Source organism: Rathayibacter sp. CAU 1779 (genome assembly GCF_054551755.1).
On the sequence record NZ_JBTOLK010000001.1, the window covers coordinates 1,985,214 to 2,213,688 of the forward strand.

Below are 228,475 nucleotides of genomic sequence, written 5' to 3' on the forward strand. Positions count from 1 at the left end.
GTCAGACGCGGCCGGGCGCCCGGCACCGTCCGATCGTCGTCAGGTGCCGATGCATCCGGTGCCGACTGACATCAGGCGTCGACGAGGATCGCCGCCGGCTCGATCCGGATGACGACCGACTTCGACGCGGGCGTGTTGCTGACGTCTGCCGTGGCGTCCAAGGGCACCAGAGGATTCGCCTCGGGGAAGTAGGCGGCGGCGCATCCGCGCGCTGTCGGATACGACACGAGCCGGAATCCGCGGATCACCCGGTCGACGCCGTCGCTGAACTCGCTGTGCACGTCGACGCGCTGACCGTCGCGCAGCCCCAGCTCCGCGATGTCGAGCGGATTCACGAACACCACATCACGGCCCTTCTTCACGCCTCGATACCTGTCGTTCAAGCTGTAGATCGTGGTGTTGAACTGGTCGTGCGCCCGGATGGTCTGCAGCAGCAGACGTCCGGGAGGACACTCGACGTACTTCAGGTCGTTCGCCGTGAACTTCGCCTTGCCCGTGTCCGTCGGGAACGTGCGCGAATCGCGCGGTCCGTGCGGCAGCACGAATCCACCCTCCCGGCGGATCTTCGTGTTGTAGTCGTCGCAGCCGGGACAGACGTGGGCGATGTGATCCCGGATGCGGTCGTAGTCCTTCTCGAAGCCGGCCCAGTCGATGGGGACAGAGTCGCCGAGCGTCGCGCGGGCGAGCCGCGTGATGATGGACACCTCGGACAACAGGTTCGGCGACACCGGATCCACCTTGCCCCAGGAAGGATGCACGGCGCACACGGTGTCCTCGACAGAGACGAACTGCTCGCCGGATGCCTGCAGGTCGACCTCTGTGCGTCCCATCGTGGGCAGGATCAGCGCCTCCTTGCCCACTACGGCGTGCGACCGGTTCAGCTTGGTGGACACCTGGACGGTCATGTCGGCCTTCTGCACGGCGTTCTCCGCGACATCCGTGTCGGAGATCGCGGCGACGAGGTTGCCCCCGAGCGCGAACCAGACCGAGATGCGGCCGTCGGCCAGAGCGCGGATGCCGTCCACGCTGTCCACGCCGTTGGTGCGCGGCGGGTCGAAGTGGAACTCCTGCTGCAACTTGTCGAGGAAGGCCGGCGGCATCTTCTCCCAGATGCCCATGGTGCGGTCGCCCTGCACGTTGCTGTGTCCGCGGATGGGCGAGGCACCGGCTCCCGGCTTCCCGATGTTCCCGCGCAGGAACAGCACGTTCATGATGTCCTTGATCGTTGCGACGGCGCTCTTGTGCTGCGTGAGACCCATCGCCCACGTGATGATGACGCGATCCGCCTTCATGTAGCGGTCGGCGAGTCCGCCGATCTCTCCCGCGGTGAGGCCAGTGGCACGGAGCACGTCGACCTCGTCCAGGTCGCGCACTTCTGCCGCGTATTCGTCGAATCCCTGGCAGTACGTGTCGATGAAGTCGTGGTCGAGCACGGTGCCGGGGGCGGCATCCTCCGCTTCGAGCACGCGTTTCGCCACGGCCTGCATGAGCGCCTGGTCGCCGCTCAGCCTGATCTGCAGGTAGTCGTCCGCGAGTCCGGTGCCCTTGCCGATCCAGCCGCCGATCTGCTGCGGATTCTTGTAACGCATGAGGCCCGCCTCGGGAAGCGGATTCACCGCGACGATCTTCGCCCCCGCCTGCTTCGCCTCTTCGAGCGCCGTCAGCATGCGCGGATGATTGGTGCCTGGATTCTGACCCATGATGATGATGAGGTCTGCCTTGGCGAAGTCGTCGTACGTCACCGTGCACTTGCCGACGCCGATCACCTCGCCGAGCGCCGCACCGGTGGACTCGTGGCACATGTTGGAGCAGTCGGGCAGGTTGTTCGTGCCGAACGCGCGGGCGAACAGCTGGTACGTAAAGGCCGCCTCGTTCGATGTGCGGCCGCTCGTGTAGAACGCGGCGTGATCGGGGGAGTCCAGCGACTTCAGCTTGTCGCCGATGATGCGGAAGGCCTCATCCCAGGCGATGGGTACGTAGCGGTCGCTGTCCGCTGCCTTGTAGACGGGCTCGGTGAGCCTGCCCTGCATGCCGAGCCAGTACTCCGACTTCGCCAGCAGGACCGGGATCGGATGCTCGGCCCAGAACGAACTCGAAACGGTGACGGGCGTCGCCTCCCACGTGACGGCCTTGGCGCCGTTCTCGCAGAACTCAGCCACCTTGCGGTGCGACGGGTCCGGCCACGCGCAGCTCATGCAGTCGAAGCCGTCCTTGTGGTTCATCGAGGTGAGCAGCTTCGCGGCGCGCGTCGGGCCCATCTCCCGCACCGCGGGTCCGACGGAGTGCAGGATTCCGGGGATGCCGGCAGCCCACTGCTTCGGATGCGAGATCCGCAGGTTCTCGACGTCGTCGACGGTTCGTTCGCTCGGCACCCCGTCGATCGTCATGCCGCGCTTCCTTCCGTGCAGGTCTCGTCGATCCGCTGCCCGCCGGCGTAGACCACCATCGATTCGCCGCGCACGAAACCGATCAGACTCATTCCGGCGTCGACGGCGAGTTCCACCGCCAGTGACGAGGGGGCAGACACCGCGGCCAGCATCGGGATGCCCGCCATGAGCGCCTTCTGCGTCAACTCGAAGCTCGCTCGGCCGGAGACCATCAGCACGGTCCCGCGCAGTGGAAGAAGGTCGTGCGTGAGCGCCCAGCCGACCACCTTGTCGACCGCGTTGTGCCGACCGACGTCTTCACGCACGACCATGAGCTCATCGTCGGCCACTCGGTACAGGCCAGCGGCGTGCAGGCCGCCGGTCTTCTCGAAGACGTCCTGAGCCGCGCGCAGCCGATCCGGCAGCTCCGCGAGCGTCTGCAGGGGTACCCGAACCTGGTCGCCGCGCACCTCGAACGACGAGGTGGTGCGCACGGCGTCGATGCTCGACTTGCCGCAGATGCCGCACGAACTGGTCGTGAAGAACTCCCTGGCCAGGGCGGATGCCGGCGGGGCGACTCCCGGAGCAAGCGTCACGTCGAGCACGTTGTACGTGTTCTCCACGCCCTCGCCCGCACAGAATCGTGCGGTGGCGAACTCGTCGCCGCGATGGATGACTCCCTCCGAGACGAGGAAGCCCGCCGCCAGCTCGACATCGTTCCCCGGTGTCCGCATCGTCACGGCGAGCGACCGTCCGCCGACGCGGATCTCGAGGGGTTCCTCGACGACGAGGGTGTCTTCCCGTCTCGCGATTGCGGCGCCGATCGTCAGCCGGGCGACTCGACGTCGGGTCGTGACCCTGCCCATATTTCATGGATACGCTGCTGCCCGCGATATCGCAACAGACGCGTGCGAGCGCGAGAGCACTAGAAGTCTCGCCGAGCGGCAAGCGCCTTCCCGGATGCGGACGAGACGACCCTGGCGCGTCATCCGCCGATGTACGACATCTCGATCCGCCGGCCGTCGTTCTCTGTCGCGGGCCGGTCGGAGGGCGGTGTCAGCGACGAGCGCAACTCCGTATACCTGTCCTCTCGTCTCGCCCACACCCCGGCCATCGCGGTGGCGAGTTCGTCGTCGTCGGATCCGGATCGCAGCAGCGCACGAAGATCCGCGCCGTGGTCGGCGAACAGACACGTGAAGAGCTGCCCGTCCGTGGAGAGGCGTGCCCTGGTGCAGCCCGAGCAGAACGGACGGGTGACCGAGGAGATCACGCCGATCTCGCCCGCGCCGTCCAGATAACGCCACCGCGTCGCTGTCTCGCCGGGAGCGCTCGGCGCGATCGGTTCGAGAGGATGCACGGCCGCGATCCGCGCCAGCACCTCGCCGGAGGGGACCACCTCGTCCAGACGCCATCCGTTCGTGCTGCCGACGTCCATGTACTCGATGAAGCGGAGCACGCATCCGGTGCCACGGAAGTGCTCGGCCATCGGCAGCACGTCGTCGTCGTTCTGTCCGCGCTTGACGACCATGTTCACCTTGACCGGGCCGAGTCCCGCGGTGCGCGCGGCTTCGAGGCCGTCCAGAACCCGTGCGAGCGGGAAGTTCACGTCGTTCATGCGCCGGAACGTCTCGTCGTCGAGCGAGTCGACCGAGACGGTGACGCGGTTCAGGCCGGCTTCGGCCAGTGCGGCGGCCTTCGCGGCCAGCGCGGATCCGTTCGTCGTCAGCGCGAGGTCGAGCCGACGGCCGTCGGGTGCGCGAAGCGCCGCGAGCATGGCGACGAGTCCCTCGATGCCCTTGCGCAAGAGCGGTTCGCCGCCGGTCAGCCGCACCTTGCGCACGCCGAGGCGCATCCCCGCCGTGACGACGCGCTCGATCTCCTCGAGCGTGAGCAGCTCGGCACGGGGGAGGAAGGCGTAGTCGCGTCCGAAGACCTCCCGCGGCATGCAGTAGACGCAACGGAAGTTGCAGCGATCGGTGACGGAGACTCGCAGGTCGGTGAGCTGCCTGCCGCGTCGATCGGCGACGGCGCCTGTGGCGGGCAGCGCACGGGCACCCCGCCCGTCGTCCCTCCGGATCGTCCCCGCCACGGAGTGCTCCTTCGCCTCGGTGACGCGAACCGGCGTGCCCATGCAACGCGCGGCAGTGCGCGTTCGCTCTCACCGATTCGAGAGTAAGCCGTGTGTCGAACTCGTGCGGGCTGCGGAGTACCGACGATGGCCCACGGCGGTCGCCCGCAGTGGTGAGAGCCGGCCTCAGATCAGTCCGAGAGCGAGCATCGCGTCGGCCACCTGCGTGAACCCGGCGATGTTGGCGCCCGCCACGTAGTTGCCAGGAGTGCCGTACTCATCGGCCGTCGCCAGGCATCGGTCATGGATCGACCGCATGATCTCGGCGAGCCGTTCCTCGGTGTACTCGAACGTCCACGAGTCGCGCGATGCGTTCTGCTGCATCTCCAGCGCGCTCGTCGCGACACCGCCCGCGTTCGCGGCCTTGCCGGGGGCGAACGCGACGCCCGCCTCGCGGAGCGCGCGGATGGCATCCGGCGTCGTCGGCATGTTCGCGCCCTCGGCGACGATGCGGCAGCCGCCCGCGATAAGAGCGCGTGCCGCATCGGCGTCGAGCTCGTTCTGCGTCGCGCAGGGCAGCGCGATCTGGCACGGCACGTCCCAGATCGAACCGCCCGCGATGTAGCGAGCGGATGCTCCGCGCTTCTCCGCGTACTCGCTCACCCTGCCGCGGTGCCCGTTCTTGATCTCCTTGAGGAGGTCCAGGTCGATTCCGGCCTCGTCGACGACGTAACCGTCGGAGTCGGAGCAGGCCACGACCACGCCACCGAGCTGGTGCACCTTCTCGATCGCATAGATGGCGACGTTGCCGGATCCGGAGACCACGACGCGCTTGCCCTCGAAGGAGTCGCCGGCGGTCTTCAGCATCTCGTCCACGAAGAACACGGCGCCGTATCCGGTCGCCTCGGTGCGCACCTGGGATCCGCCCCAGCTGAGCCCCTTGCCCGTGAGCGTGCCCGACTCGTAGCGGTTGGTGATGCGCTTGTACTGGCCGAAGAGGTATCCGATCTCGCGACCGCCCACACCGATGTCTCCGGCCGGAACGTCCGTGTGCTCGCCGATGTGGCGGTACAGCTCCGTCATGAAGGACTGGCAGAACCGCATGACCTCCGCGTCGGACTTGCCCTTCGGGTCGAAGTCGCTGCCGCCCTTGCCTCCGCCGATCGGCAGACCGGTGAGGGAGTTCTTGAAGATCTGCTCGAAGCCGAGGAACTTCACGATGCCGAGGTAGACGCTCGGGTGGAAGCGCAGACCGCCCTTGTACGGGCCGAGCGCCGAGTTGAACTCGACGCGGAATCCGCGGTTCAGCTGCACACGACCCCGGTCATCGGTCCACGGCACCCGGAAGATGATCTGCCGCTCCGGCTCGCAGAGTCGACGGATGACCTCGGCGTCGGTGTACTCCGGATGCTTCGCCACGACCGGCCCGAGGCTCTCCAGAACCTCGCGCGTCGCTTGATGGAACTCCGTTTCACCGGGGTTGCGTCGCACGACTTCGTCGAATACCGACGACAGGTTCTGTTCGAGTTCGGGCATGGGAGGTCTCCAATCGATCCGGGGGAGAGGTGTCGCCGGACGATCTGTGAGGATTCACAGGCAACCTCCCCAGGGTACCCGTACGTGGGATACCACTCGTTCACCGGCCCGGGCTCGGGCGTGCGGAGGCCCCGCTGAGTGGATCCTGCGTGTCGTGTGTGTGCGGAAAATCGGCACTCCGGCGCGACACGCCGCGTGTCGGCCGCGACGCGCCGACACGGATCCCGAAGGGCCGCTCTTCGGCACGGCAGCCGGGCTCAGTCGACTGGCTGGGCGCGGGCGCGTGAGACGACGCGTCCCCGTGCCGACTCGGGAAAGGTGGTCAGGAGGTGGCGCACCTGGTCGGCGTCGACATCCGCTCCGAAGAGCTCCGTGTTGGGCTCCATGCGGATGCCATCGGCGAGCGGTCCCGCCAGTACCGGATCGAAGCCGAGCGCGTCGACGAACGCGGCGACGGCATCCGTGTCGGCTGCTGCGTCCCCCGCTATCGCGATCGCCTTGCGGCCCTCCGCCCCGTGCGGCCGCGTCTCCTCTTCGAGATCGTGATAGCCCATGTGGTTGAAAGCCTTGACGACGCGGGATCGCGGCAGGAACTTCTGCACGATCTCACTCGTGGAGGTGAGCGGGTCGTTGAGGTCGTCGCGGATCCCGTCGATCTCCCACCAGTAGTTCATGGCATCGACGACCAGCTTGCCGTCGAGCGAGTCCACCGGCAGCGTCTCGTGCTTGCCGAGGGGCAGGGCGAGCACCACGAGATCCGCGCCGCGCGCCGCCTCGTCTGCGGAGACGGCACTGGCGCCCGGCACGAGCACCTCGACGATCAGAGCGATCTTCGCCGGATCGCCCGACCCTGCGACCAGCACGCGGAACCCCGCCGCGACCGCGAGGCGGGCCAGCACGGTCCCGAGCTTTCCAGCGCCGAGAATTCCGACCGTGCGGATGGCGTCGCCGCTGCCTGTCGTCACGATGTCCCATCGTAGGTCGGATGCCGTCTCGACATCCGACACCGTCCCCGTCGGGTGCCCGTTCAGTCGGCGTTCGCCCGGGGTCGAGCCGCCTCGGCCGGGCCGTCGGGGAGCTTGCGCATGCCGGTGAGCGGTGAGAACAGCACGATGCCGCAGCCGAGCAGCGAGAGCACGGCGCCGATCCACATCGTGGTGGTCACGCCGAGCCATCCGCCGAGCAGCCCGGCGAGCACACCGCTGATGGGCATCACGCCCCATACGACGAACCGGATGGACGCGTTCATCCGCCCGAGCAGGGGTCGCGGGCAGATGCGCTGCCTGAATGACACCTGCGCGATGTTGTAGACGAGCACGCCGAAGCTGAACAGGAAGTCGGCGCCGACGAGGAGCGGGATCGCTGCTGAGGGGAACAGCGCGGCGAGCGGGATGACGAACGGCGGCACCGACGACACCAGCGCCGCGACGACGATGACCGTCCCCTCGCCGATCACCCGGGACAACCAGGGCGTGCACAGGGCACCGAGGATCCCGCCGACGGCGCCCATCGCGGTGACGATGCCGTACACGGCGGGGGAGAGACCGAGCTCCCTCAGCACGAGAAGCGGCAGGAGGGTGAGCACGAGGCCGCCGAAGAGATTGAACGAACCGGTCATCAGGGTGATGCGCCGCAACAGCGGCGTGCCGAAGACGAAGCGGAGACCCTCGCCGATCTCCCGCGCGAGCGACGCGTGCGGCGATTTCTCGTGCCGCGGCTCGTCGTCGCGGATGGAGGCCACGAATGCGAACGAGAAGAGATACCCGATCGACGTCGCGAGCACGACGAGCGGCGCAGGCATGATCGCAAGCAGACCGCCGGATGCCGCCGGCCCACCCACACGGGCCACCTGAGCGCTCGCCTCCAGGCCGGAATTCGCCGACGCCACCTGCTTCGGCTGCACCAGCCTCGGCACGTAGCTCTGATACGTCACGTCGAAGAAGACCGTCGCACCGCCCACCACGGCGCCGACCACGAACAGGTACCAGATCTGCAGCACGCCCAGCGCCCACAACAGCGGAATGGATGCCAGTGCCACCGCCCGCACCGCGTCCGCCGTCATCATCACGCGGCGTTTGCGCATCCGATCCACCCAGGCGCCGACCGGCAGGCCGATCAGGAGGAACGCGAGGGTCTCCGCCGCGTTCAGCAGGCCGACCTCTTGCGCGGTGGCATCCAGCACGAGCACGGCGAGCACGGGGATGGCCAGCGTGCCGAGCTGCTCGCCGACCTGCGAGAACGTCTCGCCGATCCAGAGCCGCACATAGGACCGGTTGCGCCACACCGAGGCGTCGCGCGGCGTGTTGCGACCTTCGGCGACCACGGCAGGCTCCGCGCCGCCTGAGGACTCCGCGTTGGCAGGGGCGTCGGCGGGGTCGGGCATCCCTTCACCCTAAGGGCGTGCCGGAAACGGTGCGGCTGCGGCATCCACGGGCGCGGTTCGCGCGCACGAGCTGTGCATGCTTGGCTCTCGGGATGAGGTTGCACATCGACGCGCACGGATCGGGACACGAAGTCGCGGTCCTGCTGCACGGAATGACCGGGTCGTCGGAGAGCTGGTGGCGGCTCGTTCCGCTGCTCGTCGACAACGGATACCGGGTCCTCGCGGTCGACCTGCCCGGACACGGGCTGTCGCCGCGGGATGAGACGCTGACGATACAGCGCGCGGCAGACTCGGTCGCGGAATCGATCGCCGACGAGTGCGGTCACGCTCCATCCGTCGCCATCGGACACTCGTTCGGCGGGACGGTCCTCGCCGCGGCCGTCGGCTCGGGAGTGCTCATCCCGCGTCTCTCGGTCTACGTCGATGCGCCGTTCGGGTCCCGCGGCGGTTGGGACCACGCAGAACTCACCGCCCGATACGAGCAGGACAAGCTGGCCCGCACCTACGACGGGCTGCGCTCATCGCGGGCCTACTACAGCGACCGGGACTGCGTCGTCGAGGCGCGCGCGGCCGAGCGCTTCGATCCCGCGACCGCAGCCGCACCGGCTGCTGCTCCCGGATTCTCGTTCCAGCCGGAACCGGGGTCGATCATCGTCAGAGCCGATCCCAGCGACTACGTCGACGACGAGGCGGCAGCCGCGTACCTGCATCGCGGCGTGGCCGTCCGAAGCATCCCCGGTGCAGCGCACAGCGTCTGGTACAGCCACTTCGACGAGTTCGTGGGTGCGTTGCCCGAACTGTTCGGGACCTCGACCTCTTGGGGGCATGGGGAAGAGCAGGTCGTAGGGTTGCAGGATGAGCCAGGAGCTGTGGGATCGGGCTGCAGAAGACTTCGATGACGCTCCAGACCATGGGCTGACGGATCCCCGCATACGAGCGGCGTGGCAGGACCTGCTCCTGCAGGTGCTGCCGCCGGCCCCGGCACGCGTCGTGGACATCGGCTGCGGCACGGGCACCCTGACCCGGCTGCTGACCGATGCCGGCTACAGCGTGGATGGGCTCGACTTCTCCCCGGAAATGGTTCGTCGTGCTCGGGAGAAGGTGCCGGAGGCGGCGTTCTGGATCGGCGATGCGGCGTCCCCGCCGCTGCATCCGGGCGCATACGACGTGGTGTTGAGCCGGCACGTCCTGTGGGCGATGACCGATCCGGCGCGTGCGCTGAGCAGATGGGTCGATCTCCTCACACGCGACGGGATGCTCGTCCTCGTCGAGGGAAGGTGGGGCACGGCCGGCCTGACGGGGCGTGAAGCGCAGAAGATTGTGCTCACCGCACGCGAAGAGGCCACGATCCGACCGATGCCCGAATCCGTCTACTGGGGCAAAGACATCGACGACGAGCGCTACATGATCGTCAGCCGACGTTAGCCGAGCCGTCGATCGGCAGACCGCACGGCGAAGCTGCGCTCAACCGTTGCGAGAGAACGCCTGCGTCCCGAGCACGGAGAGCAGCCGCAGCTTCTCGTCGGCGTCGGTGTGCGGCGCAGCGGTCAGCACGAGCAGCGCCTGCCCCTGGTCTTCGGTGAAGAGCACCTGGCAGTCGAACTCGATGGCACCGACCTCGGCATGTATCAGCACCTTGTGGTCTTCGAACCGCGCCGCCACCTCGTGACGATCCCACAGCCCCGCGAACTCGGGGCTGATCCTCGTCAGTTCCCCGACGAGCTCGCCGGCGCGCGACCGTCGCCCCATGGCCCCGTAGGCGACGCGGAGGTTCGCGACCAGTGCACGGGACTGGCGGTCGCGATCGTCGGCCGGGTAGAGCATCCGCTCGGTCCCGGGATGCGCGAACCAGCGGTACACGTCGCTGCGCTCCCAGCCGGTGAGGGCGGTGCGATCGCCGAAGAGCGCGTCGGCCATGCGGTTCTGCACGAGGGTCTCGCCGAGGCTCGACAGCACGAGCGCCGGTGAGTCGTCGAGGCGGTCGAGCACGCGCAGCAGCGCGGGAGCGACGTACGTCGAGACGGATGCGCGGTCCGGCGCCGCATGACCGGCCGCGCGATAGAGGTAGTCGCGTTCGTCACGGCTGAGCCGCAGCGCACGCGCGAGGGATGCGAGCATCTGCTCGCTCGGCTGCGGACCCCGCTGCTGTTCGAGACGGGTGTAGTAGTCCGTGGACATCGCGGCCAGCTGCGCGACCTCCTCGCGGCGCAGGCCGGGGGTGCGCCTGCGCGCGCCTTCCGGCAGGCCGACGTCGGCAGGCGTCAGCTCGGAGCGCCTGCTGCGCAGGAACTCGGCGAGGGCGGCGGCATCCATGAATCCATCTTCGCCGGCGGTCCCCGGCCCATCCAGGGATTCCGGATCCCCCGATGAGCGCTCTCTGCCGCCCGCGTTCCGCCGCGGTCACGCTGAAGACATGCAGATCAGCGGAAACACCATCTTCATTCCCGGCGCCACCAGCGGCATCGGACTCGCGTTCGCCGTCGCACTCCAGGAGCGCGGCAACACCGTGATTGTCGGAGGCCGCAGGGTCGAGCTGCTGGAGCGCATCCGCTCCGAGCATCCCGGCATCGACGCGGTGCAGATCGACACGGCCGACTCGTCGAGCATCGCATCAGCGGCCGAGCGCGTGCTTGCCGACCACCCCGACCTCAACGTGCTGGTGACCATGGCCGGCATCATGCGCGTCGAGGACTGGCACACGCCCGCCGGATTCCTCGCCACGGCGGAGGCCACGGTGACGACCAACCTGCTGGGCACGATCCGGCTCATCGGAGCGTTCGTCGAGCACCTGCAGACGCGGCAGGACGCCGTCATCATGACGGTCTCGTCCGGTCTCGCCTTCGTGCCGTTGAGCGTGACTCCGACCTACAACGCCACGAAGGCCGCCGTGCATCAGCTGACCGAGTCGCTTCGGCTGCAGCTGGCGGACACGGGCATCCAGTTCGTGGAGCTCGAGCCGCCGGCGGTGCGCACCGCGCTCATGCCGGGGCAGGAGACGAGCGAGGCCGCGATGCCGCTCGACGAGTTCGTCGACGAGGTGATGGGGCTCATCGAGTCCGATCCGGACGCCCACGAACTGCAGGTGGAGCGCGTCAAGTTCCTGCGCTACGCGGAGGCGCGCGGCGAGTACGACACTGTCGTGGCGGCGCTCAACCGGCAGGATCCGCACGCCGCCCGCGCGGCGGCGTGACGCAGCTCCGCTGACCGAGGGGCCGACCCGGGCCGGGATCCCCCGTTGCGCTCCGGCCGAGACCCACGGGTCGCGGCGACGCCGGCGGTGATGCTCAGCATCCCGTCGGCGTGAGCGTCGGCTCCGCGAGGTAGCGATACGTGGCCGAGTGCCGGAACCCGAGGCGGTCGTAAAGCCTGCGGGCGACGGCGTTCGACGCCAGGACCTGCAGCCAGACATCCGTGACTCCGCGATCGGCTCCGGATGCCGCAAGCCCGGCGATCACGGCACTTGCGTGACCGCGACCGCGGGCGTCCTCTCGGGTGGCGACCGTGTACAGCCCACCCCAGAAGGTCCCGTCCCGCTCCACGAGGGCGAGCCGACCGACGGATGCCGCACCGCGCGCATCCCGAACCGTCGCGTACAGCGAAGGGACCCCGGTCAGGATGCGCCGCGCGACGTCGAGCTCGGCCGTTCCGCCGCGGCCGTCGACGGCCCACCACGTGGCCAGCCACTCGTCGTCCGGCGTCTCGTCGACCGCGACGGATACGGTGCTCGCTCCGGTCTCGCCAGTGGCATGGCCGAAATCTGTCGGTGTTCCGTCGGCGAGCGATCCGGCGATGGTCGCCAGCGGCGCCGTCATGACGAGGGTCTCGCTGTCCTCGACGTATCCGCGCTCGGCAAGGCGCTGCTGCAGCTCGGCGTCGTCGTCGGACAGCTGGAAGACGGCAGGGAGGCCGCGCTCGCGGTACAGGCGCTCGACGGCGGCGATCGCCGAGCCCGGATCCGCGACGGCCGACGCCGGGTACACGGAGTTCGCGCGGCGCGTGACGCCGGAAGCGAATCGCGCGACCCAGCCGTCGACATCCGCTCGTTCCAGCGCGGGCCAGCCGGCGTCGGCGAGCGCCGCGAGGTCGGCGCCGAGGTAGGGCGTTCCGGAGGGCAGCGGGGGCAGGAGGTCTGGCATCAGACCACGCTAGCTGGCTGTTCCGGAAGGCCGGCGTCGACCACGGGCGGGCAGCGCCGAACCATCGGCGCCAGCCAGGGCCAACTCTTCTCCGCGACCCTGCGGCACCTTGTCAAGCCGTCATGACCCGTGAAAGGGTTACACGCGGGGGGCTGGCCGCTTCCCGACGGCCTGCAAAGGCGCGGCGGAAGGAGCGGCATGTCAGAGGGTTATTCGGTGGGTTCGGCGCTGAACGGCAGCGGACACTACCCACGCACCGGCTCGATCGAGGTGATCGAGGAACGCCCGCGTCGGTCGTTCTGGTGGGCCTGGATCCTCGTCGGCATCGTCGTCGGGACCGTGGGCTTGCTGCCCTGGTTGCTGACCGGCATGACCCTCCCCGTGCAGAAGCTTTGGGCGACGCACACCTCGGCATCCGACATGCCGCTGGCCCTCCTCCCGTTCGGCACGAACGGGCTCGACGAGGTCGTCGTCATGTTCCTCGCCGGATCGACGATTGCCGGACTCGTCGGCCGCATCGCCCACAACACGCTGTCCCAGGGCGGATTCTGGGCGCTGCTCGGCGGCGTCGTGCTCGTGCAGGCCGCGGCGACGGCCCAGGCGGCCTTCGTGCTCCAGGCGGGCGTGAAGCATCACATCGAGTCGACGGCGTACCTGTCGGTGCTCGTGCTCGGCGCGCTCCTCGCGACCCTGGCCGGAGCCGGGATACTCGCGCTGATCGCCAGAGCGCCGCGCGCCGGCGCTCTGCTCGGCATCGCCCTTGCCGCGCTGCCGTTCTCCGAGTGGCTGGCGAGCTACACGACGCTGACCTCGTTGTCGCGGCTGCACCTGATCGGCACCGAGGTCATCGCCTGGCTCCCTGCCGTGATCATCGCCGCCGCGATCGGCTGGAGCGGGATGGACACGGTCGGACGCATCATCGCGGCCCTGGTATCGCTGGCGCTCGTCTGGATCGCGCCTGCCGTCAACGCGGCGATCGGCGCTGTCGCAGCCTCGCACGCGCTGTCGTCGGCGCCGTTCGCGCTGGCGCGACACGGTCTGGTCGCGTTCCGGTCCACGCTGCTCGAGTTCGACGTGCTGCTTCCGCCGCTCGTGCTCACCGTGGTCATCTCGGCCGTCGCCCTGCTGGTGCGCCTCGCCGTGAGTCGCACCCGTCGCGGACGGATGCCGCACGTCGCGGTCGAGTACTGAATGGATCCTGGCCGTAGACGGCAGGCACACGATCGGCTCTGCGATCCGCTCCGGGACAGGGGTCCACGACGCCCGTCCCGGAAGGATCCAGGGACTCGTTCCACCGAGACCGGCGTCGTTTCCTTTTGGCGCATCCGCGCCCGCTCTGATAGCCTCGCCCGCATGAACACCCGCTGGTATGCGTATTTCGCGTTGGCTCTGGAGGAGCCGACGGTCGGAACGCGCTGACCAGCACTTCTCCAGAGCCAACGGGCAGGATCGCAGATCCTGCCCTTCGCCTTTAACCGGCGGGTTGGCCTGGCCCTCTCGCCTGAGAACGTGAGGACCACTGATGACCACCCCATCCGCAGGAGAATCGGCGCTCGTCGACGGCGCATCCGTCGCGGGCGTCGAGCACGACGCATCCGCCGCCCACGCAGCGCACGGTCTGTCCGTCGCGGGAAACCTCGCCAAAGCAGGCGACACCTCCAACACGCGTGTCGTCGCGCTCGAGGCGCTGCCCACGCCGGCCGAGGTCCGCGCCGAGTTCCCGCTGAGCGCCGGAGCCGCCGACCTCGTCGCCCGCAGTCGCCGTGAGATCGAGGCAGTGCTGCGAGGCGACGACCCGCGACTGCTCGTCGTCGTCGGGCCGTGCTCGGTCCACGATCCGGATGCCGCACTCGACTACGCGCGCCGGCTCGCCGTGACCGCACGCGAACGCCGCGACGACCTGCTCGTCGTCATGCGCGTGTACTTCGAGAAGCCCCGCTCAACGGGCGGCTGGAAGGGCCTCATCAACGATCCGCACCTCGACGGCACGCACAAGGTCGCGGAGGGCCTGCGGATGGCACGCAAGCTGCTCATCGACATCCTCGAGCTGGGCCTGCCCGTCGGCTGCGAGTTCCTGGAGCCGACGAGTCCGCAGTACATCGCGGATGCCGTGAGCTGGGGAGCGATCGGCGCCCGCACCACGGAGAGCCAGATCCACCGCCAGCTGGCCAGTGGCCTCTCGATGCCGATCGGCTTCAAGAACGCCACGGACGGCGACGTGCAGGTCGCGGTCGACGGATGCACGGTCGCGGCGCAGCGCCACGTGTTCTTCGGGGTGGATGACGATGGCCGCGCCGCGCTCGTGACCACGAGCGGCAATGACGCCGGCCACGTCATCCTGCGCGGCGGACGCGGTGCTCCGAACTACGACACGGCGAGCGTGGCGGATGCCGCTGCGCTGCTGAAGCGAGCCGGCCACACCCCGCGCGTGGTCGTCGACGCCAGCCATGGCAACAGCGGCAAGGACCACGTGCGGCAGGCATCCGTACTGCGCGAACTCGCGGATCAGGTACGAGCGGGCGAGCCGATCGCCGGGGTCATGGCCGAGAGCTTTCTGCTGCCGGGCAACCAGCCGCTGACGGATGCCGGCCGCGCGGGTCTGACCTACGGCCAGAGCATCACCGATGCCTGCATCGGCTGGGACGACACCGCGGCGCTGATCGGGGAGCTGGCGCGCGCGGCCCGCGCCCGGATCGAGAACCGATCGTCCGTCGGGCTCACCCGATGATGTCGATCGGACCCTCTGAGCGCGCGTGGGAGCCGACTCGACGGGATCCGTGACGTCGGCGGCGCTCGGTAACGTACCGTGCATGTCACGTTCCGCTGTCGTCACGCTCCGCGCTCGCACCGATGCCGACACGGACATGCTGTTCGCGCTCTCGTCGGAGCTCGAGACGTGGGAGGAGCGCAGCCCGGCATCGCCCGCGCCGATGACGAGAGCTTCCTACGAGGCTCGCCTCGCTCGGATGGCTGAGTCGGACGGCAGAAGTGTGCAGTTCGTGATCGATGTGGACGGCGTCGCGGTCGGTACCGTCTCGCTCTTCGGCTTCGACGAGCTCGCTCGTCACGCCGAGGTCGGGATCGCTCTGGTCGCCGAGGCGAGGGGCAAGGGCATCGGCACCGAGGCGATCGGACAGATCGTCGAGTTCGCGTTCGTGCGTTGCAACCTGCGCAGAGTGCACCTGGAGGCGATCGCGTCGAACGCGGGCGCCATCCGCTCGTACGAGAAAGCGGGCTTCGTCGTCGAGGGTCGTCAGCGCGAGCACGCCTGGGTGCGGGGACGGTACGAGGACAACGTGGTCATGGGGTTGCTGCGCTCGGAGTGGCGGTCGCCCAGGGGCGGTGCCGAGTAGCGCACCCCGGCTGCCGATCCACCGCCCATCGCCGAGCCACCCGTTCGTTGTCGACTCAGGCTTTCTGCCCAGCCACCCGCTTGTCGTCAACCCACGCTTTCCGAGCCACCGGCGTGTCGCCCAGCCACCGGTTTGTTGTCGACCCACCCGCTTGTCGTCCACCCACGCTTTCCGGGCCACCGGCTTGTCGTCCAGCCACCCGCTTGTTGCCCACCCACCCGCTTGTTGCCCACCCACCCGGTTTGTTGTCGACCCAGCCGCTTGTCGTCCACCCACGCTTTACGGGCCACCGGCTTGTCGTCCAGCCACCCGCTTGTTGTCGACCCACCCGCTTGTTGTCCAGCCACCCCCTTATTCGCGCGAATAAGGGGGTGGGTCGACAACAACCTGCGGGTTCGCCACGGTGTCGGCTCGACCGCGGGCCCGGCGGCGGCGCTCAGCGGACGCTCGTCACCAGGTCCTGGATTTCGCGGACCACGAGCTGCGGGGCATCCAGCGGCACGTCGTGCGAGGTGCCGGGCGCTTCCACGAGACGACGGTTCGGCGCCGCGCTCACGAAGTCGGCCTGCGCCTGCCGCCAGAGGTTCGCGTCTTCTGCGGTCGGAAACGGGGTGGATGCCGACGGGATGACCGTGGCGGGGATCGAGGACGGCCAGGTCAGCTCGTGGTACGCGGCATGCTGGGGCGCGTAGTCCTGAGCAGTGGCGATGAGCTGACGCTCGGCAGCAGTGAGCTTCTTCTGCTTCTTCAGCTGGGCGACCTGCGGCGTGTTCGCGGCGACTACGCGGGCGATCTCCGTGCCCGTGTAGAACTCCGGCAGGCTGGCGTCCACGAGCACGGCGCCCAGAATGTCGTGCGGATGCTCCTCGACCAGGGTGGTCGCGATCTCGCCGGCCTCCGAATGCGACACGAGGACGGAGCGTCCGGCCAGGCCGAGCTGCCTCAGGCCGGCATGCAGATCGGAGGCCTCCTCCTTCATCGAAAACGGGCCGGGCACGACGTCGCTGCGGCCCATTCCTTCGCGGTCGTACGTCACGACCTCGGATCCGGTCGCCGCGGAGAGCAGCGGCACCAGCTTCTTCCAGTAGCTGGAGTCCGCCCCGCCTCCGGCGTCGAGCACCACGGCGGGCAGGGATCCAGGAGTCACGTGGAACGCGATCCGGTGTCCGTCGTTCTCGATCATCCGGAGGCCAGAGGCGGAGGTGGCGGCAGCAGAGGCTGCGGTGGAGGCGGACGTGGAGCCGGATCCGCTCGCCGTGGTGGCCGCGCAGGCCGACAGACCGACCGCGAGGACGAGGGCTGTCGCCGCAGCGGAGACGGTTCTGACGTGGCGGCGGAGTGGGACGGTTTCGGGCTTCATGATGGATTTCTCTCCTCGGGCGTCGCGTTCCAGCAGTCCTGGACGGGCCGGGTGCGGCCACAGATCCAGCCTCGTCCGACGGTGTGCCCACGACGACCCGGCTGACCCACCACTCGGTGCGGGCTATCCGGCCGACTGCCGGTGGGTCAACCCCCGGAGCATGGCGGATCCGGAGACCGTGACGAGCGCCATCGCCGCCGCGCTGAGACCCACGAGCACAGTGACGGCCGGCCAGATGCCCAGCGCGACGGCCGTGAGCAGCGGCGGAACGGTCATCCCGGCGTACGCGATCAGGAACACACCGGCGAGTGCCTCACCCTTGCGCTCGGGGCCGGCGAGGCCTGCAGTGGTGGCGAGCGCGGAGCGGAACAGGATGCCGATGCCGGCTCCGGTGACGCCCCCGCCCACGAGAAAGAGAGGGAGTGAGGCGACGACGGCGCTGATGCCGACGGCGACGAGCCCGCAGACCGGGAGTGCGATGGCGAGCCGGAACTGAACGGCGATCGGGAGCCGTGCTGTGACGACCTGGGCCGTTGCCGCCGCCATGAACACGACGAAAGGCGATACGCCCGCCAGAAGCACCGAGTGCTGTCCCAGGATGCCCGCGAGGAACGTCGATGAGAGCCCCATGAAGGTGCCGAACACAGCGAACGCGGCGAAGGCGCCCAGAGCCGCGGCCCAGAACGCGCCACGCTGCGCGGCGGGGACGGCGATCCGCTGCGGACGGTAGGGCCGGCGCTTCGCGTTCCGTTCGACAGTCTCGGGCACGAACGCCACGAGGATCCCCTCCGCGGCGAAGAAGACGGCGAACAGCACGTACGGAACCACGAGAGGTGTCGGGGACAGCGTGGCGATCACCCCGCCGACGAGGGGGCCGACCCCGATGCCACCCAGGTTGGCGAAGGTGGCGACGAGAGCGGACGGTCCGCCTGCGCGACCGGCGCCGGCACCCAGCTCGCCGAGGTGTGCGGTGGCGGCGGCCGCGAGGATCCCGATCCCGAGCCCGCTGACGAAACGGGCCACGATGAGGCCGGCAACGTCGTTCCAGACGAGGAACAGGATCGCGGCCACCAGGTTCACAGCGAGGGACGCGAGGATGATCCGCCTGCGTCCCATCCAGTCGGAGACGTGTCTCGCCAGGTAGAGGCTCAGCATGACGCCGACCGCATATGCACCGAAGATGACCGTGAGGATCACCGTCGGGAATCCGTCCCGCTGCTGGTAGATCGCGTAGAGCGGCGTCGGAACGGCGCAGAACGCCATCGCGGTGAGGAAGGCGAGCGCGATGATCCAGAACCCTGCGCGGTGCGGGATCCGTGCCGGTGCGGGTGCGGGTGCGGGTGCCGGTGCCGGCGTGGGAGAGGTGATCGTCGTTGTCATGACTCAAGGCTGGTCCGGCAGCATCATCGCGTCCAACGAATACTGACGATAGATGCCATCGATGACACCGATCACACCGTAGGCTCGGGCCATGGACACCCGACAGGTGGAGTACGCGATCGCCGTGGCGGACGAGCTGAGCTTCACGCGAGCCGCTGCACGGGTCTACGCCGTGCAGTCGACGGTCTCGGCAGGCGTGCAGGCTCTGGAGCGCGAGCTCGGCGTCGCCCTGTTCGAACGTGACCAGCGGGGCGTGCGGATGACGCCTGCCGGAGAGTCCGTACTGCCCGCGCTCCGGCAGCTCGCTGAAGCGGAGGCGCGGGCCCGCACTGCCGCCGATCCGGGGAAGGAGTTGCGCGGCGAACTGCGGATCGGCGTCTTCACGAGCGTGAGCTACCTGGCGCTCCCTCAGGCGATCGGCGACTTCCATCGCGAGCATCCGCTCGTCGAGCTGCGGTTTCGCTCGGCGCCTACCGGCTCGAGGGAACTCGCGGAAGACGTGCGACGTGGCCGTCTTGACCTGTGCCTGTTCGGACTGCCGGCTGCGGCGGCCCATGGACTGGCGGTGCACAGGCTGGCGACGACGCCGTTCGAGGCGATCCTTCCGGCGGGCCACGCGCTCGCGAACCGCGCGGAACTGCGGCTCGCCGAACTCGCGGATGAACGCTTCGTGGACGCCCCCGTCGGTTTCGGCAACAGGGACGTCCTCGACATCGCGCTCGGCAGTCGCGGAATCGTGCGGAACGTCACGATCGAGGCGACCGAGACCGCCGCCATCCCTGTCTTCGTCGCCGCGGGCCTAGGGGTCGCACTCCTTCCCGGGCTGCTCATCCCGCCGACCATGGAGGCCGTCCGCATCCCCCTCGTCGAGCACATCGATTGGGACTTCAGCGTCGTGACCCGTACCTCGCCCGGCGACGCGACGAAGGCGTTGCTCGCCCGCCTCCTGGCGGCGCACGGCGGCGTGTAGGGCCCCAGGTTTCCGGAAGCGTGACCGTCATCGCCTCGCCACCCCACGCATCCATCGCCGAGCGACCCACCCGTCCAGTGCCGAGGCACCGTCAATCCATCACCGACCCACCCCTTTGCTGTCGAACGACCCCATCATTCGCGCGGATGATGGGGTGGCTCGACAACACTGGGGTGGCTCGGCAACACACTGCAGGTTCGCCGCCGAGGCTCGGCGACGCGCGGGCGCAGCCCACGGGATCCGCGTGCCCGTTCAGCCGCGATACAGCGACACGACATCGCCGACGACCACCACGGCCGGCGACTGCACGCCGGCCAGCGCCGCGGCGCCCGCAATGGTGCCGAGAGTGCCGAGCGTCACACGCTGACGCGGCCCGAATCCGTCCTCGATGATCGCCACAGGCGTCGAGGCGGGTCTGCGTTCGGTGACGAGCGCCGCGGCGCTGATGGCGAGTCCGTTGACACCCATCAGCAGGATGACGGTGTGGTCGCTTCCGCCCGGCGCGGCGTCCAGATCCTCGTGCCCGGCGAGCACGGTGAACCCCTTGGCGACGCCGCGCGCGGTCACCGGGATCCCGACCGCTGCCGGCACCGACACCGCACTGGTCACGCCGGGGACGACCTCGACCGGAACGCCCGCTTCCCGGCACGCCTCGACCTCTTCGTGTCCACGGCCGAAGACGAACGGATCGCCGCCCTTCAGCCGCACGACCCGATTGCCGGCCAGCGCGCGCTCCACGATCAGCCGGTTGATCTCCTTCTGCGGAACCGGATGGTGACCCGGATGCTTCCCCGCATCGATGACCTCCACCGTGTCGTCCAGTTCATCCAGAAGCGACCTGGGGCCGAGCCGGTCGGCAACGACCACCTGCGCGGCGTGCAGCAGCTCCAGCCCGTGCAGCGTGATCAGACCGGCGTCGCCTGGTCCGCCGCCGATGAGGGCCACCGATCCGGTGACATGCTCGGAGTCGTTCACGCCTTCGGACTCGGCGACGTGCTCCGACCCGGCGACATGCTCGGACCCGGTGGCGGAACCCGTCATCGGGCTGCCCCGCGCGCCAAGCCGCGCCCGCGTGCCAGCCTGCGCTCGATCGGTGCGAACACGAGCAACTCGACAACGATCCCGATCACGAGGATGCCCACGATCGTCACGATCACGCCCGACAGATCCGCGAGCTGCCTGCTCTGGTCGAGCAGGGTTCCGAGCCCGAAGCCCATCGTGCCGCCCGTCGTGATGATCTCGGCAGCCATGAGGGAGCGCCACGAGAACGCCCAGCCCTGCTTGAGGCCGCCGACGTATCCGGGCAGGGCCGCCGGCAGGACCACCAGAGTGGCCTGCTGCCACTTCGAGGCGCCGAGCACGGTGCCGACCCTGCGGAACTGCGGCGGAACCTGGTCGACACCGGAGAGCAGACCGTTCACGATCGACGGTGTCGCGCCCATCAGCACCACGAAGTAGGCGGTGGCGTCCGAGAGGCCGAACCAGAGGATGGCGGCCGGCACCCATGCGACTGACGGCAGCACCTGCAGGCCCGAGATGAGCGGACCGAGCGCCCGGCGAAGGAGAGCGACCTCGGAGAGCAGGAGTCCCAAAGGCGTGCCGACGGCGACGGCGATGAGGAATCCGAAGACGCCGCGCTCGAGGCTCGTGAGCACCGCCTGCTGGAACCGTCCGCTCGACCACAGGTCGCCGAACGACTGTGCGACGGCGATCGGGCTGGGCACGATGTCGGGGCGGGGCTGCACGATCCACACGTACACCTGCCAGGCGACGACGAGCACGACCAGCAGTGCGATCGGCAGCAGCACGCTGCTCAGCGCTCGCCGCCACGACCGCGTCGAGCGCTGCTCGCCGGACTGCAGCGAGTCGAGCCCGGCCTCGACATCCGAGAGCGCGTAGCGGTCGTGGTCGGCGCGCGGCCTGGTCGCCGTGGCTGAGGAACCGCTGTACTCGGATCCGCTGAATTCGGATCCGCCGTATTCAAGCGACATGGCGCACCAGCTCTCCGCGCAGACGGTCGGTGATCCGGGCGGCCAGCTCCGCGGCATCCGCCTCGTCCTCGCCGGTGCGCAGACGCTCGTCGATCGTCCACTCCTCGGCGACGCGTCCGGGACGCGACGACAGCAGCACCACGCGCTGACCCAGCCGCACGGCCTCCCGCACGTTGTGCGTGACGAAGACGATGGTGCGGCCGGTCGCGCGCCAGATGCGCTCGAGCTGGTCGTGCAGGATGTCGCGCGTGATGGCATCCAGGGCGGCGAACGGCTCATCCATCAGCAGCACGTCGCGGTCCTGGCCGAGCGCCCTCGCGAGGGCCACCCGTTGCCGCATTCCGCCGGAGAGCTCGTGCGGGCGCTTGTCGGCGGCATCCGCGAGGTTCACGAGGTCCAGGAGTTCGAGCGCGCGGCCGGACCGATCGGCCTTTTTCGACACGCCGCCCAGCCGGAGCGCCAGCTCGACGTTGCGGCGTGCGGAGAGCCAGGGGAACAGCGCGGCATCCTGGAACATGACGGCGGCGCGTCCGCTCGGCACGCTGACCGTGCCGGCAGTCGGCGCCTCGAGCCCGGCCACGATGTTCAGCAGGGTCGATTTGCCGCATCCGGATGCCCCGATCAGGCACACGAATTCGCCGCGCGCCACCTGCAACTCGATGCCGTCCAGCACGAGGGGTTGCGCCGGACCGTACCGCTTCGTCAGGCCGCTGATGCCGATCGCCGGAGTCGCTGCACCGGTCGCGGCGCCGGCCGAGGCGGGGACGATCGTCGTGTCGCTCGTCATTTGACCCCGAGGCCGGCGGACGAGATCGCCGCCTTCTTCGCCGCCTCGAGCCGTGCGTTGACCGACCTGAGGTCGAAGATGCCGTGCAGGTCCGTCGACTTGGAGAGACCGAGCTTCACGGCGTGGTTCTGCAGCTCGGGGAACGTGGACGCGATCGGATCGAGACCGAACGTCACCTGGCCGAGGGCCCGCTGCAGTTCGGCGTCGTCGAGGCCTGCTCCGCTGTCGGCCTTGAGCTTCGCGTTGATGGCGTCGGCGACCTCCGACTTCGAGTGGGTGTTCAGCCAGCCGACGGATGCCTGATGTCCCTTGATCAGCGCATCGACGGTCTTGCCGTGCGCATCGATGAAGGACTGGTTCGCGACGAGCACCGTGGTCGGGAACTTTCCGCCCTTCCACTGCGACGTCTCGTTGACGAGCACGTGCGCTCCGCCCTCGATGACGAGTCGGGAGACCCACGGCTCAGGCAGCCACGCTCCGTCGAGCTTGCCCTGCTTGAACAGTGCGAGCGTCTGGGCATTGTCGGTCGGCGTGATGGTCACATCGCCGCCGCCGGTGAGCGAGGTGCTCAGTCCTTGCTTCGCCAGCCACGTGCGCAGCGCCACGTCCTGCGTGTTGCCGAGCTGCGGCGACGCGAGCGTCTTGCCCTTCAGCTGTGAGGCCTTCGTGATGTCCTTCGACACCACGAGAGCGGCTCCGCCGTTGGTTGCGCCGGAGATGATGCGGATCGACTTGCCGCCGCTCGAGGCGTAGGAGCTGATCGCCGGGCTCGGCCCGATGAACGCGGCATCGATGGCGCCGGCGCTGAGCGCCTCGACGGTCGCGGGGCCGGCGTTGAAGATCTCCGTCGTGAGCCGTGTGGACCCCAGGTTCTTCGCCAAGATCCCCTCCTGCAGTCCGATGAGCGCTGGCGCGTGCGTGACGTTGTCGAAGTAGCCGAGCCGGAGCTTCGAGGCTGCCGTTCCCGCGGATGCGGCCTTCGCCGAGGCCGTCGGTGCGGCGTCTGCTGCCGAGCACCCCGTCATGCTTCCGACGACTGCGGCGCCCATGGCGGCGACGGTGAACTGTGCGAAGGCGCGTCGTGTCAGGTGTGCGGTCATGATGGTGTCCTCGTGTCGATGGAGATCGGATGGAACGGTTCGTGTGGTGTTCGAGCAGTGGGGCGGCTGGGATGTTCGGAGGGTGCCGCTCGGACGGCAGCAGCCGAACCGTGCGGTCCCGTGGGGGTCAGATGGCGAACGCGTTCGCCGGATCGGCCTCCGCGCCCGCCGAGGAGACGATGCCGGCCGCGAGCGTGGCGCCGTCCTGCGGCTGGATCACGACGAACGCGCCGGCTCTGCGGTGCTCGGCGTAGGCGAGCAGGGGGAGTGCCGTCGCAAGCTTCAGCCGTGCCGTTCCGATGTCGTTGATCTGGAGACGGTCGGCCGGCTCGAGCTCCAGCGTCTCGAGGTTGCGGCGGCCGTCGATCGTGGTGACGAAAGCCTGCACCGTCGCCGTGCCGTACTTGACGAGCACGCGGGATCCCGGCTGCAGCGGCCGCGGGTCGAGCCAGAACAGGGATGCGGTGAGCTCGGACACGAGCTCCGGCTCCTCGTCAGCCGCGACGATGACGCTGCCGCGTGCCGCATCCACGTCGTCGGTCAGTCGCAGGGAGACCGACTGCGATGCCACTGCCGTCTCGAGTGAGCGTCCGGCGACGTCGATTCCCGCGACTCGCGTGCGGATGCCCGCCGGCAGCACTGTGACCTCGTCGCCGACGCGCACGGATCCGGATGCCACCTGCCCGGCGAACGCCCGATAGTCGCGGAAGGCGTCCGCGTCCAGGCCGGGCGCCAGCGCACCCTGCGGACGGATCACCGTCTGCACCGGCAGCCGGAACGGCGCCAGCGTGTTCTCGACCTCGTCGATCACCTCGAGCGTCTCGAGCAGGTCGAGGAGCGGAAGGCCGTCGTACCAGGGCGTGTTGTCCGACACGTTCACGACGTTGTCGCCCTCCAACGCCGACACCGGCACGACCGAGACGCCCTCGATCCCGAGGTCGGCGGCGACGGCGAGCACATCCCGTTCCACTGCGCGGAACACAGCCTCGTCGTAGTCGACGAGATCGATCTTGTTGACGGCGACGATGAGGTGAGGGACGCGCAGCAGCTGGACGACCGAGAGATGCCGACGGGTCTGCTCGAGCACGCCGTGACGTACGTCGATGAGCACGACGACGGCATCCGCGGTCGTGGATCCGGTGACCATGTTCCGCGTGTACTGCACGTGCCCAGGGCAGTCCGCGAGGATGAAGCTGCGCCTGTCGGTGGCGAAGTAGCGGTAGGCGACGTCGATCGTGATGCCCTGCTCGCGCTCCGCCCGCAGGCCGTCGGTGAGCAGCGCCAGGTCGACACGGTCGCCGCCGGCGAAGCCGCGCTGCTCGCTCGCGCGAGTGATGGCATCCCACTGGTCGGCGAGGATCGACTTGGAGTCGTGCAGCAGACGACCGACGAGCGTGGACTTGCCGTCGTCGACGGAGCCCGCGGTGGCGAAGCGGAATAGCGCGCTCAAAAGTACCCGTCCTTCTTGCGGTCCTCCATGCCGGCCTCGCTGATGCGGTCGTCGGCACGCGTTGCGCCGCGCTCGGTCAGCGTGGATGCCGCGACCTCGCGCACCACGGCCGCCACGTCGGCGGCGTCCGACTCGACGGCTCCCGTGCACGACATGTCGCCGACCGTGCGGTAGCGCACCCGTCGGATCTCGACGGACTCGTCGTCCCGAGCCGGGGAGACCGGCGACACGGCGCGCCACATGCCGTCACGGGCATATACCTGCCGTTCGTGCGCGTAGTAGAGGCTCGGCAGCGCGATGCCCTCGCGTTCGATGTATCGCCACACGTCGAGCTCCGACCAGTTGCTGATCGGGAACGCGCGCACGTGCTGACCTGGCGTGTGCCTGCCGTTGTAGAGGTTCCAGAGCTCCGGACGCTGGTTGCGCGGATCCCACTGCCCGAACTCGTCGCGCAGCGACAGGATGCGCTCCTTCGCCCTGGCCTTGTCCTCGTCCCTGCGGCCCCCGCCGAACACGGCGTCGTGGCCGTGCCCGCGGATCGCGTCCAGCAGCGGGACAGTCTGCAGCGGATTGCGCGTGCCGTCGGCACGCTCGAAGAGGCGTCCGTCGTCGATGTAGTCCTGCACGCTGGCGACCTCGAGCGTGAGGCCGAGGCGTTCCACCGTGGCGTCGCGGAAGGCGATCACCTCGGGGAAGTTGTGGCCGGTGTCCACGTGCAGCACGGGGAACGGGATGCGCGCCGGCCAGAACGCCTTCGCCGCCAGGTGCAGCATGACGACGGAGTCCTTGCCGCCGGAGAACAGCATCACCGGCCGGTCGAACTCGGCCACCACCTCGCGGATGATGTGGATCGCCTCGTTCTCGAGCACGTCCAGCGCGTCGTCCAGCGCCGCCTCCACGGGAGTGCCGATCAGGTCGACGGCGCTCACAGGTGGATCCCGCATTCCGTCTTGGCGAGCCCCGCCCAGCGTCCGGAACGCGGATCCTCCCCGGGTGCCACCTGCTTCGTGCACGGTTCGCACCCGATCGACGGGTATCCGTTGGACAGCAGCAGGTTGAGCGGAACCGAGTGCTCGCCCGCGTAGTCCAGCAGCTCGTCGAAGCTCCACGCCGCCAGCGGATTGACCTTGATGAGCCCGTGTCGATCGTCGAAGACGACGAGCGGCGTGTTCGTGCGAGTGGGAGCCTCGTCGCGGCGCACGCCCGTGAACCACAGCTCGTAGCCCGCAAGTGCCTTCTTCAGCGGCGCGACCTTGCGCAGCTCGCAGCACAGGCCCGGGTCGCGTGCGAAGAGGTCCTTGCCGTAGGCGGCATCCTGCTCGGCGACGGTCTGCTCGGGCAGCACGTCGACGACGCGCACGTCGAGCGAGCGGGCCACCTCGTCGCGTGTGATGCGCGTCTCGAGGAAGTGGTATCCGGTGTCGAGGAACAGCACGTCGACGCCGGGCAGCGACTGGGCGACGACGTGTGGCAGAACGGCATCCGCCATCGAGCACGCGACGGCGGCCGCACCGACCTGCACGTTCTCGGCGACCCAGGCGACGACATCGGCAGCGGATGCCTCCGCGCCGGTGAGCGAGCCCAGTTCGCGTTCGCCTGCGGCGGCGATGGCGCGCAGCGCGTCCTCGTCGCGCTTCGGAGCGCGCACCCCCGTCGTCGTGCTCGTGCTCATCGCAGTGCCTCCTCGTCGGCGGACAACGCCCATTCGGCGAAGGTCTGATCGTAAGTACGGTCCGCTATCCAGCGCCTAGTGATGCGCTCTACGTAGTCGATGAGGTCGCTCGCGGTCACCTTCAGGCCGCGTACGGTTCTGCCCAGTCCCGCCTCTCCGCGGGTGTCGGAGGCGAGCCCGCCGCCCAGATGCACCTGGAAGCCGGGGGACTGCACGCCGTTCTCGTCGGTGATGAGCTGACCCTTCAGGCCGATGTCGGCCGTCTGGATGCGCGCGCACGAGTTCGGGCAGCCGTTGATGTGCAGGCTGATCGGGTGCGGCAGCTCGATGCCGGCCAGACGCTCCTCGAGGCCGGCGATGGCATCCGTCGCCGTGTCCTTCGTGTCGACGATGGCGAGCTTGCAGTACTCGAGCCCGGTGCACGCGATCGTTGAGCGGCGGAACGGACTCGGGCGGGCGGAGAGCCCGAGTGCGTCGAGGTCGGCGATGAGCGGTTCCAGCTCGCTCTCTGCCACGTCGAGCACGACCAGCTTCTGGTGCGGCGTCGTGCGCAGCCGGTGCGAGCCGTGAGCCTCCAGCGCGTCGGCGATCGCGACGAGCTTCGTCCCGGACAGGCGTCCGACGGTCGGTGCGACGCCCACGTAGTAGTCGCCGTCCTTCTGCAGGTGCACGCCGACGTGATCACCGGGCGTCGTCGCCTTCGGCGCTGCCGGTCCGTCCGCGAGGGCGAATCCGAGGTATTCGCGCTCCAGCACGTCGCGGAACTTCTCGGGTCCCCAGTCGGCAAGGAGGAACTTGAGGCGCGCCTTGTTGCGCAGGCGGCGGTATCCGTAGTCGCGGAAGATCGAGGTGACGCCTTCCCAGACGTCGGGCGCCTGCTCCTCGGTGACGAAGGCTCCGAGTCGCTCACCCAGTCGGGGTGTCGTCGACAGGGCCCCGCCGACCCACAGGTCGTAGCCGGCGCCGAGCTCCGGGTGCACGATGCCGACGAGCGCGATGTCGTTGATCTCGTGCACGACGTCCTGGCTCGGATGCCCCGTGATCGCCGTCTTGTACTTGCGCGGCAGGTTGGAGAACTCGGGGTTGCCGATGTACCGCCGTGAGATCTCGGCGATCACCGGGGTCGGGTCGATGATCTCGTCGGCGGCGATGCCCGCGACGGGGCTGCCGAGGATGACGCGCGGCACGTCTCCGCACGCCTCCGTCGTCTGCAGTCCGACGGCTTCCAGCCGGCGCCAGATCTCCGGTACGGACTCGATCTCCACCCAGTGCAGCTGGATGTTCTGGCGGTCGGTGAGGTCGGCCGAGTCGCGCCCGAACTCGCGCGAGATCTCGCCGATCACGCGCAGCTGCTCCGTGCTGAGCGCGCCACCATCGATGCGCACGCGCATCATGAAATAGCGGTCCTCGAGCTCCTCGGGCTCCAGTGTGGCGGTGCGTCCGCCGTCGATGCCCGGCTTGCGCTGCGTGTAGAGACCCCACCAGCGGAAACGCCCGTGCAGGTCGTCGGGATCGATGCTGTCGAAACCGCCTGCCGCGTAGATGTTCTCGATGCGCTCGCGCACATTGAGACCGTCATCGGCCCGCTTGAGCTCCTCGTTCCCGTTCAGCGGAGCGCGGCCGTCGACCTTCCACTGGCCGTTCGGCACCCCGGCGCGCGGCGGGCGCACCCTCTGCGCCGGTCTCGATTCCACGGACGTCATGCTCACCTCACTGGTGGGTACCCCGACGCAGGCGAAGGGAAGGGCGGATGTCGACGCTCACGCTACGAGGGCGCCACGACCCCCGCGACCGGGGGTGAAACAGCCGTACACGTGACGTAACAGTTCGAGACGTGGTTGCGTCGGATGTCCGTTGGCGCGACGCTATGCACCCGCGTCGGCGCCCGGCCCGGATCAGCGAGCGCGCACGATCTCCGGCAGCCCTGCCGCCGCTGCCGCCTCCGACGCGCGGTCCAGCACGATGTCCACGAGCTGGTGAGGAGTGGACGCCGGGGTGAGGAGCGGATCCGCGACGCGATCGGCGCCGGCCTCCAGCACGAGGTCGAGGAAGTAGCCGGGGGCGAGCAGGTAGGTGGAGACCAGCACCCTGGCATCCGGTGCCGTTCGGCGTGCATCGGCGACGGCGTCACCGAGCGAAGGAGAGGCAGCGGAGAGGAAGCCGACGGCGACCGGCGTGGAGAGGCGGGCGGCGAGCATCCGTCCGGTCTCACGGCAGTCCGCAACGGCGCGTGGATCGCTCGAGCCCGCCGCAGCGAGCACGAGGGTGTCGCCCGGTGCGCGCCCGGCCTCCTCGAGCCGCTGCACGAGAACGTCGACGAGTCGTTCGTCGGGACCCAGCGCGCCAGAGACCGTCGCAGGGACCGAGGCAGAACGCGCGGCATCAGCGAGATCGACGAACACGTGGTAGCCGGCTGACAGCAGCAGGGGGACGACTATCGCGTGGTCCGCGTCGCGCGCCTCAGCGATCGCAGTGGGGACGTCAGGCTGCTCGACGTCGACGTGACAGCCGACGACGGGCACGGCCGCTGCTGCCGCGACGCTGGTCACGAGGCCGCGCACGGCCGCCTGCCCGATGGGGGAGGACGTGCCGTGGGATGCTGCGAAGAGGGTGGCGGTCATAGCGATCGCTCGATGCTACCGGTCGCCAGAGCGACGTCCCGGATCGCGTGCCGGCGCAGCGGCAGCCAGAAGTGCTACACGCCGATCGTGCGCTCCGGTGGGCGGTACTCGCGCACCTCGTGGTGCAGTCGCTCCATCGTCTCGTCGAGATGCGAGGCGGTGTTGGCGGCCTCTGTCAGCCCGTCGATGAGGTGTTGAGGGACCTGGGTGTCGTACTTGTAATACGTCTTGTGCTCGAGGCTGGCCCAGAAATCCATGGCAATGGTGCGGAACTGCACCTCGACGCGCACCTGCTCGGGGCCTCCGGAGAGGAACACGGGCACCTCGAGGATGACGTGCAGGCTGCGGTATCCGTTCGGCTTGGGGTTCGCGATGTAGTCCTTCACCTCGAGCACCGTGATGTCGTCCTGTGAGGTGAGCAGCTCGACGATGCGGTACACGTCGCTGACGAAGCTGCAGATCACGCGTACACCGGCGATGTCGGACAGACCGGACTTGATGGCATCCAGGTCGAGGTCGACGCCCTTGCGGGCAGCCTTCTCGAGCACGCCCTCCATGGTCTTGACCCGCACGGAGATGCTCTCGATGGGGTTGTAGCCGTCGACGAGGCTGAACTCCTCCCGCAGGATGTTGAGCTTCGTCTCGACCTCGGCCACGCCGAACCGGTAGCGCATCAGGAACTTCGAGACCTGGTCCCGAAGCGCCGTGAGGTCAGACAGCGTGCCGCTGTCGGCGTGTTCCAGGAGATCGAGCGTGCGCGGGCTCAGCAGAGGGCGGGGTCCGGGATGCTCGTCGGACCGGGCGAGTTCGGCGGGGGTCACGAGGTTGACAGTAGCCGTGTCAACTTGGTGAACCGTGTGTGCCGTCCCGATGCCCGCTGTGCTACGGCCACGATCGCTGACCGGTGCAGTCCACGAAGCGACGCCCATTCTCTCGAGCAGATCCGCCCCGGCCACGCGTTTTCCGGACCAAGGCTGAGCCAGGGCGACAACCCGAATATCGCCCTGGCTCAGCTCCCCCAGGTGTTGCCCCAAGTCCCCCCGACCGGGTAGATCTCTTCACGAGTCCCTGCAACAAGACAACTATCGCGGGGAGCCGCCTCCCTGGATAGTCAGCATTTGAGCGGACAGCCGGGGTACAGAGCACTGTCGCGTGGGGCACCCTGTATCGACCATCGCGGGTCATCCCTCGCCTCCCGTGTTCCGCTGTCCCGAAGTGTCGCATCGCCGATGTCGATGCGACACTTCGGGACAGCGGAACACGCTTGTCGCGGCGGCGTGTACGCCGCGACACTCTGGCCTCCGCCGCGACGCTCCCTCTTGCTCGGCCGGACGGCGGAACGCCGCCGCCCGGAACCGGCTCGTGGGGCCCAGCGCTGGTGGCCGTCTCGGCCACCAGTCCTCGGCGTGCACATGAGCTCAGTCGAAATCGAGGCTGAGCTTGCGCAGCAGGCCGGCGAGCCTGGTCTGCTCGCCTGCTGGCAGCGTGCGCAGCAGTTCCGCCTCCGCGTCGACGAGGCGGGTGATGGCGGCGTCGACGCGCGTGAGTCCCTGTCCCGTCATGCGCACGAGAATGCCGCGCCCGTCGTTCGGGTCGGTCTGGCGTTCCACGAGTCCGCGCTCGACGAGACGGTCGATCCGGTTGGTCATCGTGCCGCTGGACACGAGGGTCTGAGTGAGGAGCGCCTTGGGGCTGAGCCGATACGGCGCGCCGGCGCGGCGAAGCGCGGAGAGCACGTCGAACTCCCACGACTGGAGGTCGGAGCGTCCGAATGCGGCACGTCGCGCCCGGTCGAGATGCTTAGAGAGGCGGTCCACACGGGACAGCACCTGAAGGGGGGCGAAGTCGAGATCGGGTCGTTCGCGCTCCCAGGCGTCGACGATCCGCTCGACTTCGTCAGCGTGCTCCGGCATCCGTCCATTATCGAGCAGGGGGAGCGAGCGTTCAGCGGATGCGCGCCCAGCGTTCGCAGGTCGACCGTCTGAAGGCGGACCGCATCGTGGTGCCGAGCAGAGCATCCGCGGCCCGGATCGGTTCCTTAGGACGGAACTGCTCCCGGTTCCTGGGGTCGGAGCTGCTGCCGGTTCCGGGGGGACGGAACTGCTCCCGGTTCCGGGGGGACGGAACTGCTCCCGGTTCCTGGGGACGGAGCTGCTGCCGGAGCATCGTCCGGATCGCGCAGTTTTGGAGAAGCCCTCCCATCGGGGCTCTGTCACGATCGGTTCCATGAGCGAGAACACGACGACAAAGGCGGCGAAGCCGCGCAGCGCGACGAAGCAGGCGAACTCGGTGGAGTTCACCGCCGACGAGCGGGCGGCCATCCAGGAGTATTCGAACGAGCTGAAGACGAGCGCTCGCCGCGGCGGCAAGGCGACGAAGGCCGACGGACTGGCCGACCTGATGGCCCAGGTAGAGAAGATGGTCGAACCGGATCGCACGATGGCTCTGCAGGTGCACGAACTGGTGATGGCGGCGGTGCCGGAGCTCACGCCGAAGACGTGGTACGGCATGCCGGCGTATGCGCTGAACGGCGACACCATCTGCTTCTTCCAGCCGGCGAACAAGTTCAAGGCGCGCTTCTCGACCCTCGGATTCGGCGACAAGGCGAAGCTCGACGACGGCGAGATGTGGCCGATCTACTACTCGCTGAAGGAGCTCACGCCCGCCGTCCGCGACCGGATCACCGAGCTGGTGCGTCGCGCCGTCGCCTGAACCGTCGGGCGGTGGCGCCCTCCGGTCTCTGGCAGACTGGAGGGCGCTATCCGCCGTGGTGTAATGGCAGCACGACAGCCTTTGGAGCTGTTAGGTCTAGGTTCGAGTCCTGGCGGCGGAGCTCGCCCAAGCAGCAGAGCGGCGGAGCTCGCCCGAGTCACAGGGCGGCGGAGTTCGCGCACGTCATAGAGCGGCGGAGCTCGTCGCTGGGCGGCACAGCGAGTTCGCGTCGCTAGCCCGACGTCCGAGCGGGAATACTGTCATGGTGACCGATCCGAACCTCGCCATCATCGTTCTCGCCGCGGGCCAGGGCACGCGCATGAAGTCCGCGACGCCGAAGCTGCTGCACGATCTCGCCGGTGCGCCTCTCGTGGCACACGTACTGGCCACCGCCGAGGCGCTCGATCCGGCCGTGGTGATCGGTGTCGTGCGCCACGAACGCGATCGGGTGGCGGATGCCATCACGTCGCGCCTTCCCCAGGCGGTGATCGTCGATCAGGACGAGGTTCCCGGTACCGGCCGTGCCGTCGAGCTCGCTGTCGAAGCGCTGCCGTCCGGCTTCACCGGTGAGGTGCTGGTGCTGAACGGCGACGTTCCGCTCCTCGATGCCGACACCCTCGCCGACCTCGTCGCCCGCCATCGTGCGGATGGTGCAGCGGCGACCATCCTCTCCAGCGTCCTGCCGGACGCGAACGGATACGGTCGGATCGTCCGCGCCGCGGACGGATCCCTCTCCCACATCGTCGAGCACAAGGACGCGACGGCCGCCCAGCTCGCCATCGCCGAGATCAACGCAGGCATCTACGTCTTCGGCCTGAACGCGCTGCGCGATCAGCTGGCGAACCTCACGACGGCCAACGTCCAGGGCGAGAAGTACCTCACGGATGTCATCGAGCTGCTCCGTGCAGCGGGCAGCAGCGTCTCGGCCGTGCCCGTCGCCGAGTCGTGGAAGGCGGAGGGCATCAACGATCGCGCCCAGCTCAGCGAGGCTGCCGCACGGCTGAACGCGCTCATCGTGCGCGGCTGGCAGCTGAACGGTGTGACGGTGCAGGATCCGGCGAGCACGTGGATCGACCTCACGGTGACGCTCGCGGCCGATGTGACGATCCTCCCCGGCACGCAGTTGAAGGGGGCGACGGTCGTGGAGAAGGATGCCGTGATCGGCCCCGACACCACGCTCGTGGACTGCGAGGTGGGCGAGGGCGCGACGGTGAAGCGCGCGGACGCGACGCTCGCGGTGATCGGTGCACGGGCATCCGTCGGTCCGTTCGCCTACCTGCGTCCTGGCACGGTGCTCGATGCGAACGGCAAGATCGGCACGTTCGTGGAGACGAAGAACTCGCACATCGGCATCGGCAGCAAGGTGCCGCACCTCAGCTATGTCGGCGACACGAACGTGGGACGCGGTGTCAACCTCGGCGCCGGCGCGATCACGGCGAACTACGACGATCTGGCCAAGCACCGCACCGAGATCGGCGACGAGGTGCACACCGGGTCGCACAACGTGTTCGTTGCGCCGGTTAGGATCGGAGACGGCGCGAAGACCGGCGCCGGTGCAGTCATCCGCAAGGATGTCCCGGCCGGTGCCCTGGCTCTCAGCGTCGCCCCTCAGCGCAACATCGAGGGATGGGTCGAGAAGAACCGATCGGGCACGGCGGCCGCCGAGGTCGCTGGGCGTGCTCGATCCGCACAGGAAGCGAACGATGGCTCGCAAAGACAAGACGGTTGATCTCGACCGAGACCGGGGGATAGCTCCCGGTCTCGTCGCCAAGACGAAGAAGCGGCTCGTGGTCTCCGGCGGGCGCTCGCACCCGGAGCTCCTCGCCGCCGTCGCTTCCGAGCTCGGCACGGAGCTCGTTCCCACCGAGTACCGCACGTTCGCCTCGGGGGAGATCCTCACCCGGTTCGAGGTGTCGGTGCGCGGGTGCGACGTGTTCCTGATCCAGTCGTTCGGGCCGCCGGTGAACGAGTGGCTCATGGAGCTGCTCATCATGCTGGATGCCGCCAAGCGCGCCTCGGCCAAGCGCATCACGGTCGTCGCGCCGTACTATCCGTACTCCCGTCAGGACAAGAAGGGCCGCGGGCGTGAGCCGATCAGCGCCCGTCTGGTCGCGGATCTGCTGAAGACGGCGGGCGCCGATCGCGTGATGAGCGTCGACCTGCACGCGGCGCAGATCCAGGGCTTCTTCGACGGACCCGTCGACCACCTGTTCGCGAAGCCGGTGCTGATGCACTACTTCAAGGAGAATCTCTCTCCCGAGGATCGCGAGAAGCTGACGGTCGTCTCGCCAGACACCGGACGCGTGCGCGTGGCAGACCAGTGGTCGGACAGCCTCGGGGCGCCACTGGCCATCATCCACAAGCGTCGCGACCCGAACGTCGCCAACCAGGTCACGGTCAACGAGATCGTGGGCCGGGTGCGCGGTCGGGTGTGCCTGCTCGTCGACGACATGATCGACACCGGCGGCACGATCGTGAAGGCGGCGCAGGCACTCAAGGAGAGCGGTGCAGAGCGTGTCATCGTCGCGGCGACGCACGCGGTGTTCAGCGATCCGGCGATCGAGCGGCTTCAGGATGCCTCGATCGACGAGGTGGTCGTGACCGACACCATCCCCGTGCCGGAGGCGAAGCGGTTCCCGACCCTGACGATCCTGCCGATCGCTCCGCTGCTTGCCCGTGCCATCCACGAGGTGTTCGAGGACGGATCCGTCACCTCGATGTTCAACGGCGAGGCGTAGTCCCCGCGCCGGTCGAACCCAGGCCCGGCCACCCGTCCCTGCGCGTCAGCAGCCATGTGACGGTCGTGCGGGGCGGGAGCGAGACCACTTTCCCAGCCGGCTGCTCGATCCTGTCGAAACCGCCGTGCCGCAACTGGTTTCGACCAGCTCAACCAGCGGCGCGGAGGCCGGGCGCGATCAGCGCTGGATGAGCGTGGATGCGATTCCGACACCGCACGCGGCGAGCGTCGCCAGTGCGAGCAAGGCGAGCGGAATCGTGGGAGCCGCCTGCGGCATCCGATCGTGGTGCCGGCCGTTGCCGGCCAGGGAACGACCGCGCAGGTTGCCATAGAGCACGAACGCCGCCGCGACGACGATCAGCACCACGCCGGTCACGGTGAGCGGGACGGCACCGTCCTGCCATCCGTTCCGCAGAGCGAGCAGTCCGTTGACCGCCAGCGCCAGCGAGGTGCGCGACCAGGACAGCGCGGTGCGTTCGCCCTGCAGACCGGGATCACGCACGGGGGTGGCCGTCATCGGCCGTAGACGGCGATCAGCACGGTGAGGACGGCGCCGACCGCCAGAACGACGGCGGCGATCAAGGGCACGGCGATGGTGAGCGGCAGGCGCCTGCCGTTGCGCATCGCGATCTCGTTGGCCCGCCACCGCAGGTAGGCGACCACCGCCAGCACGGCGGAGAGCGCACCGAGCACGATGGCGAGGATGACGATCACCCAGTGCGGGCCGAGCTTGTTCGAGAACTCCTCGAGGAGCACGCCGCCGGCGAGGATGGCGAGTGCCGTGCGGATCCAGGCCAGAAACGTGCGCTCATTGGCGAGCGAGAAGCGGTAGTCGGGATCCTCGCCCTCTTCCCGCCACTTGGGTTCGCGCATGCCTCAAGGCTACTGGGCCGGGGTCGTACCCCCTGCAGTCGACCGTCCCGCGCTGTCCGATACGCCGGGTGCTTCACCTGCAGAAATGGCTCCAAGACGACGGTCTTGGAGCCATTTCTGCAGTTCAGATGGTCGTTCAGTGCGTGGAGGGGGCCGTCTCGATCTCGGTGCGGTCTCCCGACCACAGCGTGTGGAACACGCCGTCCTTGTCGACGCGCTTGTAGGTGTGCGCGCCGAAGAAGTCGCGCTGGCCCTGCACGAGCGCGGCGGGCAGGCGATCCGCCCGCAGTCCGTCGTAGTACGCCAGGCTCGAGCTGAATGCCGGCGACGGGATGCCGGCCTGCGCGGCTGTCACGACCACGCGACGCCACGCTTCCTGCGTGCGCCCGAGCGCCTCGCGGAAGTACGGCGCGGTAAGCAGGGCGACGAGCCCGGCATCCTCGGCGTATGCCTCCGTGATGCGGTTCAGGAACTGCGCGCGGATGATGCACCCGCCGCGCCAGATCGCCGCGATGTCGCCCTTCTTGATGTCCCAGCCGTACTGTTCGGCGCCAGCCACGATCTCGTCGAAGCCCTGCGAGTAGGCGACGATCTTGGAGGCGTAGAGCGCCTTGCGCACGTCCTCGACGAACGCATCGGGGTCGGAGACGGTCCAGCTCTCCGACGGGCCGGGCAGGTCGGAGGCCGCCGCGCGCTGCGCCGGTTTGCTCGACAGCGATCGGGCGAACACGGCCTCCGCGATGCCGGAGACGGGGATGCCCAGGTCGAGCGCGGTCTGCACGGTCCAGGCTCCCGTACCCTTGGCGCCGGCCTGGTCGAGGATCACGTCGACGAGCGGCTTGCCGGTGTCGGCATCCGTCTGGCGAAGCACCTCGGCTGTGATCTCGATGAGGTAGCTCTCCAGCTCGCCCTTGTTCCACTCGGCGAAGATGTCGGCGATCTCGGCGGGCGACTTGCCCGTGCCCCGGCGGATCAGATCGTAGGCCTCAGCGATGAGCTGCATGTCGGCGTACTCGATGCCGTTGTGCACCATCTTCACGAAGTGGCCCGCACCATCGTGTCCGACGTGTGTCACGCACGGCTCGCCCTCGGCGACCGCGGCGATGGAGCGCAGGATCGGGCCGAGGGTCACCCACGACTCGTCGGATCCGCCCGGCATGATCGAAGGGCCGTTCAGCGCGCCCTCCTCACCGCCGGAGATGCCGGCGCCGACGAAGTTGATGCCCGTCTCGCGTACGGCCTTCTCGCGACGGATCGTGTCGGTGAACAGGGCGTTGCCGCCGTCGACGATGATGTCGCCCGGCTCGAACACCTTGACGAGCTCGTCGATGACGGCATCCGTTCCGCGTCCGGCCTGCACCATGATGATCGCGGCGCGCGGCTTCGACAGGGTGGCGGCGAACTCCTCGTAGTCGTACGCGGCCAGGAATCCCGCCTCGGGGTGCTCGGAGAGCAGCTCGTCGGTACGGGACCGTGTGCGGTTGTAGATCGCGACGGTGTTGCCTTCACGGCTGGCGAGGTTGCGGGCGAGGTTGGATCCCATCACCGCCAACCCGACTACACCGATGTTCGCAACGGACTTCGCGGATTCCGAGTTCTCGGCCACGGCACTTCTCCTCGATGACGGGTCTTCATGAAGACGGGGGAGGGGGATGTCTGTCGCGGCTGGTATCCCAACGCCGCGGGCTTCCCACTCTAAAGGAATGCCCATGTCGCCCGTGGCAAACGTTCTCCGGCCCCGCACCCATCGGACAGAATGTCTGCATGACCGTCGTTCCACCCGCCCAGCTCCCGCCCATCGTGCTCATGGGGGTGTCGGGTGCAGGGAAGACGGTCGTCGGCAATGCGCTCGCGGATGCCTCCGGTCGCGTCTTCATCGACGGCGACGACCTGCATCCCGCCGAGAACAAGGAGAAGATGCGCGCAGGCACCCCGCTGACCGACGCCGACCGCGAGCCATGGCTGCGCATCATCGGCGAGCGTCTCGCGGTGGGCGACGGCGTGATCGTGGCGTGCAGCGCGCTGAAGCGCCGTTACCGGGACCTGCTGCGCGGATACGCACCCGACACCTTTTTCGCGCACCTGGATCCGAGTCGCACCACGCTCCAGCACCGGGTCGACGCCCGGGTGCACGAGTACATGCCGTCCGGGCTGCTCGACTCGCAGCTCACCGCGCTCGAGCCGCTGGAGCCCGACGAGTTCGGACGAGTGTTCAGCGACGAGCAGAGCGTCGAGCAGACCGTGGAAGACATCCGCTCCGCGCTTGCGGGCGACGGCTCCTCGCTCTGAGCGCCCGGTTCTGAGCGCCCCGGCGAGCGCTCTCGTCAGACGAAGGCCATGGTGGCATCCTGATCGGGTTCGACGGGGAAGACGCCGATGAACTCCACGTCGTGATCGAGGGCGTCGAAGTTGTCGATCCGCGCGCTCTCCGGCTCGTAGAAGACGTCGCCCGCCTCGAGGATCCGCTCCTCGCCGCCGGCTATCACATAGCGCACGCGTCCCTTGAGGATCGTGCCGAAGACCGGGCCGTTGTGCACGTGGGCTCCAGCGGGGGTCTGGGCGAGCATCCGGATGCGTCGCACTTCGACCCGCCCGACGGGCTTCGTCGCGGGAAATGTCACGTCGAGTTCGAGCACACGCGAGACGCGGTCGCTGAGATCTGCCATGTATCAAGGAGTAGCAGCGTCGGCAGCGGGATAGGCGTGCCGCAACCGCCTACTGTGTGCGCGGCGGGTTGTGCGCCACGTGCGTTGCGCGGGCGTCGGTCGTGGGGCAGACGGACGTGCTCGGAGGCCCCGATCGACGGGCAGTATCTCGCCCGGAAGGCGGGCGGCTGGTCCTGACCGTGAACGTCCAGCCGGATCTTGCGACAATTGAGGGGTGAGCGAGACGACGATCCGTACGACCGGCCGCGCGGCGAACCGTGAGGGTGCAGGCGCGGAAGCCGTGTCGCGCCCGCAGGTGCGTCCCGCGACAGAAGGCTGGAAGCAGCAGCTCGCGGCAGACGGCCGCCCCGCGCTGCAGTTCGCGTCCCCTCGCCGCAAGCAGCCGGAGACGCACCTGGCCGACCTGACGCCGGCCGAGCGCAAGGCGAAGGTCGAGGAGCTCGGACTCCCCGGGTTCCGTGCCAAGCAGCTGTCGACGCACTACTTCACCCACTACACGACGGATGCCGCGGCCATGACGGATCTGCCGGCATCCGGTCGCGAAGAGCTCGTCTCCACCCTCCTGCCGCCGCTGCTCACCGAGGTGCGGCGCTTCCGCGCGGATGACGGACGGACGATCAAGTTCCTCTGGCGCCTCTTCGATGGCGCGCTCGTGGAGTCGGTGCTCATGCGTTACCCGGGACGCATCACGCTGTGCATCTCCTCCCAGGCGGGATGCGGCATGAACTGCCCGTTCTGCGCCACGGGACAGCAGGGCCTCACCCGCAATCTGTCGTCGGCGGAGATCGTCGACCAGGTCGTGGCAGCGAACCGTGCGATCGCCCAAGGCGAGCTCGGGCACAGCCCGAGCGGCGCGCCGGAGCGGGTCCACAACATCGTCTTCATGGGCATGGGCGAGCCGTTGGCGAACTACAAGCGACTGATGACCGCCGTCCGTACGCTCGTCGCTCCACAGCCCGACGGCCTCGGCATGTCGGCACGCGGCATCACGGTGTCGTCTGTTGGGCTGGTGCCCGCCATCCGCAAGCTCGCCGACGAGGACATCCCGCTCACGTTCGCGTTGTCGCTGCACGCGCCGGACGACGGCCTGCGCGATGAGTTGATCCCGGTGAACTCCCGCTGGAAGGTCGACGAGGCGTTGGATGCCGCCCGCTACTACTTCGAGAAGACCGGACGCCGGGTCTCGATCGAGTACGCGCTCATCAAGGACATGAACGACCACGGCTGGCGCGCCGATCTGCTGGCGCAGAAGCTGAACGAGCGCGGGCACGGCTGGGTGCATGTCAACCCGATCCCGCTCAACCCGACTCCCGGCTCCATCTGGACGGCGAGCGAGAAGGATGTCACCGACGAGTTCGTGCATCGGCTCGAGTCGGCCGGTATCCCGACAACGCTCCGCGACACGCGCGGCAAGGAGATCGACGGCGCCTGCGGCCAGCTGGCTGCAGCGGAGTAGCGCGCTGGAGCTTGGAGCGGAGGCCATTTCTGGCCTCCGCTCCAAGCTCCCTCTTGCTCGGCCGGACGGCGGAACGGCGCCGCCCGGAACCGGCTCGTGGGGCCCAGCGCCGACCGCCGTCTCGGCGGTCGGTTCCGTAGGTCGCCTCGGAATCAGGCGGGTGCGACGACCCGGATCCCCGCAGCAGACGCGGCGCGAGCGAGTTCGTCGTCGTAGGTGACGATCTCGTCGACACCCAGCCGGAGCGCCGTCGCCAGGTGGATGGCATCGTTCGAACGCAGCGGAGCGTGAGTTCCCGCCGCGAGCAGGTCACCACGGGTGACGTCAACCAGGATCACGGCATCGAGAACGGTCGTGATTGCTTCCGAAGCGATGATGGCTGGATTGCGTCCGGCTGCGCAGTGGAGTTCGGTGTGAAGAAGCCACGAGGCGACGAGCCTGCGCGCAGAGTGGGCCAGGGCGTCGGCAAGAGCGTCGGACTCGTTCTCCTGCACGAGAAGTTTCATCGCGGCTGAGGTGTCGAGGTACGCGGTCGTCACCACGGTGCTCTGCTGTCCTCGATGATTTGGCGCGTCGTCCTTGACGCCTGAGCGCGGCGGGCGGTCAGAAGCGTCTCGGTGCCCGTCCGCGCCGGCCGGGCCTCGCCCTTGGCGACGAGATCGTCGATCACATCGCGTCCAGGGGGGACGATGACCGCCGCGAGTCTGCCGTTGTTGCTCACCTGCACGGATTCTCCGGCCTCGACGCGCCGTAGGATCTCGCCACTCCTGTTTCGCATCTCTCGATGGGTCACCGTCTCCATGTAGCACAGCGTAGCACGCGGTGGGAATCGGGAACAGTGCGCCGACATGCACCACGGAGATCCTCGAATCCGCCGGCAGCCCGACGACGCACCGCGACGCGCGCAGCGCTGCGCGAATTTCCGGCACGTCACACGTCTCTGCCAGGGTCGAAAGGATGACCTCCCTCAACCATTCGGGCGCTGGCCATTCGCGTGCCGTACCACTCGCCGAGCATCGGGACTCCGAGCGGACGTACGCCCGCCTCGCCGAAGACGCCTCGGGGCGTGCACCCGCACTTCAGACCGGTACGAACGCATGATGGGCGCCCATCACGCCGTCAGCGGCGCCGCCGCGTGGCTGGCGGTCACGGCGACGGTGCCGGCGATCCCGTTCGTGGCGGGGCGTGTCATCCCGATGAGCACCGGGCTCGACGTCCAGCCGCCCGAGGTCGTTCTGCTGGGTGCGCTGGTCGTCGCGGGTTGGGCGCTGGTGGCGGATCTCGACCATCACTCGGCCACGATCTCGCAGTCCGTGCCGCTGTTCGGCAAGCTCGCCTCTGAGGCGGTGGCGACGGCATCCGGTGGTCATCGCAAGGGAACGCACACCGTCTGGGCGGCGGCGATCGCCGGAGTGATCGCATGGGCCGCTTCGCTGCTCGTCTGGGACACGCATTCGCCGGTCGGAACGTTGTCGATCGGACTTCTGCTCGTGACGGCACCGGCCATCGCATTCGCCACTCACACGATCAAGTCGATCAGGATCGTCAACACCTGGCCGCGTGCTTGGCTCGTCGGCGTGATCGGTGCGCTCGCCATCGACACCGGGATCCGCACGAATTTCGCCTGGCTCCTGGTGGCGGTGGTTCTCGGATACGCCGTGCACCTCGTTGGCGACTTCCTGACCGTCGAGGGGATTCCACCCACCTATCCGTGGGTGCCCCGGCCTCCTCGCTGGTGGCGTCGCAACGCGCTGCTCGGACACTTCTGGCACGACAACGGATACGTGAGCCTGCCCGTGCTCGGGCGGACAGGCTCGAGACGCGAGTGGTTCCTCGCCGTCATCCTCACGCTCTACGTGCTCTACATCGCGTTCTTCGAGGTGCACGCGCTCGTGAACCTGCACTGGAGGCTGTGATGCATCGGGCTTGTCCGGGCGGAGCGGATGGCGTCGCTCAGACGTGGCGACGACGCCACGAGCTCGAGATGTCGGATGCGACCCTCGCCCATCGACGTCCGAGTGAAGTCTGACTGAAGGAGGATCGCATCATGGCTGACACCGTGGTTCATGCCGAGATCATCGGAGAGGATCCGGACGTGCTCAGGGGGTTCTACTCGGCGCTGTTCGGATGGGACGCGCCGGCCGGGGACCCCGTCGCACCCGAGGTTTCCCGTCCGGAGTCGTACTCGTTCAATCCATCGTCGGGCGGTGACGGCGTTCCGGTCGGGATCGGCGGCGGATCCGGATTCGCCCCGCGCGTGATGTTCTATGTCGGAGTCGCCGACGTCGCGGCGACCCTGGGGCGTGCCGTCGCGCTGGGCGCGACGGTCATCGTCGGGGCGACGACGCGACCGGACGGCGGCGTCCGTGTCGCGCAGTTCGCCGATCCGGAAGGCAACGTCATCGGGCTGGCCGGGCCCGCGTAGCCCCTGGAGAGACGTCGTCCCCGGCTCATCGGATCGAAGGCTGCCGGACATACCCCTAGGGGGTACTATGATGTGTGACCGAATACCCATGACGGGTACCGCTGCGGAGAGGACGACATGACCACGACCGAGTACCAGGTGACCGGAATGACGTGCGAACACTGCGAGCGGTCGGTGCGCGAAGAGGTCGGTCTTCTGGCCGGCGTGGACGACATCCGGGTCAGCGCGCAGACCGGCAGGCTGGTCATCGACTCGATCGACGCTCTCGACGACGCCGCAGTGCTCGCCGCCGTCAATGAGGCCGGGTACTCGGCCGTCCGCATCGCGTGAATCCCGTCTCGCCGGTCGTCGGCGGCAGCGTGCCGGCCGCTTCCGCACCCGTCGCGGGCTTGGCGGGCTCCAGCATCGAGCTGGAACTCGGCGGCATGACGTGCGCGTCGTGCGCCACGCGCATCGAGCGCAAGCTCAACCGCCTGGACGGCGTCACCGCGACCGTCAACTATGCGACGGAGAAGGCGACCGCCGCAGTGCCGGCCGGGTACGACCCGCTCCTGCTGATCGCCGAGGTCGAAAAGGCCGGCTACACCGCCGTGCTTTCCGCACCGCCTGCCGATGCGGAAACAGAGGCGGAGACGGATGCCGCGAGCGGGTCGGATCCGGATCTGGCATCCCTGCGCACGCGCCTCCTCGTCTCGGCCGTGCTGTCCGTGCCGGTCATCGTGCTCGCGATGGTCCCGGCCCTGCAGTTCACGTACTGGCAGTGGGCGTCGCTCGTGCTTGCGGCGCCGGTCGTCGTGTGGGGTGCGTGGCCGTTCCACCGGGCGGCCTGGATCAACCTCCGGCACGGTGCAGCCACGATGGACACCCTCATCTCGATGGGCACGCTCGCCGCGTTCCTGTGGTCGCTCTACGCGCTGTTCCTGGGCACGGCGGGAATGCCGGGGATGACTCATCCCTTCGAGTTCACGCTCGAACGAAGCGACGGATCGTCGCAGATCTACCTCGAGGTCGCCGCCGGCGTCACCACGTTCGTGCTCGCCGGTCGCTACATCGAGAAGCGCTCGAAACGGAAGGCGGGAGAGGCCCTGCGCCGACTGCTCGAGCTCGGCGCGAAGGACGTTTCCGTGGTGCGCGGCGGCATCGAGACGCGGATCCCCATCGCCCGGCTGCACGTGGGCGACGAGTTCGTGGTCCGACCCGGCGAGAAGGTCGCCACCGACGGTGTCGTCGTGTCAGGAAGCTCGGCGCTCGACACGTCGACGTTCACAGGCGAGCCCGTTCCGCTCGAGGTCGCGGCGGGCGACCAGGTGACAGGTGGATCCGTCAACGCGGGCGGTCGCCTCCTGGTGCGGGCGGTGCGCGTCGGATCCGAGACGCAGCTGGCCCAGATGGCCCGTCTCGTCGAGGACGCCCAGTCCGGCAAGGCTCAGGTGCAGCGTCTCGCCGACCGGATCTCCGCCGTCTTCGTTCCGATCGTGATCGGCATCGCCCTGGTCGCGCTCGTGGTGTGGCTGATGCTGGGGTATCCGGCATCCGCGGGGTTCACGGCGGCGGTCGCGGTGCTCGTCATCGCGTGTCCCTGCGCACTCGGGCTCGCGACGCCGACCGCGCTCCTGGTCGGGACGGGACGTGGCGCGCAGCTGGGCATCCTGATTCGCGGGCCCGAGATCCTGGAGTCCACGCGCAAGGTCGACACGATCGTGCTCGACAAGACGGGCACCGTCACGACGGGGCGCATGACGCTCGTCGACGCGGTCGCCGAACCCGGCACGGATCGCGCAGAGCTGCTGCGCGTGGCCGGGGCGCTGGAGGATGCCTCCGAGCACCCCATCGCGCAGGCGATCGCCAAGGCTGTGACGCAGGAGCTCGGCACGCTTCCCGCCGTCGAGGGTTTCACGAACCTCGAGGGCAGGGGAGTGCAGGGCATTGTCGAGGGGCACGCCGTCATCGTGGGACGCGAAACGTTGCTGAACGACTGGGGTCAGACGCTCGGGCCTGCCGTCGCAGCGGCGAAGGCGCGAGCAGAGGAAGGCGGCAAGACCGTCGTGACGGTGGCGTGGGACGGCGCCGCGCGGGGCATCCTCGTCGTCGCCGACACGGTGAAGCCCACCAGCAAGGATGCCGTCGCCCGGCTGAAGAGTCTCGGGCTCACCCCCGTGCTGCTCACCGGAGACAACGCGGCAGTCGCGCACCGGATCGCGGCCGAGGTGGGCATCGACGAGGTCGTGGCCGAGGTGCTGCCGCAGGACAAGCTCGACGTCGTCTCCCGGCTCCAACGTGACGGGCACGTCGTGGCGATGGCAGGGGACGGCGTCAACGATGCCCCGGCGCTCGCGACGGCCGACCTCGGCCTGGCCATGGGAACGGGGACGGATGTCGCCATCGAGGCCTCCGACATCACCCTGGTCCGCGGGGACCTCCTCGCGGCAGTGGACGCGATCCGGTTGTCAAGGGCCACTCTCGGCACCATCAAGGCGAACCTGTTCTGGGCGCTCGCGTACAACATCGCTGCGCTGCCGATCGCGGCGCTGGGGCTGCTGAATCCGATGTTCGCCGGCACGGCCATGGCGCTCTCCAGCGTCTTCGTGGTGGGCAACAGCCTGCGGCTGCGGCGATTCGCGAGCGTTGCGGCGGCCGAACGCTGAGGGCGGGCTCCGGTGTCCGTCGACAGCGAGCAGCGTTCTACCCGCGTTCGGAGGGCGAGCCGGTAGCATCCATAACGCGCGCTGGAGCGGGAGGCGATGGTCGATTCCACCCTCGCTGCGACGCCGTCACCGTCCCTGTCGGACGGCCTGACCCGGTGGTCGCACATCCGACGCATCAGTAGCGAGACATCATCGTCAGCACCAAGGAGGACTCATGCCCCACTTCGACCTCGTCGTGCTCGGAGCCGGACCCGGCGGTTACGTCGCGGCCGTGCGCGCGGCACAGCTCGGCCTTCAGGTCGCGGTCGTCGAACAGCAGTACTGGGGCGGGGTGTGCCTCAACATCGGCTGCGTCCCCGCGAAGACGCTCATCCGCAACGCCGAGGTGCTGAGCCTCGTGACGCGCGAGGGAGCCCAATTCGGCATCTCGGGCGACATCCACGCCGACTACGGGGTGGGCTGGGACCGCAGCCGTCAGGTCGCGGATGCCCGCGCCAAGGGCGTGCACTTTCTCATGCGCAAGAACAAGATCACCGAGTTCGACGGCCACGGGTTCTTCACCGGCCCGAAGTCGATGGACGTCGCGCTCGCCGCGGGCGGCACCGAACAGCTCACGTTCGACAACGCCATCATCGCGACCGGATCGACCGTGCGCCTGCTGCCCGGAGTGACGCTGAGCGACAACGTCGTGACGTACAAGGAGCTCATCCTGAGCCGCGACCTGCCGAAGTCGATCGTCATCGTCGGTGCGGGCGCCATCGGACTCGAGTTCGCCTACGTGATGGCCAACTACGGCGTGCAGGCGACCGTGATCGAGTTCCTCGACCGCGCCCTGCCGAACGAGGACGCGGACGTCTCCAAGGAGATCACGAAGCACTTCAAGTCCCTTGGCGTTCCGATCCTCACCTCCACGAAGGTGGAGACCGTCGTCGATGACGGCAACCAGGTGACGGTGACCTACACGGCGGCGGACGGCTCGACCGGCACCGCTGTGGCGGACAAGGCGCTCATCTCCGTCGGATTCGCGGCGAATGTCACCGGCTACGGCCTGGAGAACACCGGCGTCGAGCTGACGGATCGCGGCGCCATCGCGATCGACGACTTCATGCGCACCAACGTTCCCGGCATCTACGCGATCGGCGACGTCACGGCCAAGCTGCAGCTCGCCCACGTGGCCGAGGCGCAGGGAATCGTCGCTGCCGAGACCATCGGCGGCGCGGAGACCATGGCGCTCGGCGACTACCGCAACATGCCGCGTGCGACGTACATGCAGCCGCAGGTGGCGAGCTTCGGACTCACCGAGCAGCAGGCACGAGACGCCGGATACGACGTCGAGGTGGCGACGTTCCCGATGCTGGCGAACGCCAAGGCGCACGCGCTCGGCGACGCCCGCGGATTCGTCAAACTCGTGGCCGACAAGAAGTACCACGAGCTGCTCGGCGGACACATGGTCGGACTGGACGTCTCCGAACTTCTCCCCGAGCTCACGCTCGCCCAGAAGTGGGACCTCGGCGCCCTGGAGCTGGCCCGCAACGTGCACCCGCACCCGAGCCTCTCCGAGTCGATGCAGGACGCCTTCCACGGCCTCGTCGGCCACATGATCAACCTGTAACGCCTACCGCCCACCGCTGGTTGGTTTCGACAGGCTCAACCAGCGGTGGTCGGTCTCGACAGGCTCAACGTGCGGCCGGCGGCTACTCCAGGCGGAACGTGCCGATCGGCACCTCGGCGACTAGGCGGCGGGCGACGCCGAGGGCGTCGTCCTCGTTCAGCTGGTGCGTCGTGACGAGGGATGCGAGGTGGCCGGCGTCCAGCCGGCGTGACATGTCGTGCCGCGCCGGGATCGAACAGAACGCCCGGGTGTCGTCGATGAATCCGCTCGTCTTGACGAATCCAGCAGAGTCCGTCACGGCCGAGCGATACCGCGCGATGCCGGCGGGCGAGTCGAGAAACCACCACGGCGCCCCCGCGAACACGCTCGGGTAGAAGCCGGCGAGCGGGGCGATCTCACGCGAGAACAGCGTCTCGTCCACGGTGAACAGCACGATGCGGAACGTGGGGTTCACCCCGAAGTCGCGCAGGATCGGCGTCAACGGCACGGTGTATCCGCCGACCGCCGGCAGGTCGTGTCCGTTGTCGGGTCCGTATGCATCCAACGTCGGCCGGTGGTGATTGCGGATCACGCCGGCGTGCAGCTGCATCACGAGCCCGTCGTCCGCGCTCATCTCCGCGAGGCGGTAGAGCATGTTGCGACGGTAGGCATCGGCATCCGCCTGGCTGACGGTTCCGGCGAGGGCGTCGCGGTGGATGCGCTCGGCGTCCGACACAGCAAGCGGCCCGCTTCCGGCGTCGATGACCCCGGTGTCGGTGGCGGTGCCACCCGCTGCCTTGAAGTACGCGCGGCGCGACCGCAGCGCATCCAGCAGGCCGCCATACGTGCCGCAGTCGATGTTCGCCGCCGCTGACAGGTCATCGAGCTTGCCGCGCCACGTGGATTCGAGCGGATGCATGTACCGATCGGCCCGGAACGTCGGCAGCACCCGACCGCCGAACGACGGGTCGTCCCGAAGTTTCAGGTGTGCGGCGAGGTCGTCGGCGGGATCGTCCGTCGTGGCGAGCACCGCGATGCGGAAGCGGTCGAAGAGCGCTCGGGGACGGAACTCGGGTCGAGCGAGCGCGTCGGTGAGCTGGTCGTACAGGGCGTCGGCGGACTGCGGAGACGGAGCATCCGTGAGCCCGAACACCTCGCTGAACTCGCTCTCGAACCAGTAGCGAACGGGCGTGCCGAGGAACACGTCCCAGTTCTCGCAGAGCGTGCGCCAGACCTCGCGGCCCGAGCTCGCGACGTCAGATTCCGAAGCGGATGCGGCTGCCGCTCTCGCGGCGCCGCTTCCGTTCCTGCGCCGCACGCCGAGCCGGTCCAACGGCACGCCGACGGCGTGCAGCAGGCGGGTCACGTAGTGATCGGGGGTAATGAGCAGCGCGGCGGGATCGCCGAACGGCTCGTCGTCGAGCAGCATGGCTGCCGGGACGTGCCCGTGGGGCGAGTAGATCGGGGCATCCGCGACCTCGGCGTAGAGGCGACGCGCGACGTCCCTGGTGGCCGGGTCGGCCGGCAGCAGGCGGTCGGGGTGCGGTGCGAGAGCTGTCATGGCGGCGATCTCCTCGGTGAGTGGCAGGGCGGGTGTGGCGGGACAGTGCTTCGGTGCGGTGTGGCCGGACAATCCGGTCGGAAAGCGTGGTCAGGACGAGCGATGGTCGGGACGGAAAGCGGACGGGGATGACGAGGCAGGTCGGTCAGACGCCGACCGGGGGAGCCGCCGCGGCGGGCGCCGGTCCCGTCGACGCGCGCACGGTGAGGTGGGTGGGAAGCACGGCGGCGTGGCGCGCGCTCGGCGCCGAGCGGGGATCCAGCTGCGCTGTCAGCAGCGAGACGGCGAGCCGTCCGGCCTGCTCGATCGGCGCGGTCATCGTGGTGAGCGGCGGGTTGCAGAAGTCGGCGCCGAAGATGTCGTCGCATCCGACGATGCTGAGGTCGTCGGGAACTCGGATGCCACGGCTCGCCAGATGCTGCAGCATGCCGATCGCGAGCAGGTCGTTGAACGCGATGGCGGCCGTCACATCCGCATTGAGGACGGCGTCGGCCGCTGCAGCGCCGGCGCTCTGCCGCGGCGAGAACGGACCAAGCCGCACCGCGCGAACGTCGTGCGCCTTCGCGGCCTTGACGAAGGCTCGCCAGCGACTCTCGTTGGGCCAGGACGTCGCGGGGCCCGAGACGTAGGCGATGGACCGGTGGCCAAGCGACACCAGGTGCTCGAGTCCTTGCACCGTGCCGCTCGGTGTGTCCATGAAGACGCTCGGCACGCCACGCGTCTGGCGGTTGATCGCCACGAGCGGGAGCTCGGCGGCGAGAGCCGCCAGGGCTCTGTCGGACAGGCGGGATGCCGCGAGGATCGCGCCGTCGAACGAGGAGCGCAGGCGGTGCAGGAGGGCGTCCTCGTTCTGGTCGGATTCCTCGGTGTCGATGAGCAGCTGCGAGTACCCGGACGCCTTCAGCTGCCGCTGCGTGCCCCGGATGATGTCGAAGTAGAACGGGTTGGTGACATCCGACACGAGCACGGCGACGGCGCCGCTGCGACCGGATGTCAGGGCTCGGGCCTGCGAGTTGGGGGAGTACCCGAGCTCGGCCGCGATCCGCTCGATGCGCTCACGGGTGGCGACGTTGACGCGTCCGGGGTTGGAGAGCGCGCGGGATGCGGTGGAGATCGCCACGCCGGCGCGTTCCGCCACATCGGCGAGCGTCGCCGGTCGCGGTGCGCGTTCGGCCTGCTCCTGCATGGAGACAGCAAAGCAAGCGATCCGTCCATTCGGCAACAAATGGCAAACGTTTGCCATTTGTATTGGCGACTGCTCGGCTCTCGGATGGGTCCGGATGTCGGGCGGCGAGGATCAGTGCGAGGCGTCAGCGCGCAGTGCCGGGCAACGGGCCGGCGACCGACTCGACGACCGCGAGCGCACTGCGCTCCAGGAACGACAGGAACTCGGCCGCCGCCGCGTCGCCGGCTTCGCCGGGCTCGAGCTCTCCGTCGACGAGCGCCCGTTCGGCGAACGAGACCCAGGCCCGAAGCGCGACCCGGAGCAGCGGTGACGACGGGACGCCGAGCTCATCGAACACGGCGATCACGCGCTCCGTCTGGATCCGCTCGGCCTCCTCCACGACGGCCCGCACCGCGTCGTCCCCGCTGGCGACGCCGTGCACGAGCGAGACGAACGTGCTGCGGTGGTCCCGCACGAACATCACGATCTTCTCCAGCGTCGCGTGCAATCGCTCCAGCGGCGGGAGGTCGAGCTGCGGCTCCGTGGCGTTGAGCATGCCGTCGCGCGCGGCGCGCACCACCTCGCGGTGGAAGCCCTGCTTCGAGTCGAAGTAGTAGAAGAGAAGACCGCGGGAGACACCGGCCTGCGCGGCGAGATCCTCGACGTTCAGCTGCCCGAGCGGTCGGTCGGCGAGAGCGGCGACCCCGAGCGCGATGAGCTGGGCGCGGCGCTCGTCGGGCGTCATGCGGGTTCGGCGCTCGGCGGGCATGCAACGAGCCTAGGGCGTGGCGCGGTGCGCTTCGGAGCCGCTTCGTTGCCACCCACCCACCCCGCTCCTGCCCAACCACCCCGCTCTTGCCCAACCACCCCCGTGTTCGCGCGATTTCAGGGGTGGCTCGGCACGAGGCGGGTGGCTGGGCGAATGCGGTCGCTCTACCGGAGTGTCGGCACCGCGGAATAGCATGGCCCCCACCCGGGGGACGAAACTGGGGACTGGCATCCGCTATTGACTCGTGGTAAATAGTTACTGACGCCAAGTCAATAGCGATGCACCCCGTGCTGTTGCCCTGGCGCCGTTGTTCCGTGCGGACTGACCGCACCACGACACGCCGCACCACACGAGAGCACTGCAGTTCACCTCATCAGCACTTCGGATCAAGGAGGATCTATGAAGTTCCGTTCCCTGACGTCCTCACGGGCAGGCCGGGTCGCACTGGCAGCCGTGCCGGTCGGCGTCGTCGCGAGCCTGCTCATGACGGGGGTCGCCAACGGCGCCGTGCCCGTCGCGTTCACCGTCTCCGGATCCACGTTCCAGGTCGGAGCCAGCGAGCTCGACGCCACCGGCTTCTCGCAGTACTCGGGTGTGGCGAAGCAGAAGGACGGCACGACGCATCCCGTCTCGGTGGCGAACATCGGCAGCGCCAAGCTCTACGACCTCTGCCAGTCGGTCGTGGTGCCCGGAATGCCGGTGGGACTGAAGATCACCGCCGGGGGCGGCGGAAACCCCGCTACCGCGACCGACATGCAGATCGGCATGACCGACCTGCAGGGCGACGCGACGTTCAACAACATCCGCATCGGCGTCGACGCCTCCACCGTGAACACCGACGCCAAGGGATCCGAGGGCGACTTCGCCCAGGACGCCGACTCGGTGGTCATCAAGGGACTGAAGCAGACCGCGTGGAGCACGCAGGCTTCCGTCTTCAACCTGTCGGGTCTGCACCTGCAGCTCACCAACGGCGAGACCTGCTTCTAGACGGGCAATTCAGGCGAGGTGACGGATGCCGCTCGCGCGTCGTTCGTCACCTCGCTCCCGTCGGCTCGTCTCGACACCCGCTCGATTCCGTTGCGTCTCGCCGGTCGACCCGCCCCTGAATCCCGACCTTCACCCCCTCCCGACCGCCCGCGAAATCCCGACCACCCAGCCCGAAACCCGGCAATCCAGCCCGAAACCCGGCAATCCAGCCCGAATGGAGAACACTGTGCAGACCGCCAGCTGGTGGCGCGCCTTCGTCGCGTGGTACCGCAAGCGACCGTTCATCGGTGGAGTGCTCACCGTGCTCGGCGGAATCGAGCTGTTCTTCTCCGGCCAGCTGTCGCTCGGCGACATGAAGGTGCAGGTGGGCATCGAGGGCTTCCAGGCGACGCTGATCCCGATCGTGCTCGTGCTCGTCGGTGTGCTGGCGACGCTGACGCCGCAGCATCGCATCTTCTACGGCGTGATCGCGCTCGTCGTCGCCGTCTACTCGCTCGTCGGCGTGAATCTCGGCGGGCTCTTCGTCGGCATGATCCTGGCGAGCGTCGGCGGAGTGATGATCGTCTCCTGGATGCCGCGGCGCGGCCCATCCGCGGAGGCCGCGGACAGTGCACGGGCCGACGACGCACCGGCCGACGACGCACCGGCCGACGACGCACCGGCCGATGAGACCGATCTCGCAGCGGATCACGACTCCGACGGCACTTCGGATGACGCGTCGCACCCGGGAGCGGATGCCATCGCCGCGCTCGTGCAGGCCTCCGACGACGATCTGCCCGTCCGCGAGTCGATGTCTGACAGCTCCGGACGGGGTGTCGTATCGGGCGCGACACCGCGGGCGACACCACCGACATCCGGACGCCGTCGCGGATCGCGACCGAACGGCAAGAGCGTTGGACGACGCACGGCAGGCGGGGCACTGGCGATAGCGCTGACCATCACCGTCGGTGTCGGCCTCACGACCGGCCAGCCTCAGCGGGCGGCCGCCGCCGAGGCGAGCGGCGTGTGCATTCTCGGATTCATCGGCGACTGCACATCGCCCAGCCCGAGTCCCACGCCGACATCGACGGAGACCCCGCCGCCGTCGGGGAGCGCGACTGATCCGTCGTCCGGCGGCGGCGCGTCCGGCAGCGGCACCACGGGGGACGGCACCTCCACCCCTGCCGCCCCGATCGGACCGCAACTCATCGCGCCGGCATCCGCTTCGCCCGTCTTCACCGGAAAGCCTGCGCTCCTGCAGGGCTCGTCGCTCTCCTTCTCCGGTCTTCGCTACCTCGGCCTCGCCACGGTTCGGCTCTCGGACGGCAGCACGGCGACGGTGCTCAAGCTCTCGATGGACAGCGTGACCATCCCCGGATTCCGGCTCGACACACGCGACGCGAACGGCGAGGGAACCGACACCGTCGCGACCCAGATGGCGTTCAGCGGCGGTGTCGACACGTACTGCTCGTCGCTGAAGGGGATCCTGCAGAACGGCGCGGCGGTGCAGTACGACATCACGCATCCGCCGTCGACGGACGGATCCGTTCCCGTCACGCGGATCATCTCGCTCGAGGTCTTCGGCATCACCGGCGGCAGCTCCGCCCTGACGGGGTTCCACGAGATCATCAGCTGAGCGCAGCGCTCACGCTCGCACCGGGCGCGCGCAGCGCGTCGGGCGCACTCTCGCGCCAGCTTCTCGGTATTGCGCCAGGAATTCTGGCGCGGTAGTGAAAAGCTGGCGCGAGTGCCGAGTGCCGAGTGCCGAGTGCCGAGTGCCGAGTGCCAAGTGCCAAGTGCCGCGCAGGGGGGCGAGCGCGGAGAGCACGAGGATGCGTGGCGAATGTCAGGGCGTGGCTTCCGGAGAGAGAGTCGGTCCACGCCGTGGCAAACCATGGCAAACGTTTGCAGTCGCATCCGGCCGCTGCCTAGTGTCGATGGCATGAGCTCCGCCGAGGCCGCTGATGGCCCTACCTGGCTCCTCTCCGGCTTCGGAGACGAGATCGATGCAGACCCGAACATCCAACTGGCCGTGCTCGAGGCGCTCGGCGCCCGGCACATCGAGGTGCGCAGCGCCTGGGACGTGAACATCGTCGACCTCGACGCCGATCGTCTCGCCGAGCTGAAGACGGTGATCGATGCCGCCGGGTTCGGCGTCTCGGCCATCGCGTCGCCGATCGGCAAGGTCGACGTCTCCCTGCCCGTCGAGCACGAGGTGGAGCGCCTCGGCCGCGCGATCGCCGCGGCGCACGCACTTGACGCGCGGTACGTGCGCATCTTCTCGTTCTACCGGGGTGAGGGCATCGCCGCCGAAGACATCCGCGACGACGTTCTCGTTCGGATGCGCGCACTGGCCGACCTCGCCGAGCGCGAGGGCGTCGTGCTGCTGCACGAGAACGAGAAGGAGATCTACGGAGACGTGCCGTCCCGCGTGCTCGACATCGTCGAGTCCGTCGGATCCGACGCCCTGCGCCTCGCGTGGGACAACGCGAACTTCGTGCAGGTGGGCGTGAAGCCGTTCACGGATGGCTGGCCCTTGCTGAGTCAGCACGTCGAGTACCTGCAGGTGAAGGATGCACTGTTCGCCGACGGCACGGTCGTGCCGGCCGGAGAGGGCGACGGCGAGCTCCTGCAGACGGTCACCGCGCTCCGGGATGCCGGCTACCGCGGCTTCGCCTCCCTCGAACCCCACCTCGCCGACGGATTCGCCCTCGGCGGCTTCTCCGGACCCCGCGCCTTCGGCACCGCCGGACGCGCGCTGAACCGTCTCCTCGACCAGATCGGAGTGTCAGCAGCATGAGTACCTCGTCAGAGCCCGCCTCGAGCACTGAGACCACGTCGGACACCGACTCCGCACGCCGCCTCACCGCCGCCATCGTCGGCTGCGGCGTCATCGCCGACAACCACGTGCGGGCGCTCGCCGCGCTGGGTGAGATCGACATCGTCGCGCTGATCGATCCGGTGACGCCGTCGGCCGAACGTGTCGCGGGTCTCGTCGAACTGACCGGTCAGCCGCGGCCGGCGCTGTTCGCCGATCTCGGGGAGGCGCTCGCCGAGCATCCGGTCGACCTCGTCGTCATCTGCACGCCGAGCGGCCTGCACGTGCGGCTCGCCGAGACGGCGCTGAGGGCCGGAAGCAACGTGGTCATCGAGAAGCCGCTCGATGTGTCGGTGCCGCGGGCGCGGCGCATCCGCGAGCTGGCCGACGAGGCTGCCGAGCGCGGACTCGTCGCATCCGTGATCAGCCAGCACCGCTTCGACCCGGCGTCGGTGGTCGTCGCGAACGCCGCGCACTCCGGCGAGTTCGGCGTGCTGACCAGCGCCGTGGCATCCGTGCCGTGGTGGCGCACCCAGGAGTACTACGACTCCGGCCAGTGGCGCGGCACATGGGAGCTGGACGGCGGCGGCGCCGTCATGAACCAGGGTGTGCACACCGTCGACCTGATGGTGTGGTTCCTCGGCAAGCCGGTCGCGGTGTACGCGCACACGGCCAGGCTCGCCCACGACCGGATCGAGGTCGAGGACACGGCTGTCGCCACCGTGCGGTTCGAGAACGGCGCCCTCGCAGTGCTGCACGCCACCACGGCGGGATTCCCCGGACTTCCGGTCCGCGTGCAGGTGCAGGGCTCGAACGGCTCGGCCGTCGTCGAGCAGGACCAGCTGGCGTACTTCGTCTCAGGCGGTTCCGCAGGCGACTCGAACGCGGATCCGACGCGCTCCAGCACGCAGAACCGTGCGGCGGAGCTGGTCGGCCCTGGCGACCTGTACGGAACGACCCGACCCGCCGACGCGTTCGTCGAGGGACACGAGCGCCAGTACCTCGACATCGTGGATGCCATCCGTACCGGCCGTGCGCCCGGCGTGACCGTGGCGGATGCGCTGTTGTCGCTGGCCGTCGTGCGGTCCGTGTACCTGTCGGCGACGCTCGGACGCGAGGTCCTCGTCGACGACGTGCTCGACGGCGTGTATGACGACGAGCCGGTGCACACCGAGATCGTCACCGAATCCGCCGACGCGACGGTCGACGCGTGAGGCCGATGCCCGTGTCCCGTCGCCCGAGGGGACGTCGTCGGAGGCCCGCGGATGCCGTCGGTCGCTGACGCCCGCACCTCGCGCCCCGAGGTGCGCATGGCGCACCTCGGTCTCGGCAACTTCCACCGTGCGCATCAGGCCTGGTACACGCAGCTCGCGAACACTGCGGAATCACCTGCGGGTGCGGGTGCGGGTGCGGATGCGGATGCCTGGGGCATCGCCGCGTTCACCGGACGTTCACCGCGCACCGCCAAGGCGCTCGCCGCCCAGGACTGCGTCTACACGCTCATCACGCGCGCCGCGGAGGGCGACAGCGCCGAGATCGTGCAGTCGATCGTGCGGGCGCACGACGGAGCCGGATCCGAATGGGAGCGGACCGTCGCGGATCCGTCCGTCGCACTCGTCACGATCACCGTGACGGAGCGGGCGTACGAGACGGCCGAGGAGCAGTCGCGTCACGCCGGGGCCGCGGGCGAAACGGCGGGAGCACGGATCGCGCGCGGTCTCGCGGCGCGGGCACGGGCATCCGCCGGGCCGATCGCGCTGGTGAGCTGCGACAACCTCACCGGAAACGGTGACGCCCTGCGCCTGGCCGTACATCGCGAGGTGGAGGACGACGCGCTCGCCGAGTGGATCGCCCGGAACGTGTCGTTCGTCTCCACGATGGTCGACCGCATCACTCCGCACACGACGGACGCTGACCGTGTCACCGCGCGCGAGCTCACCGGATACGACGACGTCGTGCCCGTCGTCACCGAGCCGTTCAGCGAGTGGATCGTCGCCGGCGACTTCCCTGCCGGACGCCCGGCATGGGAGTTGGCCGGCGCTCGCTTCGTGGACGACATCGAGCCGTACGAGCGGCGCAAGCTGTGGCTGCTGAACGCCGGGCACACGCTGCTGGCCTCCACGGGCATCCCGCGCGGCCACGAGACCGTCGCCGAGGCGTTCGGCGACGCAGAGTGCCGCATGCTGCTGGAGGAGCTGTGGTCGGAGGCGCGCGTGCTGCTGCCATTCGACGCGGCCACGACGGATGCCACGCTCAACGCCCTGCGCACCCGTTTCGCCAATCCGCGCATCGCGCATCGGCTCGTGCAGATCGACGACGGAAGCCAGCAGAAGCTCAGACAGCGGCAGGCGGCCATCATCGCGGCGCGGCTGGATGCCGGCGACGAGCCGGGTCGCGCATCCCTCGCCACCGTCGAGGAATGGGGGAGAGCCAGAGGGCTCGACCTCGCCGAAGCGCTCGACATCCTGCAGCCGGGGCTCGCCCGCCGCGTGTATCTGCGCTGAGCCTGCGCAGGCGTGCCGACGCAGCCCCATCCCCTACTCCGGACCCATCACGAGGAGAATCCGCACCATGATCATCCAGTCCGCCGAGGTGCTCGTCGCGAGCCCCGGACGCAACTTCGTCACCCTGCGCATCACGACCGACGACGGGTTCACCGGCCTCGGAGATGCCACGCTCAACGGCCGCGAGCTCGCCGTCGCCGCCTATCTGTCCGAGCACATCGTGCCCCTGCTGATCGGACGCGACGCGAGCCGCATCGAGGACACCTGGCAGTACCTCTACCGCGGTGCATACTGGCGCCGCGGGCCGGTGACCATGGCCGCCATCGCCGCTGTCGACACCGCGCTCTGGGACATCAAGGCCAAGGCGGCCGGTATGCCGCTGTACCAGCTGCTCGGCGGCCGCAGCCGCGACGGCCTGCTCGTGTACGGCCACGCATCCGGGGTCGACCTGCCCGAGCTGTTCGACTCGATCCGCGAGCATCTCGACGAGGGATATCGCGCCATCCGTGTGCAGACCGGCATCCCCGGTCTCCCCTCGGTCTACGGCGTTGCGCACTCGAGCAACGCGCAGGCCGGAACGGATGCCGGATCCGACGCCCGCTACGACTACGAGCCCGCGCGCCGCAGCGCCCTCCCGGTCGAAGAGAGCTGGGACACCCGTGCGTACCTGCGTCACGCTCCCACCGTGTTCGAGGCCGTGCGCAACGAGTTCGGCCCGGAGCTGCCGCTGCTGCACGACGCACACCACAGGCTCACGCCGATCCAGGCCGCGAAGCTCGGCAAGTCGTTGGAGCCGTACGACCTGTTCTGGCTCGAGGATGTCACGCCCGCCGAAAACCAGGCGGTGCTGCGCCGCGTGCGCGAGCACACCACGACGCCGCTCGCGATCGGCGAGGTCTTCAACACCATCTGGGACTACCGCGAGCTGTTCGAGGAGCAGCTCATCGACTACGTGCGCAGCCCCGTCACGCACGCCGGCGGCATCACGGGCCTGCGTCGCATCTTCGACTTCGCGGCCGTGTACCAGATCAAGTCCGGCGCGCACGGACCCACGGATGTCTCGCCCGTCGGCCTGGCAGCCGCGGTGCACCTCGGCTTGGCGATCCCGAACTTCGGCATCCAGGAGTACATGCAGCACGCGCCCGTCACGCATGAGGTCTTCCGCACGACCTACACCTTCGAGAACGGCATGCTGAACGCGTCGGATGCCCCCGGTCTCGGCGTCGAGTACGACGACGAGGTCGCCGCGGCGCACCCCTACGCAGGCGCGTACCTCCCGGTGAACCGCCTGCTCGACGGCTCGATGCACGACTGGTGATGTTCGTCGGCTCTGCTGGTAGAGCTCCGACTCCCGCCGGTTGAGCCCCCGCGCCGGCTCGTTGATCCCCCACTCCCGCTGGTTGAGCTTGTCGAAACCAGCGCCAGCAGGAGGGCTGGTTTCGACAAGCTCAACCAGCGATGGCGGGCTCGGTCGGCGGTGGTGGTAAGTTCGCTGAACGTGCGGTGCGACTGCCCGCGTGAACCTGCACCGAGTGGTGCTCGAGTGAAGGAGGTGTCGATCGTGGCCGAAGTCTTTCGTGCCCCCGTCCGTTCCTTCACTCGACGTGGGGCCGCTCGCCGCTAGCATCCTCGCCGACGGCCGCGGCCTCCCCACCCTTGGAGACCGCAGTGTCCTTCTTCGGCGACGACTTCGTCGTCCCCACTTTCACCGTCTTCGACATCGATGACGGTCAGCGCAGGTCCACGTGGCCTGCCACCATGCCAACAGAGCGCGGCCCCAGGCCGCATCCCGACTGGGTCGTCACCTCGGCCGCCGCCGTCGACACCGAGCTCGGCATCCTGAAAACCGGCAAGGAGGCCGACGTCTTCCTGCTGGAACGTGCGGTGCCGAGCGCAGTGCCCGATGTCGACGGCGGGCGCTCCGTCGTGCTCGCCGCCAAGCGCTACCGCGGCGCCGAGACGAGCGACTTCCACCGCTCGAGCGACTACACCGCTGGCCGCCGCGTGCGGAACACCCGCGACATGCGCGCGATGGCCCGCAAATCCGACTACGGACGTTCGGTCGCCGCCGTCCAATGGGCCGCAGCGGAGTTCAGCGCGCTGTGCGGTGCGTGGGGCATCGGCATCCCCGTCCCGTATCCCGTGCAGGTGCAGGGCACGGAGATCCTGATGGAGTTCATCGGCGATCCGTTCGCACGGAGGGCTGCCCCTCGTTTGGCATCCGCGTCGCTGACCGCCGACCAAGTCCTCTCGTGCTTCGACCAGGTCGTGGAGATCATGCACCGGTTCGCGCTGGCGCAGACCGCGCACGGAGACCTCTCGCCGTACAACCTCCTTGTGCAGGACGACCGCGTCGTCGTCATCGACCTGCCGCAGATCGTCGACCTGATCGGCAATCCGAACGGATTCGATCTGCTCGAGCGCGACGTGCGCAACGTGTGCACGTGGTTCCAGCGACGCGGGGTGCCGGTCGACGCCGACGCACTCTTCGGCGAGCTGTGCGCCGACGCGTTCGGTTGACGGCGAGCACGGCTGGAGGGCAAGCGTCGTCGTCCGGACGTCCGGGGCGCTGGTAGACTCGTGTACCGAACTTCGGCGAGGGATGCCGGCACCGGCTCGAACGCGCCAGGCGCGACTTCGCAGGTGCAGCATCCGTGATCGACGCGGTGGACCAGGCTCACGTCTGTCCTCACGCTGACATGCAGCACGAGTTGACAACGAATCCCCAAAACGACGTGGGCCGAATGCCCACCGAAAGCGAGACATCACCATGGCTGACGACAGCAACAAGGTTGTCGCGGAGACCCGCGACCAGTTCGGCAAGGGCGCGGCGCGCAAGATCCGTGCAGCAGGCAAGATCCCTGCCGTCCTCTACGGTCACGGCACCGACCCGCAGCACGTCACGCTGCCGGCGCACCAGCTCGGCCTGATCCTGCGCAAGGCGAACGCCGTGCTCGAACTCGACATCGCCGGCAAGTCCCAGCTCGCCCTGGTCAAGGACGTGCAGAAGGATCCGGTGCACCAGATCATCGAGCACATCGACCTCATCATCGTGCGCCGCGGCGAGAAGGTTCAGGTCGAGGTCCCCGTACACATCGAGGGCGAGTCGTTCTCCGGCACCATCGTCGTGCAGGACCTCGCGACCGTGTCGCTCGAGGCCGAGGCCACGCACATCCCGGAGCGTATCGTCGTTGACGTGGAGGGCCTCGAGGAGGGCACGCACATCACGGCGGCCGACCTGAAGCTGCCGTCCGGTGCCATCCTGCTGGGCGACCCCGAGGCGCTCGTCGTCGCCATCGCCCTGCCGGCTGCTCCGGTCGAGGAGGAGACGGAAGAGGCAGAGGAGGCCGCAGAGGCCGAGGCTGCCGAGTCCGAGGCTCCCGCCGAGTCCGGCGAGTAGTCAGACCTCAGCGTTCGACCACCGAACAGCAAGCAACCGAACAGCAAGCGGAGCGCGCGCATGGCGGAGCAGCCCTGGCTCATCGTCGGCCTCGGCAACCCCGGCACGCAGTACGAGCGCACTCGCCACAACATCGGACAGATGGTGGTGGACGAGCTCGCGCGCCGCGCATCCGCCACGTTCAAGACGCACAAGACCAACGCGAGGGTCGCCGAGGGACGCATCGTCCCCGGCGGCCCTCGCCTGGTCCTGGCGAAGCCGAACACGTTCATGAACGTGTCGGGCGGCCCCGTCGCCCAGCTCGTGCGGTTCTATTCGATCGAGCCGTCGCGGCTGATCGTCGTGCACGACGAGCTCGACATCCCGTTCGACACCATCAAGCTCAAGTCAGGTGGCGGCCACGGTGGCCACAACGGCGTGCGCGACATCGCGAGCGCCATCGGCACGCCCGATTTCATCCGTGTGCGCGTCGGTGTCGGCCGCCCGCCTGGACGAACGGATGCCGCAGACCACGTGCTCAGCCCGTTCACGTCCAGCGAGCGTCAGGTTCTGCCGAACCTCGTCTCCGACGGGGCGGATGCCGTCGAGCACGTCACAACGGACGGCCTGACCTCCGCGCAGCAGCGCTACCACTCGCCGTCGGCCTGACGATCCGCGGTGTGCTCCCGCGGCACACTGTGTGCTCGTGCGGAACGGTGTGCTCCCGCGGCAATGTTCGGCTCGAAACGGCGCGTCGTCGTGCCGGATGCGGCGTGTCGCGGTCGACTGCCGCCCGAGCGCACGGCTGTGCAGCGAGCATCCTCACGGGTGGCTCCGAGCCGAAGCAAGGTCATCGCCGGGCATACGCACATGGTCGGCTCGTAACCTCGCCGCATGCAGTTGTTCACCCGGGAATGGGGCAGCGGCGACCGAGTCGCGGTTCTCGTGCACGGCCTCTTCAGCAGCTCCCGCACCTGGCACCGGCTTGGCCCCGATCTCGCCGACAAGGGTTACCGGGTGATCGCCGTCGATCTCGCCGGTCACGGCCGGAGTCCTCGGTCCAACTGGTACTCGCTCTCCGGCCTGGTGCGGAGCATCGCGGACACCGTTCCGCTGAAGCCTGAGCTCGCCATCGGCCACTCCCTCGGCGGGCTCGCCCTCTCCCGACTCGTCGCCCGGCTCCAGCCAGACCGCGCGGTCTACATCGATCCGGCGTTCCTCGGCTCACGTCTGCCGTGGTGGCAGCGGGCGGGCGCGCCGATGCTGTTCCACGGCATTCTGAACCGGCAGGAGCGCAGCATCCAGCGCAGCAACCCGCGCTGGGGCAGCGACGACGTGGCGATCGAGGTCGGCGACTACGCCGCTTTCGACCGCAAGTTCTTCAAACGCTTCGGCGACGGCCACGCGATGCCTCTGACCGCGCCGGATCGCATGGCCGTGCCGTCGATGATGATGCTCGCCGACCGGTCGAAGATGGTCAGCACGTCGGTGGCCGACCGGCTGCGTCGGGTGGGCTTCGAGATCCGCACGGTCGCGGGTGCCGGGCACACCGTGCATCGGGATGACTTCGCGGGGTTTCGGCGGGCGCTGACGGGGTGGGCGTAGCCGACTCCGTCCCCCTCACCGCCGCACGGCGTACTCCGCGATGAGCACGCCGGTGCTGGTCGGAGTCGCACGCGTGAGCTCGAGGTCGACCCGATCCGCCTCCCCGAACATGCGGGTACCGGTGCCGAGCGCGATCGGATGGATCAGCAGACTGTAGGTGTCGATCAGCCCGACAGCGTGCAAGGACCGGATGAGCTCGCCGCTGCCCATGATCATGAGGTGCGGAACCTCGTTGCGCTCGCAGAGTGCCCGCACCGTGTCGACCGCGTCTCCGGCAAGAAGCCGCGAGTTGGCGAACTCCAGCTCGGTGCCGGCGGAGCGCGACACCACGTACTTCGGCGATCGCAGGAGCACATCGGCGAACGGATTGGGGCCGGCGTTCTTCGTCCAGTGGGTCAGCACGTCCTCGTATGTGCGGCGCCCGAACAGGAGGGCGCCAGGCCGAGCCATGCCCTCGCCGGCGTAGGACGCCGAGATGTTGTCTTGATAGCCGTTCGCCCAGCCGCCCTGGGTGAAGCCGCCGCGAGTGTCTTCATCCGCTCGTCCCGGTCCTTGCATCACGCCGTCGAGGGTGAGGCTCTGGAAGACGCCGATCGTGGTCATGGGGGACTCCTTCCGATGATGCCGGCTCCTGGCCGTGCGCCCGCATGACGATCGAAGGATGGCACGATCGACAGTGCCGTCTGCGCGGCCACTCTCATCCTTACTCTCCAGGGCTGACCGGGCCACCCGCTACGCTCGATGCGGACCGACCTCCCGGTCGCTCCCCGGACGAGATGCGCCGTACCCGGATCCGACGACGACGCTGCCGGAGGGCAACGTGGAAATCGTCATTCAGATCGTGGGATCCCTGCTCGTGCTCGCGGGTTTCGCGCTTGCCCAGTGGGGGGTGCTCGACCAGAAGGCGGTCTTCTACCTCGTCTTGAACGTGGCGGGGTCGGGCATTCTTGCGCTCGAGGCGGTCTTCACATCCCAATGGGGTTTCCTGCTGCTGGAGGGCGTCTGGGCGATCGTCTCGCTCGTCGGCCTCATGGGAGTGCTGAAGTCGCGATTGACGCGTCGCACCGTCACGAACGCCGGCCGCGGAACAGGCGGTGACGACGCCGAGCCGTGATGACGACACTCGTGGTGGCGGCGGAAGCCGGATAGACGCGTCCGTCGGCTCCGATGACGAGCTCAGGAAGCCCGCCGGGTATCTCGTTCGGCAGGGGAGGATGAACTCCAGACATGATGTTTCCTCATTCCGCTTCGGATGTCAGAAGAGGAGCACCCACGGCGCCATCTTGATACACGCGAAGTTTCTTCTCGTACGCGTGTATCACAGTGCAGCCGTCTGACTCCTCACTTGTCGGAAGGGGTTCACCATGAGGGACATCACGACGGACGATCAGGTGCGCGAAACCGCGACCGGAACCGTGCAGTCGACGGCTGCACGGCCGGGTGCGCCGCAGAGAGAGCGCCTCGCGCAGATCGCATTCGAGGTCACACAACCGATCACCATCATTCGGCCGGAATGACCTCCTTGCCGCAGGCCGACCTGCACGCCACAGTGGTGTTCATGGGGGCTGGTGAATCCGCGGAGGCATCCGCTCGTCCCGTTCACGCGGTGGCGGCGGATGCCTTCCGCTCCTGGCTGGACGGCGACACGACGGCGATGCCGCGGTTGGTTCGTGCCATGAATCCGGTGTTGTGGCACGTGGTTCGCGCCTACCGCATCGATACCGCGACGGCGAAAGACGTCGTGCAGGAGACGTGGGCGCGATTCGTGCGCGGATACGCCGGGATTGACGACCCGGATGCCGTCACGGCCTGGCTCACCGTCACCGCACGCAGGGAGGCCTGGCGCACGGTGAAACGACTCGCCGACGACACACCACTGGACGTCGAAGCGCTCGAACCGCGCCTCGGGACAGTTCCTTCCGCGGAGGAATCCGCCGTGCGCGGCATCTCGAACGACCACCTCTGGAGTTGCGTGCGAACCCTGTCGGAGCGCTGCCAGCGCCTGCTGCGCATCATCGCGTTCGACGACAAACCCGACTATCGCCGCATCGCCGCGGAGACCGGCATGCGCATCGGCAGCATCGGACCGACGCGGTCCCGCTGCCTCGACCGTTTGCGCGACCTGATCGCGGAAGGAACCCGATGACACCTGAAACACTCGGCGATGCCGAACTGCTCGCCGCGCTGCGGCGCATGTGGGAGCAGAACGACCCGCCTCCGGAGGACCTCGACGCACTCGCGCTGGCGGCAGTCGAGAGAGCCGAGCTCGACGACGACCTGATCGTGCTCGAGCTCTTCTCGGAGGACCTCGCGTTCGCGAACGTGCGTGGCGTCGGCGAGCGCACTCTTCGCTTCGTGTCGGGCGGATATGAGGTGCTCCTGCGCATCGTGCGCGAGCCGGAGGGCTTCCGTATCGACGGCTGGAGCACTCCGCCCACCGAGGGTGTCGTACACGTCGACGTCGACGGACGCGAGCGGGCATCCGAATCGGATGCCCTCGGCCGCTTCGCCTTCACCCGGATCGCCCCGGGCAGAGCGGTCGTGTCTCTGACCGTTGCACCGAACCCGTCGCCCGTGTGGGCGACATCGGCATTCGCGCTCTGAGCTGACGAGGTGTGAGTCGAGGCGTTCCGGGTCGAGCACGAAGAACACGAGCACAAACAGAGCCACGAGCACGAGCACGAGCACTGAAGGGTGCGCGCGGGCGCCCCATCGCATCCGTCATCGCCGTTCGTAGACGAGCGGCCGAACATCAGTACACCGAGAGGACCGCAGCATGATCGAGAACTCGAACGCCCGACCGATACGCCACGTGAGGCACTGGAAGCCGCAGACGCCGCCGGCCGAGGTCGGGGTGCTCACCGCGGAGACCGCGAAGGCGATCCCGGTTCCCGGGGTGGTGGCTCATCCGACCGTCTATGCACCGGACCAGCTCCTGGTGTCGACCCTCGGCGATGTGGATGGCACGTTGGACCTCCTGTCGCAAGCGGCCGCGTCCTTCGGTTGGGAGATCCCGCGGGAGCGCGTGACCTCGGTTGCACATGTCGATGAAGACGACGAGACGCGGTCCCGCCGTACGGCGACGCACGCCTGGGCGACCGGTCCGCTCGGTGCGAAGCGGGTGGTCATCGCTCCCGGTGAGAACAGCACCCAGGCGCCGAACGCCTGGCTCGTCCTGCAGAAGGCACGGATGCTCGCGCCAGGCAACGTGCTCCCCGGAGTCGGCCTCAACCACGTGCTGACGGTGGGATCGGGGATCGTGGTCGATCCGTACGAGCAGACCAACCCGTACGAGCAGACCAACCCGTACGAGCAGACGAACCCGTACGAGCAGACGAACCCGTACGAGCAGACGAACCCGTACGAGCAGACGAACCCGTACGAGCAGACGAATCCCGTCGCCCCGATCAATGCGCGGTTGCCGTACAGCGCAATTGCTGGATATGCGATTCCGGGCTCCGGCGGACTTCAGCCAGTGGCACTCACCTTGTCGCGCCCTGTCCGATCCGCGAGGTCTTCCCGCACGGTCGTCGGGGTGCTGGACAGCGGGTGCGGAAAACATCCCTGGTTCGACGAGCGCGGCGGCGACCTTGTCGTGCATCGCGACGTCGTGGTGACGTTGCCCGACGGAACCACTGAGCCGATCGGATACCGCGACGCCCAGCACGACAGCGACGTTCACGGAGACGTGACCGGTCCGCTGGACGGGGCACTCGATCCGATTGCCGGCCACGGAACGTTCATGGCCGGTCTGATCCACCAGGCCAGCCCGGACTCGGACATCGTCGCTTGGAGGATTGTCGAGCCAGATGGCACGGTCGGCGAGGACCAACTGCTCGAGGCACTGTCACGCGTGGCGAAGCTCGTGACTGCTGAAGCCCAAGGCACAGGTGGTCAGCGGATCGATGTGCTCGTCTTGTCGCTCGGCTACTACCACGAGACTCCGCAGGATGGCTTGTACGACATCACGCTCTACCAGTTGCTTTCGGCCATAGGTCGCACCGGCACAGTGATCGTGTGCTCGGCCGGCAATGACGCCACCGATCGGCCTCAGTTTCCGGCGGCATTCTCGGACTGGGAGGGGGTCGAAGGAGAGAGATTCGTTCAGCCACCCCTCGATTCGACGCCGATCGTCTCGGTCGGGGCCCTCAACCCCAACGGCACGATCGCACTGTTCAGCAATGACGGGCCGTGGGTACGTGCATGGGCTCCAGGGGCGTCGGTCGTGAGCACCATGCCGCCGCTCAACGGCGGCTTCAATCCGATCGGTTCGCGTCGATTCGAAGGCGCCCTGCGAACATCGATCGATCCAGACGACTTCCGCGGTGGTTTCGCTGTCTGGAGCGGTACATCATTCGCCGCGCCGGTCATGGCTGGGCAGATCGCGAGAGCGATCGATCAGCTGGGTGCGGCATCGAGCTCGGATGAGCGGCGTGTTCGCGCCCGGGCCGCAATCGTGCAGGCCATGGGGGAGGCACCGACAGTGCGCTGACCGATCGAAACTGCACGCTCCACGGCGCGTCCGGCGGTCATAATCAGAGGATGCTCTCAGCGGTCGAGCTGTACGACCGGGGCGTCGCGCTTCTGAATGCCGGCAGGCATGCAGCAGCTCGGCGAGCTCTGGACTCAGCGGCGCAGCGTGCCGATGATCCCAATCTGCGCGCACGGATTGCGGGAACGCTCTCGTACCTCGTGCTCGACATGGGAGAGCCTGATCGTGCAGAACACCTGTGTCGAAACGCTCTTCGAACACCAGGGTTGACAGCTCAGACCAGGGGAGTGCTTTTCGGCCAGCTCGGGCTGATCGAGCGGCATGGTGGGAACTCGCGTGATGCTCTGCGTCTGCTCACGCAGGCGGCCCGGCTCATCGATGGCGATCCGACGACCGCAGGACGGATCGCCATGAATCGAGGCAATACGCTCCTCGATCTTGGCCGGTTTCCTGAAGCGCTCAAGGCCTTCGAATCCGCCGCTCGCCTGCTGCACGATGGCGGCCTTTTCGATGCCGCAGCCAAGGCGACCCACAACCAGGGATACGCCTCGCTGCTCGCCGGTGACCTCGTCTCGGCACTGCGTCACATGGATGCGGCACGAGAACGGGCTTCGGCCGCCTCGCCGGTCGACGCAGCTGTCGGAGAGGTCGATCGCGCGGAGGCACTGATCGCTGCTGGGATGCCGTTCGAGGCATCAGCGACGCTGGCAGCCGCCGCCGCGGTCTACCGCGCCCATCGTCTGCGACTTCGTCAGGCGGACGCGGTGTGGCGGCGCTCCCGGTCCATGCTGTACTTCGATCCGGCCGAGGCAGCGCGACTGGCTCGGTCTGCGGGTCGCCTCTTCCGATCACACGGCAACGAGGCTGGCGCGTTGCGGGCTCGCGCAGTTGCGCTCCGTGCTGATGCCGCCGGAGGTGTCCACTCGCAACACCTTCTCGATCAACTCGACAGCCTGACCGTGCAATTGGCTCGACGAGGGCTACGGGAGGACGCCGGCGACCTGCGGCTTGTGGCTCAGCGCGTCCGCATGCGGCGCGGTGGGGAAGCTGCCGCTCGAGCCGTACTGCATGGAACTCGTATTCCGCGTGATGTCCCCATTGCACGCCGGATCATCTCGCGAGAAGTGCGTGCGGAGGCCGCGGCCGTTCTGGGCGACGATCGACGCGTCGTGCGAGAGGCAGCGATCGGACTTGAAGAACTGGCGCAATGGCAGGCGCTCTTCAGGTCCGTGGACCTGCAGACGAGCACCGCCATGCACGGTCAGGCTCTGACGAAGCAGGGGATCGCGGCCGCACTCAGGGCTGGCGACGCGCGGATCGCGTTCGACTGGTCCGAGCGGGCGCGCAGTGTCGCGAGCCATTCGCCGGTGCCGCGGCCCCCGGCGGATCCGCAGACGGCGGCTGATCTCGCCGAGCTCCGTGCTTTGCGTCTCTCCGGCGATCACTCGACGTTCGAACATCGGCACGAAGCGGAGTTGCGCGACCGTATCCGAACGCGTCACTGGGCAAGCGAAGGAGCAGGAGTCCTCGCCCGGCATGCGACGCTCGATGAAGCCCAGGAGTCGCTCGACGACCGCACCGTCCTCGTCGCTTATCTCTGGTCGGGTGAACGACTGGTCGCGTTGGTCGTGGAGCCGGACGCTGCCAGCGCGATCGATCTGAGCCCTGACCGGTACGGCACCGCCGAGCGCGCGGCGCTCTTCGCCGATCTCGACATGCACGCCGCGAGGCTCGACGGGGCGATGGGCGCCGCGGTGGCGGCGTCGGTTGCGGATCGCGTGACAGCCCTCGACGAGCTGCTCGTCGCGCCCGTGATGGCGGCGTCGGAACGTGCGGCCTCGGCGGGCAGCCGGGTTGTCGTCGTCGCACCGGGCATCCTTGCGGGCGTGCCATGGACCATGCTCGGGGGCCTGGCCGGCCACCCGGTGACGGTGCCGTTGTCCGCGACGAGATGGATCGCGGAGCGGAATGCCCGCGAAGTCGTCGGATGCGGTGTCTCCGCAGGGTTCGTGGCCGGGCCGCGCGTGCCACGAGCGGATGAGGAGGTTGGACGGGCCGCATCCGCATGGTCGGACACCATCACACTGCAGGGTGAGGCCGCGACGACCGATGCGGCCTCGGCGCTCGCCGCCGGTGTGGACGTGTTCCACCTCGTCGGCCACGGCCGGCATGCGGCCGACAACCCGCACTTCTCCGGTGTCGAGCTCGCGGACGGCCCCTGGTTCGGCTACGACATCGAACGCATCGAGCGCATGCCGTCGACTGCACTGATCTCCGCGTGCGAGTTGGGCAGATCGTCCATCGGCTGGGGGCATGAGGCTCTCGGCATGGCCCGATCGTGGTTGCACGCTGGGACGCTCAGCGTGATCGCGTCACCGGTCAGCGTGAACGACGATGATGCGTGCGAGCTTCTCAGCGCCGTGCACGCGCGGCTGGCGATGGGTTCAGCTCCCGCGGTTGCGCTGGCCGAGGCGACCCAGTCAACCGGAATCGCTGCACCGTTCCTCTGCTACGGAGCGGGCTGGTAGCAACGCTGCGCCACGGGGCCTGGCACACCGTGACGACGAGTGAACATGTAGCGCCCACAGAAGCGCCAGGCGCCCGCACTAGCGAGACGTCCGGCGCTCCATCGTGCTAATTCGTGCGGTCGTATGGGTCGGGACGGCGGACGATGAGTGCGAGCAACCAGGCCATGCGGATCCTCCTCGATGAGTTGTGAAGCACTGCGATCGAGGAGACGCTAGCGCTTGCGCGGCGTCAAGAGAACACCTCGGATGAAGTTGTGGAGAACTCGCTCACCGTCCGTGCGCGGCCAGGATCTGGTCGAGGTCGATGTGGTCGAGGAGCTGCTTCCAGTCGAGGTCGCGTGCGATGTCCTCGACGTCCTTCTCTGCGAAGACCTTGCCGTTGCGCTGCACGATGACACCTTCGGGGACGATCGCGTTCAGCTCTGCGAGCACCGCGTTGTTCACCGCCTCGGTGTCGAAGTCGGCGCCGTAGCGTGCGTACACGTCGGCGGGCACGGTGTAGTCGATGATCGTGATCTCGGTCGCCATGTCGCGAGCCTAACCACGGCGCCCTGGCCCGGCGACCCTCGCCCCACCAATTCCCGACCCGCCCACCGCCCCGCCCCTCAAATGCCGAGCCACCCCTCAAATGCCGAGCCACCCCTCTATTCGCGTGAACAGAGGGGTGGCTCGACAATTACCTGCGGGTTCGGCGTGGCCGCACGTGCGGCGTGGCCGCACGTGCGGGCTTCAGCCCTGGTGCGCTGCCTGCAGGTCGATCGTGATGGTCACGTCGTCGCCGAGCAGCATGCCGCCGGTCTCGAGTGCGGCGTTCCAGGTGAGGCCGAAGTCCTCGCGCTTGATGACGGCCTTCGCGCTCGCACCGGCCTTGTAGTTGCCGTACGCGTCGGGGCCGAAGCCGCCGAACTCGAAGTCGAACGTCACCGGCTTGGTGATGCCCTTGATGGTGAGGTTGCCGTCGACGAGCAGGTCGCCGTTCTCGACGCGGGCGCCGGTGGAGACGAAGTCGATCGTCGGGTAGGTGTCGGCCTCGAAGAAGTCGCCGGTGCGCAGGTGGTTGTCGCGGTTCGGCTCGTTCGTGTTGATGGATGCGACCTCGGCGTGAGCCTCGACGGTCGCCTCGAGCGGGTTGGCGGGCGTGACGAACGTCGCGTGGAACTTCTCGAACTTGCCCTTCACCTTGCTGATCATGAGGTGACGGATGCTGAAGGAGACCTCGCTGTGCGCGGGGTCGATCACCCAGGTGCCCTCGCGGTAGCCGGGGATGTCGAGCGTGGTCGTTGCGGTGTCGGTCATTGTTCTCCTAGTACGAGCGGATGGAGGAAAAAGGATGCGCGGACTCTCCCGCACACCTATGCAAACGCATGGTCACCGTGATTATTCCGGGGTCCTAGACTTCGTCCGTGGATCCCGCAGTCATCGAGGCGCTGCAACGAGCTGTCGCCGCCGCCCCGAATGAAACCGTCCTCCGGATTCACCTCGCTGAATGCTTGCTTGCGGCATCACGTTACGCGGAAGCGCTCGCCCAGGTCAGCACGGTGCTCGAGGCTGAGCCAGGCAATGCGGATGCCCGCGCGATCGCGATCCGCACGGCGAACTCGGTCACAGAGTCCCTTCGAACTGGCGACCGTCGCGCTCTGGCTGACACGGAGCAGGCGATGTCCGCCCCGACCGAAGCACTCGTTCCTCAGGCGTCTGAGCTGCCTGAGCCTGGGCATGAGGAACAGATGCCGGTCGGCCCGCCGGTCTACGACTGGAGCGCCGCCGAGACCGAACTCGCAGGACTCGTGCCGCCGATGTTCGTGGACCCGTCTGACGCGACGGCGCGCACTGAAGGTTCGCGCGATCGCGTGACCATGGCTGATGTCGCGGGGATGGCCGACGTCAAGAAGCGCGTGGAGGCAGCCTTCCTGGCGCCGCTGCGCAATCCGAAGCTCCGATCGCTGTACGCGAAGAGTCTGCGCGGCGGGCTGCTTCTCTACGGACCTCCTGGGTGCGGCAAGACGTTCATCGGCCGGGCGATCGCTGGTGAGCTGGGTGCGCAGTTCCTGTCGGTGAGCCCGACAGACATCCTGGACGGGATGTTGGGTGCGAGCGAACGGAACATGCATCTGGTGTTCGAGTACGCACGATCGCACTCTCCGTGCGTTGTGTTCTTCGACGAGGTCGACGCGCTGGGGAGACGGCGGAGCTCGTCGCACAATGACGGCATCCGCGGAACCATCGATCAGCTGCTGACCGAACTCGACGGTGTCGGTTCAGACAACGACGGTGTCTTCGTGTTGGCGGCCACGAACCAACCGTGGGACGTCGACCCTGCCCTTCGTCGGCCGGGCCGATTCGATCGCACGATGCTCGTGCTCCCTCCGGATCGTGTGGCGCGTGAGGCGTTGTTCCGCGCCGCGCTCGAGACCCGGCCGATCGAGCTGGTCGACGTCCCGAAATTGGCTGCCGCCACCGGCGGACTCTCGGGCGCCGACATCGGCTACGTGTGCGATATCGCCACGGAGCAAGCGCTGCTCGAGAGCGTCGAGACGGGTTCCGTGCGCATGGTCTCGATGGCTCACCTGGAGGCGGCCATCGCAGAGGTGCAGTCATCCGTCGGCCCGTGGCTCGATACTGCCCGGACCATGGTCACGTTCGGCTCCGATGACGGGACGTACGCCGAGCTTCGTGCCTATCTCAAGAAGGCCAGGCGAGGGTGAGCGTACAGAGCGCGCTTGCTCTCGCGCAGACCTGGCTGAATTCGGATCGACCTGATCGTGCGCTCGAAGCCCTGGCTGACGAAGTGCGGAAAGCTCCCGACGACCCCCGATTGATGGCAATGGCTGGGCGTGCGCACGGCCAGCTCGGCAATCGGGAAGAAGCCGTCGAGTGCGTCGAACGCGCGGTCGCACTCGACCCTTCCGACGAATTCATCTGGCGGAGTGCCGCCGATGTGTATGGCGATGCGGGAGACCTCGAACGTGCACGCGCTGCAGCGTCCCGCGCCGTCGAACTCGCGCCGGACAACCCGTTCGCGCACATGAGTCATGCCGTTGCGCTGCTTCGCCGCCCAGGGCAGCCGCAGAGAGCCACGGCGGCAGCCCGCGAAGCCGTCCGTCTGGCACCGACGGAACCGGGCGCGCACTTCGTGTTGGGCAACGCCTTGTTGGACTCGGGCTACCTCACGGGTGCGGAGAACGAGTACCGAACGGTCCTGTCGCTGGCGCCCGGCCACCCCGGTGCCATCCACAACCTCGGTGTCGCCGGCCTACGGGGCGGTCAGGAGGGCCGCGCACTGGCGGCCTTCTCCGGAACGCTCTCGCTCGACCCGACGATCACGCTCGCGAGGGAGAACCTGATGCGCTCCGTCCTCGTGAGTCTGAACCGCTTGTCGGTGGCCGGTTGGATCGTCGCGGTGGGAGGCCTGGCGCTCTGGGCCTTCACCCTGCGTCCTCCCGGGATGCCGACACCCGCGCGGGGTGCGACGGTGGCGTTCGTCGTGGTCCTTCTCGCCACGATCTATGCACTGAACTCCTTTCCCGGGCATGGTGTCCATGACCTCGTCGTCGGGTACCGCTTCGCGTTCGGCCGGTCTCGCGCCCTTCGTACATCGGCGATCCTCGTTGTGGTCTCGTACGCGATCATCGTCTGCGCGGCGTTTCTGAGCGGCATGCTCCCCGAAGTGTTCTTCGTGGGTTTCATGCTGGTTCAGTACGTCACGAGGCGCTCGCTCAGGCAGGCTCGGCGGGAAGTCGTCGCACCCAGTCCGTACACTTGATCCAGTGATCCTCGAGGGCTTGACCGAGGCGCTTTCGCGCGCCCAGACGTTCGCCGACGCCGTTGACTATGCCCGACGCGATGCGGACTTCTCGGTCACCGCGGGGCTCCGAGTGCCGCTCGCATCCGCGCTGCTCGGCGCGCGTCCGTCCGACAAGCAGGTGCTGCTCATCGTCACGGCGACGGGACGCGAGTCGGAGTCGTTGCGGCAGGCACTGGCATCCGTCGTCCCTGCGGCGGAGGTCGTCGAGTTCCCAGCGTGGGAGACGCTTCCTCACGAGCGGCTGAGTCCGAGCGCCGAGATCGTCGGACGCCGCCTGGCCGCGCTGCGAAGGCTGGGGACGTGGACGCCGGATGCCGGGCATCCGCTGATCGTCGTCGCCTCGGTGCGCGCCGCGCTGCAGCCGCTCGCCGCCGGCCTCGATCTGCTGGAGCCGATCGTGCTCGTCGAGGGGAGCCGCGGACACGATCTCACCGGGATCTCGTCCCGTCTGGTCGATCTCGCGTATGCGCGTGTCGACATGGTCACGCGGCGTGGTGAGTTCGCCGTGCGCGGCGGCATCCTCGACGTCTTCCCGCCGACGGCGGAGCATCCGGTGCGCGTCGACTTCTTCGGCGACGAGGTCGAGCAGATGCGCGCGTTCTCGGTTGCCGACCAACGCTCGCTGCCGCACGACGTGCCTCAGGTCGAGTTGGCGCCCGCGCGTGAACTGCTGCTCACGGACACCGTGCGCCAGCGCGCCGCAGAGATGGCGCACGAGTTCCCCGGGCTGGAGCAGCTGCTGACGAAGGTGGCGGAGGGCATCCCGGTGGAGGGGATGGAGTCTCTGGCGCCCGCACTCGTGGATCGCCTCGTGCCCCTCACCGACTACCTTCCGGACGGCGCGGCCGTCGCCGTGATGTCCCCAGAGCGCGTCTCGGCCCGTGCCGTGAGCCTCGCGGAAACCAATCGCGAGTTCCTCGAGGCCGCGTGGAGCGCAGCGACGGTCGGTGCGGCCGCGCCGATCGACCTCGCGTCCGGCGACTTCATCACGCTGCGTCAGCTTCGCGACGCAGCGCAGCACAGCCGGCCAGGGGAGCCAGCGCCGGATCATCCGTGGTGGACGTTCTCCAGTTTCGACACCGGTGGAGCGGAGCCGATCGTCCCGATCGGCGAGCAGTCCATCGAGGATCTCGTCGAGTCGGCAGGCGACTACGTGCGGGTGGACGCGTCCGCCGTGCCGAGTTTCGCCGGCAACGTGGACGGCGCGATCTCGCACGTCGCGCAGCGGTTGTCCGATGGCTGGCGGGTCGCCATCGTCGCGGCCGGGCACGGCCTGGTGGAGCGCGCCGTCGACGTGCTCGCCGAGAGCGGGCTCGCCGCACGGCAGGTGGACTCCTACCCCGCGGATGCGGAGGCGGGCGTCGCGTACGTGCTCGCGGCATCCGTCGAGCAGGGTTTCGAGCTGCCGGAGGCGAAGCTCGCGCTGATCGGCGAGACAGAGTTCTACGGCCGCACCATCGGCTACGACTCGCGCCAGGTGAAGAAGCTCGGCGTGCGGCGCAAGAACGTCGTGGATCCGCTGCAGCTGAAGCCCGGCGACTTCGTCGTGCACGAGACGCACGGCATCGGCAAGTTCGTCGAACTCGTACAGCGGGAGGTGTCCTCCGGCGGCCGCAACGCCGTGAAGTCCAAGCGCGAGTACCTCGTGCTGGAGTATGCGCCGTCGAGGCGCGGATACCCGGGCGACAAGCTCTACGTGCCGACCGACCAGCTCGACCTGCTCAGCAGGTATGTCGGTGGCGAGGCGCCCCAGCTGTCCAAGATGGGTGGCAGCGACTGGGCGCAGGCCAAGGGCCGTGCCCGCAAGGCGGTGCGAGACATCGCCGTCGAGCTGGTGAAGCTGTACTCGGCGCGCATGGCGTCGAAGGGCCACGCGTTCGGACCGGACACCCCATGGCAGCACGAGCTGGAGGAGGCCTTCCCGTTCGTGGAGACACCGGACCAGCTGCAGACGATCGACGAGGTGAAGGCCGACATGGAGCGGCCGATCCCGATGGACCGCCTCATCTCAGGCGACGTCGGCTTCGGCAAGACCGAGATCGCCGTTCGCGCGGCCTTCAAGGCGGTGCAGGACGGCAAACAGGTGCTGCTGCTGGTGCCGACGACCCTGCTGGTCAGGCAACATTTCGAGACGTTCCAGGAACGGTTCGCCGGGTTTCCGGTGCACCTTCGCCAGCTCAGCCGTTTCCAGACGGACCGGGAGGCGAAAGAGGTCATGGACGGCCTTGCCGACGGCACCGTCGATGTCGTGATCGGCACTCACAGGCTGCTGTCCAAGAACCTCTCGATGAAGGATCTGGGCCTCGTCATCATCGACGAGGAGCAGCGCTTCGGCGTCGAGCACAAGGACGCGCTGAAGAAGCTCAAGACGAACGTGGACGTGCTCGCGATGAGCGCGACGCCCATCCCGCGCACGCTCGAGATGGCGGTGACGGGGATCCGGGAGATGTCGACGCTGGCGACGCCGCCGGAGGACAGGCATCCGATCCTCACGTTCGTCGGCCCGTATTCCGAGAAGCAGGTCGCCGCAGCCATCAGGCGCGAGCTGCTGCGCGAGGGACAGGTGTTCTTCGTGCACAACCGCGTGTCGAGCATCCAGAGGACTGCTTCTCAGCTCGCGGAGCTCGTGCCGGAGGCGCGCATCGCCGTGGCGCACGGCCAGATGAACGAGCACGCGCTGGAGCAGGTCGTCGTCGACTTCTGGGAGCGCAGGTTCGACGTGCTGGTGTGCACGACGATCATCGAGACCGGCCTCGACATCGCCAACTCGAACACGATCATCATCGACCGCGCCGACAAGTACGGGCTGTCCCAGCTGCACCAGCTGCGCGGTCGCGTTGGCCGCGGACGTGAACGTGCCTACGCCTACTTCCTCTGGGATGCCGACAAGCCGCTCTCCGAGACCGCCCACGACCGCCTTTCCACGATCGCGGCCAACAACGAGCTCGGCAGCGGCATGCAGGTCGCGCTCAAGGATCTCGAGATCCGCGGTGCGGGAAACCTCCTCGGCGGTGAACAGTCCGGCCACATCGCGGGCGTGGGCTTCGACCTGTACCTGCGCATGATCGGCGAAGCGGTCGGCACCTTCAGGGGCGAGGTCGCCGAGGGGCAGACGGAGCTGCGGCTGGAGCTGCCGGTTGATGCGCACATCCCGGAGGAGTACGTCGACTCCGAGCGGCTGCGGTTGGAGGCGTACCAGAAGCTGTCGGCGGCATCCGGACCGAATGCGAAGGCGGATGCCATCGACCTCGTTCTCGAGGAGCTCACCGACCGCTACGGCGAGCCCCCGGAGGCCGTCACGAACCTCATCGCGGTGTCCCGGCTGCGTCGGCGTGCCCAGCAGGCCGGACTCTCGGATGTCGTGGCCATGGGATCCAACCTGCGCATCGCCCCCGCCGAACTGCCCGACTCGATCCAGGTGCGGCTGCAGCGCATGTACCCGAAGTCGCGGCTCATCGCGGCGCAGAAGGTGGCACTCGTGCCGCTGCCGGTCACGGACGGCGAATCGCTGCCCGACGCCGAGCTGATCGGATGGGTACGATCACTGCTCGACGCGATCTTCCCGCTTCCGGAGCTGCGCGCTGGAGCTGAAAGCGAAGACCCAGTGGGTCTTCGCCGCGACGCCAGCGCCGGGTGAGCTGTGCTCACTCGGGTCGGCCGGAGCCGAAAGCGGATTTCCGTCTCCTGAGCCGGAGTCCGGGTGCAGGCTGCCTTGTCGGTGCCGCCGAGTACCTTGGGCGGCGAAGAGGGAGGACCACCATGGCAACTCTCGAAGGCCGCGACGCGACCGCTCTGCTGGTGCTCGACGTGCAGAACGGTGTGATCGGCAACGCGTACAAACGCGACGAGGTCGTGGAGAACATCCGCGCTCTCGTCGAGAAGGCGCGAGCGGCTGAGGTCCCCGTCGTCTGGTTCCAGCATTCGGACGATCATGTGCCGCTGGGCAGCGAGGCATGGCAGTTCGTGGCAGAGCTGGATCGGCGCAATGACGAGCCGGTGGTCCCCAAGCTCTACCCTGATGCGTTCGAGGAGACGACTCTGGGTGCCGTACTCGCCGATCTCGGCGTGGGCCGGATCGTGGTGACCGGAGCACAGTCGGACCAGTGCATCCGCGCGACCATCCACGGCGGAATCACCCGCGGATACGACGTCACCCTCGTCGGGGACGGCCACACGACCGAGGATCTCAGCGAGTGGGGTGCACCGCCGCCCGCCGTGGTGATCGGCCTCACGAACTTCTCCTGGGCCGAGCACCAGGCACCCGGGCGCACGGCCGAGGTGGTCGACGCAGCGGACGTGGACTTCGGCTGAGGTCGCACGAGGGGCCGCCGCGACGCGGACCGGCAGAAGCACGGCGACGCCGGCACAGCGCCGGGAAGCACGGCGACGGCGGTGCGGTGCCGGCCGTTGCTCGGCCCCGTCGATAGGCTCATGCGATGTTTCCGTCAGGGCTGTCGATGTTGTGGGAGCAGACCGATCCGCGCGTCGCGCTGCGGGAGCGTTTCGGATTCGAACGGTACGAGGAAGCCGTCACCTGGCTCGGCGAGGAGCTCGCACGTTCCTGGGCGCTCGAGGTCGTGGAGTGCGACCGCATCCTGATCAGCGCCCACAACGCGATCGCCTGGGTGCGCACGGCGGATCAGCACCTGGTCGTGAAGTGGTCCCGCGCGTATCCGCTGTTCGCACGGTTCTCGGCGGTCGCCGATCTGGTCGGCCGGCTGCACGAGGCGGGGATGCCGGTGGTGCCGCCGATCGCATCCGTCGCGGGAGACTCGCGCGTCGTCGTGCGACCGCGCGGCGTGCAGCTGTCGATTGCGGTGCAGAGGAACGTCGAGGCGAACCATCTCGACGTCGCCGACGACGAGGCTGTCCGCAACGCGGGCGCCGTGCTTGCGCGGTTGCACGGCGCGTTCGCGAGCTCTCGGGACGAGCGGCTGAACCACAATCCGCAGCGCTACGGCGAGACCGCACCGCCGGCGGACCTGCGGGTGCGCATCCTGCGATGGCTCGACGAAGACGACGTCGGTCGAGCGCCGGGTGCGTCTGCCCGGCTGCGCGTCGCCGTCGAGTCCCTGCGCCCGCTCGAGGTGCCGCGGCAGCTGATCCACGGCGACTACCGGTCGGGAAACATCCTCACCGCAGGATCCGAGGTGGTCGCCGTGCTCGACTTCGACGAGGTCTCGCTCGACCACCGCATCACCGACATCGCGAACTCGCTCGTGCTGCTCCGCACACGATTCACGCAGTGGAGCCCGACGCCGCAGGAGGTCCGCGACACGTTCCTCGCGGGGTATCAGGCGGTGCAGCCGCTCGGTGCAGACGAACGGCGCTGGCTGGATGCCGTGCTGCTGTGGCGGGGGATCCTTGCGATCCCGGCGGGCGACGACCCGTACGGCTGGGCGGACGCGCTCTGATCGAGCCGCGCTCCGCATCCGGCTCCCGCGCGCCCTCGCTACCGTTGACTCCGTGACCTTCGCCCCCGCTCCCGCCTTCACGACCCGTCCCACCCTCCGTGGCACGTTCGGCGTGGCCGCTTCAACCCATTGGCTCGCCACCGCGAGCGCCCAGTCGGTCCTCGAGCGCGGCGGCAACGCGTTCGACGCCGCCGTCGCCGCGGGCTTCGTGCTGCACGTGGTCGAACCGCACCTGAATGGTCCCGGAGGCGACCTCACCGGGCTGTTCCGAACCGCTGACGGCGACGTCCGCGTGCTCATGGGGCAGGGTCCCGCCCCCACCGCCGCGACGCTGGAGCGCTACCGCGACGTCGAAGGACTGGCGGATGTCCCCGGTGCGGGCGCGCTCGCCGCCGCCGTCCCCGGGTCGGTCGCCGCGTGGCTCTGGCTGCTGGCCGAGCACGGCACGTGGGAGCTGGGGGACGTGTTGGCGTACGCGATCGGATATGCCGAGCACGGGCATCCGGTGCACCAGAACGTGGTCACGACGATCGAGCGGATCCGCTCGCACTTCCTGGCGCACTGGCCGACGTCAGCGGCGCTGTGGCTCGATGGAGAGGGCAACGCCCCCGAGGTGGGCGAGGACATCATCAACCCGACCTATGCCTCCCTGCTCAGGCGGCTGATCGACGCGGGGGAGGGACGGGTGACGAGGGCGGAGCGGATCGCCGCCGCCCGTGAAGCCTGGTCGACCGGATTCGTCGCGCAGGCGATCGAGCGCTTCGTGCGCACACCGCATCGTCACAGCGACGGCCGCGATCACGTCGGCGTGCTCGCGGCTGCGGATCTGGCGGCCTTCCACGCGGGAGAGGAAGAGCCGGTCAGCATTGATTTCCGAGGTTTCACGGTGCACAAGGCGGGGCCGTGGGGGCAGGGGCCCGTGTTGCTGCAGACCCTCGCCATCCTCGACGCATACGGTCGGCGGCACGGACTCGACGACGAGCACCTGGATCCGTCGACCGCGGTCGGCATCCATGTGATCGCCGAGGCGGAGAAGCTCGCGCTGGCCGACCGGGATGCCTGGTACGCGGACCCGCGATTCGCCGACGTGCCGCTGGCCACCCTGCTCTCTCCGGAGTACGCGGAGGCCAGGGCCTCGCTCATCGGCGACGAGGCGAGCGCCGAGCTGCGCCCCGGATCGCCCGACGGCCGCACGCCGTACCTCCCGATGGTCAAGGCGGGAGTCGGCAAGGACGGACTCGCGGATGTCGACGACGGGTCCGCCGACTCTGGTGCCGACAACACCGACGGCACCTCGTACGGTGAGGCGTCGTCCGCCGCGCGAAACGATCTGCCGGCAGGCATCGGCGAACCGACCGTCGATCGGCACGGCCAGACCAGGGGTGACACCTGCCACCTCGACGTCGCCGACCGCTTCGGCAACGTGGTGACCGTCACCCCGTCCGGCGGGTGGCTGCAGTCGTCGCCGACCATCCCGGAGCTGGGCTTCTGCCTCGGCACCCGCCTGCAGATGGCGTGGCTCGATCCCGAGTCCCCTGCTGTGCTGCGGCCGGGCGCCCGCCCGCGCACGACGCTTTCGGCAACGCTGGTGACCGCATCCGCTCCCGACGGCGGCACGCGAGTGCTCACGCTCGGCACGCCGGGCGGCGACCAGCAGGACCAGTGGCAGCTGCCCGCCCTGCTGCGGATGCTCGTGGCCGGCTGGGATCCGCAGGCCGCCATCGACGCCCCCACGTTCCACACCACCAGCCACGTCTCCAGCTTCTGGCCGCGCGTGTGGGAGCCCGCTGGTCTCGTCGTCGAGGATCGCGTCGGATCCGACGTGATCGCCGAGCTCGAGCGCCGCGGACACCGGGTGACCGTCTCCGGATCGTGGACTCTGGGGCGCCTCAGCGGCGTCGGCAGCATCACGTCACATGGGGTGTCGTCGCCGCGGGAGCTGTGGGCAGCGGCGAACCCGCGAGGGGTGCAGGGGTACGCGTCGGGGCGGTGAGCTCGGTACGCTGCCGCTACCGTCGATCCCATGGCAGACATCGCATACCGCACCCTCGGTCCCTCCGGCCTCGTCGTTTCGACGGTGGGCCTCGGCTGCAACAACTTCGGCCGACCCGATACCCGCACCCAGACCCAGGAGGGCACGAGCGCGGTGCTCGATGCCGCCGTCGACGCTGGTGTCACGTTCCTCGACACGGCGGACGTGTATGGCAAGGAGCCGGGCCTCAGCGAGACGCTCATCGGCGTCGCGCTGAAGGGCAAGCGCGATCGCGTGGTGCTCGCCACGAAGTTCGGCATGGACATGCGGGGGACGAACGGTCCTGACTGGGGTGCCCGCGGTTCGCGGCGCTACGTGCGGCGCGCGGTCGAGGCATCCTTGACCCGGTTGCAGACGGACTGGATCGACCTGTACCAGCTGCACCGTCCGGATCCGCTGACGCCCATCGAGGAGACCCTCGACGTGCTCGACGACCTCATCACCGAGGGCAAGGTGCGCTACATCGGGCACTCGAACTTCGCCGGATGGCAGATCGCCGATGCCGAGTATCAGGCGGTGCTGCACGGGCATCCGCGGTTCGTCTCGGCGCAGAACGAATACAACCTCGTGCGACGGGATGCCGAGCGCGAGGTCCTTCCGGCGGTGAACGCGTACGGGCTGGGCTTCCTGCCCTTCTTCCCGCTGCACAACGGCCTCTTCACCGGCAAGTTCTCACGGTCGGGCGGACCCGACGACAGCCGGATCATGCGGCAGCGACGTCACATCATCGACGAGGCGCCGTGGGATGCCCTTGACGCCTTCCAGCGCTTCTGCGACGTCCGCGACATCTCCATGCTGCAGGCCACGTTCGGCTGGCTGCTGGCGCAGCCCGGTCTCGCCAGCGTGATCGCCGGTGCGACTTCCGCAGAGCAGGTCACCTCGAACGCGGACGCCGCCACGGCCTGGACGCCGACGGCAGACGAGGTGGATGAGGTCTCGGCGCTGTTCTCGGCGTGAGCGAGCCTTCAGCCGCCTCGTTGTATCGCTTGTGTTATAACTACTAATACAAGCGATACAGGGAGGCGCGATGCAGATCGAGATCGATCCGATCTCCGAGGTCCCGCTGTACCAACAGCTGCGCGACCGCGTCGTGGAGGGCATCGCCGCCGGACGGCTGCGCCCGGGCGACAAGCTCGCGCCGGTGCGGCAGCTGGCCGGCCAGTTCGGCATCAACATCGCCACGGTCGGCAAGGGATACGACCTGCTGCGGGCCGAGGGACTGGTGCGCACGAACCGCACGGTCGGATCCGTCGTCGCACGCGGCCCGCACACAGCCGATTCGGCTGCCGAGTGGGATGCCGCGGCGCGGGCGGGCTGGGAGGCGCGACTCACGACAGTGCTCGCGGAGGCCGTCGCGCAGGGTGAGACGGATGGGACGGTGCTGAAGGCCGCGCGGAGCATCCTCGCCGATTTCGCCCAGCAGCGCACGACCGGTGACACCGGAGCAGGAGAGAACGACAACCGATGAACGCCGCAGTCTTCGTCACGATCCTTGTGACTTTGGTCGTCATCGCAGCGATCATGCTGCTCCTGCCTGCCATGATGCCGCCGACGATTCCGATGGGCGTCAGCGTGCCGGTCGCCCGGCAGGACGAGCCGGTGATCAGGTCGGCTCGCCGTCGCTACTACGTGATGATCGGTGCCGCCTGGTTGCTGGCCGTCGTCGTGCTCGTGGCGCTGGTGTTCGTCGCACCCGTAGCCGCCTCGATCGTCAGCACCCTGCTGTTCGTGGTCGGAACCGTCGTGGCGTACATCATCGCCCGACAGGCGATCGTGCGGGCCAAGCACGATGGCCAGTGGTACAAGGGCGTCAAGGTGCGCCTGGTCGGATCGGTGACGGTCGACCCGGTGCACGCGCCGGTTCCGGCCGGATGGTTCGCGGCATCCCTGCTCCTGCTCGCGATCGCCGCCGCGATCGGCGTCGGCGTGTACGACTCGCTGCCCGCGCAGGTTCCGATCCACTGGGACGCCGGGGGCGCGCCGGACGGCTTCGCCGTGAAGAGCGTCTGGGCGGTGTTCGGCCCGCTCATCATCGGCGGGATCGTGCTCTGCGGTGTCTTCGCCCTGTCGTTCCTGAACCGCGTCGTTCCGGTGCGAGGGCTCCCCTCCTCGGGCGGCGAGGGAAATCTGGTGCGCGCACGCGCCATCCGATCGGCGGTTTCCGCGCTGCTCGGCCGAGTGATGTTCGTGATCACCCTGGCGCTGGCCTGGATCTCGGTCGCCTCCTGGCTGTTCCCGCAGACGCACTCGGCGGTGGCGGCCGGCAGCTTCGTGATGCTGGGGCTCATCCTGCTCGTGCTGGTGCTGTTCCTCCTGCGGTGGAGCCGGATCGTCCGCAGTGGCGTGCCGAAGCCGACGGACTCGACGTCCGCGGCGGATGCCCCAGACGACGACCGCTTCTGGAAGGCCGGCGTCTTCTACGTCAACCCCGACGACCCGTCGATCATGGTGCCGCGACGCTTCGGCGTCGGCTGGACGATCAACCTCGGGCATCCGGCGGGCATCGCGATCGGCGTGGTTCTGCTCCTCGTCGTCGTCGGCCTCATCGTGTTCGCCATGGTCGCGCGGGCCCCACGCTGATCTCGAGTCAGTCGATCCAGGGACGTCCGGGGCTCAGGTCGACGCACCTCAGCAGCATCCGAATCCGCTCCACTGGAACCCTCGCAGCACAGGAGGAAACATGACACCCGACGAAGGCACTGCTCGGTCAGGGACAGCGGCGTCTGCCGATCAGCTGCGCGCCGTAGAGGCGGACGCGGCATCCGCGTCGCCGTTCCCCACGAAGGTGCCCTGGCTCGCCATCGGCACCTATGTCGTCATCGCCTTCGGGCTCGCCTGGCTCATCTGCCTGCCGCTCTGGCTGAGCGGGCGGGGCCTGAACACTCCGGGGGCGATCTTCCTGATGATCGGCATGATGTACACGCCCGCCGCGGCCGCTCTCATCGTGGCGCTCTTCGTGCAGCGTCCGCGCCCGCGATCGCTCAGGGAGTACCTGGGCGTGTGGCCGCTGACGCCGGCGAAGCGCGTCATCGGCCTCATCGTCATCGGGCTGGTGGGCAGCATCCTGGTCGTCATCGTGAGCGTTTTCGCGGCGGCGGCACTCGGGCTCGTCAAGCTGGACCTCGTGCACTTCTCGGCATTCAGAGAGGTGATCGAGGCCGCAGCACACGGCACGACCATCCCGTTGCCGATCGGGCTTCTGGTGCTGATCCAGCTCGTGTCTCTGCCGTTCGGATCCGTCTTCAATGCACTCGCCACAGTGGGCGAGGAACTCGGCTGGCGGGGCTCGCTGCTGCCGAGCCTGCGGCCGCTCGGCACGTGGCCGGCACTCATCTTGACCGGCGTCATCTGGGGTCTGTGGCACGCGCCGATCATCCTGCTCGGTTACGACTTCGCCCAGCCGAACCTGTTCGGCGTGCTCATGATGGTCGGCGGATGCCTGTTCCTCGGCATCCTCATCGGCTGGCTGCGCCTGCGCAGCGGCTCGGTCTGGCCGTCGGTGTTCGCTCACGCGGGATTCAACGGCGCCGCCGGGATCCTCACGGTGCTCGCGGCCGCCGGATCCTCGCCGGATCCCGTGATCGTGGGCCCGCTGGGATTCGTCCCGTGGACCGTCATGGCCGTGATCGCCGTGGCGCTCGTGCTCACCGGTCAGTTCCGCAGGCAGCCGAGACTCGGCAGTGTGCAGCGGCCGGCGGCCGTCGCCGCTTCGTAACCCGGATGCTGGATGGCCGGTTGCTCTGGCGGTCGGCCGCACTGCGTCGGTCCGCCCTCCGGCCCCCGAGCCGGCGGCTCAGCCGTGCATCATCGGCTGAGTCGTGCCTTGTCTGCTCAACCGGACGTCAGCGCCACCGGATGCTGCCGCCGGTAACGCCGCGCCAAGAGTGTGACGGCCATGCCGCCCGCCACGATCGACACCGACGAGCCGAGCAGCACCGCGAGCACGCCCTCGTCGCGCACCTCGGCACTCTGCGCGAACGCCAGTTCGTTCATCAGGAGCGACACGGTGAAGCCGATTCCGCCGAGCGCGGCGACGACCAACGCGTCGGCGAGCCCCAGCGACGGACCCGAACCACGACCGAGCTTCCCGCCCAGCCATCCGCCGATCGAGATCCCGACGAACTTGCCGACGGGCAGCGCGACCAGGATCCCCCAGAACGACGCGGACAACTCGGAGAGCGGCACGGACGGGATCGTGACCAGCGCAGCGGAGAACGCGAAGAGCGGCAGGACGATGCCGTTCGACCACGGTTCCAGTACGTGCGTCACACGCCTGGCGGGTTCGCGTGACATGACGAGTCCCAACCCGACGCCGGCGATGGTCGGGTGCACGCCGGAGCCGTGCACCAGCGCCCAGGCGAGCAGGGCGACGAGCACCATGAGCACCGCGACAGGTGCGCGCATCCTGCCGTGCAGCATTCTGCTGAGGAGCCCGAAGGCCACGACGGCGACGGCCGCCAGCCCGAGGTCGATCAGGTTCGGATCTGACGTGAAGAGCACGGCGATGATGATGATCGCGATGAGGTCGTCGAGCACCGCGAGCGCGAGCAGGAAGACGCGGATGCGACGCGGCAGTCCCCGTCCGAACACGGCGAGCACGCCGAGTGCGAAGGCGATGTCCGTCGCGGTGGGCACCGGCCATCCGGATGCGTAGTCGCTGCCCGCGGTGAACACGAGGTACACGAGTGCTGGGGCGATCACGCCACAGACCGCGGCGATCGCCGGATGCAGCGCCTTCTGCCACGAGCTGAGCTCGCCCACCGTGAGCTCGTGTCGCAGCTCGACGGCGACGACGAAGAAGAACACGGCGAGGAGCCCGTCGCTGATCCAGTGCGAGACGCTCAGCTCGAGCCCAGCGGGTGGCACTCCGAGCGGGATCTCCATCAGGCGCTGCAAGGCCGGCCCCGCAGCGGTGTTCGCGAGCACGAGGCCCAGTGCCGCGGCGCCCAGCAGGATGCCGGCAGCACCGCGTTCGGACCGGATCAGGCTCATGCGGGCACCCCTCGTCGCGACCGCGGATGAGACATGCCGCTCATCACGAGCGGCGGCAGCCGCGAGCCGACCAGACTTCCCGGCACACCAGCAGCGAGTCTATCCGGTGGCCGGCGTCAGACTGCCGCGCCGCCGATCGGTGTCACGAGGCAGATCACGTGGCCGTCAGGATCGTGCAGCACCACCTGCCGCTCGCCCCACGGCTCGTCATCCGGACCGTGCACGACCTCTGCTCCGGCAGCGACCGCGGCCGTCGTCGCCCGATCGACGTCATGGACGGTGATGGTCGCGGCGATGCCGTGCTCGCCGGGAGTCGGCTGCCGTCTGTGCAGCATGACCTCGACACCGCCGGCGTCAAGGGCGGCCACGTCGTCGTTCGACCACGTCACAGGGAGCCCGAGCGCTTCGGCATACACGCCGAGCGACCGCTCGAGATCCGACACCGACACGACGATCCGACTCACGCTGGTCACCCCGCAAGCCTAGGGGTACGACGGCACCGACGAGCACGGCTGCGGGCGAGCACCCGTGACACGATGAGATCCGACGACGGGAGGCCGTGATGACCGATGACACGGGCGACAGCCGCAACGAGAGGCGGGCCGGCGACGACCGGTCGCGACTCGACCTGTTCGCGGATGCCATGGCATCCGTTCTCGACACATGCGTCTGGTCGCAGACCATGACGCACGAGACGCTCGTGCCGTACCTGATCGAGGAGTCGTACGAACTGGTCGAGGCGATCGAGGCCGGCACGACCGACGAGATCATCGAGGAGCTCGGCGACGTGCTGTGGCAGGTGGCGTTCCACTCCGAGGTCGCGTCGCGAACGGCAGGGGAGGAGTTCGACATCGAGGATGTCGCCCAGCGCGTCACCGAGAAGATGGTGCGTCGTCATCCGCACGTCTTCGGCGACGAGGTCGCCGACACGCCGGAGGAGGTGCTGCGGCTCTGGACGGCGGCCAAGGCCGCCGAGAAGACCACTCGACGCAGCGTGCTCGACGGCATTCCTCGCTCGATGCCGGCGCTGGCGCTGGCGGACAAGGTGCTCGGACGCGCTGCACGCCTCGGCGTTGCGCCGCCGCCCGCCGAACTGTCCGAGCGAGCGCAGCGAGACGAAGGACCCGCCGTCTGGCACGACGAAGGCGGGCTCGGCGCTCTGCTGCTGTCCATCGTGGCGTCGGCGCGCGAGCACGGCCTCGACGCCGAGCGGGCGCTGCGCGTCGCGGTGCGTGAGCTCGAGGACGAGGTCAGGGCCGCAGAGCTGTCCTCTTCCGATCACGACTGAGGCGCGGCATCCGCCTGCTCAGGCGATCACCGCTCGTGCGATCACGACGCGGCGGCGGCCTCCGTCGGAGTCGTGGAGGTGCCGACCTGCGGCGAACGCCGCGTTGGCATGAGCAGCACGGCGGCCAGGAGCGCGACGCCGATGACGGCGATCGCGAGGAAGACGAGGTGCGTGGCGACCTGGAGCTGCGGGCCGTGCGGAGCGCCATCCGGTCCGACTGTCGCGTTCGCGTTGACGATCGCGCCGAACACCGCGACACCGACCGCCGAGCCGATGGAGCGTGCGAACATGTTCGTGCCCGTCACGAGTCCGCGCTCCTGCCAGTCGACCGAGCTCTGCGCGCCGATCAGCGTCGGCACGGCGGTGAGGCCCATGCCGGCGCCGATCACGAAGCAGAACAGTGCGACCAGCCAGATGCTGGTGCCGGCGGCGAGCGTGGTGAGGAGTGCGGTGCCGACGACGACGATCGCCGATCCGATCACGGCGGTCCAGCGGAATCCGATCCGCAGGTAGAAGCGCCCGGCGATGGACGCCGTCAGTGGCCAGCCGACGGTCAGGGCCGCCACCGCGAATCCGGCGATCAGCGCACTCGTGCCGAGCACGTCCTGCGCGTAGATCGGCACGTAGGTCGTGAGTCCCAGCACCACGGCGCCGATGATGAGAGATGCGAGTGTCGAGCTCCAGATGATGCGCCGCTTCAGCACGCCGAGCGGCAGGATCGGATGCTCCGCCCTCAGCTCCACGAACACGAACGCCACCAGCGCGGCCGCTCCCGCCGCGAAGATCACGATCGACACGGCGGAGTTCCACGCCCACGCCGTCCCGCCCTCGAGCAGCCCGAGGATGACGAGCGCGGTTCCGACCGTCAGGAGGATCGCCCCCGCGTAGTCGATGCGCGGACGGCTGCGCTGGATCCCGCCATCGACGTGTCGCTTCTCGTCGAACTTGCGCCACAGCATCCAGGCCGCGAGCAGCGACAGCGGAATGTTGATGAAGAAGATCCACCGCCAGCTGACGAACTCGCTGAACACACCGCCGAGCGTCGGACCGACGACGGCGGAGACACCCCAGACGCTGGCGAGGTAGCCCTGGGTCTTCGCCCTCTCCTGCAGCGTGTAGATGTCGCTGGCGATGGTCATGCTCATCGGCAGCACGGCGCCCGCACCGAGGCCCTGGATCACGCGGGACGCGATGAGCACGGGCATCGACCAGGCGAAGCCGGCCAGGATCGAGCCGACGAGGAACAGGCCGATGCCGATCAGCATGAGGTGCTTGCGGCCGAAGAAGTCGGCGAGGCGGCCGTAGATCGGCACGGAGACGGCCTGGGCCAGCACGTAGATGGAGAACAGCCACGGGATCTGTGCGAAGTTGCCGAGCTCACGGGCGATCGAGGTCGAGGCGGTCGCGATGATGGTCGAGTCGAGCGCGACGAGCGCGGTGGCCAGCATGAGCGAGAGGAGGATGGGACCGCGTTCGGAACGAAGCCCGACGCTGCGGCGTGAAATCGTGTTCTCTGACATCGTCAGGTGCAATCCGGATGCGGTCTCCGGTATTCCCTCCGCGGCGAGACGGCCTCGCCGCACGTGACGGCCTCTGACCGCTTCAGGTCCCTGGAAGAATGAACGCATGGCTCAAACCGTGAACCCGCCCCGCGGCATGCGCGACTTCCTCCCCGCAGACAAGGCCCGCCGCGAGCACGCGTTGGGCGTCATCCGCTCCAGCTACGCGGCACAGGGCTTCGACGAGATCGAGACGCCGGTCATGGAGGATGCCTCGCGCCTGCACTCCGGGCTCGGCGGCGACAACGAGAAGCTCGCGTTCGGCATTCTCCGTCGCGGCCTGACCGCGGATGCCGTGGCCGAGCTCGCCGCGTCAGGCGACCTCGAGGGACTCACGGATCTCGGCCTCCGCTTCGACCTCACCGTGCCGCTGGCGCGGTTCTACGCCAGCCACCGTGCGGCGCTGCCGAGTGTCTTCAAGGCGATCCAGATCGCGCCGGTGTGGCGCGCCGAGCGTCCGCAGAAGGGCCGCTACCGGCAGTTCGTGCAGTGCGACATCGACATCATCGGCGAGTCCGGAACGGTCGCCGAGATCGAGCTCATCACATCGACGATCACCGCGCTGGAGGCGCTCGGGCTCACCGGGTGCACGATCCGCATCAACCACCGCGCCATCCTGCGCGGCCTCATCGCGTCGTGGGGCGTCGCCGAGGCGGACTACGAGCGCGCCATGATCACCATCGACAAGGAAGACAAGATCGGTGTCGAGGGTGTCGTCGCGGAGCTCGTCACGCTCGGCCTGGTCGACGAGGCGAGCGGTGCCGTCGTCGCCGAGAGTCTGTCGGGTCTGCCCGACGACGGCTGGAACCTCGAGCGGGGAGTCGTGCCGCCGCCGGCGTGGCTCGACACGGATGCCTATGCCAGCCTCCACGGGATACGTGACGCCGTTGCCGCGGTCGCCCCCGGGACCCCGCTGGTCTTCTCGCACAACCTGGTGCGCGGGATGGGCTACTACACGGGCGCGATCTTCGAGATCCAGCACCCGGAATTCGGATACTCGCTCGGGGGAGGCGGCCGCTACGACGGCATGATCGGCCGTTTCCTCGGCACGGACGTGCCCGCCGTCGGCTTCTCCCTCGGTTTCGAGCGCATCGTCGACCTCGTCGACGTTCCGGAGGAACAGGCAGCCGACGCAGTGGTGCTGGTCTACGACCGCGACGTCGACCCGACGACGCTGTTCCGCCTGAAGGCCGAGCTGGTGGACTCCGGCGCCAGGGTGCGAGTCGAAAAGCGCGTGAAGAACCTCAAACCGCTGTTGGAGCGCCTCACCGAAGCCGGCTACACCCGCTTCGCAACGGTCGGGTCCGACACCGCGGACGTCTCCGCGCTGCAGTTCCGCGCGCTCGGCTGATCGGCGCAGCTCACGCTCACCCTCTCAACCGCGCCATGTGCGCGCTATTGCGCCAGCGAGAGCGGCGCAATAGTGCGCACGTGGCGCAGTAGCAGGTGAGAGCGAGGTCACTCTCGCAGTGCTGCCAACGTGCGGGTGACACGCACAAACAGTTCGCGGTCGACACTCACGCCGTTGTCGCGTAGCGCGAGCACCGCGGCGCCGACGGCGCCGTCGGCCACCTTGCGGATCTCGGTGACGCCTTCCAGCCCGTCGACGGGGAGCCCGAGCGCCCCCAGAACACCGCCGCCGCACACCACGGGGCCGCGCACGTCTGCCGAGTCGATCGAGGCGAGGGTCGTGTGCAGGCCGGCACGGGCATCCGCGATGATGGTCGTCGCGAGCGGATCGTCGCCGGCCGCGAAGACGAGCGGCGCGAACCGCGCGAGCTCGATGGGTCGCAGCGCGTACACCTCGTCGACGAGGTGCTTGAGCGACTCGACGCGTCCGTCCTCTGCATCGAGGATCCGCAGATCCAGCGGGATGCCGAGCGTGTCGAGCAGCAGCGGCGTGAGCGCCGTCGCCGGGCCGCGATCGTCGAGGTGGTCGGAGACGGCGCGCACGACGCGGCGTCCGATCCAGAATCCGGATCCGTCGTCGCCGAGCAGCCAGCCGAGACCGTCGGCCGCCCGGTTCGGCCGCCCGTCGACCACACGGATGGCCGCCGCGCCGGTGCCGGCGACGATCGCGTAACCCGACGCCTCCCAGGCCCCCGAGCAGAACGTCGCGAGCAGGTCGGACTCGAACCTGACAGCGCCCGACACACCGATCGACGCGAGCGGACCGCCGATCCATGCGCTCGACACGTGCGCACGCGAGCCGGCCATCGCAAGCACCGGGGTGGTGTCGATGGCGGCGGCTTCCGCCTGCTGGAGTGCGGTCGCCACAGCGGAGGTCACTTCACGAGCGGCATGTTCCGTGCCTGATGAGATCGGATTTCCGGATCCTGCGCGACCGTAGCCGAGGCATTCGCCATCCATCGTCAGCACGATGGCGCGAGTCGAGGTACCGCCGGCGTCGACGGCGAGCAGATTTCCCATTGGTTGCTTTTCGGTTTCGGGTCTTGATCCTGGGGCGAACAGTCCTGATAATACTTTTCAACCATCCCCCGAAGAAGTGAGACGGATTTTCACGTGAACGCAGCACCCGAACTGACGAACGACCAGGGCAGCGCCCAGGCCGTCGTCACAGGCCCGGGAGTAGGCATGCGCATTCAGTCTCGACTGCCGCAGATGTCGCAGGCAATGGCGAAGATCGCCACGCTCCTGCTGGAGTCCCCCGATGCCCCGCTGCGACTGTCCATCACCGAGCTCGCCGAGACGGCCGGCACGTCACCCGCCACCGTCACGCGGTTCTGCCGCACCATCGGCTTCTCCGGATACGTCCCGCTGCGCGTCGCCGTCGCCTCCGACGTGGGACGCGAGCGTGCCCGTGAGACGTGGAGCGAGGACATCGGCCGCGCCTTCGGACCTGATGACTCGCCCACCGAGGTCATGAGCACCCTGCTGACCGCGCACACCCGGTCGCTGCACGAGACAGCGGATCTCATCGACCTGGCGCGTCTCGAGCGCATCGCGACGCGGATCGCCACCTGTCACCACGTCGACCTCTACGGCATCGGCGGCAGCGCCATCATGGCCGAGGAGATGCAGTCCCGGCTGTATCGCATCGGCATCAACTCGCACGTGTGGCCCGAGGTGCACACCGGACTCACGAGCGCATCGCTGCAGGACGAGCACTGCGTCGCCATCGGCATCTCGAACACGGGTCGCACCGAGGAGACAATCCAGATGCTCGAGCGCGCCAAGTCGACCGGCGCACTGACGGTAGCGATCACGAACTCTCCCGATTCGCCGCTGGCCCAGCTGGCGCACGAGCACATCGTGACGCTCGCCCATGAGCAGTTCCTGCAGCCGGACGACCTGTCCGCCAAGCACTCGCAGCTGTTCGTGCTCGACCTGCTCTACCTGCTCGTCGCGCAGCAGAACTTCGGTCGAACGACGACGACGCTCGCGGCATCCGCTCTCGCCGTCCTGCCGCATCGCCGTACCGACCGTGCCCACCGTCTTGCGGGACGGGAGTCGCAGCGCAGCGGCCTCGCGGCATCCGACCGATCCACCACGCACGACCACGACAAGGAGCACGCATGACCCGCCTCTTCGACGACTTCCGGCACGAGGCCGCGACGCGCATCGACGCGTTGACGGCCGAGGCGGATGCCGGCGCCCTCGACCCCGCCATCGACATCCTCGTCGAGGCGGTCGCCGCAGGAGGCGTGCTTCAGGCGTTCGGGACCGGCCACTCGGAGGCGTTCGCCATGGAGATCGCCGGTCGCGCCGGCGGACTCATTCCGACGAACCGGATCGCGCTGCGCGACGTCGTGCTGCGCGGATCCCGCACCGTCGACATCCTCGGCGGAAGCGGACTGGAGCGCGACCCGTCTGTCGTCGAAGAGCTCTTCGGACTCTCACCCGTCGGCGAGAACGACGTCTTCCTCATCGCCTCGAACTCGGGTGTCAACGGATCCATCGTCGGCATGGCACTCAAGGCCAAAGAGACCGGTCACAAGGTGATCGCCGTCACCAGCCTGGAGCACACGAACGCAGTCGAGCCGAAGCACCCGAGCGGCCTCAAGCTGCGCGATGTGGCGGATGTCGTGATCGACAACAAGGCACCGTACGGCGACGCGACGCTGGAGCTCGCGGGCGGTGTGAAGGTCGGGGCCATCTCGTCCATCACCGCCGCCTTCATCGCGCAGCTGCTGACGATCGCGGTCGCCGAACGCCTCGCCCTGACAGGGGCGACCCCGCCCGTCTACATCTCGGCGAACATCCCGGGCGGGGACGAGCACAACCAGGCATTGGAGGACCTCTATCGAGACCGGATCACCCGGACCGCCTGACGGCTCGTCCGTCCGGTCGCCTGACGCACCACCCACCACCTAAGAGAAACAAACGAAAGGCAGCATTCGAATCATGACCACAGAGAACAGAGGGCTCAACCGGCGGACGTTCATCCGCGGTGCGTTCGCTGCGGCGGTCGCCGTCCCGATCACGGTGAGCCTCGCCTCGTGCTCCAACGGCGGCGGCGGGGGTGGCGGCGGCGGCACGAAGTCGGCCACCAATCCGTTCGGCATCGCCGAGAGCTCCAAGATCGAAGCCGTGATCTTCAACGGCGGCTACGGCTACGACTACGTGACCTTCGCGGCGAAGATCGTCGACAAGAAGTGGAAGACGACGTCCAAGGTGACGCCGCAGACGAACATCGCTCAGTCGCTGCAGCCGCGTTTCGTCGGCGGCAACCCGCCGGACCTGATCGACAACTCGGGCGCGAACCAGATCGGCTTCAACACGATCCTGAAGAGCCTCGAGACGCTCGACGACGTGTTCGAGGCGAACAACTACGAGGGCAAGAAGATCGCCGACACCCTGTACCCGGGGGTGAAGACACCTGGCACGTTCAGCAACAAGTTCGTCGCGATGAACTACGTGATGACCGTGTACGCGGTGTGGTACTCCGCCAGCCTGTTCGACGAGAACAGCTGGACGCCGCCGAAGACCTGGGACGAGGCTCTCGACCTGGGTGCCAAGGCCAAGGCCAAGGGCAAGTACCTCTTCGTCTGGGGCAAGGAAGCCGCGACCTACTACCTCACGATGGCGCTCAACTCGGCCATCAAGGAGGGCGGCCTCGATGTCATGAACGCGGTCAACAACCTGGAGAAGAACGCCTGGTCGCAGAAGCCGATCCAGGATGTCTTCAACAAGCTCGGGCAGATCGTGTCCGCCGGCTACTTCATCCCCGGAGGCGCCGGCACCCAGTTCACAGCAGCTCAGGCGAAGTGGAGCAACGACCAGCAGGCGATCCTCTACCCGTCGGGCGGTTGGATCGAGAACGAGATGAAGAAGGCCACGAAGGCGGGCTTCAAGATGACGGGCGCGCCGGAACCGACCGTGTCCGACAGCTCGAAGCTCCCGTACACGGCGCTTCGTGCAGCGGCCGGTGAGCCGTACATCGTTCCGTCACAGGGCAAGAACGTCGCAGGCGGCAAGGAGATCATGCGCGCCATGCTCTCCAAGGACGCGGCGACGAACTTCTCGAAGACGAAGCTGGCGCCGACGATCGTCAAGGGCCTTGTCCCGTCAGACGGCTTCGGCTCCACCGCCCTTGTGTCGCAGACGAAGATGCTGGATGCTGCTGGCACCAACATCTTCGACTGGGAGTTCGCCAGCCTGTACGGCCTCAACACCGACCAGCTCGTGATCTGGAATGCGTTCCTGTCCGGGCAGGCCGACGTCGCGGCTCTCACCACCCAAATGCAGGCGATCTCCGACAAGGCCGCGGCATCCAAGTGACGCAAGCAACCAGCACTACGACGACGGGAGGGCGGGTCGCCCCGCCCTCCCGGCGCCGCCGCGCCCAGAAGTGGACCTTCGACAGGGTCAGCTTCATGGCGGTGTTCCTGATCCTCCCCCTGGTGATCTTCCTGGTCTTCGTGATCTGGCCGTTCATCCAGGCCGTCTACTACTCGCTCACCGACTGGGGCGGGTTCTCCCCGACGATGAACTTCATCGGGTTCAAGAACTTCGTGAACCTCGCGCAGGACTCGACGTTCATGCAGGCGGTGCTCAACTGCATCCTGCTGGGCATCGTCGTTCCTCTTGTGACGATCGTCGTCGCGCTTGTCATCGCGAGCGTCGTCACTGTCGCCGGGCCGAGCAAGGGGCAGATCCGCGGCGTGAAGGCTTCCGGGTTCTACCGAACGGTCTCCTTCTTCCCGTACTGCATCCCCGCCATCGTCATCGGCCTCATCTGGTCCCAGGTGTACGACCCGAGTTCCGGTCTGCTCAACGGATTCCTCACCGCCATCGGCCTGAAGAACTTCGAGAACTTCGCCTGGCTGGGTGAGGTGTCGACAGCGATGCCCGCATCCATGTGGGTCATCATCTGGGGCTTCATCGGCTTCTACACGGTGCTGTTCGTCGCGGCGATCAAGAGCATCCCGGCGGAGATCTATGAGGCGGTCCGTCTCGACGGCGCCGGACGATTCCGCACGGCGATCTCCATCACCATTCCGTCGATCCGCGACAACATCCAAACCGCCTACATCTACCTCGGTATCGCGGCCCTCGACTCCTTCGTCTACATGTCAGCACTGTTCCCGAACGCGGGCGGCCCGAAGAACACCACGCTCGTGATCAGCCAGGATCTGTTCAACACCGCGTTCCGCAAGGGCCAGTTCGGCTATGCGACCGCGATGGGCGTCGTGCTCGCGGCGATCACCCTGATCTTCGCTGCGATCGTGTTCCTCGTGAATCGATTGAGCAAGGGCCGAGAGGAGGGCAGGTCATGACCGCCACCGCAAGCGTCGTCACCGCGAAGAAGGGCACGCTGAAGCCGGGGACCAACAAGCAGAAGCTGTCGGCGGGCGACAGGGCCGTCGGCACGGCGTCGCACGTGCTTCTGATCGCATGGTCGTTGGTCGTCGCCATCCCTCTTCTCTGGGTGTTCATGTCGTCCTTCAAGACGACGAAGCAGATCCTCGACAACCCGTTCTCGCTGCCCACCAAGCTCGACTTCTCGAACTACGTCAACGCGTGGAACGGATCGGGCATCGGCAGCTACTTCCTGAACACGTTGATCGTGGTCGGCTTCGCGCTCGTGATCGTCATGATCCTCGGCGCCATGTGCGCCTATGTGCTGGCCAGGTTCAAGTTCTTCGGGGCGCGGGCCATCTACTGGCTCATGCTCGCCGGACTCACCTTCCCGCCGTTCCTGGCGATCGTTCCGTTGTTCAAGATCCTGCAGGGGATCGGCCTGCTGAACACCCTGCCCGGCCTGATCCTCACCTATGTGGCGTTCGCGCTGCCGTTCACGGTGTTCTTCCTGTACTCCTTCTTCCAGGGTCTCCCGGATGAGATCTACGAAGCGGCGCAGGTCGACGGCGCGAGCGAGTGGCGCACGTTCTTCCAGGTGATGCTGCCGATGGCCACCCCCGGTATGGCAGCGGTCGCGATCTTCAACTTCCTCGGGTTGTGGAACCAGTTCCTCTTGCCTGTGGCGTTGAACTCGGACCAGAGCAACTACGTGCTGACCCAGGGCATGGCGCAATTCGCGTCGCAGGCCGGATACTCGGTCGACTTCGGTGCGCTCTACGCGGCAGTGGTCATCACCGTCATCCCGGTCCTGGTCATCTACATCTTCTTCCAGCGCCAGCTGCAGGGCTCGGTGTCCCAGGGAACGATGAAGTAGTCGAGGGATCCCACTGAAGAGGGATGGAAGGCGGCCGTCACCGACGGCCGCCTTCTTCGTGCTGCCGGGTGGGACCGCGCCGATAGACTTGCCGGCGGACAGTCGTCCCTCCCCATCAAGACTTTTCTAAGGAGACCGTTGTGGCTTTGATCGAGGCTGTAGGCGCACGCGAGATTCTGGATTCCCGCGGCAACCCGACCGTCGAGGTCGAGGTTCTCCTCGAAGACGGCACCGTGTCGCGTGCGGCCGTGCCGTCCGGCGCATCCACCGGAGCCTTCGAGGCGTATGAGCTTCGTGACGGCGACAAGTCCCGGTACAGCGGCAAGGGTGTCGAGAAGGCGGTCGACGCCGTGCTCGACGAGCTCGGTCCGGCGATCGAGGGCTTCGAGGCATCCGACCAGCGCGGTGTGGATGCCGCTCTCATCGAGGTCGACGGCACCGAGAACAAGAGCCGCGTCGGCGCGAACGCGATCCTGGGCGTGAGTCTTGCCGTCGCTCGTGCGGCAGCCGACGCCGCGGATCTTCCGCTGTTCCGTTACGTCGGCGGTCCCAACGCGCATGTCCTGCCCGTTCCGCTGTTCAACGTGATCAACGGTGGCGAGCACGCCGACAACGGCATCGACATGCAGGAGTTCTTCCTCGCGCCGATCGGTGCTTCCACCTTTCGCGAGGCGCTGCGTTGGGGGGCCGAGACCTACCACGTGCTCAAGTCAGAGCTCAAGGCCGCCGGCTTCAGCACCGGCCTCGGTGACGAGGGGGGATTCGCGCCCGACCTGCCCAGCAACCGTGAGGGTCTTGACTTCCTCGTCAAGGCGATCGAGAAGGCCGGATTCACCCCGGGCACCGACATCGCGCTGGGCCTGGATGCGGCAGCCACCGAGTTCTTCGAGGACGGCGTCTACACGCTCGACAAGAAGCAGTGGACGGCGCCCGAGCTCATCGACTACTACGCGGATCTCGTCGACGCATACCCGATCGTCACGATCGAGGATGGTCTGGCCGAGGACGACTGGGAGAACTGGGGACTCCTCACCGAGAAGCTCGGCACGAAGATCCAGCTCGTCGGCGACGACCTTTTCGTCACCAACCCGAAGCGTCTGGCGAAGGGCATCGAGCTCGGTGTCGCGAACTCGCTGCTCGTGAAGGTGAACCAGATCGGCACCCTGAGCGAGACCCTCGACGCCGTCGAGATGGCCCACCGCGCCGGCTACACGGCAATGTTCTCCCACCGCTCCGGCGAGACCGAGGACACCACCATCGCCGACCTCGTCGTCGCCACGAACTCCGGACAGATCAAGAGCGGCGCCCCGGCCCGCAGCGAGCGCGTCGCCAAGTACAACCAGCTCCTGCGCATCGAGGAGGAGCTCGACGCGGCGGCGACGTTCGCCGGCCGTAGCGCGTTCCCGCGCTTCACGGCGTAGCGCACCTTCATCGGGGCGGGCTTGCTGCCAGACTTGTCGGCATGCCCGCCTCGAATCGTCGTGCTTCCGCGAACTGGTTGCGTGGCATCCGCTTCTCCTGGTTCAGCCTCGTGATGCTCGGGCTCGTCGTGCTCGGTGTACTGGTCATTGCGCCGACGCTGCATCTCTACATCGACCAGCAGCGCGAGATCGCGCAGTTGCAGAAGAACAACACCGACACGGCGGCGACCATCGCGAACCTGAAGAAGCAGGAGGCGAACTGGAGCGATCCCGACTACATCAAGGCGCAGGCCAGAGGCCGACTGCTCTTCGTGATGCCGGGGGAGACCAGCTATCTTGTGATCGACGATCGGCCGCCGGCACCGAAGAAGGATGCCTCTGAGGTGAGCACCGACATCCAGTCCACGAAGACCGACTGGCTGAGTGCCATCACGGGATCGTTCTTCACGGCGGGCCTGACCGACCAGACCGCATCCCAGCTTTCCCACTGACCCACCTGACAGCAGTTCTCCCATGACAACACCCCCGTTCGATCCGGTGTCGGATCGCGACATCGCGATCGTCTCCGCGCAGCTCGGGCGTCCGGCGCGAGGCGTCATCGGCATCGCCGCGCGATGCGTCTGCGGTGCGCCGACGGTCGTCGCGACAGCGCCGCGGCTCCCGGACGGCATGCCCTTCCCCACGCTCTACTACCTGAGCCACCCGGCTGCGACGGCCGCGATGTCCAGGCTCGAGGCGACGGGCGTCATGGCCGAATTCGCGGAGCTTCTGGCGGATGACGAAGAGTTGCGTGCCGCCTACGAGAAGGCACATCAGGCCTATCTGCGCGACCGGGACGGCATCGAGGCTGTGGAGCAGATCGCCGGATTCTCGGCCGGCGGCATGCCGACCCGCGTGAAGTGTCTGCATGCGCTCGCCGCCCATTCGCTGGCCGCCGGGCCCGGCGTGAACCCGATCGGCGACCTGGCGCTGGAGCGAGGAGACTGGTCGCCGGATGCCTGTGAATGTCCTGACTACGGCTTGCGGTAGATTGGACCCATACTTTTCGTTTCAAGGAGACGCTGCACTGTGCCCAAAATCCTGATCGTCGGCGGCGGATACGCCGGTTTCTACACGGCTTGGAAGCTCGAGAAGTGGCTGCGCAAGGGGGAGGCAGAGGTCACGCTCGTCGACCCGCTTCCCTACATGACGTACCAGCCCTTCCTTCCCGAGGTCTCGGCAGGTGAGATCGAGCCTCGGCACGCCGTGGTGTCCCACCGTCGTCACCTGAAGAAGACGAAGATCATCGGCGCGAAGGTCACCTATGTGAACCACGCCGAGAAGAAGGCCACCATCACTCCGCCCGTCGGCGAGCCGTGGGAGTTCGAGTACGACCAGGTCGTCATCACGGCCGGTGCAGTGAGCCGCACGTTCCCGATCCCGGGCGTCGCGGACCAGGCCATCGGCCTGAAGAACATCGAGGAAGCCGTAGCGATCCGCGACCGCATCCTCGACAACTTCGCCAAGGCCGCCCAGCTGCCTGCTGGCCCCGAGCGCGACCGTCTGCTGACCGTCGTCGTCGTCGGCGGCGGATTCGCCGGCATCGAGGTGTTCGCCGAGCTGCGTGGCTTCGCCAGCGCTCTGCTGCGTCAGTACCCGGAGATCAGCTTCGAGGACACGCACTTCCACCTCATCGAGGCGATGGGCCGCATCATGCCCGAAGTTTCGCTCGAGACGAGCCACTGGGTCATCAAGAACCTCGCACAGCGCGGGGCGGAGATCCACCTCGAGACGCAGCTGCAGAGCGCCGTCGACGGCGTCGTGCAGCTGAGCACCGGCGAGAGCCTCGAGTCCGACCTCATCATCTGGACCGCCGGAGTCATGGCGACGCCGCAGATCGTGCGCCACACCGACCTCCCGATCGAGGAGCGCGGCCGCGTCAAGGTGCGAGCAGACCTCCGCGCCACGACCGACGGCGACGACATCGTCGCCGACGCATGGGCATGCGGTGACGTTGCAGCGGTGCCCGACCTGTCGGGCTTCGGCGTCGGTGGCAACACCGTGCCGAACGCGCAGCACGCCGTCCGTCAGGCCAAGCTGCTCGCGAAGAACATCGTCGCGACGCTGCGTGGCGAGGGAGTCAAGAACTACTTCCACAAGCCGCTCGGCGCCGTGGCCGGTCTCGGCCTCGGCATCGGTGTGTACCAGTGGCGCAAGATCGCCATCAAGGGCTGGCCGGCATGGTTCATGCACCGCGGTTACCACGGCCTGGCAATGCCGAGCTGGGAGCGCAAGTGGCGCGTGCTCGGCGACTGGTGGCTCGACTTCTGGCTTGGCCGGGACAACGTGTCGCTGTCCAAGGTCCAGCAGCCGCGCGAGGCGTTCGAGGAGTTCGCCGCCCGCCCGAAGCCGCCGGTCGAGGCAGCTGCGCCGAAGGCCGACGAGAAGGAGCCCGCGAAGGCATCCGTCTGACACCTCTCAACGGAACGGCCGCATCGGGATGCCCTCCCATGCGGCCGTTCCGCATCTGACGGCGCAGCGCGGTCGGATAACCTGCGTGTGACCGCGTGAGCGTAGCCCCCGTAGCCCAATCGGCAGAGGCAGGCGACTTAAAATCGCTTCAGTCTGGGTTCGAGTCCCAGCGGGGGCACGGCACCAGACGCCCGATGAGATGTGGCCTCCTCAGGAGGGGCGAGCCGCAGGCCGCTCATCGGAACGCGCACACCCGAAGAGGTTCATGCGGATCACAGGGCTGTTGGGCCGTCGGGGCACAGGGCGGGGCCGCCGAACCGGACCGGAACGTCCGACCGGGTGTGAGCGTCAGTTCCAGAGCGTGAGCTTGTCCGGGTTCATCATCAGACGCACATCGGTCACGAGACCGGCGGCGACGCCGAGCGTGACGACGCCGATGACTCGTCCTTCGTCCCACAGTGCAAACCCGAGTCCGTCGCGGGTCTCCTGGTCCAGAACCACGGCCCTCGGATTCTTCCGCAGTGCTCCGAACAGGAACCGAGCCACCTTGTCCGCGCCGAAAATCGGATTGCGTGCCGCTGTGACGATGCCGCCGCCGTCGGAGCGCAGCACCACGTCCGGGTCGAGGACGGAGATGAGACCGGCGATGTCGCCCATGCGTGCGGCAGCGGCGAACGCCTCGACCACCTCGATGAGCCATCATGGGAAACCGTCTCCCCTCAGCGCCCCGGCTCGCGGCCGGTCGGACGCACACGTCGTCGCCCTCGACCCCTGGCCCTGACCGCGAGGAGCGCGCATCCGATGACCGCGATGCCGCCGAGCAGAGTGGGCCAGGTGAGCCGCTCGTGCAGAAGCAACGCCGCCCAGGCGATCGTCATCACGGGCTGAGCGAGCTGTACCTGGCTCACTTGTGTCATGGGTCCGAGTGCCAGTCCGCGGTACCAGGCGAAGTAGCCCAGGAACATGCTGACGACCGCGAGGTAGGCGAACGCGCCCCACTCCACAACCGTTCCGCGCGGTGGCTGTCGAACGAGTGCGAGCCCAGTCAGGACGGTCATGAACGGGGCGGCAAGCACGAGCGACCATGAGATGGTCTGCCACGAGCCCAGATGCCGGGAAAGCAGGCCACCCTCCGCATACCCGATCGCACAGGCGACAACGGCGGCGAACAACAGCAGGTCCGGCCACTGAAGCTGCGTCACGCCGCCTCCCTGCACACACGCGAATGCGACGGCAGCGACGGACCCGATGCAGGTGGTGACCCAGAACGATGCTGGTGGACGTTCGCCGCCCCTGATCACGGCCGTCACCGCGGTCGCTGCCGGAAGCAAGGCGATCACGACGGCGCTGTGACTGGCCAGAACGACGGTCAGGGCGTAGGAGGTCAGCAGTGGAAAGCCGACGATGACACCGCCGGCGACGATCGCCAGTCGACCCCATTGAAGGCCGCGTGGGATCCGCTGACGTGTGAGTGCCAGGGCGACTCCGGCGAGGAGTGCCGCGATGACGGCCCGTCCCGATCCGACGAAAAGCGGGGACATCGCGCCCCCGGCTACGGCGACGCGAGTGAACGGCACGGTGAACGAGAATGCAGTCACGCCTACCAGGCCCCACCAGAGACCGAATCGCTTCTTCGGTAGCGGACCGGAGATGGACACGGTAGCGCTATTGTCTGCTGTCATGAATAACAGTAGCAGTGATCGTCTCGCCGAGACGCTGCGGGACTGGATCGTGTCGGCGCCGGCGAGTGCGCAGCTCCCGTCGACCCGAACCATGGTCTCCCGATACGGGGTGAGTCCGGTCACCGTGCAAAAGGCGCTGCGCACGCTGGCCGCGCAGGGTCTTGTCGAAGCGCGGCCCGGCGTGGGAACGTTCGTGCGCGCGATACGGGCCGCCCGACCGCATGACTACGGGTGGCAGACGGCGGCCCTCGGCTCGCCGTCTGCACGTACACCCGCACTGGGATCGGTCTTGCGAACGGCGCCCAACGACGTGATCGCCCTTCACTCCGGCTATCCCGACAAGGAACTGCTCCCGGTCGGGCTGGTGCGGGCAGCGCTGGCCAGAGCGGCCCGCAACGACGCCTCCGTCCTGCGGCCGCCGGTCGCGGGCCTGCCGGAGCTGCAGGCCTGGTTCGCATCCGAGCTCGGCGCGGTCACGGCGACGGGTCTCACCCCGCCCGCCGTCAGCGATGTGATCGTGTTGCCGGGCAGTCAGAGCGGTCTGAGCACGTTGTTCCGGGCGTTGGTCGGTGCTGGACGCCCGCTGCTGGTCGAGTCGCCGAGCTACTGGGGCGCGATCCTCGCCGCCTCGCAGGTCGGTGTCGAGGTCGTGCCGATTCCCAGCAGCCATCGCGGTCCGGATCCCGATGAGCTCGACCGCGCGTTCGTGCGAACCGGCGCGCGGGCGTTCTATGCTCAACCGACCTTCGCCAATCCGACGGGTGCCCTGTGGTCACCGGAACTCGGCGATCGAGTGCTCGACATCGTGCGGGATCACGGCGCTTTTCTCATCGAAGACGACTGGGCGCGCGACTTCGGGATCACGGTCGACTCCGCGCCGCTCGCCGCGCGCGACGACAGCGGACATGTCATCTACATCCGGTCGCTCACCAAGAGCGTGTCACCGGCGGTCAGGGTCGCCGGGCTCATCGCGCAGGGTCCGGCCCGTGACCGCATCCTCGCGGATTCCCAGGCGCAGGCGATGTACGTCAGCGGGGTCCTGCAGGCCGCAGCTCTCGATGTGGTCAGCCAACCGGCCTGGCGTTCGCACCTGCGGGCCATGCGGCGACAACTTGCTTCACGACGAGATCTTCTGGTGACGGCACTCCGAGAATTCGCACCGACCATCCATCTGGAGCACGTGCCCCACGGCGGCCTGAACCTTTGGCTGCGGCTGCCCGACCACACGGATCTGAGCAGAGTGGTTCGCGAGTGCGAGAGTCGTGGCGTCTTGGTCGCCGCCGGCGACGAGTGGTTCCCCGCGGAGCCGGCAGGGCGCTATCTGCGGCTCAACTACTCCGGCCCGAACCCCGGGGCATTTCCGGAAGCTGCTCGCATCATCGGACACGTGCTCGCTCTGCAGTAGATCGCCGTGGGGTGGATGCGCCGCTCGGCACGCACATCCACCGCACCGGTTCGATTCAGCGGGTGTTCCGAGTCGTCAGCCATGTTGCGTAGTCGATTCGTCCCGTGCTGAACGCTGCCAACGGAACGAGCCCATCCGCGCCGACGTCGACCCCGAAGTAGCGGGCGTCGGCATCCTCCACGATCGGACGCGATACTCCCTCGGGCACCGCGCGACGCAGGAAGTCTGCCATCGATGTCCGCTCGGGGCCGGCGACCTCGACGATCTCCGATCGCGGACCCGCGATCACGGTATCGGCGACCGCGCGTGCCACATCGAGCACCGCGATCGGTTGGAACGCTGTGGCCGGAGCTCGGACGACGCCATCGACCGAGAGCGCGTCGAGGATGTTCGGCAGAAACTCGAAGAACTGGGTGGCGCGCACGATCGTGTACGGAACGCTGCGGTCGGCGAGCACCCGCTCCTGAGCTGCCTTGCCCGCCAGATAGCCGGACGCCGTCATCCGGTCCATGCCAACGATCCCCAGGGCGATGTGGTTTCGGACTCCGGCGTCGAGCTCCGCGGTGACGACGTTGCGGGTGACTGACGTGAAGTAGTCGACCACCTCTGCTTCGTTGTAGATGGCCGCATTGGTCACATCGACGACGGTGTCGGCGCCGTGGAAGGCGGACGCGAGGCCGATGTTCTGCGCGGCGTCGACGCCGGTCGATCGTGACGCGACGACGACGTCATCGCCGTGCGCGCGCAGGAGCCTGACCACCTCGGTTCCGATGCGGCCCCTGCCTCCGAGGACTACTGCTCTCATCGATTCCTCCTATTTCGGATATCTGTTATCCGGTTAAGTATCCGGATAACAGATATCCGAATCAAGTACGATGACGGAATGCGGTTGTCCGGCGGCGTGGAGTGGGCCCTGCACTGCTGCGTGGTTCTCAGCAAGGGTGTCGACGACCCCGTCCCCGTCGCCCGGCTGGCCGAGCTGTACGACGTGTCACCCACATACCTCGCCAAGCACCTCCAGTCCCTCGCCGCGGAAGGCCTGATCGAGTCGGTTCGCGGAAAGCGCGGCGGATATCGGCTGACACGATCCGCAGAGACCATCAGCGTGTTCGACGTCGTTCGGGCGATCGACGGTGAAGGGCCGGCATTCGTCTGCACCGAGATCCGTCAAAGGGGCCCCTGTGCCGCAGCCTCGGAGGACTGCCAGCGAGCCTGTTCCATCGCGCGAGTGATGTTGGCTGCGGAAGACGCCTGGCGCTCGTCCCTGCGCGGCGTCTCGATCAGCGACGTCGCAGCCGATGTCGACCGTGTCGCGGGCGAGGGGGCGCTGACCCGGATGCGGACGTGGCTGGGAGCGCCGTCGGGCGAGGGCGCCTGATCCGCTGTTTCCCGCGCGCGTCGTGGGAGATGTCCTCGTCGTAGCCGTCGACGGTCGCGAGCACCGGCAGCACATATCCCTCTCGCGACCGAGGCGACGGTGCGGGGGAACTGGGATACTGGCGCCATGTCCGCGTGGCTCGCCGGCGTGCGGGACCGGCTCGGAACGAGCATCCGTTCCGCGAGTCCCTACGTGCTGGACTCCGTGATCGCGTTCGCCGTCGCGGTGCCGACGTCGGTGCCGTTCGTCATGGCATCCCCCGGTACGGTCACCGTTCTGGGTGCAGTGCTCAATCTCGGAACCGTCGTGCCGCTGATCTGGCGTCGTCGCTGGCCCTTCGCGATCGCAGTCACGGTCGGCCTGTTCGCGCTCGCGGTGTCGCTCTATCACGCGCCCGGGCAGGAGTTGCAGTACGGGTTGCTCGTCGTCATGTACACGATCGCCGACCTGGCACGACCGTGGCAGAGACGCACCTTCGTGACGGTCGTGCTCGCGACACTGCTCGTTCAAGGATGGCTGCTCTCGACGTATCGGCCGGCCGAGCTGATGTTCACGCTGCTGCTGCCTCTCACCGCCTACCTTCTCGGCTCGCTCGCGAGGACGAGCCGCGCACGTGCGCAAGCACTGGAGGATCGTGCCCTTCAGCTGGAGCGCGAGCGGACCGCTGATGCAGCGCGAATCGTGGCCGAGGAGCGCGCTCGGATCGCGCGAGACATGCACGACGTGCTGGCGCACGGGGTCAGCATGATGGTCGTGCAGGCCGAGGCGGGTCCGGTGGCGGTGCACACCGATCCGCATCGTGCTGCGCAGATGTTCGACACGATCGCCGCCTCGGGCCGGGAAGCCCTGGCGCAGTTGCGTCGCGTGCTCGGCGCGCTCGGAGAGCAGCACGCGGTGGGTCGGCTGAGTCCGCAGCCGACACTGGACCAGCTCCCCTCGCTGGCGGCCGAGCTGAAGCAGGTGGGGCTGAACGTGGAGCTGCACACGACAGGGGCGCCGCGCGCGCTCCCCGCCGATGTGGGGGTCGCCGCCTACCGGATCGTCCAGGAGGCGCTGACCAACACCGTCAGGCACGCTCAGGCGTCGACGGCGAACGTGTGCCTGACGTGGAGCGACGGCGGTCTGGCGCTCACGGTGGCCGATGACGGAAGGGCGGACGGCATCGTGAACGGTGGCGGTCGCGGCATCATCGGCATCCGGGAACGTGCTGCAGCCTGCGGTGGCAGCGCGGAGGCGGGACCCAGAGAGGACGGCGGGTTTCTGGTGACCGCCTGGCTTCCCGACGGCGGCGAGACGAGACGGATCAGTGGTGAGGCCGGAATCAGGGCACATGGCTGAGCCGGCGGACAGCAGGGGCATCCGAGTCGTGCTGGCCGACGATCAGGAGCTCGTGCGCAGCGGATTCGCCATGATTCTGGACGCCCAGCCGGACATCGAGGTGGTCGCAGAGGCGGGTGACGGGCTGGCGGCGGTCGGCGCGGCGCAGCAGCTCGCGCCCGACGTCGTGCTGCTCGACATCCGGATGCCGCGCATGGACGGTCTGGAGGCAGCCCGCATCATCTGCGCACGCACCGCGTGTCGAGTGATCATGCTGACGACGTTCGATCAAGACGACTACGTCTACGAGGCATTGGAGGCGGGCGCGAGCGGATTCCTGCTGAAGGACGTGCGACGCGACGACCTCGTTCACGCCGTGCGAGTGGTCGCGGGCGGCGACGCTCTGCTGGCACCGACCGTGACGAGACGGCTGATCGCCGAGGTCGTGCGCAACCGTTCGCGCGTGGACGCCGAGCCCGACGAACGCCTGCGTTCGCTCACCGAACGAGAGAGTGCGACTCTGCACCTGATGGCCCGGGGCCTGTCCAACGCCGAGATAGCACGCGCGATGGTGGTCAGCGAGCACACGGTGAAGACCCATGTCAGCAACGTCTTCGCCAAGCTCGGGCTCCGCGACCGCGTGCACGCGGTCATCCTCGCGTACGAGTCCGGCCTGATCGTCTGACGCGAGGCGTGCGGGAGTTCCACCGCGACCCCCTCGGCACTCCCTCTCGCGAACGAGTTCACGCGCAGGCTCGTGCGGGAGAGGGATGCCGGATTTCGGTCCGCGCGGCGATTCGTCACCGTAGCCGGTTCGGGAGCATCGAAGAGCCGATGCTTCCTTTCGTCAGGGGTGACCATGAACGCGACAGTGTCCGAATCCGAATCCGGATCCGGATCCGATCGTTCCCGCTCTTGGGCTCGGGCGACATTTCTTCCGGTTCTCGCCTGGGTGATCGTGCTCTCCGGTCTCACGCTCGGGGCGGCAGCCTGGCTCACGTGGACCGGGGGCGATTATCGCGACTTCTCACCCGCGATCCTCGTGGTCGCGTATTCGCCGGCGCTCGCGGCGATCGTCGTCTCCTGTTTCGAGACGGGGCACTACGGAGTGAGGGCGCTCCTGACCGGCCTCCTGCGTTGGCGGGCCCGGCCATGGTGGTACGTCATCGCTCTCTTCGGGCCGCTCCTCCTCGCGCTCATCACGGCCGGATCCCTTGTCGTCTCCGGCGTCGTGGCACCCACCGCACCGCTGGTTCTCCCCGCCGCGTCGGCGGTTCCGGTGCTGCTCGGCCCCCTGATCGCGGGTTCGCTCGGTGAAGAGCCGGGCTGGAGGGGTTTCGCCCAGAACCGGCTCCAGACCCGGTGGGGCGCCCTGCTCACCGCGGTCGTGGTGGGCGTGTTGTGGTCGGTGTGGCACCTCTGGCCGATGCTCACCCCTGTCGGTCGTGCCGAGCTCGGCCCTGCGGATGTCGCGCAGACGTTCCTGCGACTGATCGCGACGGCCGTCGTCTACGCCTGGTTGTACAACGCTTCCGGCCGATGCCTGCCCGTGGTCCTCGTCGCCCACGCCGGCCACAACATCGCGGTCGACCTCATGCCGGAACGGGTGATCGGGTCGGATGCCGGGGCCATGACGATGGCGGCGCTGTACGCCGTTGCGGCAGTCGCGGTCGTCGTGGGCACTCGCGGCAGGCTTGGGCGGAGCACGACCGGGGGTGTGCGGTGAACTCGGCGGTACGCGAACGGGACGGGGCCGGGACCGCAGGACGGACATCCGTCTCCCGATCCTTCGCCCGATTCTGTGTCGTGGCGGCTCCGTTGCTGCTCGTCGGCTACGGGCTGCTGCGCATCGTCGACGGCCTGGCCGACGGGCACGGGCCGGGAGTCTGGTGGACGGCATCCCATGCGCTGTTCCTGGCGTCGTTGCTGTTGTTCTGCGTCGTTCTGGTGGGCCTCGGCAGGCGGGTGCGAGGGCGATGGGTACGATGGCTGGCCCTGATCGTCACCCTTGTGGCAGGGGCTGGGCTCGTCGTCGTGGTGCGGACCGTGGTCATCGACCTGATCGTCGGACTCGTGGCGACCAGTCGCACAGACATGGAGAGGCTCTTCGACGCGTTCGGATCCGCGCCGGTCCCTCTCCCCGAGATCGTCTCCGACGCGGCACCTGCCGTGTTCTTCGCCGGCGTGACGACGTTGCTGCTGTTGCTCGTTCTGCAGCGGCCCGCCCTCGCCCCATGGTGGGCGCCGGTGCTCTCGCTGGGGACGGCGTTCGGTCAGATCTCGCCAGGATTGGCGCCCATCGGCGCGGCGATGCTGCTGGTTGCACTGATCGCAGTGGTCGACAGGGTGCAACCGGGGGACAGGGCGCGCGAATGATGTCCGCAGTACCTCCCTCGGCTCTCGTCCCCATCGGCTCTGGCTTTCGTCAGCTCGCGCCTCCCTCTGCGCTGGTTCCGTACGACTCCGGCGATCTGATACCTTGTGCTGCAAGGTATCGAGCAGTGCGAGGTATGTCGGCGTGATCCGACAGCCCGAGCCGAAGGCAGGGGAGTGTGCGGATGAAGGTCGGCAAAGATCTGGTCGCGGCGTCCGCAACGCCCATGGTGCTCGCCATCCTCGCCGAGGGCGAGTCGTACGGCTACGCGATACTGCAACGCATCGCGGAGCTCTCCGGCGGCGAGCTGCAGTGGAACGACGGGATGCTCTACCCGCTGCTGCACCGTCTCGAGCGCCTCGGATACGTGGAGGCGCACTGGGACTCGTCGCATCCGGGCCGGCCTCGCAAGCAATACCGGCTGAGCGACGACGGCGCGGCGGCGCTGGCCGAGCAGCGCGCACAGTGGACAGTGGTGAGTGCCGCGCTGCAGCGGGCGTGGGCCCAGCGGCTGGCACGGGTCGACGGCGGAGCGTTCTGACGTGGACGCCTCGATCGAGACGCGCATCGACGACTGGCGCGCGCACCTTGTCGCCCACCCGGCGGTGTCGTCCGACGACGTCGCCGAGCTCGAGACACACCTCCGCGATCAGCTCGACGTGCTCGTGTCCGGCGGACTGGCGCCGGACGAGGCGCTGATCGTTGCCGTGAAGCGGATGGGCGCGCTCGACGAGGTCGCTGCCGAATACGCGCGAGAGCACTCGGACCGGCTCTGGAAGCAGCTCGTGGTCGGGCGGGCGACGGGGCGAGAGAGCGGAACATCCGGTCTTCCGCTGGCGATAGGGCTCGCGCTCGCTGCCGCTGCCGCAGTGAAAGTGCCCGCGCTCTGGGGCGTCACGCTGTATTCGCCGTTCTTCCTGCGCAACGGTGTGCTCCTGGTGTTGCCGTTCCTTGCCGCCTATTTCCTCGTGCGGCGTCGTGCGGGCTGGTCGACGGTTGTAGCTGTCGCCGTGCCGTTCGCGGTGTTCGCACTCGTGCTCAACCTGTATCCGTTCGCCGATTCCGGAGGCGGTGGCCTCGGCCAGACCGGCCTTCTGGCCATCGTGCACTCCGCCGTCGTGCTCTGGCTCGCGGTCGGTGTCGCCCATGCGGCGCGGAACTGGCGCTCCGGCCGGGCCCGCATGGATTTCGTGCGTTTCAGCGGCGAGTGGTTCGTCTATTATGTGCTGATCGCCCTCGGCGGTTTCGCGCTCATGGCGCTCACCGACGGCATCTTCGGTGCGGTCGGCCTCAACGTCACCGCCGTCGTTGCGGACTGGATGCTCCCCTGCGGGGCGACGGGCGCCGTCCTCATCGCCGCGTGGCTGGTCGAGGCCAAGAAGAACGTCATCGAGAACATCGTGCCCGTGCTCACCAAGGTCTTCTCGCCGCTGATGACGCTGCTGCTTGTCGCCGCCGTCATCGCCACCCTGGTGCAGTTCGACTTCATCGACGACGGCCGCGATCTGCTCATCGTCTTCAACCTCGTGCTGCTCGTCGTGCTCGGCCTCGTGCTCTACGCTCTCTCCGCGCGAGATCCGGATGCCGCCCCCTCGTGGTCCGACCGGCTTCAGCTTGTGCTGCTCGTCGCAGCCCTCGCGGTGGATCTCATCGTGCTCATCGCCATGATCGGCCGCATCGGCACCTACGGCGCGAGCGCGAACAAACTCGCCTCGCTCGGGCTCAACCTCATCCTGCTCGTGAACCTCGCGGGAGCGGCCTGGCTGCAGCTGAGCTTTGTGCGTGACCGAACGCGCCTTGCCGCGCTCGAGCGCTGGCAGACCTCATATCTCCCGGTGTATGCGACATGGGCGGCTGTGGTGGCCATCGTCTTCCCGCCGGTGTTCTCGTTCGTCTGAAGACGGTCTTCTCCGTCCTCTGACGGGAGTGCAGATCGGCTCGCGATCGTGCATACTTGGTCAACTGACCCAGTTCTGCCCGACGAAGAGCAGGAGCACTCCGTGTCCCATCCGATCCGTTCCGAACGGCCGCGCGCATGACGCGCATGTCTGTCGCCGATCGCCGAGCCGCGCTCATCGCGGCCGCACTCAGCGTCATCGCCAGGGAGGGTGTCGCCGCAGCGACCACCAGAGCCATCGCCGGTGAGGCCGGCATGCCGCAGGCGTCCTTCCACTACGCATTCGAATCCCGCGACGAGCTGATGCGCGAGGTTGTGAAGCATGTCGTGGAGCAGGAGGAGCGGTCGATCCTGCCCGCCATGGCACCGGCATCCGTTCCCGCCGACATGCGCGAGGCGCTGAAGAGCGGCCTCGAGCACTACTTCGCGGGCGTGCTGGCCGATCCGGATCACGAGCGCGCCATGTTCGAGCTCGCGCAGTACTCGCAGCGCACGCCCGGTGCCGAGCAGCTCGCCCTCGTGCAGTACGAGCGGTACTACGCACTCGCCGAGTCGTCGCTGTGCGCAGCGGCGGAGCTCGTGGGTGCCGTCTGGAGCCGTCCGGTGGACGAGATCGCGCGCATGCTGGTCGGTCTCACCGATGGGCTCACGTTCACGTGGCTGGCGACGCGCGACGATGAGGCGGCACACCGTCTGATCGACTTCGCAGCGGATGCCGTGGCCGCCCTGAGCGAGCCGCGTGGCGTCGCCCCCGCTGGTGCCTCGGCGGCCGGCGCCGTTGGATCCATGAAGCAGGGAGCACGATCGTGACCGCTGACGGAACGGTGGCGGGCGGAACGCGCGTGACCGTCGACGTCTTCGCCGAGCCTGTCCGCAGGGTCGGCGGCCGTTGGATCGCCGCCTTCGCGTTCGCCTGGTTCGGCGTCTGGATGGCCCAGCTCACACCCATCCAGCTGCTGCTGCCGGCGCAGATCCAGGAGCAGTTGAAGACGGATGCCTGGGTGCAGAACGTGGTCGCATTCGGCATCATCTCCGGCATCTCCGCGCTGTGCGCGATCGTCGCGTTCCCGGTGACCGGCGCGCTCTCTGATCGCACGACGAGCCGCTTCGGACGCCGCCGCCCCTGGATCGCCGCGGGCGCCGTGCTCTTCGCGCTGTCCCTGCTCCTGCTGGGCCTGCAGACGACGATGGTCGGCATCGGCGTGTTCTGGTGCCTCGCGCTCACCGGATTCTGCGTGCTGACCGCCGCGCTCACGGCGACGATCAGCGATCAGGTTCCCGTGGACCAGCGCGGATACGTCTCGGGCTGGTTGTCGGCGCCGCAGGCGATCGGCATCATCGCCGGCATCCTGCTCGTCACGATGCTCGCGCTGGGCACGTTCCTCGGTTATGCCGCGATGGCGGTGCTGCTCATCGTGTTCGTGACGCCGTTCCTGTTCATCCCGGATGCCGTGCTGCTGCCGTCCCAGCGCTCGCCCTTCTCCCTGCGCGGCATGATCGACTCGCTGTGGATCAGCCCCAAGAAGTACCCGGACTTCGGCTGGACCCTGCTCAGCCGCATCCTGGTCAACTTCGGCAACGCGTTCGGCACGACCCTCCTGCTTTACTTCATCGAATTCGGACTGCACGAAACGCCCGGGCAGGCCCAGGACGACCTGCTCGTGCTGACCCTCATCTATATGGTGTTCGTGATCGCCGCCGCACTCGTGCTCGGCAAGCTCTCCGATGTTATCGGCCGGCGCAAGGCGTTCGTGTTCCTCTCCTCGACGCTGCAGGCGCTCGCCGCGATCATCCTCGCCTTCGTTCCGCTGCTCGGCGTCGCCATGGTCGCGGCCGGACTGCTCGGCCTGGGCTACGGATGCTTCCTCGCCGTCGACCAGGCCCTCGCGACCCAGGTGCTTCCCGACCCGGAGACCCGCGGCAAGGATCTCGGCATCATGAACATCGCCACGGCGGTTCCGCAGGCCTTGGCCCCTCTGGTCGGTGCCCTGCTGGTGCTCCTCGCCGGATTCGCCGGCCTGTTCGTCACGGCGGCCGTGTTCGCGTTCGCGGGCGCGCTGGCCGTCTCTCGAGTGAAAGCGGTGCGCTGATGGCGACTGAATCCACGACGTCGTCCGGCTCGACGACCATCGACCTGACGACGGAGCCTGCGGCATCCCGGCGGCGGTGGGGAAACCCGGCGCTGTTCTGGCCGAGACTCGGCGCGGCCACGGCCCACCTCGACGCTCCCGTCGCCGTGCTGGAACTCGACGCGCTTCGCGCCAACGCCCACGACATGCTCGCCAGGGCGGCGGGAACCCCGATCCGCGTCGCGTCGAAGTCTGTGCGCGTGCGCGCCGTCATCGATGCAGCCCTGGCCTTGCCCGGCTTCCACGGTGTTCTCGCGTACACCCTCGAGGAGGCGCTTTGGCTCGCCGAGGGCGACGCCGACCATGCGCCGATCGAGGACATCGTGCTCGGCTACCCGACAGCGGATCGCGCGGCTCTCCGGCGTCTCGCGGCCTCCGGTGAGCTCGCCTCGCGGGTGACGCTCATGGTCGATTCCGTCCAGCACCTCGACTTCGTCGATCGCGTGGTTCCCGCCGGCAAGCGGGAGAGCATCCGAGTGGCGATCGAACTCGACACCGCGTGGATGGGCCCGGTCGGCCGCATCGGCGTGTTCCGCTCGCCCGTGCGCACGCCCGACCAGGCATCCGCTCTGGCAGCGCACATCGTCGCCCGACCCGGCTTCACCCTCGTCGGCATGATGGCCTACGAGGCGCAGATCGCCGGACAGGGGGATGCCCCGCTCGGCCGCCCCGCGTACGCCGCGACCGTGCGCTGGATGCAGCGCAACTCGAAGGCGGAGCTCCTGGAGCGGCGTGCCGCAGCGGTCGCCGCGGTGCGCGGCATCGCGCAGCTGGAGTTCGTCAACGGCGGGGGAACGGGATCGCTCGAGTTCACGTCCGCGGATCCCTCGGTCACCGAGATCGGCGCCGGAAGCGGGCTGCTCGGCGGCCACCTCTTCGACAACTACCGCTCGTTCTCGCCCGCTCCGGCGGCATCCTTCGCGCTCGACGTGGTGCGCAACGCTGAGAAGGGGAGCGCGACCATCCTCGGCGGCGGATGGGTGGCATCCGGTCCGCCAGCCGTCGACCGGCTGCCCGCCGTCGCCTGGCCGACCGGACTGAAGATGGCGCCGCGCGAGATGGCGGGCGAGGTGCAGACCCCGCTGGGCGGTCCGAACGCGTCGGGGCTGCGGGTCGGCGACCGCGTGTGGTTCCGGCACACGAAGTCGGGCGAGCTGAGCGAGCACGTGAACGCGTTCGCGCTGGTGGAGAACGGCGAGGTGGTCGGATCCGTTCCCACGTACCGCGGAGAAGGGAAGGCGTTCCTGTGACGGCGACCGGCGCCGTGTGGCGCAACTGGGGGAGGAGCCAGCGGATCCGTCCGGCGCACGTCGAGCGGCCGCGGGATGTCGCGGCCGTGCAGCGCGCGGTCGTCGCGTCCGCCTCGCGCGGCCTGCACCTCAAGCCCGTCGGCGCCGGACACAGCTTCTCCGGCATCGCCGTCGCGCCGGGGGTGCAGCTGGACCTGCATCAGCTCAGCGGCGTGATCGCGGTGGACGAGGCATCCGGCCGGGTCACGCTCGGCGCTGGCACCAACCTGTACCGGCTGCCAGAGCTGCTGTCGCCATACGGGCTCGCGCTGGAGAACATGGGCGACATCGACCGGCAGACCATCGCCGGTGCCACGTCGACCGGCACCCACGGCACGGGTGGCCGATTCGGTGGACTCGCCACGCAGATCGTCGCGGCAACGCTGGTCACGGGAGACGGATCCCTGCTGCACGTCTCCGAGACGGAGAACGCCGAGCTCCTCCCGGCAGCACGCCTGGGGCTCGGCGCGCTCGGCGTGCTCGTGGACATCACGCTCCAGTGCGTGCCGGCGTTCCTGTTGCACGCGGTGGAGCGCTCGGAGCCGTTGGGTGACGTCCTCGACGGATACCTCGACCGCTCCCAGCGCGAGGACCACTTCGAGTTCTACTGGTTCCCGCACACCGACGTCGCCGTCACGAAGACCAACACCCGTCTGCCGGTCGATGCCGAGCGTCGCCCCCGCGGCGGCTTCTCGGCGTGGGTCTCCGACGAGATCGTCGCGAACGGCGTGTACCGCGGCATCTGTGCCGTCGGATCGGTGATCCCGGGGATCATCCCGCCGGTGAACCGCATGGCTGGCGGTCTGATGGGCAACGGGGAGTTCACAGACCACTCGCCGCGTGTGTTCGTCAGCGATCGTGCAGTGCGCTTCCGTGAGATGGAGTACGCGCTGCCGCGCGAGGCCGTGCCGGGAGCGCTGCGCGAGGTGGATGCGCTCATCCGGTCCCGAGGATGGCGCATCTCGTTCCCGGTCGAGGTGCGCTCAGCGGCGGCCGACGAGAACTGGATGTCGACGGCGTACGGCCGCGACACCGGCTACATCGCCGTGCACCGCTACTTCCGCGAGGATCCGACCAAGTACTTCGCCGCTGTCGAGGCGATCATGCGCGCCCACGACGGACGCCCGCACTGGGGAAAGATGCACACCAGAACCGCGGATGACCTGCGTCCCGTCTACCCGAGGTTCGACGAGTTCGTCGCCGTCCGCGACAGGCTCGACCCGCAGGGCGTCTTCGAGAACGGATACCTCCGCGCCGTCCTCGGCCCCGTGAAGGTCCCCGCCGCAGAGCGCTGACGCCGGCCATCCTCGCCATCGGCTCTGCGGCACCCTGGCCCTTGCTCCGAGTGTCGTGAGAACGCGCCGAGCGCCGAGCAGCGCCCAGTAGGATGGGCGGGTGTCGTCGCTCGACACGTCCCCGTCGGTTCCCGAGGAGTTGCCCGCCATGGAATGGCTGATCCCCGTCATCATCATCGTCGTGATTCTGGTGATCATCGGCATCTACTTCTGGGCGATGTACAACTCGCTCGTCACGCTCAACGTGCGTGTCGACGAGGCGTGGAGCGACATCACGGTGCAGCTCAAGCGTCGTGCCGACCTCATCCCGAACCTGATCGAGACGGTCAAGGGATACGCCGCCCACGAGAAGACCGTCTTCGAAGACGTCACCAAGGCGCGTGCCGAGACGCTGTCCGCGAGCGGACCGGCGGAGGCATCCGCCGCGGAGAACCACATCCAGACCGCTCTGCGCAGCATCTTCGCGGTCGCAGAGGCGTACCCGCAGCTGCAGGCGAGCCAGAACTTCCTGCGTCTGCAGTCCGACCTGGTCGACACGGAAGACAAGATCCAGGCCGCGCGTCGCTTCTACAACGGCGGCGTGCGCGAGTTCAACACCAAGATCAAGGTGTTCCCGAACAACCTCTTCGCCAAGCGCCTCGGATTCGGTGCCCGCGACTTCTTCGAGGTGGCCGACGCCAATGCGATCGCCGAGCCCCCGCGCGTGCAGTTCTGACCGGTCGACGGCCGTAGCGCTACAGGCATCCGTGGATCACAGGGCACCCGTCTATGTATAGGGCCATCGCCGCGAACAAGCGGAACACCGTCTTCATCATCATCGTCTTCCTGATCATCATCGGCCTGATCGGATGGCTCGCGAGCTTCCTGTTCAACAGCTGGACCATCCTCATCGTCGTGATGATCATCGCGATCGGGTACGCGTTCCTGCAGTACTGGACCGCATCCGGACAAGCCGTCGCGGCGTCGGGCGCCCAGGAGATTCAGAAGGCAGACAACCCACGCCTCTGGAACACGGTCGAGAACATCTCGATCACCATGGGCACGCCCATGCCGAAGGTGTACGTCATCAACGACCCGGCGCCGAACGCGTTCGCAACGGGACGGGATCCGCAGCATGCGGTCGTCGCCGCCACCACGGGGCTGCTCGACATCATGGACGACTCCGAGCTGCAGGGCGTCATGGCGCACGAGATGGGTCACGTGCGCAATTACGACATCCGCGTCTCCATGATCGTGTTCGGTCTGACGGTCGCCATCGGCCTGATCGCCGACATCCTGCTGCGCATGAGCATCTTCGGCGGCTTCGCCGGCGGCAACAACCGGAACAACAACAGCGGTGGTGGCGGGGGAAACCCGATCCTGTTGATCGTCGGTCTCGTGGCACTCATCCTTGCGCCGCTCATGGCCTCGCTGGTGCAGCTGGCGGTGTCGCGTCAGCGCGAATACCTTGCGGATGCCACGAGCGCCATGACCACGCGCAATCCCGATGAGCTGGTCAGCGCGCTGCAGAAGCTCGAGGAGTACGGACGGCCGATGCGCCGCCAGAACTCGTCCATGGCGCACCTCTGGATCGCGAACCCGCTCAAGCCCTCCGTGATGAGCCGGCTCTTCTCGACGCACCCGCCGATCGAGGACCGGATCGCCCGCCTCAAGAAGATGGGCTCGAGCTTCTAGTCATCCCTTCCTGGGAAAGTCCTTGACGCGCACAGACGCCGGGGTGAATTCTGGGCTCTGCGACGACCCCGTTCGGGGGTCGTGACGACCCCGATCCGGAACGATTTCCGGTGCGGGCCGTTCCGCAGTCAGTTCCGTCAAGGAGACAAAGGTGTCTGAACCCGATACCCCAACGCGCGGTCCGGCGAAGCCGGTTCCCTACGCGATTTCGGGCATCCTGATCGCGATCGCGATCGTCATGCCGTTGATCGTCCCCCTCTACGCATTCGCCGAGCCGAGCCTGTGGGGGATCCCGTTCTTCTACTGGTATCAGCTGCTCTGGGTGTTCATCGCGGCGGGGCTGCTCGGCATCGCGTACCTCATCATGCGCAAGGAGGACCGGCGTCGCCGCGAGGAGGTTCGCGGTGCTTCCGGTGCGGCATCCGCGGGTCCTGGAAATCAGACCATCGCCGACGAGAACACCGGCGATACGAACACTGAGGAAGGGGATGCCCGATGATCGCGAACTCCTTCCACCTCGCCTCTCTCGCCGGTCATCTCGCGACGGCGACGGGACCGGACGCCCACGGCAACCGCCCCGTCAACTGGGTGGCCCTGATCGTGGTGATCGTGCTCTTCGTCGTCGTCGCCGTGGTCGGATTCCTCGCCTCCCGCTGGCGCACCGATCCCGCGAGCCGTGGACTCCACACGCTCGATGAATGGGGCCTCGGCGGCCGCGGATTCGGCACCTGGATCACCTGGTTCCTGCTGGGCGGCGACCTGTACACGGCGTACACGTTCGTCGCGGTCCCCGCCGCCATGTGGGCGTCAGGAGCGGTCAGCGGATTCTTCGCCGTCCCCTACACGATCGTGCTCTACCCGATCGTGTTCCTGCTGATGAGCCGGCTGTGGTCGGTCTCGCACCGCCACGGATACGTCACGCCGGCCGACTTCGTCGGCGGTCGCTACGGCAGCAGGTGGCTGTCCGTCGCCGTCGCCGTCACCGGCATCGTGGCGACCATGCCGTACATCGCCCTCCAGCTGGTCGGCATCAAGTCCGTGCTCACCGTGCTCGGACTCGGCTCTAATACGAACCCCTTCATGGCGGACCTGCCGCTGATCATCGCGTTCGTCGTGCTCGCGGCCTACACCTACACCGGCGGACTTCGCGCCCCGGCCCTGATCGCGATCGTCAAGGACATCTTGATCTACATCGCGATCATCGTCGCGATCGCCTATCTGCCGGCGCACTTCGGCGGCTGGGAGGGCATCTTCACCGCTGCCGGCGACAAGCTCGGCAAGACGAACCCGGCAACCGGCACGCCGTTCGGCGCGACGATCCCCGGCGCGGGCAGCTTCAATGCGTACTGGACGCTGGCGCTCGGCAGCGCGATGGCGCTCTTCATGTACCCGCACTCGGTCACCGGCGTGCTGTCCACGAAGAGCCGAAACACCATCCGCCGCAACGCGATGGTGCTACCGCTGTACTCGCTGATGCTCGGCTTCCTGGCGCTCCTGGGCTACGTGGCCATCAAGGCCGGCACGCAGCCGATCGACACGAACGGTGCCATCAACGCCCAGCTGGTCGTGCCGCAGCTCTTCCTCGACTCGTTCCCGTCGTGGTTCAGCGGCATCGCGCTCGCGGCCATCGCCATCGGCGCTCTCGTGCCTGCGGCGATCATGTCGATCGCGGCGTCCAACCTGTTCACGCGCAACATCTACAAGGACCTGTTCAAGAAGAACGCGTCGCCGAAGCAGGAGGCGAACGTCTCCAAGCTCGTCTCGCTCATCGTCAAGGTGGGTGCCCTGGTGTTCGTGCTCGGGATGGACCAGTCCTCGGCGATCAACCTGCAGCTGCTGGGCGGCATCTGGATCCTGCAGACGTTCCCGGCCATCGTCGCCGGCCTGTACACGCGGTGGTTCAACAAGTGGGCGTTGTTCGCGGGTTGGGCCGTCGGCATCCTGTACGGCACGATTGCGGCGTACAACGTGCTCAATCCGGCAACGCACGCGCACTTCGGCGGATCCATCGCACCGTTCCCGTTCACCACGGTGCCGGTGTACATCGGCATCTCGGCGTTCGTGCTGAACGCGGTCGTCGCCACCGTGGTCACTCTGATCTTGCGCCTGTCCAAGGTGAAGGACACGACGGACTCCACGCGTCCGTCCGACTACGGTGCGGACGAGGACGACCCGAAGGTGATCGCCGTCGAGCAGGCGCAGCCGCCGCTCGACCCGGAGGTCGACGAGCGTTCGGACGCTGCCAAGGCCTGACGATCACATCCGTGGACGGCGGTGGCATCGGTCAGAGGACCGAAGCCACCGCCGTCGCCAACGGTGCGGACAGGGTTCCGCGGTCCCGCACCTCGATCGCGGAGAGGCCCTGCCAGTCGGCGGCATCGCGCAGGAGTGCGGCGAGACGCTCGGGAGTCTCGGCGTCGGCATCCGCTTCCGCCCACGCGGACTGCACGATGAGCACCCCGGCCTTGCGGTCGCTCTTCAGGTCGACGCGCGCGACGATGCGGTCGTCCTGCAGCACGGGCAGCACGTAGTAGCCGTACACGCGTTTCGGCGCCGGCGTGTAGATCTCGATGCGGTAGTCGAGGCCGAACATCCGCAGCGCCCGCTCTCTCCGCCACACGATCGGGTCGAAGGGCGAGAGCAGAGCGGATGCCGGAACCGCGCGCGGTATCCGCGTGCCGGCAGCCAGCCAGGCCGGCGCCGGCTTTCCCGATCGTTCCCATCCCGCGACACGCACGGGCTGCACGTCTCTTGAGTCCTCGAGGTCGCGAAGCGCGGCCAGCGTCGGCGCGTTCTTCAGCCGGTAGTAGTCGGCGATGTCGCCGAGCGTGCCCACTCCGAGAGCCGTGACGGATCTGCGCACCAGCTCGCGCACGGCATCCGCTTCGTCCACGTCGACATCGAGAACCGATGCCGGGAACACCTGCTCCGGCAGGCCGTAGCGTCGCTCGAAGCGATCACGGCCGGCGATCGCGACGTCGCCGAAGCGGAACAGCAGTTCGAGCGTGTTCTTCACCTCCGACCAGCCCCACCATGGGCCTTTGCGCACGTTCTCCTCATGCTCGATGGCGCTCGCGGCGAGGGGACCGCGGTCGGCGAGCTCGGAGAGCAGCCAGCGCGCCGTGCGACCGTGTGCGGTCTCCCAGGCGTCGCGATCGCCCGCGTAGCGGGAGCGGAGGGCGTCCATGCGCCAACGGAACAGCGGGCGGTCCTCGCGCCGCACGAACGCCGCTTCGTGCGCCACGTACTCGGTGTGCGCGGCGCGGGCCTTCAGCGTGACGGCGTCGAGCAGCGACTTGTCGTAGGCGCCGAGCCGGGCGAACACCGGGAGGTAGTGGCTGCGCTCGAACACGTTGACCGAGTCGATTTGCAGAAGTCCGATCCGGTCGACGAGCGCGTTGAGCTGGCGTGTGCCGACAGGCGTGGTGCGGGCACGCGCGAAACCCTGCGCCGCCAGGGCCACGCGCCTGGCCTGTGCGGCGGAGATCGACGCGGTCGGCATCGGTGCAGAACCGGCCGACGCCGTGCGGGTCGGTGCGGAGCTGATCGGTGGAGAACTGCTCCGTACGGAACCGATCGGTGCAGAACCGATCGGTGCAGCACTGAACGGTGCCGTGGACGTCGGGGCAGCGGGGACCGACGCGAGGGAGGTCGACGCTGAGCCGCTGGAGGATGCCATCCGCACGAGACTAACCGCACCCTCCGACACCGGGCCGCTCGGTCCGTTCGTCCGGTCCGCTGTGCGGTGTCGGCGCCACCTGGCGCGAACAGGCGGACTTCACGGTCGGCAACGGCAAATAGACTGACCCGATGGCGCAGCATCCGGAGCCCGATCGCCTCGTGCAGGAATCAGTCGCGGAGTCCGTTCGGGAACCCGTTCACGAATCCGTCGAGGAGTCCATCCCGCGCGGCGTCCGCATTGCCGGAGCCTGGTCGTGGCGCCTGCTCCTGATCGGAGCCGTGATCGCGGTCGTCGTGTTCCTCGTGGTCCAGCTGCGACTCATCGTCGTCCCTGTGCTCGTCGCGGTGCTGCTCGCCGCCCTGCTCGTGCCGTTCGTCGAGATCATGGTGAGGCACAGGTGGCCGCGCTGGCTGGCCATCGTCGTCGCGCTCGTCGCCGTCGCCGTCGTGGTGGGCGGCCTGGTCGTGCTGGTGGTGTGGCAGATCCGCGAGGAGGCCTCGTCGCTGCAGTCGAGGACAGCGGAGTCGCTCCAAGCGTTCCGTGATTGGCTGCATGCTCCTCCGCTCTCGCTCTCCGATTCGCAGATCGACGGATACGTCGCCCAGCTCCTGAAGGCCCTGCAGCAGGACACGCAGGTGCTGATCTCCGGCGCGCTCTCGATCGGCTCCACCCTCGGACACGTTCTGACGGGCGCCGTGCTCACGGCCTTCAGCACCCTGTTCATCCTCATCGACGGCAAGGGGATCTGGTCGTGGATCGTGCGCATCTTCCCGCGCAGGGCACGGGCGGCCGCCGACGGAGCCGGTCACGCCGGATGGGCCACCCTCGCCAGCTTCGCCCGCGTGCAGGTGCTCGTGGCGTCGATCGACGCGCTCGGCATCGGCCTCGTCGCGTTCGCTCTCGGCCTCCCGCTCGTGGTGCCGATCGCGGTACTGGTTTTCCTGGGATCGTTCATCCCGATCGTCGGTGCGGTCATCACGGGCGCTCTCGCCGTCGTCGTCGCGCTCGTCTACAACGGCTGGGTGGCCGCGATCATCATGCTTGCGGGCGTGCTGGCCGTTCAGCAGCTGGAGGGGCACGTGCTGCAACCGCTCATCATGGGATCGGCCGTGAAGGTGCATCCGCTCGCCGTCGTGCTGGTCGTGGCGGCGGGATCCCTGCTGGCCGGCATCCCCGGCGCGCTGTTCGCCGTGCCGTTCGCCGCCGTGCTCAACGTCATGGTGAGGTACGTGTCCTCCGGCGCGTGGCGACCGGGGGCGGTGCCCGCGGATGCCGGGCCCCCCGACGCGCTGTGGCAGACAGTGCCGCGACCGCGCAGGTGGCGGGAGCGTCGTGCCGAGGCATCCGCCGCCCGTGCCGGCGACGACGGAACCGGCGGTGCTGAGACGGATGACGCGCGCAGGGCCGACGACCGCCCGTAGGTCGCTGGGGTGGGGCTCGGCCACGGTGCCGGCCGTCCGCCGTCGGCTACCCCAGTGCCCATACCGGGTTCGGAATGGGCCGAAACGTAGACTTCTGGCGTGACAGCCGTGAGCGAATCCACTCGTCCCTTCACCGTCGGCCCCGGCCTGGACGAGATCGAGCACGCTCACGAGGTCGTGTCCCGGGTCGCCAAGAAGACTCCTATCGAGACGTCGACGTATCTGTCCGAGATTCTCGGTTCCCCTGTGCTGCTCAAGTGCGAGAACCTGCAACGAACCGGCTCGTACAAGATCCGCGGCGCCTATTACATGATGTCCAAGCTCAGTGCCGAGGAGCGGGCGAGGGGAGTGGTGGCTGCATCGGCGGGCAACCACGCGCAGGGTGTTGCCTTCGGTGCCCGCGAGCTCGGCGTCAAATCCACCATCTTCATGCCGCTCGGCGTTGCGCTGCCCAAGCTGCAGGCGACGCGCGACTACGGCGCGCACGTGGTGCTCGGCGGGGCCACCGTCGAGGAGCCGCTTCGGGCCGCCGCCGAGTTCGCACGCGACACGGGAGCGATCTTCGTTCCCCCGTTCGACCACCCTGACATCATCACCGGCCAGGCTGCGCTCGGTCTCGACATCATGGACGACGTGCCCGACGTCGACACCATCATCGTGCCGATCGGCGGCGGCGGACTGATCTCAGGCGTGGCCGCCGCGGTCAAGCAGCGAGCGCGCCAGGAGGGGCGGGACGTGCGGATCATCGGCGTGCAGGCGGAGAACGCTGCGCCGTTCCCGGTCTCGTTGAAGGCGGGCAAACCAGTGGAGATCGCGACGGGATCCACCATCGCCGACGGCATCGCCGTCGCCAAGCCGGGAACGCTCAATTTCGCGATCGTCAAGGAGCTCGTCGACGACGTCGTCACGGTCAGCGACGATGACACGGCGCGTGCTCTCCTCCTCCTGCTGGAGCGTTCGAAGCTCGTGGTGGAGCCTGCGGGAGCGGTGGGCGTCGCGGCGCTCCTCACGGGCGCGGCACAGGCATCCGGAGGCGAGCTCGGTCGCACTGTGGTGCTGCTCTCCGGCGGCAACATCGACCCGTTGCTCATGCAGCGCGTGGTCGCCGCCGGGCTGGCGATCTCCGACCGCTACCTCAACCTGCGGCTGATGCTGCCGGATCGCCCCGGCCAGCTCGCGCGCACATCGGAACTGATCGCCGCAGCGAACGCGAACGTGGTGGAGGTGCTGCACACGCGTCACGGTCATGGCCTGCAGATCAGCCAGGTGGAGCTGCAGGTGAGCGTCGAGACGCGCGGGCCTGACCACCGGGCAGAGGTGGTGCGCATTCTCCGCGAAGCGGGCTACGACCCGATCGTCGACTGACTCCCACCCGTTTCGTGTTCAGGAGGACTCCCACCTGTTTCGTGTTCAGGAGGAGGGAGGTTTCGACGCCCATATGCAGCCGAGACGGCTGTGAGCCTGAACACGGAACGGGTCCCGTCCCGAGCGCCCGTTCGGACTCTGGACAGACGGATGCGCCGCCCACCTCAGGTGGACGGCGCATCGTCGTTCGTGCCGACCGCCCGGGCGGCGGTCGTGAGGGCTACTGACCGGTCCAGGTATCGACCTTCGTGACCTGGACCTGGATCTGCCGGCCGTTCGGGGCCGTGTACGAGGTGGACTCGCCGACGCTGAGACCGAGGATGGCGGAACCCAGCGGGCTCGCCTCGCTGTAGACGGACAGCTCGCTGCCGTCGCCGATCTCGCGGTTGCCGATGATGAACGTGTCCTCATCGCCGGCGATCACGGCGGTGACGACGGTGCCGGGCTCGACGACTCCGCGGCTCTCGGGGGCGGCGCCGACCTTGGCGTGCCGGAGCAGCTCGGTGAGCTGGGCGATACGCGCTTCCTGAACGCCCTGAGCGTCCTTCGCGGCGTGGTAGCCCCCGTTCTCTTTGAGGTCGCCCTCTTCGCGAGCCGCCTCGATGCGCTTCGCGATCTCTGTGCGGCCGACAGTGCTGAGATGCTCGAGTTCAGCGGCGAGGCGGTCGTGCGCCTCTTGGGTCAGAAACGTGACCTGTGTGTCCTGGGACATGTGAACTCCTAGGGATGGGGGACAACGGGCTTGGAGGCACGCGCCGGCTGGCGCTGACAGTGCCTCCATCAACATCGACGCCCCGACGTGTCCGTCAGGGCGTATCAGAGGATTCTACGTCAGCGGGTCGCCGAAGACCAGCAGGAGTCCACCGATCCGGTCACGCTCGGCTGGATCGTGCGCACCACGGTGCTGAAGGACCGGGTCGTCTTGGCGGAGACGGGAAGCTGAACGATCTTCCAGCCTGTGACGGTGAAATCGACATCCTGAGCCTCGATGGCACAGGCGACGGAGGCGCCGGCATCCGCGGACACGGTGAACGAGACCTTCACGTGCTGCGCGTCGATCACCTGGTCGGAGCCGGAATCCGCACTGATGCCGGAACCGTTCACCTGGTCGAGGCCCGCCCACACGGTCCAGCAGGCCATGACGACGACGATGAAGGCGCCGAGTCCGATGAGCAGCCAGCGGTCGCGCTTCTTGGTGCGTGCGGTGCGTCCGTAGCGAGCGCCGACGGTGTCGGCCGCTGGGGATACGTTGCGCCCGGATGCCGTGGGTTCGGGCACGAGGCGACCTCCGATATCGAACGATTAGGCTGTGGAACAAGCCTACGTGCTCTCACCTGTCAAGCCCTCCACCGCCCAGATTGCCGGATGCCTACCGTGACTCTTCGCCTGCTCGCCGTGCACGCCCATCCCGACGACGAGTCGAGCAAGGGCTCGGCCACCTACGCGTACTACGTGGACCGTGGCGCCGAGGTGATGGTGGTCAGCTGCACCGGCGGCGAGCGGGGCGACATCCTCAACGAGGGGCTCGAGGCCAGAGCCTTCGCCGAGCGGGACATGCCCGGCCTGCGACGGATCGAGATGGAGGCCGCGGCGCGTGTTCTCGGCATCCGCCACCGCTGGCTGGGCTACGTCGACTCCGGTATGCCCAGCGAAGACGGCAGCGTGCCGGCCAACTCGTTTGCGTCGATCCCGCTGGAGATCTCCGCCGAGCCGCTCGTGAAGGTCATCCGCGAGTTCCGTCCGCACGTGCTCGTCACCTACGACGAGAACGGCGGATACCCGCACCCGGACCACATCCGCTGTCACGAGGTGTCGATGGTGGCGCGGGACTGGGCGGCCGATGCCTCCCGCTATCCGGCACAGGGTGCGCCCTGGCAGATCGACAAGCTCTATTTCGAGCGCACGTTCAACGCAACGCGCATGACGAGCGTGGCCGAGCGCGTGCGCGTCGAAGATCCGGAGTCTCCGCTCCTCGAGCACTTCGACGAGATGAAGCAGCGGTGGGAGGGCCGGCCCGATCTGGCGACCACGCATGTGCCCGTCGGCGACTTCTTCGATGCGCGGGATGCCGCGTTGCGCTCGCACGCCAGCCAGGTGTCGCCTGACAGTTCGTTCTTCTTCTGGCCGAACGACGTGCAGCGCGCAGCATGGCCGTACGAAGACTTCCAGCTGATCGACTCGAAAGTGGAGACCGCAGTGCCCGAGAACGACCTGTTCGCCGGAATCGAGGGTGACTAGGTGCTGACCATCCTGCTCCTTGCGGCCACACCATCGCCGACGCCCACCACACCGAACGCGGACCTCGTCACCCCTGGCGTCTGGGGCTTCATCATCACGTTGTGCGTCGGCGTGGCCACGATCCTGCTCGTCTGGGACATGATGCGGCGAGTGCGCCGCACCCGGTACCGCGCCGAGGTGAACGCCAAGCTCGACGCCGAAGAGGCCGCGCGCGCCGGCGGATCGGACGTCGAGGTCTCGCGCCCGGCATCCGGGGACGGCGACGTGCGTCGTCCCGATCGCGGCGCCTGACCGCGAGGACAACACCAACCTGTGCGTACGGCGATGGTCGGCGCGGTGCTGCTCGCCGCGGGTCTGATCGCGATCGTGACGGGAATCTTTCCCGGGCCGGATGCGCTCGCGCTCCTCGAGCGCGTCTGGCCGGTGCTGCTGTTCGTCGTGGCCATCACCGTGGTGGCGGAGCTCGCGGCCGAGGCCGGACTCTTCGACCTGCTGGCCGCCTGGATCACGCGATCGGCCCGCGGCAGCGCCTGGGTGCTGTGGCTGCTGACCGTCGTCGTGGCCACCCTCAGCACGATCTTCCTGTCGCTGGACACGACCGCCGTGCTCCTCACGCCGATCGTGGTCGCGATGGCGCGGCACGTGCGCCTGAATCCGCTTCCCTTCGCGCTGACCACCGTGATGCTGGCGAACACCGCCTCCCTGCTCCTCCCCGTCTCCAATCTGACCAACCTTCTCGCGGAGCAGCGGCTGGGCGGTGCGGGAGCGGGCGGGGTGGGCACCGCGGGATTCGTGGCACTCAGCTGGGCGCCGGCGATCGTCGCCGTTCTCGTGCCGTGCATCGCGATCGCGATGCTGGGGCGGAAGACCCTCGCCGCGCGATTCGTCGCTCCTGAGGCCCGGCCGCTGCGCGATCGGAGGCTGACCGTTGCTGCTGCAGTGGTCATCCTCGCGCTGCTGCCGGCGCTCGTCTCGGGGATTCCGGTGTGGATACCGGCGTGCGTCGCCGCTGCGGTGCTGTGCGTCGTGTTCGCCGTGCTCCGCCGGGACGCCCTCCGGTTCGCTCTCGTGCCCTGGTCCATGATCCTGTTCGCCGGCGGGCTGTTCCTCGCCGCGGGAGCCGTCGAGGCGCTCGGATCCGGCGCCGTCGTACGGGAACTGGTCGGATCCGGTTCGTCGCCGCTCGCGCTTCTGCGCGTCTCAGGAGTGGGGCTGCTGGGTGCGAACGCGGCCAACAACCTGCCAGCGTACCTGGCGCTGGAACCGGCGGTGCGGCATCCGGCGCAGCTCATGGCCCTGCTCATCGGAGTGAACGTCGGGCCGCTCATCACGCCGTGGGCGTCGCTGGCGACGTTGCTCTGGCACTCGAGGCTGCGGCGGCTCGACGTGGCCGTGCCGTGGGGACGCTACATGGCGATCGGGGCAGTGGTGGCTCCGGTGACGGTCGTGGCCGCGACTCTCGCCCTCGCAGTCATCGCCTGACGGCGGGCGGGGCGGTGACGCTCGGGCGCGCGCCGGCGCCGGCGGACGTCAGCCGGCGTGGTACGCCGGGTGCAGCACGATGAGCAGGCATGCGGTCCAGTGGCAGAGGAACGCGAGCACGGTCAGCGTGTGGAAGATCTCGTGGAAGCCGAACTTGTCGGGGAACGGATTCGGACGCTTCAGCCCGTACACGAGAGCGCCGATGGTGTAGAAACCACCGCCGACGAAGACGAGGACCATCATGGCCACGTCGGCGTTCACCAGGTCGACGACGTACATCAGCGCCGCCCACCCCAGGATCACGTACAGCGGCACGTAGAGCCAGCGCGGCGCCGTGATCCAGAACACGTGGAATGCGATGCCGAGCAACGCGCCGCCCCACACGATCGAGAGCAGGATGATGCCCTTCTGCGTCGGCAGGGCGAGCACTCCGAGCGGCGTGTAGGTGCCGGCGATGAGCAGGAAGATGTTCGCGTGGTCGATGCGCTTGAGCAGGACCTTGGCTCGCGGCTTCCAGTTGAAGCGGTGGTAGAGCGCCGAGTTGCCGAACAGCAGCATCGACGTGAGCATGAACACCGCCGACGCCCACTTCGCCGGCGCACCGTCGGCGAGGCAGATGAGCACGATTCCGGCCGCGACGGTGACCGGGAACGTCGCGGCGTGGATCCAGCCACGCCAGGTGGGCTTGAGCTCTCCCGGGTTGGCGGCCGAGGCATCCACGAGGGGAAGATTCGGGATGCCGCGCTCGTGCACGTCGTCGGCCTTGACGGCGGCGTCGGCTGCCGACAGCGTGTCGGCCGACTGCGCCAGCTCGTCGGCGACGTCGACGTACTCGTGCGGGGTGCGGGGCATGTGGCAAGCCTAGGCGGGGACATATGCCGCGAAGCTGGGAAGGTGCGGCCAGTGCCGGTCGCTGCTTTGGTCGGCGCGGATCGTGTCGCCGCTTACGCGCGCTAACGTATTCGGGTGACATCTCGCCGGATCCCGTGGCCCGGCCCGGGCTTCCTGTACGGGCTGTACCAGAATCGATTGCGGCGGAGCCTCGACCCCGCCGTCGTTCCACACCACGTGGCGATGATCATCGACGGCAACCGCCGGTGGGCCCGCCAGTTGGGCCTGGAGACCGTTGCGCACGGACACCGTGCCGGTGCCGCGAAGATGCTCGAGTTCCTGCGCTGGTGTGACGAGCTCGGCGTGAAGGTCGTGACCCTCTACCTGCTGTCCGCAGACAACCTCACGAATCGGGACCGCGGCGAGCTCGCCGACCTGATAGAGATCATCGCCGATCTCGCGCACGCGGTGTCGGCGGCCGGCGACTGGCACGTTCAGCACGTCGGAACGACCGTCGGCCTGCCCGGGCGGCTCGTGAAGGCACTCGCCGACGCCGAGGAGAGCACAGGCAAGAACGAGGGCATGCACGTGAACCTCGCCGTCGGGTACGGCGGCCGCAAGGAGATCACGGATGCCATGCGCAGCATCGTCGCTGAGCATCACGCAGAAGGCAGGAGCCTTGAAGACCTCGCCGAGCGTCTGACGCCCGACCTGATCGGCTCGCACCTCTACACCGGCGGCCAGCCGGATCCGGATCTCGTCATCCGCACCTCCGGCGAGCAGCGCCTGAGCGACTTCATGCTCTGGCAGAGCGCCCACAGCGAGTTCTACTTCGTGGAAGCGCTCGGACCGGATCTGCGCGAGGTCGACTTCCTGCGCGCCATGCGCGACTACTCCCGTCGCCACCGGCGTTACGGCGGTTGATATCGATGGAGGTCCGGGTGGACTGACTCTGTTGTCTGCTCCCTGCAACACAGCAGAATGGAACTGGGAGGTCCCGTGACAACCGTCGAAGAGTTCGCCGAAGGTTTCCTGGAAGATCCGGGCTATTTGGATTTCGGCAGAGTTGGTCCACTGTCCGCGTCCGTCGTAGCCGAGGTACAGGGCATCAACGAGGTGTTCTCCCGTGCCAGGTTCGGGTCGCTGGACGCGTTCCGCGCCGAGGATGCGCGGATGAGGGATGCGGCATCCCGTCTCACCGGATTCGACGCCGAGCGGATCGTCTTCCAGCCGAATGTGGGCAGCGGACTCATGCACGCCATGTTCGGGTTGACCGGAGCCGTGCTGGTGTCCGGCGCAGAGTTCCCGTCGATCACGTTCGCGGCCGCCAGGGCGTCGGAGGCTCTGCACGCCGTGCAGCCGGTGTGGCTCGAGACGGATCACGGTCGCGTCACCCCCGGAACGGTCAAGGAGCAGCTCACGAGCGCCGTCACGGCCGTCGCCGTGAGTCTCGTCGACTCGCGGACCGGATTCGTCGCCGATATCGACGGCATCCGGCAGGTCATCGGAGACCGACTGCTGATCGTGGACGCCGTGCAGGGATTCGGTGTTGTGGATGCGCCGTACGAGGTCGCCGACGTCGTCGTGGTCGGTGCCGAGAAGTGGCTGCGCGCAGGATGGGGCGCCGGGTTCATGGCGCTGTCGGAGCGCGCGATCGACAACCTCACGCCGGTGTGGAGCGGGCACACGGGAGCGGGCGTCGTTGATCCGTTCGACGAGGTGCTTCCGCCTGTGCACGCAGCCACGGCGTTCACAGTTGCGCGGCCGGACAGCGTGGCTCAGGCGCGGCTCTCCGCGGCGCTCGAGGATGTGGCATCCGTCGGTGTGGATGTGATCGAGGCGGCCGTCGCGGATCGCGTCGATCGCGTGATCGACCTCGCAGACGAGTACGGCATCCCGATCGCGTCGGCGCGCGAGACCCCGGAACGCGCCGGAATCGTGGTGTTGGAGCCCGGTCAGGAACGTCTGACGCTTCTCGGCGCGTCGTTGTTCAACCACGGCATCACGGCAACGACCAGGGAGCACACGGTCCGGCTGAGCGTGCACGTGTCGTGCGGAGACGAGACGCTCGAGATGCTGCGGGGCGCGTTCACCTCCTTCGCCACGGCGTAGAGGCGATCCGACCGCTCAAGTCGGCTCCGCGGACGCGGTGCCCTCGCTCGCCGCGAAGGCGTCGCGACACGCTCGACCCCGGGTGTCGAAGAGTTCACGTGCGTGTAACCGACGGCCGGGTGTGTCCTCCGACGCGATGCGACGCGACGGGCCTACCGTCGAGGTGTCGGGCATCGTGCCCGGCCGAGGCGGCCGTCATGGAATCGTCTTGAAAGGTGCGACCGCTTCGCCGACAAGATCCGCGCCGGCCCCCTGGGAGGCGCGGGGTGGGAGTGGTTGTGACCGCGATGCATACCCCAGAGCCGATGACGTCGGTGGACACCTTGTCATCGGACCAGGCCGCACTCGATCGCGAAACGCACCAGACGGAGCTCACGTACGTGCTCGACACGTCCGTGCTCCTGTCGGATCCGCGGGCGGTGTTCCGGTTCGCCGAACACGCCGTGGTGATCCCGGTGGTCGTGATCAGCGAACTGGAGGGAAAGCGCAACGACCCTGAGATCGGGTACTTCGCCCGACAGGCCCTTCGTCTGCTGGACGAGATGCGGGTGCGCCACGGGCGCCTCGACTTCCCGGTGCCGGTCGGCGACGGGGGATCGCTGCGCGTCGAACTGAACCACTCCAACATGTCGGTGCTGCCCAGCGGCCTGCAACTCGGGGACAACGACTCCCGGATCCTCGCCGTCGCGCAGAACCTCGCGAACGACGGGCTCACCGTCACCGTCGTGTCGAAGGACCTTCCGCTGCGGGTCAAGGCGGCGTCCATCGGCCTCTCCGCCGAAGAGTACCGTGCGGAGCTGGCACCGGAATCCGGATGGACGGGCGTCGCCGAGATCGACCTCGGATCCAACGACATGGCCCAGCTGTACGAGCACGAGGAGCTCGCGAGCGATCTCGTCGCCCAGCTTCCGGTGAATACGGGATTGATCGTGCACTCCGAACGCGGATCCGCGCTCGGCCGGGTGACCGGCGACGGGGTGATGAAACTCGTACGCGGAGACCGGGACATCTTCGGACTGCACGGACGGTCGGCCGAACAGCGACTGGCCATCGACATGCTGATGGACCCGGAGATCGGCATCCTCTCGCTCGGCGGGCGTGCCGGAACCGGCAAGTCCGCGCTGGCGCTCTGCGCGGGACTCGAGTCGGTGCTGGAGCGCCAGCAGCACAAGAAGATCATGGTGTTCCGTCCGCTGTACGCCGTCGGCGGGCAGGAGCTCGGATATCTGCCGGGAGACCAGGGCGAGAAGATGAATCCCTGGGGTCAGGCCGTCTTCGACACGCTCGGTGCCGTCGTCTCGCAGAACGTGATCGACGAGGTCGCGGACCGCGGCATCCTCGAGGTGCTGCCGCTCACGCACATCCGCGGGCGGTCCCTGCACGACGCCTTCGTGATCGTCGACGAGGCGCAGTCCCTGGAACGCAACGTGCTGCTCACGGTGCTCAGCCGCATAGGCCAGAACTCGAAGGTCGTGCTCACCCACGACGTCGCCCAGCGCGACAACCTCCGCGTGGGCAGGCACGACGGGGTGGCATCCGTGATCGAGACGCTGAAGGGGCATCCGCTGTTCGGACACGTCACGCTGACGCGCTCCGAGCGGTCGGCCATTGCCGCTCTGGTCACCGAGCTGCTGGAGTTCGGCGAGATCGCCTAGCCGACAGCTCGAGGGACGCCGCGCGCCGGGGAGGGGCCGGCGCGCGGCTCTGTCTGGTGGAGCGCTCCGTTCCCGTCGGCCGCGCCCGGACGGAACGGCTCGTGACGGCCCGGCGTGTGAGCCGTGGAACCCTGCACGTGGACGGACAGCGCCCGCTGCCCGCGGACGGGCCCCGCGCCTGCGAGGAATCGGTACTCGTGGCGGGCGTGCGCTTGTGCACAAGTCCGGAGCCCGGATCCGCCCCCTCGCTATCGTCGCGCTGTGTCCGTTCCCGTTCTGTCGTCGCGTCGCCTGCTCTCACCGTTCGTCCGGCGGGCGGCATGGCAGACACCGCTGGCCGCCGCCCTGGTCGTCACCGCCGTGTGGGCTGTCGGATGGCGGTTCGAACTGGTCGGATGCCTCTACCTCGCGCTCGTCACGCCGGAGCTGTGCCGCGTCGACGCCACCGAGCACCGGCTGCCGAACGCGCTCGTGCTGCCCGGTCTCGCGTTCGCGTCCGTAGGCGTGGTGTTCGGATGGCTGGCCACAGGCAGGGCACCGGTGGGAGCCCTCCTGACGACCCTGGCGGTCGGCGGATTCTTTCTGCTCGTGGTCATCGCGGGCGGAATGGGCATGGGAGACGCGAAGCTCGCGGCGGTGCTGGCGCTCGCCGGGGCATCCGTCTCGATCCTGGTCGTCGTGGGCGCCGTGGTGCTGGGCTTCATCGTCGCCGGTGGGGCGGCGCTGGCTCGGCTGGCGATGCGCGGCGGATCCGGTGACATCGCGTTCGGCCCGTACCTGCTCGGCGGCTTCTGGGTGTCGCTCGCCGTGCTGCCGTTCCTCGGCTGACCCGCGCGGCTCGTGCTGACGCGTTGTCTCGGCTCGCACGCTGTCGCGGCAGACATGTGCTGGCGCAGAGACGGAGCAGCCCGGTGGTCGAGAGGATCGCCTCGGCCACCGGGCTGCCCGGAATGGACTACTTCGCCGTCGGCGGGGTGGTCATGCTGAGCACGTCGAGTGCCGTGTCCAGCTGCTCGAGCGTGACCTCGCCGCGCTCGACGAAACCGAGGTCGATCACGGCCTCGCGAACCGTGATGCCCTGGGCGACAGAGTGCTTCGCGATCTTGGCTGCAGCCTCGTATCCGATGATCTTGTTCAACGGGGTGACGATCGAGGGAGAGGACTCGGCAAGGGCGCGAGCACGCTCGAGGTTGGCCTCGAGGCCACGGACAGTCTTGTCCGCGAGCGCGCGCGACGCGTTGGAAAGCAGACGGATCGACTCCAGGAGTGCGGTCCCCATGACCGGGATGGCGACGTTGAGCTCGAACGCGCCCGACGCGCCGCTCCACGCGATGGTGGCGTCGTTGCCGATGACGCGGGCGGCGACCATGAGCGTCGCCTCCGGGATCACCGGGTTCACCTTGCCTGGCATGATCGAGGATCCCGGCTGCAGGTCGGGGATGTGCAGCTCGCCGAGGCCGGTGTTGGGGCCGGAGCCCATCCAGCGCAGGTCGTTGCAGATCTTCGTCAGGCTGACCGCGATGGTGCGCAGTGCGCCGGATGCCTCCACCAGGCCGTCGCGGTTGGCCTGCGCCTCGAAATGGTTGCGCGCCTCCGTGACCGGCAGCTCGGTCTCCTGGGTGAGGAGCTCGATGACCAGCTGCGGGAATCCGGCAGGCGTGTTGATGCCGGTGCCGACGGCGGTGCCGCCGAGCGGAACCTCGGCCACGCGAGCGAGGGCGGACTGCACGCGGTCGATGCCCAGGCGCATCTGCGCCGCGTATCCGCCGAACTCCTGGCCGAGGGTGACGGGGGTGGCGTCCATGAGGTGGGTGCGTCCGGACTTGACCGCGTCCTTCCACAGCTCGGCCTTCTCCTCGAACGCCACGGCGAGGTGGTCGAGCGACGGGATGAGGTCGTCGATGAGCGCGCCCGTGACGGCGATGTGCACCGAGGTGGGGAACACGTCGTTGGAGGACTGGGACGCGTTCACGTGGTCATTCGGGTGCACCGGACGTCCGAGGCGACGAGTGGCCAGCGTGGCCAGAACCTCGTTCATGTTCATGTTCGACGACGTGCCGCTGCCCGTCTGATAGACGTCGACGGGGAATTGGTCGTCGTGGATGCCGGAGATCACCTCGTCGGCACTTGCCGCGATCGCCTCCGCGATCTCGCCGTCGAGCACGCCCAGCCGGGCGTTCGCCAGCGCCGCCGACTTCTTGATGCGCGCGAGAGCCGCGATCTGCGCGGACTCGAGGCGGGAGCCGGAGATCGGGAAGTTCTCAACGGCCCGCTGGGTCTGCGCACTGTAGAGCGCGTCGCGGGGGACCCGCACCTCGCCCATGGTGTCGTGTTCGATGCGGTAGCCGGCGTCATCGCCGGGATTGTGGCTGTCCATTCGAGGATCCCTTGTCGTATCTGGTGACTGTCGTGCGTTGTGAGTGCGCTGGGCGCTGCCTCACACCTCGCCGATGACGAGGTGTGAGGTGACGGTTCCATCGCTGAGTCGATAGTTCGCGCCCACGATCGCCAACTCGCCGTCGGCAACGGCCTGGGCGACGAGCTCGCTGCGACGGAGCAGCTCGCTGACCGTGTCTTTCACGTGCTCGCGTGCGACCTCGGTCGAGTCGACGGCGGTCGGATCGGTGACCTCGCCGGCGACGCGACGTACCGCAGGCACGATGGGGGCGATCAGGTCGGCGATATGGGGCGGAAGACGGTCGGCGTCGGGCGCCGCCGAGTCGATGGCCGCGCGTACGGCGCCGCAGCTGTCGTGGCTCATCACCAGGAGGAGCGGGACATGCAGCACCGCGACCGCGTACTCGATGGATCCGAGCACGGACTCCGAGATGACCTGTCCGGCGTTGCGGATGACGAACGCGTCGCCCAGCCCAAGGTCGAAGATGATCTCGGCGGCCAGACGCGAGTCGCTGCATCCGAAGATGGTCGCGACGGGGGCCTGCGAACCCACGGTCTCGGCACGCCGTTCGGCATCCTGATGCGGGTGCAGCGGCGCTCCCGCGATGAAGCGAGCGTTGCCGGCCTGCAGCTGGGACCAGGCTCGTGCCGGGTTGGTGTTCGTCATCAATGACCCTTCGCATCGTGGATGAGTTGCGTGCTCACGGACTCCGCGAGTTTCTGGAACTCCGCGTTCGACGCCGTTCCGTAGACGACGACGGTGCTCTTGCCCTGCTTCGTCGACAGCGCGTACTTGGCGTCTCCGACATCGCGGCTGGAGTCGCGGTTGTCGTAGATGTTCCAGATGATGCCGTTGATCGTCGTCGTGGAGACGGCACGCGTGTTCGCCACCTGGTCCGCCAGCCAGGTCCCGTTGGCGTTGAAGCCCTGGGCGATGCCGATGTACTCCTTCGACGGAGTAATCAGCCCGATGTACCACTCGTCGACGTGGTCGTCGGTCTCCTGTCGCAGCTGCGCGGAGTTCGACGTCCAGCTCTTCGGCAGTTCGGGAGTGAGCAACGGGTCCGGTTCAACTCCGGCGCCCTGCGCAGCGATCTTCTTGTAGTCGACGTTCGTGGTCGTCTCCGGGACGGCGCGCGGCACCATGAGCACGATGACCAGCACGAGTCCCAGTGTCGCCAGCAGCGAGTAGACCAGATTGTTGACCGTCTGCCTGCGGCGGTGATCCGAGGATGCCTGCGCCTTGCGCTCCGCGGTCTCCTTGGCGGTCTCCGGCCGGCCGAGTTCGGCGACGACCGGATGTTCGTTCTTCGCCATGGCCTCAGGCAGCGTCCCCTCGCGGATCGTCTGATGCGCCGCGGTCCACGCCGGCGCGCGCCGCGTCGAGCCGGGCCTTCGCGCCGATCAGCCACTCTTCGCAGCGGCGGGCGAGCTCCTCGCCGCGCTCCCAGAGCGCGAGGGATTCCTCGAGCGTCGGGGTGCCCTGCTCGAGGCGGGACACCACGCCGATGAGTTCGTCGCGAGCCTGTTCGTAGCTCAGCGAATTCGGATCCGGGTCCGCGGATCGCGGCTCGCCGAGGCGCGTGTCGGCAGGGCCGGCGGAGTCGGTTGGCATGGCATCCATCCTAACGAGCGGACGACGGACGCTCGCTGAGTGCGTCGGGGCCGGTGGAGAGTCCGTCGTCGCGGACCCCTGTGGACACGGCGTCGATCGCGCCGTCGGCGACGGTGACCGTGAGAGCCGTGCCGCTCGGGGCCGTGGAAGCGGACCGCACGATGCCCGATGCGCTCTGCACGATCGCGTAGCCGCGATCGAGGGTGCTCTGCGGCGAGAGCGCACGCAGCCGCATGGCGAGCTCGCGGGAGGCGTTCTCGGCGCGCTCGAGGTGACGGCTGACGAGTTCCTCGCCCCTGGCGACGTAGCGCGTGAGGTCCTCCGAGCGCGAATCGACGATCCACGTGTGCGAGGCAAGGACCGGACGCGAGCGGAGTTGGCTGATCCGGTCGATCTCGTGGCTGAGCAAGGCCGTCACCCTGCTGTTCATTCGCGTCGACGCCTGCTGGACGCGCAGCAGTTCCTCCGCGACGTCGGGGACGACGCGCTTGGCGGCATCCGTCGGCGTCGACGCGCGGAGGTCGGCGACGTCGTCGAGCAGCGGACGGTCGTTCTCGTGTCCGATGGCGCTGACGAGCGGCGTCGAGCACGCCGCGGCGGTGCGCACGAGGGCTTCGTCGCTGAAGGGCAGGAGATTCTGGAAGTCGCCGCCACCGCGGGCGACGATGATGACGTCGACCTCGGGGTCGGCATCCAGCTCGCGGATGCCGGCGGCCACGTCGGCCGCCGACCTGTCGCCCTGAACGGTCGCGTGCCGCACCCGGAACCGCACGGCAGGCCAGCGCAGCTGCGCATTGCGGAGCACATCTTTCTCGGCGTCCGAGTCTTTGCCGGTGACGAGCCCGATGCAGTGCGGCAGGAACGGCAGCGTCTTCTTGCGACCGACGTCGAAGAGGCCCTCCGCACGCAGTTGGGTGCGCAGTCGCTCGAGCCGTTCCAGCAGATCGCCGAGGCCGACATGCCGCATGTCGTACACCTGCATGGTGAGCGTGCCGCCCTTGAACCAGTAGTTGGGCTTCACCAGCCCGATGACGCGGTCGCCCTGCTTCAGATCAGCAGGGATCTTCGCCCGCGTGGACGACCAGATCGTGAAGGAGACCGTCGCCTCCGCCTCGAGATCCTTGAGCTTGCCGTAGACGTTCCCGCCGGAGACGCCCCACTGCGTGATCTCACCCTCCACCCAGACACTGCCGAGGCGATCGATGTAGTCGCGGATCTTGCCGGCCAGGATGGCGACCGGCCACGGAGTCTCGACGGTGGGCAGGGCATCCGGCACGCGCAGTTCCCTCCAGTTCGCGGCTCCGCCGCACTCCGTACTCGATCAGCCCCGTGACAAGCGCCCGCTCGCCCGCTCACCGGAACCGCACGGGCGCTCAACCTAGAATTGACGACCGTGACCGACACGACGATCGACCTGGCGATGCCGCGCCTTCCCGGCGTTCGGGGCAGGCTCAAGGATATCCCGGGCCCCGGACCCAAGCGGGTGCTGCTGGCCGCACCCCGTGGATACTGCGCGGGTGTGGATAGAGCCGTCATCGCCGTCGAGAAAGCACTGGAGCGCTACGGAGCGCCCGTCTACGTGCGCAAGCAGATCGTGCACAACATCCACGTCGTCTCCACGCTGGAGAAGCGCGGCGCCATCTTCGTCGACGACGTCGACCAGGTGCCGGAGGGTGCGCACATCGTGTTCAGCGCGCACGGCGTTGCGCCATCCGTCGTGCAGGCCGCCGCAGACCGAGGACTGCGGGCCATCGACGCGACATGCCCGCTCGTGACCAAGGTGCACCGCGAGGCCGTGCGGTTCGCCCGCGACGACTACGAGATCCTGCTCATCGGCCACGCCGGCCATGAAGAGGTGGAGGGCACGGCGGGGGAGGCTCCTGATCACGTCACCCTGGTGAACGGTCCCGACGACGTGGACGCGCTCGAGGTGCGCGATCCGGACCGCGTCGTGTGGCTGTCGCAGACCACGCTCTCGGTGGACGAGACGATGGAGACCGTGCGGCGCCTGCGCGAACGGTTCCCGAACCTCGCGGACCCGCCGAGCGACGACATCTGCTACGCCACCCAGAACAGGCAGGTCGCGATCAAGAAGGTGGCGCAGGACGCCGACCTCGTCATCGTGGTGGGCTCGGCGAACTCCTCGAACTCCGTGCGGCTCGTGGAAGTGGCGCTCGAGAACGGCGCGAAGGACGCTCACCGCGTCGACTACGCCAGCGAGGTGCAGCAGGAGTGGCTCGATGGCGTCTCGACTGTCGGGGTGACGAGCGGCGCATCCGTGCCCGAGGTGCTCGTCCAGGAGCTCCTGGACGACCTCGCGGATGCCGGTTACGGCGACGTGGAGATCGTCAAGACCGCGGAAGAAGACCTCATGTTCTCGTTGCCCAAGGAATTGCGCCGCGACGAGTCCGGAAACCAGGACGAGCGCGCCCTCGGAGGTCGAGGACGATGAGCGACGCAGGATCCCGTCCCCGCCCGCAGTACGGCGAATACGCCACCCCCGAAGAACAGCGGGCGGCGATCAAGGCGCCGGAGACGAACCCGCACTACGCACCGCCGGAGCCCGATGAGGTCGAGAGCGCGCCGACCCAGCATCCGTTCACCGCGGATGCCACGACCCGGCAGAACCCGCCGGTCGACCCCGACTCGCCGGCGGCGTACAACGGATCGGCGTTCCTGAGGCATCCCGCCGACCGCGTGATCACGATCGCGCTGCTCGTGCTCGGGCTCTATAACGTGATCACGACGATCATGCAGCGCTCGGACATCCCCGACGAGATCGCGCTGCTCTACAGCAGTGCCGGTATCACGGGCGACTACACGGTGACGTCGCTCACCGGCACCGTCGCCGACGTGATCGCCATCGTGTCTATGGCGCTCTGGGTGGTCGCTGCAGGTCTGTCGACGTTGACGATCCTCCGTGGCCGGATCGCGTTCTGGATCCCGCTCGTGGCCGGCGTGCTCGCGAGCCTCGTGAACAGCGCGGGGCTTCTGGTGCTGGTGTTCCACGATCCCGTGTTCCTCGCGTTCCTCCAGCAGGGGCGCTGACACCGGGGAGCGGACGACCCCGCGAGGGTCGAGACGATCCGGATGTGCGAAGAGGGCGTCGGCACGTGGCCGACGCCCTCTTCGCCTGAAGGAGTGGTCGCGCTCGTGCGGCGACCGCTCCCCTCCGTGAGGTTCCCTGCTCCTACTTGCCCGTCAGCGACTGACCGGCCGAGCCGAGCTGCTGCGTCGCCTCGATGACGCGCTGTGCCATGGCAGTCTCGGCGACCTTGCCCCATGCGCGCGGGTCGTACTGCTTCTTGTTGCCGACCTCGCCGTCGATCTTCAGAACGCCGTCGTAGTTGCTCAGCATGTAGCCGGCGACGGAACGCGTGAACGCGTACTGCGTGTCGGTGTCGATGTTCATCTTCACCACGCCGTTGGCGACCGCCTGCGCGATCTCCTCGTCCGTCGATCCCGAACCGCCGTGGAAAACGAGGTCGAGCGGCTTGGGGCCCGCGCCGAAGCGCTCCGCGATGCCGGCCTGGATCTCGCCGAGCAGCTCGGGACGCAGCTTGACGTTGCCAGGCTTGTACACGCCGTGCACGTTGCCGAACGTGAGGGCCGCGATGTACCGCCCGTTCTCGCCCAGTCCCAGAGCCTCGACGGCCTTCGTCACGTCGCCGACGGTCGTGTAGAGCGCGTCGTTGGTGCCCTCGTGCTGCACGCCGTCCTCTTCGCCGCCGACGACGCCGATCTCGACCTCGAGGATGGCGTTGATCGCCTTCGTGCGACGCAGCATCTCCTGTGCGATCTCGAGGTTCTCCGCCAGCGGCACCGCGGAACCGTCCCACATGTGCGACTGGAAGATCGGGTTGCGTCCCGCCTTCACCTCTTCTTCCGAAGCGGCGATCAGCGGAAGCACGAAGTCCTCCAGCGCAGGCTTCGGACAGTGGTCCGTGTGCAGGGCGACGGTGATCGGGTAGCTCTTCGCCACCTCCGTCGCGAACTTCGCGAAGGCGAGAGCGCCGGTCGCCCGCGCCTTCACGGTCTGGCCGGCGAAGTAGTCGGCACCACCGGTCGTGACCTGGATGATGCCGTCGGAGCCGGCCTCGGTGAGACCCTGCAGGATGGCGTTGATCGACTGCGACGACGCGGCGTTGATCGCGGGATACGCGAAGCCGCCCTTCTTCGCGCGATCGAGCATCTCGGCGTACTGGTCCGGGGTCGCAATGGGCATGACGTCTCCTCGATGAAAGGGGCTGGGGTGACGCCCCAATCCTAGAGGCGATTGAGGTGACCCCGGCGAGAGCTCTGCGAGCTCGCTCGCAGGGCCGACCCGATCGAGCCCCTGAGCGGGCGTGGCCGCTGTCGGCTAATCGGCCACATCGACCCTGATCGCGGTCAGCCGCACCGGCACGTCCCCGGCGCGCAGCGTGAGCAGGTGCCGGCCAGAGGAGAGCGGATGCGACGCCGTCTCGGCGCCGACCCGCGCGGCGTCTTGGACGAATGGCGCCCCGTCGTCCCAGACGTACTCGAGGCCCTCGATCGCCGGACCGGATGCGCGCACCACCACCGCGCGAGCCTCACGGAGTCCCACGTCGTAACTGACTTCATCGCCCGAGTCGAGCTGGACCTCGAAGGTGCCGGCCGCTGCGCGTTCCTCCTCGGCGGGGGCGAAGGGGTTGAGTGGAGAATCCGGTCGGGTGCGCACGATCCGCGGGCCGTCCCCGGCCCGGAAGCCCTCGTTCCTGGACCGCATCCAGCCTTCGTTCGTGACGTCGTCGCTGCTTCCGTCCGTGCCCTCGGTCGTGCCCTCGGTCGTGACACCGTTCGCGACGTCCGGAACATCACCGGCGGACCGGGCCGATCGATCGCCCGTGACCTCGTCGAGCAGACGGGAAGCCGTCGCATCCTCGGTGCGTCGCGCGGCAGGCAGGTCGCGGAAGACGTATCCGGTCGCGGGGATGGACAGCGGTGCCGTGCGGAACACCGCGGACACCACGTCGCCGCGCCGGTCGCAGTTCTGCAGCCGCATGGCGCCGAGCAGATCGGTGAGGATGCGCCACGCCGACTCGGCGTCCGGCCGCGCCGCGGCATCCGTCGTTCCGGCCACGATGTCGGCCCAGCCGTCCGGCGCAGGCACGGAACGCGGAGAGGTCGGCGTGTCGATCTTCTTCCACGGCCACAGGTTCCAGCCGATGGACTCGTCCTCGAAAAGCTGGAAGGCCGTCTGCATCCACTCCACGGAGTTCTCGCCGCTCTCGCCCATATAGATCGGCAGGCCGAGCTCATCGCGGGCGCGAAGGTAGTCGGCGATGCTCGCGCGATCCGGCGGCGACCAGTACTTGTGGAACTGGAGGGCGGTGTTCTCGTCCCACACCGCGGTGAAGATCGCCCAGTTGTTCGCCCAGTTGCTGCCCTCGTACATGATGAGGTGCTGGTCCCCGGTGGCACGGATCGCGGCCGTGAGCCGGCGGTAGATCGCGGCCAGCGCATCCGCGAACCTGTGCTGGTAGTCGCCGGGCAGCGGTTCGTTGAGCAGGTCGTAGGCGGCGACGGTGTCGTCATCGCGGTACCGGCGGGAGAGCTCCAGCCAGAGGTGCTCTGTGAGGTCGGCGTATCCGTCGGCCATGAAGAGGTCGGGACGCCCGGCGGGGGAGTCGTCGATGTTCGTGCCGGTCTGACCGCCTGGGGCGCCGTGCAGATCGAGCACCACGAGCAGGCCGTGCCGTTCGCACCACCGGACGCACTCCTCGATGATGGCGAATCCGGACTCGATGAACTCGCCCGCGTCCGTCATGACGACGCGGGAGTTGATGGGCAGCCGGATGTGGTCGAATCCCTCGGCGGCGATGGCCGCGACATCCGCCTCGGAGAAGAAGGCACGACGGAAGCCCGTCCAGAACTCGGCGGCGCGTTCCTCGCCGACGAGTTCCGCGACGTACGCCTCGATGGCGCGCGGTGAGGTGACGGGATCGCCGAAGCCCCACATGTAGCCCTCGGGGAGCAACCAGTTGCCGATTCCGATGCCGCGGCGGAGCGCTGTGCGTCCTGCCGGGTCGACGATGCGGCCCTGTTCGCCGCGCACGAGTCGGGTCGTGACCGTCGCGATGGTGTCTGTCATTCGAATCTTCCTAACGAGCGTTTAGTAATACTGCAATCCGATTACGCTGTGCGCATGAGCCTCAGTACGTCAGACGACCGGACTCCGGATGCGAACGAGCCGGCCGAGAGTCGCAGCGTCGACGGCGAGGGCGTGCAGAAGCGGAAGAGCCGACTGCGCAAGCAGAAGATCCTCGAGATCTCGTCCGAGATGTTCGGCTCGAAGGGCTTCAACGGCGCCTCGCTGGCCGACATCGCCGGAGAAGTGGGGATCACGCCCGCCGGGATCCTTCATCACTTCAAGTCCAAGGAGATCCTGCTCACCGAGTTGCTCGCGGCTCGTGACTCGCGCGACATCCGGCGTGCGGTCGACAGCAACGGTGTGCGACCGGAAGGCATGGACTTCCTGCGGCACCTCGTCGACACGGCAGCGGTCAACCAGACGGAGCACGAGTCGACGAGGCTCTACACCGTGCTGTCCGCGGACAGCGTGACGGACGGGCATCCGGCTCAAGAGTGGTTCCGTTCTCGGTATGAGGGGCTGCGGCGGATGATCGTGGCAGCGATCAGCGCGGCGCGTGACGCGGGCGAGATCACCGCGTCGTTCGACGACGAGGAGACGGCGTCCGCGATCGTGGCCGTGATGGACGGGCTCCAGGTGCAGTGGCTGCTCGCGCCGGGATCGGTGGACATGGCCGCCACGACGAAGCGCACGATCGAGAGCCTGATCGGCGTCGCTCTCGGCGAGGGCGCCGAGGACGGCACAAAGAGTGACGACGACACGAAAGGTGACGACGACACGAAGGGTGCGGACACGACGGAGTGAGGCTGACCGGATCCGCTCGGGCGCGAATCGGGCACGAATCGGGCACGAAACGGGAGCGGACCCGGCGTAGGACCGCCGGGGAGGTGGCTCGCCGTGCGTGGGGGAACACGGCGAGCCACTTCTCATCCCTTGATCGCGCCGGTCAGGACACCCTTCGTGAAGTACTTCTGCGCGAACGGGTAGACGATCAGGATCGGGATCGTCGACAGCACGATCACCGCCTTCTGGATCGTCTCGCCGGGAGGCGGCGGGATGTTCGCGGGCAGATCCGTCAGCGTCGTGCCCTTCACGACGTACTGGTTCAGCACGAGCTGCACCGGCCACATCGTGGTGTCGTTCAGATAGATCAACGCGTTGAAGAACGAGTTCCAGTACCCGACGGCGTAGAACAGTGCGACGACGGCCAGCACCGACTTCGACAGCGGGAGCACGATCCTGAGGAAGATCTGGAACTCGTTGGCGCCGTCGAGCTTCGCCGACTCGATCAGCTCCGGGGGCAGCTCCATGAAGAAGTTGCGCACCACGACCATGTTGAAGGCCGAGATGAGCCCCGGGATGATGAGCGCCCAATAGGTGTTGATCATGCCGAGCGACCGCACGAGCAGGTAGTTCGGGATGATCCCCGCGCCGAACAGCATGGTGCACAGCACGAGCACGAGGATCGGCTTCGCGAACGGCACCTCCTTCGTCCTGGTCAGGCCGTAGGCGAGCGTCGTGGTGAAGATCATGGACAGCGTCGTGCCCACGATCGTGATCACCGCCGAGACACCGAGGGCGCGGGTGACGACACCACCGGCGAGGATCGACCTGTAGGCGTCGAACGAGAAGCTCGTCGGGAAGAACGCGCCGGACTCGGCATCGTGGTTCGACGCGAAGCTCATCAGGATCACGTAGAGGAACGGATAGAGCATCAGCACCACGATGACCGCGATGATCACGGCCTTCGCGATCTGCGTGCCGATCGACGGCTTCTCCGCCCACGGCGGCCGGCCGGTGGTCTTCAGACCCGGTACCCGGCGCTTCGCCGGTGAAAGTGCATCCACGACCGCCATCAGAAGATCCCTCCTGTTCCCATCCGTTTGGCGAGTTTGTTTGCTCCGACCACGAGCAGCGTGCCGATCACGCCCTTGAAGAGGCTCGCGGCAGCCGCAAGACCCCAGTCACCGCCGGCTATTCCGCGGAAGTAGACGAACGTGTCGATCACCTCGGACGCATCCGATCCGACCGCCGGCTGTTGCAGGAGGATCTGCTCGAACCCGACCGTCAGCACGTTGCCGATCTGCAGGATCAGCAGGAGCGAAATGATCGGCACCAGGCCGGGCAGCGTGATGTGCCAGGTGCGCCGCCACGCGCTCGCGCCGTCGGTGGCCGCGGATTCGTACAACTCCTGCGGAATGGCGAGGATGGCGGCGAAGAAGATGATCGTGCCCCAGCCGACGTCCTTCCAGATGACCTGGGAGGTGACGAGCACCGCGAACGTGTCCGGGTTCGTCATGATGTTGACGTCGTGCAGGCCGATCTTGTCGAGCAGTCCCGCCACGGGCCCCGCGCCGCCGAGCACCTGCTGCCAGATCGAGATGACGATCACCCAGGAGATGAAGTGCGGCAGGTAGACGACGCCCTGGAGGAACCGCTTGAGCCGGTCGGACACGAGGCTGTTCAGGAGCAGCGCGAGAAGGATGGGTGCTGGGAACGAGAACACGATCTGCAGCAGCGAGATGATCAGCGTGTTCTTCACCGCGTTCAGCACCTCGGGGTCGCTGAAGATGTCGATGAAGTTCTGCAGCCCGACCCACGGCGATCCGAAGATGCCCAGGAACGGCGAGAAGTCCTGGAACGCGACCACGTTTCCGAGCAGCGGCACGTAGGCGAAGACGACGAAGAAGACGAATCCGGGCAGGATGAAGGCGTACATCGCCCGCGCCCGCTTCATGCGGGTCCACAGGCTGGCGCGCGGCCGACCGGTCGGCACGGCGCGTCCCTGGGGACGCACCGTGCCGGCCAGCGGGCTCGGGGCGATCTGAGTGCGGTCGGTCATGACTTCTTGTCGAGCGCCTTCTGGTACTCGGCGCGGATCTTGTCGCCGCCAGCTTGACGCCATTCCTTGCGGTACTTGGCCAGATTGCTCATCGGCATGTGACCGGAGATGATGCCGTTCTGGTAGTTCTGGCTGATCTGCGTGAGCTTCGCCGAGGCGCTCGCGTTCGTCGCCGAGTAGTGTCCGACGGTCGGGTCGGGCACCGTCGCCGCAGTGAGCTTCTCGACCTGCGTCTGGTAGTCCTGCGCGAACTTCTCGGCGGCCTGAGGGATGCGCGTGGTCGGCGCGTTGAAGCAGCCCAGCCACTGCACGCCGGCGCGGTCGGCATCTGCCTGCGTGTTCCCCAGCGGAACCATCGCCATGTCGTCGTCGAACTTGTAGTTCACGCCCTCGATGCCGGAGTTGATGAAGAGGGACTCCTTGCTCCCGTACGGCGCACGCCAGTAGTTGCACACGCCGAGCAGCTGCTTGAGCTTCTTCGGGTCCTGCGCGGCCTTGGCCGAGATGGCGACGATGCCCCAATAGCCGGAGTCGCGCGGGACCACGATCTTGCCGCCGTCGTGTCCTGGCGGGACGAGGAACTTCGGATCCGCTCCCTTGACGGCCGTGCTGCCGCTGGTCAGCTTCGTCAGGATCGACGCGCCGAAGAATCCGTTCACGGAGTCGAGGTGGATTGCCGCCTGACCGGTTCCGAACAGCCCGGCGTTCTTCTGTGTCTGGCTCGCCAGTGAGAGCGCGTCGGGGTGGAAAACACCGGCGGACCACAGCTCGCGTTCGTACTTGAGGGTCTGCTCGAAAGCATCCGTCTCGATGACGTTCACGAGCTTGCCGCCGTCGAGCTGCCAGCCCGTTCCGGCGCGGAACATCCACTGGAACATGCCCTGCACGAGGCCCGTGAGGCCGGCGATCGGCCAGAAGCGAATGCCGTTCACGCTCTTCAGCTTCGCCATGTCGGTGAGCATCGCCTTGAAGCCGTCGGCGTCCTTCGGGAACTCGGAGTGGCCGGCCTTCTTCATGAGGTCGTACCTGATCACCGGGAAGTTGCTGAGGTAGGCGTTCTCGTTCGGGATGCCGTAGATGTGGCCGTTCTTCTGCGACGCCTGCCACGTGCCCGTCTGGATGTTGGCGAGATTGGGCCACTTCAGGATGCCGTCGCCGGCGAGCACCTTGGACAGGTCGGCGAACACGCCGTTGGAGATGGCCTGGCTGCCGATCGCCGTCGTGTCCTGCACGAACAGAAGGTCGGGGATGTCGCCGGATGCGATCACCGTCGCCATCTTGTCGTTGTAGCTGTCAGAAGGCACGAGCGTCGGGTTGAACTTGATGTTCATGTTCTTGTCGACCTGCTGCCAGTACAGGTTCTTCTCGAGCGGGTCCGGCGGCGCGCCCCAGAGGATCTGGAAGCTCGAGACCTCGGATCCGTCACCGGGAGGAACCGTCACGCTCGTGAAGTACGACTTCGGCGGGCTCGTGTAGGTCGGCGGCATGCCGGCGACCTTGCTGATGAGACCGCCGGGAACGGTCTTCGGGGGAACGTGCGTCGGCAGCTTGAAAGCGCTGGCTTCGGCCACTCCGGCGCCGCCGCCGCTCGCACCGCCACCGGTCCCGGTGCACGCTGCGAGCAGACCCGTCGCCGCGATTCCGAGTCCCAGTCCGAGTGCTGTACGGCGGGACATCGTCACGCCACTCGATCCGTGGTTCACCACATCGTCCTCACATCGTTGTCAAAGGATTGGAGCCCCCGGGCTGAGGGCGTCATCACTCTAGGGTCGGCGTAGGCAAAAAAGCTAGTGAGCGTTTAGTAAGTTTTTGTCAGCTTGTACCCCGTTATTCGGGAGCGGCGTGCGACGACGCGGAGAGCGCTGCGGATGTGAAGAACGCCGCGGTCCGCCGATTTGTGAAGATCCTCGAAACATCACGGGTTCTGTGAGCCGCGTAGGCCCCGTTCTTGCGCGACCGTGGAGACGTGTTGATCGAACAGACCACTGGATCCGCCGCAGACAACCGCACGGCCGGCAGCGACGTGCACCCCTCATCGGCCTCGCGAGGCCGGACACCCGATGGCAACAAATGGCAAACGGTTGGCATCGCCGTGCCCGCCACCGACGAGGAGCGTGGTCTCCACGAGCTCGGACTCGACGAGCGCGGTGCATTGCATCCCGACCGCAACCTCGCGCTCGAACTCGTGCGGGCGACAGAGGCCGCGGCGATCCGCGCGACCCCGTGGATCGGCAAAGGGCGCAAGAACGACGCGGACGGCGCGGCCGTGGATGCCATGCGCGCCTTCCTCGCCACCGTGGACTTCGACGGCGTCGTCGTGATCGGAGAGGGCGAGAAGGACCGAGCGCCGATGCTGTTCAACGGCGAGCACGTCGGCACCGGCCGCGGCCCCGCGTGCGACATCGCCGTGGATCCGATCGATGGAACCTCGCTCACCGCCGCCGGCCGGCAGAACGCGCTGTCGGTGATCGCTGTGAGCGACCGGGGCACGATGCTGGACGCCTCGGGCGTGTTCTACATGGACAAGATCGTCACCGGGCCAGAGGGCAGGGGAGTGGTGGACATCCGTCGGCCGATCGGCGAGAACCTGCGCGCGTATGCGGCGGCCACCGGCCGCGAGGTGGGAGAGCTCCGGGTCGCAGTGCTCGACAGGCCGCGCCATGAGGGCCTCATCCAGGACATCCGGGATGCCGGAGCCGGCACGCGGCTGCTCCTCGACGGCGACGTGGCGGGTGGCATCAACGCCGTGCGACCCGGAACGCGGATCGACCTGTGCGTCGGGATCGGCGGAAGCCCCGAGGGGATCACGACGGCCTGCGCGGTGAAGGCTCTCGGCGGATTCATGCAGGCGACACCCGCCCCGCGCGATGCGGCCGAGCGTGATCGCGCGATCGCGTCGGGGCTCGATCCCGAGAAGGTCTACGAGCTCGACGACCTGGTCGCCGGTGACAACACCCTGTTCGTGGCCACCGGAGTGACGGACGGCGGCCTCGTCGACGGCGTGCGACGCGACGGGCCGGTCATCCACACGAGCAGCATCGTGCTGCGCTCGAAGTCGGGGACCGTGCGGCGCATCGCCGCCGAGCACCTCGTCTCCAAGTGGTGGTGACGGCTCCCACCCCGTCTCTAAGTGGTGACGGCTCGCAGACCGGACGTCAGGCGCTGAGTTCCTCTGCCGCGTGCAGCCTGTCGGCTTCGTTGCCTGGTTCCAGCTCGAGAGCGGTCAGTTTGCGCGGTGAGCTGTGGATGGCTGCCGTCTCATCGATGATCTTCGTCTCGTCGATGCCGGGGAACTGGCGTGCAGTGACGAGCACTCGCGACTCGAGCGACGCGGCGAACTTGTTGTAGCTGTCCACCGTGCGCTCGATGGCACGACGCAGGCTCTCCGCGTGGCCCGCCAGCGCGCCCAGGCGCTGGTACAGCGTGTTGCCGAGATCGAAAAGGTGCTTCGCCTCATCGGAGACCGCCTGCTGCTGCCAGGTATAGGCGACGGTCTTCAGGACCGCCCAGAGGTTCACGGGCGACGCGAGGGCGACTCGCTTGCCGAAGGAGTAGTCGAGGATTGTGGGGTCGCTCTCGAGCGCTGCCGAGAGAAGCGATTCGCTAGGCACGAACGCCACCACGAACTCGGGGCTGGCGGCGAGACCCTCCCAGTACGTCTTCTTCGCCAGGGCATCGATGTGCCCGCGCAGGGCCTTGACGTGCTTGTCGAGGAGCTGCTTGCGCCGCGCGCCCTCCTCGCCCACCGCGGTGACCGGGATCTGGCTGGCCTCCAGGTAGGCATCGAACGGCACCTTCGCGTCCACAGCGATGGACTTGCCGCCGGGAAGCGTGATGACCATATCGGGACGGCCGGCACCGGCATCCGAGGTGATGCTCTTCTGCGTCTCGAAGTCGACATGCTGCGTGAGTCCCGCAGCCTCGACGACCCGGCGCAACTGCGTCTCTCCCCACACGCCGCGCACACTGTTCGAGCGCAGCGCCCCGGCGAGTGATTCGGTGGTGGCGCGAAGTGCTTCGTCGCTGAGCTGGGCCTGCTTGAGCTGCTCGGCCAGCGATCCGTACTGCTGCCCGCGCTGCTGCTCGATCTCGGTGACCTTGCGCTGCATCGCCTCCAGGGTCTCCTTCACCGGTGCGAGAGCATGCAGCACCTGCTGTTCACGCTTCTCGCGCTCGACCCGCTCGGCCTGATCCACCCGCTGCTGCTCGAGTACGGCGCGCTGCTGACCACGCAGCTCCTGGATCTGGTCGCGGAACTGCTCCTCAGACTTCACTGCCTGCTCTCTGAGGCTGATGATCGTCGCCTGAGCTGCGGCCAGGTCGGCCTGCGTCTGCCACAGCTGGGCAGCATCCTCCGACCGGACGCGCTCGAGATCGGCAGCGTGCCTGGCCTCGATGACGGCGGGGTCGACGACGACCGTCGTGTCGTGCGACGTGCGCCGGGCGGCGAGCGCGAGTCCGCCGAACACGCCTGCGACGGCGCCGACCACGAGACCGATGATGAGGAGGAGAACGTCCATGTCTTCATGGTCGCAACAGCCACCGACATCGCTGGGAGGGCTCGCCAGCATGCCGCTTCCGGCATACGACTCGGTGCAGGTCGTCAGGCCGCTTCGGCGACGTCGCCGATGCGTCCCATCCGGACCGGGACGTTCGTGGCGAGCTCGCCGATGGAGCCGGCGCCGTGCCGCTTCGAGGCGTGCACGACGATGGCAGCGCAGGCTTCGGCATCGGCGAGGGCGTCGTGGTGCTGGAACCCTTCGAATCCGGCAGCCATCGCCGCGACCGGCAGCCGGTACGAGTCGAGCGAGTAGGTCCTCCGCGCCACCTGCAGGCTGCACAGATAGTCGAATCGGGGACAGCGGATGCTGGTGGCGGAGCACGCGCCGCGGATGACGCCCATGTCGAACCCTGCATTGTGCGCGACGAGAACGTCGGCGCCGGCGAACTCCACGAGGTCGGCCAGCTGGTCGCCCCATCCGCTCGCGTGTTACACATCCCGTGCCCGGATGCCGTGGATCCGCACGTTCCATTCCAGGAACGCATCGTGTCCGGCCGGCGGCTTGATGAGCCATCCGGCGGTGTCGACGACCCGGCCGTCGCGCACCTTCACGAGACCCACCGAACACGCAGAAGCGCTGCTGGAATTCGCGGTCTCGAAGTCGATGGCGGTGAAGTCCAGTGGCACGTCGTCATGCTCGCACGAGCAGACGACACGGTCGGCACCGCCTTCGGCGTGGTCGGGGATTGCCGTTCGGATCAACGCGATATATCGTGATACGGCCGGTTCGGCCCACCGCCGCGCAGAATGTCGGGGGTGCGGTGCACAGTACTCGGCATCCCCTTTACGGCACCTCGACTCAATCGGAGCATTTCGTGCTGCTCAAGCTCCTCGTCCGCTATCTCAAACCATACAAATGGCTGCTCCTGGGCGTCCTGATCTTCCAGTTCGCCTCGGCGCTGGCGAGCCTGTATCTGCCCAGCCTGAACGCCGACATCATCGACAACGGCCTCTCCAAGGGCGACACCGGATACATCTGGCGCACGGGCACGCTGATGCTCGTGATCTCCCTCGGGCAGATCGTCGCGGCCGTCATCGCCACCTACTTCGCGGCGAAGGCCGCGATGCGCGCCGGGCGCGACATCCGCGACCAGATCTTCGACCGGGTCTCCGCGTTCTCCGAGCGCGAGGTCTCGTCCTTCGGTCCGGGTTCGTTGATCACCAGGAACACCAACGACGTGCAGCAGGTGCAGATGCTCGCGATGATGTCCGCGACCTTCCTTGTCTCTGCGCCGTTGCTCGCGATCGGTGGCATCGTCCTCGCCTTGCGGCAGAGCCTCAGCCTGTCCTGGCTGATCGCCGTGGCCGTGCCGATCCTCCTCGTCGTCGCGGTCCTCATCATCAGCCGCATGGTGCCGCTGTTCCGCAGCTTCCAGGAGAAGCTCGACATCGTGAACCGGGTGATGCGCGAGCAGCTCACCGGCATCCGCGTCGTGCGGGCGTTCGTGCGCGAGCCGATCGAGGAGGCGCGCTTCCGCGACGCGAACACCGACATCATGGTCGTCGGCCGCAAGGTCGGCTCGCTGTTCGTGCTGCTGTTCCCCGTCGTGATGCTCATCCTCAACGTCACTGTGATCGGAGTGATCTGGTTCGGCGGAATCAAGGTGGACTCCGGCGAGGTGCAGATCGGCACTCTCTTCGCGTTCATGCAGTACGTCATGATCATCCTGTCCGGCGTCATGATGGCCAGCTTCATGACGATGATGATCCCGAGGGCCGCCGTGTCTGCCGAGCGCATCGGCGAGGTGCTCGCGGCGGAGACGTCGCTCGGCCGCGCGGAGCATCCGATCTCCGAGTTTCCGACGCCGGGAACCGTCGAGTTCACCGACACCTCCTTCACGTACCCGGGCGCTGAGCACCCTGTGCTGTCGGGCATCAGCTTCACGGCGAAGCCCGGAGAGACGGTCGCCATCGTCGGATCGACAGGTGCGGGCAAGACGACGCTCATCTCGTTGATCCCGAGGCTCTTCGACGTGACGGACGGCAGCGTCTCGGTCAACGGCGTCGACGTGCGGAACGCCGATCTCTCCGCCCTGTGGCAGACGATCGGCCTCGTGCCGCAGCGGCCCTTCCTCTTCACAGGAACCGTCGCCTCGAACCTCCGCTTCGGACGTGAGGATGCCACGGATGACGAGCTCTGGAGTGCGTTGTCCATCGCCCAGGGCAGCGACTTCGTCGCCCAGATGGACGGCGGTCTCGACGCACGCATCTCCCAGGGAGGCACCAACGTCTCCGGCGGGCAGCGGCAGCGCCTTGCGATCGCCCGTGCCATCGTGCACCGGCCGCGCATCCTGGTGTTCGACGATTCCTTCTCCGCGCTCGACCTGGCGACGGATGCGCGGCTCCGTCAAGCGCTCTGGCGAGAGCTGCCCGACGTGACCAAGATCGTCGTCGCACAGCGTGTCTCGACGATCACCGACGCCGACCGCATCATCGTGCTCGAAGACGGACGGATGGTGGGCGTCGGCACCCATGACGAACTCCTGACGTCGAGCGATACCTATCGCGAGATCGTGGAATCCCAGCTCGGAGTGGAGGCCGGCCGATGAGCGCCGCGAAGAACGGCGCCAAGGGCGCCGCGACGACGACAGAGCTCACCGCAGAGGAGAAGCTCGAACTCGAGCTTGCCGAGCAGGCCAGGCTGTCCGCCGACGACTGGAGCGGCGGAGTCGCGCCGGGCAAGGCCAAGCGCTTCGGGCCGTCCTTCCGCCGGCTGATCGGGCTCTTGAAGCCCAATGCCCTGGCCTTCACGTTCGCCTCCATCCTCGGTGCGATCGCCGTCGCGTGCACCGTTGCTGCACCGAAGGTGCTCGGTGAGGCCACGAACATCCTGTTCGAGGGCGTCATCTCGAAGAACCTGCCCAAGGGTGCAACGCAGGACCAGGTGGTTGCCGGTCTCAACGCATCCGGCCAGCACGATCTGGCCAACATCGTGAAGGCGATGCAGAACCTGGACCCCGGCACAGGCGTCGACTTCGTGCGGCTGAGCCAGGTGCTGATGATCGTGCTCGCGCTGTACTGCGTCTCCGCGGTGCTCAACTGGCTGCAGGGCTACATCATCAACGTCATCATGGTCAGCGCCATGTGGCGTCTCCGCGAGCAGGTCGAGGCGAAGATCAACCGCCTGCCGCTCAGCTATTTCGACCGCGTGCAGCGTGGAGAGCTCATCTCGCGGGTGACGAACGACATCGACAACATCACGCAGATGATGCAGCAGTCGCTGTCCAGCGCGCTCACCAGCGTGCTGACCGTGCTCGGCGTTCTCATCATGATGCTGTCCATCTCGTGGCAGCTCACGCTGGTGGCGCTGGTCTCGCTTCCGCTGATGGCTGTGATCTTCGGTGTGATCGGCCCGCGTTCGCAGAAGGCGTTCAGCGTGCAGTGGCGCAAGGTCGGTCGCCTGAACGCACGCGTTGAGGAGTCCTTCTCCGGGCACGCGCTCGTCAAGGTGTTCGGGCGCGAGAAGAGCTCGCGCGAGGCCTTCCGGGCCGAGAACGAGGAGCTGTACCAGGCCTCGTTCAAGGCGCAGTTCCTCTCGAACACGATGATGCCTGCGATGCAGTTCATCGGGAACCTGACCTACGTCGGCATCGCCGTGATCGGCGCACTCATGGTCGCTGGCGGGCAGCTCCGGCTGGGCGACGTTCAGGCGTTCATCCAGTACTCGCAGCAGTTCACCCAGCCGCTGTCGCAGCTGGGCGGCATGGCCGCGGTCGTCCAGTCGGGGACGGCGTCCGCCGAGCGTGTGTTCGAGCTGCTCGACCAGGACGAGCAGGAGCCGGACGCTCCGGATGCCCCCGCACCGGTCGACGGCGACGGCACCATCGAGTTCGAGCACGTGTCGTTCTCGTACAACCCGGAGCGTCCGCTCATCCGGGATCTGTCCTTCCGTGTCGAGCCTGGCCAGACGGTCGCCATCGTGGGACCGACGGGTGCAGGCAAGACCACGCTGGTGAACCTCATCATGCGGTTCTACGAGCTGAACGGCGGACGCATTCTGCTCAACGGACAGAACATCGCCGACCTCACCCGGCACGACATCCGCGCCAAGACCGGGATGGTGCTGCAGGACCCGTGGCTGTTCGCGGGAAGCATCAGGGAGAACATCCGCTACGGACGGGCGGATGCCACGGATGCGGAGATCCACGAGGCTGCCGAGGCCACCTACGTCGACCGGTTCGTGCACTCCCTGCCCGACGGTTACGAGACGGTGCTCGACGAGGATGCGTCCAACGTGTCGGCAGGCGAGAAGCAGCTGATCACGATCGCGCGCGCGTTCGTGGCCAAGCCCAGCGTGCTGATCCTCGACGAGGCGACGAGCTCCGTCGACACCCGCACGGAGCTCCTGCTGCAGCACGCCATGAACGCGTTGCGCCAGGGACGCACGTCATTCGTGATCGCACACCGGCTGTCGACCATCCGTGATGCCGACCTCATCCTGGTGATGGAGCACGGCGACATCGTGGAGCAGGGCAACCATGAGCAGCTCATCGCGGCGAAGGGCGCCTACTACCGGCTGTACAACGCGCAGTTCGAGCAGGCCGCGACGGATCTCGACGAGGAGTTCGCCGACATCCAGGGCGACCGGCTCGCGGCTGAGGCCGAGGAGATCGCCGAGCGCGACGAACCGGACGCGGCGGTCGTCGACTGAGCGTCGGTTCGTGAGGGGCTCGGTGCTTCGGCGCTGCTCCACGACGTCGGAACTGGATCATCCGGTTCCACGTCCGGGGATCAGCTCACTGCGGCGCCAGGCCCCTCGCGCGTTCAACCGGATCCGGCGCGCTGCGGCGCTCCCGTTCGACCCATACGCTGGTCGCATGCGCTCACGTGAAGAGAAGCTCGAGCACGCGCGGTCGTTCGGTTCCGTCGCCGACGTGTACGAGGCATCCCGTCCGGAATATCCCCCGGAGGCCGTGGCGTGGCTGGTCCATCCCGAGCAGCAGCACGTGGTGGACGTCGGCGCCGGCACGGGCAAGCTGACCCGCACGCTGGTTGCAGAGGGCCGCGAGATCGTCGCGGTCGATCCTTCGGAGGAGATGCTCCGCGTGCTGAGGTCGACTGTGCCCGGCGTCGAGACGCTGATCGGCACGGGGGAGCGGATGCCGCTGCCCGACGAATCGGTCGACGCGGTGACCTTCGCTCAGGCCTGGCACTGGGTCGACCCGCCCGTCGCATCCCGCGAGGTGGGCCGCGTGCTCAAGCCCGGCGGCACGCTCGGACTGATCTGGAACTTCCGCGACGAGCGCGTCGACTGGGTGAAGAAGCTGGGCGCTGCAATGCACGCAGACGGCGACCAGTACACCGAGGGAATGGATGACGATCCGCACGTCCTCGCGCCGTTCGGACAACCGGAGCGGGCATCCTTCGCATGGACGCAGCCGTTCGACCGGGAAGGCATGCTCGATCTGGTCCGTTCGCGCAGTTATTTCGCCGTGATGGACGCCGAGCAGCAGGAGGCGACGATCGTCGCGGTGCGCGAACTGCTGGACACGCATCCGCAGACCGCGGGTCGCGAGGTCATCGAGCTTCCGTACATGACGCTTGCGTTCCGGTACGTGCGCCCGTGAATCGGATCACCGCTGTCTGCTTCGACCTCGACGGCACGTTGCTGCGCAACGACCTCGGCGACCGTGTGATCGGCCGGGTCTGCGCGACGCTCGCGAAAGAGGATTCGCGCCTCGTCGTCGATGAACTCGCGGAGGCGAATCGGCGCGCGTGGTGGCGGGCCTGGCCCGAGGTCGGAGACGACTGGGTGACCGGCCGCGCGGCAGGAGATGCCCTGCCGCGTGCGGCGTGGCAGCAGGCGCTCGCGGATGTCGGCGTGCAGGACGAGCACATCGTCGAGCGCGCCGTCAGCCTTCACCTGGCGGAGGAGTTCGCGTCCTTCGAGCTGTATCCCGAATCCCTCGAGGTGCTGGCGGATCTGCACCGCACGGGCATCCGTCTGGCGCTCATCACGAACGGGCCGAGCGTGCAGCAGCGTTCGAAGCTCACCGCGGTGGGAATCGACGACGTCTTCGATGCGGTGATCGTCTCCGCGGAAGCCGGAGTGGCGAAGCCGCATCCGGCCATCTTCCATGCGGCCCTCGACGCGATCGGCTCGCGACCGGAAGACGCCGCGCACGTTGGCGACAACCTCGAAGCGGATGTCGCCGGTGCCGCTGCTGCCGGCCTGCGATCGGTGTGGGTGGACCGACCGGGTGCTGCGGGCCAAGCGCCGATCGTCGGCTCGCCCGATCACGTGCTGGCGGATCTTCGCGCGTTGCCGGAACTGCTCCGCGCGCTGCCCTGAGCACGATGAGGGTTCCTGTCGCCGGATACGATGGATGCCCGTGGCTCTCACTATCGGCATCGTCGGCCTGCCCAACGTCGGCAAGTCCACGCTCTTCAACGCGCTGACCAAGAATCAGGTGCTCGCGGCGAACTATCCGTTCGCCACCATCGAGCCGAACGTCGGTGTGGTGAACCTGCCAGACCCGCGACTGAACACGCTCTCCGATCTGTTCCACTCCGAGCGCATCGTGCCAGCCACGGTGAGCTTCGTCGACATCGCCGGCATCGTGCGCGGCGCGTCGACGGGTGAGGGTCTCGGCAACCAGTTCCTCGCCAACATTCGTGAAGCGGATGCCATCGCCCAGGTCGTGCGCGGATTCGCCGATTCCGACGTGGTGCACGTGGAGGGCGAGGTGAATCCGGCGAACGATCTGGAGACGATCGGCGCCGAGCTCATGCTCGCGGACCTCCAGACCCTCGAGAAGGCGATCACCCGGTACGAGAAGGAGGTGCGCGGTCGCAAGCTCGACGGCGCCGTGCTCGAGGCGGCGAACGCGGCGAAGGACTCGCTCGAGCGGGGCGTGCTGCTGTCGGCATCCGGCCTCGATCTCGCTCCCATCAAGGAGCTCGGGCTCCTCACGTCGAAGCCGTTCATCTTCGTGTTCAACGTGGATGAGGCCGTGCTGACGGATGCTTCGCGCAAGGGAGAGCTCGCCGCTCTCGTCGCGCCCGCACAGGCCGTGTTCCTCGACGCGAAGATCGAGTCCGAGTTGATCGACCTGGATCCCGAGGATGCCGCTGAACTGCTCGCCTCGACGGGCCAGGACGAGAGCGGACTCGACCAGCTCGCTCGCATCGGATTCGACACCCTCGGCCTGCAGACGTTCCTCACGGCAGGCCCGAAGGAGTCGCGCGCGTGGACCATCCACAAGGGGTGGAAGGCTCCCCAGGCCGCCGGCGTGATCCACACCGACTTCGAGAAGGGCTTCATCAAGGCCGAGGTGATCTCGTTCGAGGACCTCGTCGAGCTCGGCTCGGTGCACGAGGCGCGCGCCCACGGCAAGGCGCGTCTCGAGGGCAAGGATTACGTCATGCAGGACGGCGACGTGGTGGAGTTCCGCTTCAACGTGTAGCGGTGCCTCGGGCGGGCTTCATGCCCCACTCGACGGCGCGTACGGACGGCGTTGGCGCGGATTCGGCGGTTCCGATCGGACGCTCAGAGCGCCGGACCGGTGACTTCGAGGAAATCGCTCAGCCAGAGCCGGACGATGGCGAGGGTTGCCACACTGGTCGTACCGGCAGTCGCCACGATGCGTTCTCGTGAGATCGCTCGCAGCTGCTCCGTCATCGCCCACGATGGCTTGATAAGGCCTGCAGAATCGTCGATCCGTACGTGGTTGTTCCACGATCGGTCCACGGACGTGATGGGCACGACGAGTGCGAGGCTCGTGACTGCGTTCAGATATCCGTTTCCGGCGACGACGAGTACGGGTCGACGTCCGGCCTGTTCGCGGCCGATGACGGGGTCGAGGGCCGCCCACACCACCAGGCCTGGAGCGAGGGCGATCTCACTCATCGATCCGGGGAGAGATGGCGTCCCATTCCGCCGTCTCCCGATGGTAGGACTCCATCAGTTCCGGCGGGGTCGCGGCGATCTGCTGCTGGAGGACGCGGAGACGCTGCTCTCGATCAGCGCGGCTCGCCAGCTCATCGAGGTAGGCGCCGAGCGACTTCCTGGCAGTCCGGGCTTGAGCCTTGAGCCGATCCCTTGTGGCCACGGAGACCTTGATCGTGGTCATTGTCATACTTTCAGTATACGAGCGTCCGGGTTCATCCGATCAAATAGACCAGGCCACTTCGGTTCTCGGCCAGCGCAGCGGTGAATCTCTGGGCGTCACGGATGTACGGCATCATGTAGGCGAACTCCTCGTCTTCGCCGCCACCCCATCGATCGAGGTGGAGATCCTCGATGCGCCGCCGGACGGTCTCCTCGGAGAACGTGCCGAGATGCTGCGACACGACGGCTACCTCATCGGGTGTCATCACTTTCGTGTAGCCGTACCAGCCGAGTCCGTGCGGGGTCACGGCGCCCTCGACGAGGGCGAACGCAGGCTCTGACAGTCCACCCGGATCTGGTCGGAAGAAGTGCTGCAGGTCACCCCAGCACTTGTCCATGTACAGCATCTCGGGCTTCTCCTCCAGCGGGCCCCAAGCATCCATGAGCGGATCCCCGCCCAGAAACTTGTAGGGGTCGGCGCGTGCGGCGTCGAGATCGCATTCGGCGACTGGATAGGCGTAGTAGCGGATTCCCATGCGGCAAGTGTGTCGATCAATGAGCGGAGGCGCTCGCGCTGTTCCTGTTTGGTGGACGCAGCGACGCCCTGCCACCCTGGGGAGGACGACACGGTGGGCGCGAGCAGTTTGTCGGACCTTGGTGGCACGATCGGAACATGCCCGAGTCACCTGAGGTGCAGGCGCTCGTCGACGATCTCGATGCCCGACTGCGCGGACGCGCGTTGACCGGCGTCGACGTGCTCGAGTTCCGCATGGTCAAGACGCGATCCCGTCAGCCGTCGACTCTGGTGGACCGGAGCGTGACCGGTGTCACCAGGCACGGCAAGATGTTCGACCTCGCGCTCGGTGGCGCGCACCTCGTCGTCTCGCTCGGACGGCACGGCTGGGCGAGCTGGGGCGAAGGCGAGTCGGTGAGTGCGGCCGGCCCCTCCGGCGGATCCGCTGCTGCGCTCGCCATGCTCGACTTCGAGGGCGGAATCCGCCTCGAGCTCACCGACTCGGGCGGATGGGTGTCGCACTCCCTGTGGGTCGTGGATGCGGCATCCGACGTCCCTTCCTTTGCGGGCCTGGGACCTGATCCGGCGCTGCCCGACTACAGTCGCGCCGACTTCGATCGCGCCTTCGTCGGCCGTCGCAAACAGCTGAAGGCGATCCTCCAGGAACAGAAGTCGATCGCGGGAATCGGCAACGCGTACTCCGACGAGATCCTGTTCGCGGCCAGGCTGAGCCCCGTCGTTCACGCGTCCGAACTCGATGCCGACGAACTCGACCGGCTCTTCGAGCAGACCACGGGGGTGATCCGCTCCGCGATCTCCGCACGCCGCGGCATCCCGATCGCCGAGCTCAAGGCGACGAAGGTGGCGGCGATGATGGTGCACGGCAGGGCGGGCGAGCCCTGCCCCGGATGCGACGACATCATCCGCGACTTCGCCTTTGCGAGCACGACGGCCCAGTACTGTCCCGCGAGCCAGACGGGCGGCGTGATCCTCTGACGGGCCGAGCTCATCCTCGCCGGACCACGGGCTCGGCACGTCGACCTGGCCGTTGCATGCTCGCGCCCGCTACGGTCGTCGCATGTCCCGCGACACGACCCTCGTCCTCGTCGACCAGCAGGGCGGGATGCTCGGCGTGCTTCCGACCTTCACCGTCGTTCACCCGTGGTGGCAGGACGTCGATGAAGTGGTTCGAACGGCGCGCGCGACCTTCGGCATCGACGTGCAGATCCTCCGGCTGCTGCGCGGACGTGGGCAGGACCGTCCGGCATCCGGCGGCGAGGTGACGTATCTCGCCCAGGTCGAGACCCGGACACTCCCGCCCTCTCTGCCGTTGACGCCTGTTCCGCACGACCTCGACCTGGACGATCAGCCCCTGCGGATGCCGTGGGCACGGCCCGGCGGACCGGATGCGTCTGTCGCGTGGGCGCGAACCGCTCTCGAGGGTCGAGGGTTCCGCGATCTCGAGGCCGTTCAGCAGCGCACCTGGAACCTGTCCGCGCTCTGGCGCCTGGATGCCTCCGCCGGCACGATCGCCTGGCTCAAGCAGGTGCCGCCGTTCTTCGCGCACGAGCCGCACGCACTGCGCCTCGTGAGGGCCGCGGCTCCTGCGCTGGCGCCGGAGTTGTTCGCTGCGGACGACCGCGGCCGAATGCTCCTCGCCGACGTGCCCGGTGCCGATGGACACGGTGCGGACGCTGCGACGCGCATCCGTGTCGCACAGCTCTTCCATCCGGTGCAGGCGAGGTATGCCGGCGAGGCGGACGAACTGCTCGCCGCCGGGTTGCCGGACCGTCGTCTCGAGGCGGAGCGTTTCGTCGAGGTGGCGCGGTTCTGGAGCGAGAGTGTGGACGGCATCCGTGCGCTGATCGACGCCCTTCCGGCACGGCTGGAGAGGGTGGCGGCGTGCGGGCTCCCGGACACCCTGGTGCACGGTGATCTGCACGCGGGAAACGTGCGCTTCGGCGGACCCGAGCCTGTGATCATCGACTGGGGCGATGCGTCGCTGTCGCATCCGGCATACGACATCCTGCTGCTCACGAAGGTGCTCTCGCCCGGAGACGCAGCGGTGGTGGAAGACGAGTGGGTGTGTGCCTGGCGTCGCACGGTTCCGTCCAGCGACCCGCGCGGCGCCCTCGAACTCATGCGGCCCTTGGCGGCATGGCGGGCAGCGGTGACGATGCACGACTTCCTCACGAACATCGAACCGAGCGAACGGGTGTACCACCTCGATGACGCCCGCGCCGCGATGGAGGAAGCTGTCGAAGCGGCCGGCTGAAACTGTGCGCACCCCGGCGGCCGCTGACACACTGGGCGGATGCCGGACGCTCTCTTCGACGACGCGCGCTTCGCTCGCCTCTACGATCCTCTCGATCCTGATCGCACAGACCTCGACGCGTACGCGGCGATCGCGCGGGAGTTCGACGCGCAGACCGTGATCGACGTCGGATGCGGAACCGGCACCTTCGCCTGCATGCTCGCCGCCCAGGGCCTGACGGTGATCGGCGTGGATCCGGCGCTGGCCTCGCTCGACGTCGCTCGCACCAAGCCTCACGCGGAGCGGATCACCTGGATCCATGGCGACGCGACCGATCTGCCCGGGTCGTCGGGTGACATCGCCTTCATGACCGGGAACGTGGCCCAGGTCTTCCTCACCGACGAGGACTGGGATGCCACACTGCGCGCGATCCGGTCCGCGCTACGTCCGAGCGGTCGGCTCGTCTTCGAAACCCGGGATCCGGACCGCGAAGCCTGGCGTGACTGGGTCCGCGACCGCACCTACGTCGACACCATCGTGGAGGGCGTAGGGCGTGTGCGCACCTGGACGGATCTCGTGGAGACCCAGGCTCCGTTCGTCACATTCCAGAACACGCTGATCCTTCCCGACGGCGAGACGCTGCACTCCACGTCGACGCTGCGGTTCCGTCGCCGCGAGGAGGTGGAGTCCTCGCTGGCGGCGGCCGGATTCGCCGTCGATGAGGTGCGTGAGGCGCCGGACCGACCCGGTCGCGAGTTCGTCTTCGTCGCACGGCGAATCTGAACCGTTCCGGGGTCGAGGGCTCTCACATCGAGTCGGGCCGCGATCGGGTGCCCGAGTCAATTGGTGACCGCGTGCTCCACGCTCATCACGAGGATGACACGGTCGGCCCTGTCCTCCGGCGCCTGCGGATCCGTCTCCCCGTAGCGTCGGGCCAGGCGCACGTAGAACTCGCCTTCCGGATCGGGGACGACGTTCACCAGGCGCCCACGGACCTCCAGGAAACGGTAGAAGGAGCGCTCACGCACGATCGCGAGACTCATCGTCGGATTCCGCTGCAGGTTGCGGTACTTCTGTCGCTTGGTGGTGTGGGTGAAGCGGATCAGCTCCCCATCGAACTCGAACCACATCGGGTTCACCTGAACCGTGTCGTCGGGACGGATGGTGCCGAGGAATCCGAAGTTCGGCTCGTTCAGCAGCGGGAGGAGATCCTCGGGGATGATGTCGGAGGCGGTCATGGGACCATACTGTCGGCTCGGCCTCGAGGCCGAGCCGAGACACGGTCGCCGTGTGCGTCATCCGTTGTCACTCATGCACAGTGCACAGACGTCGCACAGGCGCTCGAGTTGTGGCCCGTGGCGCATTTCCGGCATCTCCGCGGTCAGGTATGCTAGCCCGCAACGTCGCCGCCTCGGGGGATGCGGCGCAGCAACGAAGGCGGGGTGGGCCTGACACGACGATGGAGTTCGAGTGGGACGACACAGTGCCGCACCCGTGCATCATCAGCCTGCCACGCCCGATCGTCCCCGCTCGCGCAGGCGCTTCATCATCGGCATCATCTCCGGTGCGGTCGTCGTCGTGCTCCTCGCGGTCGCAGGCGTCGCCTGGGGGACAGGCGCGCTGAAGGGCATCTTGCCCTCGCCCGCGAATGCCCTCGGCTGCGACAAACCGACCCAGTTGCGCGTGGTCGCAGATCCGGCCATCGCCCCCGCCCTGACGAAGTCGGCCATGTCATTCGACGCCGTCACGCCGTGTGTCACGACGACAGTGCGCGCGCAGACGTCGGCGGAAACCGCATCGATCGTCGCGTCGGGCAACGACCCCAAGGCCGACGTCTGGATACCGGATTCTCCTGGCTGGGAGGCGCGGATCGCCGCGACGGCGAAATCCCTCGGACGTGGAACGCCGAAGGCTTTCTTCGGCGTGAACGTGGCCACGACACCGATGATCTTCGCGGCGCCCGCCAAGCAGGCCGACTCGCTCGCCGCAGCGAAGCCCGCCTGGTCGAGCATCTACGGCGGCACCGTGAGTGCGCTCCTCCCGGATCCGGTCAACAATGGCGCCAGCCTGCTCGCGCTGAGTGTGCTCAAGTCGAACGCTCCTGCCGGCAATCCGCTCGCCTTCGACGCCGCGATGATCGCCATCGGAAAGGTCGTTCCCACCGACCCCACCTCGGCGTTCACCGACGCGGTCAAGGCGTCGACGCCGACGGTGGTACTCACGACAGAGCAGGCGGTCTTCGCGCACAACGAGTCCGAAAAGGGCTCCGACCAGCAGTTCTTCGCGGTCTATCCGAGTTCGGGAACCGTACTGGACTCCTATCCGTACGTGCGTCTGGCGGGAGCCACCTCCGGGAGCGCCGCGAAGGATCGTCTCCTCAACAGCCTCGAGCGCGCCTTCGTCACCGACACGAAGCACATGGCGCAGTACGGATTCCGTAGCGGCATCGGCATGGGGTCGCTCAAGGCGACCGGAGTGCTCGCCTCCTACACGAACATGCTCTCGCCCGACCTGTCGTCGCAGGTCGACCTTCTTCACGCGTGGTCGACGATCACGATGCGTTCGCGAATGCTGGCCGTGGTGGACGTCTCCGGATCCATGAACGAGGATGCCGGCGGCGGCATGACGCGCATTGGCATCTTCCAGCAAGCCGCGATGGGTGCCGTCTCGATGTTCTCGCCGCAGGCCGAGCTCGGCATCTGGATCTTCTCCACCAACCAGAACGGTTCGACCCCGTACCGGGAGATGACCCCGATCGCGCCGATCGGGGACCCGGCACACCAGGAGGCCATCGCAGGCATCATCGGCGCGCTGCCGAGCTACGTGCAGGGCGACACCGGCCTCTACGACACGGTGCTCGCCGCCGTGAAGGACGTGCAGAAGGACTACTCGCCTGGCATGGTGAACTCCGTGCTGGTGATCACCGACGGCAAGAACGACAACCCTGGCGGTGGGCTCTCACTGCAGGATCTGCTTTCGCAGCTGAAGACGGTGGAGAACCCGGACAAGCCCGTCGAGGTCATCATGATCGGATTCGGACCCGACACGGATCTCGCTGCGATGAGCCAGATCGCGGATGCGACAGACGGTGGTGTCTACACCGCGACCAAACCGCAGGATCTGGGCAACGTGCTGGTGGATGCGCTGTCGCAACGGTCCTGCCGCCCGAACTGTCTCATCCACTGACGTCCGCGGCCGGTGTGCGCCGGGGCGGTGCGCCCGCCGGGTGTCAGCGCTCGGGGGTCACGGTGCGGGCGCGGGTCCGTCCGTCGGCCGCGGCTCGGGCAGCCAGCCCTCCAGCTCTTCTTCTTCGGGGGCGACCTCGACTTCCTCCTCTTCCTCCGGAGTCAAGTCCTCGCCAGAACGGGTCGTGTCGTCGTCGCGCGCACTCATGTGATCACGCTACGCCACACGCATCCGTGTACCAGGCCGTCCGGTAGAATCGCGGCACGAAGCCGCTCGAGTGGAGGCGGCCGAAGATCGCAGGCGGGGGCGGCCTGACCCGACGATGGAGTACGAGTGGGACGACACAGCGCCCCTGCGCACCCTCATGACATCCAGTCCGGCGCGCGAGAGGCGCGCCCACGCTCTCGCAGACGCTTCCTGATCGGCATCGTCTCCGGTGCCGTCGCCGTGGTCCTGATCGCTGTCGGCGGAGCAGCCTGGGCCGGCGGTCTGCTGGGCAGTTCCGTTCCTTCCTTCGCGGATGCCATCGGCTGCGGCAAGCCGACGACGATCCGCGTGGTGGCCGACCCCAAGATCGCGCCCGTGCTCACCAAGGCGGCGAACTCGTTCGATGTGGTGACCCCGTGCGTGAAGACGACGGTGCGGGCGCAGGATTCCGCAGACACGGCATCCATCGTGGCCGCAGGGGGAGACGTGGGTGCCGATGTCTGGGTGCCGGACTCTCCCGGGTGGCAGAGTCGCATCGCGGCGACAGCACTGTCGCTCGGACGCGAGTCGCCCAATGCCGTCTTCGAGGCGTACGTCGCGACGACCCCGCTCGTGTTCGCCGCGCCTTCGAAGAAGGCGTCGTCGATCGCAGCGGCGAAACCGACGTGGGCCGGCCTGTACTCGGGCGATCTCAACGCGCTACTGCCCGATCCGGAGGCGAACGGGGCGAGCCTCCTCGCTCTCAGCAAGCTGAACGGCGTGGCTCCGGCCGGCAACGATCTGGCGTTCGACACGGCGCTCGTCGCGCTGGGCAAGAACATACCGGCGACAGCGGAGAAAGCGTTCGCGGCAGCCGAGGAGAATGCCACGCCCTCGGTCGTGCTCACGACCGAGCAGGCTGTTTACCAGCACAATCGGCAACATCCCGCTCAGCAGTTCTTCGCCATCTACCCCGGCGACGGCACAGACGAGGACGCCTTTCCGTTCGCCCGCGTCGCCGGACGCTCAACGGGGAGCGTTGTGAAAGACCGCCTCATGACGGCATTGGAGAGCGCCTTCGTCACGGACCAGAAGCACCTCGCAGAAGGCGGCTTCCGGTCGGGTCTCGGACAGGGGCATCTGCGGGCCGCAGGCGTCCTGAAGACCTACTCGACCGCGGCTCCGGGAGGACTGGCCACGCAGGTGGACATGCTGCACGAGTGGTCCACGATGACGATGCGCGGCCGTATGCTGGCGCTCGTCGACGTGTCGGGATCGATGAACGAGGATGCCGGCGGCACGACCCGCATCGGCATCTTCCAGCAGGCTGCGGCGGGCGCGATCGAGATGTTCTCACCGCAGACCCAGCTGGGCGTGTGGAGCTTCTCCACCAATCAGCAGGGGTCGCAGCCGTGGACGGAGCTCACGCCGGTCGCGCCGGTCGGGGACTCGGCTCACGCCGCCGACATCTCGAACGTGATCAACTCGCTGCCCAGCCGCGTGCAGGGTGACACGGCGCTCTACGACTCCGTGCTGGCCGCGGTGAAGAACATGCAGGCCAACTACGTGTCGGGCATGGTCAGCTCCGTGCTGGTGATCACGGACGGAAAGAACGACAACCCCGCCGGCGGACTCAGCCTTGATCAACTGGTCGGACAGCTGAAGTCCATCGAGAGCGTCAACCGGCCGGTCCCGGTGATCATGATCGGATTCGGTCCCGACACCGATCAGTCCGCCATGAAGCAGATCGCCGATGCCACGGGTGGCGGGGTCTACCAGGCGCTCAGGCCACAGGATCTCGGTGCCGTGCTCGTGGACGCCATCTCGCAGCGCACCTGTCGTCCGCACTGCGGCAACTGACCGGAAGGCCGGAGGGCCTCTGAGAGGATCCCGTGCTCGGGGCGTTCCGAGCGCAGGACGGGCACCTGCTCGGAGGGACGGATCCGTGGCTCGACGGCCTCCTAGAGTCCTCGTGCCGCTGCCACGGCGTCGCGTAGCGCTTCCGCGGCGTGTGCGAGATCGGCGGGGGAGACCGTCGTCCAGCTGAAGCGCACGGCGGTCGCCGCCGCGTCGTCGGAAAGTCCGATGGCCCGCAGCACGTGCGACGGCTCGGTGCGCCCGGCCGCACAGGCGGAGCCGCTAGAGGCGATCACACCGCGGCGCTCGAGCTCGAGCAGCACGGTCTCTCCGTTCACGCCGTCGATCGTGAACGACGCGTGTCCGGGGATCCGGCGCACGCGTTCGCCCGTGAGCCGAGCCTCGGGCAGCAGACGAAGCACGCCGTCGATGAAGGTGCCCGTGTCGGCCAAAGGATCTGGTGCCTCGTCGGCCGGAGCACCTCGGTGCCGCATCCGCTCGTCGTCTGCGGCTTCCAGCGCCACGGCGAGAGCGACCGCAAACGCGACGTTCTCGGTGCCGGAGCGCCGCCCGCGCTCCTGGCCGCCACCGTGCAGCACGGGCTCGAGCGGGATACCGCCCCTCACGAACGCCGTGCCCGAACCCTTCGGCGCGCCAACCTTGTGTCCGGAGAAGCTGAGAGCGTCGACGCCGAGGGTCCGTACGTCCAGGTCGAGCCGGCCGGCAGCCTGCACGGCGTCGGTGTGGAAACGTGCCCCGACCGCGTGAGCGACGGATGCCAGCTCGGCGATCGGCTGCACCGTGCCGATCTCGTTGTTCGCATACGCGATCGACACGAGCGTCGTGTCGGGCCGCAGCACCGACGCCAGGGCGTCGGGAGTCGCCGTGCCGAACTCGTCGAGCGGAACGAAGTCCACGTCGAATCCGTGGATACGCCGCAGATGATCGACCGATTCCAGCACCGCTTCGTGCTCGGTGGCCGCAGTGACGAGATGCCGTCCACGCGGATCCCCGAGCGCAAGGCCCTTGATCGCGAGATTGTCGCCCTCCGTGCCGCCCGCGGTGAACACGACCTCGGATGCGCGGCACCCGAGCACGGAGGCGACCCGGGCGCGGGCATCCTTCAGCGCGGTCGCTGCGCGCAGACCCGGTTCGTGCGTGCTGGACGGGTTGCCGAACTCGCCGGTGAGGTACGGCCAGGCGGCCTCGAGCGCCGCACGACGCACCGGGGTGGTCGCTGCGGCGTCGAGGTAGAGGACGCTCACTGTGCCGCTACTCCTCTTCGTCGTCGCTGAGAAGGCCGATCCGGGTCGGACTGCCGTCAGCGGCGTCGTTGTCGTTGTCGTCAACGTCGGCTTCGGCGTCGATGTCGACATCGAGCCCGAGGTCGAGCGAGCGCACGCTGTGCGTCAGCGCGCCAACGGAGATGACGTCGACGCCGGTCGCGGCGATCGCGGCAACGGTGTCGAGGTTGACGTTGCCGCTCGCCTCCACGATCGCGCGTCCGTTCACGAGAGCGACGCCCTCGCGCAACTCGTCGGCCGTGAAGTTGTCGAGCATGATCGTGTCGACGTCGCCTGCGAGCACGGGCTCGATCTGGTCCATCCGGTCCACCTCGACCTCGAGGTGCGTGGTGTGGCCGAGCTGTGCGCGCACGGCCCGGATGGCATCCGTCACCGAGCGCCCGTCTGCTGTGAGCACGGCGAGGTGGTTGTCCTTGGCCATGACGGCATCCGAGAGCGAGTTGCGGTGGTTGCGTCCGCCGCCGCAGACCACGGCGTGGCGCTCGAGTGCGCGCAGGCCCGGCGTGGTCTTGCGGGTGTCGACGATGCGGGCATGCGTTCCGGCCGCCAGCTCGACGTAGCGCGAGGTGAGCGTGGCGATGCCGCTCATGCGCTGCACGAGGTTCAGCGCGACCCGTTCGCCGCGCAGGATGCCCCGTGCCGGCCCCGCGATGACCGCGAGCGTCTGTCCCTTCGCGAAGCGTTCTCCGTCGGCGACGAGAAGGCTCACGGCGATGCGTTCATCCACGGCCCGCATCGTGCGCACGAGGACCTCTCCGCCGGAGAACACACCGGGCTCGCGGGCGACAAGACGAGCGGATGCCGCCGCGTCCGCCGGAATGAACAGCTCGCTGGTGACATCGCCCCACGGCGCGTCCTCGTCGAGGGCCGTGTTCACGACGCGGTCGATGATCTGTCGGGTCAGCACGTGGCGACCACCTCTCGGATGAGGCCCTCTCGGGCGGATGTCGTGTGGTCGCGATCGGTCGTCCCAGAACCCGCGCCGGCGAGGCGGGACGACCTCCACAGCACCGGCTCGCCGAACCGGTTGGTGACGATGGTGTGTTCAGGGGTCCCCGAGGTCTCGGGGAAGTCGCTGCGGAAGTGAGCGCCGCGGGATTCCTCGCGGCTCATCGCCGATCGCACGAGTAGAGCACCGAGCGAGACGAGGTTGCTGTTCTCCTGCTCGGCGATGGAACGCGGGGATCCGTTCCCCTCGCCATCGGCGCGGGCGCCCAGGCGTTCCAGCACGAATGCTGCCGCACGCAGCCCGTCGCCGTCCCGCTCGACGCCTGCGCCCTCCCAGAGCAGCTCGCGGACGAGGTCGCCGGTGTCGCGCCGTTCGTCGGCGGCACGATCGATGCGCTCGCCGGCGGATGGTCCGCCGGCCGCGGCGCGGGATGCGTCGTCCGTTCCGGGGCGATGCGACGTCGATGCGATCTCGCTCGCGTCGACGAGCGGCGACACCGGAAGATCGGCTGCGCCGATCGCCTCCGTGGCGCGCGCCGCGAACACGAGCCCCTCCAGGAGCGAGTTGGACGCGAGCCTGTTGGCCCCCTGCGCGCCCGTGCACGCGGCCTCACCGATCGCGTACAGGCCGGGCAGGCTCGCCCGGCCCCAGGCATCCGTCCGCACTCCGCCCATCCAGTAGTGGGCAGCAGGCGTCACGGGCACGGGCTCGCTCGCCCAGTCGAACCCCGCGGCGTCGCACGCGGCCTGGATCGTGGGGAAGCGCCGAGCGAGGAACGCACGGCCGAGGCGCGTCGCATCCAGGAACACGGGAGCACCGTCCTGGGCCGCCATCCGCCGGGCGATCCCGCGCGCCACGACGTCGCGAGGGGCGAGCTCCGCGAGCGGATGCACGCGCTCCATGAAGCGCACTCCCTCGGCATCCCGCAGCACGGCTCCCTCACCGCGTACGGCTTCCGACACGAGGGTGCCGCCCGGCACGGCCAGAGCCGTCGGATGGAACTGGTAGAACTCGAGGTCCGCCAGCTCGGCGCCCGCGCGCCACGCGGCGGCGACGCCGTCACCGGTCGCGACGGCCGGATTGGTCGTGTGGGAGAAGAGCCGTCCGGCCCCGCCGGTGGCGAGCACGACGGCCTCCGCTGCGATCGTGCTGCGCCGGCCGTCGGCATCGAGCGTGCGCGCTCCGATCACCCGACCGTCGTCGACGACCAGGTCCGTCAGCATTGCGTGCTGGACGATGCGGATTCCGGATGCCCGCACCCGCGTCGCCAGTGTCACCTCGATCGCGCGTCCGGTCGCGTCGCCGCCCGCGTGCAGCACCCTGGACCGTGAATGCGCCGCCTCGAGACCGCGCGCGAGCCGTCCGTTCTCACGATCGAACGGAACCCCGAACCGGAGCAACTCGCGCACGCGCTCCGGACCCTCTGTGCACAGGATCCGCACCGCCTCAGCGTCACCCAGGCCGGCGCCGGCGGCGAGCGTGTCGGCGACGTGCAGCTCAGGGCTGTCGTCGTCGAAGAGCGCGGCGGCGATGCCGCCCTGCGCGTAGAGCGTGTTGCTCTCCTCGAGCCCGCCCTTTGTGAGCAGCGTGACCTCAGCGATCGCGGAGAGCCGCAGCGCGGCGGTGAGGCCGGCGATCCCGCTGCCGACGAGGAGGACGCGGGGTGCGGCATCCGGGCGGCGAACGAATGCGTCGGGGCCACCAGGAAGCGTCGCGACGCTCATGTCACGCCGCCATGGTCGTATCGGGGCGTGCGGCGAGCATCCGTACCAGTGCCACTCGGGCGTCGGAGGCGACAGCGTCGCTCACGCGCACCTGGTTGACGACCTCGCCGCGCGCGAAGGACTCGAGCACCCACGCCACATAGCCCGGGTGGATGCGGTACATCGTCGAGCACGGGCACACGACCGAGTCGAGGCAGAAGATCGTGTGCTGCGGATACTCGGCCGCCAGCCGCTGCACCAGGTTGATCTCGGTGCCGATCGCGAACGTCGACCCCGCCGGTGCTGCCTGGATGGCCTTGACGATGTAGTCCGTCGAGCCGTACTCGTCAGCCGCGTCGACGGTCTCCATCGGGCACTCCGGGTGCACGATCACCCGCACGCCGGGGTGCTGTGCTCGCGCCTGCTCGATCTGGGCGACGGTGAACCGCTTGTGCACCGAGCAGAACCCCTGCCAGAGGATCACCTTCGCGTCCGTCAGCGCTTGCGCGTCGTTGCCGCCGAGGCTCTTGGCCGGGTTCCACATCGGCATGAGCTCGACCGGGATCCCCATCGCCTTCGCGGTGTTGCGTCCGAGGTGCTGATCGGGGAAGAACAGCACGCGCTTGCCGCGCTCGAACGCCCACCGCAACACCGTCGACGCGTTCGACGACGTGCACACGATCCCGCCGTGCCGACCGCAGAACGCCTTGAGCGCTGCCGAGGAGTTCATGTACGTGACCGGGATGACGGATGCCACGCCGTCGGCATCCGCCTCGCCCGCGTACAGCGCCATGAGCTGCTCCCACGCCTCCTCGACCGAGTCGATGTCGGCCATGTCGGCCATCGAGCATCCGGCGGCGAGGTTCGGCAGGATCACGCTCTGCTCGCGTGAGGTGAGGATGTCGGCCGTCTCCGCCATGAAGTGCACCCCGCAGAACACGATCGCCTCGGCTTCCGGATGCGCCTTGGCCGCGTTCGCGAGCTGGAACGAGTCCCCGACGAAGTCGGCGTACTGCACGACCTCGTCGCGCTGGTAGAAGTGTCCGAGCACCATTACGCGGTCCCCGAGGGTCTCCTTCGCGGACCGGATGCGCTCGGCCAGCTCCGCAGCCGACGCGTCGCGGTACTCCTGCGGCAGTTCGCCCTGCCGGGGCGAGTCCGCCGGGATCGGATCCGCCATCGACGCGCCGGGTCCATACCCGGGCATCCCGAGGTCGAAGGTCCACGGCGCGTCGACGAGGTCCGTCGCACAGAGCTCGCCGGATTCGTCTCCTGCGGCGATGAGCTGGATCGTACGGTCGACCGAGGCGGTGAGGGTCATATTCGCTGCCTAACTGCTAGTTCGTGCCGAGCTCTCTGAGCGAGCGGGGCGTCCAAGGATCGGAGAGAGAAGTCGGCTCCCTGAGTGAGCGGAGCAGGTCGAAGGGTCATGAGTGGCTTTCCGGGTCACGGATGCGGCAGCGGCCCGGTGTCGACGAGCCCGACGGACGTGTCGTAGCGGTACAGTTTGGGCGGCCTGTGCCGAGTGCCGGTCACGCGTTCGCCCGTGTCGACGAGTGCGTCGGATGCCTCCATCGCGCGCCGGAAGTTCGCCGGATCGAGGCGCTTCCCGCGCACCGCTTCGTGAACCTCGCGCAGCTGGGCGAGGGTGAACGTCTCGCCGAGGATCGCGTGCGCGATCCGCGAGTACTCCATCTTGTTGCGGAGCCGCCAGAGGGCGTACTCGACGATGAGGTTGTGGTCGAACGCGAGAGCGGGGAGCTCATCCGCGGGGAACCAGCGCACGTTCTGGCCGACGGTCGCCCGCGCAGCCTCCTCGGATCCCACGAGCGCCCAGTACACGATCGAGACCACCCGCGCGGCCCCCGGTTCACCCGACGCTGTGCGGTCGACGTCGCCGAACGCGTACAGCTGCTCCAGGTACCGCGGGGCGAGACCGGTTGTCTCGCCGAGCGTGCGACGTGCGGCATCCGCCAGACCTTCGGTCGTCCGCAACGGTCCGCCCGGCAGCGCCCAGCGCCCCTCGAACGGCTCGCGGATGCGCCGCACGAGCGGTAGCCACAGCGTCGGTGCCGCACCCTGGGCTCCGAACCTGTCGTCCGTGCGCAGCGCGAAGATCACCGTGGACACGGCGAGCTGCAGGTCGGCACGCGGTGTATTCGCTGACGCGGTGTCCTGCGCAGGAACACGGAGGTCGTCGGTTCGACTACTCTCGGTCACGATTCCTCGCTCTAAAGGTCATTGAGACTTAGAGAGATCATAGCAGTATGAGTCAGTATGACTAGAAGACGATCATCCACACGAACAAGACTGGTCTGGTTCGTTCCGCGTCCGTAGAGTCTGTTCGTGCACACAGCACTGTTCGGGCGTCGGATGTCCGAGGGGTGGGACGACTTCGTTCCGCGCGCCCAGGGGAGCGCGGTTCGTGTCGTGCTCGTGGGAGACCCTGGCACGGGGAAGACGAGCGGTCTACGGCTGATCCAGGAACGGACAGAGGCCGTCATGTCCGTCGTCGGGTTGACCGGCAACCTCGTGAACCGCGATATTCCGCTCGCTCTCGCCTCGACCATCGTTCCGGTCAGCGCGGCCGCCAGCCCCGTAGGGATGCTCTCAGCCGTGCGCACGACCCTCGCGTCACGGCCTGCGACCATGTTCATCGTCGATGACGCGGACGACGCCGACCACCTGTCACTCGAGGTCCTCTGGGACGCCGTCGTGCTCGGCGGTCACTCGCTGGTGATCGCCGTTCAGGACCTCGATCGGCTGCCTCTCCGGATGCTGCGTCACGTTTCCGCAGGACAGATTCAGCTCGAACGCCTTCGGCCTTTGAACGAGATCGAGTTGGCCCTCGCCGCGGAGGAGATGCTGGGTGGCGCGCCACTGGCTCCTCATGTCGCTCACGTGCTGTGGCGGAGTACTGAGGGCCGTGGGGCCCTCGCCGGAGCGCTCCTCGACCACGCCGTGACCACCGGGCTGCTTCGAAAGCTGCACAGCACGTGGGTGTGGGCACCGAGGCTAGAGGACGACGTGATCGGCGACGACTACGTGCGGCTCATGGTCACGACGCCGCTGCATGGCATCTCGAGCGCGGCACTTCGACTCGTGGAACTGCTCGCGGTCGCCGGCCAGCTGCCTCTTCCGCTCGTCGACGAGGAACTCACGAACGCGCTCGAGGAATGCATGGACCGGGCGGTCATCGCATCCACCGGCCCGGACGGGCGCCTCTCCGTCGCGCTCTCCCCTCCGCTCCTTGCCGACGTCATCCGTGCCGGGCTCGATCCTTTGCGTGCAGCGCGACGGTCCGCCGAGGCCGCTCGTCTGATTCTGGCAGCGGGGGTCCCAGGGGCGGCCGAGATGCTCGTCGCAGCACGCCTTGCAATGGAATCCGGCGACGGCTCGATCGACATCGATTACGTGAGCACAGCGCAATTGGCGCTCTCTCTGAGCGCAGTCGGGTTGGCTGAACGCCTGGCACGAGCCGCGATGAGGAGTACCACTCAGAGTTCCCGGTTCATGACGGGGCTGACCTTGGCGGCCGCGATCAGTGCCCAGGGGCGTGGCGTGGAATCCGAGCGGATCCATCTCGATCTCGTCGAGTCAGAGGTCGACGCCGATCTGCTCGCCTTCGTGGCTGCGAGCCGGGCGGCGAATCTCTATTGGGCATGCAACGAGACCGAAGCGGCGCATCGGGTTCTTGATGAGATCCCGTTCTCCGATCTCTCGGAGCAGGCACATTCCCGACTGCTGGCAGCACGGTCCTGCATGCGCTGCTTCGACGGCGACCTTGCGCGAGCCGAGTCTGACGCCATGGATGCCCTACGACTCGAGCACGATGACTTCACCGCCGTGTGGGCGCTGTCCGCGGCGGCCTTCGCTCGCGCCGTACGCGGGGGCCATGGCGTCGCCGCGGAGGTGGAGCCCCTCGTCCGACGCGGTCTCGATGCTGCGCGCCGATGCGCCGCGGGCATACAGCAATGGCTTCTCGGCCTGGCGGGAGTGTGCGCATTGTGCAGCGAAGGCAGATTCCGGGATGCGGAGCTGATCTGCGACGAGCTCCGCGCATTCGGTCTCGGCGAATCGGTGACAGGCGGCCTCTGCGAGCTTCTCGACGGAATCGTGGACCTCACGCGCGGCCGCCTGGATTCGGCCAGGGGACATGCGGCGGCGGCATGGAACCTTCTCGAGTCCGACGGCCCACGCGGCTGGGCCTGCCTCGCAGCGACGCTGGGCGTGTTCGTCTCTGCCGCGCGTGGCGAGTCCCACGATGCTCGTGACCTGATGGTCGAGGCGAAGGCACGCTTCGGCGATTGCGTGCGGGTTTTCGAGCCCGTGCTCGTGCTCGCCGAAGCGCACCTCGCCTTTGCGGCAGGTCGGGTGTCAGACGCGCTCGACCTTGTGCGGCTGTCCCGACAGGCGGCCGACCGAGGAGCGACCGGACTCTTTCTCCTGAGCGTTCTGTGCGACACCGCGCGGTTCGGCGGGAATGTCGACGTTGGTCGGCTGACCTCGCTGTTGGAGCCAACGACAGAGATCGGTGTTGCGATGGTCTCGTTCGTCGAGGGATCGCGGACGCGTGAACCGAGGACGCTCAGGGAGGCGTCGCAGCGTTTCGCGACGATGGAAGCGGGACTGCTCGCCGCCCAGGCGGAATCGCGGGCGTTCGCCATAGCTCAGCGACGCGGCGAAGAACCCGGTGCCCGGCTGCTGGCGGAAGTCCGTCTGCAGGGCCTGTGCGCCGAATACACGATCCCGCCCACCAGCCCGTTCGTACGGGTGGTGCAGATGGACGTTCTGACCACTCGCGAGCACGAGGTCGCGCGGCACGTGGCGGCCGGCATGGGCAACAAGGAGATCGCTCGGGTGCTGGGTGTCTCCGTGAGAACGGTCGAGGGCCACGTGTACCGGGCATGCCAGAAGCTCGACTTGTCGGATCGTCGAGCGCTCGCCTCGATCCTGGACGGTGCTTCCCGCAGGATCCCGCCGCCGGAAAACGAGTAGTCGACTACGTATGCCATGCCGACGAGTGCGTTGTGCACTGATGGCATGACTGATGTGAATCTCTCCCGCCTGGCGGGAACACCTGTGAAAGTGATCAAGTTCCCCGTCAGGGTGCCACCGCTGAAAGACGCGGGACCGCACGGGGGCCGCGAGTTCGAGTCCCCGTCGGGGCGTTTCGAGGTCTACGGCGAAATACTCAAGAAGTATCTGTCCTTCGGCGGAACAACCTCCGTTCTCGCCTTTCCTGTCGGCGAGGAGAGCGGATGCCCGGACGGCGTCGGCCGTTTCCAGCACTTCCAGGGCGGCTCGATCTACTGGACTCCGGCCACCGGCGCCCACGTCGTGTACGGTGCGATCCGTGACCGCTGGAGCTCGATCGGCTGGGAACGGTCCTATCTCGGCTACCCGTTGACCGACGAGATCGACTTCGACGGCGGTCGGATGAATCAGTTCCAGGGCGGCCAGATCTATTGGTGGCCCGACACCGGCGCGATCGATCTCCACGAGGTCGTCCTGCACTACACGGGCATGATCTGCTGGCATGAATCGGATCATGACCAGTCGTCGGATTCCGATGAGCCGTATGCCATCTTCGGCGTCGTCGCACCGGACAGCACCAGCACCGTCCATACCCGCATTTACGACGATGTCGACACCGGCGAATCCAGGCCGGACCTTCTCGAGCTGTACCGCGGCAAGCCGGGAGGGCTCGTCGTCACGACGACGATGTGGGAGAACGACTTCGGGAATCCCGATCAGTACGAGCCATCGATCAAGAATGCGATCGACGAGGCGGCGAAGGATGCCGGGCCGTACGTGTCGAAGATCCCGTATGTCGGGCTGGTGTTCGCCGCCCTGCTGCCGTTCGTGCCGAAGGTTTCCGGCGCCATCGCCACCGGTGTCGGGAAACTGCTCAACCTTCAGGACGACAACGCTGGCCACGCGGAAGTCGCCTTCTCCCCGAAGGAGATGATCGTCAAGAGCGCCCGTGATCAGAACCAGTGGCAACAGGGAATCGGCTACAAGGCCTCCACGGGTCGAATCACCCACGATGGCGGCTACAGCTACGAAGTCTTCTTCGGCTTCGTGCCCGCCTAGGACGAAGGGACCAGCGCCGGCAGGCCCACCATCGACGAGACGTGGGTCTGCCGGCGCAGCGACGCCGGGGCGCCGTGCCGTGCGTGTGACTGACCGCGCACGATAGGCTGAACGCACAACAGAACATCGGGCCACACGGTCGATGCGGGAGAGTCCGCCGGGAGATCCGGGCGGACACCGAAGGAGCAATCCTCCCCGACAATCTCTCAGGTACCCCTACCGCATCGAGCTGGCCGCTCTGGAGAGCAGATCGCTCGGGCATCGCCGGCGCGGTCTCGCCCACGGTGAAAGTCCCGGCCACGTCCGGGGCGAATCTCTCAGGCCGAATGACAGAGGGGGAGTTCCCAGCACACCAACGGTGTGTCGTCTCTCGACGGGTCTGCATTCGCCTCACGGATGCAGCCTCGCGAGACAGATCGGAGAACTCATGGCCCAGGTTCCGTCGTCATCCGGCAGCACGGATCGGCCCGCGCCGTCCGTGCACGTCGAACGGCTCTCGCCGCTGAACGACGCTCACGTCGCCGCCGGCGCGAGCTTCACGGACTTCGCCGGCTGGCAGATGCCGGTCCGCTACTCCAGCGACCTCGCCGAACACCACGCCGTGCGTACGGCGGCCGGCCTCTTCGACCTGTCGCACATGGGCGAGATCGTCGTCCTCGGCCCGCAGGCGGCCGACGCGCTCGACTACGCCCTCGCCGGCAGGCTCTCGGCGCTCGAGCAGGGTCAGGCGAAGTACTCCCTGCTGCTCGACGAATCGGGCGGCATCCTCGATGACCTGGTCGTGTACCGAACGGGCGTCGACCGCTTCCTCGTCGTCGCCAACGCGGCCAACCGGCAGACGGTCGCCGACGCGCTCGTGCAGCGCGCGGCATCCTTCCAGGCGGATGTCTACGACGAGTCGAACGACATCGCGCTGATCGCGATCCAGGGCCCGCGATCGCTCGAGATCCTCCAGAACGTCGAGGAACTCGGCATCGAGGCGGGCACCGACCTGCCGGAAGACCGCGAGGATCCCGACATCGAGAACGCGCTCGCGGCGCTGAAGTACTACCGCGCCCTGTCCGGAACGTTCCAGGATCACCCCGTGCTCATCGCCCGCACGGGATACACGGGCGAAGACGGCTTCGAGCTCTACGTCGCGCCCGACAACGCCCGAGCCCTGTGGGACGCCCTGCTGGAGACGGGAGCCGGCGCTGGCCTCGTGCCTGCGGGGCTCGCCAGCCGCGACACCCTCCGCCTCGAGGCGGGCATGCCGCTGTACGGCCACGAGCTCTCGACGCGCACGTTCCCGTCGCAGGCGGGACTCGGCCGGGTCGTCGCGCTCGCGAAGCCCGGCGACTTCATAGGGCGCGAGGCGATCGAGCGGGGTGCGTCGGAGGATGCCCATGTGCTGGTCGGCCTCGCCGGTGACGGCAAGCGAGCTGCGCGGGCCGGCTACCGGCTGTACGCCCGCAGCAGTGACGAGGCGGCCGTCGGCGAGATCACGTCCGGGGCGCTGTCGCCGACCCTTGGACATCCGATCGCCCTCGCTTACGTCGATCCGGCGCTCGCCGCGGTCGGCACGCAACTCGATGTGGATGTGCGCGGAACGCGCATCCCGTTCACCGTCACCGAACTGCCCTTCTACTCGAGAAAGAAGAACTGACATGGCCGTCCCCACCGATCGCCGCTACACCGCCGAGCACGAATGGGTGATCGTCGACGGCGACACCGCAACGGTCGGCATCACCGAGTACGCCGCCGAGAAGCTCGGCGACGTCGTCTATGTCGATCTCCCGCAGGTCGGCAGCGACACCGCGGAAGGTGCCATCGTCGGTGAGATCGAGTCGACGAAGTCGGTTGGAGAGCTCTTCGCCCCCGTCACCGGTGAGGTGCTGGAGATCAACGACGCGGTCGTCGACTCGCCGGAGCTCGTCAACTCCGACCCGTTCGGCGATGGCTGGCTCATCAAGGTGCGGGTGGCCGATGCAGCCCGCCTCGAAGACCTCCTGGATGCCGCCGCCTACGATGCACTGACCGGGGAGAGCGCGTGAGCACGGCCACGGACAGGACCGACACCACCGGTATCCCGAGCACGGACGGCCACCCGGCGGCAGGCCTGCGCTCCACCTTCGCCGACCGCCACATCGGACCTGACGCGGATGCGACGGCCCTCATGCTGCGTACGCTCGGCTTCGACTCGGTCGACGAGCTCGTGCGCACCGCCGTGCCGAAGGGCATCCAGCTTCCCGCGGATGTCGACCTCCCCGGCCGCACACTGCCGATCGAAGGCGTGAGCGAACGAGCTGCGCTCGCCGAGCTGCGCTCGCTCGCCTCCCGCAACGCCGTGCACACGTCGTTCCTCGGACAGGGGTACTACGGCACGCTGACGCCTGCGGTCATCCAGCGCAATGTGCTGGAGAACCCGAGCTGGTACACGGCCTACACGCCGTACCAGCCGGAGATCTCGCAGGGCCGTCTCGAGGCCCTGATCAACTTCCAGCAGCTGGTCTGCGACTTCACCGGACTCGACATCGCGAACGCCTCGATGCTCGACGAGGGAACGGCTGTCGCCGAGGGGATGCTGCTCGCTCGTCGCGCCTCCCGCGCGAAGTCCAACGTCTTCCTCATCGACAAGGATGTGTTCCCGCAGACCCTGGCGATCGTGCGCGGCCGGGCGGCAGCAGTGGGTATCGAACTCGTCGAGCTTGACCTCAGCTCCCTGAACGAGAAAGGCGAGCGGCGCCCAGATGGCGTCGAAGGGTCGAACGGCCTCCTCGGCCTCCCCGACGCCTTCGGCGCCTTCATCCAGTACCCGTCGGCCTCTGGTCGCGTCTGGGACCCGTCCGCGGTGATCGATGCCGTGCACGCGGCCGGCGGGCTTGCCGTCGTCGCGGCCGACCTGCTGGCACTCGCACTCCTCAAGGCCCCAGGCGAGCTCGGCGCCGACATCGCGGTCGGCACCACGCAGCGCTTCGGCGTTCCGATGGGTTTCGGCGGTCCGCACGCCGGCTACATGGCCGTGCGCAAGGGCCTCGAGCGCCAGATGCCCGGCCGCCTCGTCGGCGTCAGTCAGGATGCCGCAGGCAAGCCCGCCTACCGTCTCACGTTGCAGACGCGCGAGCAGCACATCCGCCGTGAGAAGGCCACGAGCAACATCTGCACGGCCCAGGTTCTCCTGGCCGTCATGGCCTCGATGTACGCCGTGTATCACGGTCCGCGCGGCATCCGGGCGATCGCCCAGAACGTGCACGCGGATGCCGCGCTCCTCGCCGACCTGCTCAACCAGCGGGGCGCACAGGTGCTCAGCGACTCGTACTTCGACACCATCCGGGTGCACGTCGATGACGCGGATGCTCGCGCCGCCGAACTCCACGGTGCGGGCATCCTCGCGCTCATCGTCGACGACACGACACTGTCGTTCAGCCTGGACGAGGCCAACGGCGATGTCGCGACGCTCACGCTCATCGCGGATCTGGCGACGGGGGGAGCCGCAACCGGTCATCCGCTCGAAGCGGACGGCCCCGACGAGCACCCGAATGAGAACGGCGGGTCGTCTGCGATCGGGCGGGACGGCATCCGCCGCTTCCCGGAAGCCCTCGCCCGCACGAGCGATTACCTCACGCATCCGGTCTTCTCCTCGTACCACTCGGAGACGGCGATGATGCGCTACCTCAAGCTCCTCGCCGACCGCGACTACGCGCTCGACCGTGGCATGATCCCGCTCGGCTCCTGCACCATGAAGCTCAATGCGGCAACCGAGATGGCCGCGATCACGTGGCCCGAGTTCGCCCAGCTGCACCCGTTCGCACCGGCGACGGATGCCGCGGGCTACCTCGACCTGATCGCCCAGCTCGAGACATGGCTGGCCGAGCTCACCGGCTATGACACGGTCTCCCTGCAGCCGAACGCCGGCAGCCAGGGAGAGCTCGCCGGTCTGCTCGCCATCCGCGGATACCACGACAACAACGGGGACACCCATCGCACCGTCTGCCTCATCCCGCAATCGGCGCACGGCACGAACGCCGCCTCAGCGGTGCTGGCCGGCATGCGCGTCGTCGTGGTGGCGACGGATGCCTCCGGCAACGTCGACCTGGACGACCTCCGCGCCAAGGTGGCCGAGCACGCGGCAGAGCTCGCCGCCCTGATGATCACCTATCCGTCCACCCACGGCGTGTACGAACACGACGTGGTCGCGGTCATCGACGCCGTGCACGAGGCCGGCGGACAGGTCTACATCGACGGCGCGAACCTCAACGCCGTGCTCGGATTCGCACGCTTCGGCGACTTCGGCGGCGACGTCTCGCACCTCAACCTGCACAAGACGTTCTGCATCCCGCACGGCGGCGGCGGTCCCGGCGTCGGACCTGTCGCCGCGAAGGCGCACCTCGCGCCTTTCCTGCCAGGGCATCCGCTCATGCAGTCGAACGACCACGTGGGATACGCCCACCACGGAGCCCCCGTGTCGGCCGCGCCGTACGGGAGTCCGAGCATCCTGCCGATCTCGTGGGCGTACGTGCGGATGATGGGCGCGCAAGGACTCGCGGATGCCACGGGTGCCGCAGTCGTCTCCGCCAACTACATCGCCGCTCGCCTTCGCGATCACTACCCGGTGCTCTATGCGGGAGAGCGGGGGCTCGTGGCGCACGAGTGCATCCTCGACATCCGCCCGCTCACCGACGCAACGGGCGTCACGGTCGACGATGTCGCCAAGCGCCTCATCGACTACGGATTCCACGCGCCGACCATGAGCTTCCCCGTCGCGGGCACGCTCATGGTCGAGCCGACGGAGAGCGAGGACATCGCCGAGCTCGACAGGTTCGTCGAGGCGATGATCTCGATCAAGGCCGAAGCGGATGCCGTCGGTGCCGGCACGTATCCCGCCGAGGACAACCCGCTGCGCGGCGCACCGCACACCGCGGAGTCCGTCGTGGGGGAGTGGACGCATCCCTACACGCGCGAGCAGGCGGTGTATCCGGTCCCGTCTCTGGTGCGGACCAAGTACTGGCCGCCGGTGCGCCGGATCGACCAGGCGTGGGGCGACCGCAACCTGTTCTGCGCGTGCCCGCCGCCTGAAGCGTTCGCCTAGCTCAAGCCGCGCGATGGCCCGCCCGTCCGCCGGCGTGCCCCTTTCTCCCCCTGAGCGTGCCCGTTTCTCCGCCCGAGGGTGCCCGTTTCTCCGCCCGAGGGTGCCCGTTTCTCCTCCTGAGGGTGCCCGTTTCTCCTCCTGAGGGTGCCCGTTTCTCCTCCCGAGCGTGCCCGTTTTCCCTCCTGAGGGTGCCCGTTTCGCCGCTGGACGGTGCACACACGTAAGCAGAAACGGGCACCTCCGCGAACAGAGACACGCACTTTCGGGCGGAGAAACGGACACCCTCGCGGAAGGGGAGCGCACTCCGCACTCCCGAGAATGTGGTGACCGTTGGGGAGCGGCGGGAGCAGCGTCAGGACTTCGGCTGTCCGAACACCCCTGGCCAGAGCGCGACGGCGAGCGGGTATCCGACGAACGACACGATGTCGAGCAGGCTGTGCGCCACCACGAGCGGTGCGGTACGTCCCCACCGTCGATAGCACCAGCCGAAGACGACGCCCATCACGGCGTTGCCGAAGAACGGTCCGATGCCCTGGTAGAGGTGATAGCTGCCGCGCACGAGGGCGGATCCGACGATCATCCACCACGAGTTCCAGCCCAGTTGCTTGAGCCGGGTGAAGAGGTAGCCGATCATGATGACTTCTTCTTGCAGCGCGGCGCGCACGGCGGTGAGCACGAGCATCCCGGCGGTCCACCAGTACGACGGATCCGGCCACGTACCGACCGAGACGGTGATGCCGAACACCCGGCTCAAGGCGTAAAACCCGAGCCCGGGCACCCCGATCACCGCGAACAGGAGTGCGCCGCCGCCCAGGTCGCGCCACGGTCTCGACCAGTCCAGGCCGATGCGTCTGAACCCTGTCTGCTGGGGGCGCCACAGAAGGTAGATGACCAGGGCGACGGCCATCAGCGCGAAGAGGATGTCGAGCGCCTGGTACGTGAAGTCCAGCCATGGGGTCGGCGACTGGGACTGGTTGACCTCGGCGCTCTGATCTTTCAGCGGTGTGGGCGCTGCCAGCCGCTGCACGATCGTGAGGATCGAGTACACGGCCGACTGTCCGAGCGACAGGCCGAGAACGATCGCCACTTCCCACCACAGCCGGGCGCGCTGCCCGCGAGGAACGACGGCCTCGAGCGGGAAGGATGCCCGTGGTTTCGCGGTGTCTGCCGCCCCCTCTGCCATGGCTGACATCCTCCCACGCGACCTCGTCCGGCACGGCTCCGGAAGCCCGCGCAGACGTCGGCCCGGGCCCGCCGGTTCGAGCCAAGAATGAGCATCACTCAAGATTGCTCAGATGTTGCAGATAGCGAGAGATTCCTGCGCTGATCGCCGCTGTCGCGCAACAATCCGTTGCGATGGTTTCTAGCCTGTAACAGTTTGTGCTGCCGGTTTGCCCGCTGAGGGACGGATGTTTATCTTTCTTCTATCTCTCGCGCCGCGATCGCGTTGGGTCGTCGTGTGCGAAAACCCCCACAGGAGGAAAAGTGAAACTCAGACGAGCAGTCGTCGCCTTGGCAGCAGTGGCTGCCGCCGGCGTCGTCCTCGCGGGGTGCTCGGCACCCAAGCAGAGTGAGCTCAGCGAGAAGACATCGCTGTCGATCGCTCAGAACTCGGCCGTGACGACGCTGAACAATCTCATCTCGAATCAGTACAGCACGTACAACTCGAACATCGCCTACCTGACCGGTGGCGGTTTCGGCTTCAACTACTACGACGCCACGCCCAAGCTGGTGAAGAACACCAAGTTCGGCACCTACGAGAAGACGTCGAGCAGCCCGCTGACCATCAAGTACACGCTGAGCGACAACGCCAAGTGGAGCGACGGCGACCCGGTGAACGCGGCCGACATCCTTCTGCAGTGGGCGTCGAGCATCAGCAAGTACAACAACGCCAAGAGCGGCGCGAACTTCAACAACGTCAACGCCGGCACCGGCCTCGACAACATCGAGAAGGTTCCGACCGTCAAGGATGACAAGACGGTCATCACGACGTTCGCGAAGCCCTATGTCGACTGGGAGGTCTCCCTCCTGTCGCCGACCCTTCCGGCGCACATCGTGTACCAGGAGGCCTTCCCGAACAAGAAAATCTCCAACGCTGACGCCGACAAGGCCGTCATCAAGGCGATCCAGGACGGCGACACGAAGACCATCACTGCTCTCGCCAAGGCGTGGAGCACCAAGTGGAACGTCACGAGCATGCCGAGCGACAAGAAGCTGCTCGTCAGCGACGGTCCCTACCAGGTGAGCTCTTTCGTGAAGAACCAGTACATCACCCTGACGCGCAACCCCGACTACAGCGCCGGCCCGATCCCGAAGGTCGACACCCTCACGGTGCGCTTCATCCCGGACCAGACCGCTCAGGTGCAGGCGCTCCAGAACGGTGAGGTCGACATCATCTCCGGTCAGGCCACCACCGACACGGTTCAGGCGCTGAACAAGCTGTCCGGCGTCAAGGTGACCAACACCTCGGAGTCCAGCTACGAGCACGTCGACCTGACGATGGACAACGGCGGTCCGTTCGACCCGAAGACCTACGGCGGAGACGCCGCGAAGGCCCTCGAGGTTCGTCAGGCCTTCCTGAAGACGATCCCGCGCCAGGAGATCGTCGACAAGCTGATCAAGCCGCTCAACCCGAACGCCACGCTCGACAACTCGCAGTTCTTCCTGCCGGGTGCCGACGGCTACGACGAGTCGGTTGCGGCCAATGGTGCCAGCGCCTACGACAAGGTCGACATCCAGGGTGCCAAGGACCTGCTGGCCAAGGCCGGCGTCTCCAACCTGACCGTCAAGTTCGCCTACCCGAACGACAACCCGCGTCGTACCAGCGAGTTCGCGCTGATCCGCGACTCGGCGGCTCAGGCCGGTATCACGGTGCAGGATGCAGGCAGCCCCGGTGAGGACTTCTTCACCAACCTGGGTAACGGATCCTACGACGCGTCGATCTTCGCGTGGCAGTTCACGAGCCTGGCCTACACGGGCAACCAGGCGGCGTTCCAGACCGGTGGACAGTCCAACTACCAGGGCTACTCCAACACGGACTCCGACGCACTGTGGAAGAAGCTCGAGACGAGCACCGGCTCCGCGGCTGACAACAACAAGATCCTCGCGGAGATCGACAAGAACACCTGGGCGGATGCACCCGGCGTGACGATCTTCCAGTTCCCGGATGTCACCGCGTGGTCCGACAAGGTCGCCAACGTGAAGGACAACCCGATCAACGTGACGGTGTTCTGGAACTACTTCGACTGGACCTCGGAGCACTCCTCCAAGTCCACATCCTCGAAGTAAGTTCTCGTCCGCTGACCGTCTGAGGTCATCGAGAACAGGGGCGCCGAGGCAGACAACCTGCTTCGGCGCCCCATTCGCGAGCATTCGGCGCTGGGGACCCCAGTGAAAGCCGAGCCCGCACGGTGACCATCCAGGCTGGTCGGAGTACGTTTTGGATGACCGGCACGCACCGAGCGCGCTACCGCGCGCCCGCGTGCCGACTGACCAAGAAAGGCCTGTCCATGGTCGCATTCCTCACCAGGAGGTTCTTCGCCTCGTTGGTGGTGTTGGCCGTCGCTTCATACATCGTCTATGTGCTCACCTGTTTTTCGGGCAACCCTCTGCAAGATCTCCTGCAGACGCACGCGAAGAACAAAGAGATGCTCATCGAACAACGCGTGCAGCTGCTCCACCTCGACGTGACACCGTTCCTGCGGTACTTCATCTGGCTCGGCGGCATCCTGCAGGGATTCGTCGGGCACTTCTCCCTCGGCTACGCCATCAACGGCCAGCCGGTCACCGATGAGCTCGGCTCCGCAATGTGGGCGACTCTGCAGTTGGTCACGACGGCCTCTGTGGTCGCCGTCATCTTCGGTGTGCTCATCGGCATCACGACGGCGCTGCGCCAGTACACCGCGTACGACTACGGTGCGACGTTCCTCTCCTTCCTGTTCTTCTCGCTGCCGATCTTCTGGCTCGCGGTCATGCTCAAGCAGTACGTCGCGATCGGCTTCAACAACTTCTTGGCCAACCCGGTGATCGGGCCGGTCGTGATAGCGGTGCTCTCCCTTGTGTCCGGGGTCGTCTGGCTCGGGATCATCGGTGGCAATGCGAAGCGAAGACTCATCGTCTTCGGCATCGCCACGGTTGCGACCGCAGCGGTTCTCGCATTCATCTCAGCGACGAGATGGTTCGACGATCCGGGGCTGGGCATCGTGGTGGTGACGCTCCTCAGTGTCGGATTCGCGTTCCTGGTGACAGCGGTGTCAACGGGACTCGAGAATCGCAAGTCCCTGTACTCCTCGCTGACCGTCGTCGCGATCGGTGCCGCGCTGTACTACCCGCTGCAGTACCTGTTCCCGTACATGAGCATCTGGTTGTTCATCCTGCTCGCCGTCGTCGCCGTCGGCGTCGGCCTCCTGGTGGGCTGGCTCTATGGCGGACACGACCGCTGGGCGTCCGCTCGCACGGCGGCGATCACGGCCTTCCTGATGGCTGCGGTGACGGCACTCGACCGATATATGCAAGCGTGGAACGTCTACGCGAACAGCTCGTCGGCGAATGGCCGACCGATCGCGACCATCGGTTCGATCACTCCTGGTCTCTCCGGTGACTTCTGGATCACCGGTATCGACCACTTCACGCACTTGCTTCTGCCGACGCTGGCACTCATGCTCGCGTCGCTGGCCGCGTACAGCCGGTACGCGCGCGCGAGCATGCTCGACGTGATGAACCAGGACTACATCCGCACCGCGCGATCGAAGGGCCTGACCGAGCGCACCGTCGTCGTGCGTCACGCGTTCCGCAATGCCCTGATCCCGATCGTCACGATCGTCACGCTCGATTTCGGCGCGCTGGTCGGTGGCGCGGTCGTGACAGAGACGGTCTTCAACTGGCAGGGAATGGGGGCGCTGTTCCAGGGAGCCATCAATATCACCGACGTCAACGTGGTGATGGGCGTCTTCCTCGTGGTAGGCATCGCGACGATCGTGTTCAACGCGCTCGCCGACGTCGTCTACTCCTCCCTCGACCCACGAATCCGAGTTTCCGCATGACCGAATCTGAAGAATCCAAGGCCCTTCACGAGCCGCCGCACTCGCGTGGCGACTCGACTCTGCCCAGCGGTGACGATGTCGAGCGTGAGCTCGATCTCCCCGGCCTCGAGCACTCCGAGAACGCGATCGAGATGAAGGAGGTCGAGGGGCTCAGCCAAGGGCGGATCATCTTCCGCCGCTTCATCCGCCACAAGGGCGCGATGATCTCCCTCGTGATCCTGCTGCTGGTCGTGATCCTGGCCTTCAGCTCAGTGGGGCTGGACGCGCTCGGACTGCACATCCACGGCTGGTGGAAGTACACGTGGGCCGAGATCAACCCGATCGTGAACAACACGCATCCGACGCTCACACTGTGGCCCTTCAGCCTCGGCGATCACCCGTTCGGGCAGGACGAGGTCGGCCGCGACGTGTTCGCGGAAGTGATGCGTGGCATCCAGCAGACCTTCATGATCATCGTGGTGATCGGTGCCGTGTCGACGACGATCGGTGCCGTGCTCGGTGCCGCCGCAGGTTACTTCGGCGGCTGGGTCGACTCACTGCTGATGCGCTTCACGGACATGGTGATCATCGTTCCGCTGATCCTGCTGGCCGCGATCGTCGGTCACTACGCGGTGGGCGCCGGATCCTTCGTGTTCGCGTTGATCCTCGGACTGCTTCTCTGGACATCGCTCGCCCGACTCGTGCGTGGCGAGGTGCTGGCGCTGCGCGAGCGTGAGTTCGTCGATGCGGCCAAGGTCGCGGGCGCGTCGAGCGGGCGCATCATGTTCAAGCACATCCTGCCGAACGCGGCCGGCGTGATCATCGTCTCGGCGACGCTGACCATGGCCGCTGCGATCCTGCTCGAGGCTGCGCTGAGCTACCTGGGCCTCGGGGTCCAGTCGCCTGACGTGTCTCTGGGAAGCCTGATGGGCCTGTACCAGAACTCGTTCAACACGCGTCCGTGGCTGTTCTGGTGGACGGGCTCGTTCATCGTTGTCATCGCGCTGACGATCAACTTCATCGGCGACGGACTGCGCGATGCGTTCGACCCACGTCAGCGTCGGCTGCTCAACCGCAAGGCGCGCCAGGCGAAGTCAGCGGCGCGCGAGAAGGCCGCAAGGGCCATCGCCTGACGCACACGATGAACTACTCGATATCAGATCAGGATGCCCGCCAGCGTGAGCAGCACCAGCGCGGCGAGCACGATCAACCGCCAGCGGTGCCACGTCACCTCGACTCCGGTGCCTTCGACGGCGCCGGAGTCGAGGTGACCGGCAGCTTGAAGCTGAGCCCAGGCCCGGCGCACACGGAGCGCGGCGGCGCCCGAGTCGGAGTTGGGCACATCGCCGATGCCGACGCTTCCGCCGGCACCGTACGTGCTCTCCGGCAGCTTCGAGAGATCGGAGCGAGTGGCGCGAAAGGTCGTGAACCGACTCGGTCCGGGCGCCGCCCAGGCGGTGTACTTTCCGCTCGCCGTACGGATCGTGAGCGCGTACTTCGTCTCGACCGTCGCGATCGCCGGCCAGGTGATGCGCACGGTTCGAGCGATGTTGACCAGGCTCACGCCGGCGGAATCCAGCTTCACGGCTGGCGCCCAGTAGAGCATCCAGCACAGGTACGCGGCGAGCAGGAAGGCCGGGGCGAAGCGAAGGCTTCCGCCTCCGTCTCTCACCGTCGCCAGCGATACCAGGCAGACGACGATTATCGCCCAGACGACCACGCACAGGACCTGGCCGAATCGTGGGCGAAGGACAACGGGCTCGATCACCGCTCAATGGTGGCATAGGGCCCTGGGGAAAGGATTTCAGTTCTCGTGACAGACACGACACTCACGCAGGCACGGGCGGGCTCGAAGCCCGTGCTCAAGATCGAGGACCTCGGCGTCGACTTCTGGGTCGACGGCACGTGGTACCCGGCCGCCATCGAGATGAACTACGAGGTCATGCCGGGAGAGGTGCTCGCCATCGTCGGCGAGTCCGGGTCCGGCAAGAGCTCCAGCTCGATGGCTCTCCTCGGCCTGCTCCCGCCGAATGGCCGAGTGACCGGCACGATCGAATTCGGCGGCCGCGACATCAGCCGCATCTCTCCCGCTCATCTTCGTCGGCTGCGCGGTGAGGACATCGCGGTCATCTTCCAGGAGCCGATGACGGCGCTGAACCCCGTGTACACGATCGGGTTCCAGATCACCGAAATGCTGCGTCTGCACAAGGCGATGACGCCCGCGGATGCTCAGGCTCGCGCGCTCGAGCTGCTCGAGATGGTCGAGATGCCGAATCCGGCGACGACGATCGACAAGTATCCGCACCAGCTCTCCGGCGGACAGCGGCAGCGCGCCATGATCGCCATGGCGATCTCGTGCGATCCCAAGCTCCTGATCGCGGACGAGCCGACGACCGCGCTCGACGTGACGGTTCAGGCCGAGATCCTCGACCTGTTGCGCAACCTGCGCTCCAAGATGGACAGCGCCGTCGTGCTGATCACCCACGACATGGGCGTGGTGGCCGACCTCGCCGACAAGATCGTCGTGATGAAGGACGGGCGCATCGTCGAGTCCGGAGACATCATCGAGGTGTTCCAGGAGCCCAAGCATCCGTACACCCGCCAGCTCCTCGCGGCCGTCCCGCGGCTGAGTCTCGACCCGACCGTCGAGGTCGAGGTGGAGACGGTGCCCAGGGAGGGTGCTCCCGTTCTCAAGTTCGAGGACGTCGTCATCGAGTACCCGAAGCGCGGCCGCATCCCGGCCTTCCGCGCCGTGGACGGCGTCAGCTTCGAGATCTATCCCGGTGAGGTCGTCGGGCTCGTCGGCGAGTCCGGATCCGGCAAGAGCACGATCGGCCGTGCAGCCGTCGGCCTGCTTCCTGTTCACTCTGGTGCACTGACCATCTCCGGAACGGACATGGTCAAGGTCAACGCGAAGCACCTGCGGGCGCTGCGTCGCAAGATCGGCATCGTCTTCCAGGATCCTGGGTCGTCGCTCAACCCGCGCATCCCGATCGGCGAGAGCATCGGCGAGCCCCTGATGCTTGGCGGCCAGGCGCACGGAAAGGCTCTCGACAAGCGCGTCGAGACCCTGCTCGACGAGGTCGAGCTGCCGCGCTCGTTCCGCAACCGCTACCCGCACGAGCTCTCCGGCGGACAGCGGCAGCGCGTGGGCATCGCCAGGGCGCTCGCGCTCCGGCCGCCGCTGCTGATCGCCGACGAACCCACCTCGGCTCTGGATGTCTCGGTGCAGGCGCGCTTCCTGGACCTTCTGCAGAACCTGCAGCAGGAGTTGCAGTTCGCGTGCCTCTTCATCACGCACGACCTCGGTGTCGTCGACGTGCTGGCGCACCGCATCATCGTGATGCACAACGGACGTCTGGTGGAGCAGGGAACGAAGGATCAGGTGCTCCGCAACCCGAAGGACGACTACACGCAGCGGCTCATCTCGGCCGTTCCGCTGCCGGATCCCACGCTGCAGCGCGAGCGCCGGCAGCAGCGTGCAGAACTGCTCGGAATCGATTCGGTAGACTGAGAGACGGGCTCCTTCCGCCCGTTCGCCGTGCCCGGCGTCGCTATTGTCAGCGACAGCGCCTGTCAAGAGACGCCAGGGCATTCCATTTCAGTCTGACCGCGCCGTCGCGGGCAGGCATCCATCCATCCCTGCACGCGAGGAATACCGCCATGGCCATCCGCAACCGCGACGATCTGCGGAACGTCGCCATCGTCGCTCACGTCGACCACGGCAAGACGACGCTCGTCGACGCCATGCTGAACCAGACGCACTCGTTCGCCGAGCACGCACACGTCGAAGAGCGCGCGATGGACTCGAACGAGCTGGAGCGTGAAAAGGGCATCACGATCCTTGCCAAGAACACGGCGATCTCGTACAACGGCAAGCACGCGAGCGGCACCCCGGTGACGATCAATGTGATCGACACCCCCGGGCACGCCGACTTCGGCGGCGAGGTGGAGCGCGGCCTGTCCATGGTGGACGGCGTGGTGCTCCTGGTCGACGCATCCGAGGGGCCGTTGCCGCAGACCAGGTTCGTGCTGCGCAAGGCGCTCGAGGCGAAGCTGCCGGTCATCCTCGCGGTGAACAAGACAGACCGACCGGATGCGCGCATCGACGAGGTCGTGGCGGAGAGTCAGGACCTGCTCCTCGGCCTGGCATCCGATCTGTCAGATGATGTGCCGGACCTCGACCTCGACGCGATCCTCGACGTGCCGGTCGTCTACGCCTCAGGTAAGGCCGGACGCGCATCCGCGACGCAGCCGGGGAACGGCGAGCTGCCGGACAGCCCTGACCTCGAGCCGCTGTTCGATGCGATCCTGACGCACATCCCTGCGCCGACCTACGATGACGAGGCGCCGTTGCAGGCCCACGTGACCAACCTGGATGCCTCGCCCTTCCTCGGCCGTCTCGCGCTGCTCCGCGTGTTCAACGGCACCATCAAGAAGGGCCAGACGGTCGCCTGGGTGCGGCACGACGGCGACGTGCACAACGTGCGCGTGACCGAACTGCTCATCACCAAGGCTCTCGACCGCTACCCGGCTGAGAGCGCGGGTCCCGGCGACATCGTCGCGGTCGCCGGTTTCGCGGACATCATGATCGGCGACACGCTCGCCGACCCGGATGATGTGCGTCCGCTGCCCGCCATCCACGTCGACGACCCCGCCATCTCGATGACGATCGGCACGAACACGTCGCCGCTGGTGGGCAAGGTGAAGGGTCACAAGCTCACCGCGCGCATGGTCAAGGATCGCCTCGATCGCGAGCTGGTCGGCAACGTCTCACTCCGCGTGCTCGACATCGGACGCCCCGACGCCTGGGAGGTGCAGGGCCGCGGCGAGCTGGCGCTGGCCATCCTCGTCGAGCAGATGCGCCGCGAAGGCTACGAGCTCACCGTCGGCAAGCCGCAGGTGGTCACGAAGAAGGTCGACGGCAAGACTCACGAGCCGTACGAGCACCTGACCATCGATGCACCCGAGGAGTACCTCGGCGCCATCACACAGTTGCTCGCAGCCCGTAAGGGCCGCATGGAGAACATGTCGAACCACGGCACCGGCTGGGTGCGGATGGAGTTCATCGTTCCGTCACGAGGTCTCATCGGCTTCAGGACGGAATTCCTCACGATCACCCGCGGCACCGGAATCTCCAACGGCATCTCGCACGGATACGGCGAGTGGGCCGGTTCCATCGTCACGCGGAGCAACGGCTCCATCGTGGCGGATCGTGCCGGTGTGGTCACGCCGTTCGCGATCATTGCGCTGCAGGAGCGCATGACGTTCTTCGTGAATCCGACCGAAGAGGTCTACGAGGGCATGGTGGTCGGTGAGAATTCGCGAGCCGATGACATGGACGTGAACATCACCAAGGAGAAGAAGCTCACCAACATGCGGCAGTCGACCGCGGACAACTTCGAGTCGATGACGCCGTCGCGACAGCTGACGCTCGAGGAGTGCCTCGAGTTCGCACGCGAGGACGAGTGCGTCGAGGTCACTCCCGAGATGGTGCGAATCCGCAAGGTCGTGCTCGACCAGCAGACTCGCGGTCGTCAGGTTGCCCGGCTGAAGCGCGAGACGCTGGCCTGAGCCCGGTCCGCGAGGGGCGCGATATCCGTCCCTTGGCTGTCCCGTCGCGAAGCCGCACGATTCCGTGTCTGCGGGTGTCCGTTGCGGGCGAACGAGGGCGCAGTCGTTTGACCGCTCCTTGAGATTTCCTTGGGACTTCTCGTGACCCCTCGCTGAGCCGCGTTACCTTACCGGTGAGGTGCGCGCCGACGCACCGCGGGTCGGGAGTCATCATGAGCGGAATTCGTCGCGCCGCGATCGCCGTGCCGCTGGCGGTCGCGCTGGCGTTCGGGTCCACGGCGGCGCTGTCGGGCTGCAGCGTGCAGACGCTGGTGCGCAACATCACCCACGGCAGCGTGAAGGTCGGGGCGCACTCGGTGCCGTCCGACTTTCCGTCCGAGGTCCCGCTCGCGCACGGGACGGTGCTCTACGGCGTGTCGGCCGGATCGACAGGCGGCAAGATCTGGAACGTCACGATCAGGGTGGGCGGCGCTGACGCGCTCGACTCCATTGCGAAGCAGATCACCGATGCCGGATTCCAGCAGAACCTCGACCACTCCGGTGAGAACGGCGGGTCCGAGTCGTTCCGGAAGGATCCGTACACGGTGCTCGTCGTCGTCACGAAGGACGATGCAAAGGGCTGGGTCGCCAACTACACGGTGACGGAGAAGAAGTGACGGCGCCTGGCGGGGCGCGCCGGAGTTGAAAGCGGAGGCCATTTCTGGCCTCCGCCGCGACGCTCCCTCTTGCTCGGCCGGACGGCGGAACGACGCCGTCCGGAACCGGCTCGTGGGGCCCAGCGCTGGTGGCTGTCTCGGCCGCCAGTCTTCGGCGCCCCGTTTCGGAAACGCAAGACGCTCCAGGTCGCGGCGGCGCGTACGCCGCGACAGACCCGACCATTCAGCCGGCCAACCGCGGCGCGCCGGGCAGGGCGCGCTGGAGCTGAAAGCGGAGGCCATTTCTGGCCTCCGCCGCGACGCCAGCGCTGGTGGCCGTCTCGGCCGCCAGCCTTCGGCGCGCAAGACAACTCAGTCGAAGAGCTTCTCCGCCAGGTAGTGTCCGGGTTCTGGAGCCGGCGGGACGGCGAATACCGCGGATCCGATGTGTGAGATGTACTCCTGGAGCCTGTCGTACGACCCGAGCTTGCGCTGCAGCGTCACGAAGTGCGCAGGGTCGTTCATGTAGGCCAGGAAGAGCAGTCCGGCGTCGAGTTGTCCGTATTGGTTGATGCCGTCCGTGTAGTTGTACGAGCGGCGCAGGATCTTGACCCCGCCGTTGTTCTCGTGGGCTGCCAGTGCGACGTGGGAGTTCTGCGGGATCACGTGCGCTCCGCCGGTCGTCTTCGCGAAGTCCGGAGTGTCGAACTCCTTCGTTCCGCTCAGCGGAGCTCCCTCGGACTTGCTGCGACCGAAGACGTTCTGCTGATCGCTGATACGGTCTGCATCCCAGATCTCGATGTTCATTTGGATCTTGCGCGCGACCTGGTAGGTACCTCCCGACATCCAGTCGGCGTCGTCGACCCAGACGAACTTGTCGAACTCGTCGTCGGCGCGGATGTTGCGGGTTCCGTCCTTGAATCCCATCAGGTTGCGAGGCGTGGTCTGGTTCGCACCGGCGGAGGCGCGTCCGAATCCCATGACGGTCCACCGCGTGCTCGCGGTGCCGCGGCCCATGCGGGCGAGGTCGCGGATCGCGTGGTACGCGACCTGCGGATCCTCCGCGCACGCCTGCAGACTGAGGTCGCCGCCGGTGAGCTCGGCCTGCAGGGTGTCGCTGGGCAGCGCTGGCAGGTGCTCGAGCAGCTTCGGTTTCTTGGCCTTCAGGCCGAATCGGTCGTCGAAGACGCCCGGCCCGAGGCCGAGCGTCACCGTGAGCGCGTTCGGGCTGAGGTCCGCGGCCTCGCCGGTGTCTTGCGGCACGGCATCCGGCCGGGCGGGCTGTACGAGCCCCACGGGCTTGCCCTGCATGAGCTGGGCGATCCCCGCAGACCACCGGGCGAGGAGCGATTGGAGGTCGGTCGTCGTCGTGCCGGGGTCGATGTCGAACGTCATGTAGACGCAGTGCCGTTGCGGCTCCGTGCGCACGCCCGCCTGGTGACCGCCGCCGTAGAACGGATAGCTGAGGGCGGCATCGATCGCGTCGCCCTGGTCCTTGGGCGTGAGGGCTTGAGCTGCGAGCGTTCCGCCCACCCCCGCCACAGCGCCGACCGCGAGGCCGCCGGCCCCCATCGCGAAGAGGCCGCGACGGCTCAGGCGCTCCGGACGAGAGGTCCGATCTGCCTCGGGCGAGCGCGTCGATCCATCCGCTGCGGATGCCCGGGCGTCGGCGGCCGCGATCGCGTGCGGATCCGCGTCGGGTGAGGCGGCGGTGCCGGGTGTGCCGCGGTCGTCTGCGGGAGTGGGCGGAACATCCATCATTGTGCTGTGGCGACCTTCTCCGCCAGACGGGACAGCGGATCCTGCAGGGCCTGCACCGCCTGGCTCAGCTTGTTGGCATCGCTCGCCTTGAGGGCGGGCGTGTAGGTCACGTAACCGCCGACAGCTGACGGGTCACGGTACGTGTCGAGAAGCTTGTTGACCTTGGTGAACTGCGTTTCGATCTGCTTCGTCAGGTTCGTGTCGATCTTCGTCAAGCCCGGCTTGAGATACTCGAAGGCCTGCTGGGAGCCCTCGACGTTGGCTGCGAAGTCGACCAGGTCGATGTGGCTGAAGGCCTCTTCCTCGCCCTTGATCTTCTCCGACTGCACCTCTTCGAGCAGGCCGGCGGCGCCGTTCGCGAGGTCTTCCGGCTTGTACTTCAGCGACTTGGCCAGGTCGGCCAGGCTGGTCACGTTCTTCTGCAGTTCCGCAGCGAGCTGCTTGGTGCCGTCCGTGATGGTGCCGCCCTGCCAGAGGTCGCGCTCGATGGCGTGGAATCCGTGCCATCCCACGGCGTCATCCAGGTTCGACGCGCGCATGTCGATCAGATAGTCCAGGTTGCCCGCGTTGTCGTTGGCCTTCGTTCCCGGCAGTACGAAGCCGTCCACGTCGGACTCGATCCGCTCGTAGAACTGCCGAGCCTGACCGTATGCCTGCTGGGCGGCGGTGAGATCGCCGGAGTCGATGGCCGACTTCAGGGTGGCGACACCCGTGACCAGGCCGGAGATCTGATCGTCGACGTACGTCGCGTACTGGGTCGCCCCGCTCTTGAGGAGCGTCTGGGTGCTGCCGGTCTTCTGGGCGGCGGCCTTGCCGGTCACAGTGAACGCGACGTTCTCGTTCTTGCCGCCAGGGCAGTACACCGTGTACTTGCCGCCACCGAGAGTGAGTGTGAAGCTGACCGGCTTGAGGCCGGGCGCGAGGTTCTCCTTCTCGCCGATGATGCGCTGGTCGCTCTGCAGTTCGACCTCGGTGATGCCCGTCGCGCTCTTGTTCTCGACGGTGAACGTGATCGGGCCGGCGGGAGCCGACGTGTGGTCGATCGTGCACGCGTCGGAGGACCCATCGTTGGCGAGGGTGATCTTCACATGCGAGGCGCCGGAGGAGGACGGCTTCGCGGCGTTGCCGTCGCTCGAACATCCGGCGAGCACGAGGGTGGCGCTGACGAGGGCCGCTGCGGTGACGAGAGCTTTGCCCAGACGTCGACGGCTGTTCGGGTGCATAGGGAAGTACTCCTGGATCGAGGGGAAAGGTTTCGAGACGGACGGCGCCGTCTACGGCGTGGCGTCAGCGGAAGCTGCTGCCGGTTGAGGAGACGCCGCCGGGGCGGCGGGGGTCTGTGCTGTCGTTGTGGGGGTGACGGGGGAGCGGAGTGAGCGTCGTGCGCGGATGCCGTTGCCCACCAGGACGATCGCGGCGATCCCGAGCGCGATCGGAAGCCACAGCTTCCAGAGCTGCGCCTCGCGAGCGGATGCCTGTGCCGCCGCGATCGATGCGCTCACGGTCGCGACGTGGCCGGCCTTGACGGACCACGAGTCGTCTCCGTCGTCGACGACGAACGCCCGCGTCGCGGTGAGCCCGCCGCCCGAGACGGAGAGCACGGTGCGGACGCTGCTCCCGGCATCCACGAGACCGTCACCGTGGCTGTAGGCGGAGATGCGGGAGGTGCTGGTCCATCCTGCCGTGTACGGGCCGGGTGCATGGGTCGGATCGATGCCGACCGGTATGCGTCCGCCGGTGAGCCGTACGAGATCATCGAGGCTCAGGGTTGCGGGCTTGCCTGCAGGATGAGACGTCACGGTGGTCGCCCACACGCGGTCGGCACCTTCGTGGGAGGTCGTGGCCGAGCCCCCGAAGCGATAGTCGGCCGCCGCTGCGCCGGTGACGGCGAGGTCGGCGCCGTCACCGTGAACGCGGAATGTGACGGTTCCGCCGTTCGTGAGGGGCGCGGCCGCGGGCACAGCGGCCGACGAACCGCTGGGCACCGCGACCGCGAGCACGATGGCCGCAGCGCCGAGGGCTGCGGCGGATCCGAAGAGCACCCTGGGCAGGGCGGCGCCGGTCGGACGCCAGCGCTGCGGCCACAGGGAGAACGCGAGCATCGGCACGACGTAGAGCAGCCAGCCGAGCACCTCGACGACCCGCGGATCGGCGGGGATGCCGAGCACGCCGGTGAGGAGCGCCGCCTGAACCGATCCGGCCGGAGCCAGCCAACCGAGGTCTACGGTGGGTTGCTGGCCGAAGGTGATCCAGCCGGCTTCGTGGGCCGTGCGGAGCGTGGTGAGAACCAGACCGCCTGCGACGAACACGAGGAAGACGCCGGTGATGGTGAAGAACTTGGAGAGGTTGAGCTTCACTCCGCCGGTGTAGAGCCCGATGCCGATGGCCACGGCCACGGCGATGCCGATGACGGCGCCGAGCGCCGCGGCTCCCGCGCTGGTCGAGGCCTGGAATGTCGCGAGCAGGAAGACGGAGGTCTCGAAACCCTCCTTCAGCACGGCAAGGAACGCCATGCCCGCCAGTGCCCAGGTGGTTCCGGAACCGAGAGCGTCGGCAGCTTCCTTCTCCAGCTGCTTCTTCATGCCGCGGGAGTGCTTCTTCATCCAGAGGATCATCGTGGTGACGAAAACCACGGCAACCGCCCCGATGATCGTCTCCATGGCTTCCTGGGCGGCCTGGGGGAGGGCTGCTTCGATCGCCTGAAGGACCACGCCGACGGCCACGCTCAGGACGAGTGCGGCGGCCACGCCGAGCCACATCGGTCGCAGGGACGCGCCATTGCGTTTCAGAAACGCCGCAATGATGCCGACGATGAGTGCGGCCTCGAGGCCTTCGCGAAGACCGATCACGAGCGTTGCGAGCACAGCGGAGCCTTCGTGTCGAGTGTGAGGGATTTCGGTAAGGCTAACCTTACCTGGCTCGACTGTATCCGCGACCAGCTGTCGTGTCCACTCGATGGCCCCGGACGGCGCGGTCGGACCGTCGACTGCCGTGCTGGCGAAGGTGGTGGGGTGAGGATGCCCTCGGCCACGAGTTCGCCAGTACGGCCTACGATGAGCGCATGCTGGTCCGTGCGCTCTACGCCGTGCTCATGGGAGCCCTCGGCATCGTCTTCGGCACGCTGGGCACCCTCGTGCACAGCTCGACGATCGGCACTGCGCGACTGCCGTGGGGCATCGTCGTGGCGCTGGCGGCGCTCGGATGCCTTCTGGTCGGCATCCGTCTGCTGAGCGACAGCAGGCTGTACTCGATCTGCGCTGCCATCGGCGCACTGCTGGCCGTCGGCGTGCTCTCGCAGCAGAGCTTCGGCGGATCCGTTCTCATCACCTCGACCGTGATCGGATGGACGTGGATGGGTGGGGCCGTCGTGCTGTCCCTTTTCGTCATCGCCTGGCCGCGTCTGCGGCAGCCGCAGCCGCAGGCCTGACTCCCCGGCGAGGAGTTGCAGACAACGCTCGGCGACGCGTCACTCTGTGACCGCGTGTGGCAACGCGCGGCGGGCGACAGGTGGCGCACGCCCTAGACTGGACGGGCGCTCGCGCGAGCCCGAAGGGAGTCATCCGAGAAGTGACGTACGTCATCGCCCTGCCCTGTGTGGATGTCAAGGACCGCGCCTGCGTGGATGAATGTCCGGTGGACTGTATCTACGAAGGTGAACGAAGCCTTTACATCCATCCCGACGAATGCGTGGACTGCGGAGCGTGCGAGCCCGTCTGCCCCGTCGAGGCCATCTACTACGAAGACGACCTGCCCGAGGTGTGGAGCGATTACTACCGCGCCAACGTCGAGTTCTTCGACGACATCGGATCCCCGGGCGGCGCCGCCAAGGTCGGCGTGATCCCGAAGGACCACCCGCTCGTGGCAGCGCTTCCTCCGCAGGTCCACTGAGCGTGACCCGTCCCGAGCTTCCCGACTATCCGTGGGATCTCGTCGCCCCGTACGCGGAGCGTGCCAGGCGGCATCCCGACGGCATCGTCGACCTTTCCATCGGATCTCCCGTCGACCCGACGCCGGAGCCCGTCCGTCGCGCGCTCGCCGAGGCGACGGATGCCCACTCCTACCCGCAGACGGCAGGAACGCCGGAACTCCGCGCGGCCATCGCGTCCTGGTACGCGCGTCGTCGGGGTGTTCACGGGCTCACGGCAGACAACGTGCTGCCCACCATCGGATCCAAGGAGCTGGTGGCGCTGCTGCCCGTGCTCCTAGGGCTCGGACCCGACGATGTGATCGTGCACCCGCGCGCCGCGTACCCGACGTACGCGATCGGAGCCGCGATCGTGCAGGCGAGGGCGTTCGCGTCCGATGATCCCGACGAGTGGCCGCTGGGCACCAAGCTGGTGTGGCTGAACTCGCCGGGCAACCCGGACGGACGCGTGCTCGACGAGCACTTCCTGAAGCGTGCGGTGGCTCGCGCCCGCGAGCTGGGCGCTGTGATCGCCAACGACGAGTGCTATGCCGAGCTCGGCTGGGACGGCAGGTGGGCGGACGAGCCTGTGCCGAGCATCCTGGATCCCCGCGTCATCGGACACGAGGACGCCGGCCGGCCCACGGACCTCACCGGTGTGCTTTCGGTGTACTCGCTGAGCAAGCAGTCGAACATGGCCGGATACCGTGCGGCGTTCGTCGCGGGTGATCCGGCGTTGATCGCCAAGCTCCTCACCGTGCGCAAGCACGCCGGACTCATGCTGCCGGCACCCCTGCAGCACGCCATGGTCGTCGCGCTGAACGACGACGAGGCTGTGCACGAGCAGGTCGAACGGTACCGCGCCAGGCGGGCGGCGCTGCGGCCGGCGCTGGAGGCATCCGGCTTCCGAATCGACCACAGCGAGGCTGGGCTGTACCTGTGGGCGACTGCGGGCGAGGATTCCTGGACCACGCTGGGCAGGCTCGCCGACCTCGGCATCCTGGCCGGGCCGGGCGTCTTCTACGGCGACTTCTACCCTCAGCACGTTCGCCTGTCCCTGACGGCCTCGGACGAACGGATCGGTGCCGCGGCCGAGCGTCTTCGCGCCCTCTGATCGATCGGTACTGCTCGCGCGGTGTTCCCGCTCAGCGTGATTCTGTGTGCCGTGCCCAGCATGGCCCGGCACGACGAGCGATGCCGTGACGGCCGGTCATTCCGCAGCGAACTTGCCGTGCTTCGACCACGGCCGCGGCGTTCCCGCTCGGGTTTGTGCCTTTCGATGTGTCCGTCGCGTGCATCGTTGGCGGGAACGACAGTGGACCCGCTTAACCCGTAGGCTGTAGAGACCGGATTTTGTCGCATGCTAGGAGGCTTGAGTGAACGCAGGTGGTCACGACGGAGCGGACGCCGAACAGCGAGCCACTCTGACCTACCCCGGCGGAACGGCGGAGTTCCCCATCCTCCCGAGCGTTGCGGGAGCGTCGAGCATCGACCTGTCGATGCTGAACCGGCAGACCGGTCTGACGGCGCTGGACTACGGGTTCGTGAACACGGCGGCGACCCGGTCGAAGATCACGTTCATCGACGGTGACGCCGGCATCCTGCGGTACCGCGGGTATCCCATCGAGCAGCTCGCTGCGAACTCCTCGTTCCTCGAGGTCGCCTACCTGCTGATCTACGGCGAGCTCCCCACGGCCGACGAACTCGGCTCCTTCGACGAGCGGATCCGTCGTCACACGCTGCTGCACGAAGATCTGCGTCGTTTCTTCAGCGCGCTGCCGCACGACGCTCACCCGATGTCGGTGCTGTCCAGCGCGGTGTCCGCTCTCGGCACCTTCTACCAGGATTCGCTGAGCATCAGCGACCCCGAGCAGGTCGAGCTCTCCACCGTGCGCCTGCTCGCGAAGCTCCCGGTGATCGCGGCGTACGCGCACAAGAAGAGCTTGGGTCAGGCATTCCTCTATCCGGACAACTCGCTGAGCTTCGTCGACAACTTCCTGCGGCTCAACTTCGGAACGATGGCCGAGCCGTACGAGATCAACCCGACCGTTTCGAAGGCGCTCGACCGCCTTCTCATCCTGCACGCCGACCACGAGCAGAACGCGTCGACGTCGACCGTGCGTCTCGTCGGGTCCACTCAGGCCAACCTGTTCTCCTCCATCTCAGCCGGGATCAACGCCCTGTACGGCCCGCTGCACGGCGGTGCCAACGAGGCGGTGCTCGATATGCTCGCCGCGATCCGCGACTCCGGTGAGGGCGTGCACCGCTTCGTCGACCGCGTCAAGAACAAGGAAGACGGCGTGCGCCTGATGGGCTTCGGGCACCGCGTCTACAAGAACTACGACCCGCGGGCGAAGCTCGTCAAGGAGAGCGCGGATGCAGTGCTCTCCGGGCTCGGCGTGCACGATCCGCTCCTTGACATCGCCAAGGAGCTCGAGCAGATCGCCCTGGACGACGAGTACTTCATCCAGCGCAAGCTGTACCCGAACGTCGACTTCTACACCGGTGTCATCTACAAGGCCATGGGCTTCCCGACCCGCATGTTCACCGTGCTCTTCGCGATCGGGCGCCTGCCGGGATGGATCGCGCACTGGCGCGAGCTCAACGCGGATCCGGCCACGAAGATCGGCCGCCCGCAGCAGCTGTACGTCGGCGAGCCGGAGCGTCAGTACCCGATCGGGCGCTGAGCGCCGTTCCTCTGGGTTTGGGGGTCGACCCTCCGCTGGTAGAGACTGCGCGCTCCGCTGGTTGAGCTCGTCGAACCAGCTTCCGCTTCGGCGGCTGGTTTCGACAGGCTCAACCGGCGGTGAGGTGTGGTGGTTTCGACAAGCTCAACCAGCAGTGGTGCAGGCTCAACGAGCGGTGGTGCCAGCGTGGCCGACGATGATCAGTGATTCGGGGTCAGCTCGAGGGTGTCCTGTGTCGCCTTCGCGACGGCATCCGGCGAGAAGGCCCAGGTGCGTGTCTCGTTGTGCTGCCACAGCGGAGTCTGATCCACATAGTGCGGATTGAACGCGTGGCCGGAGTCGCCGGTGAGGTTGATCCATGTCGAGTGATCGAAATCGGAGAGGTCGACCACCTGGCGCATGGACGGCACCCAGTTCACGGCGTAACCGGCCGACGCGTCCCAGCCGACGGCATCCACCACGGATGATCCACCGCCCAGCTTGTACGGGCCGCGGTTGAAGAGCCACTCGATCGGTGCGATGCCGGAGGTGCCGAAGCTCTGGTTCGTGACTTCCAGCGTGTGGATGTCGCCCCACTTCCACGTGGACATGTCAGGTCCCATGAGCTGCACGGCCTCGCGATAGGCCTGATCGGCGGCGTAGGCGAACATGTCGTCGCGGTCCTGGACGCCGAGATCGGCGTCCACCCACCAGCTGGAGTCCTTGTCGTTCGCGATCGAGTCGACGACCTGGAACCAGCGGTCGCCGCCAACAGGGGCGGCACCGGCGGGAAGTTTGCGTGCGAACGCGTCCTGGAGCAGGTTGCGCCAGAAGATGTTGAAGTAGGCGGCGGCCGCGCTGTCCTCGTCATCGCGATAGTTCCAGTGCGTGAGGAGCTCGACGGCCTTCTTCGTGCCGGCATCGAGCGAGACCTTCTTCAGGATCGGCACGAGAGCGGCCGCGTTCGCGTCGTACGTGTCCGCGTCGATCCGCGACATGTCAGCCGACGTGATCTTCTTGCCGGCCTTGATCAGCTTCGTCAGGTCTGCCGTGATGCGCTCGGCGCGGTATCCGGAGTCCCAGTCCATCGTGAGGTTGGCGGGGAACTGCGGGCCGACGGCGGCGTTGTTGGCGGTGACGATGTATCCGCTCGGCGGGTTGTACGCGCTCGGCAGCCGGTCGAAGGGGATGTATCCACTCCAGCCGAAGGCGCTCGACCAGCCGGGAGTGATCGTTGTGCCATCGCCCTGCTTGCGCACGGGAATCACGCCGGGCGCCTGGTAGCCGATGTTCCCCTTCGTGTCGGCGTAGAGCAGGTTCTGAGCCGGGACGTCGAACTGACGGGCTGCGTCCCGGAAGTCCTGCCAGTCGTTGGCCTTGTCGAGCGTGAAGATCGACTCCGCCGTCGTGCCGGGCGTCAGGGCCGTCCATTGCAGCGACAGCGCGTACTTGCCGCCCGGGATATCACCGCTCGAGGAGCGATGGCTCTTCGTGATCGTGTCGTACAGGCCACCGGTGACGATCGGACCGTGGATGGTGGAGCGCACCGTGATCGTCACCGGACTCGAGCCCGCCACCTTGATGGTCTCCTTGCGCGTCGTGAAGGGCAGGACCTGACCGTCGTACTCGTAGCCCTTGCCGTTCAGGCGCTCCAGGTAGAGGTCGGTGACATCGGGTCCGAGGTTCGTGAAGCCCCACGCAATGTGGTCGTTGTGACCGATGATCACGCCGGGGAGCCCGGAGAAGCTGTAACCGGCAACGTCGAACGGGCAGGACGGGGTCACCTGGGCGCAGCGCAAGCCGACCTGATACCAGATGCTGGGAGCGGCGGGGCCGAGGTGCGGATCGTTCGACAGCAGCGGCTTGCCGGTCGCGGTGTGGGCGCCGGAGACCACCCAGGAGTTGGATCCGATGTCGTCGCTGTTGATGCCGAGCAGCGCGGGCACCTGCGCGGCCGTGGTCTGCAGCTGGGAGGCCAGGGTTGCGACGTCGGTCGCCGCGGCGTCAGCATCGGCGTCGGCGGAGTCCTGCGATCCGGAAGCGGATGCCGTTGCCGGCGCGCTCGACGCGAGCTGCGCGGGGTCACCGTCGCCGGCATCCGTGATGGTGGGGTGCGTCGAGTACGGATACTGCGGATGCAGCTGCGCGATCTCGTCGGCGGACAGCTTGGTGGCGAGCAGTGCACGGTCCAGCTCGTCCTCGAGGTTGGACCGCAGGTCCCACGCCATCGCCTTGAGCCAGGAGACCGAGTCCGCCGGCGTCCACTTCTCAGGTGTGTACCCGGAATTCTGGAGCCCCAGAACCGCGTACTCCAGCGAGATGTCGGCGCCCTTGTGGTCGGCCAGGTAGGCGTTCACACCGTCGGCGTATGCCTGGTAGTAGGACAGCGTGGTCTTGTCCATCTGCTTGACCTCCTGCTCGGCGACGCGTCGCCAGCCGAGGGTGCGGATGAACTCGTCCGTGCCGACCTGGCTCTTGCCGAAGAGCTCGCTGAGGCGGCCCGCCGTGACGTGGCGGCGGAAGTCCATCTCCCAGAAGCGGTCCTGGGCATGCACGTAACCCTCGGCCATGAAGAGGTCGTGCGTGTTGGATGCCGTGATCTGCGGGATGCCGGCGTCGTCGCGCTGCACCTCCACCTTCGCACTCAGCCCCGGTATGGAGACGGTGCCGCTCGTCTGCGGGAACGATCTGGTCACCGTCCAGAACCCGAGAACGCCGAGGATCACGGCGAGCGTGACGACGATGGCGAGCAGGATGCCGAGGAACCGCCAGAACGGGTGCCTTCGAGAAAGGCGCGCTGCATCCGTGCCCACGTCACTCCTTCGTGTCGGCCCCCGCGATCATCGTAATGGCAGCCGGGCGCAGGTCGGTGCGGACATGGGCCCGCTGTCGCAGGCGTTCGTGCTGCCGTGCCGCGAGTCCGTCATCCCACCCGACCGTCATGGGTCGTGACCGCAGTGACCGCCGGGAGCCGCTGGTCGCCCATCGACCTCGGCGCCATGCGACCGATCGCCGCCGGGAGCGCGCCGATGGTGAGGACTCGCACGCCGTCTTCGACGCGGACGGTTGCGAACGACGCTTCGTCCGGAACCGCCGGAGGAAGTGGAATGTCATGCTCGCCGCCCGAGAGCTCGGCGTCGAGGATCATCGCGGAGGTGCTGGTCGGCTCCGGTGGCGTCCACGACGTCATCCAGAACGCCTCGACGATGACCCCGGCGCGCCCGTCCAGGGAGAGGTGAAGGGACCGCTCGGAGGCGTCGTACCGGACACGAGCGCGCTGTTCGAACTCCGGATGGGCGGTCGCCTCCACCTGCGCAGCGATGACGCCGGGGATGCCGACGAGTCCCTGTACCAACGAGACGTTCGGATTCCGTCGGCCGAGCTGGTCGCGGAGATGGCCCTTCGCGTCGGCGGGGACCATGCCGCCGAACACCACGAGGTCGAGCTGTGCCGGCTCGTAGTCATCCAGCGCACGATCGAAACGGTTGGTCGCGTCCGCGGGATAGCCCTTGCGACGGAGGATCTCGACGGTGGCGGTCAACACTGTCGGGCTGCGGCCGATGACGAGCACACGGGGGAGCGATGCGGGCATGAGGTCTCCTGGATCATGACGGATGCGGATGAAGGAATGTCGTTGAGCGTGCCAACGTTGGCACCACCAACATAGCAAATGTTGGCCGCCCCCACAATGGTTATGCTGGCGACATGCCAGCTCGTCACGATCCATCAGGCCGGATACCGGACCGCGTCAAGAACCGCCCCACCTGGCTCATCAGCGGGGCGTTCGCGCGATCATCGGCTCTGCTGAACGAGGGATTCGCTGCCGGCGGCGGTGGCCTGCGCGGATACCACTACAGACTCCTCGCAGCACTCGACCAATGGGGGCCTGCCAGCCAGGCGGACCTCGGACGCGACACCGGGATCGACCGCAGTGATGTCACGGCCGCGCTGGCCGATCTCGAAGCCCGATCACTCGTGACGAGGCGCGTCGACCCGGCGAGGAAGACCCGGAAGATCGTCGCGATCACTCGCGAGGGCGTCGAGAGACTGAACGTGCTCGACGGAGTCCTCGACGGCATCCAGGATGCGGTGCTCGCCCCCCTCACGGACGCCCAGAGACGCGAGTTCCTCAGACTGCTCGCTCGGCTGACCTGACCATGGAGTCGCCGGGCTCGCGCGGTCGCCGGCGTCCCTTCCGGCCTACGCGTGCAGGATGGCGTTCAGCTCGATGCCCTGCCCGCCGCGCTGCAGAACCTCGACGGCGCCGCTGAGCGAGTTGCGGCGGAAGAGAAGGTTCGGCACCCCCGACAGTTCGAGGGCCTTGATCGTCTGCTGAGCGCCCGAGGCGTCCGGCGCGGAACCCACGAGCACGACCTTGGTGCCTGGCATCACATAGAGGCCCGCTTCCACGATGCAGTCGTCGCCGATCGAGATGCCGACGCCGCTGTTCGCGCCCAGCAGTGAGTGCTCGCCGATCGCGACGCGCTGTTTTCCGCCGCCGGACAGGGTGCCCATGATCGAGGCGCCGCCGCCGATGTCGGATCCGTCGCCGACCACGACGCCCTGCGAGATGCGGCCCTCCACCATGCCGGAGCCGAGCGTGCCGGCGTTGTAGTTGACGAATCCCTCGTGCATCACGGTGGTGCCGGGGGCCAGGTGGGCGCCGAGACGCACGCGTGAGGCGTCCGCGATCCGTACGCGCTCTGGCACGACGTAGTCGAGCAGGCGCGGGAACTTGTCGATGCCCGTCGCCTGGATGCCCGCCCGCTGCAGCGCGGGCCGCAGCCGCTCGTAGTCAGCGGGATGCATCGGGCCGGCGTTCGTCCAGGCGACGATCGGCAGGTGCGCGAAGATCCCGTCGAGATTGATCGTGTTCGGTGCGACCAGGAGATGCGAGAGCAGGTGGAGGCGCAGGTACGCGTCCGGCGTGTTCTGCACGGGCGACTGCAGCTCGATCTCGACGGCGCGTGCGTCGAGGCGCACGTTACGGCGGGCATCGGCTCCGGTCTGCGCCTCGAGTGCAGCGGGGACGAGCCACGGTTCGCGACCCTCAGGGAGGCGCCCGAGCTGCGGTTTCGGGTACCACGTGTCGAGGACGGTCCCGTCGCCGGCAACCGTGACCAGGCCATAACCCCAGGCATGCGTGACGGCGGGCGAACCGCCCTCTCCAGCGTCGGCGGGCAGGACGGCGTCGGGTTCGGCGGCGGGCATGCCTCTAGATTAGTGGGGTGACTCTGGACCTCACGGCCGGCCCGGTCGAACTCACGCGTGCCATCTGCGACATGGAGTCGGTTTCCGGCAACGAGCAGCTGTTGGCGGATGCCATCGAGCAGGCCGTGCGCGCCCTGCCGCACCTCGAGGTGACCCGCATCGGCAACAACGTCGTCGCCCGCACCGACCTCGGACGCGACAAGCGCGTCGCCATCGCCGGACACATCGACACGGTGCCCGTGAACGACAATCTGCCGACCCGATTCGAGACGCTGGACGGCGTCGATTACCTGTGGGGCCGCGGAACCGTCGACATGAAGTCGGGCGTGGCCGTCCAACTGGCGCTGGCTGCGGAACTCGTCGAGCCGCGCTACGACATCACGTGGCTCTGGTATGACAACGAGGAGGTCTCCTCCGACCTGAACGGACTCGGACACCTCGCAGGGCAGCGCCCCGACCTGCTCGAGGCCGACTTCGCGATCCTCGGTGAGCCGAGCGGCGCCGATGTGGAGGGCGGCTGCAACGGCACGCTGCGCGTCGACGTGCGCACTACGGGGCGCAGGGCGCACGCGGCGCGCCCCTGGGTGGGCGAGAATGCCATCCACAAGGCTGCGCCGATCCTGCAGACGCTTGCGGACTACCGGCCGCGCGAGGTCGAGGTCGACGGGCTCCTGTATCGGGAGGCTCTGAACGCGGTGCTGATCCGCGGAGGAGTGGCGACCAACGTCATCCCCGACGAGTGCGTGGTGCACGTGAACTATCGGTTCGCTCCGAGTCGTTCGGGCGAGGAGGCGGTCGTCCACCTTCGCGAGCTCTTCGGCGACGATGCCGTGACCGTCGTCGATCTCGCCGAGGGAGCGCGTCCCGGCCTGGACACGCCGTTCGCCGAGGAGTTCCTCGCCGCCGTCGGCGCCGCACCGAAACCGAAGTACGGATGGACGGATGTCGCGCGCTTCGCCGCGCTGGGTATCCCTGCCGTCAACTACGGTCCAGGCGATGCGCTCAAGGCGCATGCGGATGACGAGCGAGTGGCGCTCTCGGAGATCGTGGCCTGTCACGATGGCCTGCGGCGCTGGCTCACGGCGCGCTGAGCGACCGGCGAGAGAACCGACCAGCAGGCCCGGCGACAGAACCCATCGACGTGACAGCAGAACGCACGGCATCCGCGCAACGAGCGTCCCGCTCGCGGCTGCCCGTTAGGCTTCGGCTTCGCTACCGGCTCACCCCATGGTGGGCCAAGGTCATCGTCGTGTACCTCGCGGCACGCATCATCACCACCGTGATGCTCCTGGTGCTCGCGAGCGTGCAGGGTCCCAATCCGTGGACGGGCGCGCATCCGGGATACTTCGACTACGCGTCCATCTGGGACGGCCGCTGGTACGACATCGTCGCCGAGGCGGGCTATCCGACGAACCTGCCGATAGGCACCGACGGCACGGTGCAGCAGAACGCGTGGGCGTTCCTGCCCGCGTATCCGTTCCTCGTGCGGTTCGTGGTGACCGTCACGTTCCTGCCGTGGTCGCCGGCGGCCGTGCTGGTGTCGTTCGGATTCGGGCTCGGCGCCGCGCTCGTCTTCTACCGGCTGATGGCGCTGAAGCTGCCGGGCTCAACGAGTCTCTTCGCCACCGTGCTGTTCTGCGTCGCGCCGACGACGCCGCTCTTCCAGCTGGCCTACGCCGAGTCGATGTACATCTTCTTGCTTCTGCTCTCGCTGTATCTGCTGGTGCGGCGGAAGTACTGGTGGATGCTCGCGCCCGTCATCGTGATGGCGTTCACCCGCCCCAGCGGCCTCGCGTTCGCCCTCGCCATGGGCCTGCACGTGGTCTACCGGTGGTGGGTGCGGAAACGCGACGGATTCCCGATGCGCGAGGCCGTGGCATCCGTCACGGTGACCGTCGTCGCGGGTCTGGCAGGTCTCGCATGGCCTGCCATCGCCGGCTGGGTCACCGGCGTTCCGGATGCCTACACGGCCACCGAGCTCTCCTGGCGCGCCGACTACATCGGCCACGTCCACCTCGTGCCGTTCGCCCCCTGGGTCCAGGGGGCGCAGTGGTGGTTCGCGGTCTTCCTGGGCATCTCGCCGTGGCTCGGCTACATCGCGCTCGTCGCGCTCGTCGCGCTCACGGGGCTGTGGATGTTCTCGCCGTCGGTGCGCAGGCTCGGAGTCGACCTCCGGTTCTGGTGCGTGGCGTACATCCTCTACCTGCTCGCGGTGTTCTTCCCGCAGTCCAGCACCTTCCGGCTGCTGGCGCCGCTGGCGCCGCTGCTGGGTGCGCTGGCGCAGCCCAAGAGCCGCGCGTATCGCATCGGACTCGTCGTGGTGTTCCTGGTGCTGCAGTGGATCTGGCTCCTGGTGTGCTGGGGCGTCGACGGCGCCGACTGGTCGCCGCCGTGACCGGCGAACCTCGGATCCGTGCAGCCGTCATCCGGGAACGATTTCCCGGGGTACAGAACATGTCGGATAATAGAGAGACATCCATGAAAGGGGAGCTACATGGCGGCCATGAAGCCGAGAACCGGAGACGGACCCATGGAGGCTGTAAAGGAGGGGCGCCTCATCATCGTGCGCGTTCCCCTCGAAGGTGGAGGCCGGCTCGTCGTCTCGGTCAATGACGCCGAGGCTCAAGAGCTTCACGACGTGCTCGGCGCGGTCATCACCGGCAGCTGACGCCCCACCAGCACCACAGATCAAGCACCACACGAACGAGAGCGGATGCCAGACGGCATCCGCTCTCGTTCGCGTTGTACAGCCGGTCGGACCTCGGCTTCCGCCGGGTGAGCGTGCCTACCGCTGGTTGGGGTTGTCGACATCAGACCGAGGGTGCTGGTTTCGACAGGCTCAACCAGCGGGACGGGGCGCGACGGCTTCAGTCGCCGAGCTTCGTGATCTGCAGCAGACCGTCGCCGACGGTGCTCAGCGCGCTGACCACGGCGGGGGAGCCGGCGATCTCGGTGACGAGCGTGCGGAATCCGGTCGTGATCTCATCACGCTGAGCAGGATCGGCCACCCGGCCCTTCCAGAGGGCGTGGGCCACGAGCACTGTCCCGCCGGGACGGGCCAGACGCAGCGCGTGCTCGGTGTATTCGATGACGCCTCCTGGATCCGCATCGACGAACACCACGTCGTACGCGTTCTCGTTCATGCGCGGAAGCACGTCACGCGCACGGCCGGTGATGAGTCGGACCCTGGACGGCGACACCCCACCGTCGGTGAAGTTCGCGCGTGCGCTGTGCAGATGGTCGGGCTCGGTGTCGATCGAGGTGAGCGTGGCATCCGCGCCGCCGCGAAGCAGCCAGAGACCTGAGACGCCGACGCCGGTGCCGACCTCGAGGATGCTCGTGGCCCTGGATGCCGCTGCGATCACCGCCGCCTGCGCACCGATGGCAGGGGAGACAGGCTCGATCCCCAGTTCGAGGGACTGCGCCCTCGCCGCTTGGATGGCCGGGGACTCCGAGACGATGTCGGTGGCGAACTTCCAGCTCTGATCGTGTTGAGACACTGACGTTCCTTCCCGTCGTCAACAATACGGCCCGCCCGGAGAAGGCCCGGCTCTCGTCGGCGTTCCCAGCGAATCGGCCCGCGGATCCGGTGTGGTGGGCCGCCGTTCGCGAGAGTTGCGCATCTCCTGCGTAACGACATGGTCAGCGCGCAGCCAGCACCCTGCTGCACGGGTTACTCTGTACGAATGTTCGGTTTGACCGCTGAGAAGCTGGTGATCATCGCGGTGATCGCCGTCTTCCTCGTCGGCCCCAATCGGTTGCCGAAGTACGCGGCTCAGCTCGGTCAATGGGCGCGCAATCTGCGGAACATGGCGAACAACGCCACCGAGAAGATGCGCGAGGAGCTGGGTCCGGAGTTCGACGACGTCGACTGGCGCAAGCTCGACCCCCGGCAGTACGACCCGCGACGGATCATCCGTGATGCCCTGCTCGACGATGAGCCGGCACCCACGCTGAGCCGTCCGGCCAAGACTCCTCGCCTCGACGACGGCGCGCTTCCGCCGTACGACTCCGAAGCCACGTAGACCCGCCAGGTTCCGACCGTCGGCTCCCGCCGCTGAACGCGGTACTCGCGCGTCGAGACGCGACGTCCGCGGCGAAACCTGGTGCGGTGCGCCCGGTCTCACCGCCAGCGTCGAGTCTCGATGGCCGACGGCCGAGGGCGGGCTGGCCACCCGCACGATCCCGGTTAGGATTCCGGGATGACCGCAACGCAGCGATCGGCGCCGACGCGAACGGCGCTCTCCCGGCCCACCGTCGTGCGCTACGCCATCGGATCGCTCGGCACCGGCGGGTTCGCCACCCTCCCCGGTCTGGTGCTGGTCTTCTACCTCACGGACACGCTCGGCGTCGCGGCGCTCGCTGCTGGCATCCTGGTGACGGCGGCGAAGGTGTGGGACGTCATCCTCGATCCGCTGATCGGTGGCTTCAGCGACCGCGGTCTGGCCGCTCATGGATCCCGTAGGCGCCTCATGGTGCTGGGTGCCGTCGGCCTCCCGCTGTTCTTCATCGTCACGTTCGCGGTTCCGGCGGGAACGGCCCCGCTCGCAGCAGGCGTCTGGGTGTTCGTCGCGTTCCTGCTCACGGCGACGGCGTTCAGTCTCTTCCAGGTGCCGTACATCGCGTTGCCCGCCGAGCTCGCCTCCGACTATGACCAGCGCACCCGGCTCCTCACGTGGCGCGTCGTGGTGCTGACGCTGGCGATCCTGCTGTTCGGAGCGGGAGGCCCCGCGCTGCGCGACGCCTTTCCGCAGGATCCGTACCTCGGCTACCTGCTGATGGCCGTCGCTGCCGGCGTCGTCATCGGCGCGGGCATGCTCGTGTCGTCGTTCGTCGCACCCACCGGAGTGACCGGCATGCCCGAACCCGCGCGGGTCTCGTTGGTCCGGCACTACGCGGTGGGCATCAAGGCGCTGCGCGACAGCCAGCCGTTCCGGGCGCTGCTGCTCGCGTTCCTGCTGCAGGCCGTCGCGACGGGCGAGATGCTCGCCGCCGCGAACTACGTGGCCAAGCACGTGCTGCATTCCACGGATGCCGTGACCTTCCTCTTCGTCGCCCTGATCGCACCGGCGCTGCTGGTGACGCCGGTGTGGGGCGTGCTCGCCCGGCGGATGGGCAAGGAGCGCGGATTCCTGTTGGCGAGCATCCTGTTCGGTCTCGCCGCAGCGTCGATGCTGTTGCTGCTCTGGATGCCCGGCCCCTGGGTCTACCTGCCCGTCGCGTTGTGCGGCATCGGCTATGCCGGCATGCAGGCGTTGCCGATGGCGATGCTGCCCGATGTGATCTCGCACGACGCGCGCAGCAACGGGCCTGGTCGTGCGGGAATCTTCGGCGGCATGTGGACGGCAGGCGAGACCACGGGCATGGCGCTCGGAGCGACGGTGCTGTCGATCGTGCTCGCCGCCACCGGATACCTGGCGAGCACCGGCACTCAGACGGTGACGCAGTCGCCTCTGGCCGTCTCGGGCATCGTGCTGAGCTTCAGCGTGGTGCCCGCCGTGCTCGTCGCGATCAGCCTGGTGCCGCTCGTGCGCTACCGGCTGCGGAAGGAGGACGTCGATGCCGGCTGAAGGTGGGGGATCCGCAGACCCGCGGAGCACGGGGAGCGAGGAGATCCTCGCCCGGCTGCGCGAGCTGCGGGCCGCGGATGCGCCGACGCACGGCGGACGCGTGCTGTCGTACGTGTACGACTCCGGACGCGCGGACCTCGACGAGCTCGCCGCTGCCGCCGCCCTTCAGATGCAGGCGGTGAACGGACTGGATCCCACGACGTTCACCTCCGTCGCCGTGCTCGAGCGCGACGTGGTCGGCTTCGCACGCGACCTGCTGGGCGGAGACGACGAGGTCGTCGGATCCGTGACCTCGGGAGGAACGGAGTCGTGCCTCCTCGCGGTGAAGACCGCGCGAGACCTGTGGCGGGCGGCGGGAGGGGTGGGAACTCCTCGATTGGTAGCGCCGGTCACCGCGCACGCCGCGTTTCGCAAGGCGGCGAAGCTGTTCGACGTCGAGTTCGACGGCGTGCCCGTCTCTCCGGCGACCGGCACAGTGGACGCATCGGCCATCGTGGAACGTCTCGGAGCGGATGTCGCGCTCGTGGTCGTCTCGGCTCCGTCGTATCCGTTCGCGGCGCTCGACCCCATCGTCGAGGTGGCCGCAGCCTGTCGGGATGCGGGCATCTCGTGCCATGTGGACGCCTGCATCGGCGGCTGGATCCTGCCGTTCTGGGTGGACGACGACGGGGCGTCGCTGCCTCCGTGGAACCTGTCCGTTCCCGGGGTGACGAGCCTGTCCGCCGACCTGCACAAGTATGGCTACGCGCCGAAAGGTGTCAGCGTGCTGCTGCACCGCGGGCGAGACCGTCACCGCGCCCAGTACTTCGCGACGACGCAGTGGCCGGGGTATCCGGTGGTGAATCCGACGCTGCTCGGATCCAAGTCGGCCGGTGCGCTCGCCGCAGCATGGGCCATCATCCAGAGGCTCGGTGCCGACGGATTCGCCGGACTCGCGACCCAGTGCATCCACGCCACCTGGGTGCTCCGGAACGTGATCGAGCAGATCGAGGGTCTCCGCGTGGTGGGCGAGCCGGTGGGACCGCTGCTGGCGGTGGCGGTCGACGAGTCCGTGCCGCCGGAGCGACGCGTGGACCCGCATCATTGGGCCGACGCGGTGCGGGCATCCGGATGGGTGCTGCAGCAGCAGCCTGGACTTCTGCAGACCGACGGCGTTCGGCTGCCGCACACCACGCACCTGACCGTGACGCCCGTGACGGAGAGCAGGCTCAGCGAACTCGATCCGGTGCTGGTGGCCGCCGCGGATGCCGTGCGCGGCGTCCTGGCCGTGTCGCCGGAGCAGGTGCTCGCCGCCCTGCCGAGCGCTGGCCTGCCATCGGATGCCGCCCAGCTCGATTCCGAGACGGCCGCCGCGTTGTTGTCGGGCCTCGGGCTGCTCGGCGGAGAGAACGGCGCCCTTCCGGACAGCATGGCGCCGTTCCTCGCCCTGATCGAGGCGCTGCCTCATGAGCTGACGGAGCGACTCCTCACCGAACTCCTGGCGCGGGTGGTCGAGCCGCGCTGACGCTGCCCGCCACGGCAGGCGTGGGCGGTCAGACCAGGCTGGGGTTGAGGGAGCGGCCGACGAGGCCGCGAGGTCTCGACGCGATGAGGTCGGCGACGGAGCGGATGGCGACGGCGGCGGGATCCTCCGGATCCGACACGACGATCGGCTCGCCGCTGTCCCCACCCGACCGCAGAGCGACGCTGAGCGGAACGGATGCCAGCAGCGGAACCGGCGCATCCGCTCCCTCCGACAGACGGGCGGCTACCTCGGCACCGCCGCCCGAGCCGAACAGCTCGAGCACGCTGCCGTCGGGCTGGGGGAGGCCCGCCATGTTCTCGATGACACCGAAGACGCGTTGACCGGTCTGCCGTGCGACGACGCCGCTGCGCACTGCCACGTCGGCCGCGGCAGGCTGGGGTGTCGTGACGACGAGCACGTCGGCGCCGGGGAGCAGCTGCCCGACGGAGATGGCGACATCGCCGGTCCCGGGCGGCAGATCCAGCAGCAGCACGTCGAGGTCGCCGAAGTACACGTCGGTGAGGAACTGCGAGATCGTGCGGTGCAGCATGGGTCCGCGCCAGGCCACAGCGGTCGAGGCGTTCTGACCGCGCGACGGATCGAGGAACATGCCGATCGAGATCGTTTTCACGTCGTAGGCGATGGGGGGCAGGATCATGCTGTCGACGCGCGTCGGCTGCTGAGTGACGCCGTCGTGCACGAGTCCCAGGATGCCCGGGATCGAGAAGCCGTAGACATCGGCGTCGACGAGTCCGACGCGAAGCCCGCGCTGCGCGAGAGCCACCGCGAGATTCGCGGTGAGGGTGGACTTGCCGACACCGCCCTTGCCGCTCGTCACCGCATAGACGCGTGTCAGCGAATCGGCGGTGAACGGGTTGGTCCGCGCGCGGGAACCCCGCAGCCGTTCGGTGAGCGCTGAGCGCTCCGCCGGCGACATGACGGAGACATCCAGATCGAGGGACGTCACGCCGGGGGCGGAGGCGACCGCCTCGCGCACGTCGCGTTCGATGGTGTCTGCTGCGGGGCATCCGACGATCGTCAGCTTGATGGAGACGGATGCGCGTCCCGCGTCGTCCACCGCGATGCCGCCCACCATGCCCAGGTCGGTGATCGGCCGCCGGATCTCCGGATCGATCACTCGCGCCAGTCGCGAGCGGATGGCCTCAACGGCCTCAGTCATTCTCGAGCCCGTTCTGCGCGGCGTCGTCTCGTTCGGTGCGGTCGCGCTCCAACTCCTCGAGCAGCGACCGCAGCTCCGCCCGGATGAAGTCCTTCGACGCCATGTCCTTCACTGCAAGGCGCAGGGCGACGACCTCGCGCGCCAGATACTCGGTGTCGGCCAGGTTGCGCTCGGCGCGCACCCTGTCCTGCTCGATCTGCACGCGGTCGCGGTCGTCCTGTCTGTTCTGCGCGAGCAGGATGAGGGGCGCCGCGTACGACGCCTGCAGCGACAGGATGAGCGTCAGCAGCGTGAAGTTCGTGGCGGCCGGATCGAATTGCAACGGCCTGGGCATGGCGATGTTCCAGATGAGCCAGATCGTCACGAAGACGGTCATGCCGATCAGGAATCCGGACGTGCCCATGCCGCGAGCGAACGCTTCGGAGAAGCGGCCGAACCTGTCCCGCCCGCTGCCGCCGAGACGGAGCACGGGGGTACGAAGGCCCTTCGGAGCATCCAGCCGCGTGACGGCCCTGTCAGCTCGTGCCATTGCTCACCCTCTTTCCCGTCGGCCGGGCGTTCGTATCGTGCCCGTGCGTGTCGTCGAACACGTCGTCGTTCTCGTCGTGACTTCGCCAGTCGTCTGGCAGCAGGTAGTCGAGGATGTCGTCAATGGTCACCACCCCGACGAGCCGGTAGTTGTCGTCCACCACGGGGACCGACACCAGGTTGTAGCTGGCCAGGATGCGCGACACCTCGGCCGCCGACGTGTTCGCGGTGACCGGTTCGAGCGTCTGATCGATGATGGTGCCGAGCCGCTCGTGCGGCGGGTATCGCAGCATCCGCTGGAAGTGCACCATGCCGAGGAAGCGTCCGGTCGGCGGTTCGTACGGGGGCAGCGTGACGCACACCGCAGCGCCGAGCGCCGGAGCCAGCTCGGAACGCCTGATGAGCGCGAGGCCCTCGGCGACAGTGGCATCCGCGGAGAGGATGACGGGCTCGGTGGTCATGAGCCCGCCGGCGGTGTCGGGGGCGTAGCTGAGCAGCATCCGCACGTCGTCGGCCTCTTCCGGCTCCATCAGCTCGAGGAGGTGCTCGCCGCGGTCGACAGGAAGCTGGGCGATCAGGTCGGCTGCGTCATCCGGTTGCATCTGGTCCAGAACGTCGGCGGCGCGGTCGTCGTCGAGTCCCGTGATGATCTCGACCTGCTCGCTCTCCGGCATCTCCTCGAGAACGTCGGCGAGCCGGTCATCCGGCAGCTCTCCAGCCACTTCGAGCCGTCGTTGCTCGGGGAGATCCAGCAGGGTGTTCGCGAGGTCGGCGGGCTTGAGGTCGGAGTAGGTGGCGATGAGCTGCTCCGCCGACTGCGCCTGACCCTTGGCCGCACGTTCGCGCACTTCGTTCCAGGTGACGAAGGCGGTGGCACCCTTCGCGAACGGTGAGGGGCTGGTCTTCGGGCGTCGCACGAAGAGCTGCGAGATGCCCCAGTCGCCCGGTCGTGTCTGCTCGACGGCGACGTCTTCGATGGTTGCAGAGCCGGAGCCGTCTCTGAAGTCCACGGTGCGGCCGAGGATCTCCGCGATGACGCGCACCTCGCCTCCGCGCTGCTCGAACCGACGCACGTTGATGAGACCGGTCGTGATGATCTGGCCGGCGCCGATGCTGGTGACGCGTCCGATGGAGACGAACACTCTGCGCTTGCCCGGGATCTCCACCACGAGGCCGACGACGCGCGGCGGATCGCTCTTGCGATACACCACAAGCACGTCGCGCACCTTGCCGACGCGGTCGCCCGAGGGGTCGAATACGGTGCACCCCGCCAATCGGGCCACGAACACGCGTGCTGCACTCACGGTTAAACCTTAGGGTGTGGGGGCTGGGGAAGACCGGGCGACTGGCCCGAGGGTTACCGACGGTGGGATCGCTGATGCGCCACTTCCCAAGGCGAGCGTTCCTGAAGGCGGCATCGTTGGCGCATGGGACAATGGGGCGCATGACCAGCCAGGGCCCGGTCGGCGGCCGTTCGCGTCAAGTGTTCCCCACTCTTCCTCGGGGCGAGGTGGTGGCGACCTTCGAGACCTATCCGGAGGCGCAATCCGCAGTGGAAGTGCTGGTCAAGGGGGATTTCCCGGTTGCCCAGGTCTCCATAGTCGGCAGCGATCTGAAGACCGTGGAACGGGTGACCGGAAAGCTCTCCTGGGGTCGCGTCGCGGCGGCGGGAGCCGCATCCGGAGTGTGGCTCGGCATCTTCTTCGGCCTGCTGCTGCTCATCTTCAGTCCGGCGACCAACTTCGGCGTGCTGCTGGCGGCGCTGCTGCTGGGTGCGGGATTCGGCATCCTGTTCGGACTCGTGTCGTACGCGATCACCCGCAGGCGGCGCGACTACACCTCGATGACACAGGTGCTGGCCACGAGCTACTCGATCATCGTGGATCCCGAGCTGGCCAACCGCGCACGCAACCTGGTGGGCACGCAGCCCGGATCGGCGTTCGTGCCGCCTGCAGGCGGGGCGCCGTTCGCACCGCCGCCGGAGCATCCGTCGGATCCGCCTGCGGCGCCGACCGGCACTCAGTCGTCGGGCCGCCCGGAAATCGGCAACCCCGGCGGCGACTCGGAGACGGGGGAGTCGGCGGGCGGACAGGCGCCACGGCACGACGAGCCGCCTCGCTACGGGGAGCGCACGGCGGCGGAGCCGCCGCGCTTCGGAGAGCGGGTCGACGGCGGGTCGGAGAGCGAACGGCGCGACTGATGGGTCCGCACACCCATCCCGCTGCTGGAGCCTGTCGAAACCAGCGACATCGGTGCGGGGGGCAGGTTTCGCTCCCCGGCGCGCACGGCGTGACACCGCCTGCGGCGCGCCGGATCGGCTGCGGCAGCCCAGGACTGAACCGGCGGCGGGCGTGAGGCTCAGGGGCGGGAGCGGGCGAGCCAGGCCTCGACATCGTCGGCGGTGCGCGGGATGTCGATCGAGAGGTTCTCCGCTCCGTCGGCGGTGACGAGGATGTCGTCCTCGATGCGCACGCCGATGCCGCGGAACTCCTCGGGCACCGTCAAGTCGTCCGGCTGGAAGTACAGGCCGGGCTCGATCGTGAACGTCATGCCCGCCTCGACGACGCCGTCGATGTAGAACTCCCGACGCGCCTGGGCGCAGTCGTGCACGTCCAGTCCCAGGTGATGGCTCGTGCCGTGCACCATGTAGCGGCGGTGCTGCTGCTGGTCAGCCTGCAGAGCCTCCTCCGCGCTCACGGGAAGCATGCCCCACTCGGCGACGTGCCGGGCGATGACCTCCATGGCCGTTGCGTGCACCTCGCGGAACCGGATGCCCGGCCGCACGATCGCGAAGGCGGCATCCGCTGCCTCCCGCACGGCTTCGTACACGAGGCGCTGCGTCTCGGAGAACGTGCCGTTCACCGGCAGCGTGCGTGTGATGTCCGCGGTGAACAGACTGTCCACCTCGACACCCGCGTCGATGAGCACCAGGTCGCCGGGGACGACGGGTCCGTTGTTGCGCGTCCAGTGCAGGATGCATGCGTGAGGTCCGGATGCGGCGATCGTGTCGTATCCGACCGCGTTGCCGTCGAGACGGGCGCGGGCGTTGAAGACACCCTCGATGATCCGCTCGCCACGCACGTGCTCGCCGATGCGGGGAAGCTCGCGCGCGATGTCGTCGAATCCCTTCGCAGTGGCGGCGATGGCGGCGCGAAGCTCGGCGACCTCCCACTCGTTCTTCGTGAGGCGCAGCTCGGACAGGTCGCGGGCGAGCGCGGCATCCGCGCTCTCTGCCGAGGCGTCGGCGTCGTGGTCGTCCAACTGCACGAGACGAAGGGCGTCGAGCTGGGCGGTGAGCACGTCATCCGCTTCGCGAACGATGAGCGTGGACTCGTCGACGGCGTCGAGCACCTCCTGCAGCTCGGCGATGTGTCGCGTCGGCAGCGCAAGGTCGCCTGCGACCTGGGAGAGCGAGGGGCGCGGGCCGATCCAGAATTCGCCGATCTCCGGGTTCGCGTAGAACTCGTCCGAGTCGCGGCCTGCGCGCTCCCGGAAGTACAGGGTGGCGTCGTGACCCGTGGCTGTGGGCTCCAGGACGAGCACGCTGCCGGGCTCTGAGTCCGATCCCCATCCGGTCAGCTGCGTGAAGCCCGAGTGGGCGCGGAACGGGTAGTCCGTGTCGTTCGAGCGCTGCTTGAGGCGTCCGGCCGGGACGATGAGACGCTCGCCAGGATGCCGCTGCGAGATCGCAGCGCGATGTGCGGCAGCCGAGACCACGGCGGGGCGAGGTGCGGGAACCTCGTCGTCGCGGTCCGCCCATCCGGATCCGATGTACTCGGCGAACGCGGACGACGCAGGAGTCGTCGACCGGTTCTCAGTCGCGCGGGGCTTGGCTGCATTCGTCTCGCTGGACGCGGGCGATGAGGGCGCAGCTGAGGACTGGGACGTTGCAGTATCGGCCATGCCTCCATTGTCTCTCGTCCGGCTGAGGGCTTGCGGGGTCGCTACCCAACAGTGCGTGCCGTGTTCAGGAGCAGAACGAAACGGAGTGCGATATGCGGCCGAAGACGCCAGGTGCCTGAAGACGGAAGCCTGCGTTGATTCGTCACGCACACGCGAGCAGCGGGAGCTCTGAGCACCGCCGCGTCGCACGGTCGCAATACGATGGACGGATGGCCGCCGATCTCCGCGATTATCGCGCTCCGATCGATCTGCACACGCATTCGAGCGTGTCCGACGGCACGGAGTCGCCAGCCGAGCTCGTGCGTGCCGCAGCGGGAGCCGGCCTCGGCACCGTCGCCCTCACCGACCACGATTCGACGGCGGGATGGGCGGATGCCGCGGAGGCGGCATCCGAGGTCGGCATCACCCTGATCCCGGGCATGGAGCTCTCCACCAGGTACGGCTGGAAGAGCGTGCACATGCTCGCCTACCTGTTCGACCCGACGGACGAGCCGCTGACGGCCGAGCTGGAGCGCATCCGCGAGGGACGGCGCACGCGCGCGGAGTCGATGGTCGCGCGCCTCGGAGCGGACTACGACGTCACCTGGGACGACGTCGTCGCGCACACGGCGCCCGGCGCCACCGTCGGACGCCCGCACATCGCTGATGCGCTCGTCGCGCGCGGCGTCGTGCCCGACCGGTCGGCGGCGTTCGCCACGCTGCTGCATCCGCGCGGCGGATACTACGAGCCGCTGTACGCTCCGACGCCGCTCGACGGCGTGCGGCTCATTCGCGGGGCGGGTGGGGTGCCGGTGCTGGCGCATCCGGCGACGCGAGGACGCGACGGCATCATCCAGGATGTCTACCTCCACCGCCTGATCGACTCCGGTCTCGCGGGCCTCGAGCTCGACCATCGCGAGAACACCGACGACGGCAAGGTCGCGCTTCGCGAGCTCGCGGAGCAGAACGGGCTGGTCCTCACCGGATCCAGCGACTACCACGGTGCGGGCAAGCCGAACCGGCTGGGGGAGAACACGACGTCGCCGGAGGCACTGCGGCGCATCCTCGACGAGTCGGCGTACCTGGCGCGGAGCGCGTAGGAGACTGCAGAGAGGCCGTCGACCTCTTTGTCGCGACCGTGGGCGGGTCCGCGACACTCCGCTCCATGGCCATTGCCAGCACTGCGCGAATGGCGAGTGGGAGTGAGCTCCTTTCCGACCAGCGAGGCAGCCCGAGTCCTTGGCTCGCACGCGTGGATCCGCCGCGTATCGCCTGAATTCGTGCTCGCACGAGTGCCAGGGCGCCGCGGGCGCCCGCTACTGCGCCGCGGGGGCGGCTCCGCCGCCCGAGGGGCGACGCCGGCGACGGCGACGGCTCGGCGCCGGCCTGCCGTCGTGGTGCTCCTTGCCGCTGCCGTCGTGGGTGCCGACGCCTTCCGCCGTGTCGGTGCCGGCCTTGGCACCACCTGAAGGTGCACTCGCCGGAGCCGTCTCCTCAGCGGATTCCGTGGCATCCGCTGCGAACGTCGAGCCGACGCGATCGCTGCCACTCGTGCGTCGGCGCCGACGACGCGTGCCAGCCGAACTCGTTCCCTCTGCGACGACCGAGGCCGCTCTCTGTGGCTCGCGACCGGCGGCAGACTGTTTCGGGGCCGGCGTCGGCTTGAGGCGGCCCTTGGCGCCCTCGGGAATGTCGAGGTCGCTGTAGAGATGCGGCGACGACGAGTAGGTCTCGACCGGTTCCGGCTGGCCGAACTCGAGGGCGCGGTTGATCAGCGCCCACTTGTGCAGGTCGTCCCAGTCGACGAACGTGACGGCCGTGCCCTCCCTGCCCGCACGTCCGGTGCGGCCCACGCGGTGCAGGTAGGCCTTCTCGTCCTCGGGGATAGTGTGGTTGATCACATGCGTGACGTCGATGACATCGATGCCGCGGGCCGCGACATCCGTCGCGATGAGCACGTCGCGCTTGCCGGCACGGAAGGCGTTCATCGCCCGCTCACGCTGCTCCTGGCTGAGGTCGCCGTGGACGGCCGCGGCGTTGAACCCGCGGTCGCTGAGCTCCTCCACCAGCTTCGCCGCAGCACGCTTGGTGCGCGTGAAGATGACGGTCTTGCCTCGGCCCTCCGACTGCAGGATGCGCGCGATCACCTCGTCCTTGTCGAGCGCGTGCGCCCGGTAAATGAGGTGCTTGATGTTGGCCTGCGTGAGGCCCTCGTCGGGATCCGATGCGCGGATGTGGATCGGACGCGTCATGAAGCGGCGGGCGAGCGCCACGATCGGGCCGGGCATCGTCGCCGAGAAGAGCATCGTGTGACGGGTGGCAGAGGTCAGCGAGAACAGGCGCTCCACGTCGGGCAGGAAGCCGAGGTCGAGCATCCTGTCGGCCTCGTCGAGCACCATCTCGCTCACGTGCGACAGGTCGAGGATGTGCTGGCCCGCCAGGTCGAGGAGGCGACCGGGCGTGCCGACGACGATCTGTGCGCCGGCCTTGAGCTGCTCGATCTGGCCGTCGTACGCCTTGCCGCCGTAGATCGAGACGATCGTGGTCGGACGACCGGAGGTGGCCAGCTCGAGGTCCTCCGCCACCTGGATGGCGAGCTCTCGGGTCGGTGCGACGACGAGTGCCTGCACTCCGGGTGCGGGGTTCGGTCCGAGGCGCTGGATGAGCGGAAGACCGAAGCCGAACGTCTTGCCCGTGCCGGTCTTGGCTTGGCCGATGATGTCCTGGCCGCTCAGTGCGAGCGGGATGGTCTGCTGCTGGATGGGGAACGGTTGCGTGATGCCCTTGGAAGCAAGCGCTTCCACCATGTCGGCATCGATGTTCAGATCGGAAAACGTCACGTTGTGTCTACTGCCTATCGAAAAGGATGATGCGGATCGAGGCCGATCCTGCTGTCCGCGCCCGCATGTCTGATCACGTCTTTTCAAGGGCGCAGCGCCGTCGATCCTGCGCCGACGGCCAGACCAGTCTACCGGCGATTGAGGGACCGTCGCGGAAGCGAGCTTCGGGACGGTCCCGATTGAGTCGGTTGAGCGCGAAGCGCGATCACCGGGTGAAGAGTCACGGGCTGAGGATGCCAGTGCGATACGCGACGACGACGGCCTGCGTCCGGTCGCGGGCGTGCAGCTTCGCCAGGAGCGACGCCACGTGGGTGCGCACGGTCTCGACGCCGATCGTGAGGTGCGCGGCGATCTCGGCGTTGGACATCCCCTCCGCGACGAGCCCGAGCACGTCGGTCTCCCTGGGTGTGAGGCGGACCGAGGCGGTCGGCGCGGCCGTGCGCGGCCGCAGCAGGCGGCGCACCGCGCCGGGGAACAGCAGGCTGTCGCCGCGGGCGACGGTGCGGACAGCCGGCACCAGCTCATCCGCGCTGGCCCGCTTGAGCAGGAATCCGGATGCGCCCGCCGCGAGCGCGTCGACCACGTGGTCGTCGTGCTCGAACGTCGTGACGACGAGAACCTTCGGCGGATCGGGGAGTTCCAGCACGAGCTCCGTGGCGCGGATGCCGTCGATCGCGGGCATCCGCACGTCCATGCACACGACGTCGGGGCGCAGGTCGCGCACCGCCGCGACGGCCTCTGCTCCGTCGCCTGCCTCGCCGACGACGTCCAGATCGGACTCGGACTCCATGATGAGGCGCATGCCGCCGCGCACCAATGGCTCGTCGTCCGCGAGCAGCACGCGGATGCGCCGCGCGGCCGCCACCCGCGCATCCACCTGAGTCATCGTGCGACCTCCGTCGTGGTCATCGTGCGGTCTCCACGGGGATGCTCGCGCGCACGAGCCAACGATCCCCCTCCGGCCCGGCGCTCGCCGTCCCACCGAACAGTGCGGTGCGCTCGGCGATGCCCTCGAGACCGCGCCCACCGGTGCGACGTGCGGACCGCCGAGGATCCAGCCGGCTGGCCACGATGATCGAGACGGCCTGCGAGACCGCGTGGGGTGAGGCGGGCTGGGTGCTCGGCTGGGCGGAGACGGTCTCGATGACGACGTCGACTGGTCCGGGGGCGGCGTACCGCTGGGCGTTCGTCAGGGCCTCTCCCACCACCCGCACGACGGTCGTGTCCACGAGCGGGGCGAGCTCTGGCGGAAGGACGATTCGTGCACGGACTTCGAGCCCGGCATCCCGATGCCGGGCGATCAGCTCGGCCAACGCGGCGTCGGCCGTTCTCGGATCGGACACTGCAGCGGAGATCCTGTCGCTGCCGTCGTGTCCGCTCGTGTCCTCGGATGCATCGCGCAGAACTCCGAGCAGGTGGTCCAGCTCTTCGAGCGCGGTACGGGCGGTCGTCTCGATGGAGCCGAGCGCGGCATCCGCTGCCGAAGGATCGGTCGCCAGTGCGCGCCTGCCGCCCGCGGCCTGCACCGAGACGATCGTGAGCGCATGGCCGATGCCGTCGTGCAGCTCCCGTGCGAGCCTGACGTGCTCGGCCTCCCTGCTCAGCTTCGCCTCGGCGATCGCCAGGCGGTCGCCCGCCGTCGGACCGAGCCCCCGAGGCGCGAGCGCCGCGAGGACGACGCCGATCGCCCAGAACGCCGGGATGCAGGCGAGAGCGATCACGATCGCACCGATGACGGCGGTCGCCGTCCACGCACCGGTCGCCGGCGACGGCAGCCCGGCGGCGGGCGCGCCGCCGATCGCAACCGCGATCACACCGGCGAGCAGCCACGGAAGCACGCCGAACAGCAGCGCTGCAGCCACGGTGCCCGCCAGCACGTGTGCGAAGACCCACACGACGTTCTGCAGCCGGTGCGCTGCCAGCGGATGCCGCGGCACGATGAGCTCGGACTCCACGGCGAGCATGCTGCGCGCGGCCGTCACCTCGAGCTCTCGAGCTCCGGGAACGAGACCGAGGGCGGCCGTGCCGAGCACCGCGAGCACGATCCCGAGCGGGATCGCGACGCCCCGCGCCAGGATCGTCGCGATCGAGAACGCGGCGATGGAGACGGCCACTCCGATCGCTGCGCCGAGCATGAGCCAGGCCGAACGGCGCAGGAAGGCGAGCGCGTGCGCGGTAGGGCGGGCGGCGGCATCCGCTCTCATGACTCCATCTTTGCGGATGCCCCTGTCGTCGCGTGCTCGGCGGCCAGCCCCGCCCGCCGGTGGCCGACGTAGCCCCAGACGGCGATGGCAAGAGCGGGACCCCAGATCCAGCACGGGAAAGCCAGCTGCATCTCGAGCGTGGTCAGCGGACCCTGCGGCGGACGGATCAACAGCAGCGGGACGGCCGAGAACGTCATGATCGCGGCGACGACGCCACCGAAACCGGCGACGAATCCCACCGGCACCGGCCGCCCGGCGAGACCTGGCACCCAGCGCGGGAAGCGTTCGCTCCACGGCCGGAGGAGCCCGATCGTGAGCACGAACGCGAGCCAGGCTCCACTGGAGAGCATGAGACCCCAGATGCGGGTGGACATGTCGATGTCGCACATTCCGAGCATCGGCCAGGGGGTCAGCCAGGTGAGACGGAACAGTGCGTACGGCAGAGCGCAGCACGCTGCGACCACCGTGAACACGGTGCGGTGGCGCGTGACCCACGCCGTGACGACAGCGAGCTCGGGAGTCGTGCGCAGTGCGGCGACGGCGGTCCACGCCCACGCGAATCCGGTGACGAGTTTGAACAGGATGGCGCCCAGCCGGTCCGCCTGCGCCGCCAGCGCCGTGCCGAGGTCCACCGCGAGCGTGCCGATCGCGTCGTGTTCGAGGATGACGACGGCGGCGAGCACCAGGATGACAGGCACGCCGACCGCCCACCTCAGCACCGGATAACGGCGCAGGACCTGAACGAGGATGACGGCCGCCACGACCGGCATCGCCATCGCGAGCAGATAGCCGGACAGCGCGAGCGTCCCCATCCCCTGGAGTGCGATGCCGTATCCGGCGACCTGCACGGCAGCCGCCACGACGACGAACGCACGAGTCCGCGGGCGAACGAGGGCGACGATCGCGGCGACAACGCCGGTGAGCCCGAGCCCTAATTCGATGCCGGCGCAGACCGCCGGACCGGTGAGCGGTGCCAGCCAGGTGTCCTCGAGGTGTGCGTACACGTTCGTGGCGGGTACGAGGAGCCAGAGCGTCGCCAGCGCCGCGCTCACGGCGGACAGCACGAGAGCGACGGCGAGTGGGACGCGCGTTCCCGCTGACAGGCGCCGCGTGTTGCTGTGAACGATTGTCGGTGTGTCGAGTGTCATGGCTTCTCCTCTGCCTCTCGTCGGCGGGGTGCCGCGCGGGTTCGGCTCCGTCCGACCTGTCTCCAGATTCGCGATTCGGCATCGGGGCGACCTCCCCCGCCGGGGGGAGATTCGTGCGAGGCGGGTGAGATGGGCGAGAATTGCCGGGTGGCATCCTGGTTCTCTCGCCGTGCGGCGCCGGTCGACGCTCCGAAGCTCAAGCCGCGACGCGAGCAGGCGACGGGGCTGCGCGTCGACCTCCACGAGATCGCACCCGACCTCCTGCCCTATCTGGGCCAGGTGGCATACCTGCAGCTGCAGGCGTTCGAGACGCTGAGCCGGGTCGTGCAGGAGGTGCCGTCGCTGGCGAGCAAGGAGACGATCGCGCTCGCCGCCGGCGCCGCTTTGAGCAAGCATCAGGCGGTGCTCGCCGAGATCCGGCGGCACGACGCGGCGCCCGATGAGGTGATGGCACCGTTCGCCCAGGCCATCGACGGCTTCCAGGCAGTGACGATCGGACGCGACTGGCAGGAGACCCTGCTCGGCGTCTACGTGACGGACGGGCTGCTCAGCGACTTCTTCATCCGTCTGGCGCAGGGGATCCCAGGTGATGTCGGCCCCCGCGCTGCCAGCCTGCTCGGTGCACAGACGGGTACGGAGCAGATCGCCGGCATCCTGATCCAGGAGATCGAGGCGGACGCCACTCTCGGCTCGCGTCTGGCGATGTGGGGGCGGATGCTGGTGGGCGACACCCTGCTCGTCGCGCGGTCCGCGCTGCGGCTGTCGGGCAATGAGCGTTCGGACGAGGAGCGCATCGACCCCGTGTTCAGCGAGATCATCGGTGCACACACCCGCCGGATGGATGCCCTCGGTCTCACCGCCTGACGACCCTGGCCTCGGGATCCGGGAGCGGCAGGAGCATTCGAGCCGACCTCCCGATCGAGGCGCCCGATCACTCCAGGAAGACGTCCTTCAGCCGCTGTTGCGCGTCGCCATCCAGGCCGAGCCCATCCGCGAAGTAGCGCTCGATCGTGCCGTACTTCTCTCGCAGCTCCTCGAACGCCGTGAGCAGGTACTGCGCCTTGACGCCCAGCACGGGCTTGAGCTTCTCCGGGTCGCCGCCGCGTGCCGCGAACGCGTCGAGCACCGGCTTCAGGCTCGCCAGCAGGTAGTCGTTGCTGAGCACGTAGTCGTCGACGACGGTCTGCTCGGGCACGCCCAGCAGGAGCAGCAGTGCTGCGGTCGCCCAGCCCGTTCTGTCTTTGCCCGTCGTGCAGTGGTACAGAGCGGGAAGCGCGTCAGATCGGGACAAGGTGAGGAAGAGCTCCCGGTACGCCTCGAGCGCGCTCGGGAGTGAGACGGGTCCGCGGTACGCCTGGGCGAACACCGCGTCCACGTCGGCGCGCGCCAGCAGCCTCGTCGCCTTCTCCGGCTCCGACGACAGCTTGGCGATGCGGGCCGGTGTGGCTCCAGGGGAATCCGCGAAGACGTCGAGGTCGAGGGTCTCGACTCCCGCTGGCAGTCGATCCGGTCGCGCCTCTCGCTCGGCAGCCGTGCGCAAATCGATGACCGAACGGATGCCGTGGTCCGCCAGGAGCTGAACGTCGGCATCCGTCGCGTGGTCGAGTGCCGTCGAGCGGTACACGAGCCCACGGCGCACGGTGCGCCCGTCGACGGTCGTGTATCCGCCGACGTCGCGCAGGTTCGGGATGCCCTCGGCCGGCAGCAGCGAGCCGGGCTGCTGGTCGCTCACGCGCCGGTCGTGGGGATGCCGGTGCGGGTCAGCTGATGCAGACGACGCTCGTCACCGCGGGTGCGCAGCGTTCCGAGCAGCAGGTCGACGCCGACCGCGATGACGGCGGTGCCGACCAGGGTGATCCACCAGATCCATCCGCCGTTCCACTTCATGCCGGCCCAGGTGAGAGCCACCCACAACACGGCCGCCGAGATGGCGCCAAGGCCCGGGATGAGCACGCTGCCGTGCGAATGACGGTAGGGGAGGACGTACCGGGCGATCAAGCCGATGATGGCGCCGCCCAGCGTGATGAAGAGAAGCTCCATTGCCGTGACCTTCTTGCCGATGGATCGTGATGCGTCGCCCTGATCACGGGATCGAGGGCTGCCGGACCGTGCCGACACGCACCGCCCGTCGGCTCAGGCTACGCGACGAAGCCGACGCGACGCGATTCCTCGCTTCCGATCTGAACGTAGGCGATCCCGGCGGTGGGAACGATGAACAGGCTGCCGTGCTCGTCGCGGAGCTCGAGGGTGGCGGAGTCGCCGGACAGCGCGGCGCTCACGGCGCTCTCGATCTCGGATGCCGACTGCGTCGACTCGAAGGTCAGCTCACGGGGGGCGTTGACGATGCCGATACGAATTTCCACGGGGTGCCTTCCGGTGTGACGGGCCTGTTCGGTGCTGCGGATGCGCCGACTTCCGCTCAGTGGCGGCGTCGGGTGCGGCATCCGTCAGTCACACTACGGCAGCGGCACGGACGCATCCGGACAGTTCACTGACGGCAGAAACGCGGTACGCGTCGACGACGACACAGGTACGGCTGGGGAGTCGCCGGGGCGTCGCGAGGCGTCCGAGCGATGTCGGCGGCTGCCCATAAGGTGTTCCGCGTGACGCAGCCGAAACCCGAACTCGACGCCTCGCAACGCGGGGTCCTCGCGCTGGAGGCGACGGCATCCGCTCTGGTGGTGGGCGCGCCCGGCACGGGAAAGACGACGACACTCGTCGAGCTGCTCGCCGACCGCGTGCAGCGTCTCGGATTCGCGCCGGAGTCGGTGCTCGCTCTCACATTCGACCGCTCCAGTGCGTCCCGGCTGCGCGACAGGCTCGGGCTGCGGATCGATGAGGCGGTGAACGGACCGCTGGCCCGCACGGTGTCGTCGCTCGCGTTCGACATCGTCGCGCAGGCGGCGATCCGCGCCGGATCCGAGCCGCCGACGCTGCTGACCGGTGCCGAGCAGGACGCCGATGTCGCGGCACTTCTGGCCGGGCACCTCGACGACGGCGTCGGCCCGGAATGGCCGGAGCCGCTCGGCGAGGCGGTACGTGGGCTGCGATCGTTCCGCACCGAGCTGCGCGAGCTCATGATGCGCGCCACCGAGCACGAGATCACACCGGCGCGCATGCGTGCGCTGGCTCGTCGGCACGGACACGATGAGTGGGCTGCCGCCGCCGACTTCATCGACGATTACCTGGGATCCATCTCCTCGGCGAGGGCCGACCAGCTCGACTCGGCCGAACTCGTGCGGTTCGCTGTCGCCGCACTCGAACGCGGCGAGGTGAGCGATGCCGTCTCGCGGCTGCGAGTCGTCGCCGTCGACGACCTGCAGGAGGCCACCGAGCTCGGCTTCGCGCTGCTGACGGCTCTGCGGTCCCGCGGGGTGGCCGTTGTGGCCTTCGGCGACCCGGATGCCTCCACCAGCGTCTTCCGCGGCGGCTCGGCCGACGTCGTGGCCCGCTTCGGAGCCGCGGTGCCTCAGCACGTGCTGCGGATCGCCCATCGACAACCTTCCGCGCTCCGCGAGCTCACGCGCAAGATCACCGAGAAGGTCGGCACAGCCGGCGTCGTCGGACAGCGCGGGGCGCTGCCCGCCCGCGCGGGTGACGACACGCTCGCCCCTCTCGTGCTGATCGAGGCGCCGACCACGGCACGCGAGTGGTCCGCCGTCGCCAGGACGCTGCGCGAGCGCCACCTGATCGACGGGATCCCGTGGTCCCGTCTCGCCGTCGTGGTGCGCTCCGGCGCGCTGATCGACGGGGCGGCGCGAGCACTGTCGGTGGCCGAGGTACCGGTGCGCACGACGAGTGCCGCGACGGCTCTGCGCGACGATCCGGCGGCTCGTGCGCTTCTCGCGATCGTGGACTGCGGCATCGGGCGCGCTCCGCTCGATGTCGAGACGGCGACGGAACTCCTGCTCGGCCCGTTCGGCGGCCTCGACCGCCTCGCGCTGCGCAGGCTGCGCGTTGCGCTTCGCACGGAAGAAGTCGCGGCGGGCGGCACGCGAGCCGCGGACGCCTTGCTCGTGGAGGCGATCGCAACTCCAGGGCGACTGGCGACCATTGACCATCGGATCGCGCGGGAAGCGGACCGGCTGGCGCGCACGCTGGGTGCGGTGCGGGCGGCATCCGCTACAGGGGGCGGGATCGAAGAGCTGCTCTGGACGGTGTGGGAGCGCACAGGGGTGGGCGCGAAGTGGCGGCAGGCTGCGTCGGGAACGGGGGTGGCGGCATCCGAGGCGAACCGCGACCTCGACGGCGTCGTCGCGCTGTTCACGGCCGCGAAACGGTTCGGCGAACGCGAACCGGATTCGCCGCCCGCGGTGTTCCTCTCCCGCATGCTCGACGCCGACGTGCCTGAGGACACGCTGTCTCCGACCCGAGTCGCCGAGTCGGTGCTGGTCGCCACGCCGGCGGGCGTCGTCGGCCAGGAATTCGAGGTGGTCGTCGTCGGTGGGCTGCAAGAGGGGGTGTGGCCCGACCTGCGTGTGCGCGGCACGCTGCTGAACACGGATGCGCTCGTGCGGGCTGCGCTCGCCTCCGATCCGAGCGAAGCGGATGCCGTGATCGACGCCCGCAGGCAGGTCGCGGCCGACGAGCTGCGCATGTTCGTCGTCGCGGTGTCGCGCGCCAGCAGACAGGTGGTGCTCGCCGCCGTGTCGGATGAGGATCAGTCGCCGAGCGTGCTGTTCGGTCTCGCGCCGCAGGGCACGCCGACCGTGGACGTCTCGGCCCCCGCGCTCACCCTGCGCGGGCTGACGGGTCGCCTCCGCCGCGAGCTCACCAGAGACGACACGAAGGAGGCTGCGCGGTCCGAGGCTGCGGCGGCGCTCGCCGAGCTCGTCGTCGTCGGCGTTCCCGGCGCGGATCCCGCACAGTGGCACGGTCTTGCCGAGCCGACGAGCGTGGATCCGCTCTTCGACGAGGAGGAGATCGTGCCGATCTCCCCGTCGAAGATCGAGGCGATCGAGGACTCGCCGCTCGACTGGTTCCTCGACGACATCGCGGGATCCACGACGAGCACCTCGATGGGGATCGGCACCATCGTGCACTGGGCGATGGAGACAGCGACGGATCCCGCGGTCGATGCACTGTTCGCGGCCGTCGACTCTCGCTGGAGCGAGCTTGTGTTCGAGGCGCCGTGGATCGCGGCACGCGAGAAGCGCGCCGTGCGGCGCCTGGTGCAGGGCGTGTCCGAGTATCTCGCGGACGCGGATCGCGCCGGCACGCGTGTCGTCGCAGCGGAGACCGGATTCCGGCTGGACGTCGGCCGCGCGCAGGTGCACGGCAAGATCGACCGCGTCGAGGCGGATCCGTCGGGAGGCATCACCATCGTCGACCTCAAGACCGGCAAGCCGGAGACGAGTGCCGCGAAGCTGGCGACGATGCCGCAGCTGGGCGTGTATCAGCTGGCATACGCATCGGGGCAGCTCGACGAGCTGTGCGCTCCGCATGCGCCGCACCGCTCGGCCGGCGCGAAGCTGCTGTTCGTCAAGGACGGCGTGCGCGGCAAGCTCTACCGCGAGGGCGCGCAGGCTGCGCTCGACGAGGAGGGGCTCGAGAGCTTCCGGGAGCGCATCCGTCAGGCCGCCCGCGCGATCGCGGTCGCGGAATTCGAAGGGAAAGCCGAACTGGACGACTACACGAGCGGGGTCGCCGTGCGTCGGCTGCACCGGGTGAAGGCGGTGTGCAGTGACTGACAGTGTCGTGAACGGGCATACCGCGGTCGGATCCGTCGTGGCCAGAGCCGCTGCGGGCGTGCCGGCAGCGCGCCATCCGGTCGTGAGTGCGGATGTGATCGCCGACGCGCTGGGCACCCACCGTCCCACCGCGCAGCAGCGCGCCGTGATCGAGTCGCCGCTCGCACCGGCGCTCGTCGTGGCGGGGGCGGGCAGCGGCAAGACCGAGACCATGGCGTTCCGCGTGCTCTGGCTGCTTGCCAACCGACTGGTGGAACCCGGCCGGATCCTCGGCCTCACCTTCACGCGCAAGGCGGCGGGGGAGTTGCGCGATCGCATCCGGGATCGGGTGTCCCGGCTCGCGGCAGCCGGGCTCATCGAGGAGCCGGACGAGTTCGATCCGCCGCAGGTCTCCACGTACAACGCGTTCGCGAACACCATCTATCGTGACAATGCCCTCCTGCTGGGGCGTGAGGGAGACGGCGCGGTGCTGGGGGAGGCATCCGCCTGGCAGCTTGCGCGGGACGTCGTCATCGGCTCCGACGATCCCCGGCTGCTCGAACTGGACGAGACGGTCGACCAGGTCACTCGG

The 228,475-nt window shown here is 68.0% G+C and carries 206 protein-coding genes, 2 tRNA genes, 2 pseudogenes and 3 riboswitches (1 of these 213 running past the window's edge); of the genes and pseudogenes, 122 read left to right on the forward strand and 88 right to left on the reverse strand.

Going from position 1 to position 228,475, the window contains the following annotated elements:
* Window positions 1-71: 71 nt before the first annotated feature.
* The 6 genes from ACX9R5_RS09070 to ACX9R5_RS09095 form a co-directional block, all read right to left on the reverse strand.
* A complete protein-coding gene (locus ACX9R5_RS09070) occupies window positions 72-2,387 on the reverse strand; it encodes an FdhF/YdeP family oxidoreductase (protein ID WP_459408654.1) in 2,316 nt (771 codons plus the stop codon).
* On the reverse strand, window positions 2,384-3,232 hold the full coding sequence (fdhD, locus tag ACX9R5_RS09075; protein ID WP_459408655.1) for a formate dehydrogenase accessory sulfurtransferase FdhD: 849 nt from the start codon (window positions 3,230-3,232) through the stop codon (window positions 2,384-2,386). The genes ACX9R5_RS09070 and fdhD overlap by 4 nt, the downstream gene beginning before the upstream one ends.
* Window positions 3,233-3,351: 119 nt before the next feature.
* Window positions 3,352-4,455 (reverse strand): GTP 3',8-cyclase MoaA, encoded by a 1,104-nt coding sequence (moaA, locus tag ACX9R5_RS09080; protein WP_459408656.1) that lies wholly within the window; start codon window positions 4,453-4,455, stop codon window positions 3,352-3,354.
* Window positions 4,456-4,620: 165 nt separating this feature from the next.
* Entirely contained in the window at window positions 4,621-5,970 is a 1,350-nt protein-coding gene (gene gdhA, locus ACX9R5_RS09085; protein WP_459408657.1) for an NADP-specific glutamate dehydrogenase, read from the reverse strand.
* 257 nt (window positions 5,971-6,227) lie between these two features.
* The gene (locus ACX9R5_RS09090; protein ID WP_459408658.1) at window positions 6,228-6,935 is read right to left on the reverse strand and encodes an NADPH-dependent F420 reductase; all 708 of its coding nucleotides are present in this window, start codon (window positions 6,933-6,935) and stop codon (window positions 6,228-6,230) included.
* A gap of 62 nt (window positions 6,936-6,997) precedes the next feature.
* Window positions 6,998-8,353, reverse strand: coding sequence for an MFS transporter (locus ACX9R5_RS09095; protein ID WP_459408659.1), 1,356 nt, complete (start codon window positions 8,351-8,353; stop codon window positions 6,998-7,000).
* Between the two features lie 92 nt (window positions 8,354-8,445).
* On the opposite strand from ACX9R5_RS09095, the gene ACX9R5_RS09100 reads away from it, so the two are divergent.
* Window positions 8,446-9,252: an alpha/beta fold hydrolase gene (locus ACX9R5_RS09100; RefSeq protein WP_459408660.1), complete on the forward strand. Its 807-nt coding sequence runs from the start codon at window positions 8,446-8,448 to the stop codon at window positions 9,250-9,252.
* Window positions 9,209-9,778, forward strand: a complete 570-nt coding sequence (locus ACX9R5_RS09105; protein WP_459408661.1) for a class I SAM-dependent methyltransferase — start codon at window positions 9,209-9,211, stop codon at window positions 9,776-9,778. The genes ACX9R5_RS09100 and ACX9R5_RS09105 overlap by 44 nt, the downstream gene beginning before the upstream one ends.
* A gap of 39 nt (window positions 9,779-9,817) precedes the next feature.
* Here the strand turns inward: ACX9R5_RS09105 and ACX9R5_RS09110 are convergent, their stop codons facing one another.
* Window positions 9,818-10,666 carry a helix-turn-helix transcriptional regulator gene (locus ACX9R5_RS09110; RefSeq protein WP_459408662.1) on the reverse strand — a complete coding sequence of 283 codons (849 nt, stop codon included), beginning with the start codon at window positions 10,664-10,666 and terminating at the stop codon, window positions 9,818-9,820.
* Window positions 10,667-10,766: 100 nt separating this feature from the next.
* Between ACX9R5_RS09110 and ACX9R5_RS09115 the strand changes: the two genes are divergently transcribed.
* A complete protein-coding gene (locus tag ACX9R5_RS09115; RefSeq protein ID WP_459408663.1) occupies window positions 10,767-11,543 on the forward strand; it encodes an SDR family oxidoreductase in 777 nt (258 codons plus the stop codon).
* 94 nt (window positions 11,544-11,637) lie between these two features.
* Here the strand turns inward: ACX9R5_RS09115 and ACX9R5_RS09120 are convergent, their stop codons facing one another.
* Window positions 11,638-12,489: a GNAT family N-acetyltransferase gene (locus tag ACX9R5_RS09120; protein ID WP_459408664.1), complete on the reverse strand. Its 852-nt coding sequence runs from the start codon at window positions 12,487-12,489 to the stop codon at window positions 11,638-11,640.
* A 198-nt stretch (window positions 12,490-12,687) separates the two neighbouring features.
* Between ACX9R5_RS09120 and ACX9R5_RS09125 the strand changes: the two genes are divergently transcribed.
* The 3 genes from ACX9R5_RS09125 to ACX9R5_RS09135 all read left to right on the forward strand — a co-directional run bounded on the left by ACX9R5_RS09125 (window position 12,688) and on the right by ACX9R5_RS09135 (window position 15,842).
* Window positions 12,688-13,680 carry a hypothetical protein gene (locus ACX9R5_RS09125; protein ID WP_459408665.1) on the forward strand — a complete coding sequence of 331 codons (993 nt, stop codon included), beginning with the start codon at window positions 12,688-12,690 and terminating at the stop codon, window positions 13,678-13,680.
* Window positions 13,681-14,011: 331 nt separating this feature from the next.
* Window positions 14,012-15,217 carry a 3-deoxy-7-phosphoheptulonate synthase gene (locus ACX9R5_RS09130; protein WP_459408666.1) on the forward strand — a complete coding sequence of 402 codons (1,206 nt, stop codon included), beginning with the start codon at window positions 14,012-14,014 and terminating at the stop codon, window positions 15,215-15,217.
* Window positions 15,218-15,299: 82 nt separating this feature from the next.
* Complete coding sequence (locus ACX9R5_RS09135; RefSeq protein ID WP_459408667.1) at window positions 15,300-15,842, forward strand: GNAT family N-acetyltransferase; 543 nt, start codon at window positions 15,300-15,302, stop codon at window positions 15,840-15,842.
* 436 nt (window positions 15,843-16,278) lie between these two features.
* Here the strand turns inward: ACX9R5_RS09135 and ACX9R5_RS09140 are convergent, their stop codons facing one another.
* A complete protein-coding gene (locus tag ACX9R5_RS09140; RefSeq protein WP_459408668.1) occupies window positions 16,279-17,202 on the reverse strand; it encodes an alpha/beta fold hydrolase in 924 nt (307 codons plus the stop codon).
* Between the two features lie 123 nt (window positions 17,203-17,325).
* On the reverse strand, window positions 17,326-18,582 hold the full coding sequence (locus ACX9R5_RS09145; protein ID WP_459408669.1) for an MFS transporter: 1,257 nt from the start codon (window positions 18,580-18,582) through the stop codon (window positions 17,326-17,328).
* A gap of 91 nt (window positions 18,583-18,673) precedes the next feature.
* On the opposite strand from ACX9R5_RS09145, the gene ACX9R5_RS09150 reads away from it, so the two are divergent.
* Entirely contained in the window at window positions 18,674-19,552 is an 879-nt protein-coding gene (locus tag ACX9R5_RS09150) for a LysR family transcriptional regulator (RefSeq protein WP_459408670.1), read from the forward strand.
* A 252-nt stretch (window positions 19,553-19,804) separates the two neighbouring features.
* Here ACX9R5_RS09150 and cobA read toward each other — a convergent pair.
* The 11 genes and pseudogenes from cobA to ACX9R5_RS09205 all read right to left on the reverse strand — a co-directional run.
* Window positions 19,805-20,503 (reverse strand): annotated as a pseudogene (cobA, locus tag ACX9R5_RS09155) (uroporphyrinogen-III C-methyltransferase); the annotation flags it as partial.
* Between the two features lie 86 nt (window positions 20,504-20,589).
* Window positions 20,590-21,543, reverse strand: coding sequence for an ABC transporter permease (locus tag ACX9R5_RS09160; protein WP_459408671.1), 954 nt, complete (start codon window positions 21,541-21,543; stop codon window positions 20,590-20,592).
* A complete protein-coding gene (locus ACX9R5_RS09165; protein ID WP_459408672.1) occupies window positions 21,533-22,330 on the reverse strand; it encodes an ABC transporter ATP-binding protein in 798 nt (265 codons plus the stop codon). Before ACX9R5_RS09165 ends, ACX9R5_RS09160 begins: the two co-directional genes overlap by 11 nt.
* Complete coding sequence (locus ACX9R5_RS09170) at window positions 22,327-23,430, reverse strand: ABC transporter substrate-binding protein (protein WP_459408673.1); 1,104 nt, start codon at window positions 23,428-23,430, stop codon at window positions 22,327-22,329. The genes ACX9R5_RS09165 and ACX9R5_RS09170 overlap by 4 nt, the downstream gene beginning before the upstream one ends.
* A gap of 127 nt (window positions 23,431-23,557) precedes the next feature.
* Window positions 23,558-24,880 carry a sulfate adenylyltransferase subunit 1 gene (locus tag ACX9R5_RS09175; RefSeq protein ID WP_459408674.1) on the reverse strand — a complete coding sequence of 441 codons (1,323 nt, stop codon included), beginning with the start codon at window positions 24,878-24,880 and terminating at the stop codon, window positions 23,558-23,560.
* A complete protein-coding gene (gene cysD, locus ACX9R5_RS09180) occupies window positions 24,877-25,824 on the reverse strand; it encodes a sulfate adenylyltransferase subunit CysD (RefSeq protein ID WP_459408675.1) in 948 nt (315 codons plus the stop codon). Before cysD ends, ACX9R5_RS09175 begins: the two co-directional genes overlap by 4 nt.
* The gene (locus ACX9R5_RS09185) at window positions 25,806-26,552 is read right to left on the reverse strand and encodes a phosphoadenylyl-sulfate reductase (RefSeq protein ID WP_459408676.1); all 747 of its coding nucleotides are present in this window, start codon (window positions 26,550-26,552) and stop codon (window positions 25,806-25,808) included. The genes cysD and ACX9R5_RS09185 overlap by 19 nt, the downstream gene beginning before the upstream one ends.
* Window positions 26,549-28,255: a nitrite/sulfite reductase gene (locus tag ACX9R5_RS09190; RefSeq protein ID WP_459408677.1), complete on the reverse strand. Its 1,707-nt coding sequence runs from the start codon at window positions 28,253-28,255 to the stop codon at window positions 26,549-26,551. Before ACX9R5_RS09190 ends, ACX9R5_RS09185 begins: the two co-directional genes overlap by 4 nt.
* A 192-nt stretch (window positions 28,256-28,447) precedes the next feature.
* Window positions 28,448-29,173 carry a sirohydrochlorin chelatase gene (locus ACX9R5_RS09195; RefSeq protein ID WP_459408678.1) on the reverse strand — a complete coding sequence of 242 codons (726 nt, stop codon included), beginning with the start codon at window positions 29,171-29,173 and terminating at the stop codon, window positions 28,448-28,450.
* Between the two features lie 74 nt (window positions 29,174-29,247).
* Window positions 29,248-29,994: a GTP pyrophosphokinase gene (locus ACX9R5_RS09200; protein WP_459408679.1), complete on the reverse strand. Its 747-nt coding sequence runs from the start codon at window positions 29,992-29,994 to the stop codon at window positions 29,248-29,250.
* Between the two features lie 597 nt (window positions 29,995-30,591).
* Complete coding sequence (locus ACX9R5_RS09205) at window positions 30,592-31,086, reverse strand: MarR family winged helix-turn-helix transcriptional regulator (protein ID WP_459408680.1); 495 nt, start codon at window positions 31,084-31,086, stop codon at window positions 30,592-30,594.
* Between the two features lie 313 nt (window positions 31,087-31,399).
* Between ACX9R5_RS09205 and ACX9R5_RS09210 the strand changes: the two genes are divergently transcribed.
* From ACX9R5_RS09210 to ACX9R5_RS09225, 4 genes are all read left to right on the forward strand, one after another.
* Window positions 31,400-31,885, forward strand: coding sequence for an iron chaperone (locus ACX9R5_RS09210; RefSeq protein WP_459408681.1), 486 nt, complete (start codon window positions 31,400-31,402; stop codon window positions 31,883-31,885).
* Between the two features lie 49 nt (window positions 31,886-31,934).
* A tRNA-Gln gene (locus tag ACX9R5_RS09215) sits at window positions 31,935-32,006 on the forward strand.
* A gap of 144 nt (window positions 32,007-32,150) precedes the next feature.
* Window positions 32,151-33,614 (forward strand): bifunctional UDP-N-acetylglucosamine diphosphorylase/glucosamine-1-phosphate N-acetyltransferase GlmU, encoded by a 1,464-nt coding sequence (glmU, locus tag ACX9R5_RS09220; RefSeq protein WP_459408682.1) that lies wholly within the window; start codon window positions 32,151-32,153, stop codon window positions 33,612-33,614.
* Entirely contained in the window at window positions 33,589-34,623 is a 1,035-nt protein-coding gene (locus ACX9R5_RS09225; protein ID WP_459408683.1) for a ribose-phosphate diphosphokinase, read from the forward strand. The genes glmU and ACX9R5_RS09225 overlap by 26 nt, the downstream gene beginning before the upstream one ends.
* Before the next feature lie 177 nt (window positions 34,624-34,800).
* On the opposite strand, the gene ACX9R5_RS09230 is transcribed toward ACX9R5_RS09225, so the two are convergent.
* The 3 genes from ACX9R5_RS09230 to gndA form a co-directional block, all read right to left on the reverse strand.
* Window positions 34,801-35,139 (reverse strand): DUF202 domain-containing protein, encoded by a 339-nt coding sequence (locus tag ACX9R5_RS09230; protein WP_459408684.1) that lies wholly within the window; start codon window positions 35,137-35,139, stop codon window positions 34,801-34,803.
* On the reverse strand, window positions 35,136-35,495 hold the full coding sequence (locus tag ACX9R5_RS09235) for a YidH family protein (RefSeq protein WP_459408685.1): 360 nt from the start codon (window positions 35,493-35,495) through the stop codon (window positions 35,136-35,138). Before ACX9R5_RS09235 ends, ACX9R5_RS09230 begins: the two co-directional genes overlap by 4 nt.
* A 136-nt stretch (window positions 35,496-35,631) precedes the next feature.
* A complete protein-coding gene (gndA, locus tag ACX9R5_RS09240; protein ID WP_459408686.1) occupies window positions 35,632-37,101 on the reverse strand; it encodes an NADP-dependent phosphogluconate dehydrogenase in 1,470 nt (489 codons plus the stop codon).
* 158 nt (window positions 37,102-37,259) lie between these two features.
* Between gndA and ACX9R5_RS09245 the strand changes: the two genes are divergently transcribed.
* Window positions 37,260-37,784, forward strand: a complete 525-nt coding sequence (locus ACX9R5_RS09245) for a gluconokinase (RefSeq protein ID WP_459408687.1) — start codon at window positions 37,260-37,262, stop codon at window positions 37,782-37,784.
* A gap of 35 nt (window positions 37,785-37,819) precedes the next feature.
* Here the strand turns inward: ACX9R5_RS09245 and ACX9R5_RS09250 are convergent, their stop codons facing one another.
* Window positions 37,820-38,161 carry a cupin domain-containing protein gene (locus tag ACX9R5_RS09250; protein WP_459408688.1) on the reverse strand — a complete coding sequence of 114 codons (342 nt, stop codon included), beginning with the start codon at window positions 38,159-38,161 and terminating at the stop codon, window positions 37,820-37,822.
* A 280-nt stretch (window positions 38,162-38,441) separates the two neighbouring features.
* Here ACX9R5_RS09250 and rlmN point away from each other — a divergent pair, with 280 nt between their 5' ends.
* Window positions 38,442-39,617, forward strand: a complete 1,176-nt coding sequence (gene rlmN / locus ACX9R5_RS09255; protein WP_459409059.1) for a 23S rRNA (adenine(2503)-C(2))-methyltransferase RlmN — start codon at window positions 38,442-38,444, stop codon at window positions 39,615-39,617.
* Between the two features lie 152 nt (window positions 39,618-39,769).
* On the opposite strand, the gene ACX9R5_RS09260 is transcribed toward rlmN, so the two are convergent.
* Together ACX9R5_RS09260 and ACX9R5_RS09265 are read right to left on the reverse strand one after the other, a co-directional pair.
* Window positions 39,770-40,159 (reverse strand): type II toxin-antitoxin system VapC family toxin, encoded by a 390-nt coding sequence (locus ACX9R5_RS09260; protein ID WP_459408689.1) that lies wholly within the window; start codon window positions 40,157-40,159, stop codon window positions 39,770-39,772.
* Window positions 40,153-40,419, reverse strand: a complete 267-nt coding sequence (locus tag ACX9R5_RS09265; RefSeq protein ID WP_459408690.1) for a type II toxin-antitoxin system Phd/YefM family antitoxin — start codon at window positions 40,417-40,419, stop codon at window positions 40,153-40,155. Before ACX9R5_RS09265 ends, ACX9R5_RS09260 begins: the two co-directional genes overlap by 7 nt.
* A 298-nt stretch (window positions 40,420-40,717) precedes the next feature.
* On the opposite strand from ACX9R5_RS09265, the gene ACX9R5_RS09270 reads away from it, so the two are divergent.
* The 5 genes from ACX9R5_RS09270 (at window position 40,718) to lpdA (ending at window position 46,299) form a co-directional block, all read left to right on the forward strand.
* A complete protein-coding gene (locus ACX9R5_RS09270; protein ID WP_459408691.1) occupies window positions 40,718-41,533 on the forward strand; it encodes a metal-dependent hydrolase in 816 nt (271 codons plus the stop codon).
* Window positions 41,534-41,664: 131 nt separating this feature from the next.
* Entirely contained in the window at window positions 41,665-42,042 is a 378-nt protein-coding gene (locus ACX9R5_RS09275; protein WP_459408692.1) for a VOC family protein, read from the forward strand.
* A 117-nt stretch (window positions 42,043-42,159) separates the two neighbouring features.
* Window positions 42,160-42,372, forward strand: coding sequence for a heavy-metal-associated domain-containing protein (locus tag ACX9R5_RS09280; protein ID WP_459408693.1), 213 nt, complete (start codon window positions 42,160-42,162; stop codon window positions 42,370-42,372).
* Window positions 42,373-42,467: 95 nt separating this feature from the next.
* On the forward strand, window positions 42,468-44,687 hold the full coding sequence (locus ACX9R5_RS09285; RefSeq protein WP_459409060.1) for a heavy metal translocating P-type ATPase: 2,220 nt from the start codon (window positions 42,468-42,470) through the stop codon (window positions 44,685-44,687).
* A gap of 214 nt (window positions 44,688-44,901) precedes the next feature.
* On the forward strand, window positions 44,902-46,299 hold the full coding sequence (lpdA, locus tag ACX9R5_RS09290; protein ID WP_459408694.1) for a dihydrolipoyl dehydrogenase: 1,398 nt from the start codon (window positions 44,902-44,904) through the stop codon (window positions 46,297-46,299).
* A gap of 82 nt (window positions 46,300-46,381) precedes the next feature.
* Here the strand turns inward: lpdA and uxaC are convergent, their stop codons facing one another.
* From uxaC to ACX9R5_RS09305, 3 genes are all read right to left on the reverse strand, one after another.
* On the reverse strand, window positions 46,382-47,839 hold the full coding sequence (gene uxaC / locus ACX9R5_RS09295; protein WP_459408695.1) for a glucuronate isomerase: 1,458 nt from the start codon (window positions 47,837-47,839) through the stop codon (window positions 46,382-46,384).
* 145 nt (window positions 47,840-47,984) lie between these two features.
* Window positions 47,985-49,025, reverse strand: a complete 1,041-nt coding sequence (locus tag ACX9R5_RS09300; RefSeq protein ID WP_459408696.1) for a LacI family DNA-binding transcriptional regulator — start codon at window positions 49,023-49,025, stop codon at window positions 47,985-47,987.
* Between the two features lie 124 nt (window positions 49,026-49,149).
* A complete protein-coding gene (locus ACX9R5_RS09305) occupies window positions 49,150-49,773 on the reverse strand; it encodes a TetR/AcrR family transcriptional regulator (RefSeq protein ID WP_459408697.1) in 624 nt (207 codons plus the stop codon).
* 399 nt (window positions 49,774-50,172) lie between these two features.
* Here ACX9R5_RS09305 and ACX9R5_RS09310 point away from each other — a divergent pair, with 399 nt between their 5' ends.
* The 10 genes from ACX9R5_RS09310 to ACX9R5_RS09355 all read left to right on the forward strand — a co-directional run bounded on the left by ACX9R5_RS09310 (window position 50,173) and on the right by ACX9R5_RS09355 (window position 61,045).
* Entirely contained in the window at window positions 50,173-50,760 is a 588-nt protein-coding gene (locus ACX9R5_RS09310; RefSeq protein ID WP_459408698.1) for a DUF6230 family protein, read from the forward strand.
* A gap of 226 nt (window positions 50,761-50,986) precedes the next feature.
* On the forward strand, window positions 50,987-52,375 hold the full coding sequence (locus tag ACX9R5_RS09315; RefSeq protein WP_459408699.1) for a DUF6114 domain-containing protein: 1,389 nt from the start codon (window positions 50,987-50,989) through the stop codon (window positions 52,373-52,375).
* A gap of 306 nt (window positions 52,376-52,681) precedes the next feature.
* The gene (locus ACX9R5_RS09320; RefSeq protein ID WP_459408700.1) at window positions 52,682-53,539 is read left to right on the forward strand and encodes a sugar phosphate isomerase/epimerase family protein; all 858 of its coding nucleotides are present in this window, start codon (window positions 52,682-52,684) and stop codon (window positions 53,537-53,539) included.
* Complete coding sequence (locus tag ACX9R5_RS09325) at window positions 53,536-54,771, forward strand: Gfo/Idh/MocA family protein (protein ID WP_459408701.1); 1,236 nt, start codon at window positions 53,536-53,538, stop codon at window positions 54,769-54,771. Before ACX9R5_RS09320 ends, ACX9R5_RS09325 begins: the two co-directional genes overlap by 4 nt.
* 51 nt (window positions 54,772-54,822) lie before the next feature.
* Entirely contained in the window at window positions 54,823-56,061 is a 1,239-nt protein-coding gene (locus ACX9R5_RS09330) for a mannitol dehydrogenase family protein (RefSeq protein ID WP_459408702.1), read from the forward strand.
* A gap of 67 nt (window positions 56,062-56,128) precedes the next feature.
* Complete coding sequence (manD, locus tag ACX9R5_RS09335; protein ID WP_459408703.1) at window positions 56,129-57,379, forward strand: D-mannonate dehydratase ManD; 1,251 nt, start codon at window positions 56,129-56,131, stop codon at window positions 57,377-57,379.
* Window positions 57,380-57,729: 350 nt separating this feature from the next.
* Window positions 57,730-58,581 (forward strand): serine protein kinase RIO, encoded by an 852-nt coding sequence (locus tag ACX9R5_RS09340; protein WP_459408704.1) that lies wholly within the window; start codon window positions 57,730-57,732, stop codon window positions 58,579-58,581.
* A gap of 250 nt (window positions 58,582-58,831) precedes the next feature.
* Window positions 58,832-59,461: a 50S ribosomal protein L25/general stress protein Ctc gene (locus ACX9R5_RS09345; protein ID WP_459408705.1), complete on the forward strand. Its 630-nt coding sequence runs from the start codon at window positions 58,832-58,834 to the stop codon at window positions 59,459-59,461.
* Window positions 59,462-59,521: 60 nt separating this feature from the next.
* Window positions 59,522-60,109, forward strand: coding sequence for an aminoacyl-tRNA hydrolase (gene pth / locus ACX9R5_RS09350; RefSeq protein ID WP_459408706.1), 588 nt, complete (start codon window positions 59,522-59,524; stop codon window positions 60,107-60,109).
* A gap of 225 nt (window positions 60,110-60,334) precedes the next feature.
* Window positions 60,335-61,045, forward strand: a complete 711-nt coding sequence (locus ACX9R5_RS09355) for an alpha/beta fold hydrolase (RefSeq protein WP_459408707.1) — start codon at window positions 60,335-60,337, stop codon at window positions 61,043-61,045.
* A gap of 15 nt (window positions 61,046-61,060) precedes the next feature.
* Here the strand turns inward: ACX9R5_RS09355 and ACX9R5_RS09360 are convergent, their stop codons facing one another.
* Window positions 61,061-61,648, reverse strand: a complete 588-nt coding sequence (locus ACX9R5_RS09360) for a dihydrofolate reductase family protein (RefSeq protein ID WP_459408708.1) — start codon at window positions 61,646-61,648, stop codon at window positions 61,061-61,063.
* Window positions 61,649-61,789: 141 nt separating this feature from the next.
* A riboswitch (guanidine-III (ykkC-III) riboswitch) is annotated at window positions 61,790-61,854 on the forward strand.
* A gap of 11 nt (window positions 61,855-61,865) precedes the next feature.
* Here ACX9R5_RS09360 and ACX9R5_RS09365 point away from each other — a divergent pair.
* From ACX9R5_RS09365 to ACX9R5_RS09385, 5 genes are all read left to right on the forward strand, one after another.
* Window positions 61,866-62,159, forward strand: a complete 294-nt coding sequence (locus ACX9R5_RS09365) for a CBU_0592 family membrane protein (protein WP_459408709.1) — start codon at window positions 61,866-61,868, stop codon at window positions 62,157-62,159.
* Window positions 62,160-62,409: 250 nt separating this feature from the next.
* Window positions 62,410-62,562, forward strand: coding sequence for a hypothetical protein (locus tag ACX9R5_RS09370; protein ID WP_459408710.1), 153 nt, complete (start codon window positions 62,410-62,412; stop codon window positions 62,560-62,562).
* Window positions 62,559-63,191 carry an RNA polymerase sigma factor gene (locus ACX9R5_RS09375; RefSeq protein ID WP_459408711.1) on the forward strand — a complete coding sequence of 211 codons (633 nt, stop codon included), beginning with the start codon at window positions 62,559-62,561 and terminating at the stop codon, window positions 63,189-63,191. Before ACX9R5_RS09370 ends, ACX9R5_RS09375 begins: the two co-directional genes overlap by 4 nt.
* A complete protein-coding gene (locus ACX9R5_RS09380) occupies window positions 63,188-63,649 on the forward strand; it encodes a hypothetical protein (protein ID WP_459408712.1) in 462 nt (153 codons plus the stop codon). The genes ACX9R5_RS09375 and ACX9R5_RS09380 overlap by 4 nt, the downstream gene beginning before the upstream one ends.
* A 172-nt stretch (window positions 63,650-63,821) precedes the next feature.
* Window positions 63,822-65,537, forward strand: coding sequence for a S8/S53 family peptidase (locus ACX9R5_RS09385; protein WP_459408713.1), 1,716 nt, complete (start codon window positions 63,822-63,824; stop codon window positions 65,535-65,537).
* Window positions 65,538-65,671: 134 nt separating this feature from the next.
* Here ACX9R5_RS09385 and ACX9R5_RS09390 read toward each other — a convergent pair whose 3' ends face one another.
* The gene (locus ACX9R5_RS09390) at window positions 65,672-66,031 is read right to left on the reverse strand and encodes a hypothetical protein (protein ID WP_459408714.1); all 360 of its coding nucleotides are present in this window, start codon (window positions 66,029-66,031) and stop codon (window positions 65,672-65,674) included.
* A gap of 486 nt (window positions 66,032-66,517) precedes the next feature.
* Complete coding sequence (locus ACX9R5_RS09395) at window positions 66,518-67,258, reverse strand: hypothetical protein (RefSeq protein ID WP_459408715.1); 741 nt, start codon at window positions 67,256-67,258, stop codon at window positions 66,518-66,520.
* Here ACX9R5_RS09395 and ACX9R5_RS09400 point away from each other — a divergent pair.
* Window positions 67,253-68,065, forward strand: a complete 813-nt coding sequence (locus tag ACX9R5_RS09400; RefSeq protein WP_459408716.1) for a CHAT domain-containing protein — start codon at window positions 67,253-67,255, stop codon at window positions 68,063-68,065. The genes ACX9R5_RS09395 and ACX9R5_RS09400 overlap by 6 nt on opposite strands.
* 267 nt (window positions 68,066-68,332) lie before the next feature.
* Here the strand turns inward: ACX9R5_RS09400 and ACX9R5_RS09405 are convergent, their stop codons facing one another.
* Window positions 68,333-68,593, reverse strand: coding sequence for a hypothetical protein (locus tag ACX9R5_RS09405; protein ID WP_459408717.1), 261 nt, complete (start codon window positions 68,591-68,593; stop codon window positions 68,333-68,335).
* A gap of 201 nt (window positions 68,594-68,794) precedes the next feature.
* The gene (locus ACX9R5_RS09410) at window positions 68,795-69,361 is read right to left on the reverse strand and encodes a YceI family protein (protein WP_459408718.1); all 567 of its coding nucleotides are present in this window, start codon (window positions 69,359-69,361) and stop codon (window positions 68,795-68,797) included.
* 107 nt (window positions 69,362-69,468) lie between these two features.
* Between ACX9R5_RS09410 and ACX9R5_RS09415 the strand changes: the two genes are divergently transcribed.
* The 10 genes from ACX9R5_RS09415 (at window position 69,469) to ACX9R5_RS09460 (ending at window position 83,031) form a co-directional block, all read left to right on the forward strand.
* On the forward strand, window positions 69,469-70,770 hold the full coding sequence (locus ACX9R5_RS09415; protein ID WP_459408719.1) for an AAA family ATPase: 1,302 nt from the start codon (window positions 69,469-69,471) through the stop codon (window positions 70,768-70,770).
* Complete coding sequence (locus tag ACX9R5_RS09420; RefSeq protein ID WP_459408720.1) at window positions 70,767-71,828, forward strand: tetratricopeptide repeat protein; 1,062 nt, start codon at window positions 70,767-70,769, stop codon at window positions 71,826-71,828. Before ACX9R5_RS09415 ends, ACX9R5_RS09420 begins: the two co-directional genes overlap by 4 nt.
* A gap of 4 nt (window positions 71,829-71,832) precedes the next feature.
* A complete protein-coding gene (gene mfd / locus ACX9R5_RS09425) occupies window positions 71,833-75,507 on the forward strand; it encodes a transcription-repair coupling factor (protein ID WP_459408721.1) in 3,675 nt (1,224 codons plus the stop codon).
* A gap of 122 nt (window positions 75,508-75,629) precedes the next feature.
* Complete coding sequence (locus tag ACX9R5_RS09430; RefSeq protein ID WP_459408722.1) at window positions 75,630-76,181, forward strand: isochorismatase family protein; 552 nt, start codon at window positions 75,630-75,632, stop codon at window positions 76,179-76,181.
* Window positions 76,182-76,306: 125 nt separating this feature from the next.
* Window positions 76,307-77,284, forward strand: a complete 978-nt coding sequence (locus tag ACX9R5_RS09435; protein WP_459408723.1) for a phosphotransferase enzyme family protein — start codon at window positions 76,307-76,309, stop codon at window positions 77,282-77,284.
* A 52-nt stretch (window positions 77,285-77,336) separates the two neighbouring features.
* Window positions 77,337-79,277, forward strand: a complete 1,941-nt coding sequence (locus tag ACX9R5_RS09440) for a gamma-glutamyltransferase family protein (RefSeq protein ID WP_459408724.1) — start codon at window positions 77,337-77,339, stop codon at window positions 79,275-79,277.
* A gap of 30 nt (window positions 79,278-79,307) precedes the next feature.
* The gene (locus ACX9R5_RS09445) at window positions 79,308-80,273 is read left to right on the forward strand and encodes an aldo/keto reductase (RefSeq protein WP_459408725.1); all 966 of its coding nucleotides are present in this window, start codon (window positions 79,308-79,310) and stop codon (window positions 80,271-80,273) included.
* Window positions 80,274-80,343: 70 nt separating this feature from the next.
* Window positions 80,344-80,784 carry a GntR family transcriptional regulator gene (locus tag ACX9R5_RS09450; RefSeq protein WP_459408726.1) on the forward strand — a complete coding sequence of 147 codons (441 nt, stop codon included), beginning with the start codon at window positions 80,344-80,346 and terminating at the stop codon, window positions 80,782-80,784.
* On the forward strand, window positions 80,781-81,896 hold the full coding sequence (locus ACX9R5_RS09455) for a DUF5808 domain-containing protein (protein ID WP_459408727.1): 1,116 nt from the start codon (window positions 80,781-80,783) through the stop codon (window positions 81,894-81,896). Before ACX9R5_RS09450 ends, ACX9R5_RS09455 begins: the two co-directional genes overlap by 4 nt.
* Window positions 81,897-81,996: 100 nt before the next feature.
* Complete coding sequence (locus ACX9R5_RS09460) at window positions 81,997-83,031, forward strand: CPBP family intramembrane glutamic endopeptidase (RefSeq protein ID WP_459408728.1); 1,035 nt, start codon at window positions 81,997-81,999, stop codon at window positions 83,029-83,031.
* A 116-nt stretch (window positions 83,032-83,147) separates the two neighbouring features.
* On the opposite strand, the gene nhaA is transcribed toward ACX9R5_RS09460, so the two are convergent.
* Both nhaA and ACX9R5_RS09470 read right to left on the reverse strand, forming a co-directional pair.
* Window positions 83,148-84,308, reverse strand: a complete 1,161-nt coding sequence (gene nhaA / locus ACX9R5_RS09465; protein WP_459408729.1) for a Na+/H+ antiporter NhaA — start codon at window positions 84,306-84,308, stop codon at window positions 83,148-83,150.
* A gap of 116 nt (window positions 84,309-84,424) precedes the next feature.
* The gene (locus tag ACX9R5_RS09470) at window positions 84,425-84,781 is read right to left on the reverse strand and encodes a VOC family protein (RefSeq protein WP_459408730.1); all 357 of its coding nucleotides are present in this window, start codon (window positions 84,779-84,781) and stop codon (window positions 84,425-84,427) included.
* Between the two features lie 89 nt (window positions 84,782-84,870).
* Here ACX9R5_RS09470 and ACX9R5_RS09475 point away from each other — a divergent pair, with 89 nt between their 5' ends.
* On the forward strand, window positions 84,871-85,596 hold the full coding sequence (locus tag ACX9R5_RS09475) for a MazG family protein (protein WP_459408731.1): 726 nt from the start codon (window positions 84,871-84,873) through the stop codon (window positions 85,594-85,596).
* Window positions 85,597-85,637: 41 nt separating this feature from the next.
* On the opposite strand, the gene ACX9R5_RS09480 is transcribed toward ACX9R5_RS09475, so the two are convergent.
* The gene (locus ACX9R5_RS09480; RefSeq protein ID WP_459408732.1) at window positions 85,638-87,116 is read right to left on the reverse strand and encodes an MDR family MFS transporter; all 1,479 of its coding nucleotides are present in this window, start codon (window positions 87,114-87,116) and stop codon (window positions 85,638-85,640) included.
* A gap of 106 nt (window positions 87,117-87,222) precedes the next feature.
* Here ACX9R5_RS09480 and hisS point away from each other — a divergent pair, with 106 nt between their 5' ends.
* Entirely contained in the window at window positions 87,223-88,506 is a 1,284-nt protein-coding gene (hisS, locus tag ACX9R5_RS09485) for a histidine--tRNA ligase (RefSeq protein ID WP_459408733.1), read from the forward strand.
* Between the two features lie 107 nt (window positions 88,507-88,613).
* Here the strand turns inward: hisS and ACX9R5_RS09490 are convergent, their stop codons facing one another.
* On the reverse strand, window positions 88,614-89,585 hold the full coding sequence (locus ACX9R5_RS09490; protein ID WP_459408734.1) for an N-acetylglucosamine kinase: 972 nt from the start codon (window positions 89,583-89,585) through the stop codon (window positions 88,614-88,616).
* Between the two features lie 93 nt (window positions 89,586-89,678).
* Between ACX9R5_RS09490 and ACX9R5_RS09495 the strand changes: the two genes are divergently transcribed.
* The 10 genes from ACX9R5_RS09495 (at window position 89,679) to ACX9R5_RS09540 (ending at window position 98,844) form a co-directional block, all read left to right on the forward strand.
* A complete protein-coding gene (locus ACX9R5_RS09495) occupies window positions 89,679-90,695 on the forward strand; it encodes a MurR/RpiR family transcriptional regulator (RefSeq protein WP_459408735.1) in 1,017 nt (338 codons plus the stop codon).
* Window positions 90,692-91,447, forward strand: coding sequence for a sugar isomerase domain-containing protein (locus tag ACX9R5_RS09500; RefSeq protein WP_459408736.1), 756 nt, complete (start codon window positions 90,692-90,694; stop codon window positions 91,445-91,447). The genes ACX9R5_RS09495 and ACX9R5_RS09500 overlap by 4 nt, the downstream gene beginning before the upstream one ends.
* A 73-nt stretch (window positions 91,448-91,520) precedes the next feature.
* Window positions 91,521-92,897 (forward strand): N-acetylglucosamine/diacetylchitobiose ABC transporter substrate-binding protein, encoded by a 1,377-nt coding sequence (gene ngcE / locus ACX9R5_RS09505; RefSeq protein WP_459408737.1) that lies wholly within the window; start codon window positions 91,521-91,523, stop codon window positions 92,895-92,897.
* Window positions 92,898-92,992: 95 nt separating this feature from the next.
* Window positions 92,993-93,895: a carbohydrate ABC transporter permease gene (locus ACX9R5_RS09510; protein ID WP_459408738.1), complete on the forward strand. Its 903-nt coding sequence runs from the start codon at window positions 92,993-92,995 to the stop codon at window positions 93,893-93,895.
* A complete protein-coding gene (locus ACX9R5_RS09515) occupies window positions 93,892-94,794 on the forward strand; it encodes a carbohydrate ABC transporter permease (RefSeq protein ID WP_459408739.1) in 903 nt (300 codons plus the stop codon). Before ACX9R5_RS09510 ends, ACX9R5_RS09515 begins: the two co-directional genes overlap by 4 nt.
* Before the next feature lie 140 nt (window positions 94,795-94,934).
* Window positions 94,935-96,215 carry a phosphopyruvate hydratase gene (gene eno / locus ACX9R5_RS09520; RefSeq protein ID WP_459408740.1) on the forward strand — a complete coding sequence of 427 codons (1,281 nt, stop codon included), beginning with the start codon at window positions 94,935-94,937 and terminating at the stop codon, window positions 96,213-96,215.
* 41 nt (window positions 96,216-96,256) lie between these two features.
* On the forward strand, window positions 96,257-96,706 hold the full coding sequence (locus ACX9R5_RS09525; protein WP_459408741.1) for an FtsB family cell division protein: 450 nt from the start codon (window positions 96,257-96,259) through the stop codon (window positions 96,704-96,706).
* Between the two features lie 22 nt (window positions 96,707-96,728).
* Window positions 96,729-97,244: a DUF501 domain-containing protein gene (locus ACX9R5_RS09530; RefSeq protein ID WP_459408742.1), complete on the forward strand. Its 516-nt coding sequence runs from the start codon at window positions 96,729-96,731 to the stop codon at window positions 97,242-97,244.
* Window positions 97,245-97,283: 39 nt separating this feature from the next.
* Window positions 97,284-98,666, forward strand: a complete 1,383-nt coding sequence (locus ACX9R5_RS09535; protein WP_459408743.1) for an NAD(P)/FAD-dependent oxidoreductase — start codon at window positions 97,284-97,286, stop codon at window positions 98,664-98,666.
* A 104-nt stretch (window positions 98,667-98,770) separates the two neighbouring features.
* Window positions 98,771-98,844: transfer RNA gene (locus ACX9R5_RS09540), tRNA-Leu, on the forward strand.
* 170 nt (window positions 98,845-99,014) lie between these two features.
* Here ACX9R5_RS09540 and ACX9R5_RS09545 read toward each other — a convergent pair.
* Both ACX9R5_RS09545 and ACX9R5_RS09550 read right to left on the reverse strand, forming a co-directional pair.
* On the reverse strand, window positions 99,015-99,353 hold the full coding sequence (locus ACX9R5_RS09545) for a sigma-70 family RNA polymerase sigma factor family protein (RefSeq protein ID WP_459408744.1): 339 nt from the start codon (window positions 99,351-99,353) through the stop codon (window positions 99,015-99,017).
* Between the two features lie 32 nt (window positions 99,354-99,385).
* Window positions 99,386-100,348, reverse strand: coding sequence for a DMT family transporter (locus tag ACX9R5_RS09550; RefSeq protein ID WP_459408745.1), 963 nt, complete (start codon window positions 100,346-100,348; stop codon window positions 99,386-99,388).
* On the opposite strand from ACX9R5_RS09550, the gene ACX9R5_RS09555 reads away from it, so the two are divergent.
* The gene (locus tag ACX9R5_RS09555) at window positions 100,347-101,753 is read left to right on the forward strand and encodes an aminotransferase-like domain-containing protein (RefSeq protein WP_459408746.1); all 1,407 of its coding nucleotides are present in this window, start codon (window positions 100,347-100,349) and stop codon (window positions 101,751-101,753) included. The genes ACX9R5_RS09550 and ACX9R5_RS09555 overlap by 2 nt on opposite strands.
* Window positions 101,754-101,808: 55 nt before the next feature.
* Here the strand turns inward: ACX9R5_RS09555 and ACX9R5_RS09560 are convergent, their stop codons facing one another.
* The gene (locus ACX9R5_RS09560; protein WP_459408747.1) at window positions 101,809-102,558 is read right to left on the reverse strand and encodes an SDR family oxidoreductase; all 750 of its coding nucleotides are present in this window, start codon (window positions 102,556-102,558) and stop codon (window positions 101,809-101,811) included.
* Between the two features lie 78 nt (window positions 102,559-102,636).
* Here ACX9R5_RS09560 and ACX9R5_RS09565 point away from each other — a divergent pair, with 78 nt between their 5' ends.
* The 15 genes from ACX9R5_RS09565 (at window position 102,637) to mctP (ending at window position 117,359) form a co-directional block, all read left to right on the forward strand.
* Complete coding sequence (locus ACX9R5_RS09565) at window positions 102,637-103,131, forward strand: RrF2 family transcriptional regulator (protein ID WP_459408748.1); 495 nt, start codon at window positions 102,637-102,639, stop codon at window positions 103,129-103,131.
* 126 nt (window positions 103,132-103,257) lie between these two features.
* On the forward strand, window positions 103,258-104,469 hold the full coding sequence (locus tag ACX9R5_RS09570) for a sensor histidine kinase (protein WP_459408749.1): 1,212 nt from the start codon (window positions 103,258-103,260) through the stop codon (window positions 104,467-104,469).
* Window positions 104,462-105,133, forward strand: coding sequence for a response regulator (locus ACX9R5_RS09575; protein WP_459408750.1), 672 nt, complete (start codon window positions 104,462-104,464; stop codon window positions 105,131-105,133). The genes ACX9R5_RS09570 and ACX9R5_RS09575 overlap by 8 nt, the downstream gene beginning before the upstream one ends.
* 174 nt (window positions 105,134-105,307) lie before the next feature.
* A complete protein-coding gene (locus ACX9R5_RS09580; protein ID WP_459408751.1) occupies window positions 105,308-106,174 on the forward strand; it encodes a CPBP family intramembrane glutamic endopeptidase in 867 nt (288 codons plus the stop codon).
* 80 nt (window positions 106,175-106,254) lie between these two features.
* Complete coding sequence (locus tag ACX9R5_RS09585) at window positions 106,255-106,824, forward strand: hypothetical protein (protein WP_459408752.1); 570 nt, start codon at window positions 106,255-106,257, stop codon at window positions 106,822-106,824.
* 182 nt (window positions 106,825-107,006) lie between these two features.
* Window positions 107,007-107,363: a PadR family transcriptional regulator gene (locus ACX9R5_RS09590; protein WP_459408753.1), complete on the forward strand. Its 357-nt coding sequence runs from the start codon at window positions 107,007-107,009 to the stop codon at window positions 107,361-107,363.
* A 1-nt stretch (window position 107,364) separates the two neighbouring features.
* Entirely contained in the window at window positions 107,365-108,720 is a 1,356-nt protein-coding gene (locus tag ACX9R5_RS09595; RefSeq protein WP_459408754.1) for a permease prefix domain 1-containing protein, read from the forward strand.
* A 146-nt stretch (window positions 108,721-108,866) separates the two neighbouring features.
* On the forward strand, window positions 108,867-109,529 hold the full coding sequence (locus tag ACX9R5_RS09600) for a TetR/AcrR family transcriptional regulator (RefSeq protein ID WP_459408755.1): 663 nt from the start codon (window positions 108,867-108,869) through the stop codon (window positions 109,527-109,529).
* A complete protein-coding gene (locus tag ACX9R5_RS09605) occupies window positions 109,526-110,809 on the forward strand; it encodes an MFS transporter (RefSeq protein ID WP_459408756.1) in 1,284 nt (427 codons plus the stop codon). Before ACX9R5_RS09600 ends, ACX9R5_RS09605 begins: the two co-directional genes overlap by 4 nt.
* Window positions 110,809-112,098: an alanine racemase gene (locus ACX9R5_RS09610; protein ID WP_459408757.1), complete on the forward strand. Its 1,290-nt coding sequence runs from the start codon at window positions 110,809-110,811 to the stop codon at window positions 112,096-112,098. Before ACX9R5_RS09605 ends, ACX9R5_RS09610 begins: the two co-directional genes overlap by 1 nt.
* Window positions 112,095-113,432 (forward strand): D-arabinono-1,4-lactone oxidase, encoded by a 1,338-nt coding sequence (locus tag ACX9R5_RS09615; RefSeq protein WP_459408758.1) that lies wholly within the window; start codon window positions 112,095-112,097, stop codon window positions 113,430-113,432. Before ACX9R5_RS09610 ends, ACX9R5_RS09615 begins: the two co-directional genes overlap by 4 nt.
* Before the next feature lie 148 nt (window positions 113,433-113,580).
* A complete protein-coding gene (locus ACX9R5_RS09620) occupies window positions 113,581-114,147 on the forward strand; it encodes a LemA family protein (RefSeq protein WP_459409061.1) in 567 nt (188 codons plus the stop codon).
* Window positions 114,148-114,200: 53 nt separating this feature from the next.
* Window positions 114,201-115,106: a M48 family metalloprotease gene (locus tag ACX9R5_RS09625; protein ID WP_459408759.1), complete on the forward strand. Its 906-nt coding sequence runs from the start codon at window positions 114,201-114,203 to the stop codon at window positions 115,104-115,106.
* Window positions 115,107-115,257: 151 nt separating this feature from the next.
* Window positions 115,258-115,605 carry a DUF3311 domain-containing protein gene (locus ACX9R5_RS09630; RefSeq protein WP_459408760.1) on the forward strand — a complete coding sequence of 116 codons (348 nt, stop codon included), beginning with the start codon at window positions 115,258-115,260 and terminating at the stop codon, window positions 115,603-115,605.
* On the forward strand, window positions 115,602-117,359 hold the full coding sequence (mctP, locus tag ACX9R5_RS09635) for a monocarboxylate uptake permease MctP (RefSeq protein WP_459408761.1): 1,758 nt from the start codon (window positions 115,602-115,604) through the stop codon (window positions 117,357-117,359). The genes ACX9R5_RS09630 and mctP overlap by 4 nt, the downstream gene beginning before the upstream one ends.
* 31 nt (window positions 117,360-117,390) lie before the next feature.
* Here the strand turns inward: mctP and ACX9R5_RS09640 are convergent, their stop codons facing one another.
* Window positions 117,391-118,608, reverse strand: a complete 1,218-nt coding sequence (locus ACX9R5_RS09640) for a winged helix-turn-helix domain-containing protein (RefSeq protein ID WP_459408762.1) — start codon at window positions 118,606-118,608, stop codon at window positions 117,391-117,393.
* Window positions 118,609-118,916: 308 nt separating this feature from the next.
* Between ACX9R5_RS09640 and ACX9R5_RS09645 the strand changes: the two genes are divergently transcribed.
* Together ACX9R5_RS09645 and ilvA are read left to right on the forward strand one after the other, a co-directional pair.
* A complete protein-coding gene (locus tag ACX9R5_RS09645; RefSeq protein ID WP_459408763.1) occupies window positions 118,917-120,209 on the forward strand; it encodes an AI-2E family transporter in 1,293 nt (430 codons plus the stop codon).
* Between the two features lie 99 nt (window positions 120,210-120,308).
* The gene (ilvA, locus tag ACX9R5_RS09650) at window positions 120,309-121,574 is read left to right on the forward strand and encodes a threonine ammonia-lyase (protein WP_459408764.1); all 1,266 of its coding nucleotides are present in this window, start codon (window positions 120,309-120,311) and stop codon (window positions 121,572-121,574) included.
* Window positions 121,575-121,794: 220 nt separating this feature from the next.
* On the opposite strand, the gene greA is transcribed toward ilvA, so the two are convergent.
* Together greA and ACX9R5_RS09660 are read right to left on the reverse strand one after the other, a co-directional pair.
* Entirely contained in the window at window positions 121,795-122,286 is a 492-nt protein-coding gene (gene greA / locus ACX9R5_RS09655; protein ID WP_459408765.1) for a transcription elongation factor GreA, read from the reverse strand.
* A 119-nt stretch (window positions 122,287-122,405) separates the two neighbouring features.
* On the reverse strand, window positions 122,406-122,852 hold the full coding sequence (locus ACX9R5_RS09660; protein ID WP_459408766.1) for a DUF4307 domain-containing protein: 447 nt from the start codon (window positions 122,850-122,852) through the stop codon (window positions 122,406-122,408).
* 87 nt (window positions 122,853-122,939) lie between these two features.
* Between ACX9R5_RS09660 and mca the strand changes: the two genes are divergently transcribed.
* The 3 genes from mca to ACX9R5_RS09675 are packed head-to-tail and all read left to right on the forward strand — an operon-like array spanning window position 122,940 to window position 125,294.
* Entirely contained in the window at window positions 122,940-123,812 is an 873-nt protein-coding gene (gene mca / locus ACX9R5_RS09665; RefSeq protein ID WP_459408767.1) for a mycothiol conjugate amidase Mca, read from the forward strand.
* Window positions 123,813-124,103 carry a hypothetical protein gene (locus ACX9R5_RS09670; protein ID WP_459408768.1) on the forward strand — a complete coding sequence of 97 codons (291 nt, stop codon included), beginning with the start codon at window positions 123,813-123,815 and terminating at the stop codon, window positions 124,101-124,103.
* A 21-nt stretch (window positions 124,104-124,124) separates the two neighbouring features.
* On the forward strand, window positions 124,125-125,294 hold the full coding sequence (locus ACX9R5_RS09675; protein ID WP_459408769.1) for an ArsB/NhaD family transporter: 1,170 nt from the start codon (window positions 124,125-124,127) through the stop codon (window positions 125,292-125,294).
* Window positions 125,295-125,342: 48 nt separating this feature from the next.
* Here the strand turns inward: ACX9R5_RS09675 and trhA are convergent, their stop codons facing one another.
* Complete coding sequence (gene trhA, locus ACX9R5_RS09680) at window positions 125,343-126,146, reverse strand: PAQR family membrane homeostasis protein TrhA (protein WP_459408770.1); 804 nt, start codon at window positions 126,144-126,146, stop codon at window positions 125,343-125,345.
* A 114-nt stretch (window positions 126,147-126,260) separates the two neighbouring features.
* Here trhA and ACX9R5_RS09685 point away from each other — a divergent pair, with 114 nt between their 5' ends.
* The 4 genes from ACX9R5_RS09685 (at window position 126,261) to ACX9R5_RS09700 (ending at window position 130,720) form a co-directional block, all read left to right on the forward strand.
* Window positions 126,261-127,049, forward strand: coding sequence for an isoprenyl transferase (locus ACX9R5_RS09685; protein ID WP_459408771.1), 789 nt, complete (start codon window positions 126,261-126,263; stop codon window positions 127,047-127,049).
* A gap of 75 nt (window positions 127,050-127,124) precedes the next feature.
* Window positions 127,125-128,237, forward strand: coding sequence for an aminotransferase class V-fold PLP-dependent enzyme (locus ACX9R5_RS09690; protein ID WP_459408772.1), 1,113 nt, complete (start codon window positions 127,125-127,127; stop codon window positions 128,235-128,237).
* A gap of 305 nt (window positions 128,238-128,542) precedes the next feature.
* Window positions 128,543-129,892: a PhoH family protein gene (locus ACX9R5_RS09695; protein WP_459408773.1), complete on the forward strand. Its 1,350-nt coding sequence runs from the start codon at window positions 128,543-128,545 to the stop codon at window positions 129,890-129,892.
* A 261-nt stretch (window positions 129,893-130,153) separates the two neighbouring features.
* Window positions 130,154-130,720 (forward strand): prepilin peptidase, encoded by a 567-nt coding sequence (locus tag ACX9R5_RS09700; RefSeq protein ID WP_459408774.1) that lies wholly within the window; start codon window positions 130,154-130,156, stop codon window positions 130,718-130,720.
* A gap of 127 nt (window positions 130,721-130,847) precedes the next feature.
* Here the strand turns inward: ACX9R5_RS09700 and ACX9R5_RS09705 are convergent, their stop codons facing one another.
* The 5 genes from ACX9R5_RS09705 to xseA are packed head-to-tail and all read right to left on the reverse strand — an operon-like array spanning window position 130,848 to window position 135,186.
* Entirely contained in the window at window positions 130,848-132,269 is a 1,422-nt protein-coding gene (locus tag ACX9R5_RS09705; protein WP_459408775.1) for a class II fumarate hydratase, read from the reverse strand.
* Between the two features lie 60 nt (window positions 132,270-132,329).
* On the reverse strand, window positions 132,330-132,956 hold the full coding sequence (locus ACX9R5_RS09710; RefSeq protein WP_459408776.1) for a carbonic anhydrase: 627 nt from the start codon (window positions 132,954-132,956) through the stop codon (window positions 132,330-132,332).
* Window positions 132,956-133,606: a DUF4245 domain-containing protein gene (locus ACX9R5_RS09715; RefSeq protein WP_459408777.1), complete on the reverse strand. Its 651-nt coding sequence runs from the start codon at window positions 133,604-133,606 to the stop codon at window positions 132,956-132,958. Before ACX9R5_RS09715 ends, ACX9R5_RS09710 begins: the two co-directional genes overlap by 1 nt.
* Window positions 133,607-133,610: 4 nt before the next feature.
* A complete protein-coding gene (locus ACX9R5_RS09720) occupies window positions 133,611-133,904 on the reverse strand; it encodes an exodeoxyribonuclease VII small subunit (protein WP_459408778.1) in 294 nt (97 codons plus the stop codon).
* 10 nt (window positions 133,905-133,914) lie between these two features.
* Window positions 133,915-135,186, reverse strand: a complete 1,272-nt coding sequence (gene xseA / locus ACX9R5_RS09725; RefSeq protein ID WP_459409062.1) for an exodeoxyribonuclease VII large subunit — start codon at window positions 135,184-135,186, stop codon at window positions 133,915-133,917.
* Between the two features lie 138 nt (window positions 135,187-135,324).
* On the opposite strand from xseA, the gene ACX9R5_RS09730 reads away from it, so the two are divergent.
* Window positions 135,325-136,356, forward strand: a complete 1,032-nt coding sequence (locus ACX9R5_RS09730) for a 4-hydroxy-3-methylbut-2-enyl diphosphate reductase (protein WP_459409063.1) — start codon at window positions 135,325-135,327, stop codon at window positions 136,354-136,356.
* Window positions 136,353-136,952: a DUF6264 family protein gene (locus ACX9R5_RS09735; protein WP_459408779.1), complete on the forward strand. Its 600-nt coding sequence runs from the start codon at window positions 136,353-136,355 to the stop codon at window positions 136,950-136,952. Before ACX9R5_RS09730 ends, ACX9R5_RS09735 begins: the two co-directional genes overlap by 4 nt.
* A 142-nt stretch (window positions 136,953-137,094) precedes the next feature.
* Here the strand turns inward: ACX9R5_RS09735 and fbaA are convergent, their stop codons facing one another.
* Both fbaA and ACX9R5_RS09745 read right to left on the reverse strand, forming a co-directional pair.
* Complete coding sequence (fbaA, locus tag ACX9R5_RS09740) at window positions 137,095-138,129, reverse strand: class II fructose-bisphosphate aldolase (RefSeq protein WP_459408780.1); 1,035 nt, start codon at window positions 138,127-138,129, stop codon at window positions 137,095-137,097.
* A 135-nt stretch (window positions 138,130-138,264) separates the two neighbouring features.
* Window positions 138,265-140,016 carry a glycoside hydrolase family 5 protein gene (locus ACX9R5_RS09745; RefSeq protein WP_459408781.1) on the reverse strand — a complete coding sequence of 584 codons (1,752 nt, stop codon included), beginning with the start codon at window positions 140,014-140,016 and terminating at the stop codon, window positions 138,265-138,267.
* 54 nt (window positions 140,017-140,070) lie between these two features.
* On the opposite strand from ACX9R5_RS09745, the gene ACX9R5_RS09750 reads away from it, so the two are divergent.
* The gene (locus tag ACX9R5_RS09750; RefSeq protein WP_459408782.1) at window positions 140,071-140,820 is read left to right on the forward strand and encodes a TetR/AcrR family transcriptional regulator; all 750 of its coding nucleotides are present in this window, start codon (window positions 140,071-140,073) and stop codon (window positions 140,818-140,820) included.
* Between the two features lie 122 nt (window positions 140,821-140,942).
* Here the strand turns inward: ACX9R5_RS09750 and ACX9R5_RS09755 are convergent, their stop codons facing one another.
* Genes ACX9R5_RS09755 through ACX9R5_RS09765 form a run of 3 tightly spaced genes read right to left on the reverse strand, consistent with a single transcriptional unit; the run spans window position 140,943 to window position 144,534 of the window.
* Window positions 140,943-141,872, reverse strand: coding sequence for a carbohydrate ABC transporter permease (locus tag ACX9R5_RS09755; RefSeq protein ID WP_459408783.1), 930 nt, complete (start codon window positions 141,870-141,872; stop codon window positions 140,943-140,945).
* On the reverse strand, window positions 141,872-142,858 hold the full coding sequence (locus ACX9R5_RS09760) for an ABC transporter permease (RefSeq protein ID WP_459408784.1): 987 nt from the start codon (window positions 142,856-142,858) through the stop codon (window positions 141,872-141,874). Before ACX9R5_RS09760 ends, ACX9R5_RS09755 begins: the two co-directional genes overlap by 1 nt.
* The gene (locus ACX9R5_RS09765; RefSeq protein WP_459408785.1) at window positions 142,855-144,534 is read right to left on the reverse strand and encodes an extracellular solute-binding protein; all 1,680 of its coding nucleotides are present in this window, start codon (window positions 144,532-144,534) and stop codon (window positions 142,855-142,857) included. The genes ACX9R5_RS09760 and ACX9R5_RS09765 overlap by 4 nt, the downstream gene beginning before the upstream one ends.
* A 476-nt stretch (window positions 144,535-145,010) precedes the next feature.
* Here ACX9R5_RS09765 and glpX point away from each other — a divergent pair, with 476 nt between their 5' ends.
* Complete coding sequence (gene glpX, locus ACX9R5_RS09770) at window positions 145,011-145,967, forward strand: class II fructose-bisphosphatase (RefSeq protein ID WP_459409064.1); 957 nt, start codon at window positions 145,011-145,013, stop codon at window positions 145,965-145,967.
* A 46-nt stretch (window positions 145,968-146,013) separates the two neighbouring features.
* On the opposite strand, the gene ACX9R5_RS09775 is transcribed toward glpX, so the two are convergent.
* Window positions 146,014-147,378 carry a DNA recombination protein RmuC gene (locus ACX9R5_RS09775; protein ID WP_459408786.1) on the reverse strand — a complete coding sequence of 455 codons (1,365 nt, stop codon included), beginning with the start codon at window positions 147,376-147,378 and terminating at the stop codon, window positions 146,014-146,016.
* Window positions 147,379-147,461: 83 nt separating this feature from the next.
* Window positions 147,462-148,046, reverse strand: a pseudogene (locus ACX9R5_RS09780) (exonuclease domain-containing protein).
* 188 nt (window positions 148,047-148,234) lie between these two features.
* On the opposite strand from ACX9R5_RS09780, the gene ACX9R5_RS09785 reads away from it, so the two are divergent.
* The 5 genes from ACX9R5_RS09785 to ychF all read left to right on the forward strand — a co-directional run bounded on the left by ACX9R5_RS09785 (window position 148,235) and on the right by ychF (window position 154,825).
* Entirely contained in the window at window positions 148,235-149,968 is a 1,734-nt protein-coding gene (locus ACX9R5_RS09785; RefSeq protein WP_459408787.1) for an ABC transporter ATP-binding protein, read from the forward strand.
* Window positions 149,965-152,070, forward strand: coding sequence for an ABC transporter ATP-binding protein (locus tag ACX9R5_RS09790; protein ID WP_459408788.1), 2,106 nt, complete (start codon window positions 149,965-149,967; stop codon window positions 152,068-152,070). Before ACX9R5_RS09785 ends, ACX9R5_RS09790 begins: the two co-directional genes overlap by 4 nt.
* A 166-nt stretch (window positions 152,071-152,236) precedes the next feature.
* Window positions 152,237-152,986, forward strand: coding sequence for a class I SAM-dependent methyltransferase (locus tag ACX9R5_RS09795; protein WP_459408789.1), 750 nt, complete (start codon window positions 152,237-152,239; stop codon window positions 152,984-152,986).
* A complete protein-coding gene (locus tag ACX9R5_RS09800) occupies window positions 152,983-153,711 on the forward strand; it encodes an HAD family hydrolase (protein ID WP_459408790.1) in 729 nt (242 codons plus the stop codon). The genes ACX9R5_RS09795 and ACX9R5_RS09800 overlap by 4 nt, the downstream gene beginning before the upstream one ends.
* Window positions 153,712-153,751: 40 nt before the next feature.
* Window positions 153,752-154,825 (forward strand): redox-regulated ATPase YchF, encoded by a 1,074-nt coding sequence (gene ychF / locus ACX9R5_RS09805; protein ID WP_459408791.1) that lies wholly within the window; start codon window positions 153,752-153,754, stop codon window positions 154,823-154,825.
* Between the two features lie 83 nt (window positions 154,826-154,908).
* Here ychF and ACX9R5_RS09810 read toward each other — a convergent pair whose 3' ends face one another.
* The 3 genes from ACX9R5_RS09810 to ACX9R5_RS09820 are packed head-to-tail and all read right to left on the reverse strand — an operon-like array spanning window position 154,909 to window position 156,005.
* On the reverse strand, window positions 154,909-155,268 hold the full coding sequence (locus ACX9R5_RS09810; RefSeq protein WP_459408792.1) for a type II toxin-antitoxin system PemK/MazF family toxin: 360 nt from the start codon (window positions 155,266-155,268) through the stop codon (window positions 154,909-154,911).
* Window positions 155,261-155,497 carry a hypothetical protein gene (locus tag ACX9R5_RS09815; protein ID WP_459408793.1) on the reverse strand — a complete coding sequence of 79 codons (237 nt, stop codon included), beginning with the start codon at window positions 155,495-155,497 and terminating at the stop codon, window positions 155,261-155,263. The genes ACX9R5_RS09810 and ACX9R5_RS09815 overlap by 8 nt, the downstream gene beginning before the upstream one ends.
* A gap of 25 nt (window positions 155,498-155,522) precedes the next feature.
* Entirely contained in the window at window positions 155,523-156,005 is a 483-nt protein-coding gene (locus tag ACX9R5_RS09820; RefSeq protein ID WP_459408794.1) for a DUF1877 family protein, read from the reverse strand.
* 137 nt (window positions 156,006-156,142) lie between these two features.
* On the opposite strand from ACX9R5_RS09820, the gene ACX9R5_RS09825 reads away from it, so the two are divergent.
* From ACX9R5_RS09825 to ACX9R5_RS09835, 3 genes are all read left to right on the forward strand, one after another.
* Entirely contained in the window at window positions 156,143-156,979 is an 837-nt protein-coding gene (locus tag ACX9R5_RS09825; RefSeq protein WP_459408795.1) for a DNA-formamidopyrimidine glycosylase family protein, read from the forward strand.
* Window positions 156,980-157,061: 82 nt separating this feature from the next.
* Complete coding sequence (locus ACX9R5_RS09830; RefSeq protein WP_459408796.1) at window positions 157,062-158,258, forward strand: phosphotransferase family protein; 1,197 nt, start codon at window positions 157,062-157,064, stop codon at window positions 158,256-158,258.
* Window positions 158,259-158,297: 39 nt separating this feature from the next.
* A complete protein-coding gene (locus ACX9R5_RS09835; RefSeq protein ID WP_459408797.1) occupies window positions 158,298-159,020 on the forward strand; it encodes a class I SAM-dependent methyltransferase in 723 nt (240 codons plus the stop codon).
* Between the two features lie 56 nt (window positions 159,021-159,076).
* Here the strand turns inward: ACX9R5_RS09835 and ACX9R5_RS09840 are convergent, their stop codons facing one another.
* Window positions 159,077-159,475 (reverse strand): PPOX class F420-dependent oxidoreductase, encoded by a 399-nt coding sequence (locus tag ACX9R5_RS09840; RefSeq protein ID WP_459408798.1) that lies wholly within the window; start codon window positions 159,473-159,475, stop codon window positions 159,077-159,079.
* A 232-nt stretch (window positions 159,476-159,707) separates the two neighbouring features.
* On the opposite strand from ACX9R5_RS09840, the gene ACX9R5_RS09845 reads away from it, so the two are divergent.
* Complete coding sequence (locus ACX9R5_RS09845) at window positions 159,708-161,423, forward strand: VWA domain-containing protein (RefSeq protein ID WP_459408799.1); 1,716 nt, start codon at window positions 159,708-159,710, stop codon at window positions 161,421-161,423.
* Window positions 161,424-161,480: 57 nt separating this feature from the next.
* Here ACX9R5_RS09845 and ACX9R5_RS09850 read toward each other — a convergent pair whose 3' ends face one another.
* Window positions 161,481-161,630, reverse strand: coding sequence for a hypothetical protein (locus ACX9R5_RS09850; RefSeq protein ID WP_459408800.1), 150 nt, complete (start codon window positions 161,628-161,630; stop codon window positions 161,481-161,483).
* 126 nt (window positions 161,631-161,756) lie between these two features.
* On the opposite strand from ACX9R5_RS09850, the gene ACX9R5_RS09855 reads away from it, so the two are divergent.
* Window positions 161,757-163,469 carry a VWA domain-containing protein gene (locus tag ACX9R5_RS09855; protein ID WP_459408801.1) on the forward strand — a complete coding sequence of 571 codons (1,713 nt, stop codon included), beginning with the start codon at window positions 161,757-161,759 and terminating at the stop codon, window positions 163,467-163,469.
* Between the two features lie 101 nt (window positions 163,470-163,570).
* Here ACX9R5_RS09855 and ACX9R5_RS09860 read toward each other — a convergent pair whose 3' ends face one another.
* From ACX9R5_RS09860 to ACX9R5_RS09880, 5 genes are all read right to left on the reverse strand, one after another.
* Window positions 163,571-164,731, reverse strand: coding sequence for a cysteine desulfurase family protein (locus tag ACX9R5_RS09860; protein WP_459408802.1), 1,161 nt, complete (start codon window positions 164,729-164,731; stop codon window positions 163,571-163,573).
* A gap of 7 nt (window positions 164,732-164,738) precedes the next feature.
* A complete protein-coding gene (gene nadC / locus ACX9R5_RS09865) occupies window positions 164,739-165,677 on the reverse strand; it encodes a carboxylating nicotinate-nucleotide diphosphorylase (protein ID WP_459408803.1) in 939 nt (312 codons plus the stop codon).
* Entirely contained in the window at window positions 165,671-167,443 is a 1,773-nt protein-coding gene (gene nadB / locus ACX9R5_RS09870) for an L-aspartate oxidase (RefSeq protein WP_459408804.1), read from the reverse strand. Before nadB ends, nadC begins: the two co-directional genes overlap by 7 nt.
* A 1-nt stretch (window position 167,444) precedes the next feature.
* Window positions 167,445-168,743, reverse strand: a complete 1,299-nt coding sequence (gene nadA / locus ACX9R5_RS09875; RefSeq protein WP_459408805.1) for a quinolinate synthase NadA — start codon at window positions 168,741-168,743, stop codon at window positions 167,445-167,447.
* A 125-nt stretch (window positions 168,744-168,868) separates the two neighbouring features.
* On the reverse strand, window positions 168,869-169,564 hold the full coding sequence (locus ACX9R5_RS09880; protein WP_459409065.1) for an NUDIX hydrolase: 696 nt from the start codon (window positions 169,562-169,564) through the stop codon (window positions 168,869-168,871).
* A gap of 204 nt (window positions 169,565-169,768) precedes the next feature.
* Here ACX9R5_RS09880 and ACX9R5_RS09885 point away from each other — a divergent pair, with 204 nt between their 5' ends.
* The 5 genes from ACX9R5_RS09885 to gcvP all read left to right on the forward strand — a co-directional run bounded on the left by ACX9R5_RS09885 (window position 169,769) and on the right by gcvP (window position 178,586).
* Window positions 169,769-172,420 (forward strand): helix-turn-helix transcriptional regulator, encoded by a 2,652-nt coding sequence (locus tag ACX9R5_RS09885; RefSeq protein WP_459408806.1) that lies wholly within the window; start codon window positions 169,769-169,771, stop codon window positions 172,418-172,420.
* 45 nt (window positions 172,421-172,465) lie between these two features.
* Window positions 172,466-173,518, forward strand: coding sequence for an LGFP repeat-containing protein (locus ACX9R5_RS09890; protein ID WP_459408807.1), 1,053 nt, complete (start codon window positions 172,466-172,468; stop codon window positions 173,516-173,518).
* A 135-nt stretch (window positions 173,519-173,653) separates the two neighbouring features.
* Window positions 173,654-173,750: riboswitch (glycine riboswitch) on the forward strand.
* A gap of 1 nt (window position 173,751) precedes the next feature.
* A riboswitch (glycine riboswitch) is annotated at window positions 173,752-173,858 on the forward strand.
* Between the two features lie 87 nt (window positions 173,859-173,945).
* On the forward strand, window positions 173,946-175,163 hold the full coding sequence (gene gcvT / locus ACX9R5_RS09895) for a glycine cleavage system aminomethyltransferase GcvT (protein ID WP_459408808.1): 1,218 nt from the start codon (window positions 173,946-173,948) through the stop codon (window positions 175,161-175,163).
* A 1-nt stretch (window position 175,164) separates the two neighbouring features.
* Window positions 175,165-175,551, forward strand: a complete 387-nt coding sequence (gene gcvH / locus ACX9R5_RS09900; RefSeq protein WP_459408809.1) for a glycine cleavage system protein GcvH — start codon at window positions 175,165-175,167, stop codon at window positions 175,549-175,551.
* Between the two features lie 122 nt (window positions 175,552-175,673).
* Window positions 175,674-178,586 (forward strand): aminomethyl-transferring glycine dehydrogenase, encoded by a 2,913-nt coding sequence (gene gcvP, locus ACX9R5_RS09905; RefSeq protein ID WP_459409066.1) that lies wholly within the window; start codon window positions 175,674-175,676, stop codon window positions 178,584-178,586.
* A 352-nt stretch (window positions 178,587-178,938) separates the two neighbouring features.
* Here gcvP and ACX9R5_RS09910 read toward each other — a convergent pair whose 3' ends face one another.
* Entirely contained in the window at window positions 178,939-179,778 is an 840-nt protein-coding gene (locus tag ACX9R5_RS09910; protein ID WP_459408810.1) for a CPBP family intramembrane glutamic endopeptidase, read from the reverse strand.
* Window positions 179,779-180,071: 293 nt separating this feature from the next.
* Here ACX9R5_RS09910 and ACX9R5_RS09915 point away from each other — a divergent pair, with 293 nt between their 5' ends.
* The 3 genes from ACX9R5_RS09915 (at window position 180,072) to ACX9R5_RS09925 (ending at window position 184,740) form a co-directional block, all read left to right on the forward strand.
* A complete protein-coding gene (locus ACX9R5_RS09915) occupies window positions 180,072-181,874 on the forward strand; it encodes an ABC transporter family substrate-binding protein (protein WP_459408811.1) in 1,803 nt (600 codons plus the stop codon).
* A 221-nt stretch (window positions 181,875-182,095) separates the two neighbouring features.
* Complete coding sequence (locus tag ACX9R5_RS09920) at window positions 182,096-183,628, forward strand: ABC transporter permease (protein WP_459408812.1); 1,533 nt, start codon at window positions 182,096-182,098, stop codon at window positions 183,626-183,628.
* The gene (locus ACX9R5_RS09925; protein WP_459408813.1) at window positions 183,625-184,740 is read left to right on the forward strand and encodes an ABC transporter permease; all 1,116 of its coding nucleotides are present in this window, start codon (window positions 183,625-183,627) and stop codon (window positions 184,738-184,740) included. The genes ACX9R5_RS09920 and ACX9R5_RS09925 overlap by 4 nt, the downstream gene beginning before the upstream one ends.
* Before the next feature lie 23 nt (window positions 184,741-184,763).
* Here the strand turns inward: ACX9R5_RS09925 and ACX9R5_RS09930 are convergent, their stop codons facing one another.
* Complete coding sequence (locus ACX9R5_RS09930) at window positions 184,764-185,375, reverse strand: PH domain-containing protein (protein WP_459408814.1); 612 nt, start codon at window positions 185,373-185,375, stop codon at window positions 184,764-184,766.
* Between the two features lie 45 nt (window positions 185,376-185,420).
* On the opposite strand from ACX9R5_RS09930, the gene ACX9R5_RS09935 reads away from it, so the two are divergent.
* From ACX9R5_RS09935 to ACX9R5_RS09945, 3 genes are all read left to right on the forward strand, one after another.
* Window positions 185,421-187,121 (forward strand): dipeptide ABC transporter ATP-binding protein, encoded by a 1,701-nt coding sequence (locus ACX9R5_RS09935; RefSeq protein WP_459408815.1) that lies wholly within the window; start codon window positions 185,421-185,423, stop codon window positions 187,119-187,121.
* Window positions 187,122-187,270: 149 nt separating this feature from the next.
* Complete coding sequence (typA, locus tag ACX9R5_RS09940; RefSeq protein ID WP_459408816.1) at window positions 187,271-189,181, forward strand: translational GTPase TypA; 1,911 nt, start codon at window positions 187,271-187,273, stop codon at window positions 189,179-189,181.
* A 212-nt stretch (window positions 189,182-189,393) separates the two neighbouring features.
* On the forward strand, window positions 189,394-189,837 hold the full coding sequence (locus ACX9R5_RS09945) for a hypothetical protein (protein ID WP_459408817.1): 444 nt from the start codon (window positions 189,394-189,396) through the stop codon (window positions 189,835-189,837).
* Between the two features lie 351 nt (window positions 189,838-190,188).
* Here the strand turns inward: ACX9R5_RS09945 and efeB are convergent, their stop codons facing one another.
* From efeB to efeU, 3 genes are read right to left on the reverse strand one after another with little or no spacing between them, the layout of a single operon-like run.
* Entirely contained in the window at window positions 190,189-191,574 is a 1,386-nt protein-coding gene (efeB, locus tag ACX9R5_RS09950; RefSeq protein ID WP_459408818.1) for an iron uptake transporter deferrochelatase/peroxidase subunit, read from the reverse strand.
* The gene (gene efeO, locus ACX9R5_RS09955) at window positions 191,574-192,800 is read right to left on the reverse strand and encodes an iron uptake system protein EfeO (RefSeq protein WP_459408819.1); all 1,227 of its coding nucleotides are present in this window, start codon (window positions 192,798-192,800) and stop codon (window positions 191,574-191,576) included. Before efeO ends, efeB begins: the two co-directional genes overlap by 1 nt.
* Before the next feature lie 51 nt (window positions 192,801-192,851).
* Entirely contained in the window at window positions 192,852-194,441 is a 1,590-nt protein-coding gene (efeU, locus tag ACX9R5_RS09960) for an iron uptake transporter permease EfeU (RefSeq protein WP_459408820.1), read from the reverse strand.
* 197 nt (window positions 194,442-194,638) lie between these two features.
* Here efeU and ACX9R5_RS09965 point away from each other — a divergent pair, with 197 nt between their 5' ends.
* The 4 genes from ACX9R5_RS09965 to ACX9R5_RS09980 all read left to right on the forward strand — a co-directional run bounded on the left by ACX9R5_RS09965 (window position 194,639) and on the right by ACX9R5_RS09980 (window position 198,168).
* Window positions 194,639-195,004, forward strand: a complete 366-nt coding sequence (locus ACX9R5_RS09965; protein ID WP_459408821.1) for a hypothetical protein — start codon at window positions 194,639-194,641, stop codon at window positions 195,002-195,004.
* Window positions 195,005-195,144: 140 nt separating this feature from the next.
* On the forward strand, window positions 195,145-195,465 hold the full coding sequence (gene fdxA / locus ACX9R5_RS09970) for a ferredoxin (protein WP_459408822.1): 321 nt from the start codon (window positions 195,145-195,147) through the stop codon (window positions 195,463-195,465).
* Between the two features lie 2 nt (window positions 195,466-195,467).
* A complete protein-coding gene (dapC, locus tag ACX9R5_RS09975; RefSeq protein WP_459408823.1) occupies window positions 195,468-196,595 on the forward strand; it encodes a succinyldiaminopimelate transaminase in 1,128 nt (375 codons plus the stop codon).
* 262 nt (window positions 196,596-196,857) lie between these two features.
* Window positions 196,858-198,168, forward strand: coding sequence for a citrate synthase (locus tag ACX9R5_RS09980; RefSeq protein WP_459408824.1), 1,311 nt, complete (start codon window positions 196,858-196,860; stop codon window positions 198,166-198,168).
* A gap of 200 nt (window positions 198,169-198,368) precedes the next feature.
* Here the strand turns inward: ACX9R5_RS09980 and ACX9R5_RS09985 are convergent, their stop codons facing one another.
* Window positions 198,369-200,960: a penicillin acylase family protein gene (locus ACX9R5_RS09985; RefSeq protein ID WP_459408825.1), complete on the reverse strand. Its 2,592-nt coding sequence runs from the start codon at window positions 200,958-200,960 to the stop codon at window positions 198,369-198,371.
* A 110-nt stretch (window positions 200,961-201,070) separates the two neighbouring features.
* Window positions 201,071-201,739, reverse strand: coding sequence for a hypothetical protein (locus tag ACX9R5_RS09990; protein ID WP_459408826.1), 669 nt, complete (start codon window positions 201,737-201,739; stop codon window positions 201,071-201,073).
* 113 nt (window positions 201,740-201,852) lie between these two features.
* On the opposite strand from ACX9R5_RS09990, the gene ACX9R5_RS09995 reads away from it, so the two are divergent.
* The gene (locus ACX9R5_RS09995) at window positions 201,853-202,302 is read left to right on the forward strand and encodes a MarR family winged helix-turn-helix transcriptional regulator (RefSeq protein WP_459408827.1); all 450 of its coding nucleotides are present in this window, start codon (window positions 201,853-201,855) and stop codon (window positions 202,300-202,302) included.
* A gap of 45 nt (window positions 202,303-202,347) precedes the next feature.
* On the opposite strand, the gene dapD is transcribed toward ACX9R5_RS09995, so the two are convergent.
* Window positions 202,348-203,358 (reverse strand): 2,3,4,5-tetrahydropyridine-2,6-dicarboxylate N-succinyltransferase, encoded by a 1,011-nt coding sequence (dapD, locus tag ACX9R5_RS10000; RefSeq protein ID WP_459408828.1) that lies wholly within the window; start codon window positions 203,356-203,358, stop codon window positions 202,348-202,350.
* 17 nt (window positions 203,359-203,375) lie between these two features.
* Here dapD and dapE point away from each other — a divergent pair, with 17 nt between their 5' ends.
* The 3 genes from dapE to ACX9R5_RS10015 all read left to right on the forward strand — a co-directional run bounded on the left by dapE (window position 203,376) and on the right by ACX9R5_RS10015 (window position 206,026).
* On the forward strand, window positions 203,376-204,449 hold the full coding sequence (dapE, locus tag ACX9R5_RS10005) for a succinyl-diaminopimelate desuccinylase (protein WP_459408829.1): 1,074 nt from the start codon (window positions 203,376-203,378) through the stop codon (window positions 204,447-204,449).
* A 50-nt stretch (window positions 204,450-204,499) separates the two neighbouring features.
* Window positions 204,500-205,753: a hypothetical protein gene (locus tag ACX9R5_RS10010; protein WP_459408830.1), complete on the forward strand. Its 1,254-nt coding sequence runs from the start codon at window positions 204,500-204,502 to the stop codon at window positions 205,751-205,753.
* 99 nt (window positions 205,754-205,852) lie between these two features.
* Window positions 205,853-206,026: a DUF3117 domain-containing protein gene (locus ACX9R5_RS10015; RefSeq protein WP_170024369.1), complete on the forward strand. Its 174-nt coding sequence runs from the start codon at window positions 205,853-205,855 to the stop codon at window positions 206,024-206,026.
* Between the two features lie 199 nt (window positions 206,027-206,225).
* Here the strand turns inward: ACX9R5_RS10015 and ACX9R5_RS10020 are convergent, their stop codons facing one another.
* A complete protein-coding gene (locus ACX9R5_RS10020) occupies window positions 206,226-206,858 on the reverse strand; it encodes an O-methyltransferase (RefSeq protein ID WP_459408831.1) in 633 nt (210 codons plus the stop codon).
* Window positions 206,859-207,044: 186 nt separating this feature from the next.
* On the opposite strand from ACX9R5_RS10020, the gene ACX9R5_RS10025 reads away from it, so the two are divergent.
* From ACX9R5_RS10025 to ACX9R5_RS10035, 3 genes are all read left to right on the forward strand, one after another.
* Window positions 207,045-207,383: a sec-independent translocase gene (locus ACX9R5_RS10025; protein ID WP_459408832.1), complete on the forward strand. Its 339-nt coding sequence runs from the start codon at window positions 207,045-207,047 to the stop codon at window positions 207,381-207,383.
* A 177-nt stretch (window positions 207,384-207,560) separates the two neighbouring features.
* Entirely contained in the window at window positions 207,561-208,928 is a 1,368-nt protein-coding gene (locus ACX9R5_RS10030; protein ID WP_459408833.1) for an MFS transporter, read from the forward strand.
* Window positions 208,918-210,432 carry a pyridoxal phosphate-dependent decarboxylase family protein gene (locus ACX9R5_RS10035; RefSeq protein ID WP_459408834.1) on the forward strand — a complete coding sequence of 505 codons (1,515 nt, stop codon included), beginning with the start codon at window positions 208,918-208,920 and terminating at the stop codon, window positions 210,430-210,432. Before ACX9R5_RS10030 ends, ACX9R5_RS10035 begins: the two co-directional genes overlap by 11 nt.
* A gap of 28 nt (window positions 210,433-210,460) precedes the next feature.
* On the opposite strand, the gene ACX9R5_RS10040 is transcribed toward ACX9R5_RS10035, so the two are convergent.
* Genes ACX9R5_RS10040 through ACX9R5_RS10050 form a run of 3 tightly spaced genes read right to left on the reverse strand, consistent with a single transcriptional unit; the run spans window position 210,461 to window position 213,444 of the window.
* Window positions 210,461-211,612 carry an Mrp/NBP35 family ATP-binding protein gene (locus ACX9R5_RS10040; protein WP_459408835.1) on the reverse strand — a complete coding sequence of 384 codons (1,152 nt, stop codon included), beginning with the start codon at window positions 211,610-211,612 and terminating at the stop codon, window positions 210,461-210,463.
* Window positions 211,605-212,141 carry a DUF1003 domain-containing protein gene (locus ACX9R5_RS10045; RefSeq protein WP_459408836.1) on the reverse strand — a complete coding sequence of 179 codons (537 nt, stop codon included), beginning with the start codon at window positions 212,139-212,141 and terminating at the stop codon, window positions 211,605-211,607. The genes ACX9R5_RS10040 and ACX9R5_RS10045 overlap by 8 nt, the downstream gene beginning before the upstream one ends.
* Window positions 212,128-213,444, reverse strand: a complete 1,317-nt coding sequence (locus ACX9R5_RS10050; protein ID WP_459408837.1) for a magnesium transporter MgtE N-terminal domain-containing protein — start codon at window positions 213,442-213,444, stop codon at window positions 212,128-212,130. The genes ACX9R5_RS10045 and ACX9R5_RS10050 overlap by 14 nt, the downstream gene beginning before the upstream one ends.
* 140 nt (window positions 213,445-213,584) lie before the next feature.
* Here ACX9R5_RS10050 and ACX9R5_RS10055 point away from each other — a divergent pair, with 140 nt between their 5' ends.
* Complete coding sequence (locus tag ACX9R5_RS10055) at window positions 213,585-214,340, forward strand: general stress protein (RefSeq protein WP_459408838.1); 756 nt, start codon at window positions 213,585-213,587, stop codon at window positions 214,338-214,340.
* Between the two features lie 158 nt (window positions 214,341-214,498).
* Here the strand turns inward: ACX9R5_RS10055 and ACX9R5_RS10060 are convergent, their stop codons facing one another.
* Complete coding sequence (locus tag ACX9R5_RS10060; RefSeq protein ID WP_459408839.1) at window positions 214,499-216,043, reverse strand: aminopeptidase P family protein; 1,545 nt, start codon at window positions 216,041-216,043, stop codon at window positions 214,499-214,501.
* 209 nt (window positions 216,044-216,252) lie between these two features.
* On the opposite strand from ACX9R5_RS10060, the gene ACX9R5_RS10065 reads away from it, so the two are divergent.
* Window positions 216,253-217,122 carry a PHP domain-containing protein gene (locus ACX9R5_RS10065; protein WP_459408840.1) on the forward strand — a complete coding sequence of 290 codons (870 nt, stop codon included), beginning with the start codon at window positions 216,253-216,255 and terminating at the stop codon, window positions 217,120-217,122.
* Between the two features lie 216 nt (window positions 217,123-217,338).
* Here ACX9R5_RS10065 and ACX9R5_RS10070 read toward each other — a convergent pair whose 3' ends face one another.
* The 4 genes from ACX9R5_RS10070 to ACX9R5_RS10085 form a co-directional block, all read right to left on the reverse strand.
* Window positions 217,339-218,829: a DEAD/DEAH box helicase gene (locus ACX9R5_RS10070; RefSeq protein WP_459409067.1), complete on the reverse strand. Its 1,491-nt coding sequence runs from the start codon at window positions 218,827-218,829 to the stop codon at window positions 217,339-217,341.
* Window positions 218,830-219,082: 253 nt separating this feature from the next.
* On the reverse strand, window positions 219,083-219,748 hold the full coding sequence (locus ACX9R5_RS10075) for a response regulator transcription factor (RefSeq protein WP_459408841.1): 666 nt from the start codon (window positions 219,746-219,748) through the stop codon (window positions 219,083-219,085).
* A 19-nt stretch (window positions 219,749-219,767) separates the two neighbouring features.
* Window positions 219,768-221,066 carry a sensor histidine kinase gene (locus ACX9R5_RS10080; RefSeq protein ID WP_459408842.1) on the reverse strand — a complete coding sequence of 433 codons (1,299 nt, stop codon included), beginning with the start codon at window positions 221,064-221,066 and terminating at the stop codon, window positions 219,768-219,770.
* The gene (locus ACX9R5_RS10085) at window positions 221,063-222,214 is read right to left on the reverse strand and encodes a hypothetical protein (protein WP_459408843.1); all 1,152 of its coding nucleotides are present in this window, start codon (window positions 222,212-222,214) and stop codon (window positions 221,063-221,065) included. Before ACX9R5_RS10085 ends, ACX9R5_RS10080 begins: the two co-directional genes overlap by 4 nt.
* 147 nt (window positions 222,215-222,361) lie before the next feature.
* Here ACX9R5_RS10085 and ACX9R5_RS10090 point away from each other — a divergent pair, with 147 nt between their 5' ends.
* Entirely contained in the window at window positions 222,362-223,078 is a 717-nt protein-coding gene (locus ACX9R5_RS10090; protein ID WP_459408844.1) for a ferritin-like fold-containing protein, read from the forward strand.
* A gap of 67 nt (window positions 223,079-223,145) precedes the next feature.
* Here ACX9R5_RS10090 and ACX9R5_RS10095 read toward each other — a convergent pair whose 3' ends face one another.
* From ACX9R5_RS10095 to ACX9R5_RS10105, 3 genes are all read right to left on the reverse strand, one after another.
* Window positions 223,146-223,946: a tyrosine-protein phosphatase gene (locus ACX9R5_RS10095; RefSeq protein WP_459408845.1), complete on the reverse strand. Its 801-nt coding sequence runs from the start codon at window positions 223,944-223,946 to the stop codon at window positions 223,146-223,148.
* Complete coding sequence (locus ACX9R5_RS10100; RefSeq protein ID WP_459408846.1) at window positions 223,943-224,254, reverse strand: hypothetical protein; 312 nt, start codon at window positions 224,252-224,254, stop codon at window positions 223,943-223,945. Before ACX9R5_RS10100 ends, ACX9R5_RS10095 begins: the two co-directional genes overlap by 4 nt.
* Window positions 224,255-224,352: 98 nt before the next feature.
* Complete coding sequence (locus ACX9R5_RS10105; protein WP_459408847.1) at window positions 224,353-224,577, reverse strand: DUF3107 domain-containing protein; 225 nt, start codon at window positions 224,575-224,577, stop codon at window positions 224,353-224,355.
* Between the two features lie 240 nt (window positions 224,578-224,817).
* Here ACX9R5_RS10105 and ACX9R5_RS10110 point away from each other — a divergent pair, with 240 nt between their 5' ends.
* Together ACX9R5_RS10110 and ACX9R5_RS10115 are read left to right on the forward strand one after the other, a co-directional pair.
* Entirely contained in the window at window positions 224,818-227,904 is a 3,087-nt protein-coding gene (locus ACX9R5_RS10110; protein WP_459408848.1) for a PD-(D/E)XK nuclease family protein, read from the forward strand.
* Window positions 227,897-228,475, forward strand: the 5' end (the start) of a protein-coding gene (locus ACX9R5_RS10115) for a UvrD-helicase domain-containing protein (protein WP_459408849.1). 2,931 nt of this gene lie beyond the right edge of the window; the window shows 579 of its 3,510 coding nt (coding positions 1-579); its start codon is at window positions 227,897-227,899; its stop codon lies beyond the right edge, outside the window. The genes ACX9R5_RS10110 and ACX9R5_RS10115 overlap by 8 nt, the downstream gene beginning before the upstream one ends.

Excerpts from the sequence above, each read along its gene's own strand:
- ACX9R5_RS09245 (WP_459408687.1), top strand. The coding sequence starts at position 37,260 with ATGACCGTCGTTCCACCCGCCCAGCTCCCGCCCATCGTGCTCATGGGG.
- ACX9R5_RS09645 (WP_459408763.1), top strand. The coding sequence starts at position 118,917 with ATGGCGCAGCATCCGGAGCCCGATCGCCTCGTGCAGGAATCAGTCGCG.
- ACX9R5_RS09775 (WP_459408786.1), bottom strand. The coding sequence starts at position 147,378 with ATGGACGTTCTCCTCCTCATCATCGGTCTCGTGGTCGGCGCCGTCGCA.
- ACX9R5_RS09100 (WP_459408660.1), top strand. The coding sequence starts at position 8,446 with ATGAGGTTGCACATCGACGCGCACGGATCGGGACACGAAGTCGCGGTC.
- ACX9R5_RS09760 (WP_459408784.1), bottom strand. The coding sequence starts at position 142,858 with ATGACCGACCGCACTCAGATCGCCCCGAGCCCGCTGGCCGGCACGGTG.
- ACX9R5_RS09755 (WP_459408783.1), bottom strand. The coding sequence starts at position 141,872 with ATGGCGGTCGTGGATGCACTTTCACCGGCGAAGCGCCGGGTACCGGGT.
- ACX9R5_RS09765 (WP_459408785.1), bottom strand. The coding sequence starts at position 144,534 with ATGTCCCGCCGTACAGCACTCGGACTGGGACTCGGAATCGCGGCGACG.
- ACX9R5_RS09525 (WP_459408741.1), top strand. The coding sequence starts at position 96,257 with ATGCCCGCCTCGAATCGTCGTGCTTCCGCGAACTGGTTGCGTGGCATC.
- ACX9R5_RS09275 (WP_459408692.1), top strand. The coding sequence starts at position 41,665 with ATGGCTGACACCGTGGTTCATGCCGAGATCATCGGAGAGGATCCGGAC.
- ACX9R5_RS09580 (WP_459408751.1), top strand. The coding sequence starts at position 105,308 with ATGAACGCGACAGTGTCCGAATCCGAATCCGGATCCGGATCCGATCGT.
- ACX9R5_RS09430 (WP_459408722.1), top strand. The coding sequence starts at position 75,630 with ATGGCAACTCTCGAAGGCCGCGACGCGACCGCTCTGCTGGTGCTCGAC.
- ACX9R5_RS10080 (WP_459408842.1), bottom strand. The coding sequence starts at position 221,066 with ATGAGAGCGGATGCCGCCGCCCGCCCTACCGCGCACGCGCTCGCCTTC.
- gcvP (WP_459409066.1), top strand. The coding sequence starts at position 175,674 with ATGCTGCGTACGCTCGGCTTCGACTCGGTCGACGAGCTCGTGCGCACC.
- typA (WP_459408816.1), top strand. The coding sequence starts at position 187,271 with ATGGCCATCCGCAACCGCGACGATCTGCGGAACGTCGCCATCGTCGCT.
- ACX9R5_RS10025 (WP_459408832.1), top strand. The coding sequence starts at position 207,045 with ATGTTCGGTTTGACCGCTGAGAAGCTGGTGATCATCGCGGTGATCGCC.
- ACX9R5_RS09110 (WP_459408662.1), bottom strand. The coding sequence starts at position 10,666 with ATGGATGCCGCCGCCCTCGCCGAGTTCCTGCGCAGCAGGCGCTCCGAG.
- ACX9R5_RS09835 (WP_459408797.1), top strand. The coding sequence starts at position 158,298 with ATGCCGGACGCTCTCTTCGACGACGCGCGCTTCGCTCGCCTCTACGAT.
- greA (WP_459408765.1), bottom strand. The coding sequence starts at position 122,286 with ATGTCCCAGGACACACAGGTCACGTTTCTGACCCAAGAGGCGCACGAC.
- ACX9R5_RS10015 (WP_170024369.1), top strand. The coding sequence starts at position 205,853 with ATGGCGGCCATGAAGCCGAGAACCGGAGACGGACCCATGGAGGCTGTA.
- lpdA (WP_459408694.1), top strand. The coding sequence starts at position 44,902 with ATGCCCCACTTCGACCTCGTCGTGCTCGGAGCCGGACCCGGCGGTTAC.
- ACX9R5_RS09405 (WP_459408717.1), bottom strand. The coding sequence starts at position 68,593 with ATGGCGACCGAGATCACGATCATCGACTACACCGTGCCCGCCGACGTG.
- ACX9R5_RS09705 (WP_459408775.1), bottom strand. The coding sequence starts at position 132,269 with ATGGACAGCCACAATCCCGGCGATGACGCCGGCTACCGCATCGAACAC.
- ACX9R5_RS09825 (WP_459408795.1), top strand. The coding sequence starts at position 156,143 with ATGCCCGAGTCACCTGAGGTGCAGGCGCTCGTCGACGATCTCGATGCC.
- gcvH (WP_459408809.1), top strand. The coding sequence starts at position 175,165 with ATGGCCGTCCCCACCGATCGCCGCTACACCGCCGAGCACGAATGGGTG.
- efeO (WP_459408819.1), bottom strand. The coding sequence starts at position 192,800 with ATGCACCCGAACAGCCGTCGACGTCTGGGCAAAGCTCTCGTCACCGCA.
- ACX9R5_RS09990 (WP_459408826.1), bottom strand. The coding sequence starts at position 201,739 with ATGCCCGCATCGCTCCCCCGTGTGCTCGTCATCGGCCGCAGCCCGACA.
- cysD (WP_459408675.1), bottom strand. The coding sequence starts at position 25,824 with ATGCGGGATCCACCTGTGAGCGCCGTCGACCTGATCGGCACTCCCGTG.
- ACX9R5_RS09575 (WP_459408750.1), top strand. The coding sequence starts at position 104,462 with ATGGCTGAGCCGGCGGACAGCAGGGGCATCCGAGTCGTGCTGGCCGAC.
- ACX9R5_RS09185 (WP_459408676.1), bottom strand. The coding sequence starts at position 26,552 with ATGAGCACGAGCACGACGACGGGGGTGCGCGCTCCGAAGCGCGACGAG.
- ACX9R5_RS09475 (WP_459408731.1), top strand. The coding sequence starts at position 84,871 with ATGACCGATGACACGGGCGACAGCCGCAACGAGAGGCGGGCCGGCGAC.
- ACX9R5_RS09715 (WP_459408777.1), bottom strand. The coding sequence starts at position 133,606 with ATGGCGAAGAACGAACATCCGGTCGTCGCCGAACTCGGCCGGCCGGAG.
- ACX9R5_RS09745 (WP_459408781.1), bottom strand. The coding sequence starts at position 140,016 with ATGACAGACACCATCGCGACGGTCACGACCCGACTCGTGCGCGGCGAA.
- ACX9R5_RS09190 (WP_459408677.1), bottom strand. The coding sequence starts at position 28,255 with ATGACGTCCGTGGAATCGAGACCGGCGCAGAGGGTGCGCCCGCCGCGC.
- ACX9R5_RS09345 (WP_459408705.1), top strand. The coding sequence starts at position 58,832 with ATGGCTGACGACAGCAACAAGGTTGTCGCGGAGACCCGCGACCAGTTC.
- fbaA (WP_459408780.1), bottom strand. The coding sequence starts at position 138,129 with ATGCCCATTGCGACCCCGGACCAGTACGCCGAGATGCTCGATCGCGCG.
- ACX9R5_RS09370 (WP_459408710.1), top strand. The coding sequence starts at position 62,410 with ATGAGGGACATCACGACGGACGATCAGGTGCGCGAAACCGCGACCGGA.
- ACX9R5_RS09840 (WP_459408798.1), bottom strand. The coding sequence starts at position 159,475 with ATGACCGCCTCCGACATCATCCCCGAGGATCTCCTCCCGCTGCTGAAC.
- ACX9R5_RS09360 (WP_459408708.1), bottom strand. The coding sequence starts at position 61,648 with ATGACCACGATCGGCGTCTTCCAGAGCCTCACCCTCGACGGCGTGATG.
- ACX9R5_RS09625 (WP_459408759.1), top strand. The coding sequence starts at position 114,201 with ATGTATAGGGCCATCGCCGCGAACAAGCGGAACACCGTCTTCATCATC.
- gdhA (WP_459408657.1), bottom strand. The coding sequence starts at position 5,970 with ATGCCCGAACTCGAACAGAACCTGTCGTCGGTATTCGACGAAGTCGTG.
- ACX9R5_RS09305 (WP_459408697.1), bottom strand. The coding sequence starts at position 49,773 with ATGCCCGCCGAGCGCCGAACCCGCATGACGCCCGACGAGCGCCGCGCC.
- ACX9R5_RS09150 (WP_459408670.1), top strand. The coding sequence starts at position 18,674 with ATGGACACCCGACAGGTGGAGTACGCGATCGCCGTGGCGGACGAGCTG.
- ACX9R5_RS10070 (WP_459409067.1), bottom strand. The coding sequence starts at position 218,829 with ATGGTGGAAGCGCTTGCTTCCAAGGGCATCACGCAACCGTTCCCCATC.
- ACX9R5_RS09850 (WP_459408800.1), bottom strand. The coding sequence starts at position 161,630 with ATGAGTGCGCGCGACGACGACACGACCCGTTCTGGCGAGGACTTGACT.
- ACX9R5_RS09205 (WP_459408680.1), bottom strand. The coding sequence starts at position 31,086 with ATGCCGGAGCACGCTGACGAAGTCGAGCGGATCGTCGACGCCTGGGAG.
- ACX9R5_RS09400 (WP_459408716.1), top strand. The coding sequence starts at position 67,253 with ATGCACGCCGCGAGGCTCGACGGGGCGATGGGCGCCGCGGTGGCGGCG.
- ACX9R5_RS09455 (WP_459408727.1), top strand. The coding sequence starts at position 80,781 with ATGAACGCCGCAGTCTTCGTCACGATCCTTGTGACTTTGGTCGTCATC.
- ACX9R5_RS09610 (WP_459408757.1), top strand. The coding sequence starts at position 110,809 with ATGGCGACTGAATCCACGACGTCGTCCGGCTCGACGACCATCGACCTG.
- ACX9R5_RS09530 (WP_459408742.1), top strand. The coding sequence starts at position 96,729 with ATGACAACACCCCCGTTCGATCCGGTGTCGGATCGCGACATCGCGATC.
- ACX9R5_RS09125 (WP_459408665.1), top strand. The coding sequence starts at position 12,688 with ATGTCAGAGGGTTATTCGGTGGGTTCGGCGCTGAACGGCAGCGGACAC.
- ACX9R5_RS10035 (WP_459408834.1), top strand. The coding sequence starts at position 208,918 with ATGCCGGCTGAAGGTGGGGGATCCGCAGACCCGCGGAGCACGGGGAGC.
- ACX9R5_RS10075 (WP_459408841.1), bottom strand. The coding sequence starts at position 219,748 with ATGACTCAGGTGGATGCGCGGGTGGCGGCCGCGCGGCGCATCCGCGTG.
- ACX9R5_RS09195 (WP_459408678.1), bottom strand. The coding sequence starts at position 29,173 with ATGACCGCCACCCTCTTCGCAGCATCCCACGGCACGTCCTCCCCCATC.
- ACX9R5_RS09435 (WP_459408723.1), top strand. The coding sequence starts at position 76,307 with ATGTTTCCGTCAGGGCTGTCGATGTTGTGGGAGCAGACCGATCCGCGC.
- ACX9R5_RS09925 (WP_459408813.1), top strand. The coding sequence starts at position 183,625 with ATGACCGAATCTGAAGAATCCAAGGCCCTTCACGAGCCGCCGCACTCG.
- ACX9R5_RS09450 (WP_459408726.1), top strand. The coding sequence starts at position 80,344 with ATGCAGATCGAGATCGATCCGATCTCCGAGGTCCCGCTGTACCAACAG.
- ACX9R5_RS09620 (WP_459409061.1), top strand. The coding sequence starts at position 113,581 with ATGGAATGGCTGATCCCCGTCATCATCATCGTCGTGATTCTGGTGATC.
- ACX9R5_RS09070 (WP_459408654.1), bottom strand. The coding sequence starts at position 2,387 with ATGACGATCGACGGGGTGCCGAGCGAACGAACCGTCGACGACGTCGAG.
- ACX9R5_RS09500 (WP_459408736.1), top strand. The coding sequence starts at position 90,692 with ATGACCCGCCTCTTCGACGACTTCCGGCACGAGGCCGCGACGCGCATC.
- ACX9R5_RS09140 (WP_459408668.1), bottom strand. The coding sequence starts at position 17,202 with ATGAAGCCCGAAACCGTCCCACTCCGCCGCCACGTCAGAACCGTCTCC.
- ACX9R5_RS09490 (WP_459408734.1), bottom strand. The coding sequence starts at position 89,585 with ATGGGAAATCTGCTCGCCGTCGACGCCGGCGGTACCTCGACTCGCGCC.
- ACX9R5_RS09410 (WP_459408718.1), bottom strand. The coding sequence starts at position 69,361 with ATGACCGACACCGCAACGACCACGCTCGACATCCCCGGCTACCGCGAG.
- ACX9R5_RS10060 (WP_459408839.1), bottom strand. The coding sequence starts at position 216,043 with ATGGCCGATACTGCAACGTCCCAGTCCTCAGCTGCGCCCTCATCGCCC.
- ACX9R5_RS10065 (WP_459408840.1), top strand. The coding sequence starts at position 216,253 with ATGGCCGCCGATCTCCGCGATTATCGCGCTCCGATCGATCTGCACACG.
- ACX9R5_RS09355 (WP_459408707.1), top strand. The coding sequence starts at position 60,335 with ATGCAGTTGTTCACCCGGGAATGGGGCAGCGGCGACCGAGTCGCGGTT.
- ACX9R5_RS10085 (WP_459408843.1), bottom strand. The coding sequence starts at position 222,214 with ATGACACTCGACACACCGACAATCGTTCACAGCAACACGCGGCGCCTG.
- ACX9R5_RS09385 (WP_459408713.1), top strand. The coding sequence starts at position 63,822 with ATGATCGAGAACTCGAACGCCCGACCGATACGCCACGTGAGGCACTGG.
- ACX9R5_RS09095 (WP_459408659.1), bottom strand. The coding sequence starts at position 8,353 with ATGCCCGACCCCGCCGACGCCCCTGCCAACGCGGAGTCCTCAGGCGGC.
- fdhD (WP_459408655.1), bottom strand. The coding sequence starts at position 3,232 with ATGGGCAGGGTCACGACCCGACGTCGAGTCGCCCGGCTGACGATCGGC.
- ACX9R5_RS09115 (WP_459408663.1), top strand. The coding sequence starts at position 10,767 with ATGCAGATCAGCGGAAACACCATCTTCATTCCCGGCGCCACCAGCGGC.
- ACX9R5_RS09375 (WP_459408711.1), top strand. The coding sequence starts at position 62,559 with ATGACCTCCTTGCCGCAGGCCGACCTGCACGCCACAGTGGTGTTCATG.
- efeB (WP_459408818.1), bottom strand. The coding sequence starts at position 191,574 with ATGGATGTTCCGCCCACTCCCGCAGACGACCGCGGCACACCCGGCACC.
- mctP (WP_459408761.1), top strand. The coding sequence starts at position 115,602 with ATGATCGCGAACTCCTTCCACCTCGCCTCTCTCGCCGGTCATCTCGCG.
- ACX9R5_RS09325 (WP_459408701.1), top strand. The coding sequence starts at position 53,536 with ATGAGTACCTCGTCAGAGCCCGCCTCGAGCACTGAGACCACGTCGGAC.
- ACX9R5_RS09830 (WP_459408796.1), top strand. The coding sequence starts at position 157,062 with ATGTCCCGCGACACGACCCTCGTCCTCGTCGACCAGCAGGGCGGGATG.
- ngcE (WP_459408737.1), top strand. The coding sequence starts at position 91,521 with ATGACCACAGAGAACAGAGGGCTCAACCGGCGGACGTTCATCCGCGGT.
- ACX9R5_RS09230 (WP_459408684.1), bottom strand. The coding sequence starts at position 35,139 with ATGACGGCCACCCCCGTGCGTGATCCCGGTCTGCAGGGCGAACGCACC.
- ACX9R5_RS09280 (WP_459408693.1), top strand. The coding sequence starts at position 42,160 with ATGACCACGACCGAGTACCAGGTGACCGGAATGACGTGCGAACACTGC.
- ACX9R5_RS09720 (WP_459408778.1), bottom strand. The coding sequence starts at position 133,904 with ATGCCAACCGACTCCGCCGGCCCTGCCGACACGCGCCTCGGCGAGCCG.
- ACX9R5_RS09560 (WP_459408747.1), bottom strand. The coding sequence starts at position 102,558 with ATGAGAGCAGTAGTCCTCGGAGGCAGGGGCCGCATCGGAACCGAGGTG.
- ACX9R5_RS09105 (WP_459408661.1), top strand. The coding sequence starts at position 9,209 with ATGAGCCAGGAGCTGTGGGATCGGGCTGCAGAAGACTTCGATGACGCT.
- ACX9R5_RS09695 (WP_459408773.1), top strand. The coding sequence starts at position 128,543 with ATGACGTCGGTGGACACCTTGTCATCGGACCAGGCCGCACTCGATCGC.
- ACX9R5_RS09145 (WP_459408669.1), bottom strand. The coding sequence starts at position 18,582 with ATGACAACGACGATCACCTCTCCCACGCCGGCACCGGCACCCGCACCC.
- ACX9R5_RS09480 (WP_459408732.1), bottom strand. The coding sequence starts at position 87,116 with ATGTCAGAGAACACGATTTCACGCCGCAGCGTCGGGCTTCGTTCCGAA.
- ACX9R5_RS09735 (WP_459408779.1), top strand. The coding sequence starts at position 136,353 with ATGAGCGACGCAGGATCCCGTCCCCGCCCGCAGTACGGCGAATACGCC.
- ACX9R5_RS09170 (WP_459408673.1), bottom strand. The coding sequence starts at position 23,430 with ATGACCGCACACCTGACACGACGCGCCTTCGCACAGTTCACCGTCGCC.
- trhA (WP_459408770.1), bottom strand. The coding sequence starts at position 126,146 with ATGCCCCGCACCCCGCACGAGTACGTCGACGTCGCCGACGAGCTGGCG.
- ACX9R5_RS10030 (WP_459408833.1), top strand. The coding sequence starts at position 207,561 with ATGACCGCAACGCAGCGATCGGCGCCGACGCGAACGGCGCTCTCCCGG.
- ACX9R5_RS09600 (WP_459408755.1), top strand. The coding sequence starts at position 108,867 with ATGTCTGTCGCCGATCGCCGAGCCGCGCTCATCGCGGCCGCACTCAGC.
- ACX9R5_RS09550 (WP_459408745.1), bottom strand. The coding sequence starts at position 100,348 with ATGACAGCAGACAATAGCGCTACCGTGTCCATCTCCGGTCCGCTACCG.
- nadA (WP_459408805.1), bottom strand. The coding sequence starts at position 168,743 with ATGACCCTCACCGCCTCGGTCGACCGTACGATCCAGCTCATCGCCGCA.
- gcvT (WP_459408808.1), top strand. The coding sequence starts at position 173,946 with ATGGCCCAGGTTCCGTCGTCATCCGGCAGCACGGATCGGCCCGCGCCG.
- ACX9R5_RS09445 (WP_459408725.1), top strand. The coding sequence starts at position 79,308 with ATGGCAGACATCGCATACCGCACCCTCGGTCCCTCCGGCCTCGTCGTT.
- ACX9R5_RS09890 (WP_459408807.1), top strand. The coding sequence starts at position 172,466 with ATGACTGATGTGAATCTCTCCCGCCTGGCGGGAACACCTGTGAAAGTG.
- manD (WP_459408703.1), top strand. The coding sequence starts at position 56,129 with ATGATCATCCAGTCCGCCGAGGTGCTCGTCGCGAGCCCCGGACGCAAC.
- ACX9R5_RS09710 (WP_459408776.1), bottom strand. The coding sequence starts at position 132,956 with ATGACGAACACCAACCCGGCACGAGCCTGGTCCCAGCTGCAGGCCGGC.
- ACX9R5_RS09910 (WP_459408810.1), bottom strand. The coding sequence starts at position 179,778 with ATGTCAGCCATGGCAGAGGGGGCGGCAGACACCGCGAAACCACGGGCA.
- ACX9R5_RS09515 (WP_459408739.1), top strand. The coding sequence starts at position 93,892 with ATGACCGCCACCGCAAGCGTCGTCACCGCGAAGAAGGGCACGCTGAAG.
- ACX9R5_RS09235 (WP_459408685.1), bottom strand. The coding sequence starts at position 35,495 with ATGCGCGAACCCAAGTGGCGGGAAGAGGGCGAGGATCCCGACTACCGC.
- nadB (WP_459408804.1), bottom strand. The coding sequence starts at position 167,443 with ATGAGCGTCGCGACGCTTCCTGGTGGCCCCGACGCATTCGTTCGCCGC.
- ACX9R5_RS09570 (WP_459408749.1), top strand. The coding sequence starts at position 103,258 with ATGTCCGCGTGGCTCGCCGGCGTGCGGGACCGGCTCGGAACGAGCATC.
- ACX9R5_RS09995 (WP_459408827.1), top strand. The coding sequence starts at position 201,853 with ATGCCAGCTCGTCACGATCCATCAGGCCGGATACCGGACCGCGTCAAG.
- ACX9R5_RS09730 (WP_459409063.1), top strand. The coding sequence starts at position 135,325 with ATGCCGCGCCTTCCCGGCGTTCGGGGCAGGCTCAAGGATATCCCGGGC.
- ACX9R5_RS10100 (WP_459408846.1), bottom strand. The coding sequence starts at position 224,254 with ATGGAGCTTCTCTTCATCACGCTGGGCGGCGCCATCATCGGCTTGATC.
- nhaA (WP_459408729.1), bottom strand. The coding sequence starts at position 84,308 with ATGAGCCTGATCCGGTCCGAACGCGGTGCTGCCGGCATCCTGCTGGGC.
- uxaC (WP_459408695.1), bottom strand. The coding sequence starts at position 47,839 with ATGACAGCTCTCGCACCGCACCCCGACCGCCTGCTGCCGGCCGACCCG.
- ACX9R5_RS09160 (WP_459408671.1), bottom strand. The coding sequence starts at position 21,543 with ATGTCGCTTGAATACGGCGGATCCGAATTCAGCGGATCCGAGTACAGC.
- hisS (WP_459408733.1), top strand. The coding sequence starts at position 87,223 with ATGGCTCAAACCGTGAACCCGCCCCGCGGCATGCGCGACTTCCTCCCC.
- ACX9R5_RS10040 (WP_459408835.1), bottom strand. The coding sequence starts at position 211,612 with ATGACTGAGGCCGTTGAGGCCATCCGCTCGCGACTGGCGCGAGTGATC.
- ACX9R5_RS09310 (WP_459408698.1), top strand. The coding sequence starts at position 50,173 with ATGAAGTTCCGTTCCCTGACGTCCTCACGGGCAGGCCGGGTCGCACTG.
- ACX9R5_RS09810 (WP_459408792.1), bottom strand. The coding sequence starts at position 155,268 with ATGAGTGAGATCGCCCTCGCTCCAGGCCTGGTGGTGTGGGCGGCCCTC.
- ACX9R5_RS09130 (WP_459408666.1), top strand. The coding sequence starts at position 14,012 with ATGACCACCCCATCCGCAGGAGAATCGGCGCTCGTCGACGGCGCATCC.
- ACX9R5_RS09790 (WP_459408788.1), top strand. The coding sequence starts at position 149,965 with ATGAGCGCCGCGAAGAACGGCGCCAAGGGCGCCGCGACGACGACAGAG.
- ACX9R5_RS09640 (WP_459408762.1), bottom strand. The coding sequence starts at position 118,608 with ATGCCGACCGCGTCGATCTCCGCCGCACAGGCCAGGCGCGTGGCCCTG.
- ACX9R5_RS09460 (WP_459408728.1), top strand. The coding sequence starts at position 81,997 with ATGACACCCGACGAAGGCACTGCTCGGTCAGGGACAGCGGCGTCTGCC.
- ACX9R5_RS09320 (WP_459408700.1), top strand. The coding sequence starts at position 52,682 with ATGAGCTCCGCCGAGGCCGCTGATGGCCCTACCTGGCTCCTCTCCGGC.
- ACX9R5_RS09750 (WP_459408782.1), top strand. The coding sequence starts at position 140,071 with ATGAGCCTCAGTACGTCAGACGACCGGACTCCGGATGCGAACGAGCCG.
- ACX9R5_RS09330 (WP_459408702.1), top strand. The coding sequence starts at position 54,823 with ATGCCGTCGGTCGCTGACGCCCGCACCTCGCGCCCCGAGGTGCGCATG.
- dapD (WP_459408828.1), bottom strand. The coding sequence starts at position 203,358 with ATGCCCGCCGCCGAACCCGACGCCGTCCTGCCCGCCGACGCTGGAGAG.
- ACX9R5_RS09945 (WP_459408817.1), top strand. The coding sequence starts at position 189,394 with ATGAGCGGAATTCGTCGCGCCGCGATCGCCGTGCCGCTGGCGGTCGCG.
- ACX9R5_RS09265 (WP_459408690.1), bottom strand. The coding sequence starts at position 40,419 with ATGGAGACGGTGACCCATCGAGAGATGCGAAACAGGAGTGGCGAGATC.
- ACX9R5_RS09285 (WP_459409060.1), top strand. The coding sequence starts at position 42,468 with ATGACGTGCGCGTCGTGCGCCACGCGCATCGAGCGCAAGCTCAACCGC.
- ACX9R5_RS09270 (WP_459408691.1), top strand. The coding sequence starts at position 40,718 with ATGGGCGCCCATCACGCCGTCAGCGGCGCCGCCGCGTGGCTGGCGGTC.
- ACX9R5_RS09565 (WP_459408748.1), top strand. The coding sequence starts at position 102,637 with ATGCGGTTGTCCGGCGGCGTGGAGTGGGCCCTGCACTGCTGCGTGGTT.
- ACX9R5_RS09165 (WP_459408672.1), bottom strand. The coding sequence starts at position 22,330 with ATGACGAGCGACACGACGATCGTCCCCGCCTCGGCCGGCGCCGCGACC.
- ACX9R5_RS09510 (WP_459408738.1), top strand. The coding sequence starts at position 92,993 with ATGGCGGTGTTCCTGATCCTCCCCCTGGTGATCTTCCTGGTCTTCGTG.
- ACX9R5_RS09815 (WP_459408793.1), bottom strand. The coding sequence starts at position 155,497 with ATGACAATGACCACGATCAAGGTCTCCGTGGCCACAAGGGATCGGCTC.
- ACX9R5_RS10045 (WP_459408836.1), bottom strand. The coding sequence starts at position 212,141 with ATGGCACGAGCTGACAGGGCCGTCACGCGGCTGGATGCTCCGAAGGGC.
- ACX9R5_RS09555 (WP_459408746.1), top strand. The coding sequence starts at position 100,347 with ATGAATAACAGTAGCAGTGATCGTCTCGCCGAGACGCTGCGGGACTGG.
- ACX9R5_RS09380 (WP_459408712.1), top strand. The coding sequence starts at position 63,188 with ATGACACCTGAAACACTCGGCGATGCCGAACTGCTCGCCGCGCTGCGG.
- ACX9R5_RS09300 (WP_459408696.1), bottom strand. The coding sequence starts at position 49,025 with ATGCAGGAGCAGGCCGAACGCGCACCGCGACCGGCGACGCTCGCCGAT.
- ACX9R5_RS10055 (WP_459408838.1), top strand. The coding sequence starts at position 213,585 with ATGACCAGCCAGGGCCCGGTCGGCGGCCGTTCGCGTCAAGTGTTCCCC.
- ACX9R5_RS09795 (WP_459408789.1), top strand. The coding sequence starts at position 152,237 with ATGCGCTCACGTGAAGAGAAGCTCGAGCACGCGCGGTCGTTCGGTTCC.
- ACX9R5_RS09250 (WP_459408688.1), bottom strand. The coding sequence starts at position 38,161 with ATGGCAGATCTCAGCGACCGCGTCTCGCGTGTGCTCGAACTCGACGTG.
- ACX9R5_RS09965 (WP_459408821.1), top strand. The coding sequence starts at position 194,639 with ATGCTGGTCCGTGCGCTCTACGCCGTGCTCATGGGAGCCCTCGGCATC.
- ACX9R5_RS09590 (WP_459408753.1), top strand. The coding sequence starts at position 107,007 with ATGAAGGTCGGCAAAGATCTGGTCGCGGCGTCCGCAACGCCCATGGTG.
- ACX9R5_RS09820 (WP_459408794.1), bottom strand. The coding sequence starts at position 156,005 with ATGGGAATCCGCTACTACGCCTATCCAGTCGCCGAATGCGATCTCGAC.
- pth (WP_459408706.1), top strand. The coding sequence starts at position 59,522 with ATGGCGGAGCAGCCCTGGCTCATCGTCGGCCTCGGCAACCCCGGCACG.
- ACX9R5_RS09210 (WP_459408681.1), top strand. The coding sequence starts at position 31,400 with ATGAGCGAGAACACGACGACAAAGGCGGCGAAGCCGCGCAGCGCGACG.
- ACX9R5_RS09920 (WP_459408812.1), top strand. The coding sequence starts at position 182,096 with ATGGTCGCATTCCTCACCAGGAGGTTCTTCGCCTCGTTGGTGGTGTTG.
- ACX9R5_RS09120 (WP_459408664.1), bottom strand. The coding sequence starts at position 12,489 with ATGCCAGACCTCCTGCCCCCGCTGCCCTCCGGAACGCCCTACCTCGGC.
- mca (WP_459408767.1), top strand. The coding sequence starts at position 122,940 with ATGCCTACCGTGACTCTTCGCCTGCTCGCCGTGCACGCCCATCCCGAC.
- ACX9R5_RS09225 (WP_459408683.1), top strand. The coding sequence starts at position 33,589 with ATGGCTCGCAAAGACAAGACGGTTGATCTCGACCGAGACCGGGGGATA.
- ACX9R5_RS09135 (WP_459408667.1), top strand. The coding sequence starts at position 15,300 with ATGTCACGTTCCGCTGTCGTCACGCTCCGCGCTCGCACCGATGCCGAC.